Origin of the sequence: Isoptericola croceus (genome assembly GCF_029382255.1) — a bacterium.
GTDB lineage: Bacteria > Actinomycetota > Actinomycetes > Actinomycetales > Cellulomonadaceae > Isoptericola > Isoptericola croceus.
In genome coordinates this window covers 114817-344965 of record NZ_JARLLG010000002.1, presented here as the reverse complement: position 1 = coordinate 344965, position 230149 = coordinate 114817, and the positions used below count along the sequence as shown (strand labels likewise).

Below are 230149 nucleotides of genomic sequence, written 5' to 3'. Positions count from 1 at the left end.
AGCGGTGCCGTGGCGGGCCTCCTGGCCCGGGTGCTGTGGATGGGTGCACCACGATGGCTCTACGTGCCGGTCTACGTGGCGCTCGGCTGGGTGGCCGTCGCCTACCTGGGCCAGTTCGCGGCGACCGGCGGCGCCGCCGTGGTGTGGCTCGTCGCCGGTGGCGGGCTCGCCTACACGCTCGGGGCCGTCGTGTACGGCACCAAGTTCCCGAACCCCTCGCCGCGCTGGTTCGGCTTCCACGAGATCTTCCACGCCCTGACCGTGGTCGGGTTCACCTGCCACACCGTGGCGATCTACCTCGCAGCACTCACCATCTGAGGTCAGCGGGGGACGACGGCGTAGCGACGGTTCGCCAGCGACGGGTTCACCCGGCGCACGGCGTCGAGCTGCTCCGGGTCCAGGTCGACCGTGCGGAACTGCGGGCGCTCGTCCATCTCCAGGCCGACGACGCCGTCCGGTCCGACGAGCACCGAGCGGCCCGTCACCCCCTTGCCCGCCATCCCGACGCCGATCGCCACCACGGTGTTCTCGATCGCCCGCGCCGTCAGCAGCGTGCGCCAGTGCTCGGCCTTGAGCGGGCCGTCCACCCAGGCCGCCGGGACCACGAGGACGTCCGCACCGGCGTCGGCCACCCGTCGCGCCGACTCGGGGAACCGCAGGTCGTAGCAGGTGATGACGCCGAAGGTGAGATCGCCGACGCGCAAGGTCAGCGGCTCGGCGTCCGCGGGTCCCGGCTCGAGGCGGTCGGACTCCCGGCTGCCGAACGCGTCATAGAGGTGGACCTTGCGATAGACGCCGGCCAGCTCGCCCGCGGCATCCACCGCGACGACGGCGTTCACCGCGCGGCGCCCCTCGCCGCCCGGTGCGGGATCAGCACCCGGCAGGGTCGTGCCGGCCAGCACGGCCACCTGGTACTGCGTGGCGAGCGTGCGCAGGGCCGACACGAACGGGCCGTCCAGCGGCTCGGCGTGCTCGATGCCGACGCCGTGGCGGTGGTACCCCGAGGCGTACTCCGGCAGCACGAGCAGGTCGGCGTCCACCGCCGCGGCCGCGGCGAACGCGTCGGCGACCATGTACCGGTTCGCCTCGTGATCGTCCGACACCTCGACCTGCGCGACCGTGACCCGGGTCATGACGACCGGTCGTTCCCTGGCCCGTCCGGAGCGCCGTCGTCGGGCGACCCCACCGCGGGCGCGACGTCGGGCGACGTGGGCGTGGCGGCCGGCGCTTCCTCCTCGGGATGCGTGCGCCCGAACGCGATGGTCCGCCGCTCCGGCACCTCGATGCCGTGCGCACGGGCGTAGGCGTTCGCCTTGCGCACGTGGCGGCTCAGCGACAGCAGGAGCAGGACGGCGGCCACCGCGACAGCGAACGTCGCGAGGAAACCCGTGAGACCGGGGGTCACCTCCCAGTCCTCCAGCGGCCGGGTGGTCGGGCTGGGCGACGGGGTGACGTCGGCGAACAGGCCGGCGAGCAGCGCGAGGGACATCAGGACTCCTCCCGCAGGCCGGCGAACAGGTCGTCCTCCGGCGTGGCGACCGGTATCCGGGAGTCCGCGAGCTCGAACTCCTCGGTGGGCCAGACGTCCACCTCGAGGTCGCGCGGAACGGCGAAGAAGAAGCCGTCGGGATCGATCTGCGAGGCGTGCGCCACGAGCGCGGCGTCCCGCTGGGCGAAGAACCCGGCGGCGTCGATCCGCGTGGTGACCTCCCGCTCAGGGATCTCCCGGGCGGTGCGCGACTCGATCCAGCCCCCGAACGGCGACTCCAGGCCGGCGCCTTCCATGGCCTCGTGCGCGGCCCGGATGCGGTCCATCGAGAAGCCGTGGTTGTAGTAGAGCTTGCGCGGTTCCCAGGGCTCGGCGCCTCCGTCGACCACGTAGCGACTCGCGTCGCCCGCCGCGTAATAGGCCTCGAACGCGACCTCGTGGCACCGGATGTGGTCCGGGTGCGGGTAGCCGCCGGTCGGGTCGTAGGTCGTCATGACGTGCGGGCGGAACTGCCGGACAAGCTCGACGAGCGGCGCCGACGCCTCCTCCAGCGGCAGCAGCGCGAAGCAGCCCTCGGGCAGCGGCGGCAGGGGGTCGCCCTCCGGCAGCCCGGAGTCGACGAACCCGAGCCACTGCTGGTGCACACCGAGCGCCGCCGCGGCAGCCTCCATCTCCAGCCGCCGGACGGCACGCTTGCCCTCGAGCGTGTCGAACTCGTGCCCCTCGGGCGGCACGAACGACGGGTTGAGCACGTCGCCACGCTCCCCACCCGTGCAGGTCACCACGAGGACCTCGACGCCCTCGGCCGCGTAGCGGGCCGTCGTCGCAGCACCCTTGCTCGACTCATCGTCCGGGTGCGCGTGCACCGCCATGAGCCGCAGTGGTTCGCCGGTCAAGGGTCCTCCTGGGATGGTCTCGGGACGTCCGCGTCGTGGAGGACAATGGTGTCATGTCCTCCGAGCAGTCCCCCACCGTCCCGGCCGGCCGCTACGGCGGCACGCCGAGGACCTCGACCCGCGGCCCGGGGCGGGGCGCCAAGGTAGCGATCGCCCTCGCCCTCGCCGCCGCCGTGGGCGGCACGGCCTGGTTCTCGTTCGCGCGCAGCGCCGCCGACCCGGTGACCGCGGAGATGGTGGGCTTCGACGTCGTCGACGCCGAACGCCTCGAGGCCACCTTCCAGGTGCACATGCCGCCGGGGACCACCGCGGTGTGCACCCTCGACGCCTTGTCGCCCAGCTACGCCCAGGTCGGCACGCTCGACGTCGCCGTGGGTCCCGCGGAGGGCCGGACCTCCGCCTACGAGGTGACCCTCGGCACCTCCGAGCTGGCGACGACCGCCGTCGTCGCGGGCTGCGACCCCACCGACGGCTGACGGCCGACGACGCACCGCCGCCCGTCGTCGGCTATCCTGAGGGATTCACCCGCAGACCTGCGCCGTCCGGCGCGCGTGCCGACGCCCGCCGGGCGCGACGACGCGTGCCAACCCGGGCAGGCGACGAGCACCACGAAAGGAGAGCCCTCGTGACCGAGAGCAACGTCACCTGGCTCACCCAGGAGGCTCACGACCGGTTGCAGGCCGAGCTGGAGCGTCTCTCCGGACCGGCCCGCACCGAGATCGCCGAGCGCATCGCTGCCGCACGCGACGAGGGCGACCTCAAGGAGAACGGCGGCTACCACGCCGCCCGCGAGGAGCAGGGGAAGAACGAGGCACGCATCCGCGAGCTGACCGAGAAGCTGCGCCACGTGCAGGTCGGGCAGCCGGCCGACGACGGCACCGTCGAGGCGGGCATGGTCGTCGTCGCCGAGGTCGCCGGGGACGAGATGACGTTCCTGATGGGCTCGCGCGAGATCGCCGGGACCACCGACCTCGACGTCTACTCCCCCACCTCACCGCTGGGTGCTGCCATCGACGGCAAGAAGGTGGGCGACTCCACCAGCTACACCGCGCCGAACGGGCGCGAGATCCCGGTGGAGATCCGCTCCGCCAAGCCGTTCTCCGGCTGACCTGCTCGGTGCCGGGGTGCCCATCGACGGGCACCCCGGCACCGTGCGGCTGTGGTCAACGTCGCACCCTGGATTCACCTCGACGGGGTGTGATTATCCCTCGATCGTGTCTATGGTTGATAGCGGTATGACAATTTCTGACACGCCATCGACCAATCCGACCAGCCGATCCACCAGCCCAGCGGCCGCTGACACGGCCCCCGGGGACGACTCCACACCGCTCACGATCCGCCCCCCGACCGTCGACGACGGTGGCGCGATGTGGCGGGTCGCACGAGACTCCGGCTCGCTGGACCTCAACTCGTCCTACAGCTACCTGCTCCTGGCCGGCCACTTCTCCGACACGTGCCGGATCGCCCTGCTGGGCGACGACGTCGTCGGCTTCGTCAGCGGCTACCGCCTCCCGTCGGACCCGTCCCGCTACTTCCTGTGGCAGGTCGCGGTCGACGAACGGGCCCGCGGCCGCCGCGTCGCCGGACGTCTCATCGACGCCGTGATCGACGACCAGCCCGAGATCACCTCGCTCGTGACCACGGTCACCGAGGACAACCAGGCCTCCCGCCGCGTCTTTCGACGCTGGTCCGACGACCGTGGCGCCACGCTCGACGAGGTGCCCGGCTTCGAGGCCCACCACTTCCCCGACGGTCACGAGGCCGAACCACTTCTCGTGATCGAGGGTTTCCGCAACTGACACGACACCGGGCTGCACCGGTCCCGCGCGCAGGTGACGATGCAGCCCCCGTTCCACTCGAAGCACCCGCGCGCACCACCTCAGAGGAGTGTCCTCCGTGACGACCCTGACCCCCCAGTCCGACGCGTCGACCGCCGATGACCCGACAGGCTTCACCGCCCTCGAGTCCGAGGTCCGCAGCTACTCCCGCGCCTGGCCCGTGGTGTTCGACCGTGCGGTCGGCGCCACCGTGTACGCCGAGGACGGCACCGAGTACCTCGACTTCTTCGCGGGAGCAGGATCTCTCAACTACGGTCACAACAACCCGCGCCTGAAGAAGGTCCTGCTCGACTTCCTCGCGGACGACCGCATGGTGCACTCGCTCGACATGCTGACCACCGCGCGTCGCGAGTTCCTCCAGACGTTCCGCTCGCACATCCTCGAGCCCCGCGGCCTCGACCACAAGGTCGTCTTCCCCGGCCCCGGTGGCGCGAACGCCGTCGAGGCGGCGCTCAAGCTGGCCCGCAAGGTGACCGGCCGCGAGTCCGTCATCAACTTCACCAACGCGTTCCACGGCATGACGCTCGGCGCCCTGTCCGTGACCGGCAACTCCATGAAGCGCGGAGGTGCCGGCATCCCGCTGGTGCACGCCACCCCCATGCCGTACGACGACTACTTCAACGGCGACGTGGACGACTTCCAGTACTTCCAGCGGATGCTCGAGGACGGCGGCTCCGGCCTCAACGAGCCCGCCGCCGTCATCGTCGAGACCGTGCAGGGCGAGGGCGGCATCAACGCCGCCCGCGCCGAGTGGCTGCGCGGCCTCGCGGACCTGTGCACGACGCACGGCATCCTGCTCATCCTCGACGACATCCAGATGGGCTGCGGGCGTACCGGCGGGTTCTTCTCCTTCGAGGAGGCCGGCATCGTCCCGGACATCATCTGCCTGTCGAAGTCGATCTCCGGCTACGGCATGCCCATGGCGATCACCCTCGTGCGCCCCGAGCTCGACGTCTGGGAGCCGGGCGAGCACAACGGCACGTTCCGCGGGTTCGCGCCCGCTTTCGCCACGGCGTCCGAGGCGATCCGGGCCTACTGGTCCGACGACACGCTCGAGAAGGAGATCAAGGCCAAGGGCCTCCTCGTCGAGAGCCACTTCAACTCCGTCGTCTCGCGGTACCCCGACCACGAGCTGCTCGCCAAGGGGCGCGGCCTGGCCCGCGGCCTGCAGCTGCCCGACGGCGAGCTCGCCGGCCGGGTGACCCAGTACGCGTTCGAGCACGGCCTGCTGGTCGAGACCTCCGGCCCTGACGGTGAGGTCGTCAAGCTGCTGCCGCCGCTGACGATCACCGAGGCCGAGCTGCGTCGCGGCCTGGCCATCCTGGACGAGGCCTTCGCCACCGTCCTGGGCTGACGGAACCGGCCCACCCGACCTCTCACGACCGAGGAGAACCATGATCGTCCGCACTCTCGACGAGATCACCGACACCGAGGCCGACATCAAGAGCGAGAACTGGCGCTCCAAGCGCATCATCCTCGCCAAGGAGGGCGCCGGCTTCTCGGTGCACGAGACCACGCTGTACGCCGGTACCGAGAGCTTCTTCTGGTACGCCAACCACGTCGAGGCCGTCTTCATCACCTCGGGCGAGGGCGAGATCGAGGACCTGGCCACCGGCGAGGTGCACCAGCTCAAGCCCGGCTCGCTGTACCTGCTCAACGACCACGACAAGCACAAGGTGCGCCCCCGCACCGACATCACGTGCGTGTGCGTGTTCAACCCGCCGGTCACCGGCCGCGAGGTGCACGACGAGAACGGCGTGTACCCGCTCGTCACCGAGCCGGAGACCGCCACGGTCTGACCGGGCTCTCGGCGCTGCCCCGCGTGTCGGATCTGCCGGCCGCTCGGGTGCCACCTGTTGCGCGCAACGAGCGTGCCCCCTCGTTCCTCACGCCGCGTGAGGAACGAGGGGGCACGCTCGTTGCGTCTGCGGGGACAACCTCGATACGGAGGAGTCGACCTCGTGTCACGGGGTGGCGACGAGGTCGGCCAGCCGACGGCGCAGAAGTCGGCGGTCACCCTCGCGGTCGACGAGCGCCAGGGCGGTCCGCAGGGCCTCGGCGGCGTCCCTCGTCCGCCCGAGCCGGAGGAGCAGGTCCGCCCTGACGCCCGCCAGCAGGTGGTACCCCGCCAGCTCCGGGGCACCGGCGACGGCGTCCAGCGCCTCCAGCGCCGCGGCCGGGCCATGCACCTCCGCCACCGCGACCGCCCGGTTCAGCGCGACGACGGGCGAGCCCGTCATCTTCCCCAGGACGTCGTAGAGCGCGAGGATCTCCACCCAGTCGGTTCCCGTGCCGTCGGCCGCCCGTGCGTGCAGCGCCGCGATGGCCGCCTGCACCTGGTACGGACCCGGCCGTCCCGCCGCGAGAGCGGCGTCGAGCACCCCCAGGCCCTCTGCCGTCTCGTCCCGGCGCCACCGGGTCCGGTCCTGCTCCGCCAGGACCCGAGCCGCGCCGTCGGGCCCCGTGCGGGCGTCACGCCGGGCGTGCTGGAGCAGCAGCAGGGCGAGCAGCCCGTGGGCCTCGGGCTCGTGGGGCAGCAGCCGCGCGACCATGCGCGCGAGCCGGACCGCATCGTCGGCCAGGGCCCGGCGGGCGGCGGTGCCTTCGACAGCGTCGGTGGGCTCGGCCCACGCGTCGTAACCCTCGGTGAACAGCACGTAGAGCACCGCGAGGACCCCCGCCATGCGGTCTGCCAGGAAGGTGGGCGGCGGCACGCGGAAAACGATCCCCGTGGCACGGATGCGGCGCTTGGCCCGTACGAGCCGCTGCGCCATCGTCGCCTCGGGGACCAGGAAGGCGCGGGCGACCTGGGCGGTCGTCATGCCCGTGAGGGACCGCAGCGTGAGCGCCACCCGCCCCTCCATCGGGATCGCCGGGTGGCAGCAGGTGTACAGCAGGCGCAGCAGGTCGCCGTCGGGGTCGTCGATCTCCCACGCCGCGTCGTCCAGACCGTCCGCCACCTCGTCCGGCACCGGGTCCCCGGCCGTGCCCGCGGCACGCAGGCCGCCGTCCACCCGTTCCTCGAGCCGCGCCGCCGCCGCCGTCTTCTCCCCCTCGGTGCGACGCCGGCGCAGGACGTCGATCGCGTGCCGACGTGCCGTCGTCGTCAGCCACGCTCCCGGCCGGTCGGGCACGCCGTCCCGCGACCACGTACGCAGCGCGGTGGCAAACGCCTCCTGCGCCGACTCCTCGGCGAGGTCGAGGTCGCCTGTGCTGCGCGCGACCGCGCCGAGGACGCGCCCCCACTCGCTGCGGAACGCGTCCTCGACGGCGGGCGCTGTGTCCGTCACGCCCCCTCGCCGCCGTCCGTGGGCCAGAACGGGTGCACCTCGATCGTCGCCCCGCCCCACGAACCAGGGTGCTCGGCGGCGCTCGCGATCGCCGCCGCGAGATCCGGGGCCTCGACGACGTCGAAGCCTCCGATGAACTCCTTCGACTCCGCGAAGGGACCGTCGGTCACGACCGTCTCCCCGTCGTGGACCCGCACGCGCCGGGCGTTGGTCGCCGGTCGGGGACGTCGGGCTCGTGCACCAGGAACAGGTACCGCATCACCGGTCACCGCCCTGCTGCCCGTCGAGGTCCAGCGGCCAGCAGGGCCGCAGCTCGATCGCCCCGAGGTGCGCCATGGGATGCTCGGAGGCGACGGTGATCGCCGTGTCGAGATCGGGCGCCTCGATGACGTCGAAGCCGCCGATCGCCTCCTTCGACTCCGAGAACGGCCCGTCAGTGACGAGCACCTTCCCGCCGCGCACCCGGACGCCGACGGCATCCTCCGGTGGACGCAGCCGGTCCCCGGCCGAGGCCGTGCCGTCCCCGTAGTAGCGGTCGACCCAGTCCTCGATCGGCGGGACGCTGCTCGCGTCCCCGCCGGTGGGGTCCGGGTCCTGCGGGCCGGAGAGCACCAGCATCAGGTAGCGCATCACTGACTCCTCAACGGTTCCGGACGCCTGGGCGGACGTACACGACGGGTCCGAACATCATCACGTCGGCGACGTCGATGCCGTCGCCGACACCGTACCGCCGCTCGGCGACGTACCGCCGATGGCGCTCCACCTCGGGCCCCCTGCACAGGATCGTCGAGAGAAAACGCATCATGGCCTCCTTCGTCCGCACGGCCCTGGTGGCCGTGTCAACACCTCGACGAACGGAGGACGCCCGGATCGACACCCCGACCGGGGTCGTGGACGAGATCGTCCAGCCGAGCGCTCAGCCGACGCGGTAGCCGTCGCTGCGCAACCGGTCCAGGACCGCGGCACGGTGCTCGTAGCCCTTCGTCTCGAGCTGGAGCGTCACGAGCACCTCGGAGACCTCGAGCGTGGTGTCGGTGCGCCGGTGGTCCACCCGCACGATGTTGCCCTCGGCCGCGGCGATCGTCTCCAGCAGGTTCGCCAGCGCCCCGGGCTTGTCGTCCAGCCGTACCGAGAGCTGCAGGTACCGACCGGCCGCCACGAGGCCGTGCTGCACCACGCGCTGCAGCAGCAGCGGATCGATGTTGCCACCGGTCAGCACCGGCACCACCGTGCCGGCGAAGGCGTGGGGCGAGGCCATCACCGCCGCGACCGAGGCAGCGGCGGACGGTTCGACGACGAGCTTGCCGCGCTCGGCCACGAGCAGCAGCGCTCGGGACATCTGGTCCTCGGTGACGGTACGGACCTCGATGCCGAGCCGCGTGAGCACCTCGAAGGGCACCTCGCCCGGTGTCCCGACCGCGATGCCGTCGGCCATCGTCGCCCCCAGGTCACCGGACACCGGGCGCCCCGCGGCGAGCGAGGCCGGGTAGGCCGCGGCCGAGGCGGCCTGCACACCGACGACCTTGACGTGCGGCGCCAGCTCGGCCAGCACCGTGGCGATCCCGGCCACGAGCCCGCCGCCGCCCAGCGGCACGACGATCGTGCCGACGTCGGGCACCTGCTCGAGGATCTCGAGGGCGACCGTCCCCTGCCCGGCCACGACGTCGACGTGGTCGAAGGGGTGGATGAGCACCTTGCCCGTGCGAGCCGCCTCTGCGCGCGCCGCCCCCAGCGCCTCGTCCACGCTGGCTCCGACCTGACGCACCTCGGCCCCGTAGCCGCGGGTGGCCTCGAGCTTCGGCACCGAGGCGCCCTGCGGCATGTAGACGACGGCGGGGATACCGAGCTGCTCCGCCGCGAGCGCCACCCCCTGCGCGTGGTTCCCGGCCGAGGCAGCGACGACGCCGCGCTCCTGCTGCTCGGGCGTGAGCCGCGCGAGTCGCGTGAAGGCGCCACGAATCTTGAACGACCCGGCGCGCTGCAGGTTCTCGCACTTGAGCACGACGTCGGCGCCCGCGAGCTGCGACAGCGCCCGGAACGGGTGGACCGGTGTGCGGGTCACCACCGGCGCGAGCAGCTCGGCGGCTGCGCGGACATCGTCGAGCGTCACACGGTGGATGGGGTGGGGTGCGGTCACGTCCTGCTCTCTCCTGCCGGTCCGGCGTCGTCCGCCGGTGCGGCAAGGGCGTCACCCGGGGTGGTGGGTGCCACGCCGGCGTCGTCGGACGCGCCGGACCGGCTCGGCCACAGGAGCGTACCCGGCAGGTCGGCCAGCGAGGGACGGCGGCGCAGGAGCGGCACGTGATCGTCGGTGCCGAGCTCGGGGAACTTGTCGTGCCCGTGCAGGTACTGGATGACGGTGTTGAGCACGGCGGCCAGCGGCACCGCGAACAGGGCGCCGATGAGGCCTGCCGCGAGGGTTCCGGCACCGACGACGAGCACCACGGCGACCGGGTGCAGCGAGACGGCGTGGCCCATGAGGAGCGGCTGCAGGATGTGGCTCTCGGCCTGCTGCACCAGCAGGACGATGCCGAGCATGATGGCCGCGGCGATCCATCCCTCGGCCACGAGCACGACGGCGGTGGCGATCGCACCCGTGACGATCGCGCCGAGGATCGGGACGAACGAGCCGACGAACACGAGGATGCCGATCGGGATCGCCAGCGCCGGGACGAAGAACGCCGACCCGATGCCGATGCCGAGGGCGTCCACCAGGGCCACGAGGATCAACGTGCGCACATAGGCAGACAGGGTGACCATGCCGCGCCGGCCGGCTTGGTGGACGGTCTCGCGGGCGGCGATCGGCAGGAGGTTGACGACCCAGGTCCAGATCGTCCGGCCGTCCTGCAGGAAGAAGATGATGCAGAAGAGCGCGATGATCAGCCCGACCAGGGCGTGCCCGACGGTGGTCGCTGCGCCGAGCGCTCCGGTGATCAGCGTCGAGCTCTGGTCCGCGACGAGCACCTGCGCCTGGCTCCCGAGGTCGGAGAGCGTGGCGGTCTCGAGCCCGAGCGGTCCGTCCGACAGCCAGGCGAGGAGCTCCTCGAAGCCTGCCACCGCCTGGTCCCACAGGTCCTGGAAGCCGACGACGATCGACTGGCCGGCGATCACGATCAGGCCCGTCACGAAGGTGATGAGCCCGAGGATGGACAGTGCCGTCGCCAGGCCGCGAGGCACGTGCCACCGTTCCAGCGTGACCCGCACGGGGCGCAGCAGGATCGTGACCAGCAGAGCGACGGCCACCGGGACGGCGATCGTCTTGAGCTGGGCGAGCACCCAGAGCAGCCCGGCGACACCGACGGCGATGATCAGCAGCCGCCACGACCACGCGGCGGCACCGCGCACGCTCGCCGGGACCATCTCGCGTCCGCTCAGGGCCGTCTGATCGGGGGTGTTCACGGCCCCACCATAGGTCGCCGAGGTCGCTGTCGCGCGACAGCATCGCGGCAGGTCGCGCTGCCGCGATGGACGGCGGTGTCAGCCTGCGTCGAGGCTGCGCCGCTGCGGGTGGGGCGTCTCGCCACGCTCGAGCATCGCGACGAACTTCGCCGCGTTGCGCAGCCGGGTCTCCTCCTTCTTCGCTGTCGCCAGCCGGTGCAGGATCGCGTACCGGTTCTGCGAGGTGAGGATCTCCCACATGGCCGTCGCCCGCGGGCTCTGCGCGAGCGCCGCAGCGAGCGCCGCAGGCACCTCGATCGTGGCCGGTCCCGCATAGGCGGCGTCCCAGCGACCGTCCGCCTGCGCGCGGTCGATCTCCGCCTGCCCGCGCGGCCGCATCCGCCCGGAGTCGATCAGCCGGGCGACGATCTCGCGGTTGCGGACCGACCAGATGCTGCGTGAGCGCCGCGGGCAGTACCGCTGCAGGCTCGTGGCGTCGTCGCGGCTCCGCGCCTGCGCGTCGATCCAGCCGCTGCACAGGGCCTCCTCCAACGCCTCGGTGCGGGTGAGGGAGGTCGGGGCGGCCTGGCCCTTGCGCGCGAGCACGAGCCACACGCCGTCGGGCGCGGTGTCCTCGTGCTCGTCCAGCCAGGCACGCCAGGCGGCGGCGTCGGGCAAGAGGAGTGGCTCGGTGCGCTGTACGGCCATGGTCCGACGCTACGGCCCACCTCCGACAGGGCGCACCCCGGCCGTGGCGGAACACCGGAGCACACCAGGTCGTTGCGCAGGTGCGGGGCCGGCGGACCGACCCCGCACCGCACCAAGGAGGCGACGCGATGTTCGAGAACCTGTTCGGCCACCCGGCAAAGACCACGATGGTGTCCCCCGAGGACGCCCTGCCCGGCCGCGAGTCCCCGATCCTGCCCGCCCCGCGCACGCACACCGTGCTGGGCACGTCGCTCACCGGCCCCTGGGAGCCGGGCACGCGCGTGCTCTACCTCGCGATGGGCTGCTTCTGGGGCGCCGAGGAGATCTACTGGCAGGTGCCCGGCGTGGTGAGCACCGCCGTCGGCTACATGGGGGGCACGACGCCGAACCCCACCTACGAGGAGGTGTGCTCGGCGCGCACGGGGCACACCGAGACGGCGATGGTCGCCTACGACCCGTCCGTGGTCTCCGAGGAGGAGCTGCTGCGGATCTTCTGGGAGCGGCACGACCCCACCCAGGGGTACCGGCAGGGCAACGACGTCGGCACGCAGTACCGCTCGGCGGTGTACTGGACGACGCCGGAGCAGGCCGAGGCCGTCCGCAGCACGGCCGAGCGGTACGGCGAGGTGCTGGCCGCGAAGGGCTACGACCCCATCACCACCGACATGGCTCCCGCGGCGGAGGCGGGGCCGTTCTTCTACGCCGAGGACTACCACCAGCAGTACCTGTCGGCCGCGAAGAACCCGCACGGCTACCGCTGCCACGCGACGACGGGCGTGCCGTTCCCGGACGCCGCCTGACCGGAGGAGATGGGGAGCGCGTGATCGTCGCCCAGGCCGACCTCTGGCCCGGCTGAGCCCACGTCGCGGAAGCTCACGCATCGACCACCGAAGCGTGAACTTCCGCGACGTCCCTCAGTGCGCGACGGTGAAGCGGGTGCGCCGGTGGGCGGGCGAGTCGATCTCGTCGACGATCGCCCGCGCGAAGTCCGGGCCGGAGATGGCCGACTCGCCGGCGTCGTCGGTGAGCAGCACGTCCCCGCCGACGCGGTAGCTGCCCCTGTCCTCGCCGGGGGCGTAGGAGCCGAACGTCCCCGCCGGGCTCAGGTAGAACCAGTCGAGCCCGTCCGGGGCTGCGCGCAGGTCGTCGAGGATGTCGGCGAACTCGCTCGCCTCCGGCTTGAACATGTCCGGGAACTCGGGGGTGTCCAGCAGTCGCGGGCCACCTTCGGCGACCTTCAGCGAGGCGGCTCCGCCGACGACGGCGAGCCGCACGCCGCGGACCTGGGCCGCGGCGGCGAGCCGCGCGTACGCGGGACGGACCTGTCCCGCCATGTCCCCGCGGGGCGACACGGTGGCGACGACGACGTCGGCACCGTCGAGCGCGGCGGCGACCGCGGCGTCATCGAGCACCGAACCCTCGGCGTACTCGACCCCGTCGATCTTCTCCGCGGGCACGGACCGGCTGACGGAACGGACCTGGTGACCGCGCGCGGCGGCCTCTCGGACGATGTGGGTGCCGGCGTACCCGGTGCCGCCGATCACGGTGATGCGAGCCATAGCTCTCCTTCGTGGTTGTTACTCTCTATAAGAGAGTGACTGACGTTCAGAGAGTATCAGGGTTAGACTGGCGCTCCGCAAGGAGGACCCGATGAACGACATCCCGTTCGACCCGTACCAGCGCGCCTGCCCGAGCCGCACGGTGCTCGACCGCGTCACCGACCGCTGGACGGTGCTCGTCGTGGGCGCTCTCGAGGCCGGGCCGCTGCGGTTCACCGAGCTCGCCCACCGCGTCGACGGCGTGTCGCAGAAGATGCTCACCCAGACCCTGCGCGGTCTCGAGCGCGACGGGCTCGTCACCCGCACGGTCCATGCCGAGGTGCCCCCTCGCGTCGAGTACCACCTGACCGACGCCGGCCGCGGGATGCTGGAGCCGATCCATGCGATCGAGCGCTGGACACTGGCCCACGCCGACGCCGTGCTGACGGCTCGCGCGGAGTACGACACCGTCCACGCCGCGTCCTGACCCCACTCGCCCGCCGCACTCCGTCCGGCGGCGGATGTCGGCGAGCCCTGCGACGATCGGTGGGTGCTGCTCGCCGAGCTCGTCCGGACCCACGCCGCCGTCGCCGCGACGCGGTCCCGGCTGCGCAAGCGCGAGCTGCTGGCCGAGGCGCTGCGATCCGCCGCCCACGGCGACGTACCGGCCGGGCAGCGCGGGACCGAGATCGAGGTGGTCGCCTCCTTCCTGTCCGGGCGTCCACGGCAGCGCCGCACCGGGCTGGGCTGGCGCACGCTCGCCAACCTTCCCCCTGCTGCGCCCGCACCGAGCCTGAGCCCCACCGACGTCGACACCGCCCTGGAAGCCATGTCGGCGCTGCAGGGTTCCGGTTCCCAGGCAGCGCGGGCGCGCGCACTGACGGACCTCTGGTCGCGGGCCACGGAGGACGAGCAACGGTTCCTCACCCGGCTCGTCCTCGGTGAGCTGCGCCAGGGAGCACTCGACGCGCTGCTGCTCGACGCCATCGCCACCGCCGCCGACGTCCCGATCCAGGCCGTGCGGCGAGCAGCGATGTTCAGCGCCCTGTCCGGCCCGATCGCCCGGGCCGCACTCACCGGCGGAACGGACACCCTGGAGTCGTTCACGCTCCAGGTGGGGCGGCCGGTACGCCCCATGCTCGCCTCCTCCGCGCCCGACGTCGCGACCGCCCTCGAGCGGTTCGCCGGCGCCGAGGTGGCCGCAGACGTCAAGCTCGACGGCATCCGGATCCAGGTGCACAAGGACGGCGACGCCGTCTCGATCTTCACCCGTTCGCTCGACGACATCACCGACCGCCTGCCCGAGGTGGTGTCCCTGGCCCGCTCGCTCGATGCCGAGGCCGCAGTGCTCGACGGCGAGGCCCTCGCCCTGGACGACGTCGGGCGCCCTCGCCCGTTCCAGGAGACCGCCGCGCGCACCGGTACGCACCACGTCGGAGCCGGGGCCGGTGCCGTACCGCTCACCGTCCAGTTCTTCGACATCCTGCACCTGGACGGCACCGACCTCATCGACGCCCCGGCCACCGAACGCCTCGCAGCGCTCGACCGCGCGGTGCCGGCCTCCGCCGTCGTGCCCCGGCGCCTCGCGGACGAGCCCGCCGTCGTGCAGGAGCTCTTCGACGACACGGTGGCCGAGGGTCACGAGGGTCTCGTCATCAAGGCCCTCGACGCTCCGTACGCCGCCGGACGGCGTGGTTCCGCCTGGGTCAAGGTCAAGCCGCGGCACACCCTCGACCTGGTGGTGCTCGCCGTCGAGCGCGGTTCCGGCCGCCGCGAAGGCTGGCTGTCCAACATCCACCTGGGTGCCCGCGACCCCGCGAACGGGGGCTTCGTGATGCTCGGCAAGACGTTCAAGGGGATGACCGACGAGACGCTCGCCTGGCAGACCGAGCGGTTCACCGAGCTCGCCGACGGCCCCACCGACGGGTACGTCGTGCGGGTGCGGCCCGAGCAGGTGGTGGAGATCGCGTTCGACGGCGTCCAGCGCTCCAGCCGGTACCCCGGCGGGCTCGCCCTGCGGTTCGCCCGCGTGGTCCGCTACCGCGACGACAAGTCGGCCGACGAGGCGGACACCATCGAGCAGGTCCGCGCAATGACCGGTCGGCCGACGGGCTGACCCGAGGCAGAACCGGAGGCGTTGCACAGTCCGGCACGCACGACGGCCCGGCGCCGGGAGCGTGTTCTGCTCCCGGCGCCGGCCGTCAGGCGTGCCGGCCGATCGTCAGCCGGCTGTCAGGGTCGTCAGGCTCCGGCGCGGCGCGACCGGGCGAAGAGCACAGCGCCGACACCCGCACCCACCAGGACGAGCGCACCGACGGCGATGCCGATCGCGCGGCCCGGGCCGGTCTGCGGCAGCTCGGCCTGCGTCTGGGCGCGCACCGTCTCCACGTCCGGAGCGTCCTCCTCGGCGTCGACGGCGACCTCCGACGCGCGGGGCTCGTCCGATCCGGGCTCCACCGGGACGACCGTCTGCGGGCGCCCCTCGGGTCCCTCGGAGACCTCGGGAGTCGGGTCCGTGCCGGGCTCGCCGCTCGGCTCCGGCGACGGCTCCGGGTCGACCACGGGCTCGCCGCTCGGCACCGGCGACGGCTCCGTGCTGTCGTCGGGGCTCGGCGTCGGGGTCGGTGCGTCCACGTACGCCACGGCGTAGTGGCTGATGTCCTTGCACTTGTTGTCGGCCACGTACGAGATCTCCACCTCGGGCTGCGGCACGTCGAGCGTGACGATCTTCGGACCGTTCCCCTTGCCGTCAGATCCAGACTTCACGCAGTAGGTCGAGATGAGCTTGCCCTCGGGTGCCGTCAGCGTGACGGTCTCCGGTTCATCGTCGGTGTCCGTCTTGGGCTCGTCCATGTCTGGGCAGACGTCGCCGATCCACGAGTACGTCTTCTCGGGCCAGCCGTAGGCCTTTCCGCCCGACGTCGCCTCGCCACCGTTCCAGATCTCTCCGGTCCGCGAGTCGCCAGGGCCCTCCCATCGATCCTGGCCACCTCCGGTCGCGGCAGCAGGTCCGGCACCGAGGCCGAGGGTGAGGAGCACGGCAGCTCCGAGGGCTAGGGGCGTGCGCATGGCGCTCTCCTCTGAGAGTCAGAACGGGTTGCCCCCGCAGCCGACACCGTCGGTGGTCCGATGGTGGGTCGTCACGGGGTGCGCACGTGATGCTAGCGAAACGGACTTAGTATGGGAAGAGCGAAGAGGCGCCTCATAAGGCGCCTGTCGCTTTTCACCCCCAAATCATCGCCCGCGGCGACTGTTGCCTGAGCGTCCTCGGCCCCCGGGGCCACCACGCCGGGTCCCCTGCGACCGACCCTGACCGCGGCCGGACCCTACGCCGCTCCTGCCCTCGGTGGCAGCCCTGGCCTTCGACTTCTTCGTCGAACGCGCCTCAGGAGCACCGCGGCCGCGCGAGCTGTTCGCGGTGCGGCCTCGGACGATCCCGACCAGCTCCTCGACGAGCTCCGCCACCTCATCCGCCAGACCCTCCCGCAGCCAGACGAGCCCGACCGGCGACTCGGACAGCCCGTCCACGACGCGGCTCACCGTGTCCTTGCGGTGGTGCAGGCGCGCGAGCGACATCGGCACCACGACCACGCCGGAACCTGTCGCAGCCCACGCGATCGCGTCCTGCGTGGTGTCCGGCTCCGGTTCCACCCGCGCCCCCGTGCCGTCGTCGTACGGCTCCGGCCGCAGCCCGGGGCGGTCGACGCCCGTGCCGAACAGCACGTCGTCCCGGGGGACCCACAGGACGTCGTCGGCCAGGTCGCCCGCCGAGACCCGCTCCGAGTCCTCGGTCGCCGCCAGCAGGTGGTCCCGGGAGACCACCACCACGGGCAGCTCGGCGTAGAGCGGGATCGCGTGGAGCTCGTCCTTGTCGACCGGCAGGCGGGCGATCGCCGCATGGACCTCGCCGTCGCGCAGCGCGGCCGGCACGGCGGCGGCATCGACCTGGACCAGGTCCAGCGGCACCCGGGGCAGCCGCTCTTCCCAGGTCCGCGCCCACCGGCCCGGGGTCGCACCGGGGACGTAGCCCAACCGGAACCTCGGGCCGCCCTGCGGGCCGGGACCGCCGTCGCCGGGCGCGGGTTCGCCCGGTGCGGGGCGCGTGTCGTCGCTCACGCGACCAGGCTACGGGGCGCCGTCGGCCCTCACGCGCGACTAGGCTGGGCCCATGGCCGGAACCCCCTTCTCCCAGCAGGTCCTCAAGCCGACGAACGCGGCGAAGAAGCTCGGGGTGTACCTGCCCGCCACTCCGCCGGAGTTCCAGGAGCGCGGGATCACCCGCGCCGAGCTCGAGAAGCTCGAGGAGAACCCGCCGGAGTGGCTCGCCGAGCTGCGGCGGAACGGGCCGCACCCTCGGCCCGTCGTCGCCGGGCGGCTCGGCATCTCGATCGCGGGACTGGCGCGCGGTGGCATCACCGAACCGCTGACCACCGAGCAGATCGACGAGCTGCGCGAGGACCCGCCCGCGTGGCTGGTCAGCGAGCGGGAGACCGCCGCTCGCGTGCGCGAGGAGGAGGAGCGGATCGCCGCGGAGGCGAAAAAGGAAACGAACCGCTGATCAGCGCGGCAGTCCGTGATCAACGCGGCAGTCCGGACTGCCGATCAGATCACGGAGTGCCGCTCTGATCTGCCGAGGTGACGCGGTCGGTGTGGCCCAGCGCCATGTCCGGCGCGACGGCGTCCCGCACCGCCTTCTTCAGGGGCGGGATCTCCGGGAAACCGCCCTCGATCTTCCTGTCCCACAGCAGCACCGGCTCCTCGCCAGGTGACCGCACCAGCTCCACGCGGAACACGCCGTCCGTGCCGGGCACCAGCGCGACCTCACCCAGGCGCGTCCGGAACGTCTGCAGCAGCTCCTGGGCTACCCACGCCGCGCGCATCAGCCAGCGGCACTGGGTGCAGTAGGTGATGGTCACACGGGCGTCCGACGACGGCTCGGGCGTGGCGCTGGCTTCGCTCATGGCGCCAGCGTAGGACGACGTCAGGGAAGGACCGCCACCGCCTCGACCTCGACCAGCAGGTCGGGCTCGCCGAGAGCATCGGGGAGACTGGTCGAGTGCACCACACCCCCGACCCCACCCGGCCAGGCTCACCGAGCCATCCCGACGAGACGTCCCCCCTCCGCCCGGGAACACGGCCGGCCACCGTCCTCGCGTCGCTGGTCCCGTGGCCCGACGACGGCACGCGCCCCGACGCCCCCGTCGCCGTGGACGCGACCGACCGCCTGCTGCTGGCCGAGGCGGCCCCGCTCGTCGCGGACGCCGGGCCGCGCGGCGTCGTCGTCATCGGCGACCGGTTCGGGGCGCTGACGCTGGGCGCCCTCGCGCTCGGGGCCGACGAGGTCCGCGCCCATCACGACACGATTGACGCCGAGGCGGCGATGCTCCACAACGCCTCGCGGGCACAGGACGCGCTCGGCACGACGGACGTGCGCGGCCGCATCGCCACGTCGGACGACCTCGGCTCCACCCTGCTGGACGGCGCGCGCCTCGTGCTCCTCCAGCTGCCCAAGGGCCTGGCGGAGCTGACGGAGATCGCGGAGGCCGTCGCCCGCCACGCCGCCGACGACGTCACGGTGCTCGCGGGCGGCCGCATCAAGCACATGACGCGCGCCATGAACGACGTGCTCGGTGACCGGTTCGCCGAGGTGCATGCCACGCTGGCGCGCAGCAAGTCCCGGGCGCTGGTGGCCTCCAGGCCTCGGCCCGAGGCGCGCACGGCCCCGCCGCTCTACCCGGTCCGCGAGCGCCTCACCGATCCCGAGCTGCTCGCGGCGGCCACCCCCACGCACGACGGCGGCACGCCCGCGGAGCACGTCGACGTCGTCGCGCACGGCGGCACCTTCGCCGGCGCCGGGCTCGACCACGGCACGCGGTTCCTGCTGAGCACCGCAGGTCGCTGGCCGGCGGCGTCCCGCGTCCAGGAGGCCGTCGACCTCGGGTGCGGCACCGGCCTCCTGACGGTGGTACTGGCGCGCCGCTACCCGGACGCAGGTGTGGTCGGCACGGACCGGTCCGCAGCGGCCGTCGCCTCGACCCTGGCCACCCTCGCGGCCAACGGCGCGGCAGCCACCGTGACCCGCAGCGACGCCGGCGCCGACCTGCCCGACGCGAGCGCGGACCTCGTGCTGCTCAACCCGCCGTTCCACGACCGGGCAGCGGTCAGCACCGACGCGGCGCACCGCATGTTCGCCGCAGCAGGCCGCATCCTGCGGCCGGGCGGTGAGCTGTGGTGCGTGTTCAACACGAAGCTGCGCTACCGCGGTTCGCTGAACCGCGCCGTCGGCCCCACGGAGCACGCGGCCCAGGACCCCCGCTTCACGGTCACCCGCTCCCGCAAGCTCTGACCACCCGCAACCCAGGAGCGCCGAGCGAGCCGGAGACAAAGGGCGGGGCAGGAGACTCCGCGCACGGTCGTCATCCCCGAAGTGGAGGGCCCCCTGGGGCCCGTGAACGCGACCGTGCGCGGAGTCTCCTGCCCCGCCCGTCACCCAAGACGCTCAGCGCACCCCGACGACGTCGACGACGAAGACGAGCGTCGCGCCACCGGGGATACCGGCCTGCGGGACCCCGCGCGCGCCGTAGCCGTGCTCGGCCGGGATGGACAGCAGCACGCGGTCGCCGACGTTGCGGCCCACGAGGCCCTTGTCCCAGCCGCCGATGACGGCGCCGACGCCGATCGGGAAGTCGATGGTCTGCCCGCGGTCCCAGGAGTTGTCGAAGACGTCGCCACCCCAGGTCTGGCCCAGGTAGTTGACGACGATGGTGCGGCCGGCGTCGACGACGGGGCCGTCCCCCTCGGCGAGGACCTGCACCTGCAGGCCGGACGGCGCGTCGCCCTCGGGGAAGGTGATCTCGGGCTTGTCGCCGAACGAACCGGTGGCGGTGGGGAGGGTGGACACAGGGGTACCTCTTCTTCGTGCAGGAGCCGCCGACCGGTCGGCACGGCGGGGATGCGGTCCAGCCTACTGACCGTCCGGGGCAGGTGCCGAGCCGGCCCGGGAGGCGACCACGGCCTGCAGCGCGTCGACGGCGGTGCGCGCGGGCCGGGTGTCGGCGACGGCGTCGCGCACCACGGCATAGATCGACCGCTGGGGCGCCGGGCGCACGACGGGCACGGCGACCGTGCCGGCGGGCAGGTGCTCCGCGCCGAGCGCGGGCAGCACGGTGATGCCGACGCCGGAGCGCACGATGGCGATCGCCGTCGGGTAGTCGTGCGCCTCGACGTGGAACGACGGGCTGAACCCGGCGGCGGTGCAGGCGTCGAGCAGGTTCCGGCGGCACCACCCGCGCGCGAAGTCGTTGTCCACCCAGCGCTCGGGCGTCAGCTCTGCGAGCTCGATCTCGTCCCGGTCGGCGAGGCGGTGCGTGGTGGGCAGGACGACGACGTAGGGGTCGTCGAGCAGGTGGGTCGCCCGGAACCCGGGCCCGGGGTCGAATCCGGCGCGCGCCACGGCGAGCTGCAGGTCGGCGCGGTCCTCCGGCGCGTCGGGGATGTTCTCGCGCAGCTCGAGGTCGAGCCGGACCCCGGGGTGCTCGTCGGTGAGCCGGTGCACGACCTGGGGCAGCCAGGCAGCGCCGACCGACGCGAAGTAGGCGATCCGCAGGCGTCCGGTCCGGCCCGCGCGCAGGTCGGCGACGACGCTCTCCACCTCGCCGAGGCGGGCCAGCACCTGGTCGGCCTGCGTGGCGAGCTCCAGTCCGGCGGAGGTGGGGCGCACCCCGCGTCCGGAGCGTTCCAGCAGGCGCAGGCCGGTCTCGCGCTGCAGGGCCGTGACGTGCTGACTGACGGCCGACGGGGTGTATCCCAGGTTCGCGGCGGCGGCCGCCACCGACCCGCTGGCGACGACGGAGCGGAAGATGCGGAGCCGGTGGACGTCGAGCATGGCACCACAGTACAGCGTTACTGAATGATTCGGTAGATATCGGGACTGGTGCTGAACGTTCCGTTCGGGTGACGATCAGGACATGACGACGCTCACCACTCCACCGGCCGCGCCGGGCCGCACCACCCGCCGCACGACGAGCTCCCGTGCCGGACGGCTCACCGCCGCCGCCATGGCGGTGACCGTGCTGCTTTGGGCCTCGGCGTTCGTGGCGATCCGCGCCGTCGGGCATGACGTCGACCCGGGAGCTCTCACCCTGGGCCGCGTCGCCGTGGGGAGCCTGACGCTGACGGCGATGCTCCTCGTCGTGCGAGCACGACGGCGCGCCCGTGCCGCGACCAGCCCGACCGGCCCGGACGACCGCGCCGAAGGCCCCCGGCGCCACCACCTCCCGCGCGGCCGTGTGCTCGTCCTCGTGCTGGTCTGGGGCGTGGCCTGGTTCGGCGCGTACAACATCACCCTCAACGCGGCCGAGCAGCACCTCGACGCCGGCACCACCGCGCTGCTGGTCAACCTCGCCCCGATGCTGGTCGCCGTCCTCGCCGGTGTGCTCCTCGGCGAAGGCTTCCCCCGTCGGCTGCTGATCGGGATCGCGGTCGCGTTCGCCGGCGTCGTCGTGATCGCCGCCGCCACCTCGTCCGGCCGGTTCGACGCCGTGGGCGTCGTCCTCGGGCTGGTGTCCGCCGTCCTCTACGCCGGAGCCGCGACCCTCCAGAAGCGGCTGCTCCCCCACGTCGACGCCCTCACGATGACGTGGCTGGGCTGCCTCGCGGGCACGGTGGCCTCGTTGCCGTTCCTGCCCGGTCTGGTGAGCCAGGTGTCCGTGGCGCCGACGTCGGCAGTCCTCGGCATCGTCTACCTCGGGGTGTTCCCCACGGCCATCGCGTTCAGCACCTGGGGGTACGTGCTGACCCGGGCGAGCGCCGGACGCACGGCGGCCACGACCTACGCCGTCCCGGCCGTCGTCGTCCTGCTGTCGTGGCTGCTCCTCGCCGAGGTCCCCGCCCCGGCCGCCCTGCTCGGCGGCACCCTGGCCCTGGCCGGCGTCGCGGTCGCCACCCTGCCGCCACCTCGCCGCCGGACGCCCGCCGCCGTGCCCTCAGCCTGACGGCTCACCCAGGGCGGCTGCCTTGGACTCGAGCACGGCGCGCTCGCGCTCGTTGCCGCACCGCTGGGCCGCCAGCTCCAGCTCGCGGCGGGCCTCGTCGACCCGCCCGAGCCGAGACAGCAGCTCACCACGGACGCTCGGCAGCAGGTACGACCCCGCCAGGGCGCCGGCGGCGGCCAGCGCGTCCACGATCTCGAGCGCCGGTCCCGGTCCGGAGGCCATGGAGACCGCGACCGCCCGGTTGAGGTCCACCACGGGTGACGGCGCCACCCGCCCGAGCGCCTCGTAGAGCCGGACGATCCGCGCCCAGTCCGTGTCCTCGACCGACGCGGCGACGTCGTGCTGCTCGGCGATCGCGGCCTGCAGCCCGTACGGCCCCAGGCCCCGGCCGGCGGCCACGGCCCGCGCCAGGGCCGCACGGCCGCGCCGGATCGCCGCGGTGTCCCAGCGCCGCCGGTCCTGGTCCGCCAGGAGGATCGCCTCGCCGTCCGGACCGGTGCGCGCCGGGAACCGGGCAGCGGTCAGCTCGAGCAGCGCGAGCAGGCTCGCCGCCTCCGGCTCCTGCGGCACCAGCCGCGACAGCACGCGGGCGAGCCGAATCGCCTCGCGGGCCAGGTCGGTCCGCATCCAGTCGCCGCCCGCCGAGGCCGAGGAGCCCTCGGTGAAGATCACGTACAGCACGTTGAGCACCGAGCCGAGGCGCACGGCCCGCTCGGCGGCCGGCGGCACCTCGAACGGCACCCGCGCCGCACCCAGCGCCTTCTTCGCCCGGGTGATGCGCGCCTGGATCGTCGGCGTCGGCACCAGGAAGGCGCGGGCGATCTCCTCGCTCGTCAGACCGCCGACGACGCGCAGCGTCAGCGCGACGCGCGCCTCCTTGGACAGCACCGGGTGACAGGCGGTGAAGATCAGGGCCAGCTTGTCGTCGTCGATGCGGTCCGGGTCCCACAGCAGGTCGGGATGGTCGCCTCCCGAGTGCGCCGCCCCGGCGTGCGCCCCGCCCTCGCCGAGGTCCCGGGCGAACGCCGCGTACCGCACGTCCCGCCCGGCCCGACGGCGGAACGCGTCGATCGCCCGACGGCGTCCGGTGGCCAGGAGCCAGGCCGTCGGGTCGCGGGGTACACCGTCGCGGGGCCAGCTCACCAGGGCCTCCGCGAGCGCCTCGGAGGCGACGTCCTCGGCGAGCGCGAGATCGCCGGTGTACCGCGCCAGGGCACCGACGATCCGGGCCGACTCGATGCGCCAGGTCGCCTCGACCGCGCGGCGTCCGGCGGCAGGCCCCTCCTGAGGCCCACCGCCGGCCGCCGGTGTCCGTGCTGCTGCCGGGGTGCCGCCGTCGGGCACCTCGCCTGCGCCGCTCACTCGGTCCCGAGCTCCTTGCGCCACTCCTTCTCCTTCTGGATCCACTCGTTGTCGGCAGGGAAGTCGTCCTCACCGTGGACCCGGCGGACCTCGAGCTTCGTGCCCGGGCCACTGAGCGGGGCACGCTTGGCCCACTCGACCGCCTCGGCCTGCGAGGACACGTCCAGGATCCAGAAGCCGTTGAACAGCTCCTTGGTCTCGCCGTACGGCCCGTCCGTGACCACCGGGGTGTCGGTGGAGAAGTCGACGACGGCGCCCTCGGAGGCGTCGGCGAGCCCTTCACCCGCCGTCAGGACCCCGGCGTCCATCATCGACTCGTTGTAGCGGCCCATCGCGGCGATGACCTCGCTGAAGTCCATCGCCTCGTAGTCGGCCTTGCCCTCGTCGGTGCTGCGCATGATCAGCATGTACTTCGGCATGGTGCTGTCCTCTTCGCTCGTGCGGTCGATCGTGCTCGTGTCGTGGTGTCGACGGGTGCGGCTCAGAGCTGGCCGGTGCGCTCGCGCCAGGCGCGCTCGGCCTGGATCCACTCGTTGTCCGCCGGGAACTCGTCGATCGTCGGGACGCGGCGGATCTCGGCCTTCATGCCGGGGCCGGACAGCGGCGCCTTCTTCGCCCACGCGACGGCGTCGTCGATGGTGGGGACCTCGAGGATCCAGAAGCCGTTGAACAGCTCCTTGGTCTCGCCGTACGGCCCGTCCGTGACCGTGGGCTCTTCGGTGGAGTAGTCGACGACGACGCCCTTGTCGGCCTCCTCGAGCCCCTCGGCGGCGACCAGCACGCCGGCCTCGATCATCTCGTTGTTGAAGCGACCCATCGTCGCGAGCATCTCCTCGAAGTCGACCCCGGACTCCGCGAACGCCGCCTCGGCCTCGTCGGTGCTGCGCATGATCAGCATGTACTTCGCCATGATCTTCATCTCCCGTGATGCGGTGGCCCCCGTGTGGGACCTTCTCACCACCAGGTCGAACGGGAAACCCGTGGATCGACAGGTCACGTCACAAGTGTGTGAATCTTCCGTCCCACAGGGACAGGAAGTGGCGCGCGGCCCCCCGCACGTCGCACCCTGGACCCATGACGCTCGATACCCAGGCAGCACCCCGCACCGACGGCCGCAGCTCGTTCCCGTCCATCGCGGAGTACGCCTTCCTGTCCGACTGCGAGACCAACGCCCTGGTCGCCCCCAGCGGGGCGATCGAGTGGATGTGCCTGCCCCGGCCGGACTCCCCGAGCGTCTTCTCGGCGATCCTCGACCGGGGGGCGGGCGTGTTCCGCGTCGGCCCGCACGGCGCCCGTGTCCCGGTGGCCCGCCGCTACCTGCCCGGGACGCTCATCCTCGAGACCACGTGGCAGACCTCGACCGGCTGGCTCGTGGTCCGTGACGCGATGGTCATGGGCCCGTGGCACAACCTCGACGAGCGCTCGCAGACGCACCGCCGCACGCCCACCGACCACGATGCCGAGCACATCCTGCTCCGCACGGTGAAGTGCGTCTCGGGGACGGTCGACCTCGAGGTGGTCTGCGCCCCCAAGCCCGACTACGCGCGCGCGGAGCCCGAGTGGGACTACCTGGACGACGGCTACTCGTCGGTCGTGGCCCGCATGGGCGGCAAGAACCCGGACCTGCGGCTCAGCTCCAGCCTCCGCTTCGGGATCGAGGGCCAGCGTGCCCAGGCGCGCACCCGGCTCGAGGAGGGTGACACCCACTTCGTCGCGCTCGCCTGGTCCCCGCTGCCCGCTCCCACGACGTGGGAGGAGGCGGTGGAGAAGATGTGGCGCACCGAGCAGTTCTGGCGCGACTGGATCACGCAGGGATCCTTCCCCGACCACCCGTGGCGCATCTTCTTGCAGCGCTCCGCGCTCACGCTCAAGGGGCTGACCTACGCGCCGTCGGGTGCCCTGCTGGCCGCCGCGACGACGTCGTTGCCCGAGACCCCCGGCGGCGAACGCAACTGGGACTACCGCTATGCATGGATCCGGGACTCGACGTTCGCCCTGTGGGGCCTGTACACGCTCGGCCTGGACCGTGAGGCCAACGACTTCTTCGCGTTCATCCAGGACGCCTGCCAGGACAACAAGCAGCTGCAGATCATGTACGGCGTGGGAGGTGAGGAGCGTCTCACCGAGTCCGAGCTGTCGCACCTGTCGGGGTACGAGGGTGCCCGGCCGGTCCGGGTCGGCAACGCCGCGTACAACCAGAGCCAGCACGACGTCTGGGGCGCTGTGCTCGACTCGGTGTACCTGCACACACGCAACCGTGAGCAGCTCCCGGAGGCCCTGTGGCCGGTGCTCAAGCGGCAGGTCGAGGAGGCGGCCAACCACTGGCACCTGCCGGACCGGGGCATCTGGGAGGTGCGCGGCGAGCCGCAGCACTTCACCTCGTCCAAGCTCATGTGCTGGGTCGCGCTCGATCGTGGTGCGCGCCTCGCCCGCCTCTACGACGAGCCGGACTTCGCCGAGCAGTGGCAGAAGCTCGCGGACGAGATCCACGCGGACATCTGCAGCAAGGGCATCGACGAGCGTGGCGTGTTCACCCAGCGCTACGGTGACGACGCGCTCGACGCGTCGCTCCTGCTGGTGCCGCTGCTGCGCTTCCTCCCGCCGGACGACGAGCGCGTGCGTGCCACGGTGCTGGCCATCGCCGACGAGCTCACCGAGGAGGGTCTGGTGCTGCGCTACCGGACCGACGAGACCGACGACGGTCTGCAGGGCGAGGAGGGGACGTTCACCATCTGCTCGTTCTGGCTCGTCAGCGCGCTGTGCGAGATCGGTGAGGTCGACCAGGCCCGCACCCTGTGCGAGCGGCTGCTGTCGTTCGCCTCGTCGCTGAACCTGTACGCCGAGGAGATCGACCCGCGCACCGGCCGGCACCTGGGCAACTTCCCGCAGGCGTTCACCCACCTGGCGCTCATCAACGCCGTGATGCACGTGATCCGCGCCGAGGAGGAGCCCACGGACCACCGGTCGTTCCGCACCCCGCGGGGGGCGTGAGCGCAGTGTGACCTGCCCGGGTGGGGCGCCCCTTGCCACCGTTGGCTAATAGGCATAGCCTGTGAGCTATGCAGACAACCCATGGCTCGGGGACCCACTTCCTCCAGCGCCCCGAGGGCCGCCTCGCGTACACCGACACGGGCGGCGCCGCCGACGCACCTCTGCTCGTCGCCGTCCCCGGCATGGGCGACCTCCGTTCCACGTACGACGACGTCACCCCGGCCCTCGCGGAGGCCGGGTGGCGCGTCGTGGTCGCCGACCTGCGCGGCCACGGCGAGTCCGACACCACCTTCACCGCGCACGGTGACGACGCCACCGGCGCCGACCTGCTCGCGCTCGTCGAGCACCTCGACTCAGGCCCGGCGGTTCTGCTGGGCAACTCGATGGGCGCGTCGGCCGCCGTCTGGGCCGCCGCCGAACGACCCGACCTCGTGCGCGGCCTCGTCCTGCTCAGCCCGTTCCTGCGCGAGACGCTCACTCCGGCCAAGCAACGGCTGCTCCGCGCCGCCTACCGGCTGCTGTTCGCGCGCCCGTGGGGCGCCGCGGTCTGGGCCGGCTACTACTCGTCGATCAGCAAGGGCCGGCGCTCACCCCGGCACGCCGACCACGTCGCCGCAATCCGCGCCGCGATGGCCGACCCGGCGCACCTGCGCTCCTTCCGAGACCTGGCCGTCGCCCTCGACCACCGCGTCGTCGAGGAGCGCCTCACCGCGGTCCAGGCGCCGTCGCTCGCCGTCGTCGGAGCCCTGGACCCGGACTTCGCCGACCCGGCGGCCGAGCTCGCCCGGGTGCAGAAGGCGATCGGGGCGGACGGCCTGCTGGTGCCCGACGCCGGCCACTACCCGCAGCACCAGACGCCCGACGTCGTGGTCCCGGCCGTGCTCAGCTTCCTGCGCGGGCTGCCGGCGACCGGAGACGCCCGTGCCTAGGGCCGGGCTCTCCCGGGACGCGGTCGCGCGCCTCGCGCTCGACGTCGTGGACGCCGGCGGTGCTGACGGCTTCGCCGGTCTCACCCTCGCCCAGGTCGCGTCCCGGGCAGGCGTGGCCACACCCAGCCTGTACAAGCACGTGGGCTCCCTGGCGGCGCTACGCCGCGAGGTCGCGACCCGTGCCGTGCGCGAGCTGACGGCCGCCGGCTCCCGCGCGACCGTCGGCCGGTCCGGGCCCGATGCCGTGCGTGCACTCGCCCACGCCTGGCGCTCCTACGCCCAGGAGCACCCCGGCCGGTACGCCGCCACCCAGGTCAGCCCCGACCCCGACGACCCGGCACAGGCCGAGCACCGTGAGGCCGCCGCCGAGAGCGTCGCCGTCGCCGTCGCCGCGCTGCGCGGCTTCGACCTGCCGGACGACGGCGTGATCGACGCCGTCCGGGCCGCCCGGTCCGCCGTGCACGGCTTCGTCGCCCTCGAGCTCGGCGGAGGGTTCCGGATGCCGCAGGACCTGGACCGCAGCTTCGAAGCCCTCGTGACCATGCTCGTCGCCGGTATCGCCGCCCTCGTCCCCCAGGAGTCTCGATGAGCACCCAGCGCTGGACCACCCTCGCGGCCGTCACGTCCGCGGCCGCCTTCCTGCTCTTCCCCCTCCTACGCCCATGGCCCGACGAGACCGTCGCCACGGCAGCGCTCGCCGAGGCCTTCGCCTCGGACCGCTGGGTGCTGGCACACCTGTGCGGGATCCTCGGGCTCGGGCTGCTGGCGCCGACCCTCCTGGGCCTGCGCGCCCTGGTGGCCCGGCCGGACGGCGAGGCCGGGCGCGCCGGTGCCGGTGCGGCGACGGCGGCCGTCGTGACGGCCTGGGCCGGCGCCGGCACGTCGGCGCTCTACTTCGGCGCCGAGACCTTCGGGGTCCGCACCCTCGCCGAGGCGGCGCTGCGTGACGGCCACCTCGCGCTCGTGACCGACGTCGAGTCCCTGCGCCTGAAGCCCGCCGCGGTGGCCCTGTTCGGCGTCGGGCTGCTGCTCGTCGCGGCGGCCGGCGTGCTCACCGCCGTCGCGCTGTGGCGCGCCGGGTCCTCACCGCGCTGGGCCGGCGTCCCGCTGGCCGCCGGGCTCGTCACCCTGCTGCCGCAGTTCTGGGGTGGACCCGGGCTGCGGATCGCGCACGGGGTGCTGCTCGCGGTCGGGATGCTGCTGCTCGGGTGGGCGGCGACCCGCCTCTCCCCCGCTCGCTGAGGCGGTTCCCGCTACCCCGCGTGGTCTGGGGCTCCCTCGCGGGACGACGACGGCCGGGCACCTCGTCGAGGTGCCCGGCCGTCGTGGAGGGAGCCGGTCAGTCGCCGCGCAGGATCGCGAGCAGACGCAGGATCTCCAGGTACATCCAGATGAGCGTGACCATCAGGCCGAAGGCCGCCGACCAGGCAAACTTGGCGGGGGCCCCGCCCTCGACACCGCGCTTGATGGAGTCGAAGTCGACCATCAGCATCGCCGCGGCCAGACCGACGGCGAACAGGCCGATGAGGATGCCGAGCGTTCCGCCGCGCATGCCCCAGCCTTGGAGAACGTTGGTCCAGACCAGGACGACGTTGACGAGCGAGAAGACCAGGTAGCCGACCATCGAGATCAGCAGCCAGCGCGTGAACTTCGGGGTGACGCGCACCTTGCCGGAGCTGAACAGCGCCAGCGAGACGGCGAACACGGACAGCGTCGCGAGGACCGCCTGCAGGACGATGCCGTCAGCCATCGTCTCGAACATCTTGGAGATCCCGCCCAGGAACACGCCCTGCGCGATCGCGTAGAGCGTGATGAGCACCGGGCTCGGGTTCTTCTTGAAGGCGTTGACCAGGCCGAGCACGAGCCCGACGATCATGCCGAAGACCCACACTCCCGGGAACGCCTCAGTGAGCGACCAACTCGCCGCAGCCACCACGACCAGCAGCGCGAACAGCCCTGCGGTCTTCATGATGACGTCGGTATAGGTCAGGCGCTGTGTGTCGACCGGGCCGGCCGACGGCGCGTTGTACATGTTCTGCAGCGACGCGGCGTCGGTGGCCTGGGCGCCCGAGGTGCCGTACTGGGTGTACGGGGACGGCGCGGTCGCGGTCCCCCCCTTGCCCTGGGCACCGCGGCGCGGCTCGCCGAAGACGGCGCTGTTCGAGAAGACGGGGTTGCTCATGAGCTCCTCCTGGTCGCGGCTGCCGGGTGCCCGACGACGGGTCGTCGCGCGAGCAGGGCCGGGTCGCTGGCCGTGGCCATCATCCTAAGCAACGCGCGACCCGGTCGGCAGGTTCCCGGCCGATCTGTGACGTTCTCCGAATCAGTTCGGCACGGCGCGGCCAGGTCGGCACGGATGTGTGCCGACCCGGCCGCAGAGCACCGACTCGACCATCAGCTCTCCTGCCGCTCGGCCTGCTTCGCCTCCCGCTGGGCGACCCAGCGTTCGTGGCGGGCCGCCCGGCGGTCCTTGCGCCCCTCGACCAGCACGTACAGCACCGGGACGATGAGCAGGGTCAGCACGGTCGAGGAGACGAGCCCACCGATCACCACCAGGGCCAGCGGCTGGGAGATGAACGCCCCGCCGCCGGTGACCCCGACGGCCATGGGGGTCAGCGCACAGATGGTCGCCAGCGCCGTCATGACGATGGGGCGCAACCGCTTGCGAGCCCCCTCGCGCACCGCCTCGTCCAGGGACTTCCCCCGCAACCGGTACTGGTTGATGAGGTCGATGAGCACGATGGCGTTGGACACGACGATGCCGACCAGCATCAGCACGCCGATGATCGCCGGGACCCCCAAGGGGGTGTTCGTGACCAGCAGCGCGATGAGCGCACCGGTCGCGGACAGCGGCACGGAGACCAGCAGGATGAGCGGCTGCACCAGCGACTTGAACGTCGCGACCATGATCAGGTAGACGATCGCGATCGCGGCGAGCAGCGCCATCCCGAGGTCGGCGAACGCCTCCTCCTGGTCCGCGGCCACGCCGCCGATCTCCACGGTGACCCCGGGCGGCAGGTCGAGCCCGTCGACGGCGGCGGCGACCTCGGCGCTCAGCGTGCCGATGTCCTGGCTCTCCGGGGTGATCGACACGGTGGCCGAGCGCTCACCATCGACACGGCTGATCGACGTCGGCGTCTCGACCTCGTCGACCGAGGCGACGTCCGTCAGCGGCACCATCCCGGTGGGGGTCGGGATCTCGATCTCCTCGACCTCCGCGACCGTCTGCGGTGCCTCCCCCGTGACGACGACGGCGTCCACCGGTCCGTCGCCGAGGTCCACCTCGCCGACGGCCTGCTCCGGGTTCATGGTGCCGGAGACGACGCCGGCGACCAGGGTCTCGGTCAGGCCCGCCTCGGCCGCCGCCGCCCGGTCCACCGTGACCTGCAGGACCGGCTGCGCCGAGGCCAGGTCGTTGGTGACCTCCGCGACGCCGTCGAGCCCTGACACCGCGTCGTGCGCCGCCGCCGCGGCCGTGGACAGGTCGTCGGTGTCGTGCGCGCGGACCACCAGGTCGATCGTGGTGGACCCGAAGCCGGAGTCGCCACCGGCCACGCTGACCTCCGTCGTGGGGCCCTCGCCCGCGAGCCCCTCGGCCACCTCGCGGATGTCGGCCTGGACCGCGAGGGGGTCGGTCTCGCCGTCCAGCGTGATCGAGAAGGTCGCGGTCGGCGTCGAGCCGCCGCCGAAGAACGCGGCCTCCGCGGCGTCGCCGGCACCCACCGACGTCTGGACGGTCTCGATCCCCTCGACGCCGCCGAGCGCCTCCTCCATGTCACGCGCGGCGTCGTCCTGCGCCTCGAGCGACGCGGTGTCGGTGAAGGACTGGGTGACGGTGACGGTGTCCTGGCCGGAGTCCCCGATGAAGTTGGTCTCCAGGCGTGGCACGAGGGCGAGCGTGCCGGCGAGGATGCCCACGGCGACCACCAGCGAGATCCACGGGTGCCGCAGGGACGCGGCGAGGCTGGGCACGTAGGCGCGCTGCCACAGCCCGCGGCGCTCCTTGGCCTCGGCGGCCTCGCGGATCGAGGCGCCGCCGTCCTGTGTCGTCTCGGAGCCCTGGGGAGCCTTGACGAACCAGTAGGCGAGCACCGGCACGATGGTCAGCGCCACCAGCAGGGAGGCGAGCATGGCGATGGCGACGGTGAACGCGAACGGCCGGAACAGCTCACCGGTCATGCCGGAGACCAGACCGAGCGGCAGGAACACCGCCACGGTGCAGATGGTGGAGGAGGAGATCGCCCCGGCGACCTCCCCGACGGCGGTGAGGATCGCCTGCCGCTTGTCCTCGCCGTAGGACAGGTGTCTCTTGATGTTCTCGATGACGACGATCGCGTCGTCGACCACGCGGCCGATGGAGATGGTCAGCGCGGCGAGGGTGAGGATGTTGAGCGTGTAGCCGGTGATGTCCATGACCAGGAACGCGGTGGCCAGGGACAGCGGGATCGACACGGCGGAGACCAGCGTCGAGCGCACGGACAGCAGGAACACCAGGATGATGAGGATCGCGAAGATCAGCCCCAGGCCGCCCTCGCTCGCCAGGCCCTCGATGGACTCCTCGATGAACGGCGCCTGGTCGAACACGACGGCGGTGCTGATCCCGGCGGCGTCGAGCTCGGCCGCGTTGTCCTCGATGACCTGCTGCACCGCGTGCGAGACGTCGACGGTGTTCCCCTGCGGGGTCTTGGTGATGGCGATGCCCAGCGACGGCTCGCCGTCCAGCCGCGAGAAGGAGTCGGCCTCGGTGGGGGCGACGGTGATCTCGGCGACGTCGCCGAGCAGCACGGGCTCCGGCAGCTCCGGCGGCGCGTTGGCGTCGGGCAGCAGCTCGTCCGCGCCCGGGATGATCGTCTCGCCGTCGGCGCCCGGCTGGGCCTCGGTGCCCGACGGCGGCACGTCCGCTGCGCCGCCGGGTGCGGTGGCGCCGTCGTCCCCCGCGGCGCCGTCGGTGCCGGAGGCCTCCCCGACGCCGCCCGCGCCGAGGTCGGTGGCCGACGGGACGAGCGGGATCTCCTCGAGGTCCTCGAGGCTCTCCACGCGGGTGCCGGCCTGAAGGGAGTACGTCGCGCCGTCCTCGGTGACGGTGCCCGCCGGGACCACCACGCCGTAGTCCGCCAGGACGTCGGTCACCTGGGAGAGCTCGAGGCCGTCGGCGGCCAGCTCGGCGGGGTCGACCTCGATGAGGACCTGGTCGGTCTGCCCGCCGGTGACGGCCACGGAGCGCACGTCGGCGATCCGCTCGAGCTCGGGCACGAGGATCGTGTCGACGTCGTCCGCGAGGCCCGCGACCTCCTCGGACCCGGCCACGGCGAGCTGGATGACGGGCAGGTCGTCGAGCGAACCGGTGATGACCTGCGGCTCCACGTCCTGGGGCAGCTGCGACTGGGTGCGCGTGACCGCGGTGGTGAGGCGCTGCGTCGCGGCGGCCATGTCGGTGCCGTACTCGAACTCCACGGAGGTCAGCGACATGCCGGTGGACGCCGTCGAGCTGAGCGACTCGATGCCGTCGACCGTCTGCGCCGCGGCCTCGAGCGGCGCGGTGACGTTCTGCTCGACGACCTCGGGCGACGCGCCGGGGTAGACGGCCACGATGGCGCCCGCCGGGAACTCGAGCGACGGGATGAGCTCCTGCTTGAGGGACGTCAGGCTGAGCGTGCCGAAGGCGAAGATCGCGATCGTCGCGAGCGCCACGACAGCACGGTTGGCCAGGGACAGGCGGGCAAGGCGGAACACACACACTCCTGGGGGCGGCGGGGAGGAGCACGACGGCGGCATCGTACGGCTGGTCAACGGAGCGTACGGCGGGTCGGTTCCCCGCCTGTGGCCCGCCGTGGGATCACCGGCGAACAGCTTCGATCGCCTGAAGCAACTCAGGTGGCCAAATCCCTAGCCCGGGGCACCTGTCTTGTGTAGGTTTGGTCACGGTCGTGCAACGATCAAGAGTTCGGCGGGCCGAACTCGCAGTCCAGGACACCACTCAAGGCGCCGGGGGGCCGTCGTGACATCGCCTGAACATCCGCCCGAGAAGCCCGAGTCCACTGGCGAGGAACGCCGGTGGGAACGCTCCCGGCGGCGCCGCCGCTCCGTGGCGCTGACGACCGCGACCGCCGTCGTGGTCGGACTCGGCGCGGCACCCGTGCTGACCGCACCGGCCGCACAGGCCAACCCGTACGCGGTGATGAACGACTGGTGCACGGAGGTCTGGGACGAGATCGACGGCGAGCTCAAGGACGAGGACGACGGGGCGATCGACGAGTGGCCCGACCCCGGGTCGGACGACGCCCCACCCGAGACCGTGGGCGAGGACTTCACGTACGACGAGGACTGGGCCCTCATCGAGGACATGGCGGAGGTCCACGACGAGCAGTTCGACCGGATCGTCGACGAGTGGGCAGAGTCTGCACCTGGTTCGTCACAGCACTTCCAGTGGTCCTACAAGACGTACAAGGTGCTGAAGGACCTGGAGATCGAGGAGTGGGACGGCACCGGTGAACCACCGGACGAGCCGCTCTTCTGGGACGAGTGGAAGGAGGTGTACGGCTCCTACCTGCAGGAGTCGGCCCGCAACTACAGGTTCGGGCTGTCCGCGATGCAGTACCTGCCGTTCAGCGAGGACCTCTCCGACTGGATGTGCCCCGACCTGAACCAGCACGCGAACGACCGCAACCCTCCCGACGCCCGCAACGACAAGACGAAGCAGACCGTCCGCGTCACGACGGGGAACCGGCTCAGCGCCGAGCAGGCGCAGCGGCTGAGGGCCGACGGGCGCGCCGGGTATCGGCCGCACCAGGTCTTCGGTAGCAAGCCCACGGCTGCAGCGCGGAACCAGGTGCGCCAGGCAGGTGGGACCTACTCCGTCCACAAGGCGCGCGGTCTGCCGACCAACCCCCGGCAACACCCCTGGTCGCTCTCGCCGTCCTCGCAGCGCACCGTGAGCCCGCTGTACGACTACTCGAGGAACTCAGGGGTGAGCCCGCAGAAGGCGCGCGAGATCGCCAATGCCGGCAGACTCATGGGGCAGAACTCACCGCGCGCGTACCCGCCGATGAGGTTCCACGGCATCGACTGGCGCTCGCTCGAGCTGCGCTACGTCTCGGACGACCCGGGGAACGACGACTTCGCGTACTCCTTCGCGGCGGACGAGCTCCCCGAGGACGCCGAGCCCGGGTTCGGCGGCGAGGCAGCGCTCCACCTGTCGTCCGACGCGCTCAACACCTGGCTCGCGCTCGATCCGGGCCAGTTCTGGGTCAACCTCAACCCGGACGAGCCCGAGACGATCATCGACGAGCAGTTCGCCACGACGGATGCCGGCCGTGTGCTGCTGGAGGCGGACCTGGCCTTCAAGCGCACCATCGCCGACCAGATGGACCCGGACAGCGAGGTCGGCCCTGAGTTCTGGGAGTCCCTGGAGCGCACGGACGACGGGCTCGTCTGTCTCGACCCCTACCGGTTCTGGGTGGACCCGACGCCCGCGACCGTTCGCGAGGACGGCGACGAGCTGTACATCCTCGACGCCCCCTTGCGGGCGCAGATCGAATCGGCGGACCTCGACTACGAGTTCCCGGGCGGCGGGCTCTGCGACGACGCCCCGCAGGACGTGGTCGACCGGAACAACGAGCTCCTCGCGGACACCTACGCCCCGATCCTCGAAGAGGCGGTGAACAACGACCCGCAGTACGCCGACCTGCGCCGCGTGTACACCGCGCGGGTTGCCGCCGAGTGGATCAAGGCCCGCGACGCCGAACGGCCCGGGGCGTTCCACGACGTCATCGGCTCGGGCGACGTCTCCGACTGGCCGGCGCGCACGCAGTGGGACCCGCAGACGGTCTACGACGAGTACATGGAACGCCTGGAGACGCCCCTCTACCGCTACGAGTGGACGCACGGTGAGCAGGAGTGGTTCCTCGAGATCACGGGTGGGGTCATCTTCGACGAGGCGCCCCGCGAGTCGATGTCTGCGGAACGGTTCGAGGAGGAGCATCCCCGGCTCCCCGACACCGTCGACTCCGCACGCTTCGCGGCCACGACGCTCCCCGCAGCATCCCAGGACACGGACGAGGTCACCACCCTGGCCACCGACGACACCCCGACCACATGGCTTGGCGGGGGGACGTTCCAGGAGGTCGCGGCACCCGACCCGGACCCGGCCGTCCCGCCGTCGTCCAACCCGGGCCCGGCCGGCCCGCCGTCGTCGTCGGACAACGATGAGGACGGGAACAACGACGAAAGCCCCGGCCCGTCCGGACCAGCCCCGGGCGCCGTTCCCCTGGGTGACGTCCCGAACCGCACCGGCTCTGGCCCGACGTACGAGGCGACCACCTCGACGCTCCCTCGTACCGGGTTCGAGAGTGGCGTGCTGCTGCCCCTCACGGCGGTCCTCGTCCTGGTCGGCACGGCGCTGACCTGGGCGGGAGTGCGCCTGCGACGCCGACACTGACCAGTCCTCGTCCCCACCGGGCCCGTGCCCGACGACGGAAGCTCCGTCGTCGAGCACGGGCCTGCGTCGTGTCCGCAGGCGACCCACTGGCGACTAGTTGGCAAAGAGACCCTTGCAAAGGCTTCTTTGCAAGGGTATGTTGGTGATCGTTCCCGAGCTCGTCAGCCACTCACCGTCAGGAGCCAGCCATGCTGATCGCCGTCACCGCCCCGGCCCACCCCGATCTCCAGCTCCTGGACCGGGTCGTCAACCGCCCGCTCCGCACACTCGTCGCGATCGGCGCCCGGATGACGTCCGCGAGGGCACGTCGCACCGTGCCGCCCGCGACCCTCGTCGGCGCACGCGCCGCCCACGACCACCGCCGCACCGCCGACGAGCTCCAGCGTGACAACGCCGCCCAGATCCATCCGCTCGGACTGCGCTGACCCCCTCGCTGTACCGTCGGGGCATGAACGACACGCCCGACGTCCCGACCGAGCACGGCCGGCGGCCCGACAGCCTGAGCGCCACCCGACTGCGCGGCCTGTCGCACCCTCTGCGGGTGAGGATCCTCGATCTGCTGCAGGTCCACGGCGCACTCACCGCCAGCGGGCTGGCCGAGCTCGTCGGCGAGTCGAGCGGCTCGACCAGCTACCACCTGCGCCAGCTCGCCAAGCACGACTTCGTCCAAGAGGTGGAGGGCCGGGGCACCGCGCGCGAGCGCTGGTGGGAGGCCGCACCCGGCGGCTTCTCGATCGGTCCGGAGGACCAGGACGACGCCGGCCTCCGGACGACGAAGTCCCTGGTGAACGCCGAGTTCGAGCGCAACCGCCAGGAGAAGATCTGGCAGCTCCTCGACGTCATGGACACCGAGCTCGAGCAGTCGGAGTTGGCAGCCTGGAGGGACGCCGTCACGCTCAGCACCTCCAACCTCTTCGCCACCCCCGAGCAGCTCTCCCGCCTGATCGATGCCGTCAGCGCCGTCCTCGACGAGCAGCTGGCGCCGCTGAAGGACCAGGAGGACGTGCCCGGTGCGGTGCCCGTCCAGATCCACTTCAACGCCTTCCCGGTGATCGGCGTAGCTCGCGACGGTGGCGGAGCGTCAGCCCCGCGCGACGACCAGGGCTGAGGGACCGCTCCCGGCCCCGACGCGAGGCCCGCCCCGGGCACGCGCCCCGCCCCACAGCACACCGGCCACCACGAGGACGCCGCCGCACAGCTCCGGCACGCTCACGGCCTCGCCGAGCACGATCCACGCGGCCGTCATGCCCACCACCGGGACCAGCATCGAGTAGGGCGCCACCACACCGGCGGGGTGGCGGGCCATGAGCCACGTCCAGATGCCGGAGCCCAGCACCGTGCCGACCACCACCGTGTAGGCGAGCCCGACGAGCGCGCCCACGGCGCCGGGAGCGTCGAACGAGGTCAACGAACCGACGATCGTCGCGGGCCCCTCCACCACCAGCGCGAGCGCCAGCATGGGCACCGGCGGCACCACCGCCATCCACAGCGTCAGGTGCAGCGGGTTCTCCGGTCTCGCCTGGCGGTTCGCGATGTTGCCGAGCGCCCAGCCCAGCGCACCGGCGAGGGTCAGCAGGAACGGCAGCAGCGCCGCCGTCTGCGCCTGCTGCCAGCCGACCACGGTGAGCCCGGCGACGGCCACGAGGATCCCGACGACCTGGCGCAGCCCCACGCGCTCGCGCAGGAACGTCGCCCCGAGCACCACCGTGAACGGCCCCGAGGCCTGGAGCACCAGCGACGCCAGCCCGGCCGGCATGCCGGCGGCCATGCCCCAGTACAGGAAGGTGAACTGCAGGACGCCGAACCCGACGCCGTAGCCGATCAGCCACCGGACGGGCACCCGGGGTCGAGGCACCAGGATCACGGTGGGCACGGCGATGATCGCGAAGCGGAGCGCGACGAGGAACATCGGCGGGAAGTGACCCAGCGAGGCGTCGATGGCCAGGAAGTTCAGTCCCCACATGACGGCGACGGACGCGGCGAGGAGACGGTGACGGAACGGCATGCCGCTATCGTCGGGTTGGCATCGATGAAGGACAAGCGAGATGTTCTGCATCTACTCTGTAGGCTGCCTTCATGGATGTCCGTCACCTGGAGCTCCTGCGCGAGCTGGCCGACCGCGGCAGCGTCTCCGCCGTCGCCGCGGCGACGCACCGCACGCCGTCCGCCGTCTCCCAGCAGCTGCGGACGGCGCAGCGCGAGCTGGGCGCGGCGCTCGTGGAGCCGTCCGGCCGGGGCGTGCGGCTGACCGACGCCGGACGCCTGCTCGCCGACGGCGCGGTCGGTGTCGCGACGGCCCTCGCCGACGTGCAGGCACGGTGGGACGCGTTCCGCGACGAGCCGGCCGGCACCGTCACGCTCGCCGCGCTGCCGAGCGCCGCCACCTTCCTGCTCCCCGACGTCGAGCAGGCGCTGGCCGGAACCGGGGTCGAGCTGCGGTACACGGACGTCGACCTCGCCGAGGCCGAGTACGGGGCGCTGACGGCCGACCACGACATCGTCGTCGCGCACAGCTTCACCAGCGTGCGCCCTGCCGGGACCGACGGGCTCGTCGTCGTCCCCGTCGCCGTCGAACCGCTCGACGTGGCGATGGCCCCGGACCACCCGCTCGCCGCCCAGAAGACGGTGGACGTGTTCGACGTGGTCAGCGCCGCATGGATCGGTGTACCGCACGGCTACCCCTTCGACACCGTGCTGCAGAGCATCGAGCGGGCCGCCGGGGCCCAGCTCGACATCCGGCAACGACTCCTCGACAACCGGCTCGTCGAGGCGCTCGTGGCCGCCGGGGATCGCCTCGCGCTCCTGCCCCGCTTCACGACCCCCGTGGGCGGCCGGCTCACGCTGCGCGCGCTGACCGGCATCCCGGCGAACCGGCACATCTCGGCGGTGATGCGACCGGACCGGGCCCGACGACGGGCCGTGCGCCAGGTGCTCGACGCCGTCGTCCGCTCGGCCGCAGAGACGGCACGGCGCCACGACGCCGACCCTGCCGACCGCGGTGACGACCCGGGGTGAACGACAGCGCCCGGAGAATATCGGCATGGGCGCCGATCACGCCGATTCCCGCACTTCGCGGCTGATATGCGGAGCGCTGAATCCGCTGGCGCCGGAACTCGACCCGCGCCCTGTCCGGCGGCGTGGTACAACAGGGCCTGAGCCACCGGACAGAACCGTGACCAGCACCGAGGACGTGTCGTCGACAAATGAACGACCAGCCAAGAGCGCTCGACTCATTGCTGGATCAATTCACTCGATGTTCAACCGGACAGGGTCGTACGGTCGTTGTCGGCGGCGGATTCGTCAGCGGCAAGTCTGAGATATTGCGGCAGTTCCACGAGACGCTCACCGACGACGGCGTCCTCGTGCTCAGCGCGACGGGAACCCGTGCCGAGCACGAGCTACAGGCCGGGATCATCGATCAGCTGTTCCGCGGGACAGGACTCCCGCCGGACGTCGCCGACCGGATGTCCCGGCTGGTGAACCCGGGAGGCGGCGACGCCCCGAAGGCGGACATCCGGACGGCGCACGAGGTCTGCCAGGTCCTGCTGGAGCTTTCACGCCAGCGGCCGCTCGTCATCTGCGTGGACGACATCCAGGACGCCGACACGTTGTCGCTGCACTGCCTGCGCCACCTCCGGCGCCGCATTTCGTCCGCACGCATCCTCCTGGTGGCGGCCGAGGCCGAGCAGCCGGCCAGGATGCCGCGGCGCGACCACGGGGAGCTGACGCGCCGCCCCGACCTCCGGCTGCAGATCGGACCGCTGTCGCCGCCGATGCTGCGGCAGCGGATGGAGTCCCGGCTCGGCGCGGCCATGGCGGAGGACCTCGGGGCGCACTGGTACGCCGCGACGGGTGGCAACGAGCTCCTCGTCCGCGCGCTCTTCGAGGACCTCGCTGCCGGCCGCCTGTCCGAGGACGCGCCCACCGGCCCGGCGTACGCCAGGGCGGTCTGGGAGTGCGTCCACCACGGCGACCACCAGGTGCTCGCCGTGGCCACCGCCGTGGCGATCCTCGACGAGGCGACCACGCCGAGACTGGCCGCTCGCCTGGCGCAGGTCACTCCCCGCACCGCCGAGCAGATCATCCAGACCCTGGAGGCCTCCGGCCTCGTCGGGAACGGCCGGTTCCGGCACCGCGGCGCGATCGCCGCGGTGCTCGCCGGGATCGACGACGAGCACCGGACCCGGCTGCGCTCGCAGGCCGCCGAGCTGCTGTACGAGCAGGGAGCGCCCGCTCAGCAGGTCGCCGCCCACCTGGCCGACGCCGACCGGCTGCCGGCCGGGTGGCCGGTCGACGTGCTGCGCGAGTCCGCGGCACAGGCCCTAGTGTCCGGCGAGGGGCGGGCGGCGCTCCGGTACCTAGAGCTGGCCCGGACCACGCTCGACGACCACGACGCCACGGACATCGGCGTCACGCGCGGGCTCGTGCGCGTCCACCTGCGGATCAATCCCGTGGCGGCCACGGCGCACGTCAGCACCCTGTGGGCCCACGCCGAGGCCGGTGAGGCCGACCCGACCGACCTCGCGCTGCTGACCCGGCACGCGCTGTGGTTCGGCGACTGGGAGCGGGCCCGGTGCGCACTGAGCGCGGCGACCGGCCGGCTCGACGCGCGCTCGGCGGTCGAGCTGTGGGTCACCGCCCGGTGCTACCCAGGCCTGGTCACTGTCCCCGACCTGGCGACGTTGTCCCCGGAGACGTCAGAGGGCGACGCCTGGGACACGGTGGCGACCACCCTCGACTCGGCGTGGCGGTCCCGACCCGCCCTCGACGCCGAGCTCGTCGCCGAGCAGGTGCTCGGCAGCTTCGCAGCCGGGCAGACACCGCCCGAGCTGGCGTGGACCGCGGTCGTCCTGCTCGTCCGCGTCGGCCGCCACGACCGCGCCGTCCGGTGGTGCGACCGGCTGGTCTCGGAGTCGGCACGCGCGGACGCACCGACGTGGCAGGCGGCAATCCAGGTGGCGGCCGCTGCCCTGGACCACCTCGGCGGCGAGCCGGAGCGCGCCTGCGCGCGGGTCGAGACCGCGCTGTCGCTCCTTCCCCCACCGGGCTGGGGGATTCCGCTCTGCCTGCCCCTCGCCGTCGGGATCGAGGCCGGCTCCGTGCTGCAGCGGACCGACGTGATCGACGAGCTGGTCCGCACTCCCCTGCCCGAGGGGGCGTTCGCGTCGTTGTGGGGAGTTCGCTACCTGTGCGCCCGGGCCCGCGGTCACCTGATCGCCGGGCGGGCGCTGGCCGCGATGAGCGACGTGCAACGGTGCTCGGCGACCATGCGGAGCTGGAACGTCGACCTGCCCTCCTTCGCCCCCTGGCACGAGGTGCTGGCCGACGCCAGCGAGCTGGTCGGGCACACCGACCTGAACGAGCTCCCGGGCACGGGCCCTCAGCCGGCCGTCCTCAGCGAGTCCGAGCAGCGCGTCGCCGAGCTGGCCGGCGCCGGGTGCACGAACCGCCAGATCAGCGAGCAGCTCTTCATCACGGTCAGCACGGTGGAGCAGCACCTGACCCGCATCTACCGCAAGCTCGGCGTCTCCGGCCGCACCCAGCTGGCCGCCCGGATGCCCGCCTCGACCTGACGCCCGACCACACAGTGAGGAAGACATGACCGAATCGACCTGCCGGGTCTGCGGTGCGGCCACGCGCCAGTTCCTGGACCTCGGCCGCCAACCGCTGTCCGACGCGTTCGTCACGCCCGACCGGGTGGACGACGAGTTCTTCTACCGGTTGGCCGTCGGCGTCTGCCTCGGCTGCACCATGGTCCAGCTGATGGAGGAGGTGCCGCGCGAGAAGATGTTCCACGACAGCTACCCGTACCTGTCCCGCGGTTCGTCGGTGATGCGCGCCCACTTCGAGGGCGTCGCCCAGTCGCTGCTGACCGACGAGCTGACCGGCGACGACCCGTTCGTCGTGGAGCTCGGCTGCAACGACGGCGTCATGCTGCGCACCGTCGCCGACGCCGGCGTGCGGCACCTCGGGGTCGAGCCCTCCGGGTCGGTGGCCGACATCGCCGCAGAGGCCGGCGTGCGGGTACGCAAGGCCTTCTTCGAGGAGGCCACCGCGCAGGAGATCCTTGAGGCCGAGGGACCCGCCGACGTCATCTACGCGGCCAACACCCTGTGCCACATCCCCTACCTCGAGTCCATCATGCGCGGCGTGCTGACCTTGCTGACCGACTCAGGGGTCTTCGTGTTCGAGGATCCGTACCTCGGCGACATCGTGGGCAAGACGTCGTTCGACCAGATCTACGACGAGCACTTCTACCTGTTCTCCGCCACGTCGGTGGACCAGATGGCACGCCACCACGGCCTCGAGCTGGTCGACGTCGAACGGCTCAGCGTGCACGGCGGGGAGGTCCGGTACACCCTGGCCCGGCCCGGCGCCCGCACCCGCACCGACGCCGTGACCTCGCTGCTTGCCGACGAGGAGCGCGTCGGGCTGGGCTCGCCGGTCACCCTGGGTGCGTTCGCCACGCGGGTCGCCAAGGTCGGCGACGACCTCGTGACCCTCCTGCGCGAGCTGGCCGAGCAGGGCAAGCGTGTGGTCGGCTACGGCGCGACCGCCAAGAGCGCCACGGTGACCAACTTCTGCGGGATCGGACCCGACCTGGTCGAGTTCATCAGCGACACGACCCCGGCCAAGCAGGGCAGGCTGGCTCCCGGTTCGCACATCCCGGTCCGGACCGCGGATCAGTTCGCCGAGCCGTACCCCGACTACGCGCTGCTGTTCGCGTGGAACCACGCCGACGAGATCATGGCGAACGAGACGGCGTTCCGCGACGCGGGCGGCCGATGGATCCTGTACGTCCCTGACGTGCGCGTGGTCTGATGCGCGCCGTCGTCCTCGGCGGGTCCGGCTTCATCGGCTCCGCGGTGGCAGCCGGGTGCGCGGCCGCCGGCTGGCAGGTGCGCACCGTCTCCCGGCGGCCCGGCGCGGCCGACCCTTCGACGCACGTCGTGGCCGCCGACCTGACCGAACCCGGCGCGGTGCGGTCGGCGGTGGCCGACGCCGACGTGGTGTTCCCGCTGGTGCTGCACACCGGGGGCGGCACGTGGCGGGCCGCCGACGGCGCGGCCGCTGCCCGAGTGAACGTCGGTGTCCTGACCGAGGTCGCCGAGGCGGCGCCGTCAGCGACGATCGTCTTCGCCGGCAGCACCTCCCAGGTCGGGCCTCGGGCGCCCGAGCTCGTCCGGGGCGACGAGCCGGACGCGCCCGCCACTCCCTACGACCGGCAGAAGACGCAGGCCGAGCGGATCGTGCTCGACGCCGGCGGAGTCTCCCTGCGGCTGCCGACCGTCTACGGGCCCGCGCCCGGTGCCGTCGACCGAGGGGTGGTCACGGCCATGGCCCGCCGCGCCCTGGCCGGCGACCCCCTGACCGTGTGGGGTGACGGCGCGATGCGGCGCGACCTACTGTTCGTCGACGACGTGGCCGCCGCGCTGCTGGAGGCCGTACCCTGCGCCCGGTCGCTCGCCGGTCGGTCCTGGGTCCTGGGCACCGGGGCCGGAGTGAGCGTCCGCGAGCTGTTCGAGCTGGTGGCCGCGAAGGTCGGCGCCCTCACCGGCAGGCCGCCCGTGCGGGTCGGCTCCGTGCCGCCCCCGGAGCACGCCAGCGCGATGGATCTGCGAGGGCTGGTGGCGGACCCGGGCGCCTTCGCGGCGGTTACCGGGTGGCGGCCACGGACGAGCCTCGCTGAGGGGGTCGACCGGACGGTACGGGCGGCGATCTCCTCCGTCGTCTCCCCCTAACGTTGCCGGTAGGGGTCTCCAGGCGGCGGCGTCGGACGCCAGGATCGTCCTGATGAGAGCGCGACAGATGGCCGTGGGCGGAGCCTGGGTGTTCGATCCGGACGTCCATGCGGACGGCCGGGGCCTGTTCGTGTCGCCGATGGAGGCCGGTGCGTTCCGCGCCGCCGTCGGGGAACCGCCCTTCGCCGTCGCGCAGGTGAGCACCAGCGTGTCGCGGCAGGGCGTCGCGCGGGGTGTGCACTACGCGCGCCGCGAGCCGGGTTGCGCCAAGTACGTGCACTGCTCCCGCGGACGGGTGCTGGACATCGTGGTCGACGTCCGCTCCGGCTCCCCCACCCTCGGACGCTGGGACAGCGTCGAGCTGTCGCCGGAGACGTACCGCGGGGTATACCTCCCCCCGGGCCTGGGTCACGCGTTCGTCGCGCTCGAGGAGCACTCGACGGTCACCTACCTGCTGTCGCGCGAGTACGACCCGACCGACGAGCTGGCGGTCTCGCTGACCGACCCGGCCCTGGGCCTGCCCGTCCCGGCCGAGGCGGTGCTGTCCGACCGTGACCGGGCCGCACCGCGCCTCGCCCGGGCCGAGCAGGACGGCCGTCTCCCGCGTTACCCGCACTGACCCGGAGGGAGTACTGCTGTGGCCGACGACTCGATCGTTTCCTGGCTGACGGCTTCCCAGACCGCGCTCGGCCCGACGGCGGACAGCCTCGACTGGCTGACGGAAACTGCGGCACGCACCTGGATGCGCACGGAGAAAACCTCGCTGGAGGAGCTGGACGGCTGGGTGGTCGACGCCGACACCGGCAACCTGCACCACCACACCGGACGCTTCTTCTCGGTGCAGGGCCTGAGCGTCCGGGCGCCGGGCGCCACCGTGCCGGCCTGGGACCAGCCGATCATCGACCAGCCGGAGATCGGCATCCTCGGCATCCTCGCGCGCGACTTCGACGGGGTCCCACACTTCCTGCTACAGGCCAAGAACGAACCGGGGAACCCGAGCGGCGTGCAGCTCTCGCCGACCGTGCAGGCCACCCGGAGCAACTACACCCGCGTGCACCGGGGCCGGTCGATCCCGTACCTCGAGTACTTCCAGGGAGCGCTGGGGGCCAAGGTGCTGGTGGACACCCGGCAGTCCGAGCAGGGGGCGTGGTTCTTCCGCAAGCGGAACCGGAACATGGTGATCGAGGTCGGCGCCGAGGTCGAGGCGATCGACGGGTTCCGCTGGTTCACCCTGGGCGAGCTGGCGGAGCTCCTCACCGTGCCGGACCTGGTGAACATGGACGCGCGCACGGTGCTGGCATGCCTGCCCAGCCCTGCGGCGGGGACCGGCTCGGGCCCTCTGGCCGCGGCGCTGCGGCGCTCCGTCGACCCCTGGGAGACGGGCGCCGTGCACACGCTGGCCGAGGTCCTCAGCTGGATCACCGAGGTCCGCACCCGTACCGACGTGGACACCACGTTGCGACCCCTGGCGGGGCTGACGGACTGGCTGCTGACCGACGGCCGGATCGCCCGCCCGGACCGCCGGTACTTCTCGGTGGTCGGGGTCGACGTCGAGGCCGGCGGCCGAGAGGTCGCCGCCTGGTCGCAGCCGATGCTGGAACCGGTCGGGACCGGCGTCGTCGCGTTCCTGGTCCGGGACATCGGCGGCGTGCTGCACGTCCTCACCCATGCCCGCACCGAGCCGGGGTACACCGACACCACGGAGCTAGCCCCGACCGTCCAGTGCGTGCCGGAGACCTACGACCACCTGCCGCGCCGCCCGCGGTTCCTCGACGAAGTACTGTCGACCCGTCGGGTCCGGTTCGACAACTCGTTCGCCGAGGAGGGCGGGCGCTTCCTCGGAGCGCGCAACCGCTACCTGATCGCCGAGACCGACACCGAGCTCGACCCCGCCGACCCCGAGTACCGCTGGCTGACCGTCGGGCAGCTCGACCAGCTGCTCTGCCACAGCTTCTACGTCAACATCCAGGCACGCACGCTCCTGCTCTGCCTGCGCACCCTGCTCTGACGTCGCGCCCGACACGTCGGAGCCGCGCCTCACAGCGCCACGAGGACCTCCCGGAGGGCGTCGACGACCTCGTCCTGCACCTCGACGGGCAGCGAGGGATACATGGGCAGGGAGAAGATCTCGTCGGCGGCGCGCTCCGTGTGCGGCAGGCTGCCCGGGCGGTACCCGAGGCCGGCGAAGCCGGACATGGTGTGCACCGGCCACGGGTAGCTGACGTTGAGGTGGATGCCGTACTCGCGCAGGCGGGCCAGGATGTCGTCCCGTCGGGGGTGCCGCACCACGTAGAGGTAGTAGACGTGCGAGCCGTCCGCCACCGTGGTCGGCAGCGCCAGGTCGGTGCCGGCCAGGGCCTCGGCATAGCGGGCGGCCACACGCTGCCGGGCGGCGACGTAGTCGTCCAGCCGGGCCAGCTTGCGGCGCAGGATCTCCGCCTGCACTTCGTCGAGTCTGCTGTTGTGACCGGGGGTCTCGACGACGTAGTAGGACTTCTCCATGCCGTAGTACCGGAGGCGCCTCAGGTTGGCGGCCACCTCGTCGTCGTCCGTCACGACGGCGCCGCCGTCCCCGTAGGCCCCGAGTACCTTGGTCGGGTAGAACGAGAACGCGGCCGCCTCGCCGACGCTTCCCGCGACGCGACCCCGGTGGCGTGCCCCGTGCGCCTGGGCGCAGTCCTCCATCAGCACGAGGTGGTGGCGGTCAGCGAGCTCCGTCAGCGTGTCGAGGTCCACGCACTGCCCGTACAGGTGCACCGGGAGGAGGCACCGCGTCCGCTCCGTGACCGCGGCCTCCACCTGCGAGAGGTCCATCAGGTAGGTGTCGGGGTCGATGTCGACGAACACCGGGGTGGCGCCCACCGCGTCGATCGCCACGACCGTCGGTGCCGCGGTGTTGGACACCGTGATCACCTCGTCGCCGGGCCCGACGCCGAGAGCCTGCAGCGCGAGCTTGATCGCGTTGGTGCCGTTGTCGACACCGATCGCGTGCGACGTCCCGTGATAGGCGGCGAACTCCTGCTCGAAGCCCGCCACGCTGTCACCCATGACCAGCCGGCCTGACGAGAACACCCGGTCCACCGCCTCGAGGATGTCATCACGTTCCGCCTCGTACTCACGCAGGTAGTCCCAGACGAGCGTGACCATGGTGTCCTTTCCCGTTGAGTGCCCGGTCGGGTGCAGCCTAGGGTCCACCCCCGCGACAGGGGGTACCCCAGCAACCGTCCCGGTCGCCGTCGGGGTCGCGGTGAGGGGTGTCCGGCCGTGCCAGCGGTGCCTAGCGTCGCAGTCACGGTCGCACCTGAGGCGGAGAGACATGTCGCACCTGCTATTCCTATGCCACCCCGACCACGGCCACGTCATCCCGAACCTGGCGATGGTCACCGAGCTGGTCGCACGCGGACACCGCGTCACGTACCTGACGTCGCCGAGCATGGCGGAGCTCGTCACGAGCGCCGGCGCCGAGCTCCTCCCGTACCCGTCGAGGTACCGCGACGCCGACTTCACGCTGATGGAGAACGACCCCGGCTACCTGATGGAGCTGCTCGTCGACGAGGGCGAGGCGATGCTCGCGACGGCGACCCGGGAGCTGCCGGAGCCTCCTGACCTGGTGGTCTACGACACGTCGATGCTCTACGCCGGCCGGATCCTCGCCCCGCACTGGAACCGCCCGGCCGTCCAGGTCATCCCGGTGTTCGCCTCCAACGAGCACTTCTCGTTCCTCAACGCCATGTACAACCCGCGTTCCGTAGAGAACGAGAAACCGGCCGTGGAACGGCCCGCTGCACCGCCCGCCTGGGTCGGCGCGACGATGCGGCGCATCGATGCCCTGCGCACCGAGTACGGGGTGCAGGCTCCACCGCAGGAGATCTGGTTCGCCGTCCCGCCGCTCAGCGTGGTCACCGTGCCTCGCGAGTTCCAGTACGCGGGCGACACCTTCGACGAGCGGTTCGTGTTCGTCGGGCCGTGCGTCGGCGACCGCGGGTTCCTCGGCGACTGGGAGCCGCCGACCACGGACCTGCCCGTGGTGCTGGTGTCCCTGGGCGCCGTGTTCAACGAGCACGCCGAGTTCTTCCGCACCTGCGTCCAGGCGTTCCGCGGCCGCCCGTGGCACGCCGTGATGACCCTCGGCGAGGGCATGGACCCCGACGCCCTGGGTCCGCTCCCCGACAACGTCGAGGTCCACCGCTGGGTGCCGCACGTGGCCGTGCTGTCCCGCGCATCGCTGTGCCTCACCCACGCCGGCATGGGCACGGTGATGGAAGCGCTGCGCGCGGGCGTCCCCATGGTCGCCGCACCGAGCGCCGCCCTGGACCGCCCGACCGCCTGGCGCCTGCGGGACCTGGGGCTCGGCACGGTGCTCGACCCTGCCGGCATGACGGCGGAGGACATCGTGTCGGCCATCGCCCAGGTGCTCGACGACCCGGGCATGCGGGAACGGAGCGCCCGGATGCGCGACGCCGTCGCCGACGCCGGTGGCTCGGCCCGCGCCGCCGACGCGATCGAGCAGCACCTGGCGGCCGTCCGCTGATGGTCGAGTTCGGGCTGATGGGGCCGTTCCAGGTCAGGCACCACGGCACCGAGCTCCGTGTCGGTGGCCCGCGGGAGCGTGCGGTCCTGGCCCGACTGGTGCTCGATGCCGGCCGCGTCGTCAGCGTCGACCGCCTGATCGACACGGTGTGGCAGGGGGCCCCGCCGGCGAGCGCCAAGGGGCAGATCGCCATCTGCGTGTCCCGGCTGCGCCGCTCGCTCGCGACGGCGGGGGCACGGGTCATCGAGACGGCGAGCCCCGGGTACGTGGCCCGGTTGGAGCTCGGTGCCGTCGACTGGTCGCGCTTCACGGACCTGGTCCGGCGGGCCCGCGAGGTCGATAGGTCCGGCGATCGTCGCTCGGCGGTGAGCACCCTGCACCAGGCGCTGTCCCTGTGGAGGGGCGAGTGCCTCTCCGAGCTACCCGGTCTCCACGCCGACGCCGACCGTCTCACGGCGGCCTGGCTGGACGCGGTCGAGCTGTGCGCGGAGTGGGAACTGGCGCTCGGCCGCCACGACGTCGTCGCGGACGAGCTGGCCCCGATCGTCGCCGAGCACCCGTTGCGCGAACGGCTCTACGCCCTGGTGATGCTGGCCCACTGTCTGTGCGGCCGCCGGGCCGAGGCGCTGCGCACCTACGCCGAGGCCCGCCGCGTCCTGGTCGACCAGCTCGGGCTGGACCCCGGGCGGGAGCTTCGCGAGCTGCACGAGCGGGTCCTCCGCGAGGACCCGTCGCCCGCCGCGCCGTCGGCCGCAGCGCCGGCACCGGCACGGGTCGCTCCGGCGCAGCTGCCCCGCCGGCCGTCGCCGTTCGTCGGCCGCTCCGCGGAGCTAGCCGCGCTCGACGCCGCACTGCACTGCCGCCCGGATCTGCCCGGGATCGCCGTGGTCAGCGGCCCTGCCGACGTGGGCAAGACCGCCCTGGCGCTGCACTGGGCGCACCACAATGCTCGACGGTTCCCCGACGGCCAGCTGTTCGCGGACCTGTCGGACGAGGTGGACCCCGTGCCGGTGGTGCGCCGGTTCCTGCGTGCCCTCGGCGTGGACGCGGCGGCGGTGCCCGAGGACGCCGACGAGGCGGTCGCGCTGTACCGCAGCATGGTCGCAGGCCGCCGGCTGCTGGTGGTGCTCGACTCCGCGGCGCCGCAACAGGTCCGCCCGCTGCTACCGGGTGACGGTGCCGGCCGGGTGCTCATCACCAGCCGCGACGCGCTACGGGACCTCGGCGTGCGGCAGGGAGCGACGCGCGTCCCGCTCGGCCCCATGACCCGGGACGAGTCGGTCCGCCTGCTCGACGAGCTGCTCGGCGCGGACCGGCACCCCACGGGGCACCGCGAGGCGGCCTACCTCGTCGCCGCGTCCGGGGGCTCACCGCTCTTCCTCCGCCGAGCCGCGGCCGACGGCGCCCACCCGGGGACGCCGGTGCCGCTCAGCCCGTGACCATCGCCCGCCGTCGGAAGGCCACCACGGCCACGCCCAGGGCGAGCACGGCCATCCCGGCGAGGACGGCCAGCTCGGGGAGGATCGAGGTGATGCCCGTGCCGGGATCGGCAAGGGTGAGGAGGGCGTCCATGGCCCACGTGTGCGGAGAGACGTACCCGATCGTGGAGAGCGCGTCCCCGGCGACCTCGCGGGGCCAGAGACACCCGCCGAGCATCCCGAGCACGATGCCGATCGGCATCCCGATCGCCGGAGCCTGCTGAGGCTGCTTCACCCAGGCGCCGACCATCATCGCGGCGCCCGTGGCGATCAAGCAGAACAGCACGACGACGGCAGTCACGCCGAACGGGTCGCCCCACTGCACGCCGAAGAGCAGCGAGCTCACCACGATGATCAGCAAGGACTGTGCCAACGCCACCAGGAACCGGCTCACCGCCTCGCCGGCGAGCACCTGCCTGCTGCGCACGGGTGCGACGAGGGCCCGTCGGATCATGCCCAGACGGCGGCTCTCGACGAGCGCCGCGGCCACCGCCATCGAGTTGATAAACGTGAACAGCAGCAGGTTGGCCGGGGCGGTGTACGCAAATCCGGTCGGGGCGTCCCCCTCCCCCTGGTCGCCGGAGGACTCGATGCTGACGGCCACCGCGTCGCTCTGCGCCTCCTCGACGTACGCGACGGCGTCGTCCGGCGCCGCGCCGGCGGCCTCCGCCGCGCTGGTGGCCTCCAGCACGGCCGCAGCCTTCCCCACCGCGACGTCGATGGCGCCGCGAGCGGCCATGCCGCTGCCGCTGGAGGGTGTCATCACGAGCTCGAGCCCGCTCGAGCCGGAGGGGATGATCAGTCCGGCGGCGAGGCGCCCGTTGCGGACGTCGGCGCGCACCTCGTCCGCGGTGTCCGCACGGGTGATCTCCAGGTCCTCGTTGGTCTCCAGCTCGGCCAGGACCAGCCGGGCGGTCGCGTCGCCGTCGTCGGCCACCACGCCCACCGGCAGCGCGGAACCACCGGTCCCGAGGGCCATGCCGACGAACAGGATGGTCACGAACGGCATGACGACCACGAAGAACATGCCTACCTTGTCGCGCACCTGGCGGCTCAGGTTGGCCACCACCAGGGCGCGTACCGGACGTGGGGCGGTCATGCCCCCTCCTCGCTGTCTCGGGACGGGCGGACGGTGCGAACGGGTACCCGGCACGACGCGCTCATGCGGTGAGTCCCCGCCGGAGGCGCCAGAACGCCCCCGTGCCGGCCAGGACCCCGATGAGCGCGACGACCGCCGCCGCCCCCCAGACGGCGCTCGCACCGGCGCCGGTGGTGGACAACTCGGTCAGGCCGGCCGCGACCCGGCCGTTGGGGGTGATCAGGGCGACCGACTGCAACCAGCCGGGCAGGTTGTAGAGCGGGACCAGGCTGCCGCCGAGGAACGCGAGCACGAACGACACCCCGAGGATCAGCCCGTCGGCCTGGGCGTCGGTGCGCGCCGATCCGGCGGCCAGCATCACGATCATGGTGGCGGTGAACGCGTGGGCGACGAACAGCAGCAGCACGCCCGCAGGGTCACCCCAGCTGGTGCCGAACAGCCACTGGGAGGTCAGCCAGGTCGCGACCATGCTCAGCAGCGCCAGGGAGAACCCGACGACACCCTTGCCGGCGACGACCGTCCAGACCGGGATCGGCGCCGCCCGCAGCCGCAGCAGCGTGCCGTTACGGCGCTCGGTGAGCAGGCTGCGGGCCGAGGTGCCCGCCACGAAGTACGCGAACAGCACCGCCATCCCGGCGCCGTAGTACACGCCCATGTCCACCGCGCCGTCGGCGACCGGGTCGCCGGCCAGGCTCAGAGGTGGGCCGGCGGCACCGTTCTCCTCGACAAAGATCTGCACGTCCTCCGCCAGCACCCCGGCGGCCAGCGAGGCGCGAACCGCCAGCGTCCGGGCCTCCACCAGCGCGGACATCTGGTCCACCATGCTGCGGGCGATCACCCCGGCCAGCGGGGCGTCGGCCGACTCCAGGACGGACACCGTGCCGCCCTGACCGGACCCCACGCTGTCGCTGAAGCCTGGCGGGAACACGATGGCCGCACCGACCTCTCCCGCGTCGACCGCTGCGTCGGCAGCGGCCTCGTCCGGGTACGTGGTGAAGGCGACCAGTCCCTCGAGCTCCTCGCTCTCCAGCGCCTCGCGCTGCACGCTGGCGGGGAACTCGCCGCCGTCGAGGTCGACGATCGCGATCGTCGTCGACAGGGGCGGTTCGTCGCCGCCCAGCGCCAGCCCGAACAGGCTGGCCAACATGATCGGCGCGATCAACGCCACGAGCAGGGCGGTGCCGTCGCGCGCTCGCGACCGCAGCTCCAGCCCGCCGACGACTCGCAGGGGCCTCAGGGGGTTCGACACAGCTGTCGCTCCTTCAGTCCCGCAGAGTGCTGCCGGTCAGGTGCAGGAACGCCGCTTCCAGGTCGGGCTCGATCACCTCGACGCCGGTGACGGCGGCCGATCCCGAGACCGCCTCCAGCATGCCCGGCAGCAGGGTCCGTCCACCAATGACCAGCAGCTGCACCGTGGTCGGGCCCGTCACGACGGCCTCGGTGATGCCCTGGACGGTGCGCAGCTTCTCCGCCGCCGCCCCGATGTCACCGTCGAGGACGAGCTCCACCCGGTCGGTGCCGCCCAGCTCGGCGACCAGCTCCCGCCGGGTGCCGTCGGCGACCAGCCTGCCCCGGTCGATGATCCCGACGCGCGTGCACACCCGCTCCACCTCTTCCATGTAGTGGGAGGTGTAGAGCAGGCTCATGCCGTCGGCGACCCACCGTTCCACCTGGTCCAGGATCGCCGCCCGGCTCTGCGGGTCCACACCGACGGTCGGCTCGTCCAGGATCAGCAGCCGCGGCTGGTGCAGCAGGGCCACCGCGATATTGGCGCGCCGTTTCATGCCGCCCGAGTAGTGACCGACCCTGTCGTCGGCCCGGTCGGCCAGCGAGACCATCTCGAGCAGCTCGTCGATCCGGGTGCTGAGCTCCGACCGGCCCAGCCCGTACAGCCGGCCGAAGAAGCGCAGGTTCTCCCGGGCCGACAGCTCAGGGTACAGCGCGATCTCCTGCGGCACGAACCCCACCAGCCGCTTCGCCGCGATCGGGTCGTCCGCGACCGGGACGCCCGCCACGGTGACCGACCCGGCGTCCGGAGCGAGCAGGCCCACCAGCATCGAGATGGTGGTCGTCTTGCCGGCACCGTTCGGGCCCAGGAGCCCGTACGCCTCCCCCTCGGCGATGCTGAACCCCACCTCGTCCACGACGGTGTGATCGCCGTAGGCCTTCACCAGGTCACGGCATTCCAGCAACGAACTCATGAACCCTCCGGCGGGGCGCAGCCCTCGACCGTCTCCGGCTGAGAGGCGCCCACGATGTTGTTGCGGAACCGCTGGGCGGTCGGGTCCGTCCCCAGCTGCATGTCGTACGGCTCGCTGCCGGTGATCGTATTCCACAAGATGTCGTTGTCGCTGCTGTCCGAGCCGCCCCAGTCGGCGGAGCTCGCCAGCACGAACGAGGCGCCCATCACCGACGGGCCGCCGGGACGGTTGGCATGCAGGCGGTTGCCGACCATCGTCATCCGCTGCACGCCGATCGCCGCGATCCCGACGCCGGAGATCGGCGGGCCGGACGCGCCGAGCGCCTGGGGGTCGTCGCCGCCGGCGGCGAGCTCGTTGGCAGAGCAGTCGTTGTCGGCGACGAGCACGTCCTGCACACCACCGGGCAGCTCGCCCTCGTAGACCTGGTGCAGCAGCATGATCCCGGCCGCGTTGCCGCGGCACCGGTTGCCGATCACCTGGGCGCGGCTCGAGTTGTCGATGAAGACGCCGTAGGCGTTGCCGGTCAGGGTGCAGTCCTGGATCACGGCGTCCGCCGTGGCGCAGAACGCGGTGGCGACGCCGGCGTACTGGCTGCCCTCGCCGCGGCAACGGGTGACGGCGAGGCCCGACGACTCACGCAGGTACAGGCCCCAGACGGCGTTGTCGACCACCTCCACATCCGTCAGGTCGAGGCCGGTGACGGAGTGCGCGTAGATGCCCGCACCGCTGAAGCCCCGGATGGTCAGGCCCGTGATCGAGACGTCGGCGGCCCGGTGCACGGCGATCCCGCTGACCACGCCGGGAGGGGCGTCGTGCAGGGCCGGGATGTCGGTGTCCGCGACGTCGCCGGGGACGATCACCGTGGCGCCCGCTCCGGCGCCGACCAGGGACACGCCGGCGGTGGTGACCGACAGGCTGCCTTGGTGCTCTCCTGCTGCCAGGCGCACGACCGCGCCCGGCGCGCACTCGTTCAGCACCTGCTGGACCGGCTCCCCGGGCTGCACGGTGATCTCGGAGATGGTGGCGGTCATCGGCGGACTCCTTCTCGTGTGGTCAGTATGGCGATGGCGATGATGCGGTCGTCGCGCCAGCCCCACCGGGCCTCGGCGACGGGCTCGGCGGTGCCGTGGTCGGGGAACCGCTCGAGGACGGCCCGGCCCGACGCCCCGCGGACCCAGCAGCCGCAGCGGCGTGCCAGGGCGATGCCGGTCACCGACTCGACCTCGCCGGCCGCGGTGGCCAGCACGTCGGTCAGGCCCGGCTGCGCCGGGGCGTCGGCGACCGCGCGGAAGTCGTGCCAGGAGAACCCCGCGGGGCGGCCGCCCACCGCCTTGATCAGGCTCTCCTTGACCACGACGCTCGCCGCGGCAGCAAGCGTCGTGTCGGTGTGCAGGACGCGCTCGTCGTCGGCGACGACATGGCGGGTGTACTCGGAACCGCCGTAGTCCATGGCCCGGCCGATCCGCCCGATGTCGGCGACGTCCACGCCGAACAGGAGGGGGGCGTTCACCGCGAGACCCGGTCCAGGAAGGCCAGCAGCTCGGCGTCGTAGACGTCGGGCCGCTCCACCATGGGGATGTGGCCGCACTCGGCGACGGGGACCATCTGCGTCCGTTCGAAGGTGGGCACCAGCTCCTGCCAGGCGTCGATCGGGGTCATCTGGTCGTCCTGCCCCCAGACGAACAGGGAGGGGCAGTCGACCTTCCCCAGGGAGGCGGCCACCTGGTAGCTGCGGGTGGCGCGCAGGCTCCGCGCCATCGCCACCATCGCCTCGCCCGTGCTCAGCAGGTCGGCGGTGAGCCGGATCTGCTCCTCGGTGAAGAGCGGGTCGCCGTAGAACAGCGCGGACAGCATCAGGTCGCGGAACTCGTCGTTCAGGCTGACGCTGCCGCGGCGGTCCATCGACAGACCCACGTCGGGGTCCGCGGTGAGGCCCGGCGCACCGCTGACCACGATGCCGCGCACCCGCTCCGGGTAGCGCGCCGCCAGGTCGATCGCGACCAGCCCGCCCAACGAGTTGGCGCACACGACCACGCCGTTCGCCGTCTCGCCCGCCTCGTCGCAGGCGGCCAGCAGCTCGTCGCCGAGCCGCTCGATGGAGCCGGCCACCCGGCGGTCGACGCCGCAGATCGGCTCCTTCGTGCGCAGCACCGGCCAGCCCTGCTCGGCCACGGCGGCCATCGGGGCATCCCAGATCCACGAACCGGCGAACAGGGCGGACATGAAGACGACGGCCGGCCGGCCGGGCGCTCCTGGCCGGTGCTCGGTGGTGAAGACGGACATGGATCCTCCTAGAACAGACCGTCGGGGGCAGGGGTGGCACCGCACTCGCAGCCCTGCTGCTGCCCGGAGTGCTCGACGAGGGTCGAGCACTCCGGGCAGCGCAGGTACAGACTGTCGCGCACGGGCGTCCACACGCTGGTGTACGCCCCGGCGAACAGTCCTCCCTGGAAGAAGCGGCGCATCGATCGCTGGTGCGGGCGCGCGTGCACGGCCCGGATCGACGCGGGGTCGTCGAACGCGGTGAGCGTGTACTTGCGCCGCCCGATGTCGAAGATGTTCGCGCCGAGGAACCCCTTGGTGGTCCGCAACGACCTGACCACCTCCGTGCTGAGCAGGTCGGCGTCGGCGGCCTCGGCGTCGTCCCGTGACTCCACCCAGGTCAGGGTGAGGGCACCGGGCCTGGCCACGCGTCGGGGCGGCACCTGGGCGCAGTAGCCGAACCGCATCCCGTCACCGCCGTCGGGCACGAACATTCCTCGGTGCCCCAGGGACTCGGCCACCTCGACACGGTCGAAGTGCCGGCGCGCCCGGACACCGTCGTCGTCGACGCGCAGGACATCCACGCCGCTGAACTCGGCAATCCGGTTCGTCGGTGCGATCCCCAGGTAGCTCACGCGGTGCGAGCCGCGGGCGGACCAGCCAAGCACCACGGTGCCCTCCGCCAGCAGAGGTGCGGCGAAGTCCACCACCAGGTCCGGGAACCGGCTGAAGGTCTGCTCGACGTGGTCCTGCAGCTCCTGCCCCCCCAGGGTGTGCGGGGCGTCCGGGTCCGCGTACTCGTCGGCCAGGTCGGCGATCCGCGGCGCGTCGCGAGCAGTCCAGGCGCCGGCCCACTCGGTGGCCAGGAGCGGTGCGTCGGTCGTCACAGCAGGCCCCCCGCACCGGTCTCGAGCGGTGCGCCCGCGCGGTGGCGAGCGCCGGCCGGCGCCGGCTCGTCGTCCTCGGGCAACGAGGCGGTCACGGCGGCCACGGCGAGGGCCAGCTCGGCGGTGTGACTGATCGACACCCGCACCACCGCCTCCGGGTCGAGGCGTCCGGCCCGCAGTGCCTCCCCCAGCAGAGCCCGCGGCGGGTGGCCGTGGAGGCAGGCCTCCGTCCGCCGGCAGATCGGCGTCGGACGGGGCAGCACCTCGACCTCGACCAGCCATCGCTGGCGGTCCGGCACCTCCAGCAGGGACAGGACCGCGTGCTTGGCAGCCAGGCGACCGGCCCAGTGCTCCAGCGTGCGGCCGGTCCCCGAGCGCAACCGTTCCGCACGGGTGAACACCTGGCCGGGAGACAGAGGTGCCACGAGCTGGCTCGGGGAGCACAACCCGGCGAAGCCGACCACGCCGCTGCCCCACTCCTTCATGACACCGGCTCCCGGTCCAGACGCCGCAGCGTGGCCGGTTCGGCCAGGCTCTGGCACCGCAGCCCGGCCGCGCGGGCGAACCCGGTCAGCGCCTTGCTGTCGCCCACCTCGACCAGCCGGTCGATCCCCAGGCCGGCCATGGCGGACATGCTGTCCGCCCACCGCACCCTTCCCGTGAGCTGGTCGATCAGGGCGTCGGTCAGCGTGGCGAGGTCGGTGCTGGGCTCGCCGGTGGCGTTCGGTACCACGGGGACGCTCGGCGCCTGCTTGGGCACCGCGCGGACCGCCACCGCCCAGGCGTCGACGACCGTCGCCATCAGCGGCGAGTGGAAGGCGTTGCTGACCTCGAGCGGGACCAGCTGCCGGGCCTCGCCGGCGACGGACACCAGGCGGTCGACGGCGGCCCTGGCGCCGGACACGACGACGTGCTCCGGCGCGTTCTCCAGCCCGACCACCAGCGGCTCGTCCGGCGTGGCGACCTGCGCCGTCAGCTCCTCCACCACGGTGAGCGGCAGGCCGATGACGGCCACCATGGCACCGGTGGCCGGGATGCCCGCCATCAGTCGCGACCGCTCGCCCACCAGCCGCCACGTGGCGTCGGCGTCGATCACACCCGCCGCGCACCACGCGCTGAGCTCGCCGACGCTGTGCCCAGCGACGGCTTGCGGCTCGAGCCCGCCGGCCCGCTCCCGCAGCACGGCCAGCGCGGCCAGGTTGCACGCGGTCACGGCGGGCTGGGCGTAGGCGGTGTCCACCAGCCGCGCCAGCGGTCCGGACGCGCACACCTCACCGATCGGCAGGTCCAGCGCGGCCTCGGCGTCGGCGACGACGGGGGCCCCGGCGGCGCTCCTGCGCAGCCAGGCGCCCATCCCGACCCGCACGGTGCCCTGCCCCGGGAAGACGAACCCCGTCATGCCGACCTGCCGTACATGCGGCGACGCCGTGCCGGTGCCGCCGCCGACGTCTCGGTGCCGAGGAACCCGAGCAAGAGCTCGGTCGTCACTTCCGGCTGGTCCAGCGGGATCCAGTGGGAGGCGCCGGTGACCTTCTCGTAGCGCCACGAGCCCCGGACGAACTTCGCGGACCCGGTCATGCCCTCCTCCAGGAGCGCCTTGTCGCCGTCGGACCACACGCCGAGCGTGGGTGCGAGCACCGGCGGGAAGTTCGACTCCACCCGCAGCTCTGCCTCAGGGGAACGGTTGGCGCGATACCAGTTCAGCGCGGACGTCAGCGCGCCGGGCCTCGCCAGCTCCCGCGGATAGCGCTGGTAGTCGCCCTCGTTGCCCATGATCTCCTTGAACAGGCGCCAGCCGTTACGCCGGAGCAGCTGCTCGCTGACCCCCGGGAACTGGTAGAAGAGCATGTACCAGCTGGCCTTGCGCTGCTCGATCGACGGCGTGGAGAACACCCCCGGGTGGCCGACGGAGAACACCGCCAGGTGGTCGACCCGCCGCGGCATGAGGAACGCGTACATCCAGGCGATCGCCGCGCCCCAGTCGTGGCCGACCACGTGCGCCCGGGAGATCCCGAGGTGCTGCGTCAGCGCCACGACGTCGTTCACGACAACGCGCATGTCGTAGGCCTCGACCTCCTGCGGCTTGCCGGACTCGCCGAACCCCCGCAGGTCGGGGGCGATCACCCGGAAGCCGGCCTCCACCAGGGGGTCGATCTGGTGACGCCACAGGTAGTGCGAGTCGGGGAACCCGTGCAGCAGCACCACCGGGTCCCCGGTCCCCCTGTCGACGTAGGCGATCTCGATGCCGTTCACCGTGGCGGTGTCGGTCAGCAGGCTGTCCTTCTTCATACCCTCTCCCGGAACAATCGCTCGGCGAAGAACTCGCTGAACCCGAAGTCCGGCACGTTCTCCGGTGCCACCATGTTGAGCAGCCCCGTCACCGACGCGGCGAAGTTCTCCTCCATCAGCTCGCGCGCCCGGCGCCTCCGGGCCATCGCCTCGGGGCCGAACTCGCAGTAGAGCTTCGCGACGATGTCCGCGCCGAAGTGCAGCCGCTCCATCCGGAACTTCCGTTCGATCAGGTACGGCTCGAACGCCGCCGGGGACCAGTCGTCGCCCCCGGTCAGCACGTCGCAGACCATGCGGGTGTCGCGCAGGCTGCACGACAGCCCGGTGCCCAGCACGGTGTCGGCGTTGCCGGCCTCGTCACCCACCAGCACCACGCCATCGGTGACGATCGACTGCTCGGGGAACATCGCCACCGACGGCCACAGCTTCAGCGGACCGATCGGGGTCGCCGCGGAGTACACGGACGCCCCGCCGTCCGGCAGGGACGACAGCTCGAAGTCGGCGATGAACCGGTCCACGCCGCCGTCGCCCTGGTAGCGAGGACGGTTCTCGGTCGGGAAGTTGATGTAGAGCCGAGCCATCCCGTCGCCCTGCGGGAACACCATGAACATCCGCTCGCCCTCGGTGCCCATGGCCTGGACGTCCATCGGCCAGTCGTCGAGGCCCGCGACCCGCAGGCCACCGCCCCAGTGGTGGACCGAGTTGGTCATCGAGACGCCCACCTGGCGGCCCACCGTGCAGCTCCGGCCGGTCGCACCGATCACCAGGCGTGGCCGCAGCTCGTGCTCGACGCCATCGAGCCGGTAGGTCACGGTCGGCTGCTCGCCCCCGGTCACCGCCGCCCGCTGCGCGCCCATCACGACGGTGGCGCCGGCGTCGGCGGCCTGCTCGGCCATCAGCTCGCAGACCGTGTGGTGAGGGAAGGCCATGGGACCGCCGACGCCGGGCACGAACCGCGTCATGTCGACCGTCTCGGCATCGCCGGGGGCGACCGTCTCGTCCCACTGCGTCCACTCCCGGATCTCCCAGCCGCCACCGAAGCCGAAGCACTCGTCGACGCCGAGGCGCTGGGCCTCCTGGAGGCCCCACGGGGCGATCCACTCGCCACGCACGATGTCGGTGTACTCGGCCTGCTTCTCGAGCAGCGCGACCGACAGGCCGCTCGCCGCCAGGTGGGCGGCGGCCGAGGCACCGGCGATACCCCCACCGACGACCACGACGTCAGGCGCGTCGTCCGTCGCTTCGCTCATGACCACCTCTCCCAGTACGTCCGTTCGCTCGCCGGCACCCGGCGAGCGGGATGAAACGTGGTGCCGACGGTGTAGGCGACCGGGACCAGGCAGACCTGGGTGACCCCTGCCGGGATGCCGAGCAGCTCGCCGACCTGTCGCTCGAACGGCAGGTGCATGCTCGTGATCGTGCTGCCCAGGCCGCGGGCGCGGAGCGCGAGCTGGAACGACCAGACGGCGGGGAAGATCGACCCGTAGAAGTTGCTCGCCCGCATCGCCCCGATGCGGGCCGCGGGTTCGCCATCGGCGCGCCGCTCGCTGCGCGCGTCGTGGGCCCAGGCCTCGTCGATCGCGTCGATCTGCGGCGGCCGGCCCAGCACGCACGGGACGACCAGGGCGGGCACCTTCCGGATCGACGCCGCCAGCGCCGCGGCGGAGGCCGTGTTCCGCCGCGCCTGCACCGTGTTCCGGCGCCGCCCGGAACGCGTCCAGGTCTCCTTCTGGTGGAACCGCCACGAGATGTCGAAGAGCTGTCCCAGCCGTTCCTTCACGGCGGGCTCTGTCAGCACCAGCCACCGCCAGCCCTGCTGGTCGTTGGCGTTCGGCGCCTGGACCGCGACCTCCAGGGCCTCCTCGATCACCGACCGGGGCACGGGCCGTTCCAGGTCGAGCCGACGCCGTACCGACCGCGTGGTGGTCAGCAGGCGGTCGGCCTCGGAGACGTCGAAGACACCGGTGACCGTCATGGCCGGCCCAGGACGGTCGCGCCGCACACGGAACCGGCGGCCTGGCTGAGCACGAGGGCGGCGCGCGCCGGTACCGGCAGGCGCGATGACGTGACGTAGTCGGTGCGGCTCCCGACCGTCGGGCGTGCCAGGGAGGACAGCGCCGGGGCGACGCCGTCCCGCACGGCCAGCGCGGCCAGGACGAGGTTCAGGGCGCCGGAGGCGGCCCGGGCGTCCCCCGTCAGCCCGGTGCCCGTCGACAACGGGGCACCGAGCGTGGCGCGGACGGCGCTCGCCTCGGCCGGGTCCCCGGTGCCCAGCACCAGGTCCACCAGGTCCCACGTGTCCTTGAGGGCGGAGAGGGGGTCCGTGAGCTCCTCGGTGCCGGTGTGCGCGCTGCCCAGGACGGTGGCCACGGGATCGGCCCCGCGTTCCGCGGCGTGACGCGCCGACTCGACCACGAGCGCCACCGCTCCGGAGGCGCCGGCCAGCATCGCCTCGTACGGCGTCCCGTCCGTGGCGGGCACGAGGTCCGGCTGGTCCAGACGCGGGTCGGCCTCGTCGGCGGCGACGACCACCACCACCTCGGCCTTGCCGGTGCGGATCGTCTCGACGGCGCAGTCCATCGCGATCGAGGCCGAGGCACCGCCGTGGCAGATCGTCGTTGTGGGCCCCCGGAGGCCGAGCGCCTGGCAGACCGCCCCGCCCGTCGCGTTCAGCACCACGTTGGAGAAGCTCAGCACCGCGGGGTTGTTCGGGTTGGCGAGGACGCTCTCGTCGAAGCCGCCGGTGCTCTCCACGGACCCGCCGGCGGTGGCGAATATGACCCCGACCTTGTCGGCCTCCGCCCGGGTCATCTTCAGGCCGGCGTCCTCCCAGGCGAGACGGGACGCGGCGATCGCCATCCTGGACAACTGGTTCATGTGCCGCCACAGCGAGCGGGGCGCGTAGGTGCGGCCGCCCAGGTCCGGGAGCTCGCCCCGGGCCGCCCTGCGTCCCTCGTCCAACGCCGTCACCAGCTCGGCGCGCCCGACGGCCGCCGCGGTGACGGGGCCCAGACCGGTGACCACCACGTCCGCGGCCGGCAGCTCCTCGTAGGCACGCGGCTCGGCAGGGGTGGTCAGGACGAGCGACGCGTTGTTGCCGCCGAACGCGTAGTTGTTGCTGACCACCACGTCCATCGGCAGCTCGCGGGCGGCGTTGGGCACGAAGTCCAGCGTCGCGGCCTCCACCTCGGCCTCGGAGAACCCGATGGTCGGCGGAGCGACCCCGCTGCGCAGGGCCAGCAGGCTGGCCACCGCCTCGACGGCCCCGGCCGCACCGAGGGTGTGCCCGACGGAGCTCTTGATGCTGCTGGTCGGCACGGTCGCAGCACGGTCACCGAAGACCGCACGCATGACCTTCTTCTCCATGGCGTCGTTCGCCGGCGTGCCGGTCCCGTGGCCGTTCACGTAGTCCACGCGCTCGGGTTCCAGCCCCGCGTCGGCCAGCGCCCGGCGCACGGCGCTGATGCCGCCCCGGCCCGTCGGGTCGGGAGCCGTCGCGTGATAGGCGTCCGCGGACAGCCCGTACCCGGCGACCTCCGCGAGCGGGGTGGCGCCCCGCGCCAGGGCCAGGTCCAGCGGCTCCACCACGAGGAACGCCGCACCCTCGCCCAGGTTCAGCCCGTCCGAACGGCCGTAGGGGCCGCAGCGCCCGGTCGACAACGCCTGCAGGCCCGCGAACCCGGCGTAGGTACCGAACAGCAGCGGGTCGACGCCGCCGGCAAGCATGAGGTCCGCCTCGCCGGTGAGGATCTTGTCCTTGGCCAGCCCGACGGCGTTGCCCCCGGCCGCGCACGCGGTGGACACCAGGATCCGCGGACCGGCGCTGCCGACCCGGCCCGCCACCACGTCCCCGGTCGCGTGCATCGGCTGGTAGCCGCCCGCGCCGTCGGGGGTCGACTGGCACTTGCCCAGCACGATGCCGAACCGGGTCGGGTCGGGGCCGTCGACGCCGGCCTGGCTCAACGCCTGGCGGGCGGCCACCAGCGCGAGCTGCGCCGTCCGGTCCAGGCCCTGGTCGCCCTCGGGCAGCTGGGGAGCGATCCACTCGTCCGGCACCTGGCCGGCGTAGCGCGCGTCGAACGCGCTGTACCGCGGGTCCTCGATCGCCGTGATACCGCCGTCGGCGGCCGTGATCCGCTGCCAGAACTGGTCGGGGTCGGCACCGGCCGCACAGATCACGCCGACGCCGGTCACCACCACTTGTCGCGTGGCCATCAGATGTACTCCTTGTCGGCCGATCAGATGATCGGCGTGCTCCAGCTCCTGGGCGTGACGTACGGGCTGGTCAAGGTGCTGACCTCGGCATCTGCCACGGTCAGCCGCAGGCCGGCGGCGGCCAGCTCGGGCCGCACCCGCGCGAGGCCGAGCGTGTCGTCCGCCCCGATCCGGCGCGTGGCGTACACGACCTCGCCCACCGCTTCGCCGTCGACGGTCACCTCGGTGCCCGGCTCGGGGACCGGTCCGGTGCCCGAGAAGCCGATCGTGCGGACGGTGGATCCCGCCTCGAACGCGGCCAGCACCTGGTCCCGGCCGACGAACTCGTCCTTGGAGACGTCCACCAGCCAGTTCGCCCCCATCTCGAGGACGCTGGCGCCGGCCGAGTCGGCCGTCTCGTGCCGCAGCACCGGCTGACGCACCTCCAGCATCGCCAGCTCCAGCACCTCGAGCCCGGCCGGCGTGGCCTCCTGCGCCGCCTTGACCCACAGGTCGAGAGCGGACTCCCGCGGCGCCAGCACCTTGTAGCCGTACTCCCCCGTCAGGCCGGCGCGGGCGAACACGATGTCCACGCCGTCCCACCGGGTGTCCACGATCGACTCGAACGGCATGGCCGCCAGCTCCGCGTCGATGACGCGCCCGACGACGCCCCAGGCGTAGGGACCCTCCAGGGCGAAGAGGCCGAATTCGTCCGTCCGGTCGGTGACGGTCACCGCGTCGGCGTCCGCGGCCCGCTCCTGGAGGTGGGCCAGCAGCTCCGCGCCGCGCCCGATCGAGCTCTCCAGGTACATGCCGTCCTCACGGCCCCACACGACCACCTGGTCGACGACGCTGCCGTCGTCCGCCAGCACGAGGCTGGACATGGTGGTCTCGGAGGTCAGGTACTCGACGTCGCGGGCCAGCACACGCTGGGCGAAGTCCGTGGCGCCCGGGCCGCCGATCTCGATGACCGACGCACCGGTCAGGTCGAACAGCGCGGCGCGCTCACGCACCGCCTGGTATTCGGCCGTCGGGTCCGAGAACCGCACGGGGACCTGGACTCCGGCGATGTCTGCACAGGCCGTGCCTTCGGGGTAGGCCGGCGCGAACGGGGAGGTGCTCATGGTGTTGTCCTTCTCAGACCTTCTGCGGGGGTTGGGCGGCCGGGTCGGCCAGGGCCAGCGTGCCGTCGGCCGCCAACGCTCCGGCGACCCGGGCATCGACTTTGAACTCGGTGAACCCTCGGCCACCGGCGGTGCGTGCGACGGTCAGGACCACCTGGTCACCGGGAACCACCGTGCGGCGGAACCTCATGGAGCGCACCGAGGCCAGGTAGCCGATCGGGCCCGCCCCGGCCAGCGCGAACACCACGCCGGCCATCTGGGCCATCGCCTCGATCAGGACCACGCCCGGCAGGACGGCGGTACCCGGGAAGTGCCCCTGGAACCACGCCTCGGTGCCCGTCACGTTCTTGATCCCGGTCCCACGGACACCGGGCTCGACCTTCTCCACCCGGTCCACGAGCAGGAACGGCCACCGGTGCGGCAGGATCTCCCGGATCTCGTCGCTGGTCAGGGGTCCCCGCACCGTCGGCGCCACGGCCTCGGAGACGGTCATGCCGGCTGCTCGACCAGCGCCGGGTTGACGTGCTCGGCGAGTCGGCCGACCGAGCCGAAGACCGACATCTCGCTGTCGTAGAGCGCGACGCCGAACTCGGCCTCGATCGCCACGTACAGCTCCAGGACGTCGAGGCTGTCCAGCTCCAGGCCTCGGCCGAACAACGGCTGGTCGTCGGTGATCCACTCCGGGTCGATCATCAGGTCGAGCCGGGTGACGATCATCTTCTTGATCTGGGTGCACGTCTGCCGGCGGGCATCCGCCACGGCGCGCAGCTCTTCGAGAGTGGACAATTCTGCTCCTTCAGCCGAGTCCGCCGCCATTGGCGACGAGAACCTCACCGGTCACGTACGATGCTTTTTCCGAAGCCAGGAATGTGGCCAGGTTCGCGATCTCCTGCGGCCTTCCCATTCGTCCGATGCGGACGCGGGCCGCATACGACTCGCGAATCTTCTGCGGGATCCTGCGCACCATGTCGGTCTCCACGAATCCGGGCGCCACCACGTTGACGCGGATCCCGTGGGTCACCGCCTCGAAGGCCAGAGCTTTGCTGAAAGCGATGATCGCGCCCTTGGAGGCGACATAGTTGGTCTGTCCCGGGAACCCCCCGTCCATGCCGCTGGCGGAGCTGATCGTCACGATCGACCCGTACCGCTGGTGCTGCATGATCCGCATCGCCTCGCGGCAGGCGAGGAAGGTGCCGGTCAGGTTGACGTCCATCGTCTGCTGGAACAGGTCGCGGCTCATAGCCACCAGGTGCCGGTCGTTGGTCACGCCGGCGCTCGTGACCAGCACGTCGAGCCGGCCGTGCTCGGACCGCACCGTACGGAACAGCGCTTGTACGGCGTCCTCGTCCGTGACGTCGGCCTGGACGGCCTGTGCCGACCCGCCCTCGGCCTCGATCTCGGACACCAGCTCCTTGGCCGGCTGCTCGGACCGCGAATAGTTGACGACAACGTGCACGCCGTGTCGTGCCAGATCGGCAGACACCGCACGTCCGATGCCGCGCGAACCGCCCGTCACCACGGCGACCGCTCCTTCGGTGAACATGATCAGGACGCTACCGGGCTGATCTTTCCGTCCGTTTTCAGTTCGATATCCACACCCTTGACCATCGGTGCAGGGCGCTAGGAGACTCTCTCGCATGGCGGATATTGATATCGACGTCCTCGTGGTCGGTGGCGGGCCGGTCGGACTCGCGACGGCGGTGGAATGCGCCCGCCACGCTCTTTCCTGCCTCGTGGTGGAACGCCACCAGGGAACGTCGACCTTTCCGAAGGCCCGCCTGCTGACGACGCGCACCATGGAGCTCTGCCGCGCCTGGGGAATCCACGCGGAGGTGGAGGCCGCCGGACTTCCGCGCGAGACCACCCTCGCGGTGGGCGTCGGCTCGTCGCTGACCGCGGACGACTTCCACCGCGAGGTCGCGCCCATCGAGGCGGAGGCCCCGAACAGCCCGACCTACGCGTACATCTGCTCCCAGGACCACTTCGAGGTGATCCTGCGCCGCCTGGCCGACTCGAGCCCGACCAACGACGTCCGGTTCGCGACGACCATGACCAAGCTCGTGCAGAGCGGTGACGGGGTGGAGGCGCTGATCGAGGCGGCCGACGGCGCCGTCTCCTCCGTGCGCGCCCGGTACGCGGTGGCCGCCGACGGGAGCCGGAGCGGCGTACGGGCCCAGCTCGGGATCGCGACCTCCGGGCCGCCGCCGCTGGGGCACATGGTCAGCATCATGTTCGACGCCGCCGTGCTGCCGCGGCTGGGCCACCGCCGGTGCGCGCTGTACTTCCTGCGCACCGAGCTGCCGTGCGCCGTCGAGACCGTGGACGGCGCGCGCCGGTGGATGGTCCAGACGGGTTACGACCCGGCCGCCGGTGGCAGCATCGATGATTTCACCCCCGAGCGCTGCGTCGAGCTCGTCCGGGACGCGGTGGGCGTCGACGACCTGCCCGTCGACGTCGTCGGTGTCATGCCGTGGCTGCAGCAGGCGGTCGTGGCCGACAGGTTCCGGGACGGACGGATCTTCCTCGCCGGCGACGCCGCGCACGTGTCTACCCCGCAGGGCGGCTTCGGGATGAACTGCGGCATCCAGGACGCACACAACCTGGTGTGGAAGCTGGCCGCCGTCGTCCACGGGCAGGCGCGGCCCGCGCTGCTGGACACCTACGAGGCCGAGCGTCGGCCGATCGGCGACCGCACTGTGACCGAGTCCCTGAACAACGCGCTCCTGACGATGGAGATGATGGAGGGCGAGGTCTCGATGGCCGAGGCCGTCGCCGCCCAGGCCCGCCGCCGCCGTTCCGAGGGCCTGGTCCTCGGGTTCTGCTACGACTCGGCCGCCGTGACCGACGACGGGACCGAGCCGCCGACGGTCGACGACGACTACCGGGACTACTCACCCACGGCCCGGCCCGGTCACCGGGCCCCGCACCTCTACCTCGACCACGACGGGCACGAGGTGTCCGCCCTCGACCTCCTGGGGCCGGGATTCACGCTGCTCACGCCCGCCGGCTCGGGCTGGGCCGAGCAGGAGCTCACCGCGCGGGTCCCGGTCGCCGCCGTCGAGGTGGCCTCGACGGCGTGGGCCGAGGCCTATGGCGTGGGCACCCGCGGTGCCGTCCTCGTCCGCCCCGACGGCCATGTGGCCTGGCGCACCTCGCAGCCGCCCCACGACGCCCGCGTGCTCGACCCCGACCTGTTCTGACGCCACCGCGCCCGATCTGCCAGGAGCGGATGCGCTGACGGCAGAGCCCCGTTCCCACGCGAGGACCGGCGCCGCACCGTGGAGCCATGACCACCACCACGCTCCGCTCGGAGACTCCCCCCTCCACCGGCCCCTTCGACGACCAGCTCGCCACCCGGCTGCTGTACCAGCGCATCGTCGTCGTCGGCACCGAGATCGACGACGCCGTCGCCAACCGCGTGTGCGCGCAGCTCCTCCTGCTGTCGGCCGAGGACGCGGCGTCGGACATCGCGATCTACGTCAACTCCCCCGGCGGCTCCGTGACTGCGGGTCTGGCCGTCTACGACACGATGCGGGTGCTGCCCAACGACGTCGCGACCGTCGGCTTCGGGTTCGCGGCGAGCATGGGCCAGTTCCTGCTCACGGCCGGGACCAAGGGCAAGCGTTACGCCCTGCCGCACACGCGGATCATGATGCACCAGCCGTCCGCCGGCATCGGGGGCACGGCGGTCGACATCGCGATCCAGGCCGAGAACCTCGAGCACACCAAGCGCGTCATGCACGAGCTCATCGCCCAGCACACCGGGCACACGGTCGAGCAGGTGGCCGCGGACTCCGACCGCGATCGCTGGTTCACCGCCCCCGAGGCGCTCGAGTACGGCATGGTCGACCGGATCGTCGAGTCCGTCGCGGACGTGCGGCCCGCCGCCGCCGGCCGGAAGGCAGGCCTGTGATGGCGAGCTACACGATCCCCACCGTCCTGGAGAAAACGCCGCTCGGCGAGCGCGCCTACGACGTCTTCAGCCGCCTCCTGCGCGAGCGCATCATCTTTCTCGGCACCGAGATCGACGACGGCGTCGCGAACGTCGTCATGGCCCAGCTGCTGCACCTCGAGTCCGAGGCGCCCGAGCAGGACATCGGGCTCTACATCAACTCCCCCGGCGGCTTGGCGACGGCGATGACGGCCATCTACGACACCATGCAGTTCGTCCGCTGCGACGTCGCCACCACCTGCATGGGGCAGGCCGCGTCCGCCGCGGCGGTGCTGTTGGCGGCCGGGACGCCGGGTCGCCGCGCGGTGCTGGAGCACTCCCGCGTGCTGCTGCACCAGCCGTCTGGCCAGGCGCAGGGCACCGTGTCCGACCTGACGATCCAGGCCCGCGAGGTGCTGCGGCTGCGCTCCGAGACCGAGCAGCTGCTCGCCCGGCACACCGGGAACCCCGTGGAGCGGCTGCGGAAGGACACCGACCGCGACCTGATCCTGTCGGCGACCGAGGCGGTGGCGTACGGCGTCGCCGACGCCGTCGTCACCTCCCGCAAGCGCGCGCTCGCGGCGTGAGCACGCGCTCGCCGCGGGGCGCTCGACGACGAGGCTCAGGCGGCGAGCGCGACCACGTCGCTCGTGGTGCGGGGGCCTGCGCCCGTCCGGGTCGCCGGCAGGTGGCGGACCGTCGTCGGGCTCGTCGAGGTGAGGACGCGTACGCGCTGGTCCGCCGCCGCGAGAGAGGCGTGCGCGTCGGCGACCAGGTCGACGAGGCGCAGGTCCAGGGCGCGGCACACCGCGGCGAGGACCTCGGACGACGGCTCCTTGCGGCCACGCTCGACCTCGGAGAGGTAGGCCGTGGACATCCGGGCGGCCGAGGCGACCTCCTGCAGCGTGCGTCCCTGGCGCTGCCGGGCACGCCGCAGGATCGCCCCCATCAGGTGCCGCAGCAGTGGCTCGTGCGCGTCGTCGCTCCCCGTCATGGCATCGACGCTACTCCGGGCGGGTGCCTGACCGCCCCCTGCGCGGCCGGCCTCGGTGCTGGTTCTGCCACGGGCAGAACGCACGGGCGCACCGGGCGGGGCGACACGGACTGCGTGCCCCCGCCCGGGTTCGAACCGGTCCCCACGCCTCGGGAGCGGTAGACTGGTGACCAGCAAAAGGCGCTCTGACCTGCATCAGGACCCCTCGGACAGGCCGGGGCGGTCAGGGTCAGAATCGGGCAATCTCGGGATCACGTGTGCACACCGTGCACACCAGGGGGCATCGTGGGCTCCATGCGACACCGACCATGCGCCGCGCGAAGGACGGCACCGAGACATGGAAGGCCATCACGAGCCTGACTCCGGACGAACGCCTCGCCATCAATGACCTCCGCGCGATCGAGGGCCGCAACCCGCTGCCCAACTGCGGCTGACCATCCCTCACGCACGACGCCGGCCCCCGCTTCCCGAGAGGGAGGCGGGGGCCGCTTTCGTCATGCCTGCTCGGCGCCCATCATCTCGTACCAGGCGCGCTCCGCTGCGTCGAAGCGCTGGCGCACGGCCTTGTGCTCCTCGAGGTTGACGGCTTGAGGGAGCTCTCGGTCGAGTACATTCGCGAGCTCCTCGGCTGCGGCGGCGTACTCCTGCGTGATCTTCGGGTCCATCTCCATCCCCCACCGTCCCCGCGCGCGCTCTCCGTGTCACCCGCAGGCGTCACAGTGCCCCCATGCGCCCGCCGATCCCCGACCATCACCACCTGGACGCGCACCAGGTCGCCGCACCGCCGCCGCACGACGTGTACGAAGAGCCGCGGCGGCGCGCTGCACGGCGCGGACCTACGGCGGCGACGCCGTGACGCTCACGGCGCGGTCATGCCGCGTGCACGCGGCATGCTGGGGTTCACCGCGGAGTACCCCGGGTGGGGCGAGTGGACCGCGTGGGTCGATCAGGAGTGCTGCGAGCCACTCGGCGAGCGGCGCTCCTGACGGGCGCGCCATACCTGCCACCACCGCCGCTGCTCTGCGGGTTCGGGCGCGGCTACTGGTACGGGCACCGGCTCGCGAGGTGCGTCGTCGGAGGCCGACCGCGCCGGAGCCTTGGGTGGCCACCGCTTGGGGTTGATCGGGACCGAGTGCAGCTCGGGGTCCACGAGGTCGATGAGGCGGTGCAGCACCGCGCCGGAATCGCGGTCGTCGCGGTCGATGCCGAGCATGGCCGTGAACACCGCGCGGGCGTTGAACGGGATGAACGGTTCGGCGTAGAAGTCGCGCTCGACCATCGCCGGGCCGTGCCACGTTCCCATCCGGTGCTCCCAGTAGAACTGGTCGTCCGGATCGATCAGCCCGCGGGCGGCGTTGAAGTCGGTCGCCTCGATCCAGTCCGCGAACGCTTCCTGGGCTACCGGGATGACCTCGGGCGCGGCATAGGCCTTGCCGCGGTTGCCCATCGACAGCTGGTGCATGTGTCGCATCGACTCGGGGTCGACGGGCGGCTCGGCAACGTCTCGGAACCGCTTGTAGAAGCTGCGCCCGATCTCGAGGAGGTTCGCCGTGACCGCCACAGTGTTCCGCTCCTGGATCCAGGCGGACAGCGTGGGCACCGCGAGTATGTGGTGGGCGCGGTAGTGGGCCTCGGCGAGGGCCTCGGCGACGTCGTCGCCGAGGGGCATCGTCGGCAAGACGGTGTGAGGGAGTCCGGCCTGCTGGGCGACCACGGGCGCGACGAGCCGGTCGATTCGCGTGTCGGGCCGGTCGCCATAGGTGTACGTCTCGGCGGTCACGCCGGCGTGCAGCGCGACGGCGACCAGCGCCCGGGAGTCGAGTCCTGCCGTCACGGCGATGCGCACAGGGTGGTGCTCGGCGATGTTGCGGAGCGCGTTCGACGCCCAGGTGAGGCAGTCGCGCGCGACGTCGTCCACGGCGCGCTCGGGGATCACGGCGTCCGGCCAGTACCGCCGCACCCGTCCGGCGCCCAAGTCCAGGACGGTGTTCGGGGTCAGCAGGCGGGTACGCGCGTATGGAGTGTGGTGGCCCGGATGGCCGTACCGAGATGGCACGTCGCGGCGCTCGATCTCCCCGCCGAGCGCGCGCTCCACGAGCAGCGCGTGCGAGGCAGCGATCCCGCCCTGCTCCGCGTAGAACACCGCCCGCATCCCCGTGGCGTCCCCCATGACGCGGACGTCGTCAGGTCGGCCGTAGACGATCGCGTACCGGCCCGCCCAAAGGCTCAGCGCGGCGAACATGCTCTCCTCGCTGACAGTCAGGTGGTCCAGGAGCTCGCGCGCCGGGTCCGAGGGCCGGACGGCGTCGATCGGTACGCACGTGCCGAGGACGACGACGAACCGACCGGCCTCGTCCGCGGCACTGGCCACCTCGCACCACGGGTGCACGAGCAGCCCGGGGACGGCGGGGGTTCGGGTGACGTAGCTCGACGGCGCAGGCCCGCCGATCACGAAGCCACGCGGGAAGTCGAGTGCGCCATCGTCCATAGCGCACGAGCCTAGCGGCCGACGATGGACCCGCTCACCGTGCTCGCCCTCGCGCAGCTCGACGAGGAGTGCCGCGCCGTCGTCGGCCGGCTGCCCGAGCGGCCCGGCCGGGACCCCGAGTTGGCCGAGGCTGTGTTGCGGCAGATCGAGGCTGACGACCCGACGGGCGATCCCGCGTCAATCTCGGGCAATCTCGGGCGCACGTGTGTACAGGGCGTGTGTACACGGGCGACCTGACCATGCGTCCGCACAGGTCAGCAGCAGTGCCCCCGCCCGGATTCGAACCGGGACTGGACCGGGTTTAAGCCGGCTGCCTCTGCCAGTTGGGCTACGGGGGCGAGCGCCGCAGACACGAACAGGCGGCCTCGTTCGGCACTTCCGGTCTCGATCGGCAGTTCAAGGTACCGAACGGAGCAGGAAGTGCCGAACAAGGCCGCCGGGTCCCGTCACGCGACAGCGTCAGCCCTTCTCGGCCTTCTCCGCCGACGACTCGGCCTTCTGCTCGACCTTCGCGTCCTTCGGCTTCGGTGGCACCGAGGCCTTGCGGAACTCGTCGCGCGGGTCGTGCAGCGAACCGAGCGAGACGATCTCGCGGCCCATGAGGAACTGTCCGATCCAACCCACCATGATGCGGAGCTTGCGGTTGCCTGTCGGCATCGCCATCACGTGATAGCCGCGGTGCGCGAGCCATGCCAGCGGACCCTTGAGCTTGAGGAAACCGAAGAGCTCGGCCACCCCCTTGTACATCCCGAGCGACGCGACCACGCCGACGCTCTTGTGCTTGTACTCCACGGGGTCTTGGCCCTTGAGGGCCGCGATCATGTTGTCGGCGAGCTGGTTCGCCTCGCGGATCGCGTGCTGGGCGTTCGGGGGGCAGAAGCCGCCGGGGTTGAGCAGGTCCGGCACCGCCGCGCAGTCGCCCGCGGCCCAGGCGTCCGGGACGATCTCGCCGTTCTCGTCCTCCACCTGCAGCGTCGCCTTGACGGTGACGCGGCCCATCCTGTCCACCGGGAGGTCCGAGCTCTCCTGGATGACCGGGTTCGCCTTGACGCCCGCGGTCCAGACGATCGTCTCGGTGTCGAACTCGACCCCCGTGGAGGTCACCACGTGACCGTCCTCGCACGAGCTGAGGAACGTGTTGAGGTGGAACTCGATGCCGCGCTTCTTCATCTCCTCGAGCGCCCACTCGCCCATCGGCTCGGAGACCTCCGGCAGGATGCGGCCGGCGCCCTCGATCATCACGAAGCGCAGGTCCTCGGTCTCGATCGTCGGGTAGTTGCGCGTCGCGTACCGCGCCATGTCCTCGATCTCGGCGAGGGCCTCGATGCCGGCGAAGCCACCCCCGACGAAGGTGAACGTCAGCATCCGCTGGCGCAGGTCGGCGTCCCAGGTCGAGGAGGCGACGTCCATGCGGTTCAGCACGTGGTTGCGGACCGCGATGGCCTCCTCCACGTTCTTGAAGCCGATGGCGTTCTCCGCCAGCCCCGGGATGGGCAGCGTGCGCGAGACCGACCCGAGGCCGACGACGAGCTGGTCGTACGAGACCTCGTAGTCCGGCCCCTCCTCGGGGTGGATCGTGATCTTCTTGTCGCCGTGGGCGATCTGCGAGACCTTGCCCTGCAGCACGTCGATGCCCTTGAGGGCGATGCGGTGCGGCGCGACGACGTCACGGGCGTCGATCGAGCCGGCGCCCGCCTCGGGCAGGAACGGCGCATAGGTCATGTACGGCCGCGGGTCGACGACGACGATCGCCGCCTCTCGCTTGCCGAGCTTCTTGCGCAGCCGGCGCGCCACGTACAGCCCGACGGAGCCACCGCCGAGCACGACGACGCGCGGCACCTTGCGCGGACGCGGTGTGGGCGCGGGCGCGTCCTGGGCAGGGGTGTCCGTCGACAGAACGTTCTGAGGCATGGCGCCAGTCTACGACCGCTGACGGACCGCTCGCGCGCGGGTGACCTGTACCGTCCGTCACCGCTCCGGGCCGGTGACCTCAGGCGAGGGACAGGGCGATCCCGTCCAGGATGTCGCTCTCGGAGGTCACCACGTGGGTCAAGGCTCCGCCCGACGCCGCGACCTCGTCGCGCACCCGGGTCACCACCTGCGACCACACGAGCGCACCGGCGCCGATGACGTCCGCCCGGCCCGGGTGCATGAACCCGAGCGCCAGCCGCTCCTCCCGCGTTCGGCGCAGCAGGTCGTCACAGGCTCCGAGCACGTCCGCCACGCTCAGCACGGCACCGTTGATCGTCTCCCGCCGGTAGGTCGCCAGCCCCAGGGCGTGGGCCGTCACCGACGTCACCGAGCCGGCCAGCCCCACGAGCGTCGCCGTCCGGCCGAGGGGCACGACGGCGGCTGCCGCATCCAGCGCAGCCGTCACGTCGGCAGCGGCTCGGCCCACCTCGGCAGCCGTGGGCGGGTCGGAGTGCAGGTGGCGCTCGGTGAGCCGGACGGAGCCGACGTCCATCGAGACGGCAGCGTCCGGCGTCGTCGTCCCCAGCACGAGCTCGGTCGAGCCGCCCCCCAGGTCCACGACCAGGTACGGGCCGGGGTGCTCGGCGGCCGAGCCGCTCGTGGCTCCCCGGAAGGACAGCAGGGCCTCCTCCTCGCCCGAGACGACCTCCGGGTCGACCCCGAGCGCGGCCCGGACGCCGTCGACGAAGTCGGCGCGGTTGCGCGCGTCCCGGGTGGCGGACGTGGCGACGAACCGCACGCGGGTGGCGCCGAGCTCGGCGGCCACCTTGGCGTAGTCGCGCGAGGCGGCCAGCGTGCGCTCGAGCGCCTCCGGCGCCAGCTCGCCGGTGCGGTCCACGCCCTGCCCGAGGCGCACGATCTCCATGCGTCGGTCGAGCTCGCTGAGGGTGCCGTCCGGGGTGACGTCGGCGACCAGGAGGCGGATCGAGTTGGTGCCGCAGTCCACGGCGGCGACACGGGTGCTGCTCATCACCACCGCACCCTCTCACCCGCGTGCGACATGTGCCCAGCCGGCTGCGTCAGCACGAGCACCGGTCCGGCCGCCACTGGTCCCGGACCATCGCCAGCGCCTCGTCGCCCAGCGGGTTCACCCCCGGGCCCGCCGCCAGGGCGTGCCCCATCAGGACGTGCAGGCACTTCACACGGGTGGGCATCCCGCCCGCCGAGATGCCGTCGATCTCGTCGACGTGCCCCAGCTCCTCGCGCCGGGCGAGGTAGTGCTCGTGGGCCTTGCGGTAGGCCGCCGCGAGCTCGGAGTCCTCGGTCAGCCGCTGCGACATCTCCCTCATGACGCCGTCGGCCTCGAGCCGAGATGCCGACGCGACCGCACCGGGATGGGTCAGGTAGTACGTGGTGGGGAACGGCGTGCCGTCGGGCAGCCGCGGGGCGGTGCGCACCACCAGGGGGCGCCCGCACACGCAGCGCGCGGCGATGCCGACGACCCCGCGAGGCGCGCGGCCGAGCTGCTCGGCGAGCACCTCGAGGTCGCGGTCGGTCACGGCCGTGGGGTCTTCGGAGGGCTGAAGGGTCACGGGATCATTCTCCCCCGTCGCCACCGTCCGGTTCCACGTCAGCACCGTCGACCTCGTCACCCCCGACCATCGTGGCGTGCGCGTCGGTCACCTGCATCGACTCCCACATGCCCTGGTACCAGGGAGCGCCCGCCGGACCGCCGGGTCGGACCGGTTCAGTCGGCGCGTCGCTCTCCGCCGGCGCGTCGTCGTCGACCACCTCGTGCGCGTCGATGACGCGCCACACCGTGTCGCCCGGCATCACGTAGTTCAGCCGGGTGCGCGCCTGCTCGACCACGTACGAGCGGTCGTCCCAGCGCCCCAGCTCGTTCTCCAGCTCGGTGCGGGCGGACTCGTGCGCCGCGAGCTCGGCCTGCAGCCGGTCGATCTCGGCCCGCTGCTGAACGGCACCGCGCACCGTGGGCAGCAGCAGCACGAAGGCCAGCAGCACCACGACGGACAGGACGAGCAGGCGGACGGTGAGGACCTCCGGCAGCACCAGGCCCAGCCGGCTGCGGCGTCGGGCGTCACGGGCCGGACCCGCGGGACGACGCGCGCTCCTCCCCTTCGGCGGCGCTGGCGTGCCGGCACCGGTCGCTCGCGAGCGTGCCGCGGGTGTGGCCGGGCGAGACGTCGTCCGCGCCCCCGGCCTGGAGGCAGGTGGGCGGGATCGCGGGGCGGCTGGACGTCGGGAGGGCACCCCTCGATTGTGCCCAACCGGACGCCACCCACCCACCACCGCCGTCGGCGCGCCACCTGTGCTCCCCTGGCGAACCGCCGGTGCCGGCGGTTCCGCGGGCTGGCGGAGGACAGGCGCGGAGGACAGGCGCATGGTGGGGGACGACGACGGCCGGTCACCTCCCGCAGGAGGTGACCGGCCGTCGTCGGGCGCTGGGGCCTACCGGGCTGTCAGCCGGTCTCAGCCCTGGAACCGCGGGAACGCCGAGCGACCGGCGTAGCGGCCGGCGTCGTCGAGGGCGTCCTCGATGCGCAGGAGCTGGTTGTACTTGTTGATGCGCTCGCCGCGGGCCGGGGCACCGGTCTTGATCTGACCGGCGTTGGTGGCCACGGACAGGTCCGCGATGGTGGTGTCCTCGGTCTCGCCGGAGCGGTGCGAGGTCATCGTGGTGAAGCCGTTGCGCTGCGCGAGCGTGACGGCGTCGAGCGTCTCGGTGAGCGTGCCGATCTGGTTGAGCTTGACCAGCAGCGAGTTCGCGGCCTTGGTCTCGATGCCCTTGGCCAGGCGCTCCGGGTTCGTGACGAACAGGTCGTCACCGACGATCTGCACCTTGTCGCCGACCTTCGCGACGAGCGCCGACCAGGAGTCCCAGGCGTCCTCGTCCAGAGGGTCCTCGATGGAGACCAGCGGGTAGTCCGCGACGAGCCCCTCGTAGAACGCGACCATCTCGTCGGGCGTCTTGGCGCCACCCTCCCACTGGTACGCACCGTCGGAGTAGAACTCCGTGGCCGCCACGTCGAGCGCCAGCGCGACGTCGGTGCCGGGCGTGAAGCCGGCCTTCTCGATGGCGGTGAGGATGAGGTCGAGCGCGGCACGGTTGCTCGACAGGTTCGGGGCGAAGCCGCCCTCGTCGCCGAGGCCGGTGGACAGGCCCTCGCTCTTGAGCACGGACTTCAGCGCGTGGTAGACCTCGGCGCCGGTGCGCAGGGCCTCCTTGAAGGACTCGGCGCCGATCGGGGCGATCATGAACTCCTGGATGTCCACGTTCGAGTCCGCGTGGGACCCGCCGTTGAGGATGTTCATCATCGGCACGGGCAGCACGTGCGCGTTCGGGCCGCCCACGTAGCGGAACAGGTCCAGGCCGGCGCTCTTCGCGGCGGCCTTGGCCACGGCGAGGGACACGCCGAGGATCGCGTTCGCGCCCAGCTTGGCCTTGTTCGGGGTGCCGTCGAGCTCGATCAGCGTCTGGTCGATGAGGCGCTGCTCCTCGGCGTCGTAGCCGATGAGCTCAGGAGCGATGTCGTCGATGACGGCATTGACCGCGCCCTCGACGCCCTTGCCCAGGTAGCGGCCGGAGTCGCCGTCCCGGCGCTCGACGGCCTCGAAGGCGCCCGTGGAGGCGCCCGACGGGACGCCGGCACGTGCGAACGTGCCGTCGTCGAGGGCGATCTCGACCTCCACGGTGGGGTTGCCGCGAGAGTCCAGGATCTCGCGCGCGCCAACGGCTTCGATGCTTGCCACGGATGCTCCTTTGAGAGGGCACGCGGGCCGTCGCGGCCCGGCTCAGGCACGCATGCACCCGGGGCCGCCGACGCCCGCGACGATGGAGGGTTGACGCCCCCAGCGTAGCCCCGTCGCGGGGCCTGTGCGCCCAGGCGCCCACCTGGCGGGCATCGGTCTCGACCCGGTCGGACGGACTATCGTGATGGCGGTGCACGGGTTCTGGGACTTCGTCGGCTCCTACTGGTGGCTCATCTTCCCGCTGAGCGGCATCGTCGGCGGGTGGGTCAAGGGCGCCCAGAAGTGGGACGAACGCCGACGGCGGGACAAGATCGAGCTGTACCGGCTCAAGCACGCCGACAAGCTCGCCACGGCCGAGGCCGAGGAGGCGCTCACCAGCGAGATCGACCGGACGATCGCCGATCACGAGGAGACGGACCGCCGGTGGCTCGAGTACGAGCTGGACGCCGTCAAGACGCTCGAGTACCCGGTCATCACGGACATGCGCGAGCAGGTCACCGTCGACTTCCACCGGGCCCGGCGCCGGGCCGACGGGCTGCGACCCGAGGACCGGGAGGAGCTGCGCGACCGCCGTCGGCTGGACCGCTATCGCGACGCGGTCCGGGAGTACCAGCTCACCTTCGACATCGCCGAGCGTGAGGCGAAGCGCCGCCGGGCCTCGGACTTCACGCCCGAGGAACGGCGGGCACTCGACCGGGCCAAGAAGCTGCTCGCGCTCGCCGACGACGCCGGAGCGAGCCGTGCGGAGCGGCAGTCGGCCTACCGCCGGGCCACGAAGGAGCTCGAGGGCATCCTCGTGCTGCCCGACGCCGCCACGGAGGCGATCGAGCAGCGCATCGCGGGGGTGCTGGGGCGGTCGCCCGACGACGACCAGCGGGCCTGACACCGTCCGCACGCTGGTCTGTCGGGGACGTCAGTCGCGCAGCAGGTCCTGCTCACGCAGCTCGGCGAGGAAGTTCGCCGTGTCGGCCCGCGCGACGGACTCGTCGATCTCATAGGTGCGCACCAGCGCTGCCACGAGGTCGTCCTCGGTGGCACCATCGGCCAGCGTCTGCGCGAGCAGGGTGCCGGCCGCGTTGGTCGTGAGGTACTTCGAGGTGTTCAGGTCGAGGAGCACGAGCTCTCCGTCGACCTCCTGCCAGGTCACCCCGTCTGACCGAAGCCGCATGGTGTTCTCCTGATCGTCGCTGCCGTCCGCAGGCATCAAACCACCGGTGGAAGATCCACACCTCCCGATCGACCGAATTCATCCGGGGAGGAGCGGCATTCACCCGCTCCAGGACCTTTTCACCCACGTTCCATCTGCCGTAGCCGGACGACGCTGGCAATACTGAAACGGTCCGGCATGACAAACCAGGAGGTACTCCCATGTACGAAGCACCTCGTATCACCGAGGCCGGCAGTGTCCGCGACCTCACCCTGGCCCAGGGCATCAACGGAAACGACGACAAGTTCCTGTTCTTCTCCTGGGGCGAGAACCCGAGCGCTCAGTCCTGAAGTTCGGAACAGGGACGCCGGGTCACGCTCGCATGGTCCGGCGTCCCTGTTCTTCCACGAAGGACGAGGAGCGACGGATGCTTGTTTCCACGACGACCAGCCACACGATGCATGGCGACGAGACGTCGGATCGCTTCATACGGTTGAGCCCGACCGAGGTCGCAGTCGGGATCCCGCTCACCCACGGCACTCGATGCGCCTCTCGTCGCAATGTTCCACGGCACGATACGTCGACCGGGCAGGCACGGGCGACGATGGAGAAGATCGTCGGCGAAGCACTGCGCGCCGGTCCGGTTGTCGTGTCATTCTCCGGCGGGCGCGACTCGTCGGCGGTCCTCGCCGTCGCGGCGCACGTGGCGGCTCGTGACGGGCTTCCGCAGCCCGTTCCGCTGACCCTGCTCTACCCGGGCTTGCGGGATGCCGACGAGTCGGACTGGCAGCGGGCGGTGCTCGAGCACCTCGGGCTGACCGACCGGCTCGTGACCGTCTCGGTCACGGATCAGGAGCGCCTGCTGGGAGAGCCGGCACGACGATCTCTCGCGCGGCACGGTCTCGTCTGGCCGGCGGCTGCGCACGCCGACGTGGTGCTGGCCTCCGTGACAGCCGGCACCCAGGTCCTGAGCGGTGAAGGTGGCGACGAGGTGCTGGGCGCTCGCCGGATCACACCCTGGACGGTCGCCCGTGGTGACGGTGGACCACGAGGGCGTCGGCACCTGCGCGAGCTCCTCCATACCGTCACCGGCGCTGCCCTGCCCCTCGGACCGATCGCAGGTCACAACCCGTCGATCTCTCCACCGCCGTGGCTCCGGGGCGCGTCACGTGTCGCCTTCCGCCGCCATGTCGCCGGGCAGAGCCGCACGCCGTGGAGGTACGACGACGCGACGCTCACGATGTCCATGCGTCGTGTCCCTCATGTGCTCGCCCACAACCTCCAGGTGCTCGCCGACGAGTCCGGCATCCGCTGGCACCATCCCCTTCAGGACCCCCGGTTCGTCCGGGCACTGGCGTATGACGGCGGGGCATGGGGGTTCCGGGGACGCACCGACACGATGCGGTTCCTCTTCGCGGACCTGCTGCCCGACCGTGTCCTCGCCCGCCGTTCGAAGGCGTCGTTCAACGGGAGCCGGTTCGGCGCTGCGGAACGGGACTTCGCCTCGGGGTGGGACGGAAGCGGTGTCGACGACCGCCTCGTCGACACCGCCGCGCTCCGTCAGCACTGGCTCAGCCCTCGCCCGGGTGGTGTCACCGGCCTGCTGCTGCACCAGGCATGGCTGGCACAGCGAACGGGACCGCGGTGAACGCCCGTGGAGTGAGACGCAGCGTCGCGCACTCGCGCCGCCGCATCTCGCTCGGGCTCGGCGCGGTCTGTCGGGTGGTCGCCGTGGAGGTGCTGCTCCGCGTCACCCGCCTCCCGACGACGGCGCAGACCATGGGCTCGCGTCTGGCGACACCCGCGGAGGCGACGTCGGCCGGCGACACGCCGCTCGTGCTCTCGGCGGACGAACGCCGGCGGTTGCGCGCAGTAGGGATGGTCCTGCGCCGCTCGCCCTTCGGTTCGTCGTGCTTGCAGCGAGCCCTGTGCGCAGGCCACGTCCTGCGGGAACGCAGTCCCCGCCTCGTGATCGGGGTGGCCAAGCGCGACGGCCTCGTCTCGGCGCACGCCTGGCTCGTCGTCGACGGCGTCAACCTCGACCCGGACGGCTCGTCCAGCTTCCGTCCGCTCCACATCGATGAAGAGATCGTGCTCGCATGAGCGTGCACTACGACGCCTACGGACTCGTGATCGACTCCGACGTCGAACTGCCGCTGGAGCGGCATTCCACGGGGATGCCCACCGACGGCGCTGACCTGGTGATCCGGCGTGCGTCCGCACGGACGGTCCAACAACCTGTGACAGGCCGGACGCTGGTAGAGCACGTGCGCGACGGGCGGCGGTGGTACCACGGCATCCGGCGCACCGACGGGACGGTCCTCCTCCGATTCGACAACCTGTGCGACATGGAGATCGATGCGGACGGTCACGACGTCGTCGTCCGCGTCGCGCCGGACGGCGACGAGGGAGTCGTCACCGTACTCGTCGCCGGGGCGCTCCTCGCGTTCGTGCTGACCCTGCGTGGCGATCTCGTCCTGCACGGCAGCGCCGTCAGCATGGAACACACCGCGGGGGCAAGGTCCATCGGTTTCGTCGGCCGCTCGGGGATGGGCAAGTCGACGATGGCCGCGCTCGTGTGCCGGTCCGGAGGGTCGCTCGTCACGGACGACATCCTGGTGCTCGACCGTCGTGCTGGCGTCTACGTCGCCCAGCCCGGCGCCACCGAGGCACGCCTCCGCCCCCGCGCGGAGGCACTGGCCAGCGAGCTCGAGGAAGCCGGTGCTCCTGCTCGTCCGAGCGGCGACGCGCGCCATGCCCTGCACCTGGCGGGCCCTCGGCAGGATGCGGTTCCGCTGGCGGCGCTGGTGGTTCCGTTCCCCGATCGGACCCACGACGAGCTGCGGTTGCAGCGCCTGACCGCCCGGGATGCGTCCCTGACCCTGATGAGGTTTCCCCGCTTGTCGGAGTGGCACGACCATTCGGTGACGGCGCGGCACTTCGCGGATCTCGTCACGCTCACGCGTGATGTCCCGTTGCTCCTGGCTCGGGTGCCGTGGGGGCCACCGTTCCGGCACGACATCATCGAGGACCTGACGACGGCCGTCCTGAACAACCGGATCCCGCACGCCTCTTCGCTGCTGGGTACGGCGACCCGCGCGGCGAGCCCGGCGCCCGCGTAGCAGGTCTCATGGCGGCACGTCAGGGAGCCGAGCTGGACCAGCCGTCGGGGAAGTACGCGCCGGCCTGAAGATCGAACAGCTCGGCGTACAGGCCGCGCTCGGCCATCAGCTCGGCGTGCGTCCCGGACTCGACGACACGTCCGGAGTCCATCACGTAGATCCGGTCCGCCCCCCGGACCGTCGCGAAACGGTGCGAGATGAACAGGGCCGACCGCCCGTCCAGGGTCTCGCGCAGCGAGGTGAACAGGGCGTGCTCGGCCCGCGGGTCGAGCGCCGCCGACGGCTCGTCGAGGATGACCAGGTCGGCGTCACGGTAGAAGGCCCGGGCGATCGCGACCCGCTGCCACTGCCCTCCGGACAGGTCGGCGCTGTCGTCGAACATCCGCGAGAGCCGAGTCGCGTAGCCGTGCGGCAAGCGCGCCAGGATGCCGTCGATGTCGGCGGCCCGTGCCGCGCCCCGGACCTGCTCGCTTCCGCGCTCGTCACGGCGCGCGTCCGGACCGGCGCCGTCGAGGGCGATGTTCTCAGCCGCCGAGAACGCGTAGCGGACGAAGTCCTGGAAGATCACCGCGATCCGGCTGCGCAGGTCGTCCTCGGCGAGCTTGCCGTACGGGGTCTCGCCCCAGACCACCGTGCCGTCGTCCGGGTCGTACAGCCCGGCCAGCACCTTCGCCGCGGTCGTCTTCCCCGACCCGTTCTCCCCCACGACCGCGACGACCTCTCCTGGGCCCACCTCGATCGACACGTCGCGCAGCGCCTCGACGGAGGCTCCGGGGTAGCGGAAGGAGACCCCGTCGAGGCGGGCGCCCACGAAGGACGGCATGCCGTCGGGATCGGGGCGCACGGTAGAGATCGTTGACTCGTGGTACCGCAGGAACGCGTCGAGGTCGTCGAGGTAGAGGCCCGATTCGTGGATCTGCTGGATACCGCCGACAAGCCCCTGGATCTGCCCCTGCAGCGCGCGGATACCAACGATGGCAGCACCGGCGGCGGCCACGCCGACCTCTCCCTGGGCGATGAGCCAGACGAGGAACAGCAGGGTCGCTACGAGCACGAGACCGGCGAGCACCTGTCCCAGCGTCGCGAGCCTCAGCCGCCGGCCGAGGTGCCGGTGCAACGCCACGAGGTAGGAGTCATAGAGAGCGCGGAAGCGCCCGCGCAACCACGGGGAGACTTGGAAGGCCCGGATCTCCTTGGCCTCGTCGCGGCTGGTCTGCACATAGTTGACATAGGCCCGCTCGCGCTGGTTCGTCGTCTGCTCGACGGTGAACCGAAACTCCAGCGCGCTCTCTCGGCGACTGGTCAGCAGCACCGGGACGGCACCGACGGCCAGCAGCGGAAGGAGGAGCGGGTAGAGCGCCACCAGGGCGGCGCCTACGCCGATACTGGATGCGAGGGCACCGATCGCCGTGAACAGACCCTGCGTCACCTGGAAAGGTCGACTCATCGCGCTCTGACGCACCCGCTGGAGATTCTCGAAGAACTCCGGCGACTCGAAGTTGCGCAACGGCACCGTGGTCGCCACCTCCTGCACCTTCTCGGCCATCGAGCGTGCGACCAGTTCGCCGAGAAGTCGCCGCACGCTCCCCTGTGCGACCGCAACGACGGATCCCAGCGCCATGAGGCCCGCCAGAGCCAGGACCGACCAGACCAGCTGCCCACCCAGACCGGTGTCTTCCAGGGCGAGGATGCCGTCGAGGACCTGCGCGACGACCAGCACCTGGAGAGCGAGCGCGCAGGCGGCCACGAGCTGCAGGACCACCAAGGCGACGAAGAGACGTCGGCTGCAGGACCAGACGATGCGGGTCGACCGCCGCACCAGGCTGACCACGCGACGTCCCCGGCCGGCCATACCCCGTAGGTGCCCCGACCCGCCTTCGGACGAAGCGTTGGCGCGGTGACTCATTCCCGCCCTCCGCTCGCGGCTATCGCAAAGTACGCGTCCCGGGCACGTGCATCGGGAACGTCGTGCTGGAGCGGGCGAGCGACGTCACGCCCGGTGCGGTGCTGCCAGCCGTAGTACCTGACCTTGGCATGGTTCGACCCGAGCCGCCAGACGCTCGCAGCGACGGAGGACCGTGCCGCGGAGTACACGTTGCCGCCGAGCTTGGAGTCGCCGGGCAGACCGGGGAAAGGGTGCCGGTCGTCGCGGGCGCGGACCAGCCGGCCCCACGCCCCCGCCGCGGCCCGAGCAAGTCCAGGGTGCGGAACGCCGTGCTCGCCGGCGACGCGGTACGCCCCGTCGAGGACCAGGGCCACCGGCACCGCTGCTCGCGCTGCGCGGCTGCGTCGTTCCAGCTCGTCCCAGTCGACGTCCTGCGAGGCGTAGTAGACGTCGGCGAGCCACATCAGCCGGTTCGCGCCGGCCTGGGCCGCGTGGACGGCGACGTGCAGCGCCTGGTCCTCGGGATCGAGCATGGGCAGCGACACCGCCGAGAGGTCGTGGTGGCGGCGCCGCGCCAGCATCACGTCGACGTCGAGGGGAAAGGCGCGACGCACGGACGGCGCGACCGCCAGGTGCCAGTGCAGGTCGACGTGCGTCCCGTGCTGCCCGACCATCGCCAGCTCGCCACGGCCGGAGGCCCGCAACGCCGGCCAGTTCCGGTCGAGCAGGCGACCCCCCGTGGACTCCACGATCTCGACCGCGTCCCGGAACGCCGCGGGCTCCACCAGCAGGTCGAGGTCGTAGTACTCACGCATGTCGGCGTGCGGCCAGACCACCGAGGCGAGCGTCGCACCCTTGACCGCCACCCAGGCGATGCCGGCACGGTCGAACGCCGCCCCGATGCCCTTGAGGTCCTCCAGCGCTCGCAGGTGGCGGAGCATCTGCCGGTTGCGCCCGACCTCCAGCGGGATGCGCCACACCTCGGGGACCTCGTCCCAGCCGCGCACGGCACGCGCGACGGCAGGGGTGACGCGGTGCAGCAGGCCTGCCTCCCACAGCTCTTCACCGGTGACCCGACCCAGCTCGTCGGAGCAGGTGCCCGGCCGGTCGAACGCGGCGTCGAGCAGCAGCCGCGCCAGCGGGCGCAACGGCGAGCCGGTCGCTCTCGCTGCGGGTCGTCTCACGAGTTCCACCTGTTGAGCATCGCGCGCCCGGGGCACGCAGAGTGGCCCCAGGACCGGATTTCACCCGAACTTGCACCCGGTCGGCCGGACGGCGCGTCCCGGGTGCCACCCTGGCCCGGCCGCAGCGATGAGTACCGCTGTCGTCCCCGGTCGTACCGGCATGACGAAGCGCTCCCCGGGCCCGGCCACCCTGCCCGACCTCGCGCGCACCCTAGTCGCCGGCCCGCACGCCTGCGCCGCCCGAGACCCCTCCGATGACGCGTCGATGACGTCATGCAGGCCGAACGTGTCGCAGTGTCGCCGCAGGTCATGACATGTCACTCCCGAGCGGGCAGCTTCTCCCGGGCGGCACGGCGCGTCGCGGCTGGAAGCCGGTCCCCCAGCCGGTGCAGGAAGCCGCGCACCGCCGCAGGGTCCGCCGCCCCGGCGTGCTTGAGCGCCGTGCCGACGGCGCGAGAGACGACGGGGTCGGTGTCCGTGGCCAGGATCTCGGCGATGCGCAGCAGGTCCGCGATCCCCGCGGTGTCGACGGGCCGCGTGTACGCCAGCGGGGCGGTGACGGCGGTGCGGCGCCGCAACGGGTCCGACGCCCGTGCGAGGTCGAGCAGCGGCTCACGCGAACGGTGGCGGAGCGCCTCCCCGACCACGCGAGGCGCCGCGCGGTCCACCATGTCCCAGGCGTCGATGGCGTCGTGCCGGTCGAGGTAGAGCCGGTAGCGGGCCTCCCGCTCGTCCTGCGTCACCCGGGAGCGCCGCACGAAGAAGTCGAGCACGCAGAACGCCGCGAGCCGCGGCTCGTACTCCTCCACGTCGAGCAGGCGGTCGACCTCCGGGAGAGGCAGGTCGGTGTACCGCTTGGCGACGTCGAAGAGCGTGCCCATGCGGACGCCGAGCACGCCGCCGCCGCCCCGGTAGTGCCGGTTGGGGTGCACCTCGGGGTCGGCGACGGCGCGCAGGTCCGCCACGAGCGACTCAGCGGTGAGCGTCATGGCGACAGACTAGGTCGCTACCCCACCACCTTCCAGGGCCCGTGCTTGCCTCCCGGTGCCTGGTTGCGGGTCCACCACTTCGCCTCGTAGCGCTCGTCGTCGTGCACGACGACGTCGCCGGCGGTGAAGATCCGCGACGCGGTCCACACGGCCGTGCCGTCCGGTGCCGTGGCGATCTCCTGCCACGAGCCCCAGGGCGAGACGCCCGGCGTCTCGGTGGTCCACCACGTGGCCCGGTACAGGGCGCCGCCGTGGGTCACCTCGTCGCCGGCCGTGTACACCTGTCCGGCCTCCCAGTCGGGAGCCGCCGGCGTGGTCGCTCCGACGAGCTCGGCCACGCCCCAGCGGCTCGTGTACTGGTAGCCCGTGCCGGTCGGGTCGGCCCAGGTGGTCACCGAGGTCCGCGCTCCGCCCGTGGCGTCGTTGACCTGGAGGTCGAGCCCGTGGAAGGCACCTGCGCCGCCCTGACCGAGCAGGTCGATCGCAGCCTCCACGCGGTACCCCTCGTCCGTGAGGGTCGCGGCCGACTCCACGCGTGCCGCCTGGTCGGCGGGGTCGCCCGTACCGAACGACACCTCGTTCTCGGCGCTGATCCGGATCTGGGTGTCCTCGGCACGGTAGGCACCGTTCTTCGCGTTGCCGGTGTCGAGGAAGATCTCGACCGAGTCCTGGATCCACGGGTCCGACCCGCTGACGTCCACCTGCGGGTCGGGGACGTCCGCGAGCACGTACAGCGTGTCGTCCGCCCACAGGGTCCGGACGGTCGCGACCGCTCCGTCAGCGCCTTCCACGCGCTTCTCGGTCGCCACGGCGCTCGCGTCGGCCCACACCTCGTCGACCTCGCCGTCGATCACCGGGGCGGTCGAGGCCTCGGGCACCTCGACGTGGCTCAGCTCCTCGAGGAGGGTGAGGCTGCCGTACGTGCCGGGGGTGTTCCACCCGGCGGTGGTGCCGCCGTCGGCCACCCGCACGTCCAGACCGAGCGTGTCGCCCTGCGCCGCGCCCGCGAGCGGCAGGTGCGCGACGACGTCGTAGCCCGCGTCGGTCTCGACGACCTCCGCCGTCGCGTCTCCCGTCACCATGCCGGCGCGGCCGACGACGGCGGTCCCGCTCTCGAGCTCGAAGGTGACGGCGTCGCTCGCCTCGGCATCCCCGTCGCTGACGGACACGTACGCGGTGAGGTGGTCGGCGGCCCAGCGGAGCTGGAACGCCGCCGACTGGTCGCCGGCCGCGGTGATCGGGTGCAGGGGCAGGCGCTCCCACTGCGGCGCGGCGGCCGCGGACCCGTCCAGCGCGACCGTGCCGGCGAAGACGCCCGCGGACCGCTGCTGGGCGGGCAGGTCGCCGTCGACGATGCCGTAGTAGGCCGGCTTGGCCTGGTAGTCGTCGTCGAAGACCAGGGGCGCTCCGTTGCCCGCACGCCACGAGCGACCGTCGGTCAGGCCCCAGACGGTGACGGCGTGCAGCGAGTCGGCGTGGTCACGGAACATCCGGAAAGCGTCCCGGAACCAGTAGCCCTGCTCGATGAGGTTGGCCTGCGTCTCCGGGGTGCCGATCGTGACGTCCAGCTCGGTGACCGCCTGGGTCACGGGCATCCCCTCGAAGCGTTCGAGAGCGATCTCCAGGGCGGAGACCGGCATGGCCAGCGACACGTGGAACTGGTGACCCACCCCGTCCAGGGGCACGCCTCGTTCCAGGAGACGCTCGACGAGCGCGACGTAGCGGTCCTGCTTGCCGCCCTGCTCGGTGTTGTAGTCGTTGATGAAGAGCTGCACCGGCCGGTCGGCTCCCGGCGCGGCGTGGACCTCGTTGAAGGCTTCGTCCGCGTACTCGAAGGACAGGTCGATGAAGTCCTCGCCGAGGATCCGGTACCACTCGCTGCGGCGCAGGCCGTCGTCCGTGCTGCCGTCCGAGACGACCTCGTTGACGACGTCGAACGCGTTCACCGGGTTGTCCCCGCCGAACTCACCGTAGGTGGCGAGCCAGTCCACGACGGCGAAGACGTGCGTGCGCAGGCGGTCCCGCAGGATCTGCTGGTCGGTGGCGGAGTCGGTCAGCGGCTGCCCGGCGTCGTCGGTGAAGAACCACTCGGGCGTCTGGGAGTGCCAGGTCAGCACGTGCCCGTACATCGCGAGGTCGTGCTCGGCCGCGAAGTCCATCAGGGCGACGGCCTCCGGGTGCGGGCGGAAGTTCCGCTCGCCGTCGTACCAGGCCTCCGGCTTCATGTGGTTCTCGGCCGTGATCTGCCCGAAGTGGCGCAGCAGCAGCTCCGCGGCCGTGCCGGTGGTCTCGCGGGAGTCGATCGCGACCCCGGCCGGGAACGGCACGGCCTCGCGGATCGGCGTGAGGTCCTCGACGACGGCCGGTTCGGGCACGGAGATCACGACGTCGTCCACCAGGAAGTCGCTGGTGTTGGAGCCGTTGTAGTCGGTCTCGAGGTACAGGAGCTGCTGCTCGCCGGCCGGGATCTGGAAGGTCCCGGTCACCTCGGTCCACCCGTCGGCGGTGACGCCGGTCCACTGGGCGAGCGTCGCGTACGACGTCGAGCCGTCGGCGGTGCTGGCGAGCGACAGCCAGACGGCGTCAGGCTCCTGGCCTGCGGCGAACCGCACCTGCGCGCTGAGCTCGTAGCGCACGCCGGGGCTGAGCACCGTGGAGACGTCGCGGCCGATGCCGTCGCCCTGGCTGTCACGGTCGGTGACGAGGGCCGCGGCCGACCCTGAGGCGGCGTCGGCGGTGGTGACCTCGACGGTGGGCCCGGTGCCCCCGTCGTCGCGCGGCCCCCAGCCGTCGAGACCGTCCTCGAAGTCGGTGCTCAGGACGACTCCCGGTTCGGGCTGGTCCACGGGCGGCCCGGCGGCCTGCCCGGTGACGATCAGGTCGTCCACGAGGAAGTCCGGGTGCTCGTCGCCGACGGGCGCGGCCTCGAGGTAGAGCTGGGCGGCGGACAGACCCGTGGGCATCGTGTAGGTGCCGCCGACCTCGACCCACTCGTCGGCGGTGGTGGTGATCGCACCGCCGACCCACGTGTAGGAGTCTCCGTCGGCCGAGGTCTCCTGGACCGTGAAGTGGATGTCGGTGGCACCCGCGGCCCCGGCGGGCAGCTTGACCCATGCCTCGACCTCGTAGACGCCACCCTCGGCGAACGTGCCGGCGACGTCGGTGGCCGGGCCGTTCCACTCGCCGGTGCGTCCGGTGACCGCCAGGGCTCCGGCGCCCGTGCGGGCGTCGTCGGTGATCTCCAGGGCGACCGGGCCGCGAGGCGCCCATGGTTCGATGGTGATCTCGAAATCGTTTTCTAGTACGACGGCGTCGTCCGCCGCTGCTGTCGACGCTCCGACGACGACGGCACCCGCCGCGCCGCTCGCCGCCAGCGCGGCCGCGGTGAGCCCCGCGACCGTCCTGGTGATCCTCTGCCTCATCGTCGCTCCCTTGCGATGTGCGGCCGGGGCGCCGGCCTCGATGCTCGCGACCCCGGGCAGGGCGCGCCGCGCCCCGTCACGGGCACGCTACGGCGCGCAGACCATTAAGGTCAATGACTGAACGAACATCTCCGAAATCGTTACACACGATCGCGGTCCGTCGCAGCGATGAGATGCGCCGCCGCCCGGGTTGACGACCCGAGGCGCACCGCACTAGGGTCCCGTTATACGAATAACCGACTCACGAGGAGGTGGGATCAGATGGCGCGCAAGGGTGCCCGGCCGACGATGTGGGACGTCGCGGCCCGAGCCGGCGTGTCGCAGGCGACCGTCTCGCTCGTGCTGAACGACGTCGGCGGCGGAAGGGTCGCGGAGGCGACGAAGGCCCGGGTGCTGGACGCCGTCCGCGACCTCGACTACCGGACGAACGCCTTCGCCAGAACCCTACGCAGCGGCGAGTCCGGGCTGATCGGGTTCATCTCGGACGAGGTGGCCAGCTCTCCGTTCGCCGGCAAGCTGCTCAAGGGAGCCCAGAACCTCGCCTGGGAGACCGGTCACGTCATCCTCAGCATCGATACGTATGACAAGTCGGAGCTGGAAGCGGCCGCGATCGACACGATGCTGTCCTACCGGGTGCGCGGCGTCGTCTACGCAGCGATGTACCACCGCGTTCTCGACCTGCCCGCCGCGCTGCGAGACGTACCGACCGTCGTCGTCAACGCCCAGGACCGCGACGGTGTCGTGCCGAACGTGTTCCCCGACGAGGAGCCGGGCGGGTACACCGCCACCCAGCATCTGCTCGAGGCAGGACATCGCCGGATCGGCATGATCAACATCCAGCCCGCCGAGAGCGACCTGCCGGCCGGCACGGGGCGGCTCGCCGGATACCGGCGAGCCCTGGCCGATGCCGGGGTCCCCTTCGACCTCGACCTGGTCCGCGCCGGCCACGGCACCATCGAGGACGGCCTGGCGGCCGCCCGGGACCTCATGGATGCCACTGAGCCGCCGACGGCCATCTTCTGCGGCAACGACCGGACCGCTTGGGGCGCTTACCGCGGACTTGACTCCCTCGGCCTGCGCGTCCCGGACGACTGCTCCATCGTCGGTTTCGACAACCAGGAGACTCTGGCCCCGTCTCTCGATCCCGGCCTGACCACCGTCGAGCTTCCCTTCGAGCAGATGGCCCGCCGGGCCGTGGAGATCCTGCTCAGCACGCAAGGCTCCTACCCGCAGAACAATCCCATCGAGTGCTCACTGGTCCTTCGCGGATCCGTGGCGAGTGCAAAGGCGCGCGAATGACCACCCAACCCACCGTCCAGCACCTCGTGCCGGCTCCACGGCATCGCGTCTCGCGACTCCGCAGGGCCGTGCGGTCCTGGCAGTTATACGTATTACTGACTCCGGCCGTCCTGCACGTCCTCCTGTTCAAGTACTGGCCGATGTACGGCGCACAGATCGCGTTCCGGAACTACAACCCGGCGGACGGCTTCTTCGGGAGCCCCTGGGTCGGCCTGGACCACTTCCAGCGGTTCATCGAGTCGTTCCAGTTCGAGCGGCTCATCGCGAACACGCTCAGCCTGAACGCGCTCGGCCTGCTGCTGGCCTTCCCCGTGCCCATCGTCCTGGCGCTCGTGGTGAACCAGCTGCAGAACGAGCGGTTCAAGAAGTTCACCCAGACGGTGCTCTACTCGCCGTCGTTCATCTCGGTGGTCGTGGTGGTCGGGATGATCCACCTGCTGTTCTCCCCCCGCTCCGGGATCGTCAACAACGCCATCGAGACGTTCGGTGGCGAGCCGGTGTTCTTCATGGGGTCGCCCGAGTGGTTCCGGCCGTTGTACATCGGGTCGGACATCTGGCAGAACGCCGGGTTCTCGATGATCGTCTACCTCGCAGCCCTGACGGCTATCGACCCGTCGTTGCACGAGGCGGCACGGGTGGACGGCGCCAACAAGTGGCAGCGGATCCGGCACATCGACATCCCGGGAATCCTCCCGGTGATCACGATCCTGTTCATCCTCGCGATCGGGAATCTGTTCAACCTCGGATTCGAGAAGGTGCTGCTCATGCAGACGGACCTGAACCTGCCGACGTCCGAGGTCATCCAGACCTACGTGTACAAGGCCGGTCTGCAACAGGCCCAGTTCAGCTATTCCGCCGCGATAGGCCTCTTCAACTCCCTCATCAACCTCACCCTGCTGCTGACCTTCAACTGGGTCGCACGGCGGGCCAACCAGTCCAGTCTGTGGTGACGAAGCCATGACCCAGCTCACGCGAGCTCAAGAGACCCCGCTCTCCACCACCCGGTCGCCGAACCGGCGTCCTCGACGACCTTCCGTACGAACCGGAGTCCCGAGCGGCGGCCCGTGGCACGGTCGACTGGCGGACCCGTTGTTCAACATCGTGGCGATCGGGCTGCTCGGGCTCGCCATCGTCGCGATCGTCTACCCCCTCTACTTCATCGTGATCGCTTCGGTCAGCGAGCCGGCCGAGATCCTCAACGGCAACGTCTGGCTCGTGCCGCAGGGCTTCACGGTCGAGGGGTACGGCCGGATCTTCTCCGACCCCGACATCTTGCGCGGGTTCGCCAACTCGGTCCTCTACACCCTCGTGGGGACCGCCATCAGTGTCGCGTCGATCCTGTGCGCCGCCTACGCGCTGTCACGCAAGGACCTCTACGGGCGCACGTTCTTCATGCTCCTGTTCATCCTCACCATGTTCATCGACGGTGGGCTGATCGCCCGGTACCTCGTCGTGCGCGACATGGGGATGCTGAACACCATGTGGGCGGTCGTGCTGCCAGGTGCGATCGGCGTGTGGAACCTCATCATCGCCAGGGCCTTCTTCGAGAACAACGTCCCCGGTGAGCTGAGGGACGCGGCGCAGCTCGACGGGGCGAACGATTTTCGGTTCTTCCTCCGCATCGTCCTGCCCCTGTCGAAGCCGCTGATCTTCCTGATGATCATGATCCACCTCGTCGCCAACTGGAATGCGTTCTTCGACGCGCTCATCTTCCTCGATGACGAGAGCAAGTACCCGCTCCAGCTGGTGCTGCGGAACGTGCTGATCCAGTCCGAGGTCACCGCCGCCGGCGGATCGGGCGCACTGGACTCCTATGCCGCTGCCCAGCGCATCGGCGAACTGATCAAGTACGGGATGATCGTCGTCTCCAGTATTCCGCTGCTCATCATCATGCCATTTATGCAGAAGCACTTCACCAAGGGCGCACTTCTCGGCGCCGTCAAGAACTGATCCCCCTTTTTGCACCACACCATCACCCCGAATGAGAGCAAGGAAGATCATGATGAGACACCGCAGTTTCCTCACCACCATCACCGTCACGGCCACCGGCGCCCTGCTCCTCACCGGTTGCGGCAGCGGGGAGGCGGCCACCGAGGTCGAAGACGCCTCTGCCGAGTTCGGGTTCCGGTCCGAAGGTCTCCCGATCGTCGACGAGACTCTGTCGCTGACCTTCGGCGGATCGAAGTCCGCCCTCGCGCCGGACTACTCCGACATGGAGCTGGTCCAGCAGTGGGAGACGGACACGAACATCGCGATCACCTGGGAGAACCTGCCTGATCAGGTCTACCAGGAGAAGAAGAGCCTCATGCTGGCCGGCGACGACCTTCCGGACGTGCTCTTCAACTCCGGCCTGACGGACGCCGAGGTGGTGCAGAACGGGTCCAACGGCACACTCGTGCCGCTGGAGGGTCTCATCGAGGAGCACGCGCCGACGCTGTCGGCCCTCCTGGAGGAGCGGCCCGACATCCGGGCGGCCATCACGGCCTCGGACGGTCACATCTACACCCTGCCGTCGGTCGAAGAGCTCGGGATCCTGCAGTACCCGAACTTCCTCTACATCAACAAGACCTGGCTCGACACGCTCGGGCTCCCCATGCCGACCACGATCGAGGAGTACCGCGAGGCGCTCGAGGCGTTCAAGACCGGTGACCCCAACGGGAACGGGAAGGCGGACGAGATCCCGCTGAGCTTCCGTACCGACTCCTTCTGCGCCAACCCCTGGGACCTCGTCGCCGCACTGGGTGGCCAGCCGGAGAACAACGACCACCGCATCGTCCGCGACGGGAAGGTGGAGTTCACCGCGAACACCGAGGAGTACAAGGCGGGTGTCTCCGCGCTGGCCGACTGGCACGCCGACGGACTCATCGACCCCGAGTCCTTCTCGCACGACGACGTCGCCTATCTCGCCAAGGGCAAGTCCGAGACCCCCGTCCTGGGGTCCTTCTTCTGGTGGGAGCTCAAGGAGATGGTCGGTGACGACCGCGTCGAGGACTACGCCATGCTCGGCATCCTCGAGGGCGTGGACGGCAAGCTCGCCAGCGTCACCAACAACCAGGAGATCAATCGCGGCGCGATGGCCATCACCCGGGCCAACCAGTACCCCGCGGCCACGATGCGCTGGGCCGACCGACTCTTCGAGCCCGTGATGTCGGCGCAGACCAACTGGGGGCCGATCGACGTGACACTTCAGGAGGGTGCGAACGGGATCCTCGAGCAGATCCCCGCCGAGGCCGGCGTCTCCGAGGGCGAGCGCCGCCAGCTCGTCGCCCCTGGCGGGCCGAAGATCATCCAGGAGAAGGACTTCGAGACAGTCGTGGCACCTGAACCGCGCGCCGAAGAACGCCAGGACCTGGTCGCCGAGCACTACGCCCCCTTCGCTGCGAACGACGCCTACCCGCCGGTGCTGCTGTCCAACGAGGAGCTCGACCAGATCTCCTTCCCCCAGACCGACATCACCGCACTGGTCAAGGAGAAGTTCGCCTCCTGGATCGCCAACGGCACCATCGACGCCGAGTGGGACGGCTATGTCTCCCAGCTCGACTCGATGGGCGTCGACGACGTGACCGGGGTCTACCAGCAGGCCTACGACCGCTTCCAGCAGGGCGGCGAGTGACCGGCGGTGCGGGGGCGGGCTCGGCCCGCCCCCGCACCGTGACCCATCGCATCCATCACGGCGGATCGTCCGCCGCACACGACACGTCAGGACCACTGTGACCACGACCTCGCCCAGCCAGGCCGCCGCCACCCCGACCGGCTCGATCACGCACCTCCGCCCGGCACTGCACTTCACGGCGCGCGACACGTGGCTCAACGACCCCAACGGGTTGCTCCACCACGACGGCGTCTACCACCTGTTCTTCCAGAGCAACCCGCACGGCAACACCTGGGGGAACATGTCGTGGGGGCACGCGACCTCGACCGACCTCGTCACCTGGGACGAGCGGCCCGTCGCCCTGCCGCACACCGACGAGGAGCTGGTCTTCTCCGGCAGCGCCGTTGCCGACGTCCGGAACACCGCAGGGTTCGCCGGCTCCGGACAGACCGCCCTGGTCGCGATCTACACCAGCGCCTACACCGCCGCATCGGACCGCCCGGGCATCCAGGCCCAGTCCCTGGCCTACAGCCTCGACGGCGGGGACACCTGGACCCGGTACGCCGGAAACCCCGTCCTGGACATCGGGTCCCGCGAGTTCCGCGACCCGAAGGTCTTCTGGCACGGCGGCGTCGACGGCCGGTGGGTCATGGTCGCCGTCGAGGCGGTCGACCGCAGGGTGGTCATCTACTCCTCCCCGAACCTCTTGGACTGGACCCTGGAGTCCCGATTCGGCCCGGCGCACGCCGTCGGGGGCGTCTGGGAGTGCCCCGACCTGTTCCCGCTGGACGTCCGCGACACCGGCGAGTCGAAGTGGGTCCTCGTCGTCAGCCTCAACCCGGGCGGCATCGCCGGGGGTTCGGGCGCACAGTACTTCGTCGGCGACTTCGACGGTCACACCTTCACGCCCGACCGCCTCTCCACCTCCACCGACCCGACGGACTTCGACTGGCTGGACTACGGGCGGGACTACTACGCAGCCGTGTCCTTCAACGACGCCCCGCAGGGGCGCCGGTTGATGGTCGGGTGGGCCAGCAACTGGGACTACGCCAACGCGGTACCGACGCACCCTTGGCGGTCCGCCATGTCCTTGGTCCGGGAGCTCGAGCTCGTCCGCTGCGCAGACGGACGGCTGCGAGTCGTGCAGGCTCCCGTCCTGCCTGCTGGTGACCCTGACGTCGAGGTGTTCGACCTCACCGTCCCCACGGGGCCGGGGACGCGGGCAGAGCTGGTGCTCTCGCCGGCCGAAGGAACCGGCACAAGCCGTGTGATCCTCACCCTCGACGGTGACGCCCGGACGGTCACCTGCGACCGCACCGAGAGCGGGGCGGTCGACTTCCACCCCACTTTCTCGTCGGTCGACACCGCGCCGCTGCTCGGCGGGGACGTCACCGAGCTCCAGATCATCGTCGACGCCACCATCATCGAGATCTATGTCGACGGCGGCCTCGTCACCCTCACCCAGCAGGTCTACCCCGACGCCGCTCTCACCGAGCTGCGCGCGACGTACGCCGGGTAGCCCGGCCGAGCGCGGTCTGGTCGTTCCGTTGTACCCAGCCGGTCACGGCGGCGTAGCCCGCCGCGTTGCGGAACCCCACCATCCCCGCGCCGGGACTGCCGGGCGCCTGGCGCGTCAGGCGGACGTGCCGACGGCCGCCGCCGACGCCACCTCGCCCAGGATCACGGCGTCGACGAGCTGGCGTGCCCACGTGAGCAGGGCGGTGCCGCGCAGCGGCTTGCCCCCGATGCGCGCCGTCGTCGGGAACGGCACGAGGATCGCTCGGATGCCCGGCTTGAGGATCGTGCCCGGGTAGAGCCGCTTGAGCCGCATCTGCGCCGACTCGGGCAGGTCGACCGGGGCGAACCGGACGTGCTTGCCCTGCGCCGTGATGTCCGTGAGCCCGGCACGCCGGGCGTGGTTGCGGAACTCGGCGACCTCGAACAACGCTTCCGTCGACTCCGGCAGGGCGCCGTACCGGCCGACGAACTCGGCGGCGCGGAACTATTCGGTCAGGCACTGCGCCCGACGTCGCACGTCGAGCAGTCCCTCTAGAGTCAAGGACAAGCCAGCAGGTCAGGCTCATCTTCGCGAGCAGGGGCGATCGTCACTTCCTGTCGTAGGCGCCGTAGCAGGCGTACAACAGGCCGACGACAAGCACACTAGCTGCCGAACCGATGATGCGGGGCGTTGACACGTGGTCGTCCAAGATCCATGCCCACCATGTGAATTCGTCGATATCCGAGCTGGCGAAGAGCATCGCGAAACCCACGTGCAGGGCTGGCGCCGTCCACGACAACGATACGAATCCTGAGATCGCTCCCATCGTCGACAGGGTCACGAACCACAGCAGATTCGTGACCGCCGCCATGAGGCCCGCCCCGCTGAACCACGTGAGGCATGCAGCCAGTGCACCGCTGAATCCAACGACAGCAGCGAACCAGACGAGCCGGGCCAGGATCAGCCGGACGGGGCGCCCCAACTCAAGCACGCGGTCCGAATCGGTGGACAACGCCACAGCCGCCCCGTACGCGGCCGGTGCCAGCATGAGGAACGCAGCGGGAACCGGCCGCGGGAACAGCGAACTGGCCAGTCCCGTCAGCTGCACCGCTGAGACAGCACCCCCGAGCACCGTGCACGCCAGAAGGATGACGAGGCCTGAGCGTGTTCGGTGTACCGCGAGCCACGCACCGATCACGGCAGCGGGCCGAGCAACGATGGGTCACACGAGCCCAACGCCTCGACCAGCTCAGCCGATTCATGCGGCCCGACGGGCTCGATGGACTCGTCGAGCATTCCGATCTCGGAACGGTCGACTCCAACGAGATCCAGCCACGTGACCATCAGGGTATCGGTCGCCTGCCAATAGGCGTCCGGTGGCCAGACGTCCTGGTAGAGCTGGTCGCAGTGTCTGGGCGTGATCAGCACGCCAGCCACGTCGATGATGCCTGCGACAGTGCCAGGCGCATGAGGATCGAAGAACGACTGCGTGGTCATCGTGAACATCGCCGCATCTCCGGCAGGCGGACTGCTGTCCACGACCATGTGCACATGGTCGGGAGCGAGCGAGTCATACCCGACCTCCCGTGCCGCAGCAACCAGCGTCCGCACCGATTCTTCATAGACGAATCGACGCTCCGCCGACTCGGCATAGTCGCAGACGACGGGACTCGAACCGCGGCAGTCCGACGCGTTGGACGTGACCATTCGGTACGGTCCAGCGTCTACCCAGGCGGGCGCTACGAGACAGCCGATCACCAGAGCACCGCATGCTGCTGCCCGCCAAGGCGCCTTCTTGGTGCGGCTGACCTGGCCCGGCACCGCGAACAAGGCGCACGCCAGCACAAGCAGCAGGACGGCTTGCACCCCACCGAACCCGAGGTGCGGCACGAACCCGAGCCGCGGTGAACCATCCCCGATCACGAAGAAGGGACGCAGCATGGCACCAGGAACCGCGACGTACCCCGCCAGAAGTGCAAAGGCTGCGGCTGCCGCGGCAAGCCCAGCCGCGATCGGGCCGAGCAGCGCTCCGGCGGCGTAACCCAGCCCAGCCAAAGCACACAGGGCGAGCAGCTGGACGCCGAGATCGAGGAAGTGCGCAGGTAGAGCAGGAAAATCGTGCGGCCCACGCGCGCTCCAGGCCATCATCACGCCCCACACCAGCGCCTGGACCGCAAGAACAGGCAGCAGCGCGACCAGCACCGCGAGGAGGCGAGGTGACCGCCCACGAGGAGCCATGGCGACGAGGTGCCGCCGGGCCGGCTGAGTCGCCCGCGCCACATCGACAGCTACTGCACCGGCGAGCACCACCCCGACGAGGAATACGCCGTTGCCAGGCATGCCACTGGTCCAGGTCACGTCCCCCGACCACGCGCGTCGCTCACCGAGAGCCGAGAGCACGACGTGGCCCGGAAGCGCAAGGATCCAGACCCAGGCTCCAACATGTGTCTTGAACACTCCGCCGATCATGCGCCGACCGCCCGTGACATCAGCCGCGTCAGCCCGTCCTCCAGCCGGCGCACCCGGTCACCGTCTCCCGCAGTCTGCGCAATGAGGCCGTCGACGTCCCCGTCGAAGACCACCGAACCCGCGTTGAGAACGACCACGCGGTCCGCCATCGCCTCGACGTCGTCGACTAGGTGTGTCGACACGACCGTCACCCGCCTGGGGCTCGAAGCCGTGATCACCTTGCGCATCGCGATGCGTTGTACCGGATCCAGCCCCACTGTCGGCTCATCCAGCAGCAGGACCTGAGGATCATGCACGATCGCTTGTGCGAGCCCGAGGCGGCGTCGCATCCCTCCGGACAGCTCGCGAACGGCCGAGTTGCGGCGCTCAGCCAAGTCAGCAATCTCGAGGGCCTCCACGACCGCCGCAGACCGGTCACGCCGCGCTATACCGCTGATCCACGCCACGTACTCCAAGTACTGTCGACAGGTTGCCGCGCCGGGCAGACTCTGGTCCTGCGGAAGGTAGCCGACGGCCGAGCGCTTGCCCGCGAAGCGGCTGCGCGGCACGCTGGCTGTGCCGTCAGTTGGATCCTGCACCCCGGCAAGCACACGGAAGATCGTCGACTTTCCGGCGCCGTTGGCGCCCACCAGGCAGGTGATCCCAGGCGCGAAGGTCAGCGAGACGGGGCCGACGACTGCACGACTGTAGCGCACCGTGGCGCGGTCGAGGCAGACCTCATCGAGCTCAGCTGTCACGTCAGCTGCTCCGTCAGTAGGTGTCAGGGTTCGACGCGTTGAATCCACTGCACGGATCCTTCTTGAGCACGAGATCGAGGCACACCTTGACCCGACCGCGCGCCGTGCTCGCGGTCCAGTTGGGGTCTTGGCGCTGATGAATCCAAGTCGAGTTGGACGAGGTTGATGTTCGTCTCGTCGACTTCTTCGACCCTGCGGAGTAGAACTGCTGCGAGCATGAGTAGGACGTCGAGACCGAGGAGTACTTGTACGTCAGCGTGGTCGACGACGTTGCACAGCTTCCCGCGTTGGACTGCGGCGCGTGCACGATGTAGACGCCTCGGTGTCTGGTCGGAGTCTTGACGATGCGCGACTTGAACCGCGCACTGTACTTCGTTCCATCGAGCGTCCGCTCAACAGCCCAGTCGCCGCCCGCCTGGCCTTCCCCACCGTTGCCGAAGGCTCGCAGAGTGCCCCAAGAGCTCCAGCCGTTCAGAGCCGTTGCGGTCGGCACTACACCGACGGTGACGACCGCCGCAACGATCATGGTGGACAGGATGGCGACCAGACGCCTCATGGATTCAACGCTCATTGTGAGAAATGTTCAGCCCGAAGGCTGAACTTGATCATGGCTCATTCCATCGATACCACTTCGTCTCGTATGTCGGATTATCGAGACGCGCAGCCCGCACGTCGCAGCGGCGGTCAGACGGCCGCCGCCGACGCCACCTCGCCCAGGATCACGGCGTCGACGAGCTGGCGTGCCCACGTGAGCAGGGCGGTGCCGCGCAGCGGCTTGCCCCCGATGCGCGCCGTCGTCGGGAACGGCACGAGGATCGCTCGGATGCCCGGCTTGAGGATCGTGCCCGGGTAGAGCCGCTTGAGCCGCATCTGCGCCGACTCGGGCAGGTCGACCGGGGCGAACCGGACGTGCTTGCCCTGCGCCGTGATGTCCGTGAGCCCGGCACGCCGGGCGTGGTTGCGGAACTCGGCGACCTCGAACAACGCTTCCGTCGACTCCGGCAGGGCGCCGTACCGGTCCACGAGCTCGGCCCGCACCTCCTCGAGCGCCGCAGCGTCCTGGGCGGCGGCGATCTTCTTGTACGCCTCGAGCCGCAGCCGCTCGGTGGCGATGTACGTCTCGGGCAGGTGGGCGTCCACGGGGAGCTCGATCGTCATCTCCGGGACCTCGGCCTCCTGGTCGCCGCGGAACGCCGCCACGGCCTCCCCCACCATCCGCACGTACAGGTCGAACCCCACCCCGGCGATGTGCCCGGACTGCTCACCGCCCAGCAGGTTGCCCGCGCCACGGATCTCGAGGTCCTTCATGGCGATCTGCATGCCCGCGCCGAGGTCGGTGTTCGCCGCCATCGTGGCCAGCCGGTCGTGCGCGGTCTCGGTGAGCGGCCGCTCCGGCGGGTACAGGAAGTAGGCGTAGGCGCGCTCGCGGCCACGCCCCACGCGGCCGCGCAGCTGGTGGAGCTGCGACAGGCCGAGCGTGTCCGCCCGCTCCAGGATGAGCGTGTTCGCGTTCGAGATGTCCATGCCGGTCTCGATGATCGTGGTGCACACCAGCACGTCCAGCTCCTTCTCCCAGAAGGCGCGGATGACCTGGTCGAGCTGGGACTCGCTCATCTTGCCGTGCGCGACGCCGATCCGGGCCTCGGGCACGAGCTCGGCCAGCCGGGACGCCGCACGCTGGATCGACTCGACCTTGTTGTGCACGTAGAAGACCTGGCCCTCGCGCAGGAGCTCGCGCCGGACCGCCGCGGAGATCTGCTTCTCCTCGTAGCCGCCCACGTAGGTGAGGACGGGGTGACGCTCCTCGGGCGGGGTCGCCAGCGTGGACATCTCCCGGATGCCGGTCACAGCCATCTCCAGCGTGCGCGGGATCGGCGTCGCGGACATCGACAGGACGTCCACGTTGGTGCGCAGCTGCTTGAGCGTCTCCTTGTGCTCGACCCCGAACCGCTGCTCCTCGTCGATGATCACCAGGCCGAGGTCCTTGAAGTGCACCGAGCCGGTGATGATGCGGTGGGTGCCGATGACCACGTCGACCGACCCGTCCTTGAGCCCGGCCAAGGTCTCGTCGGACTCCTTGGCGCTCTGGAAGCGGGACAGCGCACGCACCGTCACCGGGAACCCGGCGTACCGCTCGGAGAACGTGTCAAAGTGCTGCTGGACCAGCAGGGTGGTGGGTACCAGGATGGCGACCTGCTTGCCGTCCTGCACGGCCTTGAACGCCGCCCGGAGCGCGATCTCCGTCTTGCCGTACCCGACGTCGCCGCACACCAGGCGGTCCATCGGCACGGACTTCTCCATGTCCGCCTTGACCTCGTCGATCGTGACGAGCTGGTCAGGCGTCTCGACGTACGCGAAGGCGTCCTCGAGCTCGCGCTGCCACGGGGTGTCCGGGCCGAACGCGTGCCCCTGCGTGGCCATGCGCGCCGAGTACAGGCGGATCAGCTCGCTCGCGATCTCCTTGACGTACTTGCGGGCGCGAGCCTTGGTGTTCTTCCAGTCGGCACCGCCCATCTTGGACAGGCTCGGCGCCTCGCCGCCCGTGTACTTGGTGACCTGGTCGAGCTGGTCCGTCGGCACGAACAGCCGGTCGCCCGGGTGGCCCCGCTTGGAGGACGCGTACTCGATGACCAGGTACTCGCGCGTCGCGGCGTTGGCCCCGGCGCCCAGCGTGCGCTGCACCATCTCGATGAAGCGGCCGACACCGTGCTGCTCGTGCACCACGAAGTCGCCGGCCTTGAGCTGCAGGGGGTCGACGACGTTGCGCCGCCGCGAGGGCATCTTGCGCATGTCCCGGGTCGACGAGCCCTGCCGGCCGGTGAGGTCCGACTCGCTGAACACCGCGAGCCGCAGGTCCGGCACGACGAAGCCCTTGCCCACCAGGGCGGGCGCGACATGCACGACGCCGCCCTCGGGTACCTCGACGAGCTCGGTGACGAGGCGCGCGGCCGTGTCGGCGGCGCGGAGCTGTTCCGTCATGCGCTGCGCCGGGCCGTGGCCCTCGGTGGTGAGCACCAGGCGCCAGCCGGCCTTCTGCAGACCCTGCACGTCGTCCAGGGCACGGGCGACGTCGCCGCGGTAGGACTCGACGTCCCGCGCCGCGATCGTGAAGGTGGTGCCGCCGTCGTCCACCGAAGTGGTACCGGCGTCGTCCGCGTCGACGTCGGTGCCCGCGGCGTCGAGGGAGTACGCGGAGAGCGTCCACCACCCGAGGCCGCGACGGGCGGCGACCTCCCGGGTCTCGGCGAACGTCGCGAACGACGCGGCCGAGAGGTCGAGCGGCGCCTCCCCGCCCGCGACGGCGCCGGTCCAGGCCGCGGCGAGGAACTCCTCCGTGGTGGCCACGAGGTCGTGGGCGCGCCGTCGCACCCGCTCGGGCTCGTCCAGCACCAGCAGGGAGTCCGCCCGCACCAGGTCCAGCACCGGCACCATGCGGTCCACGAGCACGGGCCCGAGTGACTCCATGCCCTCCACGGCGATGCCCGCGGCCAGCTTGTCCAGCATGTCCGTCGCGCCGGGGAGGCGCTCGACGAGCCCTGCCGCGCGCTCGCGCACCGCGTCCGTGAGCAGGATCTCCCGGCACGGCGGCGCCCACAGTCCACGGTCGGCGATCTCCAGCGACCGCTGGTCCGCCACCGAGAACCAGCGGATCTCCGTGACCTCGTCGCCCCAGAACTCGATGCGCAGCGGATGGTCCTCCGTGGGCGGGAAGACGTCGAGGATGCCGCCTCGTACCGCGAACTCCCCCCGCCGCTCGACCATGTCGACGCGGGTGTAGGCGGCGGCGACCAGGCGGTCGCCGACGTCGGTGAGGTCCGCCGTCTGCCCGGTGTGCAGCTCGACCGGGACCAGCTCGCCCAGACCGTCGACCACCGGCTGCAGCAGGGCGCGGACGGGCATGACCAGGACGTTGACCGCACCGGCCTGACCGCTCTCCCGGGTCGGGTGCGCCAGACGCCGGAACACCGCCAGCCGCTTGGCCACCGTGTCGGCACGCGGGCTCAGCCGCTCGTGCGGCAGCGTCTCCCAGGCCGGCAGGACCGCGACGTCGTCGGAGCGGTCGTCGGGCAGGTAGGCGCGCAGGGCGGCGGCGAGCTCGTCCGCGTCGCGGCCGGTGGCGGTGACCACGACGAGGGGGCGCTTCGCGGCGGCGGCGGCGAGGAACGGGGCCCGCACGCCCTTCGGGCCGACGACGTCGACCTCGCCGCCGAGGGGCACCGCCTCCAGGGCAGCCGCCGCCCCGGGTTCGGCGAGCAGAGCAGGGACGATGCCGGTGAGATTCATCAAGGTCCTTCGAGCGCACGACGACGGGCCAACCTCACCCCGGGACGGGGCGTGCGGGCTGGCCGTCCTAGGGTACGCCCGGGCACCGACGCCGGATCAGGCCGCCAGCAGGCGGCGATCGTGCTGGACCATCCGCGTGACCAGCTCGTCGAAACCGACGGTTCTGCGCCACCCCAGCAGCTCCTGTGCCTTGCGGGGGTCGCCCACCTGCTGAGCGGTGTCCACCGGGCGGAAGAACCTCTCGTCGACCGCGACGTGGGCACGCCAGTCGTCGATCCCCGCAGCGGTGAAGGCCGCCGCGACGAACTCCTCGACGCTGTGCGACTCGCCGCTGGCGACGACGAAGTCCTCGGCCGTCGGGTGCCGGGCAGCACGCACCATAGCGTCGACGTAGTCGGGGGCCCAACCCCAGTCACGGCTGGCCGACAGGTTGCCGAGCGCGATGGTCCCCCCACCGTCGTGGGCGATCCGAGCGGCCGCCGCAGTGATCTTGCGCGTTACGAACGATGTCGGACGGCGGGGCGACTCATGGTTGTACAGCACGCAGGACGACACCCCCAGGCCCCGGGAGCGGAACACCCCGGCCATGTGGTGCGCGTAGGCCTTCGCGGCACCGTAGGGAGAGACCGGACGCACCGCGGTGTCCTCGTCCTGCGGCGTCCGGTCCGGTGTGCCGAAGACCTCGGCGCTCGACGCCTGGACGACGCGGACGGGTCGACCGAGATACTCCTGGACGCGCCACGCCTCCTCGAAGAGCGCGGCGGCTCCGAGCCCGTTGACCGCGCCGGTGGCGACCGGATGCTCCCACGAGTAGGCGACCGAGCTGATGCCACCGAGGTTGTAGATCTCGTCCGGAGCGACGTCACGGACGACCGATGCCAACGACACGGTGTCCCGCAGGTCGGCCTCGTGGAGGTGCGCACCCGCGGGAACCTGGTCGGGGGTCCGGTCCCGGGCAAGGACCAGGCCGTGCACCTCCAGCCCCTCGTCGACCAACCGCTGAGCGAGATAGGAACCGTCCTGGCCGGCGATTCCGGTCACGAGCGCGACGGCCACTCAGCGCCCTGCCAAGTCCGCCTGCTCGCGCAGGTCGTTCTCCACCATCATGGAGACCAGGGTCTCGAAGTTGACCTCGGGCTTCCACCCGAGCTCCCGGTGCGCCTTGGACGGGTCACCGATCAGCATGTCGACCTCCGCTGGCCTCATGAACCGCGGGTCCTGCCGCACGTAGCCCTCCCAGTCCTCGATCCCCACGTGCGCGAATGCCGAGACCAGGAAGTCGCGGACCGAGTGGGTCTCTCCGGACGCGATGACGTAGTCATCGGCCTCCGGCTGCTGGAGCATGAGCCACATCGCCTCGACGTAGTCGCCGGCAAAGCCCCAGTCCCGTTTGGCATCCAGGTTCCCCATGACCAGCTCGTGCTGGAGCCCGAGCCTGATCCGTGCGACCGCCTGGGAGATCTTGCGGGTGACGAACTCGGGTCCCCTTCGTGGGGACTCGTGGTTGAACAGGATGCCCGAGGACGCGTGCATGCCGTACGACTCGCGATAGTTGATCGTCATGTAGTGGCCGAACACCTTGGCGACGCCGTAGGGAGACCGGGGCCAGAGCAGCGTCGACTCTCGCTGCGGAACCTCTTGCACCTTGCCGAACATCTCCGAGCTCGACGCCTGGTAGAAACGGATGCGGCTGGGGTCGTCGAGCGTGTGCAGGCGGACGGCTTCGAGCATGTTCAGCACGCCCTTGCCCGTCACATCCGTAGTGAGCATGGCGTTCTCCCACGAGTAGGCGACGTACGAGATCGCCCCGAGGTTGTAGACCTCGTCCGGTTGCGCAGCGGTGAGAGCCCGCATCAGCGAGGACAGGTCGGTGAGATCGCCCGCGAGGAGATGTACGTCCGGCACAGTTCTGCGCACCATTTCATGCTTGGGGTTGTTCTGACCACGGATCAGACCCCACACCTCATAACCCTTTTGGAGCAGCAGCTCAGAAAGGTACAGGCCGTCCTGTCCGGTGATTCCGGTGATGAGTGCTCGTGGCATGTCCGTCCGATCCGCGTCAGTCCGGGAGCGACGCTGCGCCGTGCGGCACCGCCTATCGCTTGCCGCTGTGACGCAGACAACGCTAGTGCCGCGCAGCCTGCACCGGGCCACCTGCACCGGGTGAACTGGCACGCCAGGCGGGTGAAACCACGAATCTTGCTGCCTCGCCGACTGGCGACACACACATGGGCTGGACCGTTTTCATCCGCCGACCACTCTCGACCTGAGCACCGAAGGCGAGAAGAGTTGCCTCTGTGATGCGACAGGCGCAAGGTCGCCGTAGGCATGCCGTGCGAGCGGTCGTTCTGGCTGCCTCTTTCGGTCTCCTCTTCGTCTCTGCCATCCTGAGCCCGTGGGGCCAGCGGACCGACGAACTTCTCTTCAACATCCTCGCGACCGGCAGCGAAGCAGTGAATGCGGCCGCCGGGATCCTCCGCAGCGGCCTCCTGCTCGCACTCGGCGCGGTCGCACTCGTCCTCGGAGTGATGGCACTTCGCCGCTCCCAGATCTGGGCTGCGGTGGCACTGGCGACGATGTGCGCCGTCTCAGGGGCACTGAGCGTCCTGCTCCGCGACACACTCCTGGTGCGCCCGACCTATGACCATGCGGCCGCGTACCTCGTCAACACCTTTCCGAGCACCCACGCCACGCTGACCTGCTCTTTCGCCGTCACGATCCTGGTGCTGTGGCCCTATCGCTCGCTGCAGGAACGTGTCGTGGTGCGTAGCGGCGTCGTGCTCACCGTCATCCTCGCCTGCCTCGCCAACGTGGTCTCCTACTCCCACCGTCCAGCGGATGTGCTCGGATCAGTTCTGCTCGTCGGTTTCGTCGCATCCCTGGCCGGAACAGTGGCACCGAGGTCGATGGCGCCCTCGACAGGCAGCTTTCACCCCGTCGACTAAAGGTTTCACCCTCGTCGCACCCGGTGGCGCAACACTTCTCCGCTTAACGTCCCCATATGGCTTCGCGACACGGACGGTTCCGGCCGCTCCTGGCTCTCGCTCTGGTCCTGCCGATGGTCATCCTGGTCTCGCCCTCCGTGGCCGATGAGTCGACACCAGGAGGCGTCGCGTCGCAGGCCGTGACGTGGAGCTGCACAGGCACCCCCTGCCCCTGGGGCCAGCAGCTCTCCGGCAACGCCACCGTGTGGCCCCACGACGGGACCTCCTCACGACACGGCTACACCACCTCAGCGCCCATCTACCTGCCAGCAACAGCGGCCAACGGCTCGACCGTCACGATCGTCACGGGCTCCGCCGGCATCTACGCCGGACCAGCAGACAGCTCACACCGCTCCCTGGCCCAGCTGTCCGCCGGCGACACCTACACCATCTCCGGCCTCGAGTCCGAAGAAGTCATCTCCGTCCAGAACGACAACGCCTCCTTCACCTATGCGATCACCAGCGGGGAGGCGCCCACACCCGAGCCCACACCCACGCCGTCACCGTCGCCCACGCCCACGCCCACGCCCACGCCCACGCCCACGCCTGAACCCAGCACAGGCCCGACCGCGAGCGTCGCGTCGCAGGCCGTGACGTGGAGCTGCACCGGCACCCCCTGCCCCTGGGGCCAGCAGCTCTCCGGCAACGCCACCGTGTGGCCCCACGACGGGACCTCCTCACGACACGGCTACACCACCTCAGCGCCCATCTACCTGCCAGCAACAGCGGCCAACGGCTCGACCGTCACGATCGTCACGGGCTCCGCCGGCATCTACGCCGGACCAGCAGACAGCTCACACCGCTCCCTGGCCCAGCTGTCCGCCGGCGACACCTACACCATCTCCGGCCTCGAGTCCGAAGAAGTCATCTCCGTCCAGAACGACAACGCCTCCTTCACCTATGCGATCACCAGCGGGGAGGCGCCCACACCCGAGCCCACACCCACGCCGTCACCGTCGCCCACGCCCACGCCCACGCCCACGCCCACGCCCACGCCCACGCCGACGCCAACGCCAACGCCAACGCCAACGCCAACGCCTGAACCCAGCACAGGCCCGACCGCGAGCGTCGCGTCGCAGGCCGTGACGTGGAGCTGCACAGGCACCCCCTGCCCCTGGGGCCAGCAGCTCTCCGGCAACGCCACCGTGTGGCCCCACGACGGGACCTCCTCACGACACGGCTACACCACCTCAGCGCCCATCTACCTGCCAGCAACAGCGGCCAACGGCTCGACCGTCACGATCGTCACGGGCTCCGCCGGCATCTACGCCGGACCAGCAGACAGCTCACACCGCTCCCTGGCCCAGCTGTCCGCCGGCGACACCTACACCATCTCCGGCCTCGAGTCCGAAGAAGTCATCTCCGTCCAGAACGACAACGCCTCCTTCACCTATGCGATCACCAGCGGGGAGGCGCCCACACCCGAGCCCACACCCACGCCCACACCCACGCCGTCACCGGGCGCGGAGATCCTGGAGTCGACCCTCGCGCTCTGGCACTGCGACGCCTACTCGACATGTGAAGACGACGGCTGGCTACCTTGGGTGGGCGGAGTCGTGTCCTGGCCAGAGTGGGCGGCCTACCCGAACAACGATCGTCAAGGACCCAACTCCCGGACCGTCCGCTCCCTCGCCGGTGAAACGCTGTACCCGTACATGGGCGCCTGGGCGGACGGCTGCGGGATCCATGTCCTCGAGGGTGAGGTTCTGGTGATCGAGTGGGAGCGCGGTACGGACGTATGGCGTGCCACCAGGCTCGATCCCGGGGACTCGTACACGATCGATCTCACTGCTCAGGAAGATGGCGCCTTGATCGAGACTCCTGACACCCCGACCAGCTTCCGCGTGGCGTTGACCGACTGCACACCCCAGCCCGTGCCCTGAGCCCATCGCGGCGAGGGTGGTTCGGGCAGCAGCGGGTGAGGACTTCGGGATGTGCCGGGGTCAGGCCTCGAGCTTCCGCGCGTCGAGCATGAGTGTCCAGCCCCAGCCTGCTCGTTCCTGCGGCCACGCCCAGACCTGCGCCACCCGAGGATGCACGTGTCGGAGCGCACGCCGGATGCGAGGCGTCGCGAGCACATGACGCAGCCCTTGATCGGCGCGTGGGGTGATCGAACGCAGCATCTCGACAGCGAACTCACGCTCTGCGAGCAGCCGAAGCTCCGCCGCCGACAACCATCGACGACGGGCATCCTTGTGTGCCGGAGGGATATCGCTCATTCTTTCCAATACGTCCCGGTTCTGGGTCGCGAGAATCAACCGCCCACCGTCATCGAGAAGATCAGCCACGCGCGAGAAGAAGCGTTCCTGGTCCTCGACGTGCGAGAGCACCTCGAGGCCGACGACGATGTCGAAGGAACCGCTCGGGAGATCGACAGCCATCAAGTCACCGACGATGAAGGTCGCCTCAGGCACACGGTGTCTCGCGCGCTCGAGCACCGTCGGGCTGAGGTCCACACCCGTGACGGATCCGTACTGGACCAGGGAATCGACGAACCACCCCGCGCCGCAGCCGACCTCAAGGATCCGAAGGTCGCGCCGACCCAGCCGCTCGATCCTCTGCAGGACGACTCGAGCCTGGTCGAGCGAGATCTCCTCCCGCTTGTGCTCGCGATGATCCGCATTCCATCGATCCCAGTACGCAGCCTCAGCCTCTCCGATGTTGCTCATACACACGAGCGTGCCGAACATCACCGCCTTCGGACACCCTCGCGGTCCGATTTCACCCGACGCATCTGATTTCCACCCGACTCATATAGATCGAGCTGTCGCACGGATGGGTGCCGGACGCAACCCGCTGAGAGGCGCAGCCGAACGGCGCTGATTGCTTCCGAGTCAGCTCTCCCCACTCAGACAGCTAGTTCCATTCCCGGTACAGAGATTCATAACGGTCGACGACGCTCTCCAGAGTGAACTCCTCGACCCGCTCACGCGCCAGCGCCGCGAGTGCTGCGCAACGCTCGCCGTCGAGAAGCACCTCGGCCAGCTCTCGGCCGATGCCGTCGAGCTCCGTCACGACAGCAGTACGGCCGCGGTCGGTGACGAACATCGCTCCCGGATTAGGAGTGGCGACGACCGGGAGCCCCGAGGCCATCGCCTCGACGTACGGGATCCCGAAACCCTCGTAGTCGCTGGGGAGGCAGAAGACCCATGCTTCTTGAAAGACCCGCACCATGTCCTCGTCCGACAGCCGGCCGAGGACCCGCACACCCGGACCCGGGTCCGCGGGAGCGTCACGAACGACCATCCACAGCTCGGCATCCGGACATCTCGACAGCACGCTCTCCTGGAACTGCCGCGCGAGCTCGGCTCCGCGCTTGCGCCCGTACCAGTAGCCGACGAACAGCACGACCGGATGATCCGCCCGCCGGACTGGTTCCGGGCGGAACCGCCGGACATCGGCACCGCACGGGATGACGTCTCGAACCCATGGGTACCAGCGGCGCGTCGCAGGCGAAATCACCACTGTCCGGTCGGCGACGAGCGAAGCGAGCATCTCTGAGAAACCGAGCATCACCATCCGCAGCTTCTCCTTGACGCCCTTGATCGTGAGCGCCTCCTCGAAGCACGAGCCGGCAAGGGTCCGTACGTGCCGCGGAACCCGGCGTCGCCAGAGCCAGTAGTCGTCGCCCCACGCGTGCAAGACGTCGTACGCCGACAGGTCGATCTTGCGCAGGGCGAGCGCGAACCGAAAGGTTCGCAACGAGCCCGCAATGTGTACGTGACGGTGCCCGTACAAGGCGTCTGCCACGGGTGGACAGTCGCTCAGGACAGTGACTTCGTGCCCCCGGACAGCAAGTTCCGTGGCGAGCTCGTGGACCTGGTAGCCGATCCCCTGCTTGCTGGTGCTGGGCAGGTAGTAGGAGATGATCGCGATCCGCAATGGTCGCGCGTGGACGGTCATCGCAGGCCATCTCGGAGCGCCTCGAGCCAACCTCGACCATGACGCAGGTCTGGCTCCAGGTGATTGCCCTCAGCCCACTCGTTCCACGACTTGACCCACAGCAGTCGTTCGTGGACGGGACGGTGTGCGATCGAGCTCACCGCCTGCTCCACGTTCGCACGGAACTTCTCCGGCGTAGCCCCGTGCAGGACGACACCTCCGCGACCGGAGCGTGGCGAGTTGTCCCAGTTCGGATACACGCACGGCTGGACAAGGTCTCCCGTGCGGTTCTGCTCCGCCCAGTCTGTCGAGTAGGGGTAGATCTCCGGCCCTCCGGCCAGCTTGCGGAACGCGCGCATGCGCAGCACCTGCCGACGCGTCGTCCCGGCCGGCATGCGCATGTAGACACCGGCGTCAAAGCCGTCCTCCTTCACCCGGTCGTAGCGCACCCCTGCCCCGACCAGGTCGCTCATCTCCGCGACCAGGTACAGCCCGTCCAGCCCGTGGCGCCGGGCGAGGTCCTGCCACAGGTCGACGAACACCGACGCGTCCGGGAGCTCCTCAGGGCGGAAGACGTAGAAGACAGGTCGCCCACCGACTCTCAGGTACCGCGGATCGCGGAGCGCAGGGAGGATGGCCTCGAAGTGCGCTGTGTAGTCCTCGACGCCCGGATAATGCTGCCGCATCAGGATGCGGTCGGTGTCGCCGTGCCAGACGCCGCTCCACGTCTGGTTCGCCCACGCCAGGCAGAAGGAGAGCTCGGGCCTACCGCTCGCGAGCACCTCGGCGAACGGACGTTCGAGAATCCGTCGCCCGTTGCCGAACCAGTAGTGCCAGTAGGCGAATGCCTCCACCCCGAACTCCGATGCCAGCGCCGCCTGTGCCTCCCGGGCCTCGGGAAGCCGCAAGTCGTAGAACCCGAGCTCGCCCGGCAGGTTCGGCTGCTGGTGGCGCGGGTACAGACGTGCGGCCCGCGCCGTGTTCGTCCACTCGGTGAACCCTGGGCCCCACCACCTGTCGTTCTCCGGGATCGGATGGAACTGCGGCAGGTAGAAGGCGACCGCCCTGGCTTCCAACATGTTCTCCTCCATCTCCGAGCGCACATCGTGCTAAGGGTCCCCGTGGCGCGCTATCGCGCCCTGGATGCGGCGAGCATGTGGAGCAGAGGGACTGCGACGCGCCGCAGTCGTGAGGGCAAGGATCGCGAGATTGCCTCCACGTCAGCCGAGGTCAGGCCCCACCGGGTCAACCACAGGACACCGATGTAGAGCCCGAACCCGCTGAACCCCGCCACCAGTGCCGACGGAACCGGTGCCCAGCCGAGGCTCGCAATCCCCCACCAGGTGCCAGCAGCGATCAGCGAACCAGCAAGATACGGCGCGATCGCTGCCAGCAGCTGCCTGCTGGCCATACGCAGAGCGCGCGCCTCGATGAACAAGAGACAGAAGAACAGCACGGCCGCCGCACTCGCATTGCCCAGGACGGCCGCCCAGACACCGAGCTGGCGAACGAGTGCGACGATGAGACCGACATTGACGATGAGGGCCAGCAGGTTGATGCCCAGCAACCACGTGCCCTTGAGTCGGGCCATGATGAATGCCCGCAGCGGGCCGGCCATGACCAGCAGGCCTCCAGCGATGCTCAGAACGACGAGAACTGGAGGCACTTCGCTGAACTCCTCGCCGTAGATGGCAGGAACCAGGAGAGCGAGGGCGGGTGTCGCGGTGGCGATGAGTGCCGCCGTCGCGGTGGAGGATGCGCGCAGTGTCCGAGCAAGCGCGCGTCCCACCGCTTCCGTGTCGACCTCGCGGAGACCGGAGATCGCCGGTACGAGCGGTCCGAGCAACGACTGAGCCGGCGCGAAGAGGTGGGCCGACAGGCCGAACGCGAGGGCGAAGATCCCGGCTGCCCCCAGAGCTGACATCCACGTCAGCACCAGCACCTCGCTGCGCGCCGAGACGAACGCCTCGACCATGCCGGCAGCACCCGCGGGCAGGGCGAACTTCCAGAACCCGACGGGGAACCGGCGTATCCGCGGCCGTAGCAGCGCCCGACGGTAGATCCGCGCGACAAACGCCATGTACAGGAGGACTCCCAGCCCGCCCGCGACGAGCCGGAGCGCCCAGATCGAGTCAGCGGTCCCCAAGGTCACTGCGGCGATGACCACCGTCACCTGCGTCAGAATGTTGGCGATCATCGCTGCTTGCGCGCTTCGCGCGGTTCTGTTCTCGATCGCGAGCGAGTCAGCGGCACCCGCGAACGTGGACGGAATGGCAACACCGAACACGACGGCGATCACCATCAGTACCGGATCAGCATCGACGAGCAGCAGCACGGTCAGGGAGATCACCGGGATACCGATCAGCATCCGATAGCCCTGCGCGGCCCTCAGGATCTGCTTCACCTCGTCGAAACGACCGGCCGCGTGCGCCTTCGAGCCGAACTGCACGACGCCGGTGCCGACCCCGAGGTCGATGGTGGTCGCGACAAGAATCACCACCGTCGACAGGTAGGCAAGACGACCATAGTCGACCACACCGAGAGTTCGAGCGACGACGATGTTGACCAGAAAGGCCAGAGGCAGCGAGACAGCGACATGGACGAAGGTCCACAGTGCACCCTTGATCGCCCGGTCCTGTAGTTCTCCCCGCGACATTGCCGTGCCTGCCACCGATGCCGTCGGATCGAGGGGCGGGCCAGCATCTGTGCCCCTGCTCACCTGAGCACCACCGGCCGGTGCACGGGAACGCCGCCCAGTGTGCCGAACGAGGCTGGCGAACAGGTGCTGGTGATGACCACGGCTTGGTCGGGACCGGACGCTCTGGGATCTACCGTCACAGAGTCATCGTTTCTGAGGACTTCACGCTTTCCGAGTGCCTGGGCCCAATTTCAGCCGGGGATTCAGGTATTTCACCCTCGGAAGACGATCGCACCTGCCTAGGCTCGAAGCCATGGCCTCTTGTGTCCAGGCTGGGAGCCACCTGCACGTGATCACCCCCGGCGATCACTTCTCCCCATCGACCGGTAGCGCTGTACCCACGGTCGTCCACGGGCTCGCTGGAGCGACCCCGTCCGGCTCCCCGCGCCCTCGCGTCGCAGTCTCCCGGGGTACCTATCCGGACCACTACATGACGGCCGACGTGATCGCGTACGCCCCGTCCACACCACGCAAGCTCGATCGGCACCGTGATGCGGCGGCCTCACGACTGGGCCTCCCACGCGCTCGTGCGCGACGGGTGCTCGCCGCATCCCTGGCAGGCCAGGCGCAGTGGCCGGCATCGGTCGTGCTCGGCCACAACATGCCCCAGCTCGTGCCCCTGGTCGACACGGATCACCACGTGGCGGTGCTCTACGCACACAACGAGCTCTTGCGGACCTACTCCGCGCGCGAGGCCGGCCGGGTGCTCGACGCTGCTGGGGTGATCGTGTGTGTGAGCAACTACGTTGCCGACAAGACCGCGGAGCGGCTCCCGCCCCGGCTGCGGGATCGGGTGGCCGTCGTCCACAATGCCGTCGACACGACCGTCTTTCGGCCGGCCGGGACACGGTCGCCGGACGGCGCTCTTCACGTGGTCTTCGTCGGGCGGATGCTGCCCGACAAGGGACCCGACGTGTTGGTCGAGGCCCTGGTCCGCCTCGCCCGGGAAGACATCTTTGCAACGTTCGTCGGAACCACCAACTTCGCCCCGCGCGCTGCGCTCACCTCGTTCGAGCGGGGGATGCGGCTCGCCGGAGAACCCCTCGGCGACCGGGCGCACTGGCTGCCGTTCCAGCCGCGCGACAAGGTCGCCGCCATCATGCGCACCGCCGATGTCGTCGTCGTCCCCTCCCGATGGGCGGAGCCGTTCGCCCTCACCGTCCTCGAGGGCATGGCATCGGGCGCCGCCGTGATCGCCTCGCGTGTCGGAGGGATCCCGGAGGCTGCCGGGCGCGCCGGCATCTTGGTGAGTCCGGACGATCCGGAGGCACTGGCCCAGGCCCTCGAGGGCCTCGCAGACGACTCGCGCGGGCTGGCCCGGGTACGAACAGCAAGCCTCCTGCACGCCCGAGCGAACGACTGGAGCACCGCTCGGACTCGTCTGGACCAAGTTCTCGCGGACCGGTGCCTCACTACCGGGGCGCTCCGTGCCCACGACGGCACCCGGGGGTCGACCGCGACGGCTCAACCCGGTCCGACGACCAGGAGCCAGTCCCGACCGATCTCGCGGCCCGTCGGCACAGAGAACACGTCGTAGCGACCTTCGAGGGTGGCTGCAGCGGGCAGGTACGTGCCCGCGCACGCGCTCTCCGAGGCTTCTCAGTGATGATCAGGTCATGAAGACACCACCGACCGTCTCCGTCGTCCTCGCCTCCAACCGCGGGCCGGACAACCCGTTCCTCGCCGAGACCGTACGGTCGGTGGCGCGGCAGACGCTCACGGACATCGAGCTCGTCGTGGTCGACGACGGCAGCCCCCACCCGATCGACCGTGCCACGCTCCCTGGAGCCCCCGCGGGCACGACATTCCTGCGGATCGGCCCCTCCGGCCCCTCGGCAGCCCGCAACGCCGGAGCGCGGGTGGCCTCGGGAGAGCTCCTGGCATTCCTGGACGACGACGACGTCTGGGAACATGGACGTCTCGCAGCGCACGCCACCGCCATGCAGGGCGACCCGGCACTCGTCCTGACGTACTGCCGCATGCGAAGCATCGACGCCGACGGACGTGAGATCGCACCGCCCGACCAGGCGGCGGTGACGTCTACGGCCGACGTCTTCCGCCGCCGGACCGGGATCATCCTGCCGAACTCGGTCGTCCGGGCCAGCGCCTTCCGCGCCGCCGACGGGTTCGACGAGTCCCGGCGCCTGGCCGAAGACCTGGACCTCGTGCTCCGACTCGCCGCGCGCGGCCCGGTCGCCCGGGTCGGGGACGGCTCGTTGGTCTCGTACCGCCGCCACGATGACAACGCGACCGGCCGGCATCGGGCGCTCGCCGCGGCGATCCGCGAGGTCGTGGCCGATCACCGCACGGCCGCGCTCCGCAACGGTCAGGACGAGCTGGTCGATGCCCTCGACGAGTCGCAGGCGGCGAACGACCGGTACGCGGCATGGGCGGCAGGGCGGGCCGCCAGGACGGCGATGGCACGCGGCAGACCCGGCGTCGCCGTCGGAGAGATCCTCTGGGCATTGCGGTTCGCACCCAGCGCACCAGGCCAGTGGTTGCTCAAGAGGCTCGCCCGACGCGACCGTCCGCCAGCCGCTGCAGGTTCCGCTTGATGTCGTAGCCCAGGGACCTCATCCCCGGGATCGTCCACCGCCGGACCACGGCGCTGATCGCCCTCGCTCTCTCGAGAACCGGTACCGGCGCCCGGACCGCCTCGGCAAGAACCCTGCCGTGGAGATACCACTGGGGGAAGGCCATCGACCGGCCGAAGCGCGGGCGATACACCCTGGTCTGGGCAACCGGGTCCGAGGTCTGCAGGTTGGTCATCTGACCGACATGACGGCGCTCGATGAAACCGATCTCCGGGACCTGGACCCAGGGAGCCCTCAACGCCATCGCCACCGCGAGCCCGAAGTCTCCGCCCCAGTAGTCCGGCAGGCCCCCGAGCCCGCGCAGCGTCTCTGTCCTGAAGACGCCCCCGAATCCGATCACCTGCCACACCTGTCGTTCGAAGAACAGCCCCACACGTGCGGAAGGTCTCAAGGAGAGGAAGTCGATCCCCTCGTCGTCCAGCGAGCCCACCACCTTGTCGTCCGAGTCGGACAACACGACCCGCGAGAAGGCGATGGTGGCATCGGGGTGGCTCTCAAGGGCCCGGACGCACGATGAGAGATGGGTCGGCAGCACGATGTCGTCGGCCGAGTTCCACATGAAGTATGGGGCACGCGCGTGCGCAAGCAACCGGTTCCAGTTCCAGGGGATGCCACCGTTCGAGTCCGCCCCCAGGTACCTGAACCTCGAGTCCTCGGCCGCCACCATCTCGGCGATCTTCCGGGTGTCGTCCGTCGACGCGTTGTCCGCCACGAGGACCTCGATGTCGGTCAGTTCCTGCCCCTGCAGAGCACGAAGAGCACGCTCAAGGAACTCCTCGCCGTTGCGCACCGGCACGCCCACGGTCACTACCGGGTGGGGGGGCTCCAGCCCTCTCGGCTCCGTCACCATCGGACTATCGCCTTTCTCACGACGAACGCCTCTGCGTAGCGCTCCCGACACTCCATCCCCCGCAATCGCATGAGGCCGAGGAAGACCTCGGGATCCCACCAGTCGTGTCCGCACTGCGACGGGTAGTGCTCGTCGAGCAGCTCGACCTTGCGACGTGCGCGATCCTCCGGCACGGGTACGTACGTGGTGGGCCGGCCCATGTCGCCGTCCCACTTCGGGATCTCGTAGTGCAGCACGAGGGCGTCCCGCCAGACGGTGGGCGCCATCTCCCCGACGAGGCGATGGTCCTGGTGGGCATCGTCGCTGCGGGGAGCCAGCACGACGTGCGGAGACGGATGACGTTCGGCGTGCTCGTGCAGGGCACTCTTCGTCGCCCCCCAGTACTCGGGCAGGCGACCATCAGGAAGCCCGGCGAAGGTCGAGGATGAGCCGGGGAGGAACGCCTCGGCGGCAGATGCGGCCTCCGCCTCGCGGGCGGGGTCACCCGTGAGGGTGAGGAAGTCGGCGGTCACGCCCGACCGCTCGGCGAAGGAGAGAAGCGTCCCACCGCAGGCGATCTCGACGTCATCAGGGTGCGCCGCAAGACAGACCACCCGGAGGTCCGCACCCCCGAGCGACAGCGGGATCAACTCCGCACCTCCGACAACGACGTCGTCTCCCGCTCGGATGCCTCGGCGTCGAGCCCGAGCAGCGTGGCGACACATCGTTCCTGATCGGCCAGGGCCATCCGAGCGACGTGGAGGGCGAAGGGCCGGAAGCCGCGCTCCTGGTCGCCTGACGCCAGGTCGAGCACCTCGCGAGCAACGGCGTCCGGGTCAAACTCCTCGACGGAGTACGAACGGGGGTGCTCGAAGAAATGCTCCATCAGCCATCGCTGCTTGGGGCCATAGCCCAAGGAGACCGCTGGCACACCGGCGCGGATCGCGGCGACCAGGTTGTGGTATCTCACGGCCACCACGGCACGGCAGCCGACAAGGTGACTCTCGAGCTCCTGGACCGACCCGACAGGCGCGACGTGAACGCGCTCCGGATCGTGCACTCGATCGGCCACGGCCTGGGCGGTTGCATCGTCTGCCTCGTCCCCCACCACGATGAGGACTTCGGCACCACCCCTGACCAGAAGTTCCACGAGACGGACTGAGCGCGACGTGTACGCATCGCGCTCGGCCGCCGGTGCGTACCAGTCGTATCGCACGACACCGACGGCAACGGTCGGCCGGACACCGGGCTCCGCGCAACGTTCCGGAAGGGACAGACCGAACGCGAGGTCGGGGACGACGGCGGGGCGGCGCCCCCTGTGCCCGAGCGCGGCCGCCGAACCGTCGTCACGGGTGCTCAGGTACGTGGCAGCACGCACGACGGTCCGCTGCATCACCCGCACCGCGCGACCACCACGACGATCTGCGCCGACGGACAGCACCAGGTACGGCCGGCGCCGTAGCCGTGCAACGATCCCGTAGACCGTCAAGGTCAGCGGGGGCCCCCACCTGTTGACCGCGTGCCCTTCGAGGATCCCGGTGCCCGGGACCAGAACGGCATCGAGGCGGCCCACGACGAGCCAGGCGTGCCGCAGGTCGGCGAGCTTTCCCAGCGTCCTGCGCCACCTACCCCGTGGAGCACGCGGTGCCGACGCGGACGTTGCCTCCACCCCCCGATCTCGGCGGACGGCCTCCGGCGCATCGGTCAGGACGACCGGCTCGACCATGGCTCCGCCATGGGTGCGCAGGAGGTCAAGAACAGCGTCCAGGGACGCCTCGTTGCCGAAGTTCTGGTAGCCGAACTGCCCCAGCAACCCGACGCGTACCCGACGGTCATCCCGCCTCGTCCTACGTCGCACCGTCTTGTCCTCAGGCGTTCGCACGGACGTGCCCCACCACATCGGGCACGTCCACCTCGGGCACCCTGCGCCTCTGGTGCTGCGAGTCTCTGTCCCACACCGCCCAGGGCCGGTCGCCGATGCGGTTCATCTCCTCCAGAGCAGACCGTTCCTTCAGCGTGTCCATCGGCGCCCAGAACCCTGGGTGCGCGTGCACACGGAACCGGCCCGCGCGCGCCGCGCGGACGCACGCGTCCATCACGAGGTCCTCCCCCTCGTCGAGGTAGTCGAAGATGCCCTGGCGCAGGACGAAGTAGCCACCGTTGATGCACATGCTCATGCCGGCCACGGGCTCGAGGTCACGCATGGTGCCGTCAGGCTCGAACCGCACGACATGGAAGGAGTCCTGCGGTGCCACGGCCATGAGCGACCCCACGGCGTTCGTCTGCAGGAAGTCGTCGACGATCCGGTCCATCGGGGCGTCGGTGAGCACGTCCCCGTAGTTGGCGAGGAAGACCTCGTCGTCGTCGAGGTACCGGCGCACGCGACGCAGGCGTTCACCGATCGCCGTGTCCATACCGGTGTCGACGAACGTGATGCGCCACTCGCTGATGTCGCTGCCGAGCAGCTCGATCTCCTGACCGCCCTTCGTGAGGACGAAGTCGTTGGAGTGGGTCTCCTGGTAGTTCAGGAAGTAGTCCTTGACGGCCGTCGCGCCATACCCGAGGGCAAGGACGAACTCCGTGTGCCCGAAGTGTGCGTAGTACTTCATGATGTGCCACAGCACCGGGCGCGAGCCGATGGGCATCATCGGTTTCGGCAGCGAGTCGTGGCCGGACCGCATCCGCATGCCCAGCCCCCCGCAGAACAGGACGACCTTCATGGGTGGATCTCCTCGAGGGCTGCTCGAGGCGGGCGGGTGCCGGGTGCCGACGATCTGACGGCCGGAGCGCCCAGATCTGGTAGTCGGCGCGGCACGGCAGATCTCCTCAGCGCGGGAGCCACCGGCCGTCCCCGGAGGAACCCGGCGGTGGTGCCGTTGTCGAGTGCCTTCGCATACACGACGCAGGCCCGTGCGACGGCCTCGACCGTGAGGTCGACGTCGTCGTCGGTGTGCGCGGCGGAGATGACGAACGACTGACCCAGCACGCCGTACCGGAGCAGCTCCTGGAGGAAGAGGGCCCGGTACGCCTGACTGGGATCGCCCTGCAGGTCGCGAGTCCCGAAGACGAGGCACGAGGCCCGGCCGGTGACGGTCACGAAGTCGGCGACGCCGGCGGCAGCGGTGACGTCCTCCACCCCGCGGCGCAGGCGCTCCCCCTGGCGATCCATGATGCCGACGACGTCGTGCTCGACGTAGGCGTCGGACACGGCGAGGTAGGCGGCGAGCCCGGTGGTCTCGGGGCCGTGCGTGGTCGACAGGAGGAACACACGCGGCCGACAGGTGCCGAGCCCACCGAGCTCCATCAGTTCCCGCCTTCCCGCGAGGGCGGAGACCGCGAACCCGTTGCCGAGTGCCTTGCCCCAGGCAGAGAGATCCGGGACGACGCCGTACACCTCCTGCGCCCCGCCGACGTCCCAGCGCATCCCGGTGATCATCTCGTCCAGCACCATCACGGCGCCGTGCTCGGTGGTGAGCGCCCGCACGCCCTCGAGAAAACCTGGTGCCGGCTCGGTATCACCCGTCGCGGCCTCGAGAAAGACGGCGGCGACGTTCCCCCGGTGCTCCTCGAGGACGCTGCGCAGCGAGTCGAGGTCGTTGTAGACGAACCCGACTGTCAGGCCCCGGCCCCTCGTCGGGATACCGGCATCCATCCTGGTGGTGGAGACGAACCAGTCGTCGACGGAGAAGAACGGCTGGCTGCTGCAGATGGCGACGATGTCACGACCGGTGGCCGCACGGGCGAGCCTGAGCGCTGCCGTCGTCGCATCGGAACCGTTCTTGGCAAATTTCACCATGTCAGCCCCCGGTACGGTCGCGACGAACCTCTCGGCGGCCTCGAGCTCCCGGACGGAGGGCCGGGAGAAGCTCACGCCGTCCGCGGCGGCCCGGGCGACGGCCTCGACCACGGGCCGGTAGCCGTGACCCAGGGTGACGCTGCGCAAACCCATGCCGTACTCGACGTACCAGTTGCCGTCGACGTCCTGCACCCGGGACCCGACCCCGCGCACCAGCACCGGCGCGACACCCTCGGGGTACTGGTCGGAGCCACGGGCGTAGGTGTGTGCTCCCCCCGGCACGAGACGGTGCAGGCGTTCCTGCGCGTCTGCCGATCCGACCCATGAGGTGTGGCGAGTATCGGGCGCGACGCGTCCGGAGAACTCCTGCGGGCTGACCGTCCGGATTGCACCCATTTTTTGGCCTCCAGGATCACCGGCGATACTTCAGCCATTCTTCGCGCACACCTCACCAGGCTCAACGACCTGGCGACTAGTTCACCCGGTGGAGGAGCGGAATCACCCGGGCGCCCTGGCCGTGTCTCACCGGAGCGCCTAGCCTCGTGTACATGCGAGTCGAGACCACTGGCCTCGATGGCCTGCTCCGTCTGACGCCGACCCCGCACGTCGACGAGCGGGGCTTCTTCACCCGCACGTTCGACGACGCCACGGCGCGCGAGGCCGGCATCGACCCCGCGGCGTTCGTCCAGGACTCACAGTCCCGCTCGCACCAGGGCGTCGTGCGCGGGATGCACGGTCGTGTGGGCGGCGGCGAGGCCAAGCTCGTCCGGGCGGCGCACGGCGCCGTGCTCGACGTCGTCGTCGACGCCCGACCGATGTCGCGGACCTACGGCAGGGCGGAGTCGTTCGTGCTCGACGACGAGGACTTCGTGGTGCTGTACATCCCGCGTGGCTTCCTCCACGGGCATCAGACCCTGACCCCGACCGCCGACGTCTGCTACCGCATCGATGCCACGCACGACCCCACCGAGGACGTGGCCGTGCACCACCTCGACGCCGACCTCGGCATCGTCTGGCCGGTCGAGATCACGACGGTGAGCGCCCGTGACCGCGCCGCGGGGTCCTGGGCTGAGCTCGCCGCTCGCCTCAGCGCGTCCTGATCGGGTCCGGCCCGACGACGACCGGAGTGGGTTCGGCCACCACCCAACGGCCACCGGACGCCTCCACCTCCGGGTACTGCCGGCGCACCTCGTCAAGGAGGTCGGGGACGAACAGGACCACCCAGCGGGGTCGCAGGACGGTCAGGGCGGACGGATCGACGATCGGGACGCGCGCCGTCCCGTCGCTGCCTCGGGTACCCGGCATCGACAGGCCCTCCTTGGCCGGTGACGCGTCGACGACCGCGATCATGTCGGCTCCCGTCGCCCCCGCCACGGCAAGCAGGGAGACGGCACGGGAGGCTGCGCCATAGCCGACGACGCCCTCCGCACGGTGGTCGTCCAGCCAGCTGCGCAGCGCCGTCGCCGTCCGCGTGACCGCGTCCTGGAGCCGCCCCACGGATCGTGGGTTCGTCACACCGGCGGCGTCTTCCTCGTCCAGCACGTCACGCAGTGCCGCGAGCGCCGCCGTGCCGGCGCCGCGCTCAGCGGGACGCGACCCCGCTCGAGCGAGAGCGAGCACCACCGTGCCGCCGTACAGGCTGTACCGCCACAGACCCACCGGCACGAAGCCGACATCCCGGGCGGCACGCACGAGCCAGCTCACCGAGTAGTAGGCGTAGTGCCCGTGTCGCAGCGCGTTCCACGCGCTCGTCCGCAGGATCGTCCCGAGCGGGTGGACGTGCAGGGCGAGCACGCCGTCACGGGTGAGACGGTCTGCCCGAGCGGCGAGGGCTGCCCGCTGGTCAGGGTCGTGCATCATGCCGAGAGAGTCGACGACCAGGTCCGCCGGTACGCCGTCGACCGCTCCTCCGTCGTCCAGCACCGTCAGGCCGTGGGCGGCGAGCAGTCCCGACCAGGACCCGCCGTGCGGGCTGGGGAACTCTGCCGCGCTCGCGCCAGGCTCGGCCAGCTCCGCCGCGGCGAGGTCGGCCACGGCCTCACGAGCCTGCGCGACGAGCGCCGCCGGCTCGACACCCCGCGGCTCGTCGGCCTCGGTGGGGTCGTCCTCGAGCTGTGCCAGGCCGCAGCCGGCGCACAGCACCATCCGCAGCGGGTACCGCGCCTCGGCGTCCGCCGTGCCGACGGGCGGGAAGACGTCCGCCGCCGGCTGCTCACCGAGGTCAAGCACCACCGTGCCCTCGGCGCCGGCGCACCACCGACAGCGCCACGACGCGACCGGCGTGCCGGCCATCACGTCCCCGGCTCGAACACCTCGAGGTGCGGGAGGGCGACGACCAGCTTCCCACCCCACTCCGCGACGTGCGCGAGCTGTGACGAGATCTCCTGGCGCAGGTTCCACGGCATGATCACGACGTAGTCGGGCCGGGCGGTATCGAGCGCCTCGGGCGCGAGCACAGGGATGTGCGTGCCGGGGAGGAACCGGCCGTGCTTGTACGGGTTCCGGTCCACGGCGAACTCGAGGAGGTCGGCCCGGACGCCGCAGTGGTTCAGCAGTGTGTTCCCCTTGCCCGGCGCGCCGTACGCCACCACGCGCCTGCCCGCGCGGCGGGCGTCGAGCAGGAACGAGACGAAGTCGTCGCGGACGGTGGCCACCTGCTCCGCGAACCCGTCGTGGCCTTCGACGGTGTGCAGCCCGAAGTCCTCCTCGGCGGCCAGCACCCGGCCGACCGCCTCGGACGGCACCGCCCGTCCAGCCTCGACGGCCTCCGTCGGCGCGGACCAGGTGCGCAGCGACCCGCCGTGGCTGGGCAGCTCCTCGACGTCGACGACGACGAGACCCGCCTGCGCGAGCACCCGCTGGGTCGTCAGCAGGGACAGGTAGCTGTAGTGCTCGTGGTAGATCGTGTCGTACTCGTTGCCGTCGATGAGACGCAGCAGGTGCGGGATCTCGATCGTGACGCGGCCGTCGTCGCCCACCAGGGCGCGCAGGCCCTTGGCGAAGTCGACGATGTCGGGCACGTGAGCGAACACGTTGTTCGCCACCACCAGGTCGGCCGGGCCGTGCTCGGCCCGGACGGCACGTCCCGTCTGCTCGCCGAGGAACTCGACGAGCGTGGGGATGCCCTGGGCGATCGCGGCGTCCGCGACCGTCCGCGACGGTTCGATGCCGAGGCACCGCAGGCCTCGCTCCGTCACGTGCCGCAGGAGGTAGCCGTCGTTGCTCGCGACCTCGACGACGAACGACGACTCCGGGTCGAGACCGAGACGGCCCGCCGCGGCGTCGACGAAGCGCCGTGCGTGCTCGACCCAGCTCGTCGAGTAGGACGAGAAGTAGGCGTAGTCGTCGAAGATCTCGGTCTCGGCGACGTAAGCGGGAAGCTGCACCAGCAGGCACTGCGTGCAGAGGCGGACGTTGAGCGGGTAGAACGTCTCGCCCTGGTCCACCTGGTCGGCGCGCAGGATCGCCTCGCAGGGCGGGGACATGCCGAGGTCCACGAAGGTGCGCGTCAGCTCGGCCCCGCACAGGCGGCACGACGGGCCTCGGACGGCCCGGGACATGGTCAGGGAGCCCGTGTCCGTCGCCGTCATGCCGCCACCACCGTGCGCAGCTCCGCCAGGTCGAGGCGACCCGCCCTGGCGTGCTCCTGGATGCGGTGGAGGCGCACGAACTCCCGCTCGAACTGGTCTGCGGTGAGGTCCCGCTCCTGCATGTCGCGCCACAGCTCCTCGACGCCGTCCCGTACCGTCCACCGGGGAGCGGCGCCAGGGAGCAGGCTGCGGATCTTGCTGAAGTCGACCCGATAGTCGCGGGCGTCCGCACCCGCCCCCGGGGCGAAGGTCACGGGCGCCCCGGTGACGTCGGCCACCACCTCCGCCACGGTGCGGATCTGCACCACGTCCTCGTCCCGTCCCACGTTGAACGCCTGGTCGTGCACGTCGTCGCGAGGCGCCTCGAGCGCGGCGAGGAACGCGCGGGAGATGTCCTCGACGTGCACGAGGGGGCGCCAGGGCGAACCGTCCGACTGCAGGCGGACCTCACCCCGGGTGAAGGCGGTGCCCGTCAGGTTGTTGACGACGATGTCGGCCCGCAACCGTGGCGAGCTGCCGTAGGCGGTCGCGTTGCGCAGGTACGTCGGGCTGAACCCGTCGTCGGCCAGCCGCGAGATCTGCCGTTCGGCCCGCACCTTGGACTCGCCGTACGGGGTCACCGGGTGGAACTCGCTCGTCTCGTCGACCGGCGCGTCACCGGCAGCACCGTAGAGGGAGCAGGACGACGAGAAGAGGAACCGCTGCACCCCGGCCTGCTTCGCCACCCGGGCCATGTGGACGGCGCCGTCGGTGTTGACCGAGAAGGTCGCCTCCGGAGCCAGGTGACCGATGGGGTCGTTGCTGATGGCGGCCAGGTGGACGACCGCGTCGAAGCCGGCCAGGTCCCCCGGGCGGGCGTCGCGTACGTCGCCCGAGCGCTGCTCGTAGTCCGTCGCCGGGCGGCCGAAGTCGCACCCGTCGTACCACCCGGCGTCGAGCCCGACGACCTCGTGCTCGTGGGCTCGTAGGTAGGGGACGAGGACAGCGCCGATGTAGCCCCGGTCTCCGTCGACAAGAACCCTCATGTGCTTCTCCGATCGCACGACCCTGCCCTCGTGCTCGAAACTACCCTCGCTCGCCGTCCGGTGACAGGGATCGACCGGGGGAACGAACGGGTGATCTTTGGACCAGGGCGGATCAAAACCGGCACCTCCGGGGCAAGAATTGGGTGCATGAGGATCCTGCGCATCTCCCACAGTGCTGTCGTGGATGCGTGGCGTGAGCGCGAGGTCGAGATGCGCCGGCAGGGCGACGAGGTCCGCGTCGTGACGGCCGCGGTGTGGGACGAAGGCGGTCGTGACGTCTCCCCCCGCGCCCAGCGCGGGGAAGACCTCGTGACGGCGCGCACGGTCGGCCACCACCCCGCGCTGTTCCTCTACGACCCCGTGGTGCTGTGGCGGGCCCTCGGCGAGCCGTGGGACGTGCTCGACGTGCACGAGGAACCTGTCGCGCTGGCGACGGCGGAGGTCCTGGCGATCCGTGCTGCGCGGCGGGTGGTCGACACCGTGCGCCGGCGCAGGCCGTCCGCGCCCGCACCGTACTTCCTGTACTCGGCGCAGAACCTCCTCAAGCGGTACCCGTGGCCGTTCCGTCGCCTGGAGCGCTCGGCGCTCCGACATGCTGCCGGCGTCGTGACCTGCAACCACGACGCGGCGCGCATCATGCGCTACAAGGGCGCCCGCGGCGCGGTCGAGCGCATCCCGCTCGGTGTGGACACGACACTCTTCTCGCCGTCCGACGCCGACCTGGCCGGCACGGCCGGCCCGCAGGTCCGCGTCGGCTATGCGGGACGCCTCACCACCCAGAAGGGCGTCAGCGTCCTGATCGAGGCTGTCGCGCGGGACGCGCGGCTCGACCTCGTCGTCGCCGGAGCAGGTCCCGAGCAGGAGCGGCTGCGTCAGCAGGCAGCGTCCCTGGGCGGACGGGTGCAGCTGCTCGGTCCGCTCGAGACCGCGGAGCTCCCCGACTTCTACCGGAGCGTGGACGTGCTCGTCGTCCCGTCGGTCGTCGCCCCAGGCCTCGCCGAGCAGTTCGGCCGCGTCGCCGTCGAGGCCATGGCGTGCGGCACCCCGGTGGTGGCGACGCGGGTCGGGTCCGTGCCCGACATCGTCGCCGGCGCAGGTGTCCTCGTCGAACCGGGTGATCCCGCCGCCATCCTCGAGGGGATCCGCGAAGCGACACGGCCGGACGTCGCTGGAACCCTGCGGGAGGCTGGGCTCGCCCGCGCGGCCGACTGTTCCTGGCCCGTGATCGCCGAGCAGTACCGCAAGCTCTACACCACGGCGGTCAGGGCCGCGAGCAGGTCGGCTCGCGACACCGGAACGGACGCCGCGACCACGCACCCGTCGACGAGCACGCCCCGGATCGAGGTCGTCGTGGTGGCCTACGGTGCACCCGAGCTGCTCAGGGCGGCGCTCGAACCGATCGCCGGGACGTATCCCGTGACCGTGGTCGACAACTCGTCGTCAGCGGAGCACCGTGAGATCACGGACCGGGCCGGCGGCGTCTATCTCGACCCCGGACGCAACGTCGGCTTCGCTGCGGCGGTCAACGTCGCGCTGGGTCACCGCCAGGACCCCGCCGCCGACGTGCTCCTGCTGAACCCGGACGCGATCGTCACACCGGAGGCGGTCGAGCAGCTGTACGCCGCGCTGCACGAGGACCCCGTCCTCGCGAGCGTCGGACCGGCGCAGGTCGACGGTTCCGGGACGCCCGGCCAGGTCGCGTGGCCGTTCCCCTCCCCGGCGCGCGCATGGTGGGAGGCTCTCGGCCTGGGGCGCTTCCGGATCCCCGGAGAGCGCTCCTTCGTCATCGGGTCGGCCCTGCTGCTGCGGGCCGCCGCCCTCCGGAGCGTCGGCCCCCTGGACGAACGCTTCTTCCTCTACGCCGAGGAGGCGGACTGGGCGTTCCGCGCGCACCGCCTGGGGTGGCGCCACGCGGTCGTGGATGCTGCCGAGGTCGTGCACGAGGGGGCTGGGACGGGGGGTGATCGCCGCCGTCGTGAGCTGCACTTCCACGCCTCCCAGGAACGCTACCTCCGGAAGCACTACGGCACGGCCGGCTGGGCCGCGGCACGCGCTGCCCTCGTGACCGGTGCCGCGCTTCGTTCGGCGGTGCTCCGTGGCGCGCGGCGTGACGCCGCGCGGCACCGGCTCCACACCTACCTCGCCGGACCCGCGGCCGTCGAGCTGCGGGAGGTGGCTGTCACGTGAGCCTGACCGGCGTGCGATCGGCGACCCGTCCGGCGCTCAGCGCCACCGCATGGACGGCGGTGCTCGTCGTGATCGTGGGCTCGGTCAGCTACCTGATCGTCCAGGAGGTCGCGCTCGGCGTGGTCGCCGCCGTGGCCGTCGTGGTCATCGGCGTGACCGCTTACGACCCCACGATCGTCCCTGTGGTCGCCATGCCGACCCTCATCATCGCCGAGCGTGTCGGCGGCGAACCCCTCGACATGACGCTCAGCGACGTGGTGCTCTTCGCCATGTTCTGGCTGGTCCTCGTCTTCACCCCACGACCGTTCACCCCGGCCCTTCGGTCGATGCTGTGGCTCTCGGCCTTCTACCAGCTCACCATCCTGTTCACCGTCATCGCCACTCCCTTCCCGCAGAACGCCGCGGAGTGGTTCCATGCCTGGCTGCTGGTGGGGGGTGCACTCGTCGTCGGCTGGGGGGTGGGCCGTTCCGGCCGAGCGACTCTCGGGCTGACCCTGCTGTCCTTGCTCGCCGGAGTCATCGCGCTCAATGCCTGCCTCCTGGGCGCCCTCCAACTCGTGGGGGGCGACACCGGTGCCGTGTACCCCACCTGGCCGTTCGCCCTCCACAAGAACCTCGCCGGGCCGATCTTCATGTCGGTCGCCCTGCTGGCCTTCCTCCGACAACCGTGGCTCCGCTGGCCGACCTGGTACCGGATCCCCCTCTTCTACCTCCTCGTGCTCGGCATGCTCGCCGTCCAGTCACGACAGGCGATCGTCGGCCTCGGGATCGGGCTCATGGTCCTTGCCTTCCGGCCGGGACACGGGCGGCGGATCGGCCCGCGTCTCATCCTCCTCACCACGGCCCCCGCCGCTGTGTTCGTCGCCGGTCGCGTCCAGGAGGACCTGTCCGGGGCAGACCGGTTCAGCTCCACCGCGTTTCGCGCCGTCGGCATCGAGGGCGGAATGGACGTGTGGCGCGACAACCCCTGGTTCGGTGCTGGCATGCGCTGGTGGACCGTCGGACCGACACCCGGCTTCCAGCCTCCCAACGCCTTCGCCGAGGTCCTCTCGTCCGTGGGGGTCGTGGGCTTGCTGGGGTTCGCGACCCTCCTGGTCGGGACGCTCGTCGTGGCGTGGCGGATGAATCCGCGGTACGGGACGCTCGCCGTCGCACTGCTCGCCTCCCGGCTCGTCGCGAGCCAGTTCGACCAGTTCTGGGTGTCGATCCTCGTGTCGCTGCCGTTCCTCCTCGTCGGCGTGTGCCTCGGAGCCGAGGGCTACGAGAAGCGCCCGCGGCACCGTGCGACGGAGCTGGTGCGAGCCCGGCGAGCCGGGCCGAGGAGCAGCGCCCGGGCGGAGCTGGTGTGAGGATCACCCACGTCGTCGTGACGGACGCGTTCGCCGGAGTCGAGGCCCACGTGTCGAGACTCGCCCGCGCACAGGTCGAGGCAGGTCTCGACGTGACGGTCGTCGGTGGGGCCCCCGAGCCCATGTGCCGAGCGGTCGGGGGCGTCGTGGAGGTGCTTCCCGGCGCGAGCGTGGCACAGGCTCGTCGTTCGATCGCCTCCCGGCCCCGACCGGACGTCGTCCACGCACACATGACCGCCGCCGAGCTGGCGGCCTGCCTGTACGGGCCGGTGCTCACACGGCGTGTTCCGCTCGTCGCGACACGACACTTCGCGCTCGTGCGGGGGCAGAGCGCCGGCGGACGGCTCGCGGCGCAGCTCATTCGCCGGACCGTCGCTGCCCAGGTCGCGATCAGCCGGTTCACCCAGGAGCGGATCGACGGCCCGAGCCGGGTGATCGTGGCCGGCGTCGAGGCACCGCCCCTCCTGCACAGGGCCGGTGCGAGGACGCCGACCGTACTCATCGCCTCCCGCCTCGAAGCCGAGAAGCGCGTCGACATCGGGGTCAGAGCCTTCGCGGCGTCCGGTCTCGCAGACCAGGGCTGGCGCCTGAGGATCGCCGGCACGGGATCCCTGCGGTCACAGATCGCCGCTCTTGCCGCCGGGCTCGGCGTCGGCAGCGCCGTCGAGCTACTCGGGTTTCGCCACGACGTCGCATCGCTGCTGGACGAGGCGTCGATCTTCCTGGCGCCGACGCCGGGTGAGCACTTCGGGCTCAGTGTGCTCGAGGCCATGGCCGGTGGCGTCCCGGTCGTGGCGGACGGGTCCGGGGGCCACCTCGAGTCGCTGGGAGCGGCCGGCCGACCTGGGCTCTATGCGACGGGGGACGTGGCCGAGGCATCTCGACACCTCCGCAGGCTCGCCGACGACACCGCGCTGCGTGAGGCGTATGGGTCGAGCCTGCGGACGCGTCAGCGCGAGCATTTCTCGCTCGACGAGCAGGTGGCCGCCACGAGCGACGTGTACCGGAGCGTGATCCGATGAGTCAGGGAGTCTCCGGCGGGACAGACCTCGTCGTGATGTCTCTCGAGCCCTGGGACGAGGTCTGGCGACGCAACCAGCACCTGGTGGCCGAGATGATGCGCGCGCGACCCGATACGCGGGTCCTGTTCGTCGAACCGGTCAGCGACCCGCTGCACGACCTCAGGCGAGGCGTCGGTCCTCGACGGGGCCGCGGGCTGCGGGCCGCCCCTCCGCCCGACGGCGTCGGTCCGGGCCGGATCTGGCTGTTCCAGCCGACGAAGGCGCTCCCGCGACGTGTCGACCCGAGCGGGGACCGCCGTCGGAGTGCTGCCGTGCGACGAGCGGCCCGGTCCATCGGGATCACACGGCCCGTGCTGTGGGTCAACGACCCGTACGGCGCGACGGTGTCCCGCGAGACAGGTTGGCCGACGCTCTACGACATCACCGACGACTGGACCACGGCGTCGCGTGGCTCGGCCGAGTCTCGACGCATCCTCGAGGCCGACCAGTTCCTGGTGGAGACGGCTGCGGCCGTCACCGTGTGCTCACCGGTCCTCGTGAGCCGCAAGGAGGAGTTCCGGCCGGTCGTGCTCGTCTCGAACGGCGTCGACGTCGAGCACTACCGGCGTCCGACGTCCCCGCCGACCGATCTTCCCCGAGGGCGCACCGCCGTCTATGTCGGCACGCTGCATGCCGACCGGCTCGACCTGGAGCTGTGCGAGGAGACAGCACGAGCTCTCGGTGACACGGGGTCCCTCGTGCTGGTCGGGCCGAACTCGCTGACGAGGTCGGACACGGACCGGCTCCTGGACGCCGGTGTCGTGCTGCTCGGCCCCCGGCCGTACGACCAGGTACCCGCCTATCTCCAGCATGCGGACCTGCTCGTCGTCCCGCATGTCGTCGATGCGTTCACAGACAGCCTCGACCCGATCAAGCTGTACGAGTACCGCGCCGTCGGTCGCCCGGTCGTCTCCACGCCCGTCGCAGGCTTTCGGGACACCTCCGACCCCCACGTCACCGTCTCGGCCGACGTCTCCTTCCCGACGGAGGTCAGGTCCGCGCTCCAGGGTGGACCACCCTCCTCCGGCGGCCACGACTCCCCCGCTGCGCCCGAGCCGATCCCGACCTGGGCGCGTCAGGCGGAGCTCATGGCGGACGTCATCCGCGACGTCCGGCACTCCTCCGCCACACACCGGTGAGGGTGCGCGCGGTCGCCTGCACGGGGAACCGACGCACGGCCTCGGCGTGTGCCAGCGCGGCCCGCCGTTCCGCGCCGGGAAGGTCCGCGAGCATCTCGGTCAGGGCCGAGGCCAGCGCGTCCACGTCTCCCGGGGGTACGAGAGCGCCGAGGCGACCGGCGTCGGAGCGGACGATCTCAGGCACTCCCCCCGCGTCGGTCGCGATCACCGGCACTCCCCGCACCATGGCCTCGACGATGACCTGACCGAATGGTTCCGGGACCGGAGAGGCATGCACGCAGATCGTCAACGAGTCGAGCTGCGCGGCCGGGTCATCGGTGAAGTCGACGATCTCGACCGATTCCTCCAGACCGAGCCGGGCCACCTCGTCCCTGACCCTCTGCGCATACTCCTCGCCGCCGAAGAGCGCTCCACCGATGAGGCGGAACCGTACAGCAGGCTCTCGATCCACCACGGCGCGCGCTGCCCTCACGAGCTCGAGCTGCCCCTTCGTCGGGCTGAGACGGCCGATCAACCCGATCCGCGGATCTGCCGGCGCGACCCTCTCCTCGTAGGCCAGCACCTGGTCCGGACCGAAGCCCGGGTGCACGACCGTCAGGTCGCGCACCCCGGGCAAGGTCGCGGCTGTCGCCCGGGAGTTCGCCACCACCGCGCGAGGTCCGTGTCGCGCCAGTGCGCGGAGCACCCTGACCGCGGCCACCGGCAGGTAGTCGTCGGAGATCCGGTCGTGGACGTGCCACACGACCGGCACCCGCACCCAGCTCGCCGCCAGGAGCCCGATCACGTCGGCGCGCAGGGAGTTCGTGTGCACGACGTCGACGTCGGCGGAGCGAACCAGCCGGATGGTGCGAGCGACGAGGCGTAGTGCCTCACCGACGTGCAGGATCCCGCGCCAGGACCCCACGAGGGCATGGCGGCCTGCCTGGTGGAACTGGTCCGCGGCAGGAACCGCGATCGTGGCGATCCCCGCGGCCCGCAGCCTGTCCACCAGCGGCCCGTCGTCCAGCACGAGGGCGCGTAGTTCCACCTCGTCGGGGTCGATCGCCGCACAGGCCCGGAGCAGGGCCAGCTCGCCACCACCCAGCGATGCCGTGTGATCGATGACGAGCACCCGCAGCGGTCCGGAGCGCCGGGGCGGGGGCCGGCGCCAGAACCTCACCGCCACCTGGACACGCGCAGCTCGCGTGCGGTCGGCCGCCTCCCTCCGGCAGGCGCCGACCCGGGTGCCGTCACCTCCGGGCTCCCCGGGTCGCCGTCCTCCCTCGCGGCGAGACCTGCGGGGCCCGCGGCGGCCTCGGCAGCGACGGGAACACCAGCAGCAGGCGCCTCCGGCCGTCCAGGGGCGGTGGCTTCTCCGTAGGTCGAGGCGTAGATCAGCTGGCTGTCGCTCTTCACCCCGGCCAGCGCGATACCGGCCAGTGGCGCATCGTTGATGCGCAGCCTGTCCACTGCCGCCTGCAGGACACCCCGGTCCGTCCTGCCTGCCGTCGCCACCAGGACGACGCAGTCGGCATATCCGCCCAGGATCGTGGCGTCTGCCGCCCCGAGGACGGGGGGCGCGTCGATGACGAGCACGTCAGCGGCATCCCGGGCCGACTCGATGATCCTGCGCACCTGTGCGGTGGCCAGGAAGTCGGCCGGATCCATGTCGGGGTCCTGGAGCGTGAGGAAGCCCAGGCTCGGCACCTGCGTCTCCCGGAGGCCCTCCCGGTCCGATCCGGGGCCGTGCGGTGGCGGCAACAACGGACCGAGTCCCCGGCCACGGAGATCACCGGCGACGGCAACGGTCTTCCGGCCGCTCATCGCCCAGGACGCGGCGAGGTTGGCGGTGATGAAGGATCGCGCGGCGTGCGGGTCTGCCGCAGTGACGACGACGACGGCGTGCTCGTTGTCGTGCAGCGCCACGTGGAGCGCAGTACGCAGCTCGCGGATCGACTCCGTGAACGGTGAGGCGACCCGGCTCGAGACCGGGAGCACCGGAACCTTGCGGTAGGACTTCGCCGCCCGCTTGACCTCGTACAGCTCGGCCAGCACGGGCGCACCCGCCGCGTCCGTCGTGTCGATGCGGCCCCGGAGTCGGCTGTCGAGGGCACGCCGGGCCAGTGAGAGGCCGATACCGATCGCGATGCCGGCCAGCCCACCGATGAGGACGATGCCCAGCCGTGGCAGCCCCATGACGGCGGCGGAGGAGGCGGGCGTGAGGATCTGAGCGGGGGTGAGGATCGAGTCGAGAGTGTTCCTGCTCGCCGACAGAGCCTGGTACTGGGTGATGATCGTCTCGCGCTCGGCGATGGCGAGCGGATCCTTCTTGTTCTCCTTGAGCTGCGCCGCCACCGTGTCCAGCTGGGTCCGCAGCGCGTCCCTCCTCGTTTCCACCTCCTCGATCTGACCGTCGATGACGCTCGGGAGATGCTCGACGTAGGCGGAGGCCACGGTGTTCGCCAGCGTCACAGCACCCTGTGGCGAATCAGCCACGGTGGTGATCACCGTGACCCTGGTCTCCTCGTCGTAGAGGCCGGAGATCCTGCTCGCGAGCCCGCGAAGGCTGGCGCGGGTGGCTGAGTCGCCGCCGACCGTGCGGAGCACCTCTGGCGCTTCGACCAGTCGCGGATCGGTGTCCACCGTGCTGGAGGCAGCCAGGGCCGGGTCTTCGCCGGTGTCGGCCGCGTTGATCTGGACGACCGCCGAGGCTTCGTAGGCCTCGGGCTGCCGGTCGGCATAGAGAACGGACCCGCCCAGGGCCACCATCACCGACAGGACGATGAAGTACTTGCCCTCCCACATCACGCGCAAGAACTCTCGGACAGTCATGAGAACCCGATCTGTTCACTGTGATCGGACGCTCCGAGGACCTGGGTCTCCCGGGCAACGATCGTGCGCAGTCTGTCGACGAACGCTCCTCGTGAGAACTTCTGTACGTGGGATCGGATCTTGCTCTCGTCCCACGATCTCTCCAGGGCGGACTCGACAGCCGACGCGACCAGGTCCCTGTCCGGCGCACCGACGTACAGACCGGTCACACCGTCGATCACGGTGTCGAGATATCCGCCGGTCCCGAGAGTCACCGAGGCCAGCCCGAAGGCACCGCCTTCGAGCGGGGTCAGCCCGTAGTCCTCGTAGGACGTCGCGACGAGCAGCGCGGCGTTCGCGTAGAGCCAGCGCAGCTCCTCGTCATCGACCCTCCCGAGGAGGTGCACGCCTCCTCGCCGACCTGGCGTGTCGGCCGGCCCGATCAGATCGTCGCTCGCGAGGCGCTCCAACCTCCCTCGGTCCGGCCCCTCACCGACGACCACGAGCGGGACCTTGAGCCGCCGCGCCGCCGCCACGACGACGTCGACGTTCTTGTAGGGCAGGAGCCGTGCCACGCACAGGAGGTAGCCCGGCCTCAGGCCCGGCACGGCGCGCAACGGGCCGTGCGCATCCACCGCCGGGGGTGGTGGGACGATCTCGGCATCGATGCCGTAGACCTCCTTGATCATGCGCCGCATCTCGGTCGAGGTCGTGAGATAGGTGTGCGCCCGCGCTGCGGCGTCGATGTCGGACGAACGGAGCCCGGGCCCGAGCGCGCGCAGAGCCGTCGCCGCGAGGCGGGTCCGCACGCGGTCACGGATCGCGCTACCGGCAGCCCCGGAGAGGTACCGGTCCTGCTGGTAGAGCCAGCGGGCAGGCGCGTAGCAGTACACGACCGTGCGCTGCGCACCCCGGTAGCGGTGCGCCCAGCCGCTCGAGCTCGCCAGCAGCACGTCTGCCTCGATCGGCTGCTCTTCCACGGCCCGGGCGAGCAACGGGAGCGCCAGCCGGTGGTGGCTCCGAAGCACTCTGGACCGATCGAGACGAGATGTGCGGACGTCGCAGCGAGAGAACTCCGGGAACGTCCCGTCCTGGTCGTAGAGCGACGTGTAGAGAGGGGCATCGGGAAACGCCTGGGCCATCGTGAGGGCTACCCGCTCCGCGCCACCTCGCTGCGTCAGGTAGTCGTGTGCGATAGCGACAGTCGGCTTCGACATCCCGCCCCCTCGTCGACGACGCCCACGGCTCTCCCGGGGCGACCGGTCTTAAGGAGTCTAGATCTCAGACACCGCCATTCTTGGGGCAGTGCCCTGCTTTTCACCCGTCGCGACGGGTGAATCTCGACGTGGTGCTCAGACCCGCTGGTGGTACTTCCCCTGCGCGGCCAGCAACCCCTCGGTGACGACCATCTCGACGGCGTCGGCGGCGTCGCCGATCAGCATCGGCAGGTCCTTGCGCTCCGTGCCCGAGAAGTCGCGCAGCACGTAGTCCGCGGTGTCCATCCGTCCCGGCGGTCGCCCGACCCCCACCCGGACGCGCGTGTACTCCCGCGTGCCGAGGGCCTTGGAGATGTCACGCAGCCCGTTGTGGCCGCCCTCTCCCCCGCTCCCCTTGAGCTTGATCGCGTCGAACGGGATGTCCACCTCGTCGTGCACCGCCAGCACGTGCTCGGCGTCGATCCCGTAGTACTGGGCGAGCGCCGAGACGGGGCCGCCGGACGTGTTCATGTACGTGGTCGGCTTCGCCAGGATCACGCGCGGCCCGGGGGCGCCGCCGGGCAGGGTACCGAGCCGGGTCTCGGCCACTGTCGCCTGGGCCCGCGTGTGCTTCGCGAACCGGCTGCCGGTGCGCTCGGCGAGCAGGTCGAGCACCATCTGGCCGACGTTGTGCCGGTTGCCGGCGTACTTCGGTCCGGGGTTGCCGAGCCCGACCACCAGCCAGGGCGTGTCCGCCATGCTCCCCATCCTTTCGCCGCATGAACCCTAGTCGTCGATCGCGGCACGCAGAACGCCCGACGGCGGCGCAGGGCCGTCGTCGGGCGTTCGGGTGCTGCTAGCTCGTCACGCGAGGGTCACTCGGCGGAGGACTCGCTCGCGGCCGAGGCGGACTCGGCCGACTCCTCGTCGGACTCCTCGCCGCGCGGCTCGGTGATCGTCACGACGGTGTACGACGGGTCGGTGAGGAGCTCGACGCCCTCCGGCAGCTCGACGTCGCCGGCGACGATGTTCTCGCCGGCCTGCTTGCCCTCGATGGAGACCTCGATGGACTCCGGGATGTTCGTGGCGTCGGCCTCGACGGAGAGCGTCTGCTCCTCGACCAGGTGGATGGAGCCCGGCGCGGACTCGCCCACGATGTGCACGGTGATGTCGACGGCGATCTTCTCGCCCTTGGTCACCAGCAGCAGGTCGATGTGCTCGATCTCGGGGCGGACGGGGTGACGCTGGACGTCCTTGACGACCGCGAGGTAGTTCTCGCCGTCGACGCCCAGCCCGATCAGCGCGTTCGTGTGGCGGACCGCGAGCATCGTCTCGTGGCCCGGCAGGTTGATGTGCAGCGGGTCGGCGCCGTGACCGTAGAGGACGGCGGGGATCTTGCCGGCACGGCGGGCGCGGCGGGCCGCACCCTTGCCGAACTCGGTGCGGGACTCGGCGGCGAGCTTGATCTCGGACACGTGGATCACTCCTGCTAAAGGTCTGTGCGTGCCGACGACCAGAGGGAGCCGTCGGCTGTCCGCGAGGGGGAACCGGCGCGGACGGGCGGCTGCGTCGGCGTGGGACACGTGACGGACGCGATCTCGGGCGCCGCACGGTCGGGGCGCGTGCGCGCTCTACCGGCAGCCGCCCAGTCGATCACGGAAATCCGACGGATCCAGCTCTGCGGGCTGCGAGCAGGTGCTCGCGACCGGTGGACCGGCGCCCGTCAGACGTCCCTCGCCGAGGCAACCTGACTACTGTACCTGGCGCACCCGGACCGAGGAAAGTCCGGGCGCGCTGTGCCCCGGGCAGGTCCCGGTACATGCCTCCGTGCGCGTGTCTTCGTACGAGAACCCGCCTCAGCTGTTGCCGTCGAACAGCGAGGTGACCGACCCGTCGTCGAACACCTCACGGATGGCGCGCGCGATGAGCGGCGCGATGGAGAGCACGGTGAGCCCGTCGAACCGCTTCTCGGCCGAGATCGGCAGGGTGTTGGTGACGACGACCTCCGAGGCGCCGCACTCGCTGAGCCGCTGCCCGGCCGGGTCGGAGAGCACGCCGTGCGTGGCCGCGACCACCACCGACTTCGCACCCGCGTCCATGATGACCTTGACCGCCTCGGCGATGGTGCCGCCGGTGTCGATGAGGTCGTCGACGAGCACGCACTCGCGGCCCTCGACGTCGCCGACGACGCGGTTGGCGACGGCCTGGTTCGGCCGGGTCACGTCGCGGGTCTTGTGGACGAACGCGAGCGGGCCGCCACCCAGCTTCTCGGCCCACTGCTCGGCGACGCGGATGCGGCCGGCGTCCGGCGAGACCACGGTGACGTTGGTGGTGTCGACCCGGGTGCGCACGTACTCGGTGAGCAGCGGCATCGCCCACAGGTGGTCGACCGGCCCGTCGAAGAACCCCTGGATCTGAGCCGTGTGCAGGTCGACGCTCATGATGCGATCGGCCCCGGCGGTACGCAGCAGGTCCGCGACCAGCCGAGCCGAGATCGGCTCACGGCCCCGCGACTTCTTGTCCTGCCGGGCATAGCCGTAGAACGGCGTCACCGCGGTCACCGTGCGCGCCGACGCGCGCTTGGCGGCGTCGACCATGAGCAGGTGCTCCATCAGCCACTGGTTGACGGGCGCGGTGTGGCTCTGCAGCAGGAAGATGTCCGCGCCACGGACCGACTCGCCGAAGCGCACGTAGGTCTCGCTGTTCGCGAAGTCGTACGCGGAGACCGGCAGCAGGCCGATACCCAGCTCCTCGGCGACGGCATCGGCGAGCTCAGGGTGCGCCCGGCCCGCTGCGAGGACGAGGTTGCGCTCTCCGGTGCCGGGGATCGAGGTGTTCATCAGAGGGTTGCTTCCTTCGGTGCGGGGCTCGGGTCAGGCAGGCTGTCAGGCGGACTCGGAGGACGCCGGCGAGCCGGCGGACTCGTCGGGCTGAGACACCGGTGCGGACCCGGTGAGGGCAGTGTGCTCGGCCAGCTCACGCTTCGCCTGCGCGCCGAGCGCGCCGGAGACCTCACCGGCGCCCGCCCGGGCGGCGGCCTCGGCCGCGGCCGTCCCGGGGCGGCGGCGCTCGACCCAGCCGTCGACGTTCGTCTGCTGGGTGCGGCTCACCCCGAGCGCCCCCGCGGGGACGTCACGCGTCACGACGCTGCCCGCCGCGGTGTACGCGCCGTCGCCCACGCGCACGGGGGCGACGAACATGTTGTCCGCGCCCGTGCGCGCGTGCGAGCCGATGACGGTCCGGTGCTTGTGCACGCCGTCGTAGTTCACCGTGACGGACGCGGCGCCGATGTTGCTCTGCTCCCCGATCGTCGCGTCGCCGACGTAGGACAGGTGCGGGATCTTCGAGCCCTCGCCGATCTCGGCGTTCTTCGTCTCGACGAAGGTGCCGATCTTGCCGCGGGCGCCGAGCTGCGTGTTGGGCCGCAGGTAAGCGAACGGCCCGACGGTGGCGCCCTGGCCGATGACGGAGAGCGAGCCGTGGGTCCGGATGACGGTCGCGCCGGCGCCGACCTCGACGTCGGTCAGGGTGGTGTCCGGGCCGATCGTGGCGCCGGACTCGACGCGCGTGGCCCCGTGCAGCTGCGTGCCGGGCAGCAGGGTGACGTCCTGGGCGAGCTCGACGTCGGCGTCCACCCAGGTGGTGGTGGGGTCGACGACGGTCACTCCGGCGCGCATCCAGTCGGCGAGGATGCGCCGGTTGAGCTCGGCGCCGAGCGTCGCCAGGGCGACGCGGTCGTTGACCCCCTCGACGAGCATCGGGTCGTCGCTCAGCAGGGCACGCACGGTGCCGCCCTCGGCGCGCGCGGAGGCGATGACGTCCGTCAGGTACACCTCGCCCTGCGCGTTGTCCGAGCCGAGGCTGCCGAGCCCGCGCCGGAGCACCGCGGCGTCGAAGACGTAGACCGAGGAGTTGATCTCGCGGATCTCGCGCTGGGCGGCCGTGGCGTCGGCGTGCTCCACGATCGCCACGACGTCGCCGCTGCCCTGCTCGCGCACGATGCGGCCGTACCCGGTGGCGTCGTCGAGCTCCGTGGTCAGGATCGTCACGGCGTTGCCGTCGGCGTGGTGCGCGGCCAGCAGCTCACCGAGCGCGGCGCCGTCGAGCAGCGGGATGTCGCCGGCCAGGACGACCACGGCGCCGTGCAGGCCGTCGCCGAGCGGGTCCTGCTCGCCGTCGTGCACGTCGTCGGTGGAGGCGATGTCGGCGGCCCTGGCCGCGTGGGCGCGCGCGTCGAGCGCGTCCAGGGCGCACTGCACCGCCCGCCCGGTGCCCGGGATCTCGTCCTGGTCGACGACGAGAGCGGCGTGGTCGATCTCGAGCGCTGCGGCGGCGACCTGCTGACGCTCGTGGCGCACGACGACGGCCACGTGCGCCGGGTCGAGCTCGCGGGCCGCGGTCATCGCGTGCCCGAGCATGGTGCGGCCACCGAGCGCGTGCAGCACCTTGGGTGTCACCGACCGCATACGGGTGCCCTGCCCGGCGGCGAGGACGACGACGGCGGCAGGCCGCGGCGTGCCGTCCGGTGCAGGCGTCGGGCCGTGTGCTGCGTGCAGGTCGCCGTGGGGGGCCGTGGAAACCACCGGTGCTCCGTCTCTGTCGGGTGTCGCGCGAGCTCCGCCCCCAGGATTCGAACCTGGACCAAGGGCACCAAAAACCCTTGTGCTGCCGATTACACCAAGGCGGACCGGGAGCATCGTCCCGGCATCAGTCTGCCAGGTCGTCGCGGGTGCCCCGCGCACATCTGGGCGAACCGGACGTCCGTGGCGCGTGGCCCGCACCACAGCGGCGGCGCAGCGGGCAGAATGGACCCATGCCTGCCGACTCTCGCGCGTCCAAGCGTGCCCCGCGTGCCCGGATGACCGCGAGCCAACGGCGCGAGCAGCTGATCGCGGTGAGCCGGGGCTTGTTCGCGGGCAAGGGCTTCGAGGGGACCAGCGTCGAGGAGATCGCCGCCACGGCCGAGGTCTCCAAGCCGGTGGTCTACGAGCACTTCGGCGGCAAGGAGGGCATCTACGCCGTCGTCGTCGACCGCGAGGTGCAGGCGCTCACGTCGGCACTGACGGGCGCGCTGGCCGAGGGCGGGCACCCCAAGGTGATGGTGGAACGGACCGCGCTGGCGCTGCTCGGCTACATCGAGGCGTCCGAGGACGGGTTCCGCATCCTGGTGCGCGACTCCCCCGTGGCGCAGGCGACCGGCACGTTCTCCTCGCTCATCGGCGACGTCGCGACGCAGGTGGAGCACATCCTGGCCGACGAGTTCAAGCGCAGCGGCCTCGACCCGAAGACGGCGCCGCTATACGCCCAGATGCTCGTCGGGATGGTGGCGCTGACCGGTCAGTACTGGCTGGACGCCCAGCGGCCGAAGAAGACCGAGGTCGCCGCCCACCTGGTCAACCTCGCCTGGAACGGCCTCGTCGGCATGGAGCGACGGCCAGAGCTGACGAAGCGCTGACGACCCGACCCGCGGCCTTTCCGTCAAGACTCTTGACGTCGAGAGACCCGCGTTACGCTGTGCGGATGGACAGCACACGACGGGGGGACGAGGTCGACCGCATCGTCGATGCCTGGCAGCGCGAGCGGCCGGACCTCGACGTCGACCCTCTCGCCGTCTTCTCCCGCATCAGCCGGCTCGCCCGGCACCTCGACCGGGCGCGCCGCGGCGCCTTCGACCGCCACGCGCTCGAGACCTGGGAGTTCGACGTCCTGTCCGCGCTGCGCCGGTCCGGGGACCCGTACCGCCTCTCCCCGGGCACGCTCGTGGCCCAGACCCTCGTCACCAGCGGCACGATGACCAACCGCATCGACCGGCTCGAGCGCCGCGGCCTCGTGGAGCGGCACCGCTCCCCCGACGACCGTCGCGGCGTGCTCGTCGAGCTCACCGACTCCGGCCGGTCGCGCGTCGACGCCGCGATGAGCGACCTGCTCGACGTCGAGTCCCGCGTCCTGGACGCGCTGCCGGCCACCGAACGACCCCGCCTCGCCGACCTGCTGCGCACCCTGGGCGCACAGTTCGACGAGTGACCGCCGCGCGTCGAGGCCCGGACCACCATGGGTGCTCCTAGCGGTCCGCACCTCGACGCGCGGGGCGGCGCGGGGTGGTTCGCGCTCGCCGCGCTGCTCCTCGTGGCGCTCAACCTGCGCGCCCCCATCACCTCCCTGCCACCGGTGGTCGACGACGTCGCGGCGGGCCTCGGGCTGTCGTCTGCCGGCGCCGGGCTCCTCACCTCCGTGCCCGTGCTGTGCTTCGCCCTGTTCACGCCCGCCGCTGCCGCGACCACCGCTCGGCTCGGTCCCGAGCGTGCGATCGCGCTCGCCCTGCTCGGGGTGCTCGCCGGGACCCTGCTGCGCTCGGCCGGGTCCGTCCCGACCGCCCTGGCCGGCACCGCGGTCCTCGGGATCGGCATCACCATCGGCAACCTGGCCGTCCCCGTCGTCATCGCCCGCGACTTCCGGCGTCGCGCGGCGGCGGTGACCGGGGCGTACACCGCCACGATGAACGTCGGCTCCACGCTGACCACCATGCTCACGGTGCCGCTCGCGGTGACGTTCGGCTGGCAGTGGGCGCTGGCCGGCTGGGGGGTGCTCGCCGTCGTGGCGCTGGGCGTGTGGGTGCCCACGGGCCGGGCGCTCGCCGCGCGCCACGCCGGGCCGCCGCCGTCGGGCACGCCCGAGACGGCACCAGGGACGTCGCAGCGCCGCCTCGTGGTGCTCCTGACGCTCGCCTTCGCCGGGCAGGCCTTCAGCTACTACGCGGCGACGGCGTGGCTGCCGACCATCCTGGCCGACCGGCTCGGGATCGACGCCGCGGCGGCCGGCGAGGCGGCGGCACCGTTCCAGCTGGCAGCGGTGGCCGGGGCTTTCCTGGTGCCGCTGGGCCTGGCAGGGCGGTTGTCGGCGAGGACCGTCGCGGCCGGGATGTCGGCGATGTGGCTGTCCCTGCCCGCCGGCCTGCTCCTCGCGCCGGACGCCTGGTGGGTGTGGGTGCTCCTCGCCGGCGCCGCCCAGGGCGGGAACTTCACGGTCATCTTCACGCTGGTGGCCCAGCGCTCACCGTCCGTCGGGGCGGCCCGGCGGGCCTCCGCCGTCGTGCAGACCGCGGGGTACGCGTGCGCGGCCACCGGGCCGGCCGTCCTCGGCGCCGTCCACGAGGCGACCGGCACCTGGACCGCGCCGCTGGGCGTCATGGCCGGCCTGCTGGCGATGATGACGGTCACCGTGTGGGCCGCGGCAGAACGGACGCGGCGATGACCTGCCGGCCGGGCCCGCGGACGGCGGGAGAGCTGCCCACGGACACCACGGCGGGTCATGCACCGGGTGCGAGCCCCGTCGAGCCGCGCCAGACGATGCGGTTCAGCGGGCCGTCGTCCTCGGGGGCGGGCGGCTCGATGCCGAGCGCGGCGGCGAGCTGGCGGATCGCCCGGCGGCCGACACGCTCGCTCTCGACGTCCACGCTGGTCAGGCCCGGCGGCATGACCGACCCGACCGGACTGTTGTCCCACCCCGTGACGCTGAGGTCCTCCGGGACGCGCCAGCCACGCTCGACCGCTCCGCGCACGACCCCGGCGGCCACCCAGTCGCTCGCGGCGACGACGGCCGTCACCCCGCAGTCGGCCGGCAGGTCGAGGATCCCCCGGCAGGCGCGCTGGGGAGACCAGTCCGTCTCCAGGACGCCGAACGACTCCAGGCCGCGGCGCTCGATCGTCTCCAGGTAGACGTCGCGGCGGTGCCGGGCGGACGCGTGGTGGTAGTCGCCGGCAGCGTGCAGGAAGCGGCGGTGCCCGCGCTCTGCGAGCCCGTCGACGATGTCGGCCACGAGGGAGGCCTCGGCGAGCTCCCCGATGGCCCGCATCGCCTCGTCGTACTGCGGGTAGACCACCACCGGGGTCGACAGCGTCGCCGCCCGGCGCTCGACGTCGGGCAACGGCGTCAACGAGACGATGCCCTCGAAGAGCCCGCAGTCGGCCAGCTCCAGCACTCGCATGTGCCGGGTCTCCGGTGGGCCTCCGAGCGTCACCACCTCGACGACGTACCCGATCTCCTCCGCGGCCCGGGTCGCGCCGGCCAGGACCTCCAGGGAGCTGATCGCGGTACCCGGGGGGAACACGAGGGCGAGGCGTCCGGTGCGGCGATCGCGCATGGCCCGCGCGATCATGTTCGGCCGGTAGTCGAGCTCCTCGATCGCGGCGCGGACACGCTCACGGGTGCCCTCGCGCATCCCGCCGTCGGTCCGCAGGTAGCGCGAGACGGTCTGGTGTGAGACGCCCGCGAGCTGCGCCACCTCGACGATCGTGGCGCGCTTGCGCCGAGCAGGTCTGGTACCCGTCACCCTCGAATCCTCCCTGGCATAGGCCGCAGTCTTCCGTGTCCCGGGGCGAACCGCCACGACCTGTGACGGCGGCGCCCGGCGCGGGTCCCCGACGACCTGCCACCAGTGCTGCCGTTGCTACTATAGTGAACGTTCACCCTCGGGACGAGCCCCATCGATCGGTGTGCAGCGCGGGGCAGCCCGCGGCGTACCGACGGTCAGAGCGAAGGAGCTGTGAGATGACCCAGCACAGACGGCGTCTCCTGACGGCGGCCACCGCCGTCGTCGCCGCAGGAGTCCTCGGTGCCTGCGGCGGTTCCTCCGGGACGAGCGGGCCCACCGACGCGCTCCCGACCGACGAGGAGATCACCCTGACCGTGGCCTGGTGGGGCGACGACGACCGCGCCGACCGGTACGCCGAGGCGCTCGCCCTCTTCACCGAGGAACACCCCAACATCACCGTCCAGCCGCAGTACCAGTCCTGGGAGGACTACTGGACGGCGCGCAGCACCGAGGCCGCCGGCAAGGCCCTGCCCGACGTGTTCGCGATGGACGCCTCCTACCTGCGGCAGTATGCCTCCAGCGGCCAGCTCGCCGACCTCTCCGCACAGGTCGGCACCCACCTCGACGTCTCCGGCATCGACGAGGCGCTGCTCTCGACGGGCGAGGACGACGGCGCCCTGGTCGCGGTGCCGACGGGGTCGAACACCCTCGCGACCTTCGTCAACCTGGACCTGCTCGACGAGCTCGGTCTCGAGCTCCCCGCGGAGGGGTTCACGTGGGACGACTACGGCGCGTGGCTCGCCGAGGCCAGCGCCGCCGGATCATCGATGGACCCGGCTGTCTACGGCGGTCCCGACTTCACCGCCGGCGCCAAGTCGTCGTTCTCCCTGTTCGGGCAGTGGCTGATCCAGCAGGGTGTGCAGCCGTTCACCGACGACGGCCGGCTCGGGTTCGCCGAGGAGGACCTCGCGCGGTGGCTGCACCTGGGCGACGAGCTGCGCGAGTCCGGCGCCTCCTACCCCGCCGAGCGCCGGACGCAGATCCAGCCGCAGCGCGGTCTCGGCGTCAACGAGCTCGTCTCGGACGTCGACTGGGACAGCCTGATCGCGAGCATCCGTGCGGAGTCCGGCGTGGACGACTTCACCATCCTGCCGGCCCCGTCCGGCGACCACGGGCCGCAGATGTACTGGAAGCCGGCGACGTTCTTCGCCGCGTCGGCGTCCAGCGAGCAGCCTGCTGCCGCCGCCACGCTGATCGACTTCCTCATCAACGATCCCGAGGTCGGCCGGATCTTCGGTACCTCGAAGGGTGTGCCCGCCGTGGCCGCCCAGCGCGACGCGATCGACCTCGAGCCCGGATCACCCGACGAGCAGGTCCTCGATTTCGAGGCTGACGTCGCCGACCTCGTCACCGAGCCGGCCCCGATCCCGGTCGAGGGCTACGGCTCGCTCGAGGCCGAGTACCAGCGTCTCGGCGAGGAGCTCCAGTACGGCAACATCACGGTCGACGAGTTCGTCGCGCAGTGGTTCTCCGCCGCGGCCGACGCCGTCGGACCGTCCTGACGCCCACCGACGTCGCCGTCGCGCAGGTCGGTCGGTAGTTCGTCGTGGGATCGGTAGTTCTTCCTACCGACCGCACGACGAACTACCGACCTCCCCCGCGGAGCTGAACCGGACGCTCGCACCGACACCGGCTCGGCGTCGGCCGCCGCGGGCGGCCACGTGCGTGCGACGCCACCCCAGAGGATGCCCGTGCACAGGGGCTGCGACCGGCCGGAGGCCCGGCCCGGGGATCCGTCAGGGTGCCGGGATGACCGACGAGATCCTCATCGCCCGCGAGCACGACCGCACGGGGCTGCGCGCCGCCGTCAAGGCCGGCAGCCTCGAACGTGTTCGCCGCGGCGCCTACCGTCCGACCACCTCGGCAGCCACCTGGGCCGACCGCAGAGAGCTTGCCCTCGACCGGATCCGCGCCGTCCATGCTCAGCTCCGGGCGACGCACGTGTTCAGCCACGTCAGCGCGGCCCTGGTCTGGGGATCTCCCGTGTGGGAGATCCCGGTACGGGTGCACGTGCGCCAGAGGTACCGGGCGGGCGGGGCATCGGCGACCGACATCGTCCGGCACCGACCGCTCCCGGCAGGACGAGTGATGATCGACGACCTGCCCGTCACCACGGCCCCGGAGACCGTCGCCGACTGCCTCATGTCCGCGCCTCCCCTGCACGGCCTCGTGATCGCCGACTGGTCGCTGGGCAAGATCTGCACCGTGGAAGAGGTCTGCCGAGTGGTGGCGGGTCGCGCGCAGCACCAGGGGCACGCCCGCGCCGAGCTGCTGCTCGACCTCGCCGACGGTGGTGCGCAGTCGGCCTGGGAGACGTGGCTGCGATACCTGGCGCTCCGGGTCGGGCTCCCCCGACCGCAGACCCAGTGTCCGGTCGAGACGGCCGACGGCACGTTCCACACCGACCTGGGCTGGCCTGAGCACGGCGTGCTCGTCGAGTTCGACGGGCGGGTGAAGTACACCGACGGCGCGTTCGGTCCGGCGTACGACGCAGAGCGAGCGCTGTTCGACGAGAAGACCCGCGAGGACGCCATCATGGCGGCAACGGGTGCCCGCGTGGCCCGGTTCACGGCGCGTGGAGCGAAGGATCCCGCCCGGGTGTCGCGCCGCCTGCTCAGCCTGTTCCCACCGCAGGTCCGTGCCGCAGCACGCGTCAATCCTCGTCTGCCCCTGCCGTGAGCTCCGCGGCGACACGGTCGGTAGTTCGGTGGGGGGGGGGGGGGGGGGGGGCGGCCCCCCCCCCCCCCCCCCCCCCCCCCCCCCCCACGACCGACCAGCGGGACGCGACGGCGTCACTCGGCGAGCTCGGCGGCCTCCAGCCACTCCAGCTCGACCTCGTCCTTCTCGGTGAGCAGCTCCCGCAGCCGGGCGTCGAGCTTCGCGACGCCCTCGTAGTCGGTCGGGTCGGCGGCCATCTTCTCGTGCAGGCGTTTCTCCTCCTCGGCCAGCCGTGTCAGGCGCTTCTCCAGCCGCTGCGCCGCCTTCTTCGCCTGACGCTGCGCCGCCGCCGACGGCGCCACGCGGCCCGACGAGGCAGGGGCGGGGGAATCCTCGTCGAGAGGCCGACTGGGTCTGGCAGGAGGCTGCGAGGAACGAGCAGCCGAGCGGACGCCTCTCGACGAGGATCCCCCCGCTCCCGCCGAACCCGACCCAGCAGCCGCGCGCCGCAGCTCGAGATACTGCTCCACTCCCCCGGGCAGGTCCCGCAGCGTGCCGTCGCCGAGCAGGGCCCACTGCCGGTCGCACACCCGCTCCAGCAGGTACCGGTCGTGCGAGACCACGATGAGCGTCCCCGGCCAGCCGTCCAGCAGGTCCTCTACTGCGGCAAGGGTGTCGGTGTCGAGGTCGTTGGTCGGCTCGTCCAGCAGCAGCACGTTGGGCTCGGAGACCAGCAGGCGCAGGAGCTGGAGCCGGCGGCGCTCACCGCCGGACAGGTCCCGCACCGGCGTGTGTGCGCGCTCCCGGGTGAAGCCGAGCCGCTCGGTAAGCTGCCCCGCCGTCATCTCCTTGCCGTCGACGACGACGGTGCGCTTCTCCGAGTCGACGACCTGCACGGCCGTGAGGTGGCCGACCTCGTCGAGCTCGGTCACCTCCTGGGTGAGCTCCGCGACCTCGACCGTCTTGCCGCGGCGCACGCGGCCGCCGTCGGGCTCGCGCCGCCCGGCCAGCAGCGCGAGCACCGTCGTCTTGCCGGCACCGTTGACGCCGACCAGCCCGTACCGGTCGCCGGGCCCGAGCCGCCACGTGACGTCGTCGAGCAGGGTGCGCTCCCCGCCGTCGGGCTGCGGGACGGTGACGGTGACGTCCTCGAGATCGAGCACGTCCTTGCCGAGCCGCTTGGTGGCCATCTGGGTGAGCTCGAGAGTGTCGCGCGGCGGCGGCTCGTCGTCGATGAGCGCGGCCGCGGCGTCGAGCCGGAACTTCGGCTTGGACGTGCGGGCGGGCGCGCCGCGCTTGAGCCAGGCGAGCTCCTTGCGCAGCAGGTTGTTGCGCTTCTCCGCGGTGGCGGCCGCCTGCCGGGACCGCTCCGCGCGCGCCAGGATGTAGGCGGCGTACCCGCCCTCGTAGCCGTCGACGGCGCCGGTCCCGTCCCCCCGCACCTCCCACATGCGCGAGCAGACGGCGTCGAGGAACCACCGGTCGTGGGTCACGACGACCAGTGCGCCCTGACCACCGGAGGGACGCCCGGCCGTCCCGTACCGCTTGCTCAGGTGCTCGGCCAGCCAGGCGACCCCCTCGACGTCGAGGTGGTTGGTCGGCTCGTCGAGCAGCATGACGTCCGGGTCGGTCACCAGCAGGGCGGCGAGCGCCGCACGACGGCGCTGCCCGCCGGAGAGCGTCGACACCGGCTGGTCCAGGTCCAGGTCCGCGAGCAGCCCGGCGTGCACCGTGCGGACGCGCGCGTCGGAGGCCCACTCGTGGGTGGCGTCGTCGCCGTGCACCAGGTCGAGCACCGTGGCGCCCGGCCAGGCCTCGTCGCGCTGGTCGAGCATGCCGAGCCGGGAGCCACCCACCCGGGTGACCCGGCCGCCGTCGGGCGCCGCCGTGCCCGCGAGCAGGCGCAGGAGGGTCGACTTGCCGGCGCCGTTGGGTCCGACGACGCCGATCCGGTCGCCGTCGTCGAGCCCGAGCGAGACGCCGTCGAGCAGGGTGCGGGTGCCGATGGTCAGGGAGATGCCGTCCGCACCGAGGAGATGAGCCACCGCCACAGCGTAGTCGCGGTGGCGCCTGCTCCTCAGCGCCGCAGGCGCAGCGTCAGCACCTGGAACGGCGTCAGTTCCACGAGCACGTCGTCCCCGTCGCGCTGCGCGTCGCCCAGCCGGCGCTCCAACAGATCGGTCACCTCCACCCCGGAGTGCTCGAGCCGCGGGGTGAGTCGCGCCCGTGCCCGACCACCCCGGCTCTCGTACAACCGGACGATCACGTCGCCGCTGCCGTCCTCCGCGAGCTTGAGTGCCTCGACCACCACCGCGTCGTCGTCCACCACGACCAACGGTTCGATCCCGTGCGAACCGGTCAGGACGCGTTCGGGAAGGTTGAGAGCGTAGCCGTGCCGGATCGCGTCATCGATGCCCGCACCGACGACGAGCTCGCACCGCATCTCGTGCCGACCCTGGTCGGCGTCGGGGTCCGGGAACATCGGCGCACGCAGGAGCGACAGGCGCACCGTCGTCCCCCTCGCGCCCTGATCGTCCGGCGCCCCGTCCGCCCGCGTGCGGCTGATGTCGTGCCCGTAGGTCGAGTCGTTGGCGACCGCTACGCCGAACCCCGGCTCACCCACGTGCACCCAGCGGTGCGCGACCGTCTCGAAGCGTGCCGCGTCCCACGAGGTGTTGACGTGGATGGGTCGGTGCACGTGCCCGAACTGGATCTCCGACGTCGCCCGGTCCGCCTGCACGTCCAACGGGAAGGCGAGCTTCAGGAGCTTCTGCCGCTCGTGCCAGTCGACGCGGGTGGTGATCCGCAGCCCACGCCCGGACGTCGGCAGCTCGAGGTCCTGCTCCAGCCGCGAGGCTCCGAAGCTCCTCACCACACGGAGTGCCGGGCCGGCCGACGTCTCGACGACGCCGATCGACTCGACGTCCACCAGGTCGACGGTGCTGCGGCGGTAGTGCTCGTCGATGTCCCACGCCTCCCACTCGTTGGGGATGTCACGGTGGAGCTGGAGCAGGTTGGCGTGCGCTCCGGGGAGCACGGCGTCCCGACCGCTGCCGATATTGACGGCGGAGACCACGTGCCCGGAACGGTCGACGACGACGCGCACCTGGCCGTTCGTCAGCTCCCAGCCCGCAGAGACCTCCACCGGGGTCACCGTCGAGGCCCCTCGCGGTGCGTCCGTCGGTGCGGCACCCAGTCCGGGCGCGCCGCTACGCTCGAACGGCCCCGCGTTGGCGACGACCCGTGCGTCGCCCTCGCCAACCAGCGCCCGCAAGGCGGACGTGACGATCTCGTCGAGCTCGCGGGCGACCTCCGCGTAGTTGCGCTCCGCCTCACGATGGACCCAGGCGATCGACGATCCGGGCAGGATGTCGTGAAACTGCTGGAGCAGGACCGTGCGCCACAGACGCTGCAGCCTCGCCGCCGGGTACTCCTCCCCTGCTCGGACGGCCGCCGTGGCCGCCCACAGTTCGGCCTCGCGCAGCAGGTGCTCGCTGCGACGGTTGCCCTGCTTGGTGCGCGCCTGCGACGTGTAGGTGCCCCGGTGGTACTCGAGGTACATCTCCCCCACCCAGGTGGGAGGCGCGGCGTACTCCGCGCGGGCGGCGTCGAAGAAGGTCTGCGAGTCCGACAGGATCACGCGGGGCGACCCCTCGAGGTCTGCCGTCCGGCGTGCTTGCGCGACCATCTCGCGCGTCGGGCCGCCGCCGCCGTCGCCGTAACCGAAGGGGGCGAGGGACGTGTTCGCGCGGCCCTTCTCGGCGTACTGCCGCTCGGCGCGCTCCAGCTCCGGCGCGGACAGGTCCGAGTTGTACGTGTCGACCGGCGGGAAGTGCGTGAACACGCGACTGCCGTCGATGCCCTCCCACCAGAAGGTGTGGTGAGGCATCGTGTTCGTGTCGTTCCACGAGATCTTCTGCGTCAGGAAGTTCTCGCTGCCGGCTAGGCGAGCCAGCTGGGGCAGCGCCGCGGTGTACCCGAACGAGTCCGGCAGCCACACCTCGTGCGGCTCGAACCCGAGCTCGTCGATGAAGTAGGTCTTGCCCGCCACGAGCTGGCGTGCCAACGACTCACCGCCGGGCAGGTTCGTGTCCGATTCGACCCACATGCCGCCCACCGGCAGGAAGCGTCCCTCGGCCACGCGCTCCCGGATCCGTGCAAACAGTTCCGGGTAGTACTCCTGCACCCAGGCGTACTGCTGCGCCGAGGAGCAGGCGAACCTCACGTCCGGGTCCTCGTCCATCAGCGACAGCACGTTGGAGAAGGTCCGCGCACACTTGCGCACGGTCTCCCGTGTGGGCCACAGCCATGCGGAGTCGATGTGCGCGTGCCCGACGGCGTGCAACCGGTGCGCGGAACCTGCTGCTCCGCTGGCGAGGACGTCCGCGAGAGCCGCCCGGCCGGCGGCAGCCGTGCCGGCGACGTCGTCCGGGTCGAGGGTGTCGAGCATGTCCTCCAGCGCGCGAAGCACCTGGGCGGCCCGCGGGCTCGTCGCCGGCAGCACGCAGTACAGGCCGTGGAGCGTCCGCACGTCGGCGACCAGCTCGGTCACCGTCTCGTCGACCAGCGCCACGTCCATCGCCCGCAGCACGTAGATCGGAGCATCGCCGGCGGTGTCCCAGGCTCCCATCGCGGTGGGCCGGATCCAGTCCCCGTCCGGTACGTCGGGGTTGGCCGCCGCCTCGATGTAGACATCGAGGCGGCCCTCACCGCGCAGCACCTGTCCGTCGACGAGCGGCACGTGCTGGTTGCGCGGCTCGACCGCCTTGACGATCCGTCCCTGCGGCGTCCACGCCGTGCCCTCGGCCTGAAATCCTGGGTTCGCCCCGGTGAACCCGAGGTCCACGACCATCTCCACGCGGGTGCCGGCCGGGGCCGCAGGCCCCCGCCACTCCTCGGGGACCGTACCGGTGACATGGAACCAGACCGTGTCCCACGGGCGACCCCACCGGCTCCCCACGGCGAACGGTGAGTACGTCGCCCCGACCGCGTCGTCGAACGGTACCGGCTCGCCCCCGACGGTCCAGGCGGACACCTCGAGCGGGCGGCGCTCGCGGTGGACGGCGGGCGCGAGTCGTTCGGCGACGAAGCGCTCGAGCCGGTCGAGGGTGCGGGCGGTGGTGTCATGCATGGAGAAGCTCCTGGTGGAGAGGGTAGGGACGAGGCGACGGCGGGGCCGGTGTCAGCCCTTGACCGCTCCGGCGAGCGCGAAGGACGAACCGGAGAGTCGCGAGACGAGGACGTACAGGCCGATGGCCGGGAGGGCGTAGAGCACCGAGTACGCGGCCAGCTGCCCGTAGGCGACCGACCCGTACTGCCCGAAGAACGCGAAGATGCTCACGGCCGCGGGTTGCTTCTCGGGGCTCAGCAGCAGCACGAACGGGACGAAGAAGTTCCCCCACGCCTGGATGAACACGAAGATGAACACGACGGCGATGCCGGGCCGCATGAGCGGCAGCACCACGCGGCGCAACGTGGTCATGGCAGACGCCCCGTCGGTCCAGGCCGCCTCCTCGAGGGAGATCGGGACGGAGTCCATGAAGTTCTTCGTCATCCAGATCGCCATCGGCAGCGAGGTCGCGGCCATGAAGAACGTGGTGCCCGGGAGCGAGTCGAGCAGGTTGAGTCGCACGAACAGCGAGTAGACCGGGACCATCATGGCGGTGATCGGCAGGCAGGTACCGAAGAGCACGGCGTACATGAACGCCTTGTTGAACCGCATCCGGTAGCGCGAGAGCGGGTAGGCCGCCAGCACGGAACCGACCACCGTGATGAGCCCCGTCCCTGCCGACAGGAGGAACGCGTTCATCAGCGGTCGCCAGGTCAGCTCGGGTGTCATGACCGCGGTGAAGTTCCCGAGGGTCACCTCCGAGGGGATGCCGACGGACAGGGTCGCGTCAGCATCCACGGAGGCGAGCACGATCCACCCCAGGGGGAGCAGAAAGCACAGCCCGATCAGGACGAGCACGGCGTTCGACAGCAGCCGGGCGGGACCGCGTCCCGGTGCCGCGACCGACGGCGCGCGGCGACGTCGAGCCGGGCGCACTGCACGGCCCGGAGCGGGCCGGGTACGAGTCCGGTTCATCAGTCCACCTCCGGCTTGAGGCTGCGTATGTAGACGATGGAGAACACGGCGCCGATGACGAGCATGACCGTCGCGATGGCGGTGCCGTAGCCGACCTGGGCGAACTTGAAGGCTTCCTGGTAGGCGAGGATCGGCAGCGTGGAGCTGTTCGTCCCCGGGCCGCCGCCTGTCATCACGTAGATGAGCGTGAAGACCGACAGCGTCTGCAGCGTGGTGAGCATGAGGTTGGTGGAGATGCTCCGCCGGATGGTGGGCAGGATGATCCACACCAGCCTCTGCACCGGGCCGGCGCCGTCGACGGTCGCAGCCTCGGTGATCTCGGGCGGGACCTCGGCGATCGCCGCCGAGTAGACCATCATCGAGAAGGCGGTGCCGCGCCAGACGTTCGCGAGGATGACGGCGAGCATCGGGTGCTCGAAGAGCCAGTCCGGTCCGGAGATCCCGACGTTCGCGAGCAGCGAGTTCATGGTCCCGTCCGCGTGGAAGAACGCGTACGCGGCGAACGCCGCGACGATCTCCGGCAGCACCCAGGCAGTGACGACGAGCGTCGACACGACGGCCCGCACGGGCGCCAGAGCTGATCGCATCAGCATCGCGAGCCCGAGCCCGGCGATGTTCTGACCGACGACCGCCGACGCCACGACGAAGAGGACGGTGAGCCACAGCGCCTGGGGGAAGGTGGGGTCGGAGAGCAGCCGGACGTAGTTGTCCAGGCCCACCCACTCCGGGTCGGCGGCGTTCGGGCCGGTCAGGGCGGCGTTGGTGAACGAACCGTAGAACGACCACACGACGGGCCCGAGCATGAACAGCGCGAGCAGGACGACGGCGGGCACCAGGGGTGCCAGGCGCCCCGCGGTCCGGCGCACGGGAGCGCGCCGGACCGCGGGTGCTGACCCCTGTGTCCGGGCCGGAGCAGGAGCGAGGGGCACGGAGGTCATCCCGCCGTCGTGTTGTCTGCACCGACGACGTCGACCACGGCGTCGTCGTACACCGCCGCAGCCTCCTCAGGTGTCTGCTGCCCCGTCATGACCGACTCCATCGCCACCTGGATCGCGTTGGAGATCTGCGCGTAGTCGGAGGTGGCGGGCCGGAAGTGCGTCACCTCGACCAGGCTGGAGAAGAAATCCGTGGTGGGGTTGGACTCGAGGTACTCGGCGTCCTCCGCCACGTCGGAACGTACGGCGATCTGGCTGTTGGACACCGCGAAATCCAGCGAGCTCTCCTGGTCGAGAGCGTGCGTGAGCACGTCGAACGCGACGTCGGGGTTCTCGCTGCCCGCTCCGATCGCCATGGTCCACCCGCCGGACATGCTGACCGCTCCGGGCGCTTGCCCGTGCTGGGTGGGCATCGGTGCGGTCCCGAGCGTCTCGGACCACTCGGGCCACGGCTTGGTGCCGGACTCGAGCCATGTCCCGGCCTGCCACGATCCGTCCAGAGCGATACCGAGCCTTCCTTCCGGCAGCCACTCCGAGGCCACGGTGTTCGCGACGTTCGGGTCGAGCGCCTGCTGCGGTGTCGGCGCGAGGCCTTCCGCGTAGATGGTCTGCAGGAACTCCAGTGACTCGACGAACTCCGGGGAACCGACGATCCACTTCGACTGGTCGGCGTCGTAGAGGGTGCTGCCGGTGCCGTACAGGAGCATCTCGAACCCTTGCATGGTCGAGGCCTCGCCCATCGGCTTCCCGGAGTAGACGTTCAGGGGGATGACGTCCGGGTCGGCGGCCTTGATCGCCCGCGCGGCCTCAAGGATGTCGTCCCAGGACGCCGGGGCCCAGTCCTCGGGAAGCCCTGCGTCGACGAGGACCTCCTTGTGGAACCACAGGCCGCGTGTGTCGGTACCCATGGGGACGCCGTACGTGCTGCCGTCGTCACCCCGGCCCGCCTCCTTGGCGGCGTCGACGAACTGGTCCCAGTCCTCCCACCCTGCGAGGTGATCGTCCAGGGGGAGGAGGTACCCGGCCTCCACGTCCGACTTGATCATGAACGTGTCCTCGTACATGAGGTCCGGTGCGGTGCTGGGCGAGCGCTGCATGAGCGCCAGCTTCGTGAAGTAGTCGTTCTGGCTCGCCTCGATCGGCACCAGCTCGATGGTGACGTCGGGATGGGCAGCCTCGTACTCCTCCTTGACCTCGGTGAACAGCTCGTCGGCCTGGGTGAAGTTCCCGAACTTCTGGTAGGCGATCTTGATCGTCACCGCCCCGTCGTCCCCAGCCCCGCCACCGCAGGCACCGAGTGCTAGGACGAGTGCGGTCGCCGCGGTGCCCGCGGCGAGTGGTCGTAGACGCATGGTGCTCCTTTGCCACATGGACGGCCCTCCGTCGGGCCGACGTCTCGCTTTATTCAATCGAATGGAGTTAATGCTGTCAACGGGTGCCGGGGACCTGCTCGAGGTGGTCGCACGTTCGGCGACGAGCAGGCGCCTGGTCAGCGTCGGCGCGGCCCACCGACGAGGCCCGACGGCCGCGGGGTGAACGCGTCGTCGAGCACACGGCTCGCCGCTCCGACGGCCCCCACGCTCTCGCCCACAGCCGACCCCAGGACCTCGACAGCGTGCATCTCACGCAGGGTCGCGTGCTCAGCCAGCTCGGCTCGCACCACCGGCACGAACGTCGGGGCGAGCCGCTCCCAGCTCGGCCCGCCCAGCACGACGACGCCGGCATCCACGAGATCGGCCACCACGGTGATGCCCCGCGCGACCCTCCGAGCGGCGGTGCGCAGGACGTCCGAGGCCACCTCGTCGCCGCCCGCCGCGGACACGCACACCGCCGTCAGAGCGGCGTCGAGCTCACGGGGCGTGCGCTGCGGTGTCCGCGGGTCGAGCGAGCCACGCACCACAGCCTCCCCCACGATCGTCGCCGGCGCCGCGGACGCCCCGATGCATCCTCGCTGACCGCACCAGCACAGGGGGCCGTCACTGTCGACGATGAGGTGCCCGATCTCGCCGGCGTTGCGCGACGTCCCCGCGAACAGCTCGCCGTCGTGGGCGATCGCCGCGGCCACACCGAAGCCCGTGTAGAAGAACAACGAGGTGCCCGTCAGCATCCGGTTACCTCGCCACAGCTCGGCCGTCATCGCCGCGCTGACGTCCTTCTCGAGGATGACGTCGAAGCCGGTCGCCGCGGCGAGCGCGTCCCGCAAGGGCACGTCGAGCCAGCCTTCCAGCAGCGGCGGGTGGATCACCCGGCCGCTCGCCAGGTCGATCGGGCCCGGAGCCGCCACGCCCAGCCCGAGGACGGCGTCGCGCTCGACCGTGGCGGCCTCCAGCATGACGCTCACCGCGTCCGCCACCGCCTCGACGACCGCATCAGGGCCGACAGGGGTTTCGATCGACTGCCGTTCCACCACACCACCGTCGAGGTCGACCAGCACGGCGGTCACCACGACCGGATCGACGTGCACACCCAGCGCGTACGCGCCCTGAGGATCGAGATGCAGCATGGTCCGCGGCTTGCCCCGGCCCTCGATGCGCCGCTCGCCCTCGACGACCAGCCGTTGATCGAGGAGGCGACTGACGATGTTCGAGATGGTCTGGAGCGCGAGGCCGGTGCTCGCAGCGAGCTCGACACGGCTGACCCCGTCCGCCCGGCGGATCTGGTCGAGGACGACCATCTGGTTGAATCCTCCGACCCGAGGCAGGTTGGTCCCCCGTCGCACGCGCGCTCCCTCCCGCCGGGCGGATCTCCCGGCGTCGTCGCCCGAGCAAGGTCCACCGCCTGAGCAGACCCGCCCAGCGTATCTGTTTGCCGTCCCCCGCAGAGGCTAGAGTGCGTGCGTTCGCACTCGTGACCCTGACGGAGGCTGCCCCCGATGGCCCAGTTCGACCTGCCCCTGGCCGAGCTCGAGCGGTACGACCCCTCGATCGACGAGCCCACCGACTTCGACGAGTTCTGGGCCGGCACGGTCGCCGAGGCTCGCGGGCACGGCGATGGCGTGGACGCGGAGCGGGTCGACACCGGGCTGACCGAGATCACGGTCGACGACGTCACCTTCCCCGGGTTCGGTGGTCACCCGGTCAAGGCGTGGCTGGCGCGACCGGCACGGGCGGACGGCCCGTTGCCGACGGTCGTGGAGTTCGTCGGGTACGGCGGCGGCCGCGGCCTGCCGCACGAGCAGCTCGGCCTCGCGGCCGCCGGGTTCGCGCACCTGGTCATGGACACCCGGGGGCAGGGTTCCGGCTGGGGCTCGGGCGGGGACACCCCCGACCCCGTCGGACACGGCCCGGCCTCCCCCGGGTTCCTGACCCGCGGCATCCTCGACCCGGCCGACCATTACTACCGCCGGGTCTTCACGGACGGGGTGCGCGCCGTCGACGCCGTCCGGCAGATCGACGGGATCGACCCGGCCCGCGTCGCGGTCGCCGGGACGAGCCAGGGCGGAGGCATCGCGATCGCCGTGGCGGGCCTGCTGCCCGACGTCGTCGCCGCGGCGCCGAACGTGCCGTTCCTGAGCCATTTCCGCCGAGCTGTACAGATCACGGACGCCTTCCCGTACGGCGAGATCACGCAGTACCTCTCGGTCCACCGCGAGCACGCCGACGCCGTCTGGCGCACCCTGTCCTACCTGGACGGCGTGTCGTTCGCGCGCCGCGCCCGCGCTGCCGGACTCTTCTCCGTGGCACTCATGGACGACGTCTGCCCGCCGTCCACGGTGTACGCGGCGTACAACGCCTGGGGCGGGGCCGAGAAGAGCATCGACGTCTACCCGTACAACCGGCACGAGGGCGGCCAGCACTACCGGTTCGCCCCGACCCTGGCCTGGCTGCGCAAGCACGTCTGAGCAGACCACCGGCACCTGAACACCCCTCACCCACCCGAGAGGACGACATCTCGTGCACACCGAGGACGGCGCGGCGTGGTGGCGCAGGCCACGCGTCGTGGTGGCGCTGGTCGGCATCGTGGTGGTGGTGGTGGCGATGGCCGTCGTCTCCGTGGTGGACCGCGACGGGGCGGACGCGCCGGCCCCGGTCGTCGCCTCGACCCACGCGGGCTATCCGGCACGCGGCGACCTCGTCGCGGCCGGCGACTGGGAACCGGAGGCCGAGGCAGCCGCCGAGGCCTGGCGCGCCGTGCCCGCCGGCGGTGAGACGAAGCCCCCGGAGATGGGCCGCGAGATCCAGCTGTTGTGGGCCGGGGACGTCGAGGCGCGCGACCTCCCGTACGCCCGTGAGCACCTGCGCGACGAGGCCGGCGAGCTCGGCACCGCACGCCTCGTCCTGCTCCAGGCCTACAACCAGCTCGCCGTCGCCGTGGCCCCGGTCGGCGCCGACGGCGAGCGCGCGGGCGACTACACCCTCGTGTCCGAGACCACCGAACGACCCCACACCGCCGCGATGTCGCCGAGGGACGGCGTCCTGCTCCTCGCCGACACCCCGGGGGTCGGGGACTCCGTGCAGGTCGCCGGCCACGACGAGGCCGTCGCGGTGCACGACGGGCTGGTCCTGCGCGCTCCCCTCGGCGTCATGTGGCACGAGCAGGCCTTCGCCCACGGACGCGAGGAGTACCACGGGCTGGTCCTCACCGAGTCCGGAAGGACCGTGGCCGTCCGGGACGACGCTCTGTGGGACGCGCTCACCGACCCTGCCACGGGCGCCCAGACCGAGAAGGCCCTGCGTGACGCCTTCGAGACCGCCGCTCCACGGACCGGCGGGTCGGCACTGCCGCTGGCCGCACTGTGGGAGCCGGTCGAGATCGAGGACGGTCGCACCCTGTCGGTGGTGGCCGTCCAGGCGGACGGCGTGGGCGGGCGTGAGCCGTCCTGGGTGGTCACGGGGGCCGTGAACGTCCCCGGCGGTACCGGGGGCCCCACCCGCACGGTGCGCCTCGGCACCGGCCAGACGCCCGGCCTGGTCCACGCGAACGACCGTCATGGCCCGGCACTCGCAGCCCGGTGGTTCGCGCCCGAGGAGCTCGGCACCACGCACCCGCAGCTCGTCGTCGTCGGTGGGGCCGGCATCACCGAGGTCGAGGTCCTCACGTCTGACGGGGTGCGACATCTCCCGGGTACCGCTGCCGCGCTGCCGGCCTGGGAGGAGGACGACGGGTCGGTCCCTGTCGTGAGCCGCGCCGTCGTCGTCGGACGCGATGCCGACGGCGGGCCGGTGGCCCCGATCCCTGCCGGAGAGGGCCACCCGACGGCACAGCCCTAGCTGGCGGGCTCCGCGCTACCCGACGGGCCCGCGCATCACAGGAGGCGGGCGCCGGAGGCCGGGCCCGTGGCGCACCACACAGCGTCGGCCGCGCCCTCGGCGGTCCACGTCGCGGCGATCGCGAGCGCGTGCTGACGCGAGCGTGCCAGGGCCGCCACCGTCGGTCCCGAGCCGGAGACCATCGTGCCGAGCGCGCCCGCGTTCTGCGCGATCTCCAGCGTGCGCCCCAGCTCCGGACGCAGGTCGAGCGCAGCAGCCTCCAGGTCGTTCTGCAACGCCCGGCCCAGGCCGGTCGGGTCCCCGGCCCGCAGGGCCTGCATGAGCCCGTTGTCGTCGGCCTCGTCGACCGGCGGCGCGGTGGGTCCGGTGAGCTCGTCGAACCGCCGGTACACCGCGGGGGTGGCCAGCCCGTCGTCGCGGGTGGCGAACGCCCAGTGGAACTCACCCCGGGTCATCGCCGGGGTGAGCAGGTGTCCCCGCCCGGTCCCGACGGCGGTGTGCCCCACCAGCGCGAACGGCACGTCCGAGCCCAGGGTCGCACCGATGCCCTGCAGCTCCTCGCGCGGCAGCGCGGTGCCCCACAGGGCGTCGCAGGCCAGCAGCGTCGCGGCGGCGTCGGCCGACCCACCGGCCATCCCGCCGGCCACGGGCACGCCCTTGGCGACGTGCAGGGCGACGCTGGGGTCCAGCCCCACGTGCCGGGCGAGCGCCTCGACGGCCTGCCAGGCAAGGTTCGTGGCGTCGAGCGGCACACGATCGGCCTGCGGTCCCTCGACGGTCAGCGAGATGCCCGTACCCTCCGGCACCTCGGTGGCGGTGATCTCCTCGTACAGGGCCACCGCCTGGAACACGGTCACCAGGGGGTGGTAGCCGTCGTCGGCCACCGGCCCGACACGCAGCGTCAGGTTGATCTTGCCGGGGGCGCGCACCCGGACGGACGGCGCGGGGGCGGGGGCGAGGTGGCTCACGCGTCCACCGTGCCAGCCCCGGCGCCAAGACGCTCGGCGATGCGGGCGAAGTCCGCGATGGCGAGGCGCTCGCCGCGCAGCGACGGGTCGACGCCGGCGGCGCGCAACGCCTCCTCGGCGGCCGGTCCGGAGCCGAACAGCCCGGACAGCGCGGCACGCAGCGTCTTGCGGCGCTGCGCGAACGCGGCGTCGACCACCCTGAAGACCTCCTGGCGCGTCGCGGTGGTCGACGGCGGGTCGTGCCGCTCGATCGCGACGAGCGCCGAGTCCACGTTCGGCACGGGCCAGAACACGTTGCGGCCGATCGTGAGCGACCGGCGCGCGGCCCCGTACCAGGCCGCCTTGGCGGACGGCACGCCGTAGGTCCTGGACCCGGGCGGCGCCGCCAGGCGGTCGGCCACCTCTGCCTGGACCATCACGAGAACGGTGCGCAGCGAGTCGAACCGCTCGAGGAACGTCAGCAGCACCGGCACCGCCACGTTGTACGGCAGGTTCGCCACGAGCGCCGACGGCGGCTCCCCGGGCAGCTCGGTGACCTCGAGCGCGTCGGCGGTCACCACCTCGAGGTCGGCGTCGGGCAGGTGCCGGTGGACGGTCTGGGCGACCTGCCCGGCCAGGACCGGGTCGATCTCGACCGCGACCACCGAGGCGCCTGCCTCCAGCAGTCCCAGGGTCAGGGACCCGAGACCCGGGCCGACCTCCACGACCCGGTCGCCGGGCTGCACCCCGGCCGCACGGACGATCTTGCGGACCGTGCCGCCGTCGTGCACGAAGTTCTGCCCCAGCGTCTTGGTGGGCCGGACGCCGAGACGCCCTGCCAGCTCGCGGATCTCCGCAGGGCCGAGCAGGGCGCCAGGGGTGTCAGTCATGGGGCTGAGTATCGCCCGACCGGACGGGTCAGTACCAGTTGTTGGCCTGCGAGTGGCCCCAGGCGCCGCACGGGGTGCCGTAGCGGCCGGCGATGTAGTCCAGGCCCCAGGTGATCTGCGTGGCCGGGTTGGTCCGCCAGTCGGCACCGGCGGAGGCCATCTTGTCGCCCGGCAGCGACTGCGGGATGCCGTAGGCACCGGAGGACGGGTTGGCGACCGTGTGCGACCAGTTCGACTCCTTGGTCCACAGGTTCTCGAGGCACGTCCACTGGCTGCCGGTCCAGCCGCGGTCCGCGGCCATCTTCCGGCCGATCTCGCGGTTGGACCCGGAGTAGCTGGTCGAGGAGGACGACGAGCCGGACGACGAGGACGAGCCGGACGACGACGTGGCCGGCTCGGTCTCCGGCTCCGGCTCGGGCTCGGGCTCGGGGCGCTCCTTGGTGCCCTGGACGAGCACCTCGGTCACCGGCTCGGAGGTGACCATCTCGGCGATCTTCTTGTCCGAGACCTCTTCGCCGTCGATCGTGGTGATCTCCCGCACGACGGTGCGCGAACCGGCCACGCCCTTCGTCTTGACCCGGGGGTCGAGGTCCTCGTAGCGCTTCGCGCTCTTCTTCGTCTTCGTGTCGTGGTCGATCTGCTTGACCTTGGTGACTCGCTCGACCTCGACACGCTGCACGACGACGGCGAGCTGCGGCAGGTCAGCACCCCTGGGCAGGTCCTCGGCCGTCACGTCGGCGTCGGCGGCCGTGGCCACGGTGACGATGTCGTCGGCGTCGACCTCGACGTCAGCGGCGGCGAGGACGGCGTCGAGCTCGTCGGAGCCGTCGACGACGTCCACGGCGTCGTCCCGGACGACGGCGACCTGGTCACCGCCGTGCACCCGCAGCCCCAGGTCAGCGCGGTCGTCGGAGCGCGAGGCGACGAGAGCGACGTCGCTGCCCCGCTGGGAGAGCAGGTTGAGCGCTTCGTGGGCGTCCGCGGCCGTCACCCAGGTGGTGGTCTGCTCGCCGTCGATCTCGACGTCGATCTCCTTGCCGGTCCGGACGACGATCTCGCTCTCGTTGTCCAGCGGGTCGCCCAGGGCGGGCGTGACGAGATCGCGACCGGTGACGGTGACGCCCTCCTGGGCGAGAAGGCTCTCGATGTCGCCGGCGAAGCTGCTGACGGTGCGGGTGTCGCCGTCGACGTCGAGCGTGACGGTCTTGTAGGCCTGGGAGACGGCGACGGCGGAGCCGCCACCGGCGACGAGCGCCCCGCCGACAACGGTCGCGATCAGCGCGCGGCGGCGCCGGGTGCGGCGGGTACGGACGACGGCGCGGGTCTCGGCCGTGGTGGGCCGGGGCTCGTGGTTCTCCGGTGCGGAGGTCATGGATCTCCTGATGGGTACGTGGGGTCGGTCCTCGGAAAGGCCGGCGCTCCTACAGCAGGAATCCGTGCAGGGGCGCGAACGACACCCGACCGTAACCGATTCGTTATCAGATGCAAGAGGGTGTGCGTCACACGCACCGGCTCCGGCACGACGGCTTCACAGGCCTTCACGCGACGGGCACAACCCGCCCGCCCCAGCAGGTCAGAGCAGACCGAGCTTGCTGGCGCAGTGCGGCCACTGCCCCCAGCCCGAGCGCTGCTGCAGGATCTTCGCGCGCTTGGTCTGCTCGGCGGCCGAGGCGTCCGAGGGGAGCCCGGAGCCACCCACGGCCTGCCACGTCGGCAGCGAGAACTGGTACATCCCGTAGTAGCCGTTCCCCGTGTTCGTGGACGGGTTGCCGCCGGACTCGCACTGGGCGAGCTGGGCCCACACGCCCGACGGCGCGCTGCCGCCCGACGACGAGCTCGAACCGCCCGAGGACGAGCTGCTGGACGACGAGCTGCTGGACGACGGCTCGGGCTCCGGCTCGGGCTCGGGGCGCTCCTTGGTGCCGGTGACGACGATCTTGTCGACGGGCTCGGTGGTCACCTTGCTCGAGAGCTTCTCGCGCGACTCGACCTCGCCGTCGACTCGCGTCACGAGCCTGACGATGGTCCGCTCGCCCTTCTTGCCCTCCTGGGACACGAGCGGGCCCTTGTCGCGGTAGCGGTCGGCGTCCTTCTTCGTCACGGTGTCGTAGTCGATCTTCTTGGTCCTGGTGACCTCTTCGACATCGACGACCTGCACGACGACGCGCACCGTCGGTTCGCCCGGGCCGGCGGACTCGATGCGGTCCACGTGGACGCGGTCGTCGTCGTCGATCACGACAGACTCCGCCTCGAACAGCTCCTCGAGCGTCGTGGCGCCGTTGGCCACCACGGACTCCTCGCCGCCGACGACGAGGGCGACCGGCTGCTCGGCGTCGAGCCGGATGGGCAGGATGGCGCGGTCGGCGGACCGGGAGGGGAGCAAGCGGATCTGCTCGTCACGGGCGGCGAGCTGCTCCAGCGCGTCAGCCGCGTCGAGTGCGGCGATCCAGACGTCCTGCTCCTCGCCGTCGGCCTCCACGGTCAGCTCGTGGCCGTAGCGGACCTCGACGACGGCGCCGTCCCGGAGCTCGTCCCCGGCGGCGGGCGTGATCTCGTCGTTGACGCCGACCTGCACACCCTCCTCGGTCAGGACCTCGTCCACGGTGGCGGCGAAGGTGGTCACCGAGACCAGCTCGCCGTCGACGTCGAGCGTGACGTCCTTGCGGAGCTGCTCGACGACGGCGGCGCTCACCCCGCCGGCGACCAGGAGGCTCAACGCGACCACCATGGTGACCAACGGCCAGCGGCGACGACGCAGTGCGGTCGCGGCACGCTCGGCACTCACGGGGACGGGAGCGGTCGGCGGCGTGGCGGAGCTCTCGGGCCAGTCGTTCAAGGGGTGTTCCAGACGTCGGCAGGTCCGGGCACGACGGCGGCTCTCCGACTGGCTGTCGGGCCCGGGTCGATCCGGTGGCTCCGACGACCGTAACCGCATCGTGACATTCAGCCAAGGCCACCTGTGGTAGCTATGCCCGCCTACGACGCGGTATGCCAGGAAAGTTCACCTGCCCACAGCGAGACACGTCACACCACGTCGCGAGGTGGTGTGCGTTCCGGGCCCACCGTCTCGAGGTCAGTACCGGTCAGTACCAGCCCTTCGCCATCGAGTGGTTCCACGCGCTGCACGGCGTGCCGTAGCGGCCGGAGATGTAGCCGAGACCCCAGGTGATCTGGGTGGCCGGGTTCGTCCGCCAGTCCGAACCCGCCGAGGCCATCTTCGACCCGGGCAGGGCCTGCGGGATGCCGTAGGCGCTGCTGGACGGGTTCGCGGCGTTCCAGCGCCAGTTGGACTCCTTGGTCCACAGCTTGTCGAGGCAGGTGAACTGGTCGTCCCCCCAACCCCGCTCGGCCGCCAGCGCCCGGCCCAACGCCTTCGCCGAACCAGGGTCCACCTGCACCTGTGAGATGTCGAGCGTGCCGACCACGATGACCTCGTCGACCGGCTCGACCGTGACCGACCGGTCGACGACCGTGCGCCGGACCTCGGCGCCGTCGAGCGTGTGCACCTCGTACGTGGTCACCCGCTCGCCCGGCACACCGCGCGTGCGGACCGTCTCGTGGCCCTTCGGCAGGTCGTCGGACTCGATGCGCTCGGTGTCGAACGGCACCACCTCGGTGACGACGTCCGAGGCCGTCTCGCCCCGGTTGACGACCACCACCATCCCGTCGACGGCTGCGGCGCCCAGGGGGACCGACGTCCGGTCCTTGTCGCCGAGCGAGATGTCGACCTCGGCGAGCACGTCCCGGACGTTCGACTGCGTGGTACGCAGCGGCAGCACCGATCCGTCGACCGACACGTACACGGTCTTGCGCGTGGACACCCGCACCGGGCCTCGGCCCAGCGGGTCGCTCCGGGACGCCGTCGCCACCGCGCCGTCACCACGCGGTCCCAGGGCGGCCAGCAGCTCGCCCACCGTGTGCGCCGTCGTCGGGAACGTCATGGTCTCGCCGTCGACCTCGAGCGTGACCTCCTTGCTCGAGCGCACCACGACCTCGCCGTCACGCGGGGCAGGCGCCGAGGTGGCCGGCTGGACGAGGTCGTCCGGGCCGGGGTGGATGTCGTGGAACGCGAGCACCTCGCCGACCGTGCGCCCGTACCCGTCGAGGGTCTGCACGCGGCCGTCGACGTCCACCGTGATCGTGCTGTGCGCGGCGACGACGCCCGTCGCACCCACCGCGACGACTGCGACGACGAGCACCCGCAGGGCGGTCCGCGCGACCGAGTTCAGCGGGCCCCGGCGGCCGTCGTAGGCCGCTGGGGGGCGACGCCGCAGGGCGGTGTCCCGTCGTCGTCCCGCCTCAGGTGTCGCCACGGTCACCAGACCGTAGCGGAAGCCGGGCCGGAGCGACAGGGGTCACCACGCCCCGTAGACCTGTTCGGCGTTGTCCGAGAGGGCTCGGCAGACCTCGTCCAGCGGGCGCCCCAGCACCTCGGCCATGGCCCGCACGGTGTGCGCGGCCACGTACGGCGCGTTGGGCTGCCCGCGGTACGGGTGCGGCGGCAGGTAGGGCGCGTCGGTCTCGACGAGGACGAGCTCGAGCGGCATGGTCCGCAGGGCCTCACGCAGGTGGGTGTTCTTCGGGTAGGTCACGGGCCCCGCGAACGACAGGTACCAGCCGTGCTCGGCCGCCAGCGCCGCCATGGCGGTGTCCCCGCTGAAGCAGTGGAAGACAGTCCGCTCGGGCGCACCGTCGGCGAGCAGCACCTCGATCACCTGCTCGTGGGCGTCCCGGTCGTGGATCTGCATCGCCAGACCGAGCTCCTTGGCGAGCGCGACGTGCGCCCGGAACGACTCCCGCTGCGCCCGCTCGCCCTGCGGTCCGGTCCGGAACAAGTCCATCCCGGTCTCTCCGACCGCGCGCACACGGGGATTGTCGCGGGCCACCTGCGCCAGGCGGGCGATCGCGTCGTCCAGGGTGGTCGCGTGGTGCGGGCGCGGCTTCGGCTCGAGCCCGTCAGGCCCGACCTCATGAACACCGGCATGCAGCACCGCCTCATTCGGATGGATAGCAACAGCCCCCACCAGCGTGCCGAGCAGGAGGTTGCGCCCGCTTTCGGCGTCGATTCCGGGCTCAACCTCCTGCTCGGCGTTCCGCAGGAGGGTGTCGGTCCAGTCGATCGACGGCAGGTCGCAGCCGACCTGCACCACACGGTCGACGCCGACGGCGGCGGCCCGGGCCAGGTGGTCGGCCACGGTCGGTATCGGGGCACCGTCGAGCGCCCCGGGGTCGACGACGTCCGCGATCGCGTCCAGGTGCGTGTGGTTGTCCACGACCGGGACGGGCAGCGGCTCGGGGTCGCGCGGGAACCCGCGCTCGCGCCGGCGCGCCACGCTCAGGCCTTCTCGCGCAGCCGCTCGAGCTCCTCCTCGACGATCGAGTCGTCGAGCTTGGTGAACACCGGCGACGGCTTGCCGATCGGGGTACCCGGCGTCACGGGGTTCGACGCCCACGCGGGGAACCGGTAGCCGCCCTCGTGGTCGCCCGTGATGACCGGGTAGTGGCGCGAGTCGTCGTCGAGGTCGGTGACCTCTTCGATGCGCGGCTGCGGGGCGAACTCCCCCGTGCCGCCGAGAACCTCGTGCACCGACTGCGCCGAGTGCGGCAGGAACGGCGCCAGCAGCGTGTTGCAGTCGCTGACCGCCTGCGTCGTGGTGTGCAGCACCGTGGCAAGGCGGTCCGGGTCGGACTTGAGCTTCCACGGCTCGGTCTCGGAGACGTAGCGGTTGACGTCGCCGACGACGCGCATCGCCTCCGCGATCGCCGCCCGCTGCCGATTGGCCTCGATGAGGGACCCGATGTCCCCGAACGCCTTCTGCGTGGCAGCCAGGACGTCGCGGTCGGTGTCCGTGAGGTCACCCGGCGTCGGGATCTGCCCGAAGTTCTTGTGCACCATGGTCGCCGTGCGGTTCACCAGGTTGCCCCAGCCTGCGACGAGCTCGTCGTTGGTCCGGCGCAGGAACCCGTCCCAGGTGAAGTCCACGTCCTGGTTCTCCGGGCCCGCGGCCGCGACGTAGTAGCGGAAGGCGTCGGGCTGGTACCGGGCGAGCATGTCGCGCACGTAGATGACGACGCCGCGGGAGGAGGAGAACTTCTGGCCCTCGACGTTGAGGAACTCGCTGGAGACGACCTCCGTCGGGAGCTGCAGGGCACCGAACTGCCCCGGTGCTCCTCCACGCGAGCCGCCGCCGTCGTACGCGAGGAGCTCGGCCGGCCAGATCTGGGAGTGGAACGTGATGTTGTCCTTGCCCATGAAGTAGTACGACCGGGCGTCCGGATTGGTCCACCACTCGCGCCACGCCTCGGGCGTGCCCTGGCGGCGGGCCCACTCGATGGAGCTGGACAGGTAGCCGATCACGGCGTCGAACCACACGTACAGACGCTTGGCGGGGTTCTCCTCCCAGCCGGGCAGCGGCACGGGGATACCCCAGTCGATGTCGCGCGTCATGGCGCGCGGACGGACGTCGTCGAGCAGGTTGCGGCTGAAGTTCAGCACGTTGGGCCGCCACCCGCTGCGAGACTCGAGCCACGACGACAACGCGTCGACGAACGCGGGCAGGTCCAGGAAGAAGTGGTTCGACTCGACGAACTTGGGCGTCTCGCCGTTGATGCGGCTGCGCGGGTTCTTCAGGTCGATCGGGTCGAGCTGGTTGCCGCAGTTGTCGCACTGGTCGCCGCGGGCGCCGTCGTAGGAGCAGATGGGACAGGTGCCCTCGATGAAGCGGTCCGGCAGCGTGCGGCCCGTGGACGGCGAGATCGCGCCCATGGTCGTCTTCTCGACCATGTAGCCGTTCTTGTGCACCGTGCGGAACATCTCCTGCACGACGGCGTAGTGGTTGCGCGTCGTGGTCCGCGTGAACAGGTCGTAGCTGAGCCCGAGCGAGGTCAGGTCCTCGACGATGACGCGGTTGTACCGGTCCGCCAGCTCCTGCGGGCTCACGCCCTCCTGCTCGGCCTGGACCAGGATCGGGGTGCCGTGCTCGTCGGTGCCGGACACCATCAGCACGTCGTGACCCGCCATCCGCATGTGCCGGCTGAAGACGTCGGAGGGAACGCCGAAGCCGGCGACGTGGCCGATGTGCCGCGGCCCGTTGGCGTAGGGCCACGCCACGGCCGAGAGGATGTGGGTCATGCCCCGAATCCTAATGGTCTGCCGCGATGGCGGACCCAGGCGTCCAGGGTACGGTTCCGGCCCCTGCACAGATCCCGGCGGCGGTGGCACAGTGGGGAGCATGAGCATGCGCGCACTGATCGTGGTGGACGTCCAGCCGACCTTCTGCGAGGGCGGCGAGCTCGCGGTGGACGGCGGCAACCGGGTCGCCGCCGATGTCGCCGCCTACGTCGCGGCGCACCGGGCCCGGTACGGCCTGGTCGTGACCACGCAGGACTGGCACATCGACCCCGGCGAGCACTTCAGCGACACCCCGGACTTCGTGAACTCCTGGCCCGTGCACGGCGTCGCGGGCTCCCCGAACGCCCGCCTGCACCCCGCGCTGGCCGACGTCGCCGCCGACGTCGCGATCAAGAAGGGGCAGTACGACCACGGCTACTCCGGGTTCGACGGGGCCGACGGCGAGGGCCGGGCGCTCGAGACGGTCCTGCGGGACGCGGACGCCTCGGCGGTCGACGTCGTGGGGCTCGCGGAGTCGCACTGCGTCAAGCACACGGCCCTGGACGCGGCGCGCCACGGGTTCGCGACCCGGGTGCTGACCGACCTCACGGCCCCGGTCTCCCCGGAGCTCGGCGAGCAGGCCCGCGACGAGATGTCGGCCGCCGGGGTCGAGCTCGTCCGGTCCGCCGACGCGGCGTAGCGCTCCGGCCGGCCGAGCGCTACCTCGCGCCGTCGAGCGCTACTTCACGGGGCGAGCGCTACCTCGCGCCCGGTTGCGCTACTTCGCGGGGCGGGCGGAGAGGGCGGCGGAGTACAGGTCGCGCTTGGGCACGCCGGCGGCGGTGGCGACCTCAGCCACCACGGCCTTGAGGCGCTCGCCGGCCGTGACCCGGTCGAGAACCTCGGGCACGAGGTCCTCGACCCGCGGGACCTCGGCGGCCGGGGCACCACCGACGACGACGCAGATCTCGCCACGCAGGCCCGCCCCGGTCTCGGCCCGCTCGCCCGCGAGCGCCGCCAGCTCCCCGAGCGTCCCCCGCAGCACCTCCTCGTACGTCTTGGTGAGCTCGCGGCACACGGCCGCCGGACGGTCGGACCCGAGCGCCTGGGACATCGCGCCCAACGTCTCGACCACGCGGTGCGGTGCCTCGAAGAACACCATCGTGCGCGGCTCGGTCGCCAGCGCACCGAGGAACCTGTTCCGGTCCCCCGCCTTGCGCGGCACGAAGCCGTCGAAGGTGAATCTGTCGGTGGGCAGCCCGGACAGGGCGAGCGCCGTGAGCACCGCGGAAGCGCCCGGCGCCGCCGTGACCGGCAGGCCGCGCTCCACCGCCCGCTCGACGAGCCGGAACCCGGGGTCCGACACAGCGGGCATGCCGGCGTCGGTGACGACGACGACGGTCCCGCCGTCGGCGACGACGTCCAGCAGGTCGTCGGCCCGGTCGCGCTCGTTGTGCTCGTGGTAGGACACGACCCGGCCGCCGACCTTCACCCCGAGCCGGCCGGCCAGCCCGTGCAGCCGGCGGGTGTCCTCGGCGGCGACGACGTCGGCCCCCTGCAGCAGGCGCAGCAGCCGCGGCGAGGCGTCCTCGACGTTGCCGATGGGGGTGGCGGCCAGCACGACGGACCCGGCCTCGGCGTCACGACTCATGGGGAGAACTGTCCCACGGTGACGAGTCGACCCTCTACAGTGGCCGAGGTGAGCGCCCCTGATGCCGACGCCCCCACCACCGGTGAGCACCCGGAGGCCGACACCTCGTCCGCGCCCCGCCAGGAGTACCCTTCGCGGCGCGACATCCACGGGCACCGCCGCACGGACACCCGGGGCCTCCCGATCGTGACCGGTGCGATCCGAGCCATCACCGGAGCCGTCCCGAGCGTCGGGCAGGACCGACCGCGTACCGGCGCGGCGAGCAGCGACAGCGCGACCACCACCGACAGCGCACCGGACGCTCCGCCGTCGGGCACCGTGCTGCCCGACGGCGCACCGGTGGCCGAGCCCGGTGCCGGACCCGCTGCGGGGCCGGACGAGCCGGCCGACCAGGAACGGGCGCTGCTCGTCCGCCTGCTCGGCGAGCGCCGCCTGGCGCTGGGCGCGACGTGGCAGGCGCGGGCCTTCGGCTGGGTGGGGGCCGTGCTGGTCACGCTCCTCGCCGCGGCGACCCGCCTGTGGGAGCTCGGCCGGCCGGGCAGCCTGGTCTTCGACGAGACGTACTACGTCAAGGACGCGCACACCCTCGGGCGAGAGGGCTACGAGCGGCAGTGGCCCGAGGACCCCAACCCGGCGTTCGAGGCGGGTGACGTCGGCTCCTATCTCGACGAGGCCGCCTACGTGGTCCACCCACCGGTCGGCAAGTGGATGATCTGGCTCGGCATGGAGGCGGGCGGCGGTGCCGCGAACCCGTTCGCGTGGCGCCTGGCGAGCGCCGTCGTCGGGATCCTCGCCGTGCTGCTGCTGGTCCGGATCGCCCGCCGTCTCTTCGCGAGCACGGTGATGGGTCTCGCCGCCGGTTTCCTCCTGGCGATCGACGGCGAGGCGATCGTCCACTCGCGCACCGCTCTGCTGGACCAGTTCCTCATGTTCTGGGTGCTGGTGGCGTTCGGTTGCCTGCTGCTGGACCGGGACTGGGCGAGGCGGCGGCTCGCGAGCCGCGTGGGTGCGATCCTCGAGGCGGGCGGCACCGTCGCGAGGTACGGGCCGCGCCTCGGCTTCCGCTGGTGGCGCCTGGCCGCCGGGGTCTCCCTGGGCCTGGCCTGCGGGGTCAAGTGGTCGGGGCTGTGGTTCGTGGCGGTCTTCGGTCTCCTCACCGTGCTGTGGGACCTGGCCGCGCGCCGCCGTGCCGGGGTCGGCCGCTGGTGGGAGGACGGCCTGGTCGCCGACGCCGTGCCGGCCTTCGTCCAGATCGTCCCGGTCGCGCTGGTCACCTACGTGGCGTCGTGGTGGTCGTGGATCGTGAGCTCGGACGCCTACTACCGCACCTGGGCCGCCGACAACCCGGACCAGAGCTCGTCGTGGGTGCCGGACTGGCTCGAGAGCCTCTGGTACTACCACCAGCAGATGTTCGGCTTCCACACGGACCTCAGTGCCGAGCACGCCTACGCGGCACACCCGCTGGGATGGATCGTGCAGTGGCGTCCCACGTCGTTCTTCTGGGAGCGCTCCGCCCCGGGGGAGAACGGCTGCCCGGCCGACGCGGACGGCGCGTGCGCGGTCGCGTTGTCAGCGCTGGGCAACCCGCTGCTGTGGTTCCTCGCGGCGATCGCGATCGTCGTGACGATCGTGCTCGGGGTCTGGCTGCGCGACTGGCGCGCGCTGGCCGTGCTGTCCGGCACGATCGCCGGCTGGGCGCCGTGGTTCCTCTACACCGAGCGGACGATCTTCACGTTCTACTCGATCGTGTTCACGCCGTGGGTGATCCTCACCCTGCTGTACCCGATGGTGGTGGCGCTGGAACGCACGCGGCGTGGGCAGGGGCGTGGCACCGTCGTCACCCTGATCACGGTCGTCGTGCTGGCGATCACCGCGGTGTCGGTGGTCTTCTACCCGTTCTGGTCGGCGATGCAGGTGCCGTACGACTACTGGCGCGAGGTCATCCGCTTCCACAACTGGATCTGAAGGGTTGTGGGCGGAATTCTTGGCCCGTTCTGCCCCGTTTCGGGGAACAAAGCGGGCCAAGAATTCCGCCCACAACAACGTCTACCAGGGGACTTGAGGGGTGGGGTGGAAGGGCCAGCCGGCCGTGCGCCAGGCCGGCGCCTGGGCCGCCGTGCGCGCCGCGAACGCGTCGAAGTCCTTGCGCGCGGGCGCGGACCAGGCGACCTCCGCCACGGCACCCAGGCGCGGCAGCAGCATCGAGAACAGCTCGTCGCGGGTGGTGAGCGTCTCGGTCCACACGGCGGCCGAGACCCCCTCGACGGCGTCGGCGGGCAGGCCGTCGATCACCAGGGCCGGCTCCCACTCGTAGGAGTCGCGCAGCTCGACGCAGCCCGCCCACTCCAGGCCCAGCGGGTGCTCGGGCGTGTACTTCATGTCGAGGTAGGCGTGGTTGCCGGGCGACATGATGAACCGCGCCCCGGCGTGCGCCGCGGCCACGAACCGCTCGAGCTCCTCGCCCTTCGGCTCCCAGTACTGCAGCAGCGTCCCGGGCTCCACGGGGCCGCGCGCACCCTCCTGCCAGAAGATCGGCGTCTTGCCGTGCTCCCGCACGATCCTGCCCGCGAGCTCGACGAACCGCGCGAACTCGTCCCGATCCATGGTCAGCACCTCGTCGCCGCCGACGTGCAGCCACTCGCCCCGAGTCATGCGGGCGAGGTCGCCGAGGACGTCGCGCAGGAACGGTTCGGTGGCGGGGTTGTCGAACCACAGCCGGGAGAAACCGACCTCGATGCCGCCGTAGGCGTCGGTGGCCACGCCGTCGGCCGTCAGCCCACCGTAGACGTGCGTGGCGGCGTTGACGTGCCCCGGCATGTCGAACTCCGGCACGATCGTGACGTACCGCGCCGCCGCGTAGTCCTGCAGCGCCGCGTAGTCGTCGACCGTGAGGAAGCCGGCCGTCCCCCCACCCACCTGGTTGTCGGAGGCCTTCTCCAGCTCGGGCCGCGACGGGATCTCGATGCGCCAGCCCTGGTCGTCGGTGAGGTGCAGGTGCAGCACCCGCAGCTTGAACGCTGCCACGAGGTCGATCACGGCCCGGATGTCGTCCGGGCCGAACCAGTGCCGCACGACGTCGAAGGACAGCCCGCGCCAGGTGTAGCGCGGGGAGTCGTGGACGACGACGGCGGGTGCTGACGGCACGCCGCCCACCTCCTGCGCGGGGGTCACCAGCTGGCGCAGCGTCCGCGCGGCATGCAGCAGGCCGACAGGCTCGGCGGCGGTCGCGGTGATCGCACCGTCACCCACGTGGAGGGAGTACCGCTCGGGTCCGGTGGCCCCGGCCGGTCCGGCGTCGGCGTCGAGGTGCAGGCCGAAGGCCACGACCGAGCCGTCGGTGCCGTCGTCGGACAGCCGGACGCCGGCGGCGGCCAGCTGCTCGGACACGAGTCCGGCCAGCGCGGCGTCGGGTGCGTCCACCCGGACGGCCGCCAGCTCCAGGGCGGGCGCGTCCGGCCGCGAGACCTCGGTGGGCCACGGGATGAGGGGCAGCATGGGGTTCTCCAGGTCAGGGCCCGGCGACGAACAGCGGCGCCGGGTCCGTGGGGACGAGGTCGGCCGCCTGGTCCGGGGGGTAGGTGGGCCCGGCCCAGCCGACGTGCACCCCGTCGGGGACGTTGTCGGTCACACGACCCCACACCCATTCACCGGTGGTGGTGCCGCCGGTGCGGTCCGCGGCGAGGACGATCTCGACCGCGTCCGTGGCGGCGGCCACGTCGGCGAGGCGCTCACGGTCGACGACGGACTCCGGTCGCGTCTGGTGCACGACCACCGTCGTCGGGGGCAGTCCGTGATTAGTAACCACCCCTTCAATATAGGTGATGACGGCCTCCACCTCCTCCACCGGCACCTGCTGGGCCGGCAGCGCGCCGTCCGACCGGCGCTGCTCCGGGTGCAGCGCGACCCCCACCCCCGGCCGCTCGAGCAGCTTCTCGAGCGGCTCCACCTCCTCGAGCAGCGTCGAGCTCCCGGCGCCCACGTCCAGCAGCACGTACTGCCCCGCCTCCAGAGCCGCGTCGACCAGCGGCTCGAGCTCGGCGAGGGGCTCCTCGGCCACCCAGTCCCCGTCCTCGCCGGGGTGCCCGGCCTGGGCGCTCGCCTGCACGACGACGGTCGGCACCACGGGACCGTCGCCCAGCCCTGCGTACGCCTCGGCCGCGGCCGCCGCCCGCGCGACCACGACGTCCGGCTCGTCCCGCCGGTCCCCTGCCGTCGTCACGTAGCGCGCCGGGAGCAGGTGCTGCGTCCCGGTCGGCAGCAGGGCAGCGCGCTCGGCCGCCGCGACCCGCCAGGCGAAGTCGGCCGCGTCACCGAACGTCGGACCCACGCCGATGACGGCGAGCGCCTGCGCCATGTCGATCTGCTCGATGGACTTGGGCGAGCCGGCGATGTCACCACCCGGCACCTGATGGTCGACGGCCCCCGCGGCCCGCAGCGTCGCAATGGCCGCCTCCTGGCCCGGCTGCGGATCGGTGAGCGCGAGCACCTCGCGCAGCCCGGCCTCGGCCCCGTCCTGGGACCCGCCCTGGGGCCCGGGCGTCGGACCGGACGTCAGCGCCGCGTCCACCTCGTCCTGCAGCCTCGACACCTCGGTGGCACTGAGGGCACCCGGCTCCTCCTCGCCACGCTCCGGCAGGGCCTTCGCCCGCAGGTGCACGACGGCGGCACCCGCGGTCGTGGCCGCCTGCTCGGCGGCGCTCATGTCCCCGCCCCCCGGGGTGCCGCCGTCGGGCGGGGTCTCGGACGCGCTCGCCGTGCCGCCGGAGCCGGCTGCGTCACCCTCGGCGCCCGGGCTCTGGGAGGCACCGGAGCCGTGGCCGCCGGGCGGCGTCACGACCACGGCGACCCGCACGCCCAGGCGGTCCAGCTCGTCCGCGACCCCGTGGGCGGAGACCCCGCCACCGACCACGAGTGCGGGCGCGCCCAGCGCCTCGGCCGCCGAGGCCTGCGCACCTCGCACCGAGGCGCCGTCGTCGGCCGCGTCGCCGTCCTCCTCCGGGGCGTCGTCGGGCGCATCGTCGGTGCCGGCGGAGGGGACGCCCTCGGCGAGGATCGCCACCGGCGAGCGTTCAAAGATCTGCTGGCTGGTCGTCAGCGCGAGCTCGGCCGGATCCTCGGCCGGCAGCAGCAGGGTGTGACCCTGCGGCGCGACGACCACGGTCTGCACGGCCGGGCCGTCGGGCTCGGGTGGAGGGTCGTCGGCGCCGCAGCCGGCGACCAGCGCGACCACGCAGACGAAGGGCAGGACGAATCGGGCGTTCCGTACACGCACGTGCTCCATCCTCGCGCATTCTGGCCGCCAGGTCGATGTCCGACCATCCCCGAGGCCATGACCTTCGGCACTGCCGCCACCGCGGCCGCGCTCCCTACCGTGGGAACGCCCCCGCCCGACCTCGTGAACAGGTAGCCGATGACCACGTCTCCGCCCACCCTCCGCCCACGCCCCCTGGCGTTCCGACTCCTCGTCGTCTTCGTCGGCGCCGTCGCCATCTGGGCGCTGATGCGGTGGCTCAACGAGACCCTACTGACCGACGGCCTGACCATCCCGGTGCGCCTGGCGAACGCCGCACTGGTCTGCGGCCTGTCCATCCCCCTTATCGTCCTCGCCCGCCGGCACCTGGACCGCCGCCCCTGGGCCGGGCTCGGCCTGGACCCGCTGCGACAGGCGGGCCGGCCGTTCCTCGTGGGTGTCGCCGCCTTCCTCGTGCCGTCCGCCGTCGGCCTGACGGCCGCGCTGCTGACGGGGTGGGTCGACCTGCAGCCCCAGGTCCCGTGGGCCACGATCCTGGGGTGGGCCGCGCTGCTGGTCATGCTGGTCTTCTTCTTCGAGGCGCTGCCCGAGGAGCTGATCTTCCGCGGCTACCTCCAGCGGAACCTGTCGACCGTGACGGCACCCTGGGTCGCCGCGCTCGGCCAGGCGGTGCTGTTCACCGCCTTCGGCGCCGGACTGTGGGTCGCCAGCGAGGGCTGGGGCGTGCTGGCCGAGCGAGGCGTCATGTTCTTCGCCGTCGCGGTCGTGCTCGGCCTGCTCCGCGTCCAGACCGGCAGCCTCTGGACGCCGATCGGCTTCCATCTGGCGTTCCAGGTGGTCGCGCAGAGCCTGCTCGGGGAGCGGATGAGCACCAGCAACGAGGGCGGCCTGATGCTGACGGCGATCATCAGCGCCTTCGTGCTGGCCACCACCGTCACCGCGTTCCTCCTCCCGCGCGAGGTGAACTGGTCACGACCCGAGCCGGAACGGACGTCCGGCCACGATCTTGATCGATCCCTGAGGTAGTCCAGACGGCGCGCTGAGGGTCCGTCGATAATTTGGCCGAAGACGCCCCGCCGGACCCATCCCCCATCTCGATCCGGCGGGGCATCACTCTGCCCGCGACCGGACTGTCCGTCCAGGTCCGACGGTCGGACGGGGCACCGCCTCCGGCCGCCGGAGATCTTGAGGGAGTCCTGAGGAAGCGCCAAGTGGACGCTGAGGCGGTGTCGATACGTTTTCCTCAGGCGCCTCGCCAGACCTGCCCCCCATCGCGGTCTGGCGGGGCGTCGTCGGTCCCGTGGGTGCCGCGGCGGACCATGTGGCCACCAGTTCTCGCGGTGCCGCTCGGAGACCCGACCTTCCGCCGAGCTACGCGAGGCGATCTCCACGATCACGTTCGTGTGGGCCTACGCGGTACATCGGCCGTTTCGACACCGACGCGAAACGGATCTGGGATCTCGTGATCGCGGTCCTCAAGCCCCAGCAGCAGCCCGGGGCTTCATGCTGCTCCACCGCCGCTGGGGCGTGGCACGCTCCGTCCCCTGGCTGACCAGGTTCCGCTGCCCCGTGCGGGACGACGAGACCTCACCGACCACTCGTGAACCCAAGATCCAGGCCGCCACCAACTGGCGACTCAGCAACCGTCCGAGGGAGCCGGGAGGTTCGACTCGCGAGCAAGATCACCGATCAACTGGGCAGGCCCGTCCCGCTACGCTGTCCGTGTGGATCAGGTCGTCGTCCGTGCCGATGAGGCGGAACGCCTCGCCGCAGCCGCCGCACGAGGCGATGCCCGGGCGCTCGAGGACCTTCTGGTGCTGGTACGTCCGGACGTCCTGCGGATCTGTGCCCGGTTCCTGCCGTGCGCCGAGGACGCCGAGGACGCGTGCCAGGACACCTTGCTCGCGGTCTCGACGAGCATCGGTACCTTCGAGGGACGCTCCGCCTTCCGCACCTGGCTCTATCGCGTGGCGGCCAACCGGTCTCGGACCACCTACCGGGCACTCCGGCGGCGGTTCGACGCCGAAGGCAGCGCGCCCCCGCCCGAGTTCCTCGATCCGCGGCGCACGAGCGTCGTTGCGGGTACTCGCGTGGACATGCTCGACGGGCTGTCGGCCATCGGGGCGGAGTACGCCGAGGCCGTGGCCCTGCGTGACATGGCAGGTCTTGCCTATGCCGAGGTGGCGGTGGTCCTCGGCGTTCCCGAGGGAACCGTGAAGTCCCGTATCCATGAGGGCCGACGTCGCCTGCGGGACCATCTCGGCCACGCAGGGTGACGGCCGCCGGACGGCATCCCGGCCAGGTGCCCGAGGCGCCGACCGAAGCGTGACGCACATCACAGCCAGATCGCCGAACCACGGCGCCTTCCGAGCGGACTCATGTGGTGACGACACACGACAGAAGGAGATCACCATGCGGTCCACCTACCGCGCACTGCCCGCCGCGATCGCGCTGGCGCTTCCTCTCGCCCTGACCGCCTGCGGGGGTGACGGCGAGGCCGTGAGCCCGCTCAGCGGCGAGGCCGTGGCGCCATCCAGCACGGCGAGCGGCGGGCCGAGCCCCAGTGCGAGCCCTTCCGCGAGCGCCCGCGAAGCGACGCCCGTGAGTGGCGTGACCGAGCGCACCGTCTCGCACACCCAGGCCGATGTCACTGTCCTGTCGGCCGAGGTCTCCTATGAGACGCCAGCCAGCAAGACCGGGGAGGTACCCGATCCTCTCCCTGGCGACGTCCCCCACCTCTACGTCGAGGTGAAGGTCGCCAACCGACTGCTCAACGCGGGCCTCCTCCTACAGGACGGCATCTTCCTCGACCTCGGTACCGGCGAGCAGCTCCCGAACATGCTGCGCACGGATGCGACGGACAACCTCGGCCCCGGCACGACGGCGGACGGCTGGTACGGCTTCGAGCTCCCGGGCGCCGACGCCCCGGTCGAGGACGCGGTTCTCGTGCTCGGCGAGCTCGACCGACGCCAGGACGTGCTGCCGTTGACGGGTGAGCAGCCGGAGCCGGAGTACCCGAAGGAGATCGACGTGGCGTCGCCGGGGCGGGTCCTGACCGGCTCGGTCGACGACCACAGCGGGCAGTGCCCGATGGAGGTCGAGATCACCGGCGCCACGCTGGCGCACTGGGTCGGGTTCGACGAGGGCGGTTCCTCGCACCGCACGGAACAGGCCGGGGCCGACACCCTGATGGTGCGGCTGGACTTCGACGTCAGCACCGGGCCGGACGCGGTGGCCTGCTTCCTCCACACCCAGGACGAACTGCATCTGATCGTCGACGGCCAGCGCCGCGGCGACTCGCCGCGGATCCACGAGACCGGGAACGTCGACAGCGGCACGACCGCCCAGCAGTACCTGGTCTACGAGGTCCCGGCGGATGCCGAGGTGGCGCTCGAGTGGGGCAACATCGAGGGCAGGACCGTCGTGACGGAGATCCCGGTTCCGTAGTCGGCGGCACCGCCCCGCGCGACCCTTCGGGGCCGTCACGGCGGGCCTACCTCGATGCCGGCGAGCATCGACTCCACGAATCGCGCGGGGTCGGTGCTCGCCGGTGGCGCGATCTGGGCGTAGAGCAGTCCCGCGTCCGACGGCGCCGAGCTCGCGGCCTCGACGATCGTCGCCTTGCCACTGCGGCAGCCGGCGAAGGTCGCCACGACCCACGTGACGCCACCGGCGTCGACCTCCGCGCTCTCCGGAGCCTCGCACTGCCCGTGAACCTGCGCCGCGACGAGGTCCTCCGGTGTCGTCTCGGCGGCCAGGGTGGGTGAGAGGCCGATGAACGCGCCAGGTACGGAGGTGTCGGTCGCCCAGCGGCCGGGGTCGGGCGAGACGACCAGCGCCGGTTCGCGCGCGCCGTCGCCGTCCGTCCGGCCGGACCAGCCTGACCCGGCGGCCTGCCAGCCCTCCGGGAGCCGCACGCGGACGCGGTCGTCGTCGCTCGCCGCGACCGAGGTGTCCCTCTCCCACCAGGACCAGGCCATGACTGCCGCGCCGGCGAGGGCAAGGCTCACGCCGGCCGCGACCACCCGGCGCCGACCCCACCATCGGGCCAAGGTCCGGGTCCGGCCGGCGCCGCCCCGCCCTGCCGCCTCCTGGCGCGACGAAGGGCGCGGCGCGTGCGGGCCGCCAGGAGGCGCGGCATCCGCCAGGGCCGTCAGGAAGGCGGAGGCGTCCGGGTACCTGTCGGCCGGGTCCTGCGCGGTCGCGGTGCGCAGCACGTCCCCGACGCCATCCGAGACACCCGGACGCAACCGCCATCCGCCGTCGACGTCGCCGGACTCGGTCAGGAGCACGACGCCGATCCGGCCGAGGGCGTACACATCGGTCTGACGGTCAACCGTGGCCAGCGGGTGGTCCTGCTCGGGCGCCATGAAACCGGGAGTGCCGGCGCGCGCGGTGAGCCCGGATGCCGCCGCGAGCTCCTTCGCGAGCCCCAGATCAGCCACGAGCACCTGCTCGTCCCCCGCCAGCCGGCTGCGAAAGAGCACGTTTCCCGGCGTCAGATCGCGGTGCACGATCTGCGCGTCGTGGAGCACCTGCACGCCGGCGGCGATCTCCGCCAGCAACCACAGGCACCGCTCGACATCCAGCGGGCCGGACTCCAGGCGGCCTCGCAGGCTTCCGCCGTCGGCCCAGGCGAGGACGGCGTACGGGCGACCGTCGGGAAGCTCGTCGAAGGCGTGGACGCGTGCCAACCGCTCGTCCTCGAGTCGCCACAGCAGCCGTGCCTCCTCGACAAAGCGTTCGCGTACCCGTAGGTCGTGGCTCCAGTTCTCCGCGAGCACCTTGATCGCCACGCGCGCGTCGAGCACCTCGTCGTGGCCGAGCCAGACCGTCGCGAACGATCCGACGCCGAGCAGCCCCTCGATGCGATAGCGGCCGATGCGCTCGGGATGTTCCATGGTCGGAAGGCTATCGAGCGCACGCACACATCATCCGAGCTGCGCCGTGAGGTAGTCCTGCACAGCACCGGCGGGGACCTGCCACGAGAGCGAACCTTCGAGAACGCGGCTCTGGACGAGGAGCAACGTCCCGTCCTGGATCAGGATCGTGGCATTCCCACTCGGTCGCCCTTCGTCGTGGCGTCCGGCAGAAACCGAAAGGGCCGCTGACCTGGCGTTACGCCAGGCTCAGCGGCCCTCGACCGGTGGAGCTAGGGGGATTCGAACCCCCGACCTTCTCATTGCGAACGAGACGCGCTACCAACTGCGCCATAGCCCCGTGGAGCGGTAGCAAGATTAGCACCCTGCGGCTGCTCGGGACCAAATCGGCACCGGTCGGCGGCGTGACGTGCACCGCACCGGGCCTGGCGGACGAGCCGGAGCACGCCGGCGAACCGACCGGCAGGCTCAGCCGGCGGCCCGGCGGCGCGCGAGGATCTGCTCGAGCGGCAGCCCGAGCGTCTCGGTGCGTGGGCGGGGCTCCTCGGCCACGAGCGACGCGTCACGATCGTCGGCCGCCGGGACCGCCGGTGCGGAACCGGCCGACGCCGCCGAGGCCGGAGCCCTCGCACGCACCGCCGGGGGCGGCGGGACGTCCCGCGTCTCGTGCTTCGGGACGGTCGTGGCCTGCTCACGGCGCGGTGCCGCGGGCTTGGTCACGTAGGTCGGCAGCGGCACGGGGACCGGCTCCCACGGCTCGCCGCCCACCGGCGCCCGGGCCGGGGCCGGTGTGACCGGCTCCTTGTCGTCGGCCTCGCCCGCCCCGTCTCCCGAGGAGCGCACGCTCGCCGTCGGCTCGCGCGACGTCGCCTTGCGCTCGGCGGCGGGAGCGGCGCCGTCGACCGCAGGTCGTGCCGCAGGCTGCACCCGCGGGATCATCCGGGTGCTCGTGTCGGAGGGGTGCACCGCCCGGCCCGTGATGCGGGCCCGGTTGCGCGGAGCGTACGGCCCTCCGTGCGCCAGCGTCCGCTCCTGCGTCGCCCGCTGCCGCTCCGCTCGCCGCTCGGCGCTCCACCGCGCGTCGGAGCGGCGTGCCGCCAGCACCGCGACGCGGCCCAGCACCAGCACCACGGCCAGCAGCCCCGAGGCCACGGCACCGACCGGCCACGACACGTGGCCCAGGCCGACAGCGGTCCACGCCCCGGCCGTGACCAGCACGAGCCCGAGCGTCACCACGAGACGACGTCGCGCCCGTGCCGCCCGGCGCTCCAGCACGGCCAGCCGATGCGTCCGCACCTGCGGCGTCGTGCCCGACGGCGGCCCGGAGGTCCGCGCGCTCACGAGCGGCACGCTGCCTGTCGCCGTCGCGGCGCCGTCGCGGTCGTGTCGCATGGCACGCTCCTTCCGTCGTCGATCAACCCCAGGTCCGCCCGTCGTGTCCCCGTCCGCCACCGCGAGGACCCGCAGACCGCTGGAGAACCTGTCGTCGATCTGCGCGTCGGCGAGCTGCTGGCGGTGTCGCAACCGCTGGGGGACCCAGTAGCCCAGCCACAGCACGAACAGCGCGAGGGCTGCGAGTCCTGCCGGCGACGTCTCCACACGTCGACGGTAGGCGGTGCGGGCCGGGCCGGGCCGCACCGCGCGGCGGCGTGTCCGCGACCTGACCGTCGTCGTCGGTCGACCAGGCCTCCTCAGGCCCCGCCAGACCCCGTCAGGCTTCGTCGCGGGCCTGCTGCCACCGGGCGAGCAGGCCGTCCGGGACCTCGTCGGCCGTCAGGGCGAAGGTGCGGTGGTCGCGCCAGTCACCCTGGATGTGCAGGTAGCGCTCGCGCAGGCCCTCGTCGCGGAACCCGAGCTTGGACACGACGCGCAGGCTCGCGGCGTTCTCCGGGCGGATGTTGATCTCGATACGGTGCAGCCCGAGCACGAGGAAGCAGTAGTCGGTCGCCATCGCCACGGAGGTCGGGATGATGCCGAGGCCCGCGTACTCCCGCGCCACCCAGTAGCCGATGCTGCCCGAGCACAGCGAGCCGTACTGGATGGACGACACGGTGAGCTGTCCCACGAGCGCGCCGTCCAGCTCGACCACGAACGGCAGGCCGGTGCCCGCGCGCGCCTGCGCGCTCAGTGCCCGCACGTAGTCGGCGAACGACGTCGCCTCGGGCCGCTCCCCCGGCGTCGTCGCCTCCCACTCCTGCAACCAGGAGGCGTTGAGCTGACGCAGCCGCATCCACTCACCGCCGTCCCGGCGCCGCAACGGTCGCAGCACGACCGCGCCCGACGGCGTGTCCTCGCGCAGCGTGACCGGCCAGGGCCTGGTCACCGCCCACCTCTTCGCATCGTTCATCCCGGTTCCCTCGTCCGCCCGGCGCGCCGGGTCCCCGTGGCACCGGACCCTGCCACAATAAGGACATGCACGGCGACCTCAAGGCCTCGACAGCACATCAGCCGTACCCGGTCGTCGCGGGCATGGAGCCCGAGGACGCCAAGGACGAGCTGCGCCGCGCCATCCGTCACCACCGCAGGGAGCGGTCCGCACGGCTGCGCGACGAAGCGGCGCAGTCGTTGGCCCAGGTCGTCGCAGCGATCCCCGCCGTGCAGGAGGCGGCCGTGGTCGTCGCGTACGCGGCCCGGCGCACCGAGCCCTGCACGCTGCCGCTGCTGGAGCTCCTCTCCCAGCGCGGCACTCGCATCCTGCTGCCGGTCCTGGGTGCGGGCCTCGCGCGCGACTGGGCGGACTACACCGGCCCGGACGACCTGCTCGAGCGAGCCCCCGGCAGACCTCCCGAGCCGGGTGGCCCCAACCTGGGGGCCGACGTCATCACCCAGGCCGACGTGGTCATCGCCCCCGCGCTCGCCGTCGACACCAGCGGCACCCGGCTCGGGCAGGGCGGCGGCTGGTACGACCGCGTCCTGAAGCAGGTGCGTCCCGGGGTGCAGGCCATCGCGACCGTCTTCCCCGAGGAGCTCTACGACGCCGTGCAACGCCCGCTGCCGGTGCTCGAGCACGACGTGGCGGTGCACGCCGTCGCGACCCCGGAAGGCTGGCTCCCGCTCCCCGCGGTGTAGCGCGCTCGGGGCCGCTGAGCGGTGCGCAGCGGCCCCGAGCGGTTCACGGCACCAACGTGGTGGTGTCCCGCGCCGACTCCTCGACGGCCGGCCTGCTGAACGGCCAGGCGAACGTCTCGCCCGCGGCCCAGGCCGAGAGCTGGTCGGTGTAGTGCGGCGAGGCCGGGTGGCCCGACGTCCCGGTCACCGTCACCCAGGTGGAGGCGTCCAGGTCGCCGAGGTCGACGACCATCCGCATCGACGGCCCGGTGGTCACCGCGAAGCTGCCGGTCGAGGCGTCCCAGGAGGTCGCGTTGACGATGGAGCTGCCGCCCGGCATCTCGACCGGCCGCGGGTTGACGTAGTCGCGCACCAGCGCTGGCACGCCCTCCCCGCCGACCACCGGATGCTGCAGCGCCAGGGTGTGCAGCGCTCCCCACCGCCAGTCCTGCGGGTGCTTGGACAGCTCGACCGTGAGGTCGCGGCGTGCGGTCACCAGTGCCTGGGTCAGGGCCTCGTCACGGGTCTCGACGACGTTGACGGTCGACCGGTCGTCCCAGAACGGGTCCTCCGGACGTTCGAGCATGTCCCGCACCACGACGAGCCACCGGGACCCGCCGGTTGGCCGCACGCCCTCCGGGACGTCGTCCCAGAACGTGGCCTGGAGCAGGTTGCGCCACACCGCGTTGAAGTACGCCGCAGGGGCGGAGTCCGTCCCCGTCGTGTAGTCCCAGCCCGCCAGCAGCTCCTGCCCGGCGGCGTCGTAGGAGTCCTCGATCTCGACATCGAGCAGGACGGGGACGAGCGCGGCGGCGAACGGCGACCAGTCGTCGTTCTGCAGGTCGTTCATGTCTGCCACCGAGAACGGACGCCCGGCCGCGACCTGCTCGGTGAGCAGCTCACGGATGCGCTCGGAGCGGAAGCCGAGGTCCCAGTCCTTCGAGAGGGTCGGCCCGACGCCGTCGGGCAGCACGGCCTGGTTCGCCGCGACGATGAACCCCTCCTCGGGGTCGAGGGCCCCCGGCATCTCCTCGGCGTCGACCCAGCCCTGCCAGTCGTAGCGGGGGTCCCAGCCGGGCCGCGGCCAGGTGCCGTCGGCCGGTACGGGCCCGGCGACGCGCCGGCGCTCCGGGATGCGCCCCGGCGCCTGGTAGCCGATGTGCCCGTCGGTCGTGGCGAACACGATGTTCTGGGTGGGTACGTCGAAGAGCGCGGCGGAGGCCTGGACGTCGTCGGCGTCGCTCGCGACGTTCATCGCGAAGATGGCGTCCGCCGTCCGGCCCGGCTCGAGAGCTGTCCAGGCGAGCGAGACCGCGTACTCCCCGAAGTCGGTGCCGGCCTCGGTCGGGGCACCGACGACCCCACCCACGTCGAGCACGGAGGACACCACCGGCCCGTGCTCGGTCGAGCGGACGTCCAGCTCGACAGGGGCCGCTCCTGAGACACGGATCGTCTCGGTGCGAACCTCGATCGGCACCCATTCCTCGGCGGCCGCGTCCCGCAGCCACGTGTCGTCGCGCACCCGCTCGACGAAGAAGTCGGTGACGTCCGCACCCATGTTGGTCAGCCCCCAGGCGAGCTCGGCGTTGTGGCCGATGATCACGCCGGGATAACCCGCGAAGGAGAACCCCGCGACGTCGAAGGGGCAGTCGTCCGAGACCTGCTCGCAGTGCAGCCCGACCTGCGACCACAGGCTCGGCACGTCGAGGGCGAGGTGCGGGTCGTTCGCGAGGATCGGCGCGCCCGACTCGGTGAGGTCGCCGGAGACCACCCAGGAGTTGGAGCCGGCGCCGTCGCCGGTCCCGACGAGCACGGGCACGGCGTCGAGCGCCGCCGCAGCGGACGCGATGGCGCCGTCCAGCGGCTCGGCACCCCAGGCCACTCCCTCCACCGCCGAGCGCGAGACCTTTTCGCCGGTGGGCTCCATGAGGTCGCCCTCGGCCAGGATCGGGGTGTTCCCGCCGTCGGCGAAGCTCGGGAAGAGCTCGTCGACGAGGTCGACGTCCTCCAGCGCACCGTAGGCCAGCGCCCGGTCGAGCTCGTCGTCGTAGTTGCCGCGCAGGTCCCACGCCATCGCCTTGAGCCAGGCGAGGGAGTCGACAGGGTCCCAGGGGGCGGGCGTCGCGACGTCGACGGTGGTGCCGAGCACGGTGTACTCGAGCGCGATCTGGTCCGGGCTGCGGTCGGCGAGGTAGGCGTTGACTCCCTGCGCGTACGCCTGCAGGTAGCCGCGCGACTCGGGCGTGATGAGGTTCCACTCGTCCTCGGCCACGTTGCGCCAGCCGAACGTGCGGATGACCTTGTCGGCGTCGATCGCGGCCGGGCCGACGAGCTCGGAGAGCCGCCCGGCGGTGACGTGCCGGCGGTAGTCCATCTCGAAGAAGCGCTCCTGGGCGTGCAGGTACCCCTGCGCGGCGAAGAGGTCCTCGGAGGTCGAGGCGTACACCTGCGGCACGCCCTGCGCGTCCCGGTGGACCGTGACCTCCCCGGTGAGCCCGGGGACGGTCTGCGTCCCGGACGTCTCCGGCAGCGGCTTGCGGACGGTGACCACGGTGAACGTCACGGTGGCGACCAGGGCGAGCGCCACCAGCACCGCGACACCGACGACGGCACGTCGCAGGCGGGAGTGGGGCGGCGGGGCAGCTTCGTCCTCGCCGACGTCGTCGACCGCGTCGTCCGCCGCTCGGGACTCGTCGGGCTCGTTTGCTGAGGGGTGGTCGCTCGCTGACACGCAGGCGAGACTACCGTCCGCGTATGATTGGCACTCGCATCATCTGAGTGCCAGCCCGACGAGGAGACCTCCGTGCCCACCTACGCCTACCGGTGCGCCGACTGCGGCCACGCCTTCGACATCCACCAGGCGTTCACCGACGACTCGCTGACCGCCTGCCCCGAGTGCTCCGGCCGGCTGCGCAAGCAGTACGGCTCGGTGGGCGTGACGTTCAAGGGTTCCGGGTTCTACCGGACCGACTCGCGCGGCACGAACGGCACGAAGAGCTCGGGTGGTTCGGGCGGCAAGAAGTCCGGCGACTCCGGTTCCTCCGGCTCCTCCGCCCAGAAGTCCGGCAGCTCCGGTTCGTCCGGCTCGTCCGGCGCGGGATCGTCCAGCTCCTCGTCCAAGGCCGCCTCCGCCTGACGCGGGCGGCCGAGGCCACCCCCAGCCGGGGCGGTCCACCACGGTGCGCCGGCCGCTCCCGGTGCTCACGCTCCGCCACCTAGCGTGCCGGGCATGGAGCCCTCCACCACCTCCCGGCTGGTCCGTCACGCACGGGCGCTCGCCTGGCGCTGCCGGTTCGTCGTCGCCGCCCTCTGCTGCGGCCTCGCCGCCGGCGTGACCGTCGAGGCGATGCGCCCCGAGCCCCCGCCCACCCGCGAGGTCGTCGTCGCCGCCCGCGCGCTGGCGGCGGGCACGTCCCTGAACGCCGGGGACCTCACCACGCTCACCGTGGCGGCAGAGCTCGCACCGGACGGTGTCCTGACCGACCCGGCCGACGCCGTCGGCCGCTCCCCGGCGGTGGCGCTGCCCGCCGGCTCACCGCTGCACGCCGCGCTCGTCGCCGGCGGCGGGATGGCCGCGCAGGCCCCCGAGGGGACGGTCGTCGTCGGCGTCCGGCTCAGCGAGGCCACCTGGTTGCGGCCCGGCGACCGCATCGACCTGCTCGCCACCGACGACGACGCCACGTACCTCGCGCGGCGGGCGCTCGTCCTGCCGGGGCTCGTCCCGGACGACGGCGCGACGGGTGCGGGCGGTCTGCTCGGGGCAACCTCCCCCGCCACGCGGGACACCGCCGTGACCCTCGTGGCCGTTGACCCCGACGAGGCCGCCCAGGTCTCGGCAGCCGCCGGGTGGGGCGCGGTCGCCGCGGTGCTCGTGCCCTGAGCGGCACGTTGCGCTCGGCGACGCCGACGGAAACAATCGCCCCCGGAACACGCCGGGACCGTCCCGGCGGGGCGCCGAGCGCCCGGGCGAGAGGACTCACCGAGCATGCTGGCTGGATTCAAGACCTTCATCCTGCGGGGCAACGTCATCGACCTCGCCGTCGGGATCGTCGTCGGGGCCGCGTTCACGGGCGTCGTCACCGGGCTCATGGAGGGCATCCTCACCCCGTTGATCGCCGCGGTGTTCGGCCAGCCCGACATCTCTCAGGTGTGGACCTTCGACGTCAACCGCGCGACGTTCAGCATCGGCCTGTTCCTCGACGCGGTGCTGAACTTCCTGCTGGTCGCCGCGGCGCTCTACTTCCTCATCGTCCTGCCGATGAACAAGCTCAACGAGCGCCGCCAGCGGGTCGACACCGACGTCGCCGAGGAACCGTCGGCCGACCTCGCGCTGCTGACCGAGATCCGCGACCTGCTCGCCGCCGAGGCCCGCCGCCCCTGACCCGCCGCACCATCGCGCCGGTGCCGGGTCACCAGTGGGGCGGCACGTCCCGGCGCAACTGGTCGTCGTTCGAGTCGTGGTCGCCCTGGTCGCCCTGGTCGTCGCTGGTGGCACCCCACACGGTCTCGCGCTCGGCACCCCGGCGGACGGCGCGTCGTGGACCGCGACGCCGTCCGGACGCCGCCGGCGCATCCGCGTCGGGACCGGTGGTGGGAGGGTCGTCAGAGGGCTTCACTCCCCCATTGTCTCCCGCAGGATCGCCCCCCGCGGGTCCGTGACGACCTCGTCGGGCTCGTCGTCGGCCAGCACGGGCACCACGATCTCGGGCGGGACCGGCACGCCGCCGGGCGTACCGACCCGATCGTCACGGACCTGCTGCACCAGCCGGCGCACCCGGTCGGCCTCGCCCTCGGGATCCAGGAACGCCGCCGCCGACCACACCTGGGCGACGGTCCACCCGAGTCCCTCGAGCCGCTGGGCGAGCTGGCGGTCACGGACCCGCACGGACGGCTCGGCCACGTACTCGGCGTCATCGGTCAGCACGGCCACCAGCAGCTCCCCGGGCAGGTCCGGGTGTCCCACCACGAGCGGGATCCGGTCGCCGTCGCCGGTGCCGTAGTCCGTCTCGACGAGATAGCCCAGCCGCCACAGCCGCTCGCCCAGGTCCATGAGCAGCCGGTCCGGCACCCGCCCGGCGTCGATCCCGTTGCCGAGCTCCACCTGGTCGGCCACGCCGGAGCGGCGCTCCGCGAGCTCGAGGACCTCGCGCAGCAGTCGCGGCCCGGCGCCACGCAGCCGGTCGGGGTCGAGGGCGTCCGCCGGGAAGCAGGACACCACGTGCAGCCGACGTCGCGTCGCGCCGAGCGCGCCGAGCAGCATGGCCGCTCCGCCGTCGTCCCCGAGCACTCCGAAGCGGTGCAGCACCCGCCCGTGGGGCGTCCGGCCGAAACCGAGCGAGAGCAGGATCGTGTCGCGGGAGAGCCCCGCCACGCCCGTGATGTCGGCGACGACCACGGGCTCGGCGCGCCGCCCGGAGAAGAACGGCGCGAGCGCGGGGTTGGCGCGCACCTCCGCCAGCAGCGCCTCGCGGATGCGGTCCGCGTGCGCGGACGTGACGGTGACGATCCCGAGGGTCTCCTCGGGGCGGGTCAACGCGTGCTCGATGGAGACCTCGACGACCCGGTCCACCTCGGCCCGCGTGCTCTCGACCGACCCGGAGTCGGGGTCGGGCATGCCCGTGCCGTCGACCACGTCGAGCTGGACCAGCGCCTCCGGTCTCGGCAGCGGGGCGGGGCGCAGCAGCCCCTCGTAGCCGTGCGCCGCCAGCAACCGGGTCAGCCCGGGGTCGCGACGGTTCTCACGCGGCTGCAGCGTCACCGACGGCAGCAGCGCGGACAGCTCGCGCACGCTGGTGCCCGACGCCGTGCGCGGGTCGCCGACGACGACCACCTGCCGGCCCCGGGCCAGGCAGGTGACGACCACCTCGATCGGGACGTGCTGGACGGCGTCGAGCACCACGAGATCGACCGTGCGGTGCGTCGGCAGCAGGTGCGGCACGAGCGTCGGCGTCGCCAGGACGACCGGTCGCAGCCGCCGCGCCACGTCGCCGTAGTCCTCGACCAGGTGGCGCAAGGACGTCATCCGCCCCTCGATGAGCTCGGCGAACATCGCCTCGGAGCCCTCACGGTCCTCGCGCATCGCCGTCCCCAGGTGCGCTCGGGCGGCCACCCGGGCCGGCTGCGAGAGCGCCGCGAGATGGCGGGCGTCCAGGTCGCGGAACCGGCGCGCCAGCGCGTCGAGGCCGGCACCGTCCTGCCCCGCCAGGGTGGGGTCACCGCCGAGGATCTGCTCGAACACGCTGGTCCACCACGCCAGGTCCAGCTCGGCAGCCACCTGGTCCGCACCGGCCCGGCGGGAGGTGAGGTCGTCCACCAGCTCGCCGAGACCCGCGTCGTGCGCACGGCGCAGCAGGTTCGTCCGCTCCGGCAGGGTCTCCAGCGCCTCGGGGTCCTCCGCCAGCTGGTGCAGCCGCTCGGCGAGCGCGTCGAGGTCCAGGTCCAGCAGCCGCGCACCGTGCACCGTGGGCCCCAGGACGGGCTCGAGCTCCGTGAGGTCGATGCGGACCGCCTCGTAGGTGTCCTCGATGGTCGCCAGCCCCTCCGGGAGCGTGGGCCACCCCCCGCGGGGAGAGTGCTCGGCCCACACGTCACGCTGCTGCGCCACGTCCACGAGCGCGGTGTGCAGGTCCGGCACCCGCACGCCGGGACGCACCATGTCGCGGGCACGCTTGCGCAGCCGCCGGCGGGTGAACCACCCCATCTCGACCCCGTGCTCACGACGCCACCGGCGCGTCGCCGTCGCCTGCACGAGATCCGCGGCGGTGCGCTCGAACACCATCGGGTGGAAGACGTCGAGCGTGCTGCGCATCCCGGCGAGCATCGCCAGCTGCGTGCCCCACGTGTTGATCGTGGTCGGTGCCTCCAGGCCCGTGACCTCGCCGGTGTAGGCGATCTGACGGCGCAGCTGCGGCAGCGTCGCCTCCTTGAGCCGGCGCACCCGGGCCAGGGCGTCGCGCGCCTCGTCCATGGTCGTCAGGTGCGCACCGAACCACGCCGTCGAGGACGGCCGCAGCGTGAACGCACCGAGCGCGGCAGCACGCTCCAGGTCCGCCGCGAGCCGCCGTCGTCGGTCACCGTCCAGGGCGAGGGCCGTCCGCGGGCTCAGCCGCACGGACGTCGACGGCGCCGGCCGCTCCGAGGTGAGACGCGCCAGCTCCTGCAACGCGTCGTAGGCCGAGACTCCCCAGGGCTCGCGCAGGGCGTGCAGGGCGTCGATGTATCCGGTGAGCTGGGAGCGCGCCCCGATGAGGGCGTCGCGCACCTGCGCCGTGACCGCCGTGTCCACGGCCTCGGGCTCGCTCGCCATCGCGGCGAGCAGCCGCTCGGCCAGGTCCTCGCGCCAGGTCTGACTCGGGGTCACGTCCAGCGAGAGGCCCTCGAGGCCCAGCTCGTCGAGGCGCTGCGCGAGCCGGTCCGCGGCACGGCGGTGGCCCGTCACGTACAGCACCGACCGTCCGGCGGCCGCAGCCTCCGTCACGACGGCGGCGACCGTCCCGGCCACGTCCGCACCGAGCGGCGCGTCGACGAAGAAGTGCTGCCCCGAACCCAGCACGTCGACGACGTGGCGCTCGTGCGGGTCCAGGTCGCCGACCCCGCGCTCGCGGGCCGGGTCCGCGTCGCCTCGGCGCGGACGGGGCAGCTCCGCCGTGGACACGCGCGCCACGGCCTGGTCCGCGCCCGCGAGCGCCGCCACCAGCTCGTGCCGGCCCAGGGCGGGTGCGATCTCGTCGAGGTCGTCCACGAGGGCCTGACCGGGATGCACGAACGTGCCCACCAGGACCCGCTTCTCCCAGCGGAAGTCGGCCAGGTGCTCGGCGCCGAGCGCGGCGATCCGGTCGAGCACGTCGTCAGGGTCGAAGCCCGCCGCGGTGAACGTCGCCTGCGCGAGCGCGCCCAGGTCCTCCCGCACCCCCCGCGCCCGCAGCGTGCGCGCCAGGACGGGGTTGATCTCCGCCGTCGGCTCCAGGGTGAGCTCGTAGTCGGTCTCACCGTCACCTCGCGGCGTGAGCGTGACCGGCCGCAGCAGGATCGGCACGTGCACCGTCCGCGTGCCCGGCGTGACCTCGTCGGGTGGCGTGGGCCACCGGGCGGGGCCGGCCTGACGACGCGCCACGCTGACCACGGGGATCGACGTCGTGACGGCGGGTGCGGTGTCGGCCGCGCCCAGGTCGAGCCCGGCGGCGGACGTCCCCCGCGCGATCTCCGCCGGAGACGCCGCCGACGCGGAACCGATGCCGTTCGGGGAGTCGTCCGGGGAGGATGCGGAGTCCGTCGCGGTCTCGCCCGGTGTGCTCGCACTGGCGCCGCTGGCCACCTCGGCCAGAGCCGTGAGGTCGCGGTGCCGGTCGCCCGCAGTCTCCCCCTCCTCGACCGGCTCCGACCAGGACGCGACACCGATCGCCAGCGAGGTCGGGGCCAGCCCGTACTGCGCGGCATGCTCGGCCGAGCGCACGACGACGGCGCGCGCCCGCCGTCGGGCGGTGGGGAAGGTGCCCGGCTCGCGCACCAGGTTGGACAGCCGGGTGGAGCGGCCGGCGAAGAGCTGGGCGACTCCCGACGGGTGCGCGGCGGACAGGTCGACCACGGCCTCGCCGAGCAGGCCGACGTCGGTGAGGGTGGATCCGCCGACCATCTCGGCCAGCCCGGATCGCCACCGGCGGACCGCGTCGACGAGCGGGGTCGAGGCGGTCGGGCCGCCCGCACCCGCAACGCGCGGGCCGGGCCCGTCGGCGCCGGCAACGCCGTCGGCCAGGCCAGGGGTGACGTCGTGCCTGGACCGCTGCTGCGCGCTGTCGTCCTGCGGCTCGACCGAGGGCTCGGCCGCGGCCGCGGCTGTGGATCGGCGGAGGACTCTCACGCCAGCACGGTAGACCCGCTCGCCGGACCAGCGGCGCCGGGCACGCCGGGGCGGCCAGGATCGTCCGGGGGTCGAGACCGTCGACGCCTCCTCGGCGGGGGTCCGAGGAGGCGTCTGACCGGTAGTCCGGTCGAGGACAGCGCGCACCGCGCAGGGGGCGGGCGATGCGCGCTGCCACCAGGCAGTCTGCCCCGTTCGCGACTTGCCAGTCAACACGCCTCACCGGGTTCGTCCAGGTTCCGCGAGAAGGCTCCCACCTGCGTCGACATCGAAAGATGTGGCGGGCATCGAACCCCTCCGCCTACGCTCCTGCGGTGAGGAGAGCAGTCGAGGCGGTCGTGCCGGCCCGGATGGGTGTCCCGTTCCGGTGGATGCTCGCCTCGAGCTGGACGAGCAACATCGGCGACGGCATCGCGCTGGCCGCCGGTCCGCTGCTCGTCGCGTCGCAGACCGACTCCGCGTTCCTCGTCGCCCTCGCCGCCATGCTGCAGCGACTGCCGTGGCTCCTCTTCGGCCTGTGGGCCGGCGCGCTGGCCGACCGGCTCGACCGGCGTCGCGTCGTCATCGTGGCCAACGTGCTGCGGGCCATCGTCGTCGCGCTGCTCGTCGTGGTGATCGCCACCGGTCACGTCTCGATCGGGATCGTCCTGGTCGCCATGCTGGTCATGGGCACCGCCGAGGTCTTCGCCGACACCACCTCGCAGACCCTGCTGCCGATGCTCGTCGACAAGAGCGACCTCGGCACCGGCAACGCCCGCCTCCAGGCCGGGTTCCTCACCGCCAACCAGCTCGTCGGACCACCGGTCGGTGCCGCCCTGTTCGCCGCGGGAACAGCCTGGCCGTTCCTGGTGCAGGTCGTCACCGCGCTGCTGGCCGTCCTGCTGATCGCCCGGATGACGCTGCCCGCGGTGCCGCCGCCCGCCGAGCCCACCCGGATCCGCCAGGACATCGTCGAGGGGCTGCGCTGGACCTGGTCGAACCCGCCGGTGCGCACCCTCGCGCTGGTGATGCTGTCCTTCAACATCACGTGGGCGGCGCCCTGGGGGATCCTCGTCGTCTACTCCCTCGACCACCTGCGCATGGGCCCGGTGGGCTTCGGGCTGCTGACCACCGCGGCCGCGGTCGGCGGGCTGGTCGGCACCGCGCTCTACGGAATCCTCGAGCGGCGGTTCACGCTCGCCGCCCTCATGAAGGTCTGTCTGTCGCTGGAGGTGCTGTTCCACCTCGTGCTCGCCCTGACCGAGACGGGCTGGGTCGCGATGGTGGTCCTCTTCGTCTTCGGTGCCTACGGGTTCGTGTGGGGCACGGTCTCGAACACCGTGCGGCACCGTGCCGTCCCCACGCGGTTCCAAGGGCGTGTCGGGTCGCTGTACATGATGAGCCTGTTCGGCGGGATCGTGGTCGGCAACGCCCTCGGGGGCGTCATCGCGCAGCAGTGGGGGCTCACCGCACCGTTCTGGTTCGGGTTCGTCGGAGCGGCGCTGACTCTGGCGCTCGTGTGGCGGCAGCTCGCCCACATCGCGCACGCGGAGGCCGACTGACGGATGCCCTTGGCACGTGCGTCACAATGGGCGGGCAGCGCGAACGTGGGGGGAGGCTGTGTCGATGAGGTTCGGTCACCGCGACCGGCAGCACGCCGGTACGCCGGATCTCCGAGAGCTCGGCGACGACCAGCTGGCGCACGCGGCGCGGGCGGGGACAGAACAGGCATACCGGGTGCTGTGGGACCGGCACGTGGGCGCTGGGGTCGCCGCGGCGCGACGGATGACCGCCGCCTTCGATCCGGAGGACCTCGTCCAGGAGGCCTACCTCCGGATCTGGCACGCCCTGCTCAACGGGCGCGGCCCCGACGGGCCCTTCCGCCCCTACCTCTACCAGACGCTCCGGAACATCGCCGCCTCCTGGTCGCACAAGACGACGGAGGTCCCTCTCGACGAGCTTCCCGAGCAGGTCGACCCCCAGGACGTCTCCGACGACGTGGTGGAACGATCCGTGATGATGCGCGCGTTCCGCGACCTGCCCGAACGGTGGCAGTCCGTGCTGTGGTACCTCGAGATCGAGGAGATGAAGCCCCGCGAGGCAGCGCCCCTGCTCGGGCTGACGCCGTCCGCCACGGCAGCGCTGGCCTACCGTGCCCGCGAAGGGCTGCGCCGGGCATGGCTGCAGGCCCACGTCAACGTGCGCTCGGTGGCGCCGTCCTGCCAGTGGGCGGTCGAGCGCCTGGGCGACTTCATGCGGAACAGCCTGAGTCGCGACGTGCACCACCAGGTGCGCCGGCACGTCGACGGCTGTGACGCGTGCGCCCTGCTCGTGGGAGAGCTGGACGAGGTCTCCTCGCGGCTCCGCCTCGTCCTGCTGCCGATGTTCCTCGGGATCCCGGCAGCGTCGGCGCAGTCGGTGCTCACCGGGACGGCGTCGGCCGGCGCGGCTCCCCCGTCCACTCCTGGTCCGGGCAGGCTCGGCGTCGGCCGGCTCAGCCAGGTCCCGGTCCAGGGACTGGTCGCCGGGCTGGCGGCCACGATCATGGTCGGTGCGGTGGTGTGGGCCGCGGCCGTCGCGCTCAGCGGCCCGCCGGACGGCGGCGCGCCCGGAACCCAGCCGGTGGCCGTCCCCGATCCAGCACCGCGTGGGCACGACCTCGGGGTCCCGGACCCGTCGACGCTGCCGGCCGAACCGACGGACGGCCCGTCGACGCTGCCGATCGAGCCGACGGACGGCCCGTCCCCGTCCGACGGACCTGCACCCGAACCGACCCCGTCCAACGTCGACTCCCCGGCACCCGAGGCCTCCGGCGAGAGCGGACGGACCCCCGGCGAGAGCCCGGCACAGCCGGGGCCCGACGGCGTCCCGGACACGACCCTGCCGCCGAGCACCGTCCCCGTGCCGCCTGACGGTGAGCCGCAGGTGCCACCCGAACCGGTGGAACCGGCTCCGGCACCCGAGGCTCCGGGGACAGCGCCGACCGAAGAGCCTCCGACGACGGATCCGGAGGAGCCCGGACCGGGGACCGACCCGCCGACCCTCACGTCCGCCACCGCACCAGGGACGGTCACGGTGTTCCCCCGGGCCGGCGGCACGGCCCCGACGGGGACGATCGTCCGGGTGATCGATGCGGCCGGCCGCGTCGTGAACACCATGACTGTGGGCGACGACGGCGGCTGGGACCTGACCCTCGACGGCCTGGGGACCGAGGACCGCGGTCGGCTCGTGGTGGAGCAGCGAGCACCGGGCCACGAGGCGACGGCGGAGCCGATCGGGCCCTATCAGTTCGATCTCCCGCAGATCCTGCGGCCGACGGACGGCGAGGTGCTGATCGGCCGTCGGGAGCTCGGGAGCAGCGGCTACACCGTCGACGTGCGGTTCGACGGATCGGCCGGCCTCCATGTCCAGGCCTTCGTGGACGGGACGTGGACCCGGAACCCCCACGTGCTCGACGACGCGCCGTTGGACCGTGTCGTGCGCGGACTCGCCGAGGGCCAGCACGCCCTCGGCCTGCGGGTGGTCGAGGGCTCCGGCGTCGAGGCACGGTACGGGCCGACGGTCACGGTGACGTTCCGCGTCGTCGCACCCGGGCGCGCACTGTGATGCGCACCACATCTCTGCCCGTCATCATGGCCCCGCCACACGGTCTTCCCTCGTGGCGACGACCACGGACGGGTCTCCTCCCACCGAACGTCGACGCCGGCTCGAGCTCGTCCGCGACCAGAGCCCGGGGCACGTCGCAGGGGGACGGGTCCCGGACTGCGCGCGGACGGCTCGCGTGCCGAGCCCGGCACCTCGAGTGTCCGGCACCGGCGCTACTCTCCGGTTCCCCCGTCGGCGAGCTCGCGCGCGATGTCGAGGTGGCCCGCATGCCGGGCGTACTCCTGCAGCACGTGGAAGCAGATCCACGTCAGGGTCGGCGGGTCAGCCGTGAACCGCCCGCCGACGGCGCCCCGCTCGGCGAGGTCGTGCTCGGCGAGGATCGTCCGCGTGCGCTCGCCCCCGGCGTGCAGTGCGGCGACGAGCGCGTCCGGTGCGACGCCGTCGGGCACCCGCCACGCCCCGTCCGGGGCGCCGTCGGCATGGTCGCCCCACGGGTCGGCGACCTGCTCACCGAGGAAGCCCCACACGAACCAGCGCCGCTCCATGTGCACCAGGTGGATCAGCAGCTCCAGCGGCGTCCAGCCCGACGGGAGCCGGCTGGTGCGCAGCTCGGTCTCGCCGAGGCCGTCGAGCTTCCGCTCGACGGCGGCGCGGTAGTAGTCGAGGTACGCGGCGAACTGGGCCGTCGGGTCGGGCGAGTCGAGGCGGGGTTCGACGGCGGAGAGCGGCATGGGTGCAGCGTACGGCGCTACCAGCGACCCCCTCTTTGCAGCGTGCGGCGACCCATCGCTTACAGCGCCATGCAGTCGGCATGCACCGCCCTTCTCGGGCGTCCTTCGGTCAGGCGACGAGCGCCGGCCCTCCGGTTCTACGTCATCCGGGTCCGTTGCACCATCGCGGAGGCGATGGCCAGAGCGTTCCCGTCGGTGGGCGTTGTTGACCGGGCCCTCTGCTGGAAGGTCCCGGGCCCAGACGTCTGCACCGTGGTGCAGCTCGGCCCAGGCAGCGAGGTTGGCCGCGGCGTTGAGATCGCGGTCAAGGGTCAACCCGCAGGTGCGGCAGACGAACGTCCGCACCGCCACCCCACCCATGTCCTGCACCGAGCGGCAGCCCGAGCACGTCTTCGACGAGGGGAAGAAGCGATCGACGACCGCGACCTCTCCCCCACGCCACGCCTGCTTGTAGGCGACCTGCTGGGTGATGAGGTTCCAGCCGACGTCGTGGATCGCCTCGGCCAGGTTCGGGTTACGGGCAAGCATGCTCCGGACGTCGAGGTGCTCGATCGCGAGCCGGGCGTGAGTCTTGACCAGCCGGTTCGACACCTCGTGAGCGTGGTGACGTCGGATTCGCGCGGTTCGGGCGTAGTAGCGCCCCAGTCGCTCGACGGACTTGCGCCGATTCCGGGATCCCCGTTTCTTGCGCGTCACGGCGCGGTGCAGCTTGCGGCGCTGTCGAGCCGTCCTTGTGAGCACCCGAGGCCACGTCGTGATGCGGTCGACCTCCGTGCCGTCGCTACGGGCCACGACGGCGAGCGTCGTCAGCCCGAGGTCGACGCCCATCCATGGTGATGCGCCGTCCCGCGCAGGATGCCGCCGCTCCGGGTGAAGGTCGGCAGCCTCGACGTTGAGCGACACCCACCACCGCCCCTGGCCGCGCGACACCGTCGCAAAGAGGATCCTCGCCCTGCCCTTGGTGATCATGCGCCGGAGCCGACGAGTGTCCTCACGGATCTGCAGCGTGCCGACCCTGGGGAGCCGCACCGATCGCGGCGGGCCGTCACCGACCCGGATCGCTGGCTTCCCACGTTTCGGGAACTGGTTGCGAATCCGGAATGATGCGCGAGCGGTCGCCTTCTTCTTGAAGCGGGGGTGCGAGATGCGCGGCCCCGCGCGCTCACCACGCCTGGACTCCGACCAGGCGGCGAGCCCACGGCCCAGGTCGACGGCAGCCTCCTCGAAGACCTGCTGGTACACCTCACGGCGCCACACCAGCCCGTTGTCGCCGACCTGAGCCACACCGTCCGTGTCGACGATGAAGACGCGCCCAGCCTCCGGCGACTTCTTCCACGCGTTGAAGCGGCTGATGAGGTCGTAGCCGGTCCGCGGGACCTTGACGTCCTGACCGCCTTCACGACCCCGGCGCGCATCGAACACGAATCGGAGGCACTGGTTGTAGGCGAAGCGCGATGCCCCCGCATGACGGTCGAGCACGTACTCCTGCTCGACCGTGGGGTCGAGGCTGAAGCGGAAGGTGGTGTGCCGTGTCATCGCTGGTCAGCATGCCAGGGGGCACCGACACAGGGGCGAACAGGTGTGCGCCTGGCGCGATTCGAACGCGCGACCTTGGTCTTAGGAGGACCCTGCTCTATCCACTGAGCTACAGGCGCACGCCGTCACCGAGGTGACAGCGGCGTCGCCGGTCGCCCGACGACGCCCACAGCCTAGCGCCCGAGCCCCCGCACCGGGGAATCAGCCCCAGGCCACCGGGTCGGCCACGACCTCCCGCAGCACCTCGCGCGCTCCCCCAGACAGCGCGGCGTGCTGCCCCGCGCGGGCGGCCCGCACGTCGAGCTCGACGAATGGTGCGGCCAGCACTCGCTCGCGCAGCACGGCGAGCACGGCGTCGCGCAACCACGGTTCCAGCTCGGTGTACACCCCGCCGAGCACGACCGTCGAGACGCCGGTGAGGTTCACGAAGTCGGCGAGGGCCGAGCCCAGCGCCCGGCCGGCGCGGTGCAGCGCATCGCGTGCGCCGTCGTCGTCGGCCTCGATCGCCGCGACGAGCGCTCCCAGCGGGGCGTCGAGCGGTAGCCCGGCCGCCCGCAGGACGGCCTCCTTACCGGCGTACTGCTCGAGGCAGCCGCGGGCGCCGCAGGAGCAGCGCGGCCCGGCGGGGTCGACGACGACGTGCCCCACCTCGCCGTTCCACCCGCGCTCGGCGAGGAACAGGGACCGGTCGACGACGATCCCGGCACCGATGCCGACGTCGCCGGAGACATACAGGAACGACGGCGGCACCTCCCCGGCGAGCTCGGCGAGCGCGGCGAGCTTGGCCTCGTTGGCGACGTGCACGGGCAGGGCGCCGAGCCCGAGCAGCCCCACGGGGTCGAGCGAGGACCAGCCGAGGTTGGGCGCGACCTCGAGCTCGCCGGTGCGGGCGTCGACGAGGCCGGGCAGCGCGAGCCGCGCGCCGGCGACGCGCATGCCCTCGGCCTCGAGGCGGGTGACGACGTCGGCCGCGAGCGCCCCGAGCCGCCCGAGCACGCCGGCGGGGTCGGAGTCGTGGAAGGCGCCGCGCTCGACGGCGTCGGCGACGACGTCCCCGGCGAGGTCGAGAGCCCGCACGCCGAGGTAGTCGACGTTGACCTCGAGCCCGAGCCCGACGACGGTGCGTCGCGCAGGCACGAGCGGCACGGCGGGGCGCCCGGCTCGTTGGGAGGAGGTCGGTGCGAGCTCGGCGACGAGGCGCGCTGCCACGAGGTGGTCGACCAGCGTGGAGACGGTGGCGCGGGTCAGCCCGGTGGCGGCGGCGACGTCCGCGCGTGACGGCGGCGTGGTGCCCGACGGCGGAGGGGCGGCCTCGTAGATCGCCCTCGCCACGAGGCGGAGGTTGCGTTCGCGCAGCGTGTGCTGGCGGGATGCGCTGCTGCCGGCGCCCGGTGGCACACCGGTGGTGCGCGGCGTCGTCGTCGGTGTGGGCGTCACGTCTTGACTCTAGTCCAACGACCGGCAATAGTTCATCCGTACAACAAACCGCCGCGGCCGCGCCCGGCGACGAGCTCTCGACGAGGAGAAGAACCGTGAGCGACATCAAGTACTCGTTCGGACTGTGGACCGTCGGCTGGCCGGCGAACGACCCGTTCGGCAGCGCGACCCGCCCCGAGCTGGACCCCGCCGACTCGATCCGCAAGCTCGCTGACCTCGGCGCGTGGGGCTTCACCTACCACGACAACGACGTGTTCCCCTTCGGCGCCTCGGAGTCCGAGCGCCAGGCCGGGATCGACAGCGTGAAGAAGGCCGCCCAGGAGTCCGGGCTGGTCTGCGAGATGGTCACGACCAACACCTTTAGCCACCCGGTCTTCAAGGACGGCGCGTTCACCTCGAACAACCGCGACGTGCGCCGGTTCGGCCTCAAGAAGGTCCTGCGCAGCGTGGACAACGCCGCCGAGATGGGCGCCTCGACGTTCGTCATGTGGGGTGGCCGCGAGGGCACCGAGTACGACAACTCCAAGGACCTGCACGCCGCGCACGCCCGCTACGCCGAGGGTATCGACACCGTCGCCGCGTACATCAAGTCGAAGGGCTACGACCTGCGCATCGGCCTCGAGCCGAAGCCGAACGAGCCCCGCGGCGATATCTTCCTGCCGACCATCGGCCACGCCATCGCACTGATCGACACGCTCGACAACGGCGACATCGTGGGCCTCAACCCCGAGACCGGCCACGAGCAGATGGCGGGCCTGAACTACACGCACGGGCTCGCGCTGGCGCTGTACTGCGGCAAGCTGTTCCACATCGACCTCAACGGCCAGCACGGCCCCAAGTACGACCAGGACCTCGTGTTCGGTCACGGCGACCTGCTGAGCGCGTTCTTCACGGTCGACCTGCTCGAGAACGGCTTCCCGAACGGCGGCCCGCGCTACGAGGGCCCGCGTCACTTCGACTACAAGCCCTCGCGCACCGAGCACCTCGACGGCGTGTGGGAGTCGGCCAAGGCCAACATGGAGACCTACGACCTCCTCGCCGCCAAGGCGAAGGCCTACCGCGAGGACCCGGCGGTCCAGGCTGCGTTCGAGCACGCCGGCATCTTCGAGCTCGGCGAGTCCACACTGGGCGCCGACGAGTCGTTCGAGGCGTTCCTCGCCGACCCGTCCGTCGACGCCGAGCTCGACGTCGACGCCGTGGCCGAGCGCGACTACGGTCTGGTGAAGCTGCACCAGCTGGCGCTCAAGCACCTCATCGGCTGAATCTCCGGTGTTGTGGGCGCGATTTCTGGCCCGATTTGCCCGCTTCGTCGGGCTATCGGGCCCAGAAATCGCGCCCACAACACTCACCGTGGTCTGAACCAACCAAGGAGCGAAGATGCCCCTCGTGGCCGGCGTGGACACCTCCACGCAGTCCTGCAAGATCGTCGTCCGCGACGCCGAGACCGGCGCCCTGGTGCGCTCCGGCTCGGCCCAGCACCCCGACGGCACCGAGATCCACCCTGACCACTGGTGGACGGCCTTCACCGAGGCGGCCCGCGCCGCCGGCGGCCTGGACGACGTCGCCGCGATCGCCGTCGGCGGCCAGCAGCACGGCATGGTCGCCCTGGATGCCGAGGGACGCGTCGTCCGTGACGCCCTGCTGTGGAACGACACCCGGTCGGCACCCGCCGCCGAGGACCTGATCCGCGAGCTCGGCGACGGCGACCGCGAGACCGGCGCCCAGCGCTGGGCGGAGGCCACCGGGTCCGTCCTCGTCGCCTCCCTGACGATCACCAAGCTGCGCTGGCTGCGCGACGCCGAGCCCGACAACGCCGCACGCGTCGCCGCCGTCGCGCTCCCCCACGACTGGCTGAGCTGGCGCATCGCCGGCTACGGGCCGGCGGACGAGGCCCCGCTCGGTCCCGACCTCACGGCGCTGTTCACCGACCGGTCCGACGCCTCGGGCACCGGCTACTACGACGCCGAGGCGCCCGACTCCGACGGCGGGACCGAGCAGCACGGCGGCTACCGCCCCGACCTGCTGCGCCTCGCGTTCGGTCGTGACGACGTCGTCCTGCCGCGAGTCCTCGCGCCGTCCGAGCCTGGCGGTCGCGCCCACCCGTCGGTCGCGGGCAGCGACGTGGACGGCGGAGCGCTGATCGGCCCGGGGACCGGCGACAACGCCGGCGCCGCGCTCGGGCTGGGGATGCAACCTGGCGACATCGCGATCTCCCTCGGTACCTCCGGCGTCGTCTCGGCCGTGGCGCCGCGACGCACCGCCGACGGGTCCGGGGCGATCAACGGGTTTGCCGACGCCACCGGCAACGCGCTCATGCTCGCCGTCACCCTCAACGCCGCCCGGGTGCTCGACGCCGCCCGCTCCGTGCTCGACGTCGACTACGACGAGCTCTCGCGACTCGCCCTGACGGCCCCTCCCGGGTCCGACGGCCTCGTGCTCGTGCCCTACCTCGAGGGTGAGCGCACCCCCAACCGCCCCGAGGCCACCGGCACGCTGCACGGCGTCCGGATCGCGACGTCCACGCGCGAGCACCTCGCCCGCGCCTACGTCGAAGGCATGCTGTGCGGTCTGGCCGACGGCCTCGACGCCCTACGGGCCCAGGGGGTTCCGGTGGAGCAGGTGATGCTGATCGGCGGCGCGGCGCAGTCCCCCGCCGTCCAGACCGTCGCCACGCAGGTCTTCGGCCTGCCCATCGGCATCCCGGAGCCCGGCGAGTACGTGGCCGACGGCGCCGCTCGCCAGGCGGCATGGGTGCTGGCCGCTGCGAGCGCCCCGAGCGCGACGGCGCCGTCCTGGTCGACCCGGGTGGCCACCACCCTGGACGCCGACCCGCGCCCCGTCATGCGCGAGCAGTACGCCGCGGTGCGCGACCTCGTCTGACGCGATGTCTGACGGGATGCCGGACGGCGCGTTCACGCGCGACCTGGTCGATGCGCTCGTGCGTCGGGCGAGCGCCCTCGACATCGCCGTGCACACGATCCAGGTGAGCGTCCGCGGCGAGACCGTGGCGCACGCCGTCTGCGAACCGCTCGGCCTGGACACGCCGCAGCGGATGTACTCGGTCTCGAAGACCGTCACGAGCCTGGCGATCGGCCAGCTTGCCGACGAGGGCGCGCTGGACCTCGACGACTCGATCGTCGCCCACTTCCCCGAGATGCGCCCTGTGCACCCGTGGATCGAGGCCACGACGATTCGCCACATGCTCGCGATGCGCGGGCCTCACCGGTCGACGACGTACAAGCTCACCGAGGGCCGCTGGCTCGAGTCCTACTTCCGCGTGCCGCCGACCCGCCCACCCGGCACGCTCTTCACCTACGACACGAGCAGCTCCTACGTCTTGGCTGCTCTGGTCGAGCGCATCGCGGGCACGTCGCTCGTGGACTGCCTGCGCCCCCGGCTCCTCGACCCGCTCGGGGTCAGTCCAGGGCTACGGTTCCTCACCGGGCCGGAGGGCATCGCTCATGGCGGTTCCGGGTTGATCTGCACCCCGCGCGACCTGCTGCGCCTGGCACACCTGCTGCTCGACGACGGCGTGTACGACGGCGTCCGGCTGCTGCCGGCCGACTACCTGAAGGCCGCCACGAGCCCGCAGGCCGACACCGCCCTGCAGACGTGGGGTGCCGTGCTGCGCGAGGGGTACGGCTACCAGCTCTGGCTGCCGCGGCGCGGCGGCTGGCTGATGTTCGGCCTCGGCGGCCAGATCGTGTACGGCGACCCGGCCCGAGGACTCGCGGTCGTGGTCACCGCGGACTCGCAGGCCTGCTCGAGCGGCGACCAGCGGCTCCTCGACGACGTCCTCGACCTCCTGGTGGAGCCGCTCGCCGATCAGCTCGACGCCGGCACCCCGGAGGGATCGACCGGATCGACGACCGCGGTCGGGCTCGCGTGGCCCGCACCACACCACGACGCAGAGCACACGCGGTCCGTCGCGGGGCGCTACATCAACATCCAGGCAGGGCCGGGACCCGAAGAGCTCGTCGTGAAGCTCGACGCCGACGGCGGCCTGGTGCGCAGCGCGGGCACCTGGGCCGCGAGCAGCGACTGGGACGCCGAGCTCCGGTTCGACCGCCCGGTGACCACCCAGGTCGGCGACCAGCACGCCGTCGTCACCGCCGGCTGGACGGGTCCCGCCACGCTCGACGTGCGCGGCGCGCTGCACGGCGACGATCTCGCGACCTGGCGCGTCCGGTTCGCGTGGGCGGCGGATCGCACGCTCGCGGTCCAGTCACAGGTCTTCTGCGAGTCCGCCGACCCGGCCTGGACCTTCCATGCCGCCTACCGCCCGGTCAGCCCTTGACGGACCCGATGAGCGCGCCCTTGACGAAGTACCTCTGGATGAACGGGTAGACGATCAGCATCGGCAGGGTCGCCACGAAGATGACCGCCATCTTGACCGACTGCGCCGGCGGGACGATGTCCACCGCGTTCTCGTCGGCGTTCATGCCGCTGGCGACGATGACGATCTGTCGCAGCAGCACCTGCATGGGCCACTTCGACGAGTCGTTGATGTACAGGATCGCGCTCTGGTAGGTGTTCCAGTAGAAGACGGCGTAGAACAGACCGATCGTGGCGATGGACGCGAGCGACAGCGGCAGGACGATCCGCCAGAACACCCCGAGGTCGGAGCAGCCGTCGATGCGCGCCGCCTCCTCGAGACTGTCCGGGATGGCCTGGAAGAAGCTGCGCATGATGACGAAGTTGAAGGCGTTCACCGCCACCGGCAGGATCAGCGACCACAGCGAGTCGATGAGTCCGAGCCGGTTGACCACGATGAACGTCGGGATCATGCCGCCGCTGAACAGCATCGTGAACACGACGAGGAAGTTGATCACCCGGCGGCCCCGGAGATAGCGCTTGGACAGCGCGTAGGCCATGAGTGAGGTGATCACCAGGCTCACGAACGTGCCGACGGTGGTGACGAAGACGGACACGCCCATCGCCCGGAAGATCGTCGACGTCGACAGGATGTACCGGTAGGCGTCGAGCGTGAACTCTCGGGGTATCAGCACGAACGACCGGGTGGCCAGCTCGCCCGGCGTGGCGAGGGAGCTCCCGAGCACGTTCAGGAAAGGCAGCACGCAGATCAGCGCGAAGCCGGTCAGGACGACGGCGTTCACGACCCGGAAGACGCGCAGACCCGCGGTCGGCCGGCGGATCGGGCCGGCGCTCTCGGCTGCCACCCGTGGCGTGGCGGCGGTCTTGCTCATGCGGTGCTCCTGGTGTCGGACGAGCGGTCGGACGTGCGGTCGGACGTGCGCAGGGCGAACATCCCCGCGGCGAGGAAGAACAGGAACGCGACGGGGTACAGGACCAGCTGGCTCCCGAACAGGCAGGCGAGCCCGGACGCCAGGAACCACCAGCCCGTCGCCCGTCGCGCCGGGCGACGCCGGGCCGCGTAGACCCCGACGACGCCGAGGAACAGCACCGCCATCAGCGTGAGTCCGAACCATGCGGCCAGCGTTCGTGCGGCGTCGAAGGCGTCGGTGGCGCCGGTGCTTGTCACGGTGATGCCGGCGTCGCGCATCGCCGGATACAGGACGCTCAGGAAGTCCTGCTCGTCGGTGCGGTTCACGACGAGCGCGAAACCGCCCAGGAACACGGTGGCCAGCGCCATGCCCGCGACCGCGAGCCAGCTCTCGACCACGCGACGGATCCCCGGGACGTTGGCATCGGAAGCGCCGCGAGCGCCGGAGGCGTCCGACGTCGTCGGCGCCACCACCCGAACGTCACGCATCCTGGCGGACGCCATCGACCCTCACCTCCGTCAGCCGCAGCGTCGGGCTCTCGGTGATGACGAGCCCGGGCCCGTCGACGCCGTCGACCCGGACCCGCGAGAGGTCCGAGTCGGCGAGGTAGCCGAGGTGGAAGCCGGCGCGCGCCATCGCCTCGACGCCGTCGGCCATCGCCGGGTACCCGGCTACCGCATCCGGCGCGAACGACACGACGACGTCGTCGAGCGTGACCTCGCTGAGCGGCTGCTCGGGCAGCCCGTACAGGTAGCCGGCGGCGGCATGCACGTCGCGCGCGGTCACGTGCGCGAGGTGGATGCGCCGGAAGACGGGCGTCGAGTCGTCGACCGGGTGCGGCGAGCGGTCGGCGACGTACGGCTCCGTGCCGCCCGGCCCGCAGAAGTAGAAGGGGTTGATCACGAAGGGGCACATCACGCCGCGCATGACGACGTTCATCACCCGCACGTCTTCGACGACTCCGCCGCGTCCCCGTCGCGCCTTGATGCGGATGCCGCGGTCGGTGCCCTCGAAGACGCAGTTGCTGATGACGACGTTGCGCACGCCGCCGCTCATCTCGCTGCCGATGACGACACCGCCGTGCCCGTGCACCATGGTGCAGTTCGTGATGGTGATGTTCTCGCAGGCGATCTTCTGCGGATCACGCTCCGTGCCGGCCTTGATCACGATGCAGTCGTCGCCCACGTCGATGTGGCAGTCGCTGATCCGCACGTTGCGGCTCGACTCGGGGTCGATGCCGTCGGTGTTGGGCGAGTCGGGCGGGTTGACGATGACGACGTTCGTGATCGTCACGCCGTCGCACCGCAGTGGGTGCACCGTCCAGCTCGGCGAGTTGCGGAGCGTCACGTCGCGGATCGTGACGCGCTCGCAGTCGTGCAGGCCGATCAGTGTGGGGCGCGGGTGGGCGAGTGCGTCCCGGTCATGGCGGAAGGTGTCCCACCACGGCGCGCCGCCGCCGTCGATCGTGCCGAGGCCCGTGATGGCCACGTCCTTCTCGCCCTGGGCGTACAGGCACGGCGAGTGGATGGTCGCCGGGGCACCCTCCCAGCGCGCGTGGACGGCGGGGTACAGCGCCGGGTCGGGGACGAACTGCAGGTGGGCGCCGGACTCGAGGTGGAGCTCGACGTGCGAGCGCAGGCGCAGCGCCCCGGTGCGGTGGAGCCCGGCCGGGACGACGACGGTGCCTCCGCCCGCGCGCGCGGCGGCGTCGATACGCCCCTGGAGCGCGACCGTCTCCGTGCCCGCGTCGACCGCGGGGGCGTGCGTGTCGGTGTCGGTGGTCTGCACGTGATGCCTCTCGATGGGTGCGGGGCGCCCGCGGGGGGGGCCCCCCCGCAGCGGGATCAGCCGTTCACCGCGGCGTAGGCCTCGGTGTACTCCTCGATGATCTGGTCCAGTCCCTGGCCGCGCAGGCTCTCGATCACGGCTTCGTAGTCGGCCATCTCGATGTGCCCGGTGATGTACTGGTTGTAGGCGTCGTTGACGCGGGTCTCGATGGTCGACCACTGCCGGTTGAACGTCTCCGACGTGAGCGACTGCGCCGGGTTGGTGACGACGTAGTCCTCGTTGTCGACCATCTTCTCGTTGGCCTCGTCCACGTAGGGGCTCGTGCTCTTGTACGTGACGACCTTCTCGGACGGACGCGAGGCGGCGTACGGCTGGACCGCCTGCTCCCATGAGGTCTGATCGGTGATGGTGACGACGCCGTCGCCGTCGACCTCGTAGTGCTCGCCCTCGATGCCGTTGGTCATGAGCCCGTAGGCCTCCTCGTCCATCAGCTTGTCGACGAACCCGAGCACCTTCATGAGCTCGGCCTCGTCCTTCACCTCAGACTTCGGGAACGCGAGCCATCCGCCCATGCCACCGGTGGTGTCGGTGAGGATGCGGCGCGGCACGCCGTCGTAGGTGATGTCGTTGATCAGAGCCCACGCCATCGGGGTCTCGGGATCGGCGCTCTCGGCGAGCGCCATGTAGTTCTTGGCCTCGAACAGGCCGGTCACGACGATGCCGCCCTTGCCGCGGGCGATCGCGTCCTGCTGGTTGGACTTCTGCAGGGTGACGAACTCCTGGTTGACCGCACCGTCCTCGTACACGCCGCGGTACCACTCCATGGCTTCCTTGAAGGCGTCGGTCGTGAAGGCCGGAACGACCTGCCTGTCCTCGGTCACCTCGAACTGGCTGCCGGCACCGAAGTACCCCGTCAGTGAGCGGAAACCGACCCGGAAGCTCTCTTCGCGATCGATGAATCCGGTGGTGTCGTCCTTGCCGTTGCCGTCCGGGTCGTCGTGCGTGAACGCGTGCGCCACCTCGGTGAGCTCCTCGATGGTGTGCGGCACCTCGAGGCCCAGGTTGTCGAGCCAGTCCTGCCGCACCACGACGCCGTAGCGGGCCTTGATCTTCTGGAGCGGCACGCCGTAGAGCTCGCCGTCGATCCGGGCGGACTCGAGCGTCTGGGGGTCGATCTGAGACAGGTTGGGAAAGTCGTCCAGGTACTCCTCGACGTCCCAGAACTGGCCCGACCTCAGCGCCTGACGCACGGTGGTGCTGTCGATCGGGTACATGTTCACGATGTCGGCGAGCGAGCTTGAGGCGAGCGCGGCGTTGAGCTTCTCCTCCACCGATGCGGCGGGTACCCACCGCATCTCGAACTCCTGGCCCGTGTACTCCTCGAGCGCCGTCTGGACCGGACCGCCCGCGTCCGGTGTCACCGGTGTGTGCAGGAGCGACATCCACGTGATGGGGCCATCGTCCGCGCTCCCCTGGGACCCGTTGCCACCGCTGCACGCGGTGACCGCGAGCGCCACCACCGCCAGCGACGCGGCGCCCGTCGTGAGCCTGCCGTACTTCTTCATCATCCGCTTCCTCTCGTGTGATGCCATGTCTGCCTGCTCCTTCGCGGGCGGTCAGGGAACTGCTGGTGCGGTGCGACGGCCTGGCCGTCGCCCGCCTGGCGCTGGCCGGGTCCCCCGCCGCGCCTGCGACTCCTCCAGGTCGCGGTAGGCGATCCGGGTGACGAGCCCGATGGCGCAGGCCGGGATCCCGACCCCGAACAGCACGAGCAGCGGGAGCGCGAACTGCGCGAGCGCCCAGGACGTCAGGCCCACGGTGACCGCCCCGAGGACCGTCCAGTGCAGGGAGCCGAAGCCGAGAAGCAGCGCACCGGCGAGCTGCCGCGAGATGGTGGGGAGGTCCGTGGCGACCATCACCGGGTAGACGTAGGACGCCGCGACGCCCAGGACCGCGAGCGCGACGATGTTGAGCGCCTGGACGGTCCAGCTCGTGGCTCCGACGAAGATGTTGGTGACGATGACGGCGCCGGCTCCCAGCAAGATCCAGCTCACGAGCATCGAACCGAGCGGCTGCTCACGGGCGTACCGCCAGAACGTGCGCGCGGGCGGCGGGGTCTCGCCGTGACGGAACCAGCGGTCCACGTACTTGGCGAGCGCGTACGACGCCGGGCCGACGCCGGCCACTCCCAGGCCGACCAGTGTTGTCACGACCCAGAGCAGGTTGAGGTAGGCGACCCGGTAGACGCCCGTCAGGAAGGTGTTGATCCGGACGAAGCCTTCGAACGACAGCACACGCGCTCCCTTCTAGTAGACGCCTTCTTCGCCGAACCGCTTCGCGAGCCGGTTGGCCATGACCACCAGGACCAGCCCGACCAGCCCCTTGAAGAAGCCGACGGCCGCGGCGTAGCTGAGCTGACCGTTCTGGATCCCTGCCGTGTACACGTAGGTGTCGAAGATGTCGCCCACCTCGCGGTTCAGGGAGTTCATCACCAGGAACATGTGCTCGAAGCCGAGCTCCAGGAAGTCGCCGATCGCGAGGATGAACATGACGATGATCGTCGGGCGGATCGCGGGCAGCGTGATGTGCCAGCTCTGGCGCAGCCGGCCCGCCCCGTCGAGCTCCGCGGCCTCGTAGAGCTGTGTGTCCACGGCCGTGATCGCCGCGAGGTACACGATGGTGCCCCAGCCAGCGCCTTTCCAGACCTCCTGGAAGACGTACATCGGGCGCAGCCAGTCCGGGTCCGTGAGGAACGGGACCGGTCTGCCGCCGGCCTCGACGATGATGTTGTTGACCGCGCCCCCGTCGGTCGAGAGCAGCACGTAGAAGATCGAGACGACGATGACCCACGACATGAAGTGGGGCAGGTAGATGACCGTCTGGACGCTGCGCTTGAAGGCGCGGGTGCGCACCTCGTTGAGCAGCAGCGCCAGGATGATCGGCACCGGGAACGCGAAGACGAGCAGCAGCAGCGAGATCGTCACGGTGTTGCGCAGCAGCAGGAGGAACGTGTCCTCGGTGAAGAAGCGCACGAAGTGCTCGAAGCCCACCCACGGGCTTCCACCGACGCCGAGGAACGGCATGTAGTCCTGGAAAGCGATGACGAGCCCACCCATGGGCGCGTACTTGAACACCAGGAAGTACGCGATGCCCGGCAGGGCCATGAGGTAGAGCGTCCTGTGCCGCCACAACGACGAGCGCTTCCAGCGCCTCCCGCGTGGTGCGGGCGAGATCTGCGCCCGGGCGTCCGGCACGACCGGCGCCGGTGCGGGTGCCGCGCTCACCATGCCGGCTCCATGGCCGCCGTCACTACCACCATTGGTGTGCCCCTCTGCTCGCCGTCGAGCTTGACTCCGGAAACTCCATCAGGAACCGGTTTCCGAGAACGTACCCGACGACGAGCCAGTCGCGCAAGGGCAACGATCCCGCGGATCTCTGACGCACCGGTTTCACCCAGCCCGCCACTACCGCGCCTCGGAAACCGGTTGCTAAAGTGGGATCGCTACCTCCTTCGAGAAACGGATCCTGAACGCGTTTCCCGGGCCGAGCACGACGACGTCACGAAAGGTGAGCGATGACGCTCTACACCAACCCGGTCCTCGACGCGGACTGGCCGGACCCGGACGCGATCCGGGTGGGCGACGACTTCTGGATGATCGCCTCAAGCTTCAACCGGTCCCCCGGACTGCCGGTCCTGCACTCACGCGACCTGGTGACGTGGGAGCACGTCGCGAACGCCCTCCCCGCCGTGGCGCCCCTGGCGCACTACGCGCTGCCGCGGCACGGCTCCGGCGTCTGGGCGCCGAGCCTGCGCCACCACGCCGGGACGTTCTTCATCGTCTACCCCGACCCGGACCATGGCCTCTTCGTCCTCACGGCGACCGACCCCCGGGGACCGTGGTCGGAACCGCGGTGCCTCCTGCCGGGCCGCGGCCTGATCGACCCGTGCCCGCTCTGGGACGAGGACGGCCGCGCCTACCTCGTGCACGGCTGGGCGGGCAGCCGGGCCGGCATCAAGAACCGGCTGACCGTCGTCGAGGTGGACCCGGGGCTGAGGCACGTCGCCGGGCACCCGCGCACCGTCGTCGACGGCGACGAGCTGCCGGGTTTCCGCACCCTCGAGGGCCCCAAGCTGTACAAGCGGGACGGCTGGTACTGGATCTTCGCGCCGGCCGGCGGCGTGGCCACCGGCTGGCAGACCGTGTTCCGGTCGCGCTCGGTCTGGGGTCCGTACGAGCACCGCGTCGTGCTCGAGCAGCACGACACCCCGGTCAACGGGCCGCACCAAGGAGCGTGGGTGGACGCGCCTGACGGCTCGGAGTGGTTCCTCCACTTCCAGGACCGCGGGATCTTCGGGCGGGTCGTGCACCTGCAACCGCTGCGGTGGGAGGGCGGCTGGCCGCAGGTCGGCGACGCCCTCGACGGCGGCCGTGGTCGACCAGTGACCGACCACCCCCTCCCTCTGCCCGCGCTCGGGGACGGCCAGCAGGAGCCGTCGCGCAGCGACGACTTCGCCTCGCCTGGCCTCGCGCCCCGCTGGCACTGGCAGGCCAACCCCGAGGCGTCGTGGTACGACGCCCCCGGTGACGGCACGCTACGTCTGCGGGCGCAGGCCACGGCACGCGCAGACCTGCGCGAGCTCGGAGCGGTGCTCGGCCAGCAGGTGCCGGGCCGGCCCAGCACCTGGACCACCCGCGTGACGCTCCACGGGACGGCTCAGGGCTCGCGCACGGGGATCGTCCTGCTGGGACGCGAGTACGCCTGGGTCGGCCTCGTCCGGACACCGACCGGCGTCGACCTCTCCCTCCGGCGCAGCGGCCCCGGGACGGCAGAGGTGACGCTCGAGCAGGTACCCACGGACTGCGACGGGGCAGAGCTGCGGGTGGCGGTCGACGCGCACGGCACGGCCACCTTCGCCTGGCGTCCCGACGACGCCGAGGCCTGGACCGACCTCCGCCCCACGTGGACGGCGGTGGAGGGAGCCTGGATCGGGGCAGAGGTCGGGCTGTTCGCCTCCACCCCGCTCGGCACGCCCCTCGATGAGCCCGTCGTGGGAGTATTCGGCCCGGTGCGGGTCACCGTCGCAGGAAAGGACGCATGATGCCGCGATACGCGAAGAGCGGTCCCACCATCTCGCAGGTGGCGGCCGCCGCCGGTGTGTCTCGCGCGACGGTGTCCCGGGTGATGAACGGACAGGCCACCGTCGCCGCAGACATCGCGGAGCGGGTCCGCGCCGCGGCCGCCGAGCTCCAGTACCGGCCCAGCACCGTGGCTCGCAGCCTCTCGCTCGGCCGCACGAACTCGGTGGCACTCGTGGTACCCGACCTCGGCAACCCCATGTTCCAGCAGATCCTGCGCGGGGCGGTCGCCGCGGCCGAGCCCTTCGGGTTCCGTTTCCTCGTCGCCGAGACGGCGGAGGACGCCGGAGCGGAGGCCGAGATCGCGCTCGAGGCGCGGCTCCGGTGCGACGCCCTGATCCTCGCGGCGCCCCGCAGCCCCGAACCGGTCCTGCGTGAGCTCCTGTCCCAGGTCGAGCCCGCGGTCCTCGTCAACCGGGACGTGGGCGGGCTCGACGTCCCTACCGTGCAGGTCGACTACCGTGCCGGGGTCCACAGCCTGGTCGACCACCTCGTCGCGCTCGGCCATCGCGAGCTCGCCTACGTCGCGGGACCGCGTGGCAGCGTCTCGCACGTGTTGCGCGTCCGGGCGCTCGAGGAGGCGCGCGAGCGCCATCCCGGCCTGCGTGTCACGACCGTGCCCTGCGGGTCGACGGTCGACGACGGCTACCGCGTCGCCGACGACCTGCTCGCATCCCAGGCGACGGCGGTCGTGGCGTTCAACGACCTGGTCGCCTTCGGCCTGCTCGCACGACTCAACGAGATCGGGGTCGACGTCCCCGCCGACATCTCCGTCGCGGGGTTCGACGACGTGGAGATCGCCCGGTTCGCGAACCCGTCCTTGACCACCGTCGCCGTGCCGCAGGCCGACCTGGGACGGCGCGCGTGGGGACTCCTGCAGAGCCTGATGGTCTCCCGTTCTCCTCAGGGGAAGCCGCACCACCGCGCAACGAGCGTGCCCGACTCCCCGCTCGTGATGCCCGGACTGGTCGTCCGCTCGAGCACCGGCCCGGTGCCACCCGCTCGGCGACTGGCCACAGCGTCGTCGGACCGCGCGGGCCTCGTCAGGACGGCGACCCCTGGGGAGCCCGCGGCCTGGTCGCGGGTCGGGGACGGCTGGGCGCTCAGCGCCGGCGAGCAGCCCCTGGCCCGGTACGCGGACGGAGCGTCGATGCCCGGCGTGCACAGCCCGCGGCCGTACCTGCACCCGGTGCACACGCTCGGCCACGCGGCCATGACCCAGGTGACGCCGGCCGACCACCGTCACCACTACGGCGTCTCCATGGCCGTCCCCGACGTCAACGGCACGACCTACTGGGGTGGGCGCACCTTCGTCCGCGGTCAGGGGGCGACCCTGCTGTCCAACCACGGCCACCAGCACATCGTCTCCGCCACGGTCGCGGACGAGGGGGCGACCCTGTCGCACGAGGTGCGATGGACCGACGAGCACGGCACGGACCAGCTCCTCGAGGAGCGGCGTCTCACCGGCTTGGTCCTCGGCGAGGTCGAGGCGTGGGCACTGGGGTGGTCGGGCCGTCTGCAGGCCGGCGCGACGGACGTGGTCATCGCGAGCCCGGCCACGAACGGCAGGCTGGGCGCGGGGTACGGCGGGCTGTTCTGGCGTCTGCCGTTCGCGGACGAGACCGTGACGCTCTCGGCGGACGGTTCCGGGGAGGCGCACGGGTCACGGTCCCCGTGGCTCACGATCGCCCGGCGCACGGGTGACGCGTGGACGACGCTGCTGCTCGTGCAGCCCGGCGACGTCGATCCCTGGTTCGTCCGTGCCACCGACTACATCGGGGTGGGCCCCGCGCTCGCCTGGGAGACACCTCGGACCGTCAAGGCCGGAGCGTCTCACCTGGTCGAGGTGGTGGCGGTGGTCGTCGACCGGCAGCTCGGAGCCGACGACGCGACAGACCTGGCGGACTTCAGCGTGGCGCGCGTGCGCGCGGTCCGTTCCGCGCGCTCCTGAATAAGCTCTGCCCGATGAACTATTGACGTGATCATCGCTCCGAGATACATTATGAGAAACCGGTTTCTGAGATGTCCGGCCGCAGATCGCGGAGGGGCAGGAGCCCCCGACACCGGAGTCGGGGGCGCGCTCGAACCTGCCCGGAAGGGCCCCGTGCCCGAGTCTCGTGGGAGGCGCAACGATGCCCTTGTCACCATCCGCCCGGCGACTGACCGTCGGGCCACGATCAACCAGACGCACCACGCTCGCGGCGATGGCCGCACCGCTCCTCGCCCTCAGCCTGGCGGCACCCGCTGCCTCTGCGTCCGGCCACGGGACGGCAGACACCATCGCCCCGGCGCCCGCGGCCGGCGGCGGCACGGCGCCGTCTTCCGTGCCACTCGAACGCCAGGTCCTCCCTCCCGGGGACGGGTGGGCGTCGCTCGACGGCGGGACCACCGGCGGCGCTGACGCCGCACCCGAGGACGTGATCGACGTCCGCACGCGAGACGAGCTCGTCGCCGCGGTGCAGGGCGACCACCCGAAGATCGTGCGCGTCGTCGGCGACATCGACGCGAACACGGCCGCCGACGGATCCCCGTTGACCTGCGAGGACTACGCCCGCGACGGCTACACGCTCGAGGGGTACCTCGACGCGTTCGACCCGGCGCACTGGGACGGCCCGGCGAGCGGTCCGCTCGAAGTTGCGCGCAAGGCCTCGAGCGCTGCCCAGGGCCAGCAGATCCGGGTCCGGCTCGGGTCCAACACCACGCTCATCGGCGCCGGGGACGTCACGCTCTCCGGCTTCGTCGTCGAGGTGGGAGACGTCGACAACGTCATCGTCCGCAACCTGCGCATCTCCGACGCGTACGACTGCTTCCCCGTCTGGGACGGCGGCACCTGGAAGACCGAGTGGGACAACCTCGTCGTCTCCGGCGGGACCCACGTCTGGCTCGACCACCTCACGCTCGATGACGGCGAGACCGTCGACACCGAGCAGCCGGAGTACTTCGGCGAACGGTTCCTGCGTCATGACGGACTGCTCGACGTCGTGCGCGGCGCCGACCTCGTGACCATCTCCTGGAGCCGGCTGGTCGGGCACGACAAGTCGATGCTGTTCGGCAACGGCGACGACCGCACGAGCGACCGCGGCAAGCTCCGGGTGACGATGCACCACAACGAGCTGGTCGACCTCGTCCAGCGGGCCCCGCGCGTGCGGTTCGGCCAGGTGCACGTGTACGACAACGTGTACCGCGTCACCGACCCCGCGCGGTACGGGTACTCCTGGGGCGTCGGCGTCGAGTCGAGCATCACAGCCCGCGAGAACACCTTCGAGCTCGCCGACGGCGTGGATCCCAGCCGGATCATCCACGACTGGGGCGGCACGGGGATCGACATCGACGGCACCTGGGTCAACGGCGCCGAGGTGGACGTGCTGGCGGCGTACAACACCGCACACCCCGACCGTCCTCTCGCCGAGGACGTTGCCGGTGAGGCGGGTCCGCACGGCGTCATCCAGCCCGCGGCGGTCGCCGCCCCGGCGGTCGCCGAAGGTGCCGGTTCCGGCAAGCTCGAGCACTGGCAGGACCCGACCGACCCGGCCGTCGCGGGCGCGGCGCTGCTCCGCTCGATCAAGGCTCCGCGCACCACGACCGCCGACGGCCCGGTGTGGTCGCCCGTCGCGACCGGCTTCGCCTCGACGACCACCGAGCAGCGGCCGCAGGGAACGACCGGCGGCGCGGGCGGACGCACGGTCACGGCTAGCGACGCCGCGGCCCTCGCCCGGTACGCGGCGGCCGACGAACCGCTGACGATCCTCGTCGAGGGGACGCTTCGGATCGAACCTCTCGGCTCGATGATCAAGGTCGCCGGCGACAAGACGATCGCCGGCGTCGGACCGCGGGCGGCGATCGAGGGCGGCGGCCTGTTCCTGGACCGGGTCGAGAACGTCATCGTCCGCAACCTCACCTTCCGGGACTCCTACGTCCCCGGGGACTGGGACGGCAAGGACAACGACCACGACGGCATCCGGATCGACACCTCGTCGCACGTCTGGATCGACCACAACGAGTTCACGCGACTCGGCGACGGGCTGGTCGACGTCCGCAAGGACTCCACGGCCGTGACCCTGTCGTGGAACGTGTTCCGCGACCACAACAAGGCGATCGGCGTGGGCTGGACCCCGAACGTCGTGACCACGCTGACCATGCACCACAACTGGTTCTCGAACATCTACCAGCGCAACGGGAGCATCGACAACGTCGCCGCCGGGCACCTCTACAACAACCTTGTCGAGGGCCACGGGCAGTACGGCACGATGTCGCGCGGGGCGTCGCAGCTCGTCGTCGAGCACAGCGTGTACAGGCACGGCGAGGACGCGATCGTCGCCAAGGATCCGGAGTCCCGGGTCCACTCGCGTGACAACAGGTTCGACTCCGTCCGGGGGCGCAAGGACAACACGGGCCCGACGTTCGACCCGGCGGCCTACTACGCCTACGCGCCCGACCCCACCGCTGAGGTCACGGCGCTGGTCACGGCACAAGCCGGCCCGCGGGGCAAGACCGAGAAGGTCGGCAAACGGGTGACCGTGGCGCTGGACGGCACGGGTGACTACGCAAGCATCAGCGCAGCCGTCGGCGCCGCGTGGCGTGCCGACCATCCGGTCGAGATCGTCGTCGAGCCCGGCGCCTACCGCGAGGTGGTGCGCGTCTGGCCCGGCACGGAGGGACTGACCATCCGGGGCTCGACGGGTAACCCGGAGGACGTCGTGCTCACCTACGACCTCGCTGCGGGGCAGGAGAAGTTCTACGGCGGCGTCTTCGGCGCCACGGGGGCGGCGACCCTGGCGATCCTGGCCGACGACGTCACGGTCCAAGACATCACCGTGGAGAATGCGTACGACGAGGCCGCGAACGGAGCCAGCCAGGCCCAGGCGCTGCGCACCGTCGGCGACCGGATCGTGCTCGACGGCGTGCGGCTGCTCGGCAACCAGGACACCTACCTGGCCGAGACGCCGGCGCTCGGCGTGGTCTCCCGGGTGTACGTCAGCGACTCGTACATCGAGGGGGACGTCGACTTCATCTACGCTCGCGCCACCGTGGTGCTCGAGGACTCGCAGATCCACTCGCTCGACCGCGGGATGGCGGTCAACGGGTATGTCGCCGCGCCGGCGACCGCCCCCGGCACGAACGGGTTCCTCTTCACGGACTGCCGGTTCACGTCCGACGCGGCGGCGGGGACGGTCTTCCTCGGCCGTCCGTGGCACCCGAGCAGCAACCCGGATGTCGAGCCGTCGGTCGTCGTCCGCGACTCCTGGCTCGACGAGCACGTCCGCACGCCCGCGTGGTCGGACATGGGAGGATGGCCGTGGCAGGAGGACTTCCTGCGCGAGCACAGCAACACGGGTCCGGGCGCGGCGCCCGCCGGCGAGGAGGTCGAAGGCCGACCGCAGCTGACCGACGAGGAGGCGGCTGTCCACACGAGGGAGGCCTACTTGACCGGCGACGACGGCTGGACGCCTTGGACCGAGCAGCGGTAGGACCAGCCCCAGGTGGCGCGTCTCGGCGAAGTGGTGCACCGTGCCACTTCACCGGGGCGCGCCACCTCCCGGATGCGCGCACCCGGCGAAACGTTTAGGGGGTAGGAGCCGGCAAACCTCAGCCATAGCGTGGCCACGACCCGACTCGACGACGATGCGGAGCCACCATGATCCCGGGACGACGACGTACCCGCCTGCCCGCCCTCACCGTGACCCTCGCCCTCGTGGGAGCCGGATCGATCGGTGCGGTCGCCGCCACCAGTGCCACAGCGGCCCAGGGCTGCACGGTCGACTACCAGGTGGCCAACGAATGGTCCGGCGGCTTCCAGGCCGACGTCACCGTCACCAACCTGGGCGATCCGGTGCCGTCGTGGCAGCTCGCCTGGACCGCAGCCCCCGGGCAGTCGGTGACCCAGGCGTGGAACGCGGAGGTCACGCAGTCCGGCACGTCCGTCGCCGCGAGCGGCGTCGCGTGGAACGCCGACCTCGCCACCGACGCGACCGCGAGCTTCGGCTTCATCGGCACCTGGTCGGGTTCCAACCCCGTACCGAGCACCTTCACCCTCGACGGCGTCCCCTGCACGGGCGACGTCGATGGCCCCGGCCCGACGCCCACCCCGGACCCGACCGACGAGCCGACGGACGAGCCGACACCACCGCCGTCCGGCGACCTCTACGTCGACCCGACGACACAGGCCTACGACGCCTGGGAGGCCGCGACCGGCACCGAGCGCGACCTGCTGGCCAAGATCGCCCACACGCCCCAGGCGTACTGGGTCGGCAACTGGAACGACGCCACGACGGAGCGGGAGGCCGTCGCCGACTACACGGGGCGTGCCGCCGCGGACGGCACCACCGCGATGCTCGCGGTGTACGCGATCCCCGGCCGCGACTGCGGCAGCCACTCGGGCGGCGGGGTGGAGCAGAGCGAGTACGCCCGGTGGATCGACGAGGTCGCCGCCGGGATCCAGGGCAACCCCCTCATCGTCCTGGAGCCGGACGCCCTGGCCCAGCTCGGTGACTGCGACGGCCAGGGCGACCGCGTCGGGTTCCTGCAGTACGCCGCCGAACAGCTCACGGCCGCGGGTGGCCGCGTCTACATCGACGCCGGGCACTCGGGCTGGCTGAGCCCGTCCGTGGCGGCGGGCCGGCTGAACCAGATCGGCTTCGAGCACGCCGTCGGGTTCGCGCTCAACACCTCGAACTACAACCCGACTGCGACGGAACGGGCCTACGGCGAGCAGATCTCGGCGCTCACCGGTGGCGCACGGTTCGTCATCGACACCTCGCGCAACGGCAACGGCTCCAACGGCGAGTGGTGCAACCCGCGCGACCGCGCGCTCGGCGAGCGGCCGAGCATCGTCGACGACGGCACCGCCCTCGACGCCCTGCTCTGGGTCAAGCTGCCGGGCGAGTCCGACGGCACCTGCAACGGCGGCCCGTCGGCCGGCGCCTGGTGGCAGGAGATCGCCCTCGAGATGGCGGCCAACGCCGCCTGGTGACCGCCCGCTCCGGGACATGGCCGGGTCAGCGGCGCACGTAGGTCCTGACGCGGAACCGGGCCGTGCCCGACGACGGCAGCCACCCGCCGTCGTCGGGCACGGCGTCGCTCAGCACCCACCGGGCGGGGTCGATCGGGGGGGCGAAGGTGTCCCCGGCGACCTCCAGGTCCACCTCCGTCACGACGAGCCGGTCCGCGAGCGCCATCGCCTCCGCGTAGACCTGCCCGCCACCCATGACCCAGACCTCGTCGCCTCCCGGTGCCTCGCGGGCGAGGTCCAGCGCGGCGGGCAACGACGACGCGACGACGGCGCCGTCGTCGGACCATCCGGACCGGGCGGTCACCACCACGTTGGTGCGTCCGGGCAGCGGCCGGGCCCGCGGCGGCAGCGAGGCCCAGGTGAGCCGTCCCATGACCACCGGGTGCCCCGCCGTCGTCCGCTTGAAGTGCGCGAAGTCCTCCGGGACGTGCCACGGGATCGTCCCGCCCGCGCCGATCACCGGGCGACCGGCGGCGTCACGCGCCTGGGCCCAGATGAGCCCGGTCACGCTGCCGCCCTCAGACCGCCATCCCTCAGACAGCAACAGGGGCCTTGATGCCAGGGTGGTGCTGGTAGCCGAGGATCTCGATGTCCTCGTACTCGTAGGCGTCGATCGCCTCGCGCGGGGCGAGGCGCAGCGTCGGGTACGGGTACGGTTCGCGGGCGAGCTGGGTCTCCACCTGCGACACGTGGTTGTCGTAGATGTGGCAGTCCCCACCGGTCCACACGAAGTCACCGACCTCGAGACCGGTCTGCGCCGCGACCATGTGCGTGAGCAGCGCGTAGGAGGCGATGTTGAACGGCACCCCGAGGAACAGGTCGGCCGAGCGCTGGTAGAGCTGACAGCTCAGCCGGCCGTCGGCCACGTAGAACTGGAACATCACGTGGCAGGGCGGCAGGGCCATGTTCTCGATCTCGGCCACGTTCCAGGCCGAGACGAGGTGCCGCCGCGAGTCCGGGTTCGAACGGATCTGCTGGATCACCGCGGCGATCTGGTCCACGTGCCGCCCGTCGGGCGTCGGCCAGGAGCGCCACTGCACGCCGTAGACCGGCCCGAGCTCACCTTCCGGAGAGGCCCACTCGTCCCAGATGGTCACGCCGCGCTCCTGCAGCCACCGCACGTTCGAGTCGCCGCGCAGGAACCACAGCAGCTCGTACGCGATCGACTTCAGGTGCACGCGCTTGGTGGTGACCAGCGGGAAGCCCTGCGACAGGTCGTAGCGGATCTGCCGCCCGAACACGCTGCGCGTGCCGGTGCCGGTGCGGTCGCCCTTGGGTGTGCCGTGGGCGAGCACCTCCCGCAAGAGGTCCTCGTAGGGGGTCGCGATCGCGGTGTCGGCCGTGGGGGCGGTCATGCGCACGATTCTACGGACGCCCGCTGACGCCGCCGCGGAGGAGGGCCGCCGGTACCGTGTCGGCATGCCCCGACGCCTCACGACGACCGGCGGCCTCGCCGGGCTGGCCAGCGTGCTCATCGTGCTGCTGTACGCGGCGTACATCGGCCGGCGGCTGGGCGACCCCGGCGTGCTCGGGGGTGTCGCCGTGCTGCTCGCGGTGGCCGCGCTGGCTGTGGCCGCCTGGTTCGCCGTCGTCTCGGCGCGGGTGCGCGGTCAGGTGCGGCGCGTGGCCCGCCACCGGCCCGGCACGCCCTTGGTCGTGGGGCGGCCGACGACGGCGCTGACGGCCGAGGCGCGCAGGCTGCGGGCCGGGACGCGCGGCCTGCCGCCCGACTGCCCGGACCGCGAGCACGTCGTCTACGCCCTGCTGACCGACCGCGTGGAGCTGTGGGTGCGCGGCGACGACGCGCCCCGCTGGTGGGTGACGCTGCCGGCCTCCGTCGCCACCGGCAGCACCCGGTTCGGCGGGTCGACGGTCGACACCTTGACGGTCCGGGACGCCACGGCAGGTCTCGAGCTCGTCCCGACGTCTACCGCCGCGCGGGCCTGGCCGTCCCGCGCCCACCGCACCGCCGCCGTCGAGCAGATGCTGACGCACCTGAGCCGGTGACGGTGACCAGGGGCGTCACGCCGGGAAGGTTCACGCGGACTGTGTGACGACGGCAGACGGTCGCGACCCGATCCTGGAGGGACGGCACTCGGGAAGGGACCCCCATGGCGAGGGAAGACGACGGCCCCGTCGACGGCACGTCGCGCAGAGCCGCGGAGCTCGAGCGCGAGAACGCCGAGCTGCGGCGGCTCCTCGCGGCGCAGACGCCGCCGGACGGACACCGCGAGAGCGCGCGCCGCCGTCCGGGACGGTCCGCAGCGGCGCTGGCGCTGATCGTCGTGGCGACCCTGCTCGCCCCGGCGGCCGTGATCGCCGCGTGGGCGGAGCGCACGCTCACCGACACCGATCGCTACGTGTCCACCGTGGCGCCCCTCGCGAACGACCCCGTGGTGCAGAGCGCGGTAGCCGGACGCATCACCCAGGAGCTGATGGCGCGACTCGACGTCGCCACACTCGTCCACGAGGCGATCGGCGAGCTCCAGGGCACGCTGGACGACAGGGAGATCGCGCCGCGCGCGACCGCGGCCCTGTCGGCGCTCGAGGCCCCGCTGACGAGCGGGGTCGAGTCGTTCGTCCGAGAGACGGCGGACCACCTGGTCAGCAGTCCGCAGTTCTCCACACTGTGGGCGGAGGCCAACCGGACGGCGCACCGGCAGCTCGTCGTCGTCATGCAGGGCTCCGACGGTGAGCTGCTCCAGGTACAGGACGGCCAGCTGACGATCCAGCTCTCCGAGGTGATCGACGCACTCAAGGAACGCCTCGCGGAGCGGGGGCTCGACGCTGCACGCAGCATCCCGAGCGTCGACGCCTCGTTCACGTTGGCCCGATCGACACAGCTCGTCGACCTGCAGAACCGCTACGGACAGCTCGTCGCACTGGGGACGTGGCTACCGTGGATCACGCTCGGGCTGTACGCCGCAGGGGTGCTCGTCGCGGTGCGCCCGCTGCGCGCCCTGCTCGGCGCGGGCCTGGCGCTCGCGGTGGCGATGGTCCTGCTCGGCGCCGGGCTCGCGGTCTCCCGCGAGCTGTACCTGGACGCACTGACGGGCCGTGTGATGCGCCTGGACGCCGCCGAGGTGGTGTTCGACCAGACTGTGTCGTTCCTCCGTGTCACGCTGCGCACGGTCGGGGTCCTGGGCATCGTCGTCGCCGTCGCGGCGTACCTGGCAGGGGCCAGCGACTCAGCTCGCGCCGTGCGTCGGACCATCGCCAGGTCGTTCGGCCAGGTGCGCACCCGTGCCGAGCGGCGCGGCGTCACCACCGGGCAGCTCGGAACCTGGCTCGGCCGCCACGGCCGCGCCGCACGCGGCGCCGTGCTCGCGTGCGGTGCCCTCGTGCTCCTGCTCGCTCCCCAGCTGACGCCACATCTCGTGGTGGGTACCGCGCTCGTCGCCGGGGTGGTCGTCGCGGTGCTCGAGCTCGTCGCGAGACCGGCGCGCGGAGGCGACGGCGCAGTCGATCCACCGGGACGCGACGGTGCGCATGACGCCGACGCGCGGTCGGCATGAACCCGGCACCCGCGCCGGAGCCGACCGGCGCCGTGGACCACGCCGAGCAGCTGCGGCGGCTGACGATCAACGATGCGCGCCTCGACGACGGACGCGGCGTCGATCCGGTGGTGCTCACACCGCACGACCTCGCCCTCGTCAGGATCGCCGCACTCGTGGCAGGCGCTGGTCACGAGCCCAGCTACGGGGCGGAGATCGACGCTGCGCTCGCGGCGGGCGTGACCGCCGAGGAGATCGTGGACGTCCTGAGCGCCGTCGTGCCGATCGTCGGGCTGCCGACCATCGTGGCCGCGGCGCCTGGCGTCGCGCTCGCTCTCGGCCTCGAGCCGATCGAGGGCTGGGACGACGACGCTCGGCGAGCCGGCGGGAGGATCGACCGGCGCGACGGGACGAGCCCTCCCGGGTGAGAAAGTGCGTTGCTGTTGAGGAGACCGGGAGTCGCTCCTAGGCTGCGAGACGTGCCCGACGGGAGCCGCCAGACGGTCACCGCACGACCCGACCTGAGCTCCGCGTTGCTCGCGGCGAAGGTCGTGCCGCCCGCACCGCGCCGCGCCGCGGTGTCCCGGCGTGCGCTCGTCGAGCGCGCCCGGGACGTCGGGGCCCGCATCGTCGGGGTCACCGCACCGCCGGGGTACGGCAAGTCGACGATGCTCGCCGAGTGGGCCAGCATCGAGGACCGCGTGGTGGCGTGGGCAGGTGTCGACAGGCTCGACGACGACCCCGCCGGCCTGCTCACCCTCCTCGCACTCGCGTGCGCGCGCGTCTCACCCGACGTCGCAGCCGTGGCTGCCGAGATGCGCGGGACGGGGCCGATGATGCTCGGGCGTTCCGCCTCCTTGTTGGCCTCGGCGCTGGCGCGGGCGCGCACGCCCTTCGTGCTGTTCGTCGACGACCTGCACGAGGCGGACTCGCTGAGCTGCCAGGACGCGCTGGAGATCGTGCTCCGCGGCGTCCCGGAAGGTTCGCAGGTCGTCGTCGCCAGCCGGCACACGCTGGGGCACCTCGCGCGACGGCGCGTCGAGGGCGACCTTCTCGAGATCGGCTCGGCCGACCTGCAGGTGGACGACGAGGGAGCGCGGGCGATCTACCGGGCTGCGGGCGTCAAGGCCGACCACGGCATCGAGACGGTGGTGCGGCGGTGCGAGGGCTGGCCGACGGGCGTCTTCCTCTGCGCGTTGCTCGTACGAGCCGGAGAGGAGGCGTCAGCGCTGGCAGGGGACGACAGATTCGTCGCCGACTACCTGTACCGGGAGTGCATGGTCAGGTTGTCCCCGCAGACGCAGCGATTCCTGAGGCGCACCGCCGTCCTCGACCAGCTCTCGGCAGAGACGTGCGACGCGGTGCTCGACACGGCCGACTCTGCGGCGCGGCTGCGTGAGCTCGAGGACGCGAACCTGTTCCTGGTACCGCTCGACCACCGGCGCGGCTGGTTCCGCTATCACGCCCTGTTCCGCGAGTACCTGCTCTCAGAGCTGGACCGCACGGAGCACGGCGTCGTCGCCACGCTGCACCGACGGGCGGCCGTCTGGTTCGCGACCCACCGGCTCGAGGCCCGGGCCGTGGAGCACCTGCTGGCGGCCGGCGACGTCGAGGACGCGGCCCTCCTCGTGGCCGAGCTGGCGCTGCCCACCTACCAGGAGGGTCAGGTCGCCGTCGTCTCGCGCTGGCTCGAGGAGCTGGGCGAGCGCACGGTCGAGGCGCTCCCCCAGCTCACCGTCGTGGCCGCGTGGAAGGCCCTCCTCCTGGGGGAGTCGCTTGCCGCGGAGCGGTGGGCCGCGGTGCTCGAACGCTTCGACGCGACCAGCCTGCCGGCGGACGAGAGCACGGCGCTCGAGTCGGCACGCTGCCAGATCCGGGCGGCCATGTGTGTGGACGGACCGGAGGAGGCGCTCGCCTGCGCGCGCTTCGCCGTCGAGCACGAGCCCGCCTGGAGCCCGTGGCGTGACCAGGCGCTCCACCTGCTCGGGTCCGTCCACCTCCTGAGCGGAGATGTCGACGCGGCACGGGAGGCGTTCGTCGCGGCCTCGGACCAGGGCGCGACCGCCGGGAACCCGGACTCGGTCATCCTGAGCGAGGGGGAGCTCGCCGTCCTCGCCATCGACGAGGGGAACTGGGCGGACGCCGACGAGCACGCACGCGCCGCGGTGCGCACGATCGACGCGCACCACATGGAGGGCTACTCCACGACGGCTCTCGGCCTGGCGGCGAGCAGCCGGGTCGCACTGCACCGTGGCGAGCGCACGGTCGCGGGGAGACTGCTGGCACGAGCGATGCGTGCTCGCGTCCAGTGCACCCACGTCCTGCCGTTCCTGGCGATGCGCGTACGGCTCCAGCTCGGCTACGCGTACACGACGCTCGGAGACCGGACGACCGCCATGCACCTCGCGGCCGAGGCTGCCGAGCTGCTGCGCCGTCGTCCGCGTGTCGGCCTGCTGGCGCAGGAGGTCACCGGCTTCCGGACACGTCTCGAACGCCTCGCCGCATCACCCGGCGCACCACCGCTCACCCCGGCCGAGCACCGACTGCTCCCCTATCTCCAGACGCACCTGACGATGGCCGAGATCGGCAGCCGGCTGTTCGTCTCGCGCAACACGGTGAGCACCCAGGTCGGGTCGATCTACCGCAAGCTCGGCGTGACGACCCGCGGCGCCGCCGTCGAGCGAGCGGCCGACATCGGGCTGCTCGGGGGCTGAGCACGCAGCGGCACCACTCCCGCGTTCGTGCGATCTGCGTGATGTTCCCTCCGGGCTCACCGACCTACGGTGGCGGTGCTGGTTCGTGGGCACCCGCCCAGGGACCACGCCGCCACGCCGTCCTGGACGTGGAGCAGACAGGAGAGCGCTGATGAGTGACGATCCTCGCCGCACGGTCGTCGGCAGCCCGCTGCCGGTCGAGCGGTCGCTGCCCTTCCCTGCGCGCCGGTCGGGCAGCGTCGCAGGCCGTACGCTCGGCGAGTCGACGTACTCGCCGCTCCCGCCCGAGCGCCGGCTCCCTCCCGGAACGCCGAACATCCTCGTCATCCTCATCGACGACGCGGGTCCTGCGCTCCCGACGACGCTGGGTGGCGCCGTGCGGACACCGACGCTCGACCGCGTCAGGGCGAACGGCGTCGGCTACAACCGGTTCCACACGACGGCGATGTGCTCGCCCACCCGCGCATCGCTCCTGACCGGACGCAACCAGCACCGGGTCGGCAACGGGCAGATCGCCGAGCTCGCGAACGACTGGGACGGATACTCCGGTCGCATCCCTCCGAGCAGCGCCACCGTCGCCGAGGTGCTGCGCCAGTACGGGTACTCGACGGGCGCCTGGGGCAAGTGGCACAACACGCCGGCCGAGGAGACGACGGCGGTCGGCCCGTTCGACCGATGGCCCACCGGGTACGGCTTCGAGTACTTCTACGGCTTCCTCGCCGGAGAAGCCTCCCAGTACGAGCCGAACATGGTGCGCAACACCACCACCGTCCTCCCACCGAAGACTCCGGAGGAGGGATACCACCTCAGCGAGGACATCGCCGACGACGCGACGAGATGGCTCCGGGACCACACGGCGAACGCACCCGACAGACCGTTCTTCATGTATTGGGCCACCGGCGCGCTGCACGGCCCGCACCACATCATGAAGGAGTGGGCCGACAGGTACGCCGGTGAGTTCGACGACGGGTGGGACGCCTACCGGGAACGCTCGTTCACGGGCGCCAAGGCTGCCGGCTGGATTCCCGAGGACGCCGAGCTCACACCACGACCGGAGCAGCTCGACGCGTGGGACGACATCCCGGAGCACCAGAAGCCGTTTCAGCGGCGGCTCATGGAGGTGGCCGCCGGGTTCGGCGAGCACGCCGACGTGCAGGCAGGCCGCGTCATCGACGAGATCGAGCGCCTGGGCCACCTCGAGAACACGCTGGTGTTCTACATCTGGGGCGACAACGGATCCTCGGGTGAAGGGCAGAACGGCACCATCAGCGAGCTGCTCGCCCAGAACGGAATCCCGACGACGGTCGACCAGCACATCGAGGCCCTCGACGACCTCGGCGGGCTGGACGCGCTCGGGACCCCCGCGACCGACAACATGTACCACGCGGGCTGGGCCTGGGCGGGTTCGTCCCCGTACCAGGGCATGAAGCTGATGGCCTCCCACCTCGGGGGCACCCGCAACCCGCTGTTCATCAGCTGGCCGGCGCGTCTCGAGCCGGACCCGCAGCCCCGCACACAGTTCAGCCACGTCAACGACGTGGTCCCCACCATCTACGAGATCCTCGGCATCACCGCCCCGGAGACGGTCGGCGGCGTCCCGCAGGACCCGATCGACGGGACGAGCCTCGCCTACTCGTTCGACGACGCGCAGGCCGACGAGCGGCACCGCACGCAGTATTTCGAGGTCATGGCAAGCCGCTCGATCTACGCCGACGGGTGGATGGCCAGCGCGACCGGCCCGCGACTGCCGTGGGTGCCCGGCCTGCCGCCGGGCATCAAGACCTGGACGCCGGACCAGGACCGGTGGGAGCTCTACCACCTGGACTCCGACTGGAGCCAGGCCCGAGACCTCACGGACGAGTACCCCGAGAAGCTGGCCGAGCTCAAGGAGACCTTCGCGATCGAGGCCGCTCGCAACGACGTCCTGCCGGTCGGCGCTGGTCTCTGGGTGCCCGTCATGCACCCGGAGTACCGCATCACGCCGCCCTACTCGCAGTGGACCCTGTCCGGGGACACTGTCCGGATCCCCGAGTTCTGCGCCCCGGCCCTGGGCAACCGGCCGAACGTCGTGACGATGGACGTCACCGTCGGCGACAGGGCGAACGGTGTGCTGTACAAGCTGGGCGGTGCGGGTGGCGGGCTCACCTGCTTCCTGCTGGACGGCGTCCTCGTCTACGAGTACAACCTTTTCCTCGTGCAGCGGACGGTCGCCCGGTCGGACGGCCCCGTGCCCGCCGGCACCCACGAGGTCGAGATCGAGACGCGGTTCGCCGGCGATCCCCGGCCCGCCGGACCCCTGCGGGTGTCGCTGCGCGTCGACGGTGCCGAGGTCGGATCAGGCACCGTCCCGGTCAGTGCACCCCTGCTCTTCTCCGCGAACGACTGCCTCGACATCGGGCGCGCGTACGGAGGTGCGGTCTCGCGGACGTACGCGGACCGCTTGCCCTTCGCGTTGGAAGGACGCATCGGCACCGTGCACGTCGAGTACCTTCGTCCCGCATCGGCACCGTGACCTCGGCTCCGTCACCCTCCGCGCCCGACGCGACGATGACGCTCGTCCCCGGCGGGACGTTCATGATGGGCAGCGACGACTTCTATCCTGACGAGCGGCCCGTCCACCGCCGGGTCGTCGAGCCGTTCCTGCTCGACCGTCACGTGGTCACGAACGAGGACTTCGTACGCTTCGTCGCGGACACCGGGCACGTGACGGTCGCTGAACGGCCGATCGAGGAATCCGACTACCCGGACGCCGCTCCCTGGCAGCGGGCACCGGGTGCACTGGTGTTCACAGGGACACGGGGGCCCGTCGACCTGCGGGACTGGAGCCGATGGTGGCGCTGGCAGCCCGGCGCGCAGTGGCGCCACCCCGAAGGGCCGGGCTCGTCCATCGAGGCACGGATGGACCACCCCGTCGTCCAGGTGTCCTTCGAGGACGCGGCGGCATACGCGTGCTGGGCGGGGAAGCGACTGCCCACGGAGGCCGAGCACGAGTACGCCGCCCGCGGCGGTGGCGACGACCGTGCCCCGTTCGCCTGGGGCGACGAGCAACATCCGGGCGGCGTCGTCCGGGCGAACACGTGGCTCGGACGGTTCCCCTATGACAACCAAGGACCGTTCGGTGCCTCGACCGCTCCCGTGGGTACTTACCCGGGCAACGGGTTCGGCCTGTACGACATGATCGGCAACGTCTGGGAGTGGACGAGCGACTACTACACGCAGCGTCATCACCCGCCCGGCACGGCCCAGGTCGAAGCCGGGGCGCGCCCCACCCTGCTGGCGGGCGTCGGTGCCGAACCGGGGTCGAGCATCCCACGGCGGGTCCTCAAGGGCGGGTCGTACCTGTGCTCTCCGGACTACTGCCTCCGCTTCCGTCCGTCGGCCCGCTCACCGCAGGCGGAGGACACCGCCACGACGCACATCGGGTTCCGCTGCGCGCGCGACCGCTGACGGCCGCCGTCCGGACTTCACCCATTCTGCGTGAGGACGACGTGGCCAGGTGGAGCGAACCTTGACTGGGGCCCGCGACCGGCGCGGGCGTGCATCGGGAGGACGGTCACGATGACGCAAGAGCTCAGCGACCCGCTCGACGGCGGGCTCGGCGACCTGGAGGAGTCCGGTCCCATCGACTTCTTGATCATCGAGCTGCCCACGGACCGCGCCACAGGCGACGCCGCCTTCCCCCACCTGCTGGACCTGGTGGACCGGGGCATCGTCCGGGTCCTCGATCTCGTCGTCATCCGACGGCACCCCGACGACACCGTCACGGCCGTCGGCCTCGAGGAGCTCGACGACGGTTCGACGGGCCTGGAAGTGTTCGCCGGGGCCCGATCCGGGCTCCTCGACGACGACGACCTGGCCGAGGCCGCGCAGACGGTCGAACCCGGCCGGACCGCCGTGATCCTCGTCTACGAGAACACCTGGGCCGCGCCCTTCGCCCTGGCGCTGCGGCGCAACGGTGCGCAGCTGGTCGCGAACGGACGTATCCCCGTCCAGGCCCTGCTCGCGTCCTTGGACGCCTCGGACGCCTGAAACCTGTTCGCTCGGAGAAACGGAGAATCTCGTGCCCGGACTGCTCCGCGGTGTCGCACGCACCGCCGTCGTCGCCGGGACGGCGACCGCCGTCTCGAACCGCGTCTCGCGCCGCCAGGCAGGGCGCTGGGCCGCGCAGGACACCGCGCGACCACCCGCCCCGGCGTACGCCGCCCCGGATCCCTGGTCCGCGCCGGCACCGCCTGGCCCGCCCCCCGTACCGCCGTCGTCGGCCTCCGGCCCAACCAGCATGGACGCTCGGATCGAACAGCTCGGACGACTGGCCGCGCTCCGTGACCAGGGAGTCCTCAGCCCTGCCGAGTTCGACGCGCAGAAGGCGCGCATCCTCGCCGACTGACCTCGGTCGGCCCGACGAAAGGCATGGAGATGGATTCGTTCTGGGACTGGTTCTGGCTGATGATGTGGTGGTTCTTCTTCGTCATGTACCTGGTGGTCCTCTTTCAGATCGTCGCGGACCTCATCCGCGACCGTCATCTGAGCGGGTGGTGGAAGGCCCTGTGGGTCGTGGCGCTCATCCTCGTCCCGTTCCTCTCGGCGCTGGTCTACCTGATCGCTCGGGGCCGCAGCATGGCCGAGCGGCACGCGCAGCGTGAGGCGAGCGCACATGCGGACGCCGCGGCTTACATCCGCAGCGTGGCGGGCACGTCCGCAACGGCACAGATCACCGAAGCGAAGGCCCTGCTCGACGCCGGAACGATCGACGAGCGCGAGTTCGCCTCTCTCAAGGCGAAGGCTCTCGCCTGACCGACGCAGCTGCTACGACGGGGATGGGGCACCCACCGCATCCCCGTCGGCCTGCGCATGCTTCGGCGGGTGTGGCGCCGCGACGGGCTCGTCCGGGACGGCGTCGGCGTCGTCCGCGCGGAAGTGTGCCCCGTGCTCCACGGCGGCGACCCCGTCCGTGGCGGACGCCGCACTGTCAGGCAGCTCGTCGGGCAGGATCTTCCCCGACCCGAAGTCGGACTTGTCCCGTGTGCTCATCCTCCGATCCAAGCACCGTCCAGCGGCGCTCGCGCGATGTGACGGACGCCGTCGCGCGCGGTGGCCGCGCAGTGCGAGGATCGACCCATGACCGACCAGACGACCGCCGCGGGCGACCCCGTTGCCGTGACCCCCTCCCCCACCGACCCGCTGTGGGTCGAGCGCACCGGCACCCGCACCTACCGCGGGCACACCGCGCGCGGCGCCAGCGTGGAGATCGGCCCGGCGTCCGAGGGCGCCGTCTTCACCCCGGGCGAGCTGCTGAAGATCGCGCTCGCCGCCTGCGCCGGCATGGCCAGCGACACGAAGTTCTCCCGCGTGCTCGGCGACGACTACCGCGTGACCATCCGCGTCGAGGACGCCAAGGACATGGCCGACGACCGGTACCCCGTGCTCACGGAGAAGTTCGAGATCGACCTGTCGGGCCTCGACGACAGGACCCGTGAGAAGACGCTGCTGCTGGCGCAGCGGTCGATCGACCGGGCCTGCACCGTGGGCCGCACGCTCAAGGCCGGCGCCGAGGTCCCCGACGCGCAGTTCGCGCCGCCGGCGGAGTCCTGAGTTCCTGGTGTCCGCACGCGCGGCGCACCGCGTGGAGGTGTCGCGGATCGTGCCGGTCGACGCCGAGACGGCGTTCGACCGGGTGAGCGACCCGCGGAACCACCCTCGGTGGATCCCGCTGACGCGCTTCGAGGGCGACCCGCCGGCGGCGCCCGCCCCCGGCGTGGCGTTCACCATGATCAGCGGCCCTGGTGCCCGCGGCGGCCGGAGCGGGCTCGTCGACCGGATGACCACGGTGGAGCACGTCCCGCCCTCGACGGCGCACGGAACCCTCGGTCGCAGCGTGGTGCGCAAGGCAGGACCGGTCCTGCTGGGCACCGCGGGCCTCGACGTCGTCCCCGTGGACGAGCACCGCGCCCGCGTCGTGTGGTGGGAGGAGGCCTACCTCGCGGGGCCGTGGCCGCGCCGCGCGAACGAGCTCGCGGTGGGCCTCGTCCTGCGCGGGATGCTGGCGCTCGCGCTGTGGAGGTTCGGCCGAGAGGTCGCGCGGCGTCGCGGGTAGTGTCGCAGGGATGAGCCCGTCGGACGTGACTCCGGAAGCCGGACGCGAGGTCGAGACCTGGACCCGCTACCGCCCCACTCCCCTGCTCGACTCGTTCCTCGACAAGGCCGTGACGATCCCGTCCGCGGCGATCCACAAGCACGTCGACGTGGTCCGGCGCCGCAACCCCGAGGCGGACCCGGCGCGGGTGATCCACATCCTGGAGCGCGAGTACCTCACCGTGGTGTCCACGACCGGCGGCGCGGTGGGCGCGGCGGCCGCGGCGCCCGCGGTCGGGACCACGGCTGCCGCCGTGCTCACCTCCAGCGACATCGCCACCTTCTTCGCGACGTCGGCGGCGTTCTCCCTCGCCGTCGCGGACGTGCACGGCGTGCCCATCGACGACGTCCCGCGACGGCGCGCCCTGCTGCTGGCGACGGTGCTCGGCGACGCCGGGGCCCGCGACGTCCAGCGCGCCACCGAGGGCTCCCAGCTCGCCTGGGGCAAGGTGCTGCTCACGTCCATGCCGCAGACGGCGATCAAGCGCGTCAACCGCGTGCTCACGCACCGGTTCCTCAAGCGGCAGGTCGCCAAGCAGGGCACGCTCGCGCTCGGGCGGATGATCCCGTTCGGGGTCGGCGCGGTCGTGGGGTTCGCCGGCGGCCGGGCGCTCGGGCACGGCGTCGTGGCGCAGTCACGGTCCGCGTTCGGGGTGCCGCCCGCCCACTTCCCCCGCGTCATCGAGAACGCGCCGCCGGCGCTCGAGGAGGCCGGGCCCGCCGCCCCCTCGCCTGTGCGGTTCCGCCGATTCCGGCGCCGAGGTTCGGACATCTCCGACGACGACGGCGCCCGCCCGGGCGCGTAGTCTCGGGAGCGTGAGCATCTCACCCGACCAAGCAACCGCCGTCGACCCCGCGCTCGCCGCCCGCCTGCCGGAGCTGCGCGAGCAGTACGCCGCGCTGCAGGCCCAGGGACTGAGTCTCGACCTGACCCGTGGCAAGCCCTCGGCCGAGCAGCTCGACCTCTCCGAGGCGCTGCTGTCGCTGCCCGGCGAGGGGAACCACACCTCCGCGTCCGGCACGGACGTGCGCAACTACGGGGGGCTCGCGGGCCTGCCGGAGCTGCGCGAGATCTTCGCCGAGCTGCTCGGCGTGCCGACCGACCAGCTCCTCGCCCAGGACAACGCCTCGCTGCGCCTCATGTACGACTGCGTCGTCCAGGCGCTGCTGTTCGGCGTACCCGGTGGCGAGGGGCCGTGGTCCGCCGCGGACGGGCCGATCACGTTCATCTGCCCGGTGCCCGGCTACGACCGGCACTTCGCGATCTGCGAGGAGCTGGGCATCCGCATGGTGACCGTCCCCATGACGCCGGACGGCCCCGACGCCGAGGCCGTGGCCGCGCTGGTGGCCGACGACCCCTCGATCAAGGGCATGTGGGCCGTGCCGACGTACGCCAACCCGGACGGGTCGGTGGTCTCCGAGGCGGTCGCGAAGCGGCTCGTCTCGATGCCCACCGCCGCCGGCGACTTCCGCATCTTCTGGGACAACGCCTACGCGGTGCACCACCTGACGGAGCACGAGACCAAGTCGGCGAACGCCATCGACCTGGCGGTGGAGGCCGGCAACCCCGACCGCGTGCTGATGTTCGCCTCGACGTCGAAGGTGACGTTCGCAGGCGCGGGCGTGTCGTTCCTGGCGTCGTCGCCGGCCAACATCGCCTGGTTCACCAAGCACCTGTCGTTCCGGTCGATCGGGCCGGACAAGGTCAACCAGCTCCGCCACGCGCAGTTCTTCGGTGACGCCGCGGGTGTGCGGGCCCACATGGCCAAGCACCGCGAGATCCTGGCGCCGAAGTTCGCCGCGGTGGTCGCGATCCTGTCCGAGCGGCTCGCGGACGCGGGCGTGGCGACGTGGACGGACCCCGACGGCGGCTACTTCGTCTCCGTGGACGTGGTGCCGAGCACCGCGTCACGGGTCGTGGAGCTCGCGAACGAGGCGGGCATCAA

General features: G+C 71.6%; 204 protein-coding genes, 4 tRNA genes and 1 pseudogene (2 of these 209 running past the window's edge). 91 read left to right on the top strand and 118 right to left on the bottom strand.

Annotated elements, in window-relative coordinates:
* On the top strand, positions 1–318 hold the 3' end of the coding sequence (trhA, locus tag PZC42_RS07510; RefSeq protein WP_277209989.1) for a PAQR family membrane homeostasis protein TrhA. Its footprint begins 366 nt before the window's first position; 318 of the gene's 684 nt are visible here — the last part of the coding sequence; the start codon falls outside the window, past its left edge; its stop codon occupies positions 316–318.
* A 2-nt stretch (positions 319–320) separates the two neighbouring features.
* Here trhA and PZC42_RS07505 read toward each other — a convergent pair whose 3' ends face one another.
* Genes PZC42_RS07505 through mca form a run of 3 tightly spaced genes read right to left on the bottom strand, consistent with a single transcriptional unit; the run spans position 321 to position 2385 of the window.
* On the bottom strand, positions 321–1133 hold the full coding sequence (locus PZC42_RS07505; RefSeq protein WP_277209610.1) for a nitrilase-related carbon-nitrogen hydrolase: 813 nt from the start codon (positions 1131–1133) through the stop codon (positions 321–323).
* On the bottom strand, positions 1130–1489 hold the full coding sequence (locus PZC42_RS07500; RefSeq protein ID WP_277209608.1) for a hypothetical protein: 360 nt from the start codon (positions 1487–1489) through the stop codon (positions 1130–1132). The genes PZC42_RS07505 and PZC42_RS07500 overlap by 4 nt, the downstream gene beginning before the upstream one ends.
* Positions 1489–2385 (bottom strand): mycothiol conjugate amidase Mca, encoded by an 897-nt coding sequence (gene mca / locus PZC42_RS07495; RefSeq protein ID WP_277209606.1) that lies wholly within the window; start codon positions 2383–2385, stop codon positions 1489–1491. Before mca ends, PZC42_RS07500 begins: the two co-directional genes overlap by 1 nt.
* Before the next feature lie 53 nt (positions 2386–2438).
* On the opposite strand from mca, the gene PZC42_RS07490 reads away from it, so the two are divergent.
* The 5 genes from PZC42_RS07490 to PZC42_RS07470 all read left to right on the top strand — a co-directional run bounded on the left by PZC42_RS07490 (position 2439) and on the right by PZC42_RS07470 (position 6022).
* Complete coding sequence (locus PZC42_RS07490) at positions 2439–2861, top strand: DUF4307 domain-containing protein (protein WP_277209604.1); 423 nt, start codon at positions 2439–2441, stop codon at positions 2859–2861.
* Positions 2862–3010: 149 nt separating this feature from the next.
* Complete coding sequence (gene greA / locus PZC42_RS07485; protein ID WP_277209602.1) at positions 3011–3493, top strand: transcription elongation factor GreA; 483 nt, start codon at positions 3011–3013, stop codon at positions 3491–3493.
* A gap of 127 nt (positions 3494–3620) precedes the next feature.
* The gene (gene ectA / locus PZC42_RS07480) at positions 3621–4184 is read left to right on the top strand and encodes a diaminobutyrate acetyltransferase (RefSeq protein WP_277209600.1); all 564 of its coding nucleotides are present in this window, start codon (positions 3621–3623) and stop codon (positions 4182–4184) included.
* A 97-nt stretch (positions 4185–4281) separates the two neighbouring features.
* Positions 4282–5577: a diaminobutyrate--2-oxoglutarate transaminase gene (gene ectB, locus PZC42_RS07475; protein ID WP_438802924.1), complete on the top strand. Its 1296-nt coding sequence runs from the start codon at positions 4282–4284 to the stop codon at positions 5575–5577.
* A 40-nt stretch (positions 5578–5617) separates the two neighbouring features.
* Positions 5618–6022, top strand: a complete 405-nt coding sequence (locus tag PZC42_RS07470; RefSeq protein WP_277209598.1) for an ectoine synthase — start codon at positions 5618–5620, stop codon at positions 6020–6022.
* A 165-nt stretch (positions 6023–6187) separates the two neighbouring features.
* On the opposite strand, the gene PZC42_RS07465 is transcribed toward PZC42_RS07470, so the two are convergent.
* From PZC42_RS07465 to PZC42_RS07450, 4 genes are all read right to left on the bottom strand, one after another.
* Positions 6188–7513, bottom strand: coding sequence for an RNA polymerase sigma factor (locus tag PZC42_RS07465; protein ID WP_277209596.1), 1326 nt, complete (start codon positions 7511–7513; stop codon positions 6188–6190).
* Positions 7510–7710: a YciI family protein gene (locus PZC42_RS07460; protein WP_277209594.1), complete on the bottom strand. Its 201-nt coding sequence runs from the start codon at positions 7708–7710 to the stop codon at positions 7510–7512. Before PZC42_RS07460 ends, PZC42_RS07465 begins: the two co-directional genes overlap by 4 nt.
* Positions 7711–7771: 61 nt before the next feature.
* Complete coding sequence (locus PZC42_RS07455) at positions 7772–8143, bottom strand: YciI family protein (RefSeq protein ID WP_277209592.1); 372 nt, start codon at positions 8141–8143, stop codon at positions 7772–7774.
* A 10-nt stretch (positions 8144–8153) separates the two neighbouring features.
* On the bottom strand, positions 8154–8315 hold the full coding sequence (locus PZC42_RS07450; RefSeq protein WP_277209576.1) for a hypothetical protein: 162 nt from the start codon (positions 8313–8315) through the stop codon (positions 8154–8156).
* 1 nt (position 8316) lies between these two features.
* Here PZC42_RS07450 and PZC42_RS07445 point away from each other — a divergent pair, with 1 nt between their 5' ends.
* Entirely contained in the window at positions 8317–8445 is a 129-nt protein-coding gene (locus PZC42_RS07445; protein WP_277209575.1) for a hypothetical protein, read from the top strand.
* Here PZC42_RS07445 and ilvA read toward each other — a convergent pair.
* The 3 genes from ilvA to PZC42_RS07430 all read right to left on the bottom strand — a co-directional run bounded on the left by ilvA (position 8430) and on the right by PZC42_RS07430 (position 11599).
* A complete protein-coding gene (gene ilvA, locus PZC42_RS07440) occupies positions 8430–9650 on the bottom strand; it encodes a threonine ammonia-lyase (protein ID WP_277209574.1) in 1221 nt (406 codons plus the stop codon). The genes PZC42_RS07445 and ilvA overlap by 16 nt on opposite strands.
* Positions 9647–10912, bottom strand: a complete 1266-nt coding sequence (locus PZC42_RS07435) for an AI-2E family transporter (protein ID WP_308199828.1) — start codon at positions 10910–10912, stop codon at positions 9647–9649. Before PZC42_RS07435 ends, ilvA begins: the two co-directional genes overlap by 4 nt.
* Before the next feature lie 78 nt (positions 10913–10990).
* A complete protein-coding gene (locus PZC42_RS07430) occupies positions 10991–11599 on the bottom strand; it encodes a YdeI/OmpD-associated family protein (RefSeq protein WP_277209573.1) in 609 nt (202 codons plus the stop codon).
* 128 nt (positions 11600–11727) lie between these two features.
* Here PZC42_RS07430 and msrA point away from each other — a divergent pair, with 128 nt between their 5' ends.
* On the top strand, positions 11728–12399 hold the full coding sequence (gene msrA / locus PZC42_RS07425) for a peptide-methionine (S)-S-oxide reductase MsrA (protein ID WP_277209572.1): 672 nt from the start codon (positions 11728–11730) through the stop codon (positions 12397–12399).
* Positions 12400–12513: 114 nt separating this feature from the next.
* Here the strand turns inward: msrA and PZC42_RS07420 are convergent, their stop codons facing one another.
* Positions 12514–13158: an NAD(P)-dependent oxidoreductase gene (locus PZC42_RS07420; RefSeq protein WP_277209571.1), complete on the bottom strand. Its 645-nt coding sequence runs from the start codon at positions 13156–13158 to the stop codon at positions 12514–12516.
* Between the two features lie 91 nt (positions 13159–13249).
* Here PZC42_RS07420 and PZC42_RS07415 point away from each other — a divergent pair, with 91 nt between their 5' ends.
* Both PZC42_RS07415 and PZC42_RS07410 read left to right on the top strand, forming a co-directional pair.
* Complete coding sequence (locus PZC42_RS07415; RefSeq protein ID WP_277209570.1) at positions 13250–13624, top strand: winged helix-turn-helix transcriptional regulator; 375 nt, start codon at positions 13250–13252, stop codon at positions 13622–13624.
* Between the two features lie 63 nt (positions 13625–13687).
* Positions 13688–15253 (top strand): ATP-dependent DNA ligase, encoded by a 1566-nt coding sequence (locus PZC42_RS07410; RefSeq protein WP_277209569.1) that lies wholly within the window; start codon positions 13688–13690, stop codon positions 15251–15253.
* Positions 15254–15378: 125 nt separating this feature from the next.
* On the opposite strand, the gene PZC42_RS07405 is transcribed toward PZC42_RS07410, so the two are convergent.
* Positions 15379–16206 (bottom strand): hypothetical protein, encoded by an 828-nt coding sequence (locus PZC42_RS07405; RefSeq protein ID WP_277209568.1) that lies wholly within the window; start codon positions 16204–16206, stop codon positions 15379–15381.
* A 165-nt stretch (positions 16207–16371) separates the two neighbouring features.
* A complete protein-coding gene (locus PZC42_RS07400) occupies positions 16372–17253 on the bottom strand; it encodes a LysR substrate-binding domain-containing protein (RefSeq protein ID WP_277209567.1) in 882 nt (293 codons plus the stop codon).
* A 52-nt stretch (positions 17254–17305) separates the two neighbouring features.
* Here PZC42_RS07400 and PZC42_RS07395 point away from each other — a divergent pair, with 52 nt between their 5' ends.
* Complete coding sequence (locus PZC42_RS07395) at positions 17306–17695, top strand: DUF5997 family protein (protein ID WP_277209566.1); 390 nt, start codon at positions 17306–17308, stop codon at positions 17693–17695.
* A gap of 49 nt (positions 17696–17744) precedes the next feature.
* On the opposite strand, the gene PZC42_RS07390 is transcribed toward PZC42_RS07395, so the two are convergent.
* Positions 17745–18098: an Rdx family protein gene (locus PZC42_RS07390; protein WP_277209565.1), complete on the bottom strand. Its 354-nt coding sequence runs from the start codon at positions 18096–18098 to the stop codon at positions 17745–17747.
* 95 nt (positions 18099–18193) lie between these two features.
* On the opposite strand from PZC42_RS07390, the gene PZC42_RS07385 reads away from it, so the two are divergent.
* Positions 18194–19483, top strand: a complete 1290-nt coding sequence (locus PZC42_RS07385; protein WP_308199827.1) for a class I SAM-dependent methyltransferase — start codon at positions 18194–18196, stop codon at positions 19481–19483.
* 153 nt (positions 19484–19636) lie between these two features.
* Here the strand turns inward: PZC42_RS07385 and PZC42_RS07380 are convergent, their stop codons facing one another.
* Together PZC42_RS07380 and PZC42_RS07375 are read right to left on the bottom strand one after the other, a co-directional pair.
* A complete protein-coding gene (locus PZC42_RS07380; protein ID WP_277209564.1) occupies positions 19637–20038 on the bottom strand; it encodes an FKBP-type peptidyl-prolyl cis-trans isomerase in 402 nt (133 codons plus the stop codon).
* A 63-nt stretch (positions 20039–20101) separates the two neighbouring features.
* A complete protein-coding gene (locus tag PZC42_RS07375; RefSeq protein WP_277209563.1) occupies positions 20102–21022 on the bottom strand; it encodes a LysR substrate-binding domain-containing protein in 921 nt (306 codons plus the stop codon).
* 82 nt (positions 21023–21104) lie between these two features.
* Here PZC42_RS07375 and PZC42_RS07370 point away from each other — a divergent pair, with 82 nt between their 5' ends.
* Positions 21105–22130: a DMT family transporter gene (locus PZC42_RS07370; protein WP_277209562.1), complete on the top strand. Its 1026-nt coding sequence runs from the start codon at positions 21105–21107 to the stop codon at positions 22128–22130.
* Here the strand turns inward: PZC42_RS07370 and PZC42_RS07365 are convergent.
* The 3 genes from PZC42_RS07365 to PZC42_RS07355 all read right to left on the bottom strand — a co-directional run bounded on the left by PZC42_RS07365 (position 22122) and on the right by PZC42_RS07355 (position 24402).
* On the bottom strand, positions 22122–23369 hold the full coding sequence (locus PZC42_RS07365) for an RNA polymerase sigma factor (RefSeq protein WP_277209982.1): 1248 nt from the start codon (positions 23367–23369) through the stop codon (positions 22122–22124). The two genes, PZC42_RS07370 and PZC42_RS07365, sit on opposite strands and share 9 nt — an antisense overlap.
* 119 nt (positions 23370–23488) lie before the next feature.
* The gene (locus PZC42_RS07360; RefSeq protein ID WP_277209561.1) at positions 23489–23911 is read right to left on the bottom strand and encodes a YciI family protein; all 423 of its coding nucleotides are present in this window, start codon (positions 23909–23911) and stop codon (positions 23489–23491) included.
* Between the two features lie 62 nt (positions 23912–23973).
* Positions 23974–24402 carry a YciI family protein gene (locus tag PZC42_RS07355; protein ID WP_277209560.1) on the bottom strand — a complete coding sequence of 143 codons (429 nt, stop codon included), beginning with the start codon at positions 24400–24402 and terminating at the stop codon, positions 23974–23976.
* Positions 24403–24566: 164 nt separating this feature from the next.
* Between PZC42_RS07355 and PZC42_RS07350 the strand changes: the two genes are divergently transcribed.
* From PZC42_RS07350 to PZC42_RS07335, 4 genes are all read left to right on the top strand, one after another.
* Complete coding sequence (locus PZC42_RS07350; RefSeq protein WP_277209559.1) at positions 24567–26483, top strand: glycoside hydrolase family 15 protein; 1917 nt, start codon at positions 24567–24569, stop codon at positions 26481–26483.
* 68 nt (positions 26484–26551) lie between these two features.
* A complete protein-coding gene (locus PZC42_RS07345; protein WP_277209558.1) occupies positions 26552–27412 on the top strand; it encodes an alpha/beta fold hydrolase in 861 nt (286 codons plus the stop codon).
* Positions 27405–28001, top strand: a complete 597-nt coding sequence (locus PZC42_RS07340; protein ID WP_277209557.1) for a TetR/AcrR family transcriptional regulator — start codon at positions 27405–27407, stop codon at positions 27999–28001. Before PZC42_RS07345 ends, PZC42_RS07340 begins: the two co-directional genes overlap by 8 nt.
* Complete coding sequence (locus PZC42_RS07335; RefSeq protein ID WP_277209556.1) at positions 27998–28654, top strand: hypothetical protein; 657 nt, start codon at positions 27998–28000, stop codon at positions 28652–28654. The genes PZC42_RS07340 and PZC42_RS07335 overlap by 4 nt, the downstream gene beginning before the upstream one ends.
* 97 nt (positions 28655–28751) lie before the next feature.
* Here PZC42_RS07335 and PZC42_RS07330 read toward each other — a convergent pair whose 3' ends face one another.
* Complete coding sequence (locus PZC42_RS07330; RefSeq protein WP_277209555.1) at positions 28752–29594, bottom strand: Bax inhibitor-1/YccA family protein; 843 nt, start codon at positions 29592–29594, stop codon at positions 28752–28754.
* A gap of 212 nt (positions 29595–29806) precedes the next feature.
* Positions 29807–33145, bottom strand: a complete 3339-nt coding sequence (locus PZC42_RS07325) for an efflux RND transporter permease subunit (protein ID WP_277209554.1) — start codon at positions 33143–33145, stop codon at positions 29807–29809.
* A 265-nt stretch (positions 33146–33410) separates the two neighbouring features.
* Here PZC42_RS07325 and PZC42_RS07320 point away from each other — a divergent pair, with 265 nt between their 5' ends.
* From PZC42_RS07320 to PZC42_RS07310, 3 genes are all read left to right on the top strand, one after another.
* Positions 33411–35849 carry a hypothetical protein gene (locus tag PZC42_RS07320; protein ID WP_277209553.1) on the top strand — a complete coding sequence of 813 codons (2439 nt, stop codon included), beginning with the start codon at positions 33411–33413 and terminating at the stop codon, positions 35847–35849.
* A 188-nt stretch (positions 35850–36037) separates the two neighbouring features.
* Positions 36038–36274, top strand: a complete 237-nt coding sequence (locus PZC42_RS07315) for a hypothetical protein (protein WP_277209552.1) — start codon at positions 36038–36040, stop codon at positions 36272–36274.
* A 23-nt stretch (positions 36275–36297) separates the two neighbouring features.
* Positions 36298–36957, top strand: a complete 660-nt coding sequence (locus PZC42_RS07310) for a winged helix-turn-helix domain-containing protein (protein WP_277209551.1) — start codon at positions 36298–36300, stop codon at positions 36955–36957.
* On the opposite strand, the gene PZC42_RS07305 is transcribed toward PZC42_RS07310, so the two are convergent.
* Complete coding sequence (locus PZC42_RS07305; protein ID WP_277209550.1) at positions 36931–37854, bottom strand: EamA family transporter; 924 nt, start codon at positions 37852–37854, stop codon at positions 36931–36933. The genes PZC42_RS07310 and PZC42_RS07305 overlap by 27 nt on opposite strands.
* Before the next feature lie 71 nt (positions 37855–37925).
* Between PZC42_RS07305 and PZC42_RS07300 the strand changes: the two genes are divergently transcribed.
* The 6 genes from PZC42_RS07300 to PZC42_RS07275 all read left to right on the top strand — a co-directional run bounded on the left by PZC42_RS07300 (position 37926) and on the right by PZC42_RS07275 (position 45599).
* A complete protein-coding gene (locus PZC42_RS07300; protein ID WP_277209549.1) occupies positions 37926–38864 on the top strand; it encodes a LysR family transcriptional regulator in 939 nt (312 codons plus the stop codon).
* Positions 38865–39052: 188 nt separating this feature from the next.
* Positions 39053–41422: a helix-turn-helix transcriptional regulator gene (locus PZC42_RS07295; protein ID WP_277209548.1), complete on the top strand. Its 2370-nt coding sequence runs from the start codon at positions 39053–39055 to the stop codon at positions 41420–41422.
* A gap of 25 nt (positions 41423–41447) precedes the next feature.
* The gene (locus PZC42_RS07290) at positions 41448–42671 is read left to right on the top strand and encodes a class I SAM-dependent methyltransferase (RefSeq protein ID WP_277209547.1); all 1224 of its coding nucleotides are present in this window, start codon (positions 41448–41450) and stop codon (positions 42669–42671) included.
* Positions 42671–43591 (top strand): NAD-dependent epimerase/dehydratase family protein, encoded by a 921-nt coding sequence (locus tag PZC42_RS07285; protein ID WP_277209546.1) that lies wholly within the window; start codon positions 42671–42673, stop codon positions 43589–43591. Before PZC42_RS07290 ends, PZC42_RS07285 begins: the two co-directional genes overlap by 1 nt.
* A 52-nt stretch (positions 43592–43643) precedes the next feature.
* A complete protein-coding gene (locus PZC42_RS07280; protein WP_277209545.1) occupies positions 43644–44210 on the top strand; it encodes a dTDP-4-dehydrorhamnose 3,5-epimerase family protein in 567 nt (188 codons plus the stop codon).
* An 18-nt stretch (positions 44211–44228) separates the two neighbouring features.
* Positions 44229–45599 (top strand): NDP-hexose 2,3-dehydratase family protein, encoded by a 1371-nt coding sequence (locus PZC42_RS07275; RefSeq protein WP_277209544.1) that lies wholly within the window; start codon positions 44229–44231, stop codon positions 45597–45599.
* 29 nt (positions 45600–45628) lie between these two features.
* Here the strand turns inward: PZC42_RS07275 and PZC42_RS07270 are convergent, their stop codons facing one another.
* Positions 45629–46738: a DegT/DnrJ/EryC1/StrS family aminotransferase gene (locus PZC42_RS07270; protein WP_277209543.1), complete on the bottom strand. Its 1110-nt coding sequence runs from the start codon at positions 46736–46738 to the stop codon at positions 45629–45631.
* Between the two features lie 169 nt (positions 46739–46907).
* Between PZC42_RS07270 and PZC42_RS07265 the strand changes: the two genes are divergently transcribed.
* Positions 46908–48122 carry a macrolide family glycosyltransferase gene (locus PZC42_RS07265; protein WP_277209542.1) on the top strand — a complete coding sequence of 405 codons (1215 nt, stop codon included), beginning with the start codon at positions 46908–46910 and terminating at the stop codon, positions 48120–48122.
* On the top strand, positions 48122–49561 hold the full coding sequence (locus tag PZC42_RS07260) for an AfsR/SARP family transcriptional regulator (RefSeq protein ID WP_277209541.1): 1440 nt from the start codon (positions 48122–48124) through the stop codon (positions 49559–49561). The genes PZC42_RS07265 and PZC42_RS07260 overlap by 1 nt, the downstream gene beginning before the upstream one ends.
* On the opposite strand, the gene PZC42_RS07255 is transcribed toward PZC42_RS07260, so the two are convergent.
* The 17 genes from PZC42_RS07255 to PZC42_RS07175 form a co-directional block, all read right to left on the bottom strand.
* Positions 49551–50699: an ABC transporter permease gene (locus PZC42_RS07255; protein ID WP_277209540.1), complete on the bottom strand. Its 1149-nt coding sequence runs from the start codon at positions 50697–50699 to the stop codon at positions 49551–49553. The genes PZC42_RS07260 and PZC42_RS07255 overlap by 11 nt on opposite strands.
* A 61-nt stretch (positions 50700–50760) precedes the next feature.
* Positions 50761–51948, bottom strand: a complete 1188-nt coding sequence (locus PZC42_RS07250; RefSeq protein ID WP_277209539.1) for an ABC transporter permease — start codon at positions 51946–51948, stop codon at positions 50761–50763.
* 13 nt (positions 51949–51961) lie between these two features.
* Entirely contained in the window at positions 51962–52900 is a 939-nt protein-coding gene (locus tag PZC42_RS07245; RefSeq protein WP_277209538.1) for an ABC transporter ATP-binding protein, read from the bottom strand.
* Complete coding sequence (locus PZC42_RS07240) at positions 52897–53931, bottom strand: right-handed parallel beta-helix repeat-containing protein (protein ID WP_277209537.1); 1035 nt, start codon at positions 53929–53931, stop codon at positions 52897–52899. Before PZC42_RS07240 ends, PZC42_RS07245 begins: the two co-directional genes overlap by 4 nt.
* The gene (locus tag PZC42_RS07235) at positions 53928–54410 is read right to left on the bottom strand and encodes a holo-ACP synthase (protein ID WP_277209536.1); all 483 of its coding nucleotides are present in this window, start codon (positions 54408–54410) and stop codon (positions 53928–53930) included. Before PZC42_RS07235 ends, PZC42_RS07240 begins: the two co-directional genes overlap by 4 nt.
* The gene (locus PZC42_RS07230) at positions 54407–55183 is read right to left on the bottom strand and encodes an alpha/beta fold hydrolase (protein WP_277209535.1); all 777 of its coding nucleotides are present in this window, start codon (positions 55181–55183) and stop codon (positions 54407–54409) included. The genes PZC42_RS07235 and PZC42_RS07230 overlap by 4 nt, the downstream gene beginning before the upstream one ends.
* A gap of 8 nt (positions 55184–55191) precedes the next feature.
* A complete protein-coding gene (locus tag PZC42_RS07225) occupies positions 55192–56049 on the bottom strand; it encodes an ester cyclase (protein WP_277209534.1) in 858 nt (285 codons plus the stop codon).
* Positions 56046–56534, bottom strand: coding sequence for a holo-ACP synthase (locus PZC42_RS07220; RefSeq protein WP_277209533.1), 489 nt, complete (start codon positions 56532–56534; stop codon positions 56046–56048). Before PZC42_RS07220 ends, PZC42_RS07225 begins: the two co-directional genes overlap by 4 nt.
* A complete protein-coding gene (locus PZC42_RS07215; protein WP_277209532.1) occupies positions 56531–57448 on the bottom strand; it encodes an ACP S-malonyltransferase in 918 nt (305 codons plus the stop codon). The genes PZC42_RS07220 and PZC42_RS07215 overlap by 4 nt, the downstream gene beginning before the upstream one ends.
* Entirely contained in the window at positions 57445–58338 is an 894-nt protein-coding gene (locus PZC42_RS07210) for an alpha/beta fold hydrolase (RefSeq protein WP_277209531.1), read from the bottom strand. Before PZC42_RS07210 ends, PZC42_RS07215 begins: the two co-directional genes overlap by 4 nt.
* Positions 58335–59588 (bottom strand): FAD-dependent oxidoreductase, encoded by a 1254-nt coding sequence (locus PZC42_RS07205; protein ID WP_277209530.1) that lies wholly within the window; start codon positions 59586–59588, stop codon positions 58335–58337. Before PZC42_RS07205 ends, PZC42_RS07210 begins: the two co-directional genes overlap by 4 nt.
* A complete protein-coding gene (locus tag PZC42_RS07200; protein ID WP_277209529.1) occupies positions 59585–60313 on the bottom strand; it encodes a nitroreductase family protein in 729 nt (242 codons plus the stop codon). Before PZC42_RS07200 ends, PZC42_RS07205 begins: the two co-directional genes overlap by 4 nt.
* On the bottom strand, positions 60310–62553 hold the full coding sequence (locus tag PZC42_RS07195; RefSeq protein ID WP_277209528.1) for a beta-ketoacyl-[acyl-carrier-protein] synthase family protein: 2244 nt from the start codon (positions 62551–62553) through the stop codon (positions 60310–60312). Before PZC42_RS07195 ends, PZC42_RS07200 begins: the two co-directional genes overlap by 4 nt.
* A 23-nt stretch (positions 62554–62576) precedes the next feature.
* Positions 62577–63656: a hypothetical protein gene (locus PZC42_RS07190; protein WP_277209527.1), complete on the bottom strand. Its 1080-nt coding sequence runs from the start codon at positions 63654–63656 to the stop codon at positions 62577–62579.
* Positions 63657–63669: 13 nt separating this feature from the next.
* Positions 63670–64149 (bottom strand): 3-hydroxyacyl-ACP dehydratase FabZ, encoded by a 480-nt coding sequence (gene fabZ, locus PZC42_RS07185; RefSeq protein ID WP_277209526.1) that lies wholly within the window; start codon positions 64147–64149, stop codon positions 63670–63672.
* On the bottom strand, positions 64146–64442 hold the full coding sequence (locus PZC42_RS07180) for an acyl carrier protein (protein WP_277209525.1): 297 nt from the start codon (positions 64440–64442) through the stop codon (positions 64146–64148). Before PZC42_RS07180 ends, fabZ begins: the two co-directional genes overlap by 4 nt.
* Before the next feature lie 10 nt (positions 64443–64452).
* Positions 64453–65175: a 3-oxoacyl-ACP reductase family protein gene (locus PZC42_RS07175; RefSeq protein WP_277209524.1), complete on the bottom strand. Its 723-nt coding sequence runs from the start codon at positions 65173–65175 to the stop codon at positions 64453–64455.
* Positions 65176–65293: 118 nt separating this feature from the next.
* Between PZC42_RS07175 and PZC42_RS07170 the strand changes: the two genes are divergently transcribed.
* The 3 genes from PZC42_RS07170 to PZC42_RS07160 all read left to right on the top strand — a co-directional run bounded on the left by PZC42_RS07170 (position 65294) and on the right by PZC42_RS07160 (position 68174).
* Complete coding sequence (locus PZC42_RS07170; protein ID WP_277209523.1) at positions 65294–66856, top strand: FAD-dependent monooxygenase; 1563 nt, start codon at positions 65294–65296, stop codon at positions 66854–66856.
* A gap of 86 nt (positions 66857–66942) precedes the next feature.
* Complete coding sequence (locus tag PZC42_RS07165) at positions 66943–67569, top strand: ClpP family protease (protein ID WP_277209522.1); 627 nt, start codon at positions 66943–66945, stop codon at positions 67567–67569.
* Entirely contained in the window at positions 67569–68174 is a 606-nt protein-coding gene (locus tag PZC42_RS07160) for an ATP-dependent Clp protease proteolytic subunit (protein ID WP_277209521.1), read from the top strand. Before PZC42_RS07165 ends, PZC42_RS07160 begins: the two co-directional genes overlap by 1 nt.
* A 35-nt stretch (positions 68175–68209) precedes the next feature.
* On the opposite strand, the gene PZC42_RS07155 is transcribed toward PZC42_RS07160, so the two are convergent.
* Complete coding sequence (locus PZC42_RS07155; RefSeq protein WP_277209520.1) at positions 68210–68581, bottom strand: helix-turn-helix domain-containing protein; 372 nt, start codon at positions 68579–68581, stop codon at positions 68210–68212.
* A gap of 308 nt (positions 68582–68889) precedes the next feature.
* Here PZC42_RS07155 and PZC42_RS07150 point away from each other — a divergent pair, with 308 nt between their 5' ends.
* Entirely contained in the window at positions 68890–69015 is a 126-nt protein-coding gene (locus tag PZC42_RS07150) for a hypothetical protein (RefSeq protein WP_277209519.1), read from the top strand.
* Between the two features lie 60 nt (positions 69016–69075).
* Here PZC42_RS07150 and PZC42_RS07145 read toward each other — a convergent pair whose 3' ends face one another.
* Positions 69076–69246, bottom strand: a complete 171-nt coding sequence (locus PZC42_RS07145) for a hypothetical protein (protein WP_277209518.1) — start codon at positions 69244–69246, stop codon at positions 69076–69078.
* A 62-nt stretch (positions 69247–69308) separates the two neighbouring features.
* Here PZC42_RS07145 and PZC42_RS07140 point away from each other — a divergent pair, with 62 nt between their 5' ends.
* Positions 69309–69437 carry a hypothetical protein gene (locus tag PZC42_RS07140; RefSeq protein ID WP_277209517.1) on the top strand — a complete coding sequence of 43 codons (129 nt, stop codon included), beginning with the start codon at positions 69309–69311 and terminating at the stop codon, positions 69435–69437.
* A 90-nt stretch (positions 69438–69527) separates the two neighbouring features.
* Here the strand turns inward: PZC42_RS07140 and PZC42_RS07135 are convergent, their stop codons facing one another.
* Positions 69528–71069, bottom strand: a complete 1542-nt coding sequence (locus PZC42_RS07135) for a hypothetical protein (RefSeq protein ID WP_277209516.1) — start codon at positions 71067–71069, stop codon at positions 69528–69530.
* Between the two features lie 24 nt (positions 71070–71093).
* Between PZC42_RS07135 and PZC42_RS07130 the strand changes: the two genes are divergently transcribed.
* Positions 71094–71306 carry a hypothetical protein gene (locus tag PZC42_RS07130; RefSeq protein WP_277209515.1) on the top strand — a complete coding sequence of 71 codons (213 nt, stop codon included), beginning with the start codon at positions 71094–71096 and terminating at the stop codon, positions 71304–71306.
* A 27-nt stretch (positions 71307–71333) separates the two neighbouring features.
* Here PZC42_RS07130 and PZC42_RS07125 read toward each other — a convergent pair.
* The 6 genes from PZC42_RS07125 to eno form a co-directional block, all read right to left on the bottom strand.
* Positions 71334–71407, bottom strand: a tRNA-Leu gene (locus PZC42_RS07125).
* Positions 71408–71528: 121 nt separating this feature from the next.
* Complete coding sequence (locus PZC42_RS07120) at positions 71529–72980, bottom strand: NAD(P)/FAD-dependent oxidoreductase (protein WP_277209514.1); 1452 nt, start codon at positions 72978–72980, stop codon at positions 71529–71531.
* A 79-nt stretch (positions 72981–73059) separates the two neighbouring features.
* Positions 73060–74010 carry a Ppx/GppA phosphatase family protein gene (locus tag PZC42_RS07115; protein ID WP_277209513.1) on the bottom strand — a complete coding sequence of 317 codons (951 nt, stop codon included), beginning with the start codon at positions 74008–74010 and terminating at the stop codon, positions 73060–73062.
* Positions 74011–74059: 49 nt separating this feature from the next.
* Positions 74060–74572: a DUF501 domain-containing protein gene (locus PZC42_RS07110; protein WP_277209512.1), complete on the bottom strand. Its 513-nt coding sequence runs from the start codon at positions 74570–74572 to the stop codon at positions 74060–74062.
* Positions 74573–74576: 4 nt separating this feature from the next.
* Entirely contained in the window at positions 74577–75050 is a 474-nt protein-coding gene (locus tag PZC42_RS07105) for an FtsB family cell division protein (protein WP_277209511.1), read from the bottom strand.
* A 420-nt stretch (positions 75051–75470) separates the two neighbouring features.
* A complete protein-coding gene (eno, locus tag PZC42_RS07100) occupies positions 75471–76751 on the bottom strand; it encodes a phosphopyruvate hydratase (protein WP_171783666.1) in 1281 nt (426 codons plus the stop codon).
* A gap of 190 nt (positions 76752–76941) precedes the next feature.
* Between eno and PZC42_RS07095 the strand changes: the two genes are divergently transcribed.
* Positions 76942–77634: a hypothetical protein gene (locus tag PZC42_RS07095; protein ID WP_277209510.1), complete on the top strand. Its 693-nt coding sequence runs from the start codon at positions 76942–76944 to the stop codon at positions 77632–77634.
* Between the two features lie 30 nt (positions 77635–77664).
* Here PZC42_RS07095 and PZC42_RS07090 read toward each other — a convergent pair whose 3' ends face one another.
* Positions 77665–77919, bottom strand: coding sequence for a PqqD family protein (locus PZC42_RS07090; RefSeq protein ID WP_277209509.1), 255 nt, complete (start codon positions 77917–77919; stop codon positions 77665–77667).
* Positions 77920–78119: 200 nt separating this feature from the next.
* Here PZC42_RS07090 and PZC42_RS07085 point away from each other — a divergent pair, with 200 nt between their 5' ends.
* From PZC42_RS07085 to PZC42_RS07070, 4 genes are all read left to right on the top strand, one after another.
* Positions 78120–78248, top strand: coding sequence for a lasso RiPP family leader peptide-containing protein (locus tag PZC42_RS07085; protein ID WP_277209508.1), 129 nt, complete (start codon positions 78120–78122; stop codon positions 78246–78248).
* A gap of 254 nt (positions 78249–78502) precedes the next feature.
* Complete coding sequence (locus PZC42_RS07080) at positions 78503–79546, top strand: asparagine synthase-related protein (protein ID WP_277209507.1); 1044 nt, start codon at positions 78503–78505, stop codon at positions 79544–79546.
* Positions 79547–79557: 11 nt separating this feature from the next.
* The gene (locus tag PZC42_RS07075) at positions 79558–80001 is read left to right on the top strand and encodes a lasso peptide biosynthesis B2 protein (RefSeq protein WP_277209506.1); all 444 of its coding nucleotides are present in this window, start codon (positions 79558–79560) and stop codon (positions 79999–80001) included.
* Entirely contained in the window at positions 79998–81020 is a 1023-nt protein-coding gene (locus PZC42_RS07070; protein ID WP_277209505.1) for a hypothetical protein, read from the top strand. The genes PZC42_RS07075 and PZC42_RS07070 overlap by 4 nt, the downstream gene beginning before the upstream one ends.
* Before the next feature lie 19 nt (positions 81021–81039).
* Here the strand turns inward: PZC42_RS07070 and PZC42_RS07065 are convergent, their stop codons facing one another.
* The 4 genes from PZC42_RS07065 to PZC42_RS07050 all read right to left on the bottom strand — a co-directional run bounded on the left by PZC42_RS07065 (position 81040) and on the right by PZC42_RS07050 (position 88500).
* Entirely contained in the window at positions 81040–82851 is a 1812-nt protein-coding gene (locus tag PZC42_RS07065; RefSeq protein ID WP_277209504.1) for an ABC transporter ATP-binding protein, read from the bottom strand.
* 71 nt (positions 82852–82922) lie between these two features.
* Positions 82923–84089 (bottom strand): nucleotidyltransferase family protein, encoded by a 1167-nt coding sequence (locus tag PZC42_RS07060; RefSeq protein ID WP_277209503.1) that lies wholly within the window; start codon positions 84087–84089, stop codon positions 82923–82925.
* Between the two features lie 317 nt (positions 84090–84406).
* On the bottom strand, positions 84407–85078 hold the full coding sequence (locus tag PZC42_RS07055) for a DNA alkylation repair protein (protein ID WP_277209502.1): 672 nt from the start codon (positions 85076–85078) through the stop codon (positions 84407–84409).
* 17 nt (positions 85079–85095) lie between these two features.
* Positions 85096–88500, bottom strand: a complete 3405-nt coding sequence (locus PZC42_RS07050; protein WP_277209501.1) for an endo-1,4-beta-xylanase — start codon at positions 88498–88500, stop codon at positions 85096–85098.
* Positions 88501–88761: 261 nt separating this feature from the next.
* Here PZC42_RS07050 and PZC42_RS07045 point away from each other — a divergent pair, with 261 nt between their 5' ends.
* The 5 genes from PZC42_RS07045 to PZC42_RS07025 all read left to right on the top strand — a co-directional run bounded on the left by PZC42_RS07045 (position 88762) and on the right by PZC42_RS07025 (position 94910).
* Positions 88762–89799: a LacI family DNA-binding transcriptional regulator gene (locus tag PZC42_RS07045; protein ID WP_277209500.1), complete on the top strand. Its 1038-nt coding sequence runs from the start codon at positions 88762–88764 to the stop codon at positions 89797–89799.
* The gene (locus PZC42_RS07040; RefSeq protein ID WP_277209499.1) at positions 89796–90749 is read left to right on the top strand and encodes an ABC transporter permease; all 954 of its coding nucleotides are present in this window, start codon (positions 89796–89798) and stop codon (positions 90747–90749) included. The genes PZC42_RS07045 and PZC42_RS07040 overlap by 4 nt, the downstream gene beginning before the upstream one ends.
* Before the next feature lie 7 nt (positions 90750–90756).
* The gene (locus tag PZC42_RS07035; RefSeq protein ID WP_277209498.1) at positions 90757–91749 is read left to right on the top strand and encodes a carbohydrate ABC transporter permease; all 993 of its coding nucleotides are present in this window, start codon (positions 90757–90759) and stop codon (positions 91747–91749) included.
* 52 nt (positions 91750–91801) lie between these two features.
* The gene (locus PZC42_RS07030; RefSeq protein ID WP_277209497.1) at positions 91802–93412 is read left to right on the top strand and encodes an ABC transporter substrate-binding protein; all 1611 of its coding nucleotides are present in this window, start codon (positions 91802–91804) and stop codon (positions 93410–93412) included.
* 97 nt (positions 93413–93509) lie between these two features.
* Entirely contained in the window at positions 93510–94910 is a 1401-nt protein-coding gene (locus PZC42_RS07025) for a glycoside hydrolase family 32 protein (RefSeq protein WP_277209496.1), read from the top strand.
* A 114-nt stretch (positions 94911–95024) separates the two neighbouring features.
* Here PZC42_RS07025 and PZC42_RS07020 read toward each other — a convergent pair.
* The 8 genes and pseudogenes from PZC42_RS07020 to gmd all read right to left on the bottom strand — a co-directional run.
* Positions 95025–95384, bottom strand: a pseudogene (locus PZC42_RS07020) (TRCF domain-containing protein); the annotation flags it as partial.
* Positions 95385–95496: 112 nt separating this feature from the next.
* A complete protein-coding gene (locus PZC42_RS07015) occupies positions 95497–95997 on the bottom strand; it encodes a hypothetical protein (RefSeq protein ID WP_277209495.1) in 501 nt (166 codons plus the stop codon).
* An 86-nt stretch (positions 95998–96083) separates the two neighbouring features.
* A complete protein-coding gene (locus PZC42_RS07010) occupies positions 96084–97091 on the bottom strand; it encodes a hypothetical protein (RefSeq protein WP_277209494.1) in 1008 nt (335 codons plus the stop codon).
* Between the two features lie 263 nt (positions 97092–97354).
* On the bottom strand, positions 97355–98095 hold the full coding sequence (locus PZC42_RS07005) for an ABC transporter ATP-binding protein (protein WP_277209493.1): 741 nt from the start codon (positions 98093–98095) through the stop codon (positions 97355–97357).
* A 13-nt stretch (positions 98096–98108) separates the two neighbouring features.
* Positions 98109–98651 carry a hypothetical protein gene (locus tag PZC42_RS07000; RefSeq protein WP_277209492.1) on the bottom strand — a complete coding sequence of 181 codons (543 nt, stop codon included), beginning with the start codon at positions 98649–98651 and terminating at the stop codon, positions 98109–98111.
* Between the two features lie 128 nt (positions 98652–98779).
* Entirely contained in the window at positions 98780–102379 is a 3600-nt protein-coding gene (gene mfd, locus PZC42_RS06995) for a transcription-repair coupling factor (protein WP_277209491.1), read from the bottom strand.
* Positions 102380–102475: 96 nt separating this feature from the next.
* Positions 102476–103420, bottom strand: coding sequence for a GDP-mannose 4,6-dehydratase (locus PZC42_RS06990; protein ID WP_277209490.1), 945 nt, complete (start codon positions 103418–103420; stop codon positions 102476–102478).
* Positions 103421–103435: 15 nt separating this feature from the next.
* Positions 103436–104422 carry a GDP-mannose 4,6-dehydratase gene (gene gmd / locus PZC42_RS06985; RefSeq protein WP_277209489.1) on the bottom strand — a complete coding sequence of 329 codons (987 nt, stop codon included), beginning with the start codon at positions 104420–104422 and terminating at the stop codon, positions 103436–103438.
* Between the two features lie 290 nt (positions 104423–104712).
* Between gmd and PZC42_RS06980 the strand changes: the two genes are divergently transcribed.
* Positions 104713–105324, top strand: coding sequence for a phosphatase PAP2 family protein (locus PZC42_RS06980; protein WP_277209488.1), 612 nt, complete (start codon positions 104713–104715; stop codon positions 105322–105324).
* Between the two features lie 56 nt (positions 105325–105380).
* Positions 105381–107246, top strand: coding sequence for a hypothetical protein (locus PZC42_RS06975; protein WP_277209487.1), 1866 nt, complete (start codon positions 105381–105383; stop codon positions 107244–107246).
* Positions 107247–107306: 60 nt separating this feature from the next.
* Here the strand turns inward: PZC42_RS06975 and PZC42_RS06970 are convergent, their stop codons facing one another.
* The 4 genes from PZC42_RS06970 to PZC42_RS06955 form a co-directional block, all read right to left on the bottom strand.
* On the bottom strand, positions 107307–108053 hold the full coding sequence (locus PZC42_RS06970; protein WP_277209980.1) for a class I SAM-dependent methyltransferase: 747 nt from the start codon (positions 108051–108053) through the stop codon (positions 107307–107309).
* A 166-nt stretch (positions 108054–108219) separates the two neighbouring features.
* The gene (locus tag PZC42_RS06965) at positions 108220–109266 is read right to left on the bottom strand and encodes a glycosyltransferase family 4 protein (protein ID WP_277209486.1); all 1047 of its coding nucleotides are present in this window, start codon (positions 109264–109266) and stop codon (positions 108220–108222) included.
* Entirely contained in the window at positions 109263–110324 is a 1062-nt protein-coding gene (locus PZC42_RS06960; protein WP_277209485.1) for a glycosyltransferase WbsX family protein, read from the bottom strand. The genes PZC42_RS06965 and PZC42_RS06960 overlap by 4 nt, the downstream gene beginning before the upstream one ends.
* A 50-nt stretch (positions 110325–110374) precedes the next feature.
* Positions 110375–111916, bottom strand: coding sequence for an oligosaccharide flippase family protein (locus PZC42_RS06955; RefSeq protein WP_277209484.1), 1542 nt, complete (start codon positions 111914–111916; stop codon positions 110375–110377).
* A 457-nt stretch (positions 111917–112373) separates the two neighbouring features.
* Between PZC42_RS06955 and PZC42_RS06950 the strand changes: the two genes are divergently transcribed.
* Together PZC42_RS06950 and PZC42_RS06945 are read left to right on the top strand one after the other, a co-directional pair.
* Positions 112374–113480, top strand: coding sequence for a glycosyltransferase family 4 protein (locus tag PZC42_RS06950; RefSeq protein WP_277209483.1), 1107 nt, complete (start codon positions 112374–112376; stop codon positions 113478–113480).
* Positions 113481–113559: 79 nt separating this feature from the next.
* Positions 113560–114498: a glycosyltransferase family 2 protein gene (locus PZC42_RS06945; RefSeq protein WP_277209482.1), complete on the top strand. Its 939-nt coding sequence runs from the start codon at positions 113560–113562 to the stop codon at positions 114496–114498.
* On the opposite strand, the gene PZC42_RS06940 is transcribed toward PZC42_RS06945, so the two are convergent.
* From PZC42_RS06940 to PZC42_RS06920, 5 genes are read right to left on the bottom strand one after another with little or no spacing between them, the layout of a single operon-like run.
* Positions 114446–115387, bottom strand: a complete 942-nt coding sequence (locus PZC42_RS06940; RefSeq protein WP_277209481.1) for a glycosyltransferase family 2 protein — start codon at positions 115385–115387, stop codon at positions 114446–114448. The two genes, PZC42_RS06945 and PZC42_RS06940, sit on opposite strands and share 53 nt — an antisense overlap.
* Positions 115381–116016, bottom strand: coding sequence for a PIG-L deacetylase family protein (locus PZC42_RS06935; RefSeq protein WP_277209480.1), 636 nt, complete (start codon positions 116014–116016; stop codon positions 115381–115383). Before PZC42_RS06935 ends, PZC42_RS06940 begins: the two co-directional genes overlap by 7 nt.
* The gene (locus PZC42_RS06930) at positions 116013–117224 is read right to left on the bottom strand and encodes a polysaccharide pyruvyl transferase family protein (protein ID WP_277209479.1); all 1212 of its coding nucleotides are present in this window, start codon (positions 117222–117224) and stop codon (positions 116013–116015) included. Before PZC42_RS06930 ends, PZC42_RS06935 begins: the two co-directional genes overlap by 4 nt.
* Before the next feature lie 10 nt (positions 117225–117234).
* Positions 117235–118086 carry a sugar phosphate nucleotidyltransferase gene (locus tag PZC42_RS06925; RefSeq protein ID WP_277209478.1) on the bottom strand — a complete coding sequence of 284 codons (852 nt, stop codon included), beginning with the start codon at positions 118084–118086 and terminating at the stop codon, positions 117235–117237.
* Positions 118083–119558 (bottom strand): glutamate-1-semialdehyde 2,1-aminomutase, encoded by a 1476-nt coding sequence (locus PZC42_RS06920; RefSeq protein WP_277209477.1) that lies wholly within the window; start codon positions 119556–119558, stop codon positions 118083–118085. The genes PZC42_RS06925 and PZC42_RS06920 overlap by 4 nt, the downstream gene beginning before the upstream one ends.
* A gap of 152 nt (positions 119559–119710) precedes the next feature.
* On the opposite strand from PZC42_RS06920, the gene PZC42_RS06915 reads away from it, so the two are divergent.
* A complete protein-coding gene (locus PZC42_RS06915; protein ID WP_277209476.1) occupies positions 119711–120262 on the top strand; it encodes a dTDP-4-dehydrorhamnose 3,5-epimerase family protein in 552 nt (183 codons plus the stop codon).
* Here the strand turns inward: PZC42_RS06915 and PZC42_RS06910 are convergent.
* The 3 genes from PZC42_RS06910 to PZC42_RS06900 are packed head-to-tail and all read right to left on the bottom strand — an operon-like array spanning position 120249 to position 123777.
* Positions 120249–121454: a class I SAM-dependent methyltransferase gene (locus tag PZC42_RS06910; protein ID WP_277209475.1), complete on the bottom strand. Its 1206-nt coding sequence runs from the start codon at positions 121452–121454 to the stop codon at positions 120249–120251. The genes PZC42_RS06915 and PZC42_RS06910 overlap by 14 nt on opposite strands.
* Positions 121454–122752 (bottom strand): class I SAM-dependent methyltransferase, encoded by a 1299-nt coding sequence (locus PZC42_RS06905; RefSeq protein WP_277209474.1) that lies wholly within the window; start codon positions 122750–122752, stop codon positions 121454–121456. Before PZC42_RS06905 ends, PZC42_RS06910 begins: the two co-directional genes overlap by 1 nt.
* A complete protein-coding gene (locus tag PZC42_RS06900) occupies positions 122749–123777 on the bottom strand; it encodes an NAD-dependent epimerase/dehydratase family protein (RefSeq protein WP_277209473.1) in 1029 nt (342 codons plus the stop codon). Before PZC42_RS06900 ends, PZC42_RS06905 begins: the two co-directional genes overlap by 4 nt.
* A 147-nt stretch (positions 123778–123924) precedes the next feature.
* On the opposite strand from PZC42_RS06900, the gene PZC42_RS06895 reads away from it, so the two are divergent.
* The 4 genes from PZC42_RS06895 to PZC42_RS06880 are packed head-to-tail and all read left to right on the top strand — an operon-like array spanning position 123925 to position 129513.
* A complete protein-coding gene (locus PZC42_RS06895; RefSeq protein WP_277209472.1) occupies positions 123925–125964 on the top strand; it encodes a glycosyltransferase in 2040 nt (679 codons plus the stop codon).
* The gene (locus PZC42_RS06890; protein ID WP_277209471.1) at positions 125961–127313 is read left to right on the top strand and encodes an O-antigen ligase family protein; all 1353 of its coding nucleotides are present in this window, start codon (positions 125961–125963) and stop codon (positions 127311–127313) included. Before PZC42_RS06895 ends, PZC42_RS06890 begins: the two co-directional genes overlap by 4 nt.
* Positions 127310–128335 carry a glycosyltransferase family 4 protein gene (locus PZC42_RS06885; RefSeq protein WP_277209470.1) on the top strand — a complete coding sequence of 342 codons (1026 nt, stop codon included), beginning with the start codon at positions 127310–127312 and terminating at the stop codon, positions 128333–128335. The genes PZC42_RS06890 and PZC42_RS06885 overlap by 4 nt, the downstream gene beginning before the upstream one ends.
* A complete protein-coding gene (locus PZC42_RS06880) occupies positions 128332–129513 on the top strand; it encodes a glycosyltransferase (protein WP_277209469.1) in 1182 nt (393 codons plus the stop codon). Before PZC42_RS06885 ends, PZC42_RS06880 begins: the two co-directional genes overlap by 4 nt.
* Here PZC42_RS06880 and PZC42_RS06875 read toward each other — a convergent pair.
* The 8 genes from PZC42_RS06875 to PZC42_RS06840 form a co-directional block, all read right to left on the bottom strand.
* Positions 129473–130672 (bottom strand): glycosyltransferase, encoded by a 1200-nt coding sequence (locus tag PZC42_RS06875; protein ID WP_277209468.1) that lies wholly within the window; start codon positions 130670–130672, stop codon positions 129473–129475. The genes PZC42_RS06880 and PZC42_RS06875 overlap by 41 nt on opposite strands.
* Positions 130669–132324, bottom strand: a complete 1656-nt coding sequence (locus PZC42_RS06870) for a tyrosine-protein kinase domain-containing protein (protein ID WP_277209467.1) — start codon at positions 132322–132324, stop codon at positions 130669–130671. Before PZC42_RS06870 ends, PZC42_RS06875 begins: the two co-directional genes overlap by 4 nt.
* Positions 132321–133520: a glycosyltransferase gene (locus PZC42_RS06865; protein ID WP_277209466.1), complete on the bottom strand. Its 1200-nt coding sequence runs from the start codon at positions 133518–133520 to the stop codon at positions 132321–132323. Before PZC42_RS06865 ends, PZC42_RS06870 begins: the two co-directional genes overlap by 4 nt.
* Positions 133521–133655: 135 nt before the next feature.
* Complete coding sequence (gene pth, locus PZC42_RS06860; RefSeq protein ID WP_277209465.1) at positions 133656–134258, bottom strand: aminoacyl-tRNA hydrolase; 603 nt, start codon at positions 134256–134258, stop codon at positions 133656–133658.
* Between the two features lie 116 nt (positions 134259–134374).
* Positions 134375–134974 carry a 50S ribosomal protein L25/general stress protein Ctc gene (locus tag PZC42_RS06855; RefSeq protein WP_277209464.1) on the bottom strand — a complete coding sequence of 200 codons (600 nt, stop codon included), beginning with the start codon at positions 134972–134974 and terminating at the stop codon, positions 134375–134377.
* 381 nt (positions 134975–135355) lie between these two features.
* Positions 135356–136339 carry a ribose-phosphate diphosphokinase gene (locus PZC42_RS06850; protein ID WP_277209463.1) on the bottom strand — a complete coding sequence of 328 codons (984 nt, stop codon included), beginning with the start codon at positions 136337–136339 and terminating at the stop codon, positions 135356–135358.
* 45 nt (positions 136340–136384) lie between these two features.
* Positions 136385–137965, bottom strand: a complete 1581-nt coding sequence (glmU, locus tag PZC42_RS06845) for a bifunctional UDP-N-acetylglucosamine diphosphorylase/glucosamine-1-phosphate N-acetyltransferase GlmU (RefSeq protein WP_438802933.1) — start codon at positions 137963–137965, stop codon at positions 136385–136387.
* Positions 137966–138114: 149 nt separating this feature from the next.
* A tRNA-Gln gene (locus tag PZC42_RS06840) sits at positions 138115–138186 on the bottom strand.
* A gap of 171 nt (positions 138187–138357) precedes the next feature.
* Here PZC42_RS06840 and PZC42_RS06835 point away from each other — a divergent pair.
* From PZC42_RS06835 to PZC42_RS06825, 3 genes are all read left to right on the top strand, one after another.
* Positions 138358–138954, top strand: a complete 597-nt coding sequence (locus PZC42_RS06835) for a TetR/AcrR family transcriptional regulator (protein WP_277209975.1) — start codon at positions 138358–138360, stop codon at positions 138952–138954.
* A gap of 65 nt (positions 138955–139019) precedes the next feature.
* Positions 139020–139523 carry a MarR family winged helix-turn-helix transcriptional regulator gene (locus tag PZC42_RS06830; protein ID WP_277209462.1) on the top strand — a complete coding sequence of 168 codons (504 nt, stop codon included), beginning with the start codon at positions 139020–139022 and terminating at the stop codon, positions 139521–139523.
* Between the two features lie 27 nt (positions 139524–139550).
* Positions 139551–140750 carry an MFS transporter gene (locus tag PZC42_RS06825; protein ID WP_277209461.1) on the top strand — a complete coding sequence of 400 codons (1200 nt, stop codon included), beginning with the start codon at positions 139551–139553 and terminating at the stop codon, positions 140748–140750.
* 55 nt (positions 140751–140805) lie between these two features.
* Here the strand turns inward: PZC42_RS06825 and PZC42_RS06820 are convergent, their stop codons facing one another.
* Positions 140806–141828: a LacI family DNA-binding transcriptional regulator gene (locus tag PZC42_RS06820; protein WP_277209460.1), complete on the bottom strand. Its 1023-nt coding sequence runs from the start codon at positions 141826–141828 to the stop codon at positions 140806–140808.
* A gap of 218 nt (positions 141829–142046) precedes the next feature.
* On the opposite strand from PZC42_RS06820, the gene PZC42_RS06815 reads away from it, so the two are divergent.
* Together PZC42_RS06815 and PZC42_RS06810 are read left to right on the top strand one after the other, a co-directional pair.
* A complete protein-coding gene (locus tag PZC42_RS06815) occupies positions 142047–143372 on the top strand; it encodes an ABC transporter substrate-binding protein (protein ID WP_277209459.1) in 1326 nt (441 codons plus the stop codon).
* Positions 143373–143619: 247 nt separating this feature from the next.
* Entirely contained in the window at positions 143620–144549 is a 930-nt protein-coding gene (locus PZC42_RS06810) for a hypothetical protein (RefSeq protein WP_277209458.1), read from the top strand.
* Between the two features lie 113 nt (positions 144550–144662).
* Here PZC42_RS06810 and PZC42_RS06805 read toward each other — a convergent pair whose 3' ends face one another.
* The 6 genes from PZC42_RS06805 to PZC42_RS06780 form a co-directional block, all read right to left on the bottom strand.
* Positions 144663–146573 (bottom strand): ABC-F family ATP-binding cassette domain-containing protein, encoded by a 1911-nt coding sequence (locus PZC42_RS06805; protein WP_277209457.1) that lies wholly within the window; start codon positions 146571–146573, stop codon positions 144663–144665.
* Between the two features lie 32 nt (positions 146574–146605).
* Positions 146606–149659: an alpha-mannosidase gene (locus PZC42_RS06800; RefSeq protein ID WP_277209456.1), complete on the bottom strand. Its 3054-nt coding sequence runs from the start codon at positions 149657–149659 to the stop codon at positions 146606–146608.
* Between the two features lie 51 nt (positions 149660–149710).
* Complete coding sequence (locus PZC42_RS06795) at positions 149711–150613, bottom strand: carbohydrate ABC transporter permease (RefSeq protein ID WP_277209455.1); 903 nt, start codon at positions 150611–150613, stop codon at positions 149711–149713.
* Complete coding sequence (locus tag PZC42_RS06790; RefSeq protein WP_277209454.1) at positions 150613–151551, bottom strand: carbohydrate ABC transporter permease; 939 nt, start codon at positions 151549–151551, stop codon at positions 150613–150615. Before PZC42_RS06790 ends, PZC42_RS06795 begins: the two co-directional genes overlap by 1 nt.
* Positions 151548–152900 carry an extracellular solute-binding protein gene (locus tag PZC42_RS06785; RefSeq protein ID WP_277209453.1) on the bottom strand — a complete coding sequence of 451 codons (1353 nt, stop codon included), beginning with the start codon at positions 152898–152900 and terminating at the stop codon, positions 151548–151550. The genes PZC42_RS06790 and PZC42_RS06785 overlap by 4 nt, the downstream gene beginning before the upstream one ends.
* Before the next feature lie 137 nt (positions 152901–153037).
* Positions 153038–154267 carry an ROK family transcriptional regulator gene (locus PZC42_RS06780; RefSeq protein ID WP_277209452.1) on the bottom strand — a complete coding sequence of 410 codons (1230 nt, stop codon included), beginning with the start codon at positions 154265–154267 and terminating at the stop codon, positions 153038–153040.
* A 153-nt stretch (positions 154268–154420) separates the two neighbouring features.
* On the opposite strand from PZC42_RS06780, the gene PZC42_RS06775 reads away from it, so the two are divergent.
* Entirely contained in the window at positions 154421–155389 is a 969-nt protein-coding gene (locus PZC42_RS06775; protein WP_277209451.1) for an acetylxylan esterase, read from the top strand.
* A gap of 52 nt (positions 155390–155441) precedes the next feature.
* Positions 155442–156758, top strand: a complete 1317-nt coding sequence (locus PZC42_RS06770) for a hypothetical protein (protein WP_277209450.1) — start codon at positions 155442–155444, stop codon at positions 156756–156758.
* Between the two features lie 35 nt (positions 156759–156793).
* On the opposite strand, the gene PZC42_RS06765 is transcribed toward PZC42_RS06770, so the two are convergent.
* From PZC42_RS06765 to metG, 7 genes are all read right to left on the bottom strand, one after another.
* Positions 156794–157726, bottom strand: a complete 933-nt coding sequence (locus PZC42_RS06765; RefSeq protein ID WP_277209449.1) for a 4-(cytidine 5'-diphospho)-2-C-methyl-D-erythritol kinase — start codon at positions 157724–157726, stop codon at positions 156794–156796.
* Positions 157723–158595, bottom strand: a complete 873-nt coding sequence (gene rsmA / locus PZC42_RS06760) for a 16S rRNA (adenine(1518)-N(6)/adenine(1519)-N(6))-dimethyltransferase RsmA (RefSeq protein ID WP_277209448.1) — start codon at positions 158593–158595, stop codon at positions 157723–157725. The genes PZC42_RS06765 and rsmA overlap by 4 nt, the downstream gene beginning before the upstream one ends.
* Before the next feature lie 28 nt (positions 158596–158623).
* Positions 158624–159967, bottom strand: coding sequence for a resuscitation-promoting factor (locus tag PZC42_RS06755; protein WP_277209447.1), 1344 nt, complete (start codon positions 159965–159967; stop codon positions 158624–158626).
* Between the two features lie 201 nt (positions 159968–160168).
* Complete coding sequence (locus tag PZC42_RS06750) at positions 160169–161431, bottom strand: resuscitation-promoting factor (RefSeq protein WP_277209446.1); 1263 nt, start codon at positions 161429–161431, stop codon at positions 160169–160171.
* 247 nt (positions 161432–161678) lie between these two features.
* Positions 161679–162908 carry an aggregation-promoting factor C-terminal-like domain-containing protein gene (locus tag PZC42_RS06745; RefSeq protein WP_277209445.1) on the bottom strand — a complete coding sequence of 410 codons (1230 nt, stop codon included), beginning with the start codon at positions 162906–162908 and terminating at the stop codon, positions 161679–161681.
* Between the two features lie 42 nt (positions 162909–162950).
* Complete coding sequence (locus PZC42_RS06740) at positions 162951–163928, bottom strand: TatD family hydrolase (protein WP_277209444.1); 978 nt, start codon at positions 163926–163928, stop codon at positions 162951–162953.
* A 2-nt stretch (positions 163929–163930) separates the two neighbouring features.
* Complete coding sequence (gene metG, locus PZC42_RS06735) at positions 163931–165727, bottom strand: methionine--tRNA ligase (RefSeq protein ID WP_277209443.1); 1797 nt, start codon at positions 165725–165727, stop codon at positions 163931–163933.
* Positions 165728–165827: 100 nt separating this feature from the next.
* Here metG and PZC42_RS06730 point away from each other — a divergent pair, with 100 nt between their 5' ends.
* Complete coding sequence (locus PZC42_RS06730) at positions 165828–166406, top strand: isochorismatase family protein (protein ID WP_277209442.1); 579 nt, start codon at positions 165828–165830, stop codon at positions 166404–166406.
* A gap of 78 nt (positions 166407–166484) precedes the next feature.
* On the opposite strand, the gene rsmI is transcribed toward PZC42_RS06730, so the two are convergent.
* Positions 166485–167357, bottom strand: a complete 873-nt coding sequence (gene rsmI, locus PZC42_RS06725) for a 16S rRNA (cytidine(1402)-2'-O)-methyltransferase (protein ID WP_277209441.1) — start codon at positions 167355–167357, stop codon at positions 166485–166487.
* A 48-nt stretch (positions 167358–167405) separates the two neighbouring features.
* Here rsmI and PZC42_RS06720 point away from each other — a divergent pair, with 48 nt between their 5' ends.
* On the top strand, positions 167406–169322 hold the full coding sequence (locus tag PZC42_RS06720; RefSeq protein ID WP_277209440.1) for a dolichyl-phosphate-mannose--protein mannosyltransferase: 1917 nt from the start codon (positions 167406–167408) through the stop codon (positions 169320–169322).
* 81 nt (positions 169323–169403) lie between these two features.
* Here the strand turns inward: PZC42_RS06720 and PZC42_RS06715 are convergent, their stop codons facing one another.
* Entirely contained in the window at positions 169404–170852 is a 1449-nt protein-coding gene (locus PZC42_RS06715) for a beta-N-acetylhexosaminidase (RefSeq protein WP_277209439.1), read from the bottom strand.
* 13 nt (positions 170853–170865) lie between these two features.
* A complete protein-coding gene (locus tag PZC42_RS06710; RefSeq protein WP_277209438.1) occupies positions 170866–172629 on the bottom strand; it encodes a hypothetical protein in 1764 nt (587 codons plus the stop codon).
* A 138-nt stretch (positions 172630–172767) separates the two neighbouring features.
* On the opposite strand from PZC42_RS06710, the gene PZC42_RS06705 reads away from it, so the two are divergent.
* The 3 genes from PZC42_RS06705 (at position 172768) to PZC42_RS06695 (ending at position 176055) form a co-directional block, all read left to right on the top strand.
* The gene (locus PZC42_RS06705) at positions 172768–173634 is read left to right on the top strand and encodes a CPBP family intramembrane glutamic endopeptidase (RefSeq protein ID WP_277209437.1); all 867 of its coding nucleotides are present in this window, start codon (positions 172768–172770) and stop codon (positions 173632–173634) included.
* A 698-nt stretch (positions 173635–174332) separates the two neighbouring features.
* Complete coding sequence (locus PZC42_RS06700) at positions 174333–174884, top strand: RNA polymerase sigma factor (protein WP_277209436.1); 552 nt, start codon at positions 174333–174335, stop codon at positions 174882–174884.
* Between the two features lie 136 nt (positions 174885–175020).
* On the top strand, positions 175021–176055 hold the full coding sequence (locus tag PZC42_RS06695) for a hypothetical protein (RefSeq protein ID WP_277209435.1): 1035 nt from the start codon (positions 175021–175023) through the stop codon (positions 176053–176055).
* Between the two features lie 35 nt (positions 176056–176090).
* On the opposite strand, the gene PZC42_RS06690 is transcribed toward PZC42_RS06695, so the two are convergent.
* From PZC42_RS06690 to PZC42_RS06675, 4 genes are all read right to left on the bottom strand, one after another.
* Positions 176091–177509 (bottom strand): serine/threonine-protein kinase, encoded by a 1419-nt coding sequence (locus tag PZC42_RS06690; RefSeq protein ID WP_277209434.1) that lies wholly within the window; start codon positions 177507–177509, stop codon positions 176091–176093.
* A 246-nt stretch (positions 177510–177755) separates the two neighbouring features.
* Positions 177756–177828 (bottom strand) — tRNA-Ala (locus PZC42_RS06685).
* Positions 177829–177956: 128 nt separating this feature from the next.
* Positions 177957–179087 (bottom strand): hypothetical protein, encoded by a 1131-nt coding sequence (locus PZC42_RS06680; RefSeq protein ID WP_277209433.1) that lies wholly within the window; start codon positions 179085–179087, stop codon positions 177957–177959.
* Between the two features lie 112 nt (positions 179088–179199).
* Positions 179200–179835, bottom strand: a complete 636-nt coding sequence (locus PZC42_RS06675) for a GNAT family N-acetyltransferase (protein WP_306574062.1) — start codon at positions 179833–179835, stop codon at positions 179200–179202.
* 65 nt (positions 179836–179900) lie between these two features.
* Between PZC42_RS06675 and PZC42_RS06670 the strand changes: the two genes are divergently transcribed.
* On the top strand, positions 179901–180557 hold the full coding sequence (locus tag PZC42_RS06670) for a 5-formyltetrahydrofolate cyclo-ligase (protein WP_277209431.1): 657 nt from the start codon (positions 179901–179903) through the stop codon (positions 180555–180557).
* 43 nt (positions 180558–180600) lie between these two features.
* Here the strand turns inward: PZC42_RS06670 and PZC42_RS06665 are convergent, their stop codons facing one another.
* Entirely contained in the window at positions 180601–183129 is a 2529-nt protein-coding gene (locus PZC42_RS06665; protein WP_277209974.1) for a penicillin acylase family protein, read from the bottom strand.
* A 210-nt stretch (positions 183130–183339) separates the two neighbouring features.
* On the opposite strand from PZC42_RS06665, the gene PZC42_RS06660 reads away from it, so the two are divergent.
* From PZC42_RS06660 to mscL, 3 genes are all read left to right on the top strand, one after another.
* Positions 183340–183672 carry an FmdB family zinc ribbon protein gene (locus PZC42_RS06660; RefSeq protein ID WP_277209430.1) on the top strand — a complete coding sequence of 111 codons (333 nt, stop codon included), beginning with the start codon at positions 183340–183342 and terminating at the stop codon, positions 183670–183672.
* Between the two features lie 93 nt (positions 183673–183765).
* Positions 183766–184416, top strand: a complete 651-nt coding sequence (locus PZC42_RS06655) for an SAF domain-containing protein (protein WP_277209429.1) — start codon at positions 183766–183768, stop codon at positions 184414–184416.
* Between the two features lie 105 nt (positions 184417–184521).
* Positions 184522–184917, top strand: coding sequence for a large conductance mechanosensitive channel protein MscL (gene mscL / locus PZC42_RS06650; protein WP_277209428.1), 396 nt, complete (start codon positions 184522–184524; stop codon positions 184915–184917).
* A 28-nt stretch (positions 184918–184945) separates the two neighbouring features.
* On the opposite strand, the gene PZC42_RS06645 is transcribed toward mscL, so the two are convergent.
* Both PZC42_RS06645 and PZC42_RS06640 read right to left on the bottom strand, forming a co-directional pair.
* On the bottom strand, positions 184946–185152 hold the full coding sequence (locus PZC42_RS06645; protein ID WP_277209427.1) for a hypothetical protein: 207 nt from the start codon (positions 185150–185152) through the stop codon (positions 184946–184948).
* On the bottom strand, positions 185149–189393 hold the full coding sequence (locus PZC42_RS06640; protein ID WP_277209426.1) for a PDDEXK-like endonuclease domain-containing protein: 4245 nt from the start codon (positions 189391–189393) through the stop codon (positions 185149–185151). Before PZC42_RS06640 ends, PZC42_RS06645 begins: the two co-directional genes overlap by 4 nt.
* 314 nt (positions 189394–189707) lie before the next feature.
* Between PZC42_RS06640 and PZC42_RS06635 the strand changes: the two genes are divergently transcribed.
* Together PZC42_RS06635 and PZC42_RS06630 are read left to right on the top strand one after the other, a co-directional pair.
* Positions 189708–190934, top strand: a complete 1227-nt coding sequence (locus PZC42_RS06635) for an MFS transporter (RefSeq protein WP_277209425.1) — start codon at positions 189708–189710, stop codon at positions 190932–190934.
* Positions 190935–190998: 64 nt separating this feature from the next.
* Positions 190999–192978 carry a sigma-70 family RNA polymerase sigma factor gene (locus PZC42_RS06630; RefSeq protein WP_277209424.1) on the top strand — a complete coding sequence of 660 codons (1980 nt, stop codon included), beginning with the start codon at positions 190999–191001 and terminating at the stop codon, positions 192976–192978.
* Between the two features lie 212 nt (positions 192979–193190).
* On the opposite strand, the gene PZC42_RS06625 is transcribed toward PZC42_RS06630, so the two are convergent.
* The 3 genes from PZC42_RS06625 to PZC42_RS06615 all read right to left on the bottom strand — a co-directional run bounded on the left by PZC42_RS06625 (position 193191) and on the right by PZC42_RS06615 (position 196682).
* Positions 193191–195245 (bottom strand): RNA-guided endonuclease TnpB family protein, encoded by a 2055-nt coding sequence (locus PZC42_RS06625; RefSeq protein ID WP_277209423.1) that lies wholly within the window; start codon positions 195243–195245, stop codon positions 193191–193193.
* Between the two features lie 46 nt (positions 195246–195291).
* Positions 195292–195364, bottom strand: a tRNA-Arg gene (locus PZC42_RS06620).
* Between the two features lie 82 nt (positions 195365–195446).
* Positions 195447–196682 (bottom strand): ROK family protein, encoded by a 1236-nt coding sequence (locus PZC42_RS06615; RefSeq protein WP_277209422.1) that lies wholly within the window; start codon positions 196680–196682, stop codon positions 195447–195449.
* 95 nt (positions 196683–196777) lie between these two features.
* On the opposite strand from PZC42_RS06615, the gene xylA reads away from it, so the two are divergent.
* The 3 genes from xylA to PZC42_RS06600 all read left to right on the top strand — a co-directional run bounded on the left by xylA (position 196778) and on the right by PZC42_RS06600 (position 200979).
* Positions 196778–197944, top strand: coding sequence for a xylose isomerase (xylA, locus tag PZC42_RS06610; RefSeq protein WP_277209421.1), 1167 nt, complete (start codon positions 196778–196780; stop codon positions 197942–197944).
* 115 nt (positions 197945–198059) lie between these two features.
* The gene (locus PZC42_RS06605; protein WP_277209420.1) at positions 198060–199562 is read left to right on the top strand and encodes a xylulokinase; all 1503 of its coding nucleotides are present in this window, start codon (positions 198060–198062) and stop codon (positions 199560–199562) included.
* 4 nt (positions 199563–199566) lie between these two features.
* Entirely contained in the window at positions 199567–200979 is a 1413-nt protein-coding gene (locus PZC42_RS06600; protein ID WP_277209419.1) for a serine hydrolase domain-containing protein, read from the top strand.
* On the opposite strand, the gene PZC42_RS06595 is transcribed toward PZC42_RS06600, so the two are convergent.
* Genes PZC42_RS06595 through PZC42_RS06570 form a run of 6 tightly spaced genes read right to left on the bottom strand, consistent with a single transcriptional unit; the run spans position 200969 to position 207000 of the window.
* Positions 200969–201889, bottom strand: coding sequence for a carbohydrate ABC transporter permease (locus tag PZC42_RS06595; protein ID WP_277209418.1), 921 nt, complete (start codon positions 201887–201889; stop codon positions 200969–200971). The two genes, PZC42_RS06600 and PZC42_RS06595, sit on opposite strands and share 11 nt — an antisense overlap.
* Positions 201886–202431 (bottom strand): hypothetical protein, encoded by a 546-nt coding sequence (locus PZC42_RS06590; protein WP_277209417.1) that lies wholly within the window; start codon positions 202429–202431, stop codon positions 201886–201888. The genes PZC42_RS06595 and PZC42_RS06590 overlap by 4 nt, the downstream gene beginning before the upstream one ends.
* Positions 202409–203716 carry a glycoside hydrolase family 28 protein gene (locus PZC42_RS06585; protein WP_277209416.1) on the bottom strand — a complete coding sequence of 436 codons (1308 nt, stop codon included), beginning with the start codon at positions 203714–203716 and terminating at the stop codon, positions 202409–202411. Before PZC42_RS06585 ends, PZC42_RS06590 begins: the two co-directional genes overlap by 23 nt.
* 56 nt (positions 203717–203772) lie before the next feature.
* On the bottom strand, positions 203773–205308 hold the full coding sequence (locus tag PZC42_RS06580) for an extracellular solute-binding protein (protein WP_277209415.1): 1536 nt from the start codon (positions 205306–205308) through the stop codon (positions 203773–203775).
* 24 nt (positions 205309–205332) lie between these two features.
* Positions 205333–206010 (bottom strand): YesL family protein, encoded by a 678-nt coding sequence (locus PZC42_RS06575; protein ID WP_277209414.1) that lies wholly within the window; start codon positions 206008–206010, stop codon positions 205333–205335.
* 12 nt (positions 206011–206022) lie between these two features.
* Positions 206023–207000, bottom strand: coding sequence for an ABC transporter permease (locus PZC42_RS06570; RefSeq protein ID WP_277209413.1), 978 nt, complete (start codon positions 206998–207000; stop codon positions 206023–206025).
* Between the two features lie 290 nt (positions 207001–207290).
* Here PZC42_RS06570 and PZC42_RS06565 point away from each other — a divergent pair, with 290 nt between their 5' ends.
* From PZC42_RS06565 to PZC42_RS06550, 4 genes are all read left to right on the top strand, one after another.
* The gene (locus tag PZC42_RS06565) at positions 207291–208817 is read left to right on the top strand and encodes a glycoside hydrolase family 43 protein (RefSeq protein ID WP_277209412.1); all 1527 of its coding nucleotides are present in this window, start codon (positions 207291–207293) and stop codon (positions 208815–208817) included.
* Positions 208814–210805 carry a DUF6807 family protein gene (locus PZC42_RS06560; protein WP_277209411.1) on the top strand — a complete coding sequence of 664 codons (1992 nt, stop codon included), beginning with the start codon at positions 208814–208816 and terminating at the stop codon, positions 210803–210805. Before PZC42_RS06565 ends, PZC42_RS06560 begins: the two co-directional genes overlap by 4 nt.
* A gap of 253 nt (positions 210806–211058) precedes the next feature.
* Complete coding sequence (locus PZC42_RS06555; RefSeq protein WP_277209410.1) at positions 211059–214322, top strand: pectinesterase family protein; 3264 nt, start codon at positions 211059–211061, stop codon at positions 214320–214322.
* Between the two features lie 167 nt (positions 214323–214489).
* A complete protein-coding gene (locus tag PZC42_RS06550) occupies positions 214490–215824 on the top strand; it encodes a glycoside hydrolase family 6 protein (RefSeq protein WP_277209409.1) in 1335 nt (444 codons plus the stop codon).
* 25 nt (positions 215825–215849) lie between these two features.
* On the opposite strand, the gene PZC42_RS06545 is transcribed toward PZC42_RS06550, so the two are convergent.
* Together PZC42_RS06545 and PZC42_RS06540 are read right to left on the bottom strand one after the other, a co-directional pair.
* Positions 215850–216371 carry a dihydrofolate reductase gene (locus PZC42_RS06545; RefSeq protein WP_277209408.1) on the bottom strand — a complete coding sequence of 174 codons (522 nt, stop codon included), beginning with the start codon at positions 216369–216371 and terminating at the stop codon, positions 215850–215852.
* A 25-nt stretch (positions 216372–216396) separates the two neighbouring features.
* Complete coding sequence (locus tag PZC42_RS06540) at positions 216397–217218, bottom strand: thymidylate synthase (protein ID WP_277209407.1); 822 nt, start codon at positions 217216–217218, stop codon at positions 216397–216399.
* Positions 217219–217282: 64 nt separating this feature from the next.
* Between PZC42_RS06540 and PZC42_RS06535 the strand changes: the two genes are divergently transcribed.
* The 9 genes from PZC42_RS06535 (at position 217283) to PZC42_RS06495 (ending at position 226865) form a co-directional block, all read left to right on the top strand.
* Positions 217283–217870 (top strand): hypothetical protein, encoded by a 588-nt coding sequence (locus PZC42_RS06535; RefSeq protein ID WP_277209406.1) that lies wholly within the window; start codon positions 217283–217285, stop codon positions 217868–217870.
* 104 nt (positions 217871–217974) lie between these two features.
* Positions 217975–219378 (top strand): hypothetical protein, encoded by a 1404-nt coding sequence (locus tag PZC42_RS06530; RefSeq protein WP_277209405.1) that lies wholly within the window; start codon positions 217975–217977, stop codon positions 219376–219378.
* Positions 219375–219785: a carboxymuconolactone decarboxylase family protein gene (locus PZC42_RS06525; RefSeq protein WP_277209404.1), complete on the top strand. Its 411-nt coding sequence runs from the start codon at positions 219375–219377 to the stop codon at positions 219783–219785. Before PZC42_RS06530 ends, PZC42_RS06525 begins: the two co-directional genes overlap by 4 nt.
* A 51-nt stretch (positions 219786–219836) precedes the next feature.
* Positions 219837–222071: a winged helix-turn-helix domain-containing protein gene (locus PZC42_RS06520; RefSeq protein ID WP_277209403.1), complete on the top strand. Its 2235-nt coding sequence runs from the start codon at positions 219837–219839 to the stop codon at positions 222069–222071.
* Positions 222072–222222: 151 nt separating this feature from the next.
* Positions 222223–224583: an arylsulfatase gene (locus PZC42_RS06515; protein ID WP_277209402.1), complete on the top strand. Its 2361-nt coding sequence runs from the start codon at positions 222223–222225 to the stop codon at positions 224581–224583.
* Positions 224580–225518, top strand: a complete 939-nt coding sequence (locus PZC42_RS06510) for a formylglycine-generating enzyme family protein (protein ID WP_498041191.1) — start codon at positions 224580–224582, stop codon at positions 225516–225518. The genes PZC42_RS06515 and PZC42_RS06510 overlap by 4 nt, the downstream gene beginning before the upstream one ends.
* A gap of 111 nt (positions 225519–225629) precedes the next feature.
* Entirely contained in the window at positions 225630–226100 is a 471-nt protein-coding gene (locus PZC42_RS06505; protein ID WP_277209401.1) for a DUF6325 family protein, read from the top strand.
* A 31-nt stretch (positions 226101–226131) separates the two neighbouring features.
* Entirely contained in the window at positions 226132–226458 is a 327-nt protein-coding gene (locus PZC42_RS06500; RefSeq protein ID WP_277209400.1) for an SHOCT domain-containing protein, read from the top strand.
* A gap of 29 nt (positions 226459–226487) precedes the next feature.
* On the top strand, positions 226488–226865 hold the full coding sequence (locus PZC42_RS06495; protein ID WP_277209970.1) for an SHOCT domain-containing protein: 378 nt from the start codon (positions 226488–226490) through the stop codon (positions 226863–226865).
* Between the two features lie 12 nt (positions 226866–226877).
* Here PZC42_RS06495 and PZC42_RS06490 read toward each other — a convergent pair whose 3' ends face one another.
* Positions 226878–227102, bottom strand: a complete 225-nt coding sequence (locus tag PZC42_RS06490; RefSeq protein WP_277209399.1) for a hypothetical protein — start codon at positions 227100–227102, stop codon at positions 226878–226880.
* Between the two features lie 87 nt (positions 227103–227189).
* Between PZC42_RS06490 and PZC42_RS06485 the strand changes: the two genes are divergently transcribed.
* The 4 genes in view from PZC42_RS06485 to PZC42_RS06470 are tightly spaced (at most 10 nt apart) and all read left to right on the top strand, a layout consistent with a single transcriptional unit that may run on beyond the window.
* Entirely contained in the window at positions 227190–227663 is a 474-nt protein-coding gene (locus PZC42_RS06485) for an OsmC family protein (protein ID WP_277209398.1), read from the top strand.
* Between the two features lie 7 nt (positions 227664–227670).
* Positions 227671–228165 carry an SRPBCC family protein gene (locus PZC42_RS06480; RefSeq protein ID WP_277209397.1) on the top strand — a complete coding sequence of 165 codons (495 nt, stop codon included), beginning with the start codon at positions 227671–227673 and terminating at the stop codon, positions 228163–228165.
* Positions 228166–228175: 10 nt separating this feature from the next.
* Entirely contained in the window at positions 228176–229009 is an 834-nt protein-coding gene (locus tag PZC42_RS06475; protein ID WP_277209396.1) for a hypothetical protein, read from the top strand.
* Positions 229010–229019: 10 nt separating this feature from the next.
* Positions 229020–230149 carry the 5' portion of an aspartate aminotransferase type Ic gene (locus PZC42_RS06470; RefSeq protein WP_277209395.1) on the top strand. 160 nt of this gene lie beyond the right edge of the window, so only the first 1130 of its 1290 coding nucleotides appear in the window; the start codon lies at positions 229020–229022; the stop codon falls past the right edge of the window.

Coding starts and splice junctions, on each gene's coding strand:
- PZC42_RS06655 (WP_277209429.1), top strand. CDS start 183,766: ATGGAGCCCTCCACCACCTCCCGGCTGGTCCGTCACGCACGGGCGCTC.
- PZC42_RS07375 (WP_277209563.1), bottom strand. CDS start 21,022: ATGCTCGACGTCCACCGGCTCCGCATCTTCCGCTCCGTCGTCGCCAGC.
- PZC42_RS06975 (WP_277209487.1), top strand. CDS start 105,381: ATGGCTTCGCGACACGGACGGTTCCGGCCGCTCCTGGCTCTCGCTCTG.
- PZC42_RS07230 (WP_277209535.1), bottom strand. CDS start 55,183: ATGTCCGTCTTCACCACCGAGCACCGGCCAGGAGCGCCCGGCCGGCCG.
- PZC42_RS07055 (WP_277209502.1), bottom strand. CDS start 85,078: ATGACGCTCACCGCTGAGTCGCTCGTGGCGGACCTGCGCGCCGTCGCC.
- PZC42_RS06495 (WP_277209970.1), top strand. CDS start 226,488: ATGGATTCGTTCTGGGACTGGTTCTGGCTGATGATGTGGTGGTTCTTC.
- PZC42_RS07115 (WP_277209513.1), bottom strand. CDS start 74,010: ATGAGCAGCACCCGTGTCGCCGCCGTGGACTGCGGCACCAACTCGATC.
- PZC42_RS07310 (WP_277209551.1), top strand. CDS start 36,298: ATGAACGACACGCCCGACGTCCCGACCGAGCACGGCCGGCGGCCCGAC.
- PZC42_RS06810 (WP_277209458.1), top strand. CDS start 143,620: ATGACCGACGAGATCCTCATCGCCCGCGAGCACGACCGCACGGGGCTG.
- PZC42_RS07045 (WP_277209500.1), top strand. CDS start 88,762: ATGGCGCGCAAGGGTGCCCGGCCGACGATGTGGGACGTCGCGGCCCGA.
- PZC42_RS06825 (WP_277209461.1), top strand. CDS start 139,551: ATGGGTGCTCCTAGCGGTCCGCACCTCGACGCGCGGGGCGGCGCGGGG.
- PZC42_RS07330 (WP_277209555.1), bottom strand. CDS start 29,594: ATGAGCAACCCCGTCTTCTCGAACAGCGCCGTCTTCGGCGAGCCGCGC.
- PZC42_RS06970 (WP_277209980.1), bottom strand. CDS start 108,053: ATGTTCGGCACGCTCGTGTGTATGAGCAACATCGGAGAGGCTGAGGCT.
- PZC42_RS07140 (WP_277209517.1), top strand. CDS start 69,309: ATGCGCCCGCCGATCCCCGACCATCACCACCTGGACGCGCACCAGGTC.
- PZC42_RS07405 (WP_277209568.1), bottom strand. CDS start 16,206: ATGCGCACGCCCCTAGCCCTCGGAGCTGCCGTGCTCCTCACCCTCGGC.
- PZC42_RS07420 (WP_277209571.1), bottom strand. CDS start 13,158: ATGGCTCGCATCACCGTGATCGGCGGCACCGGGTACGCCGGCACCCAC.
- PZC42_RS06965 (WP_277209486.1), bottom strand. CDS start 109,266: ATGACCGTCCACGCGCGACCATTGCGGATCGCGATCATCTCCTACTAC.
- PZC42_RS06630 (WP_277209424.1), top strand. CDS start 190,999: ATGAGGTTCGGTCACCGCGACCGGCAGCACGCCGGTACGCCGGATCTC.
- mfd (WP_277209491.1), bottom strand. CDS start 102,379: ATGAATCTCACCGGCATCGTCCCTGCTCTGCTCGCCGAACCCGGGGCG.
- PZC42_RS06555 (WP_277209410.1), top strand. CDS start 211,059: ATGGCCGCACCGCTCCTCGCCCTCAGCCTGGCGGCACCCGCTGCCTCT.
- PZC42_RS06850 (WP_277209463.1), bottom strand. CDS start 136,339: ATGAACACCTCGATCCCCGGCACCGGAGAGCGCAACCTCGTCCTCGCA.
- PZC42_RS06880 (WP_277209469.1), top strand. CDS start 128,332: ATGAGTCAGGGAGTCTCCGGCGGGACAGACCTCGTCGTGATGTCTCTC.
- PZC42_RS07505 (WP_277209610.1), bottom strand. CDS start 1,133: ATGACCCGGGTCACGGTCGCGCAGGTCGAGGTGTCGGACGATCACGAG.
- PZC42_RS06905 (WP_277209474.1), bottom strand. CDS start 122,752: ATGACGGCGACGGACACGGGCTCCCTGACCATGTCCCGGGCCGTCCGA.
- PZC42_RS07290 (WP_277209547.1), top strand. CDS start 41,448: ATGACCGAATCGACCTGCCGGGTCTGCGGTGCGGCCACGCGCCAGTTC.
- PZC42_RS07245 (WP_277209538.1), bottom strand. CDS start 52,900: ATGAGTTCGTTGCTGGAATGCCGTGACCTGGTGAAGGCCTACGGCGAT.
- mscL (WP_277209428.1), top strand. CDS start 184,522: ATGCTGGCTGGATTCAAGACCTTCATCCTGCGGGGCAACGTCATCGAC.
- PZC42_RS06795 (WP_277209455.1), bottom strand. CDS start 150,613: ATGAACCGGACTCGTACCCGGCCCGCTCCGGGCCGTGCAGTGCGCCCG.
- glmU (WP_438802933.1), bottom strand. CDS start 137,965: ATGCGGTCGGTGACACCCAAGGTGCTGCACGCGCTCGGTGGCCGCACC.
- PZC42_RS06695 (WP_277209435.1), top strand. CDS start 175,021: ATGCGGTCCACCTACCGCGCACTGCCCGCCGCGATCGCGCTGGCGCTT.
- PZC42_RS07390 (WP_277209565.1), bottom strand. CDS start 18,098: ATGAGCGAAGCCAGCGCCACGCCCGAGCCGTCGTCGGACGCCCGTGTG.
- PZC42_RS06920 (WP_277209477.1), bottom strand. CDS start 119,558: ATGGGTGCAATCCGGACGGTCAGCCCGCAGGAGTTCTCCGGACGCGTC.
- PZC42_RS06590 (WP_277209417.1), bottom strand. CDS start 202,431: ATGGCGTCCGCCAGGATGCGTGACGTTCGGGTGGTGGCGCCGACGACG.
- PZC42_RS07300 (WP_277209549.1), top strand. CDS start 37,926: ATGGATGTCCGTCACCTGGAGCTCCTGCGCGAGCTGGCCGACCGCGGC.
- PZC42_RS06785 (WP_277209453.1), bottom strand. CDS start 152,900: ATGCGTCTACGACCACTCGCCGCGGGCACCGCGGCGACCGCACTCGTC.
- PZC42_RS06625 (WP_277209423.1), bottom strand. CDS start 195,245: ATGACACGGCACACCACCTTCCGCTTCAGCCTCGACCCCACGGTCGAG.
- metG (WP_277209443.1), bottom strand. CDS start 165,727: ATGACCCACATCCTCTCGGCCGTGGCGTGGCCCTACGCCAACGGGCCG.
- PZC42_RS07360 (WP_277209561.1), bottom strand. CDS start 23,911: ATGCCGAAGTACATGCTGATCATGCGCAGCACCGACGAGGGCAAGGCC.
- PZC42_RS06540 (WP_277209407.1), bottom strand. CDS start 217,218: ATGACCGCCCCCACGGCCGACACCGCGATCGCGACCCCCTACGAGGAC.
- PZC42_RS06580 (WP_277209415.1), bottom strand. CDS start 205,308: ATGGCATCACACGAGAGGAAGCGGATGATGAAGAAGTACGGCAGGCTC.
- PZC42_RS07195 (WP_277209528.1), bottom strand. CDS start 62,553: ATGGCCACGCGACAAGTGGTGGTGACCGGCGTCGGCGTGATCTGTGCG.
- PZC42_RS07445 (WP_277209575.1), top strand. CDS start 8,317: ATGGCCTCCTTCGTCCGCACGGCCCTGGTGGCCGTGTCAACACCTCGA.
- PZC42_RS06960 (WP_277209485.1), bottom strand. CDS start 110,324: ATGTTGGAAGCCAGGGCGGTCGCCTTCTACCTGCCGCAGTTCCATCCG.
- PZC42_RS07415 (WP_277209570.1), top strand. CDS start 13,250: ATGAACGACATCCCGTTCGACCCGTACCAGCGCGCCTGCCCGAGCCGC.
- PZC42_RS06505 (WP_277209401.1), top strand. CDS start 225,630: ATGACGCAAGAGCTCAGCGACCCGCTCGACGGCGGGCTCGGCGACCTG.
- PZC42_RS07450 (WP_277209576.1), bottom strand. CDS start 8,315: ATGCGTTTTCTCTCGACGATCCTGTGCAGGGGGCCCGAGGTGGAGCGC.
- PZC42_RS06690 (WP_277209434.1), bottom strand. CDS start 177,509: ATGGAACATCCCGAGCGCATCGGCCGCTATCGCATCGAGGGGCTGCTC.
- PZC42_RS07050 (WP_277209501.1), bottom strand. CDS start 88,500: ATGAGGCAGAGGATCACCAGGACGGTCGCGGGGCTCACCGCGGCCGCG.
- PZC42_RS06605 (WP_277209420.1), top strand. CDS start 198,060: ATGCCCCTCGTGGCCGGCGTGGACACCTCCACGCAGTCCTGCAAGATC.
- PZC42_RS07270 (WP_277209543.1), bottom strand. CDS start 46,738: ATGGTCACGCTCGTCTGGGACTACCTGCGTGAGTACGAGGCGGAACGT.
- PZC42_RS06870 (WP_277209467.1), bottom strand. CDS start 132,324: ATGACTGTCCGAGAGTTCTTGCGCGTGATGTGGGAGGGCAAGTACTTC.
- PZC42_RS06940 (WP_277209481.1), bottom strand. CDS start 115,387: ATGGTGACGGAGCCGAGAGGGCTGGAGCCCCCCCACCCGGTAGTGACC.
- PZC42_RS06485 (WP_277209398.1), top strand. CDS start 227,190: ATGACCGACCAGACGACCGCCGCGGGCGACCCCGTTGCCGTGACCCCC.
- PZC42_RS06830 (WP_277209462.1), top strand. CDS start 139,020: ATGGACAGCACACGACGGGGGGACGAGGTCGACCGCATCGTCGATGCC.
- PZC42_RS07160 (WP_277209521.1), top strand. CDS start 67,569: ATGGCGAGCTACACGATCCCCACCGTCCTGGAGAAAACGCCGCTCGGC.
- PZC42_RS06835 (WP_277209975.1), top strand. CDS start 138,358: ATGACCGCGAGCCAACGGCGCGAGCAGCTGATCGCGGTGAGCCGGGGC.
- PZC42_RS06675 (WP_306574062.1), bottom strand. CDS start 179,835: ATGAACGATGCGAAGAGGTGGGCGGTGACCAGGCCCTGGCCGGTCACG.
- PZC42_RS07070 (WP_277209505.1), top strand. CDS start 79,998: ATGAGCGTGCACTACGACGCCTACGGACTCGTGATCGACTCCGACGTC.
- PZC42_RS07295 (WP_277209548.1), top strand. CDS start 39,053: ATGAACGACCAGCCAAGAGCGCTCGACTCATTGCTGGATCAATTCACT.
- PZC42_RS06915 (WP_277209476.1), top strand. CDS start 119,711: ATGCGAGTCGAGACCACTGGCCTCGATGGCCTGCTCCGTCTGACGCCG.
- PZC42_RS06715 (WP_277209439.1), bottom strand. CDS start 170,852: ATGCTGCCCCTCATCCCGTGGCCCACCGAGGTCTCGCGGCCGGACGCG.
- PZC42_RS07170 (WP_277209523.1), top strand. CDS start 65,294: ATGGCGGATATTGATATCGACGTCCTCGTGGTCGGTGGCGGGCCGGTC.
- PZC42_RS07395 (WP_277209566.1), top strand. CDS start 17,306: ATGGCCGGAACCCCCTTCTCCCAGCAGGTCCTCAAGCCGACGAACGCG.
- PZC42_RS06925 (WP_277209478.1), bottom strand. CDS start 118,086: ATGAAGGTCGTCCTGTTCTGCGGGGGGCTGGGCATGCGGATGCGGTCC.
- PZC42_RS06600 (WP_277209419.1), top strand. CDS start 199,567: ATGTCTGACGGGATGCCGGACGGCGCGTTCACGCGCGACCTGGTCGAT.
- PZC42_RS07355 (WP_277209560.1), bottom strand. CDS start 24,402: ATGGCGAAGTACATGCTGATCATGCGCAGCACCGACGAGGCCGAGGCG.
- PZC42_RS06755 (WP_277209447.1), bottom strand. CDS start 159,967: ATGACCTCCGCACCGGAGAACCACGAGCCCCGGCCCACCACGGCCGAG.
- msrA (WP_277209572.1), top strand. CDS start 11,728: ATGTTCGAGAACCTGTTCGGCCACCCGGCAAAGACCACGATGGTGTCC.
- PZC42_RS07120 (WP_277209514.1), bottom strand. CDS start 72,980: ATGCCTCAGAACGTTCTGTCGACGGACACCCCTGCCCAGGACGCGCCC.
- PZC42_RS06515 (WP_277209402.1), top strand. CDS start 222,223: ATGAGTGACGATCCTCGCCGCACGGTCGTCGGCAGCCCGCTGCCGGTC.
- PZC42_RS07130 (WP_277209515.1), top strand. CDS start 71,094: ATGGACCCGCTCACCGTGCTCGCCCTCGCGCAGCTCGACGAGGAGTGC.
- PZC42_RS07085 (WP_277209508.1), top strand. CDS start 78,120: ATGTACGAAGCACCTCGTATCACCGAGGCCGGCAGTGTCCGCGACCTC.
- PZC42_RS06815 (WP_277209459.1), top strand. CDS start 142,047: ATGACCCAGCACAGACGGCGTCTCCTGACGGCGGCCACCGCCGTCGTC.
- PZC42_RS07190 (WP_277209527.1), bottom strand. CDS start 63,656: ATGAGCACCTCCCCGTTCGCGCCGGCCTACCCCGAAGGCACGGCCTGT.
- PZC42_RS06670 (WP_277209431.1), top strand. CDS start 179,901: ATGCACGGCGACCTCAAGGCCTCGACAGCACATCAGCCGTACCCGGTC.
- PZC42_RS07285 (WP_277209546.1), top strand. CDS start 42,671: ATGCGCGCCGTCGTCCTCGGCGGGTCCGGCTTCATCGGCTCCGCGGTG.
- PZC42_RS07220 (WP_277209533.1), bottom strand. CDS start 56,534: ATGAAGGAGTGGGGCAGCGGCGTGGTCGGCTTCGCCGGGTTGTGCTCC.
- PZC42_RS07135 (WP_277209516.1), bottom strand. CDS start 71,069: ATGGACGATGGCGCACTCGACTTCCCGCGTGGCTTCGTGATCGGCGGG.
- PZC42_RS06895 (WP_277209472.1), top strand. CDS start 123,925: ATGAGGATCCTGCGCATCTCCCACAGTGCTGTCGTGGATGCGTGGCGT.
- PZC42_RS07370 (WP_277209562.1), top strand. CDS start 21,105: ATGACGACGCTCACCACTCCACCGGCCGCGCCGGGCCGCACCACCCGC.
- PZC42_RS06910 (WP_277209475.1), bottom strand. CDS start 121,454: ATGGCCGGCACGCCGGTCGCGTCGTGGCGCTGTCGGTGGTGCGCCGGC.
- PZC42_RS07280 (WP_277209545.1), top strand. CDS start 43,644: ATGAGAGCGCGACAGATGGCCGTGGGCGGAGCCTGGGTGTTCGATCCG.
- PZC42_RS06525 (WP_277209404.1), top strand. CDS start 219,375: ATGAACCCGGCACCCGCGCCGGAGCCGACCGGCGCCGTGGACCACGCC.
- PZC42_RS07150 (WP_277209519.1), top strand. CDS start 68,890: ATGCGCCGCGCGAAGGACGGCACCGAGACATGGAAGGCCATCACGAGC.
- PZC42_RS07470 (WP_277209598.1), top strand. CDS start 5,618: ATGATCGTCCGCACTCTCGACGAGATCACCGACACCGAGGCCGACATC.
- PZC42_RS06950 (WP_277209483.1), top strand. CDS start 112,374: ATGACGGCCGACGTGATCGCGTACGCCCCGTCCACACCACGCAAGCTC.
- PZC42_RS07215 (WP_277209532.1), bottom strand. CDS start 57,448: ATGACGGGGTTCGTCTTCCCGGGGCAGGGCACCGTGCGGGTCGGGATG.
- PZC42_RS06800 (WP_277209456.1), bottom strand. CDS start 149,659: ATGCATGACACCACCGCCCGCACCCTCGACCGGCTCGAGCGCTTCGTC.
- PZC42_RS06475 (WP_277209396.1), top strand. CDS start 228,176: ATGAGCCCGTCGGACGTGACTCCGGAAGCCGGACGCGAGGTCGAGACC.
- PZC42_RS06490 (WP_277209399.1), bottom strand. CDS start 227,102: ATGAGCACACGGGACAAGTCCGACTTCGGGTCGGGGAAGATCCTGCCC.
- PZC42_RS06900 (WP_277209473.1), bottom strand. CDS start 123,777: ATGAGGGTTCTTGTCGACGGAGACCGGGGCTACATCGGCGCTGTCCTC.
- PZC42_RS07165 (WP_277209522.1), top strand. CDS start 66,943: ATGACCACCACCACGCTCCGCTCGGAGACTCCCCCCTCCACCGGCCCC.
- PZC42_RS07315 (WP_277209552.1), top strand. CDS start 36,038: ATGCTGATCGCCGTCACCGCCCCGGCCCACCCCGATCTCCAGCTCCTG.
- PZC42_RS06565 (WP_277209412.1), top strand. CDS start 207,291: ATGACGCTCTACACCAACCCGGTCCTCGACGCGGACTGGCCGGACCCG.
- PZC42_RS07430 (WP_277209573.1), bottom strand. CDS start 11,599: ATGGCCGTACAGCGCACCGAGCCACTCCTCTTGCCCGACGCCGCCGCC.
- PZC42_RS07260 (WP_277209541.1), top strand. CDS start 48,122: ATGGTCGAGTTCGGGCTGATGGGGCCGTTCCAGGTCAGGCACCACGGC.
- PZC42_RS07210 (WP_277209531.1), bottom strand. CDS start 58,338: ATGAAGAAGGACAGCCTGCTGACCGACACCGCCACGGTGAACGGCATC.
- rsmA (WP_277209448.1), bottom strand. CDS start 158,595: ATGACTGACACCCCTGGCGCCCTGCTCGGCCCTGCGGAGATCCGCGAG.
- PZC42_RS07040 (WP_277209499.1), top strand. CDS start 89,796: ATGACCACCCAACCCACCGTCCAGCACCTCGTGCCGGCTCCACGGCAT.
- ectA (WP_277209600.1), top strand. CDS start 3,621: ATGACAATTTCTGACACGCCATCGACCAATCCGACCAGCCGATCCACC.
- PZC42_RS07255 (WP_277209540.1), bottom strand. CDS start 50,699: ATGACCGCCCCACGTCCGGTACGCGCCCTGGTGGTGGCCAACCTGAGC.
- PZC42_RS07500 (WP_277209608.1), bottom strand. CDS start 1,489: ATGTCCCTCGCGCTGCTCGCCGGCCTGTTCGCCGACGTCACCCCGTCG.
- PZC42_RS06945 (WP_277209482.1), top strand. CDS start 113,560: ATGAAGACACCACCGACCGTCTCCGTCGTCCTCGCCTCCAACCGCGGG.
- PZC42_RS07035 (WP_277209498.1), top strand. CDS start 90,757: ATGACCCAGCTCACGCGAGCTCAAGAGACCCCGCTCTCCACCACCCGG.
- PZC42_RS06550 (WP_277209409.1), top strand. CDS start 214,490: ATGATCCCGGGACGACGACGTACCCGCCTGCCCGCCCTCACCGTGACC.
- PZC42_RS07490 (WP_277209604.1), top strand. CDS start 2,439: ATGTCCTCCGAGCAGTCCCCCACCGTCCCGGCCGGCCGCTACGGCGGC.
- PZC42_RS07240 (WP_277209537.1), bottom strand. CDS start 53,931: ATGACCGCCACCATCTCCGAGATCACCGTGCAGCCCGGGGAGCCGGTC.
- PZC42_RS07350 (WP_277209559.1), top strand. CDS start 24,567: ATGACGCTCGATACCCAGGCAGCACCCCGCACCGACGGCCGCAGCTCG.
- PZC42_RS07345 (WP_277209558.1), top strand. CDS start 26,552: ATGCAGACAACCCATGGCTCGGGGACCCACTTCCTCCAGCGCCCCGAG.
- rsmI (WP_277209441.1), bottom strand. CDS start 167,357: ATGAGTCGTGACGCCGAGGCCGGGTCCGTCGTGCTGGCCGCCACCCCC.
- PZC42_RS07155 (WP_277209520.1), bottom strand. CDS start 68,581: ATGACGGGGAGCGACGACGCGCACGAGCCACTGCTGCGGCACCTGATG.
- PZC42_RS07080 (WP_277209507.1), top strand. CDS start 78,503: ATGGAGAAGATCGTCGGCGAAGCACTGCGCGCCGGTCCGGTTGTCGTG.
- PZC42_RS06535 (WP_277209406.1), top strand. CDS start 217,283: ATGCCCCGACGCCTCACGACGACCGGCGGCCTCGCCGGGCTGGCCAGC.
- PZC42_RS06530 (WP_277209405.1), top strand. CDS start 217,975: ATGGCGAGGGAAGACGACGGCCCCGTCGACGGCACGTCGCGCAGAGCC.
- PZC42_RS06775 (WP_277209451.1), top strand. CDS start 154,421: ATGGCCCAGTTCGACCTGCCCCTGGCCGAGCTCGAGCGGTACGACCCC.
- PZC42_RS07455 (WP_277209592.1), bottom strand. CDS start 8,143: ATGCGCTACCTGATGCTGGTGCTCTCCGGCCCGCAGGACCCGGACCCC.
- pth (WP_277209465.1), bottom strand. CDS start 134,258: ATGGCGGACACGCCCTGGCTGGTGGTCGGGCTCGGCAACCCCGGACCG.
- gmd (WP_277209489.1), bottom strand. CDS start 104,422: ATGCCACGAGCACTCATCACCGGAATCACCGGACAGGACGGCCTGTAC.
- PZC42_RS07205 (WP_277209530.1), bottom strand. CDS start 59,588: ATGAGCGAAGCGACGGACGACGCGCCTGACGTCGTGGTCGTCGGTGGG.
- PZC42_RS07145 (WP_277209518.1), bottom strand. CDS start 69,246: ATGGACCCGAAGATCACGCAGGAGTACGCCGCCGCAGCCGAGGAGCTC.
- PZC42_RS06705 (WP_277209437.1), top strand. CDS start 172,768: ATGACCACGTCTCCGCCCACCCTCCGCCCACGCCCCCTGGCGTTCCGA.
- PZC42_RS07030 (WP_277209497.1), top strand. CDS start 91,802: ATGAGACACCGCAGTTTCCTCACCACCATCACCGTCACGGCCACCGGC.
- PZC42_RS07335 (WP_277209556.1), top strand. CDS start 27,998: ATGAGCACCCAGCGCTGGACCACCCTCGCGGCCGTCACGTCCGCGGCC.
- PZC42_RS07000 (WP_277209492.1), bottom strand. CDS start 98,651: ATGAGGCGTCTGGTCGCCATCCTGTCCACCATGATCGTTGCGGCGGTC.
- PZC42_RS07200 (WP_277209529.1), bottom strand. CDS start 60,313: ATGACGGTCACCGGTGTCTTCGACGTCTCCGAGGCCGACCGCCTGCTG.
- PZC42_RS07090 (WP_277209509.1), bottom strand. CDS start 77,919: ATGCGGCTTCGGTCAGACGGGGTGACCTGGCAGGAGGTCGACGGAGAG.
- PZC42_RS06595 (WP_277209418.1), bottom strand. CDS start 201,889: ATGAGCAAGACCGCCGCCACGCCACGGGTGGCAGCCGAGAGCGCCGGC.
- PZC42_RS06865 (WP_277209466.1), bottom strand. CDS start 133,520: ATGTCGAAGCCGACTGTCGCTATCGCACACGACTACCTGACGCAGCGA.
- PZC42_RS07305 (WP_277209550.1), bottom strand. CDS start 37,854: ATGCCGTTCCGTCACCGTCTCCTCGCCGCGTCCGTCGCCGTCATGTGG.
- PZC42_RS06560 (WP_277209411.1), top strand. CDS start 208,814: ATGATGCCGCGATACGCGAAGAGCGGTCCCACCATCTCGCAGGTGGCG.
- PZC42_RS06730 (WP_277209442.1), top strand. CDS start 165,828: ATGAGCATGCGCGCACTGATCGTGGTGGACGTCCAGCCGACCTTCTGC.
- PZC42_RS07265 (WP_277209542.1), top strand. CDS start 46,908: ATGTCGCACCTGCTATTCCTATGCCACCCCGACCACGGCCACGTCATC.
- PZC42_RS06790 (WP_277209454.1), bottom strand. CDS start 151,551: ATGACCTCCGTGCCCCTCGCTCCTGCTCCGGCCCGGACACAGGGGTCA.
- fabZ (WP_277209526.1), bottom strand. CDS start 64,149: ATGACCGTCTCCGAGGCCGTGGCGCCGACGGTGCGGGGACCCCTGACC.